Origin of the sequence: Saccharopolyspora sp. NPDC049426 (assembly GCF_040676935.1) — a bacterium.
Classification (GTDB): domain Bacteria; phylum Actinomycetota; class Actinomycetes; order Mycobacteriales; family Pseudonocardiaceae; genus Saccharopolyspora.
Genome location: NZ_JBFAPZ010000005.1, coordinates 1 through 229,829 on the forward strand (window position 1 = coordinate 1; position 229,829 = coordinate 229,829).

Annotated in this window: 216 protein-coding genes, 3 tRNA genes and 3 riboswitches (1 of these 222 running past the window's edge); of the genes, 160 read left to right on the plus strand and 59 right to left on the minus strand. The window is 70.1% G+C overall.

Annotated elements, in window-relative coordinates:
* The coding region (locus AB0J78_RS11765) for an electron transfer flavoprotein subunit alpha/FixB family protein (protein ID WP_363788908.1) at positions 1-780 on the plus strand (780 nt) is incomplete at its 5' end.
* 57 nt (positions 781-837) lie between these two features.
* Here AB0J78_RS11765 and rnhA read toward each other — a convergent pair.
* Positions 838-1,284 (minus strand): ribonuclease HI, encoded by a 447-nt coding sequence (gene rnhA, locus AB0J78_RS11770; RefSeq protein WP_363788909.1) that lies wholly within the window; start codon positions 1,282-1,284, stop codon positions 838-840.
* Positions 1,285-1,636: 352 nt separating this feature from the next.
* Between rnhA and AB0J78_RS11775 the strand changes: the two genes are divergently transcribed.
* From AB0J78_RS11775 to mnmA, 6 genes are all read left to right on the plus strand, one after another.
* A complete protein-coding gene (locus AB0J78_RS11775) occupies positions 1,637-1,774 on the plus strand; it encodes a hypothetical protein (protein WP_363788910.1) in 138 nt (45 codons plus the stop codon).
* 86 nt (positions 1,775-1,860) lie between these two features.
* A complete protein-coding gene (locus AB0J78_RS11780; RefSeq protein WP_363788911.1) occupies positions 1,861-2,625 on the plus strand; it encodes a GNAT family N-acyltransferase in 765 nt (254 codons plus the stop codon).
* On the plus strand, positions 2,622-3,446 hold the full coding sequence (locus AB0J78_RS11785) for a lysophospholipid acyltransferase family protein (protein WP_363788912.1): 825 nt from the start codon (positions 2,622-2,624) through the stop codon (positions 3,444-3,446). The genes AB0J78_RS11780 and AB0J78_RS11785 overlap by 4 nt, the downstream gene beginning before the upstream one ends.
* Positions 3,447-3,552: 106 nt before the next feature.
* Positions 3,553-4,929: an MFS transporter gene (locus AB0J78_RS11790; RefSeq protein ID WP_363788913.1), complete on the plus strand. Its 1,377-nt coding sequence runs from the start codon at positions 3,553-3,555 to the stop codon at positions 4,927-4,929.
* Between the two features lie 62 nt (positions 4,930-4,991).
* Positions 4,992-6,218, plus strand: coding sequence for a cysteine desulfurase family protein (locus AB0J78_RS11795; protein ID WP_363788914.1), 1,227 nt, complete (start codon positions 4,992-4,994; stop codon positions 6,216-6,218).
* A 3-nt stretch (positions 6,219-6,221) separates the two neighbouring features.
* Positions 6,222-7,310, plus strand: coding sequence for a tRNA 2-thiouridine(34) synthase MnmA (gene mnmA, locus AB0J78_RS11800; protein WP_363788915.1), 1,089 nt, complete (start codon positions 6,222-6,224; stop codon positions 7,308-7,310).
* Position 7,311: 1 nt separating this feature from the next.
* Here mnmA and AB0J78_RS11805 read toward each other — a convergent pair whose 3' ends face one another.
* The 3 genes from AB0J78_RS11805 to AB0J78_RS11815 form a co-directional block, all read right to left on the minus strand.
* Positions 7,312-8,142, minus strand: a complete 831-nt coding sequence (locus AB0J78_RS11805) for an alpha/beta hydrolase (protein ID WP_363788916.1) — start codon at positions 8,140-8,142, stop codon at positions 7,312-7,314.
* 122 nt (positions 8,143-8,264) lie between these two features.
* Positions 8,265-8,480: a hypothetical protein gene (locus AB0J78_RS11810; protein ID WP_363788917.1), complete on the minus strand. Its 216-nt coding sequence runs from the start codon at positions 8,478-8,480 to the stop codon at positions 8,265-8,267.
* Positions 8,477-8,689 (minus strand): zinc finger protein, encoded by a 213-nt coding sequence (locus tag AB0J78_RS11815; RefSeq protein ID WP_363788918.1) that lies wholly within the window; start codon positions 8,687-8,689, stop codon positions 8,477-8,479. Before AB0J78_RS11815 ends, AB0J78_RS11810 begins: the two co-directional genes overlap by 4 nt.
* Positions 8,690-8,809: 120 nt before the next feature.
* Here AB0J78_RS11815 and AB0J78_RS11820 point away from each other — a divergent pair, with 120 nt between their 5' ends.
* The 8 genes from AB0J78_RS11820 to AB0J78_RS11855 all read left to right on the plus strand — a co-directional run bounded on the left by AB0J78_RS11820 (position 8,810) and on the right by AB0J78_RS11855 (position 17,203).
* A complete protein-coding gene (locus tag AB0J78_RS11820; protein ID WP_363788919.1) occupies positions 8,810-9,664 on the plus strand; it encodes a helix-turn-helix transcriptional regulator in 855 nt (284 codons plus the stop codon).
* Positions 9,664-9,861: a DUF397 domain-containing protein gene (locus AB0J78_RS11825; protein WP_363788920.1), complete on the plus strand. Its 198-nt coding sequence runs from the start codon at positions 9,664-9,666 to the stop codon at positions 9,859-9,861. Before AB0J78_RS11820 ends, AB0J78_RS11825 begins: the two co-directional genes overlap by 1 nt.
* Positions 9,862-9,956: 95 nt before the next feature.
* Complete coding sequence (locus AB0J78_RS11830; RefSeq protein WP_363788921.1) at positions 9,957-11,486, plus strand: fatty acyl-CoA synthetase; 1,530 nt, start codon at positions 9,957-9,959, stop codon at positions 11,484-11,486.
* Between the two features lie 60 nt (positions 11,487-11,546).
* Positions 11,547-12,578: a methionine synthase gene (locus tag AB0J78_RS11835; protein ID WP_363788922.1), complete on the plus strand. Its 1,032-nt coding sequence runs from the start codon at positions 11,547-11,549 to the stop codon at positions 12,576-12,578.
* A 177-nt stretch (positions 12,579-12,755) separates the two neighbouring features.
* The gene (locus AB0J78_RS11840) at positions 12,756-13,745 is read left to right on the plus strand and encodes a DUF6461 domain-containing protein (RefSeq protein ID WP_363788923.1); all 990 of its coding nucleotides are present in this window, start codon (positions 12,756-12,758) and stop codon (positions 13,743-13,745) included.
* Positions 13,746-13,795: 50 nt separating this feature from the next.
* Positions 13,796-14,461 carry a hypothetical protein gene (locus tag AB0J78_RS11845; RefSeq protein ID WP_363788924.1) on the plus strand — a complete coding sequence of 222 codons (666 nt, stop codon included), beginning with the start codon at positions 13,796-13,798 and terminating at the stop codon, positions 14,459-14,461.
* 43 nt (positions 14,462-14,504) lie between these two features.
* Positions 14,505-16,676 carry an NAD-dependent DNA ligase LigA gene (ligA, locus tag AB0J78_RS11850; protein ID WP_363788925.1) on the plus strand — a complete coding sequence of 724 codons (2,172 nt, stop codon included), beginning with the start codon at positions 14,505-14,507 and terminating at the stop codon, positions 16,674-16,676.
* Positions 16,677-16,711: 35 nt separating this feature from the next.
* A complete protein-coding gene (locus AB0J78_RS11855; protein WP_363788926.1) occupies positions 16,712-17,203 on the plus strand; it encodes a GNAT family N-acetyltransferase in 492 nt (163 codons plus the stop codon).
* 114 nt (positions 17,204-17,317) lie between these two features.
* Here the strand turns inward: AB0J78_RS11855 and AB0J78_RS11860 are convergent, their stop codons facing one another.
* Positions 17,318-17,971 (minus strand): amino acid-binding protein, encoded by a 654-nt coding sequence (locus AB0J78_RS11860; protein ID WP_363789310.1) that lies wholly within the window; start codon positions 17,969-17,971, stop codon positions 17,318-17,320.
* A gap of 287 nt (positions 17,972-18,258) precedes the next feature.
* Between AB0J78_RS11860 and gatC the strand changes: the two genes are divergently transcribed.
* The 4 genes from gatC (at position 18,259) to gatB (ending at position 21,878) form a co-directional block, all read left to right on the plus strand.
* Positions 18,259-18,558, plus strand: coding sequence for an Asp-tRNA(Asn)/Glu-tRNA(Gln) amidotransferase subunit GatC (gene gatC / locus AB0J78_RS11865; protein WP_093413507.1), 300 nt, complete (start codon positions 18,259-18,261; stop codon positions 18,556-18,558).
* A 73-nt stretch (positions 18,559-18,631) separates the two neighbouring features.
* Positions 18,632-20,143: an Asp-tRNA(Asn)/Glu-tRNA(Gln) amidotransferase subunit GatA gene (gene gatA / locus AB0J78_RS11870; RefSeq protein ID WP_363788927.1), complete on the plus strand. Its 1,512-nt coding sequence runs from the start codon at positions 18,632-18,634 to the stop codon at positions 20,141-20,143.
* 35 nt (positions 20,144-20,178) lie between these two features.
* The gene (locus AB0J78_RS11875; RefSeq protein ID WP_363788928.1) at positions 20,179-20,376 is read left to right on the plus strand and encodes a hypothetical protein; all 198 of its coding nucleotides are present in this window, start codon (positions 20,179-20,181) and stop codon (positions 20,374-20,376) included.
* Entirely contained in the window at positions 20,373-21,878 is a 1,506-nt protein-coding gene (gene gatB, locus AB0J78_RS11880) for an Asp-tRNA(Asn)/Glu-tRNA(Gln) amidotransferase subunit GatB (protein ID WP_363788929.1), read from the plus strand. Before AB0J78_RS11875 ends, gatB begins: the two co-directional genes overlap by 4 nt.
* A gap of 135 nt (positions 21,879-22,013) precedes the next feature.
* Here gatB and AB0J78_RS11885 read toward each other — a convergent pair whose 3' ends face one another.
* On the minus strand, positions 22,014-23,165 hold the full coding sequence (locus tag AB0J78_RS11885; RefSeq protein WP_363788930.1) for a PQQ-dependent sugar dehydrogenase: 1,152 nt from the start codon (positions 23,163-23,165) through the stop codon (positions 22,014-22,016).
* Positions 23,166-23,253: 88 nt separating this feature from the next.
* Positions 23,254-24,234: an alpha/beta hydrolase gene (locus AB0J78_RS11890; protein WP_363788931.1), complete on the minus strand. Its 981-nt coding sequence runs from the start codon at positions 24,232-24,234 to the stop codon at positions 23,254-23,256.
* Positions 24,235-24,347: 113 nt separating this feature from the next.
* Between AB0J78_RS11890 and AB0J78_RS11895 the strand changes: the two genes are divergently transcribed.
* Entirely contained in the window at positions 24,348-25,094 is a 747-nt protein-coding gene (locus AB0J78_RS11895) for a DoxX family protein (RefSeq protein ID WP_363788932.1), read from the plus strand.
* A gap of 274 nt (positions 25,095-25,368) precedes the next feature.
* On the opposite strand, the gene ilvD is transcribed toward AB0J78_RS11895, so the two are convergent.
* Together ilvD and AB0J78_RS11905 are read right to left on the minus strand one after the other, a co-directional pair.
* Positions 25,369-27,213 (minus strand): dihydroxy-acid dehydratase, encoded by a 1,845-nt coding sequence (ilvD, locus tag AB0J78_RS11900; protein ID WP_363788933.1) that lies wholly within the window; start codon positions 27,211-27,213, stop codon positions 25,369-25,371.
* Between the two features lie 195 nt (positions 27,214-27,408).
* Positions 27,409-27,882, minus strand: a complete 474-nt coding sequence (locus AB0J78_RS11905) for a PH domain-containing protein (protein WP_363788934.1) — start codon at positions 27,880-27,882, stop codon at positions 27,409-27,411.
* Positions 27,883-28,269: 387 nt separating this feature from the next.
* Between AB0J78_RS11905 and AB0J78_RS11910 the strand changes: the two genes are divergently transcribed.
* The 8 genes from AB0J78_RS11910 to AB0J78_RS11945 all read left to right on the plus strand — a co-directional run bounded on the left by AB0J78_RS11910 (position 28,270) and on the right by AB0J78_RS11945 (position 38,164).
* Positions 28,270-30,102, plus strand: a complete 1,833-nt coding sequence (locus AB0J78_RS11910; protein WP_363788935.1) for an acetolactate synthase large subunit — start codon at positions 28,270-28,272, stop codon at positions 30,100-30,102.
* Positions 30,099-30,605, plus strand: a complete 507-nt coding sequence (ilvN, locus tag AB0J78_RS11915) for an acetolactate synthase small subunit (RefSeq protein ID WP_145737715.1) — start codon at positions 30,099-30,101, stop codon at positions 30,603-30,605. The genes AB0J78_RS11910 and ilvN overlap by 4 nt, the downstream gene beginning before the upstream one ends.
* Before the next feature lie 262 nt (positions 30,606-30,867).
* Entirely contained in the window at positions 30,868-31,863 is a 996-nt protein-coding gene (gene ilvC, locus AB0J78_RS11920; protein WP_363788936.1) for a ketol-acid reductoisomerase, read from the plus strand.
* A 173-nt stretch (positions 31,864-32,036) separates the two neighbouring features.
* The gene (locus AB0J78_RS11925; protein ID WP_132627456.1) at positions 32,037-32,282 is read left to right on the plus strand and encodes a DUF397 domain-containing protein; all 246 of its coding nucleotides are present in this window, start codon (positions 32,037-32,039) and stop codon (positions 32,280-32,282) included.
* 257 nt (positions 32,283-32,539) lie between these two features.
* The gene (gene serA / locus AB0J78_RS11930) at positions 32,540-34,135 is read left to right on the plus strand and encodes a phosphoglycerate dehydrogenase (protein ID WP_363788937.1); all 1,596 of its coding nucleotides are present in this window, start codon (positions 32,540-32,542) and stop codon (positions 34,133-34,135) included.
* Between the two features lie 271 nt (positions 34,136-34,406).
* Complete coding sequence (locus AB0J78_RS11935; RefSeq protein WP_363788938.1) at positions 34,407-35,405, plus strand: 3-isopropylmalate dehydrogenase; 999 nt, start codon at positions 34,407-34,409, stop codon at positions 35,403-35,405.
* 270 nt (positions 35,406-35,675) lie between these two features.
* Positions 35,676-37,277, plus strand: coding sequence for a citramalate synthase (cimA, locus tag AB0J78_RS11940; protein ID WP_363788939.1), 1,602 nt, complete (start codon positions 35,676-35,678; stop codon positions 37,275-37,277).
* Between the two features lie 104 nt (positions 37,278-37,381).
* Complete coding sequence (locus AB0J78_RS11945; protein WP_363788940.1) at positions 37,382-38,164, plus strand: fumarylacetoacetate hydrolase family protein; 783 nt, start codon at positions 37,382-37,384, stop codon at positions 38,162-38,164.
* A 78-nt stretch (positions 38,165-38,242) separates the two neighbouring features.
* On the opposite strand, the gene AB0J78_RS11950 is transcribed toward AB0J78_RS11945, so the two are convergent.
* Positions 38,243-39,472, minus strand: coding sequence for an FAD-dependent oxidoreductase (locus tag AB0J78_RS11950; RefSeq protein ID WP_363788941.1), 1,230 nt, complete (start codon positions 39,470-39,472; stop codon positions 38,243-38,245).
* Positions 39,473-39,577: 105 nt separating this feature from the next.
* Between AB0J78_RS11950 and gltX the strand changes: the two genes are divergently transcribed.
* The 5 genes from gltX to AB0J78_RS11975 all read left to right on the plus strand — a co-directional run bounded on the left by gltX (position 39,578) and on the right by AB0J78_RS11975 (position 42,925).
* Positions 39,578-41,086 (plus strand): glutamate--tRNA ligase, encoded by a 1,509-nt coding sequence (gltX, locus tag AB0J78_RS11955; protein ID WP_363788942.1) that lies wholly within the window; start codon positions 39,578-39,580, stop codon positions 41,084-41,086.
* A gap of 209 nt (positions 41,087-41,295) precedes the next feature.
* Positions 41,296-42,063 (plus strand): HAD family hydrolase, encoded by a 768-nt coding sequence (locus tag AB0J78_RS11960; RefSeq protein WP_363788943.1) that lies wholly within the window; start codon positions 41,296-41,298, stop codon positions 42,061-42,063.
* A gap of 156 nt (positions 42,064-42,219) precedes the next feature.
* Positions 42,220-42,291 (plus strand) — tRNA-Gln (locus tag AB0J78_RS11965).
* A gap of 32 nt (positions 42,292-42,323) precedes the next feature.
* Positions 42,324-42,396: transfer RNA gene (locus AB0J78_RS11970), tRNA-Glu, on the plus strand.
* A gap of 456 nt (positions 42,397-42,852) precedes the next feature.
* Positions 42,853-42,925 (plus strand) — tRNA-Glu (locus AB0J78_RS11975).
* Between the two features lie 49 nt (positions 42,926-42,974).
* Here the strand turns inward: AB0J78_RS11975 and AB0J78_RS11980 are convergent.
* Positions 42,975-43,676: an IclR family transcriptional regulator gene (locus AB0J78_RS11980; protein ID WP_363788944.1), complete on the minus strand. Its 702-nt coding sequence runs from the start codon at positions 43,674-43,676 to the stop codon at positions 42,975-42,977.
* 91 nt (positions 43,677-43,767) lie between these two features.
* On the opposite strand from AB0J78_RS11980, the gene leuC reads away from it, so the two are divergent.
* From leuC to AB0J78_RS11995, 3 genes are all read left to right on the plus strand, one after another.
* Entirely contained in the window at positions 43,768-45,171 is a 1,404-nt protein-coding gene (gene leuC / locus AB0J78_RS11985) for a 3-isopropylmalate dehydratase large subunit (RefSeq protein ID WP_363788945.1), read from the plus strand.
* A 38-nt stretch (positions 45,172-45,209) separates the two neighbouring features.
* On the plus strand, positions 45,210-45,812 hold the full coding sequence (gene leuD / locus AB0J78_RS11990) for a 3-isopropylmalate dehydratase small subunit (RefSeq protein ID WP_363788946.1): 603 nt from the start codon (positions 45,210-45,212) through the stop codon (positions 45,810-45,812).
* A gap of 231 nt (positions 45,813-46,043) precedes the next feature.
* Positions 46,044-46,724, plus strand: a complete 681-nt coding sequence (locus AB0J78_RS11995) for an HU family DNA-binding protein (RefSeq protein ID WP_363788947.1) — start codon at positions 46,044-46,046, stop codon at positions 46,722-46,724.
* Between the two features lie 248 nt (positions 46,725-46,972).
* Here AB0J78_RS11995 and AB0J78_RS12000 read toward each other — a convergent pair whose 3' ends face one another.
* The 3 genes from AB0J78_RS12000 to cofC form a co-directional block, all read right to left on the minus strand.
* Complete coding sequence (locus AB0J78_RS12000; RefSeq protein ID WP_363789311.1) at positions 46,973-47,929, minus strand: NUDIX hydrolase; 957 nt, start codon at positions 47,927-47,929, stop codon at positions 46,973-46,975.
* Between the two features lie 71 nt (positions 47,930-48,000).
* The gene (locus AB0J78_RS12005) at positions 48,001-50,259 is read right to left on the minus strand and encodes an RNA degradosome polyphosphate kinase (RefSeq protein ID WP_363788948.1); all 2,259 of its coding nucleotides are present in this window, start codon (positions 50,257-50,259) and stop codon (positions 48,001-48,003) included.
* 221 nt (positions 50,260-50,480) lie between these two features.
* Positions 50,481-51,125, minus strand: coding sequence for a 2-phospho-L-lactate guanylyltransferase (gene cofC, locus AB0J78_RS12010; RefSeq protein WP_363788949.1), 645 nt, complete (start codon positions 51,123-51,125; stop codon positions 50,481-50,483).
* A 124-nt stretch (positions 51,126-51,249) separates the two neighbouring features.
* Between cofC and AB0J78_RS12015 the strand changes: the two genes are divergently transcribed.
* The 4 genes from AB0J78_RS12015 (at position 51,250) to AB0J78_RS12030 (ending at position 55,068) form a co-directional block, all read left to right on the plus strand.
* Positions 51,250-52,026 carry a lysophospholipid acyltransferase family protein gene (locus AB0J78_RS12015; RefSeq protein ID WP_363788950.1) on the plus strand — a complete coding sequence of 259 codons (777 nt, stop codon included), beginning with the start codon at positions 51,250-51,252 and terminating at the stop codon, positions 52,024-52,026.
* A complete protein-coding gene (locus AB0J78_RS12020) occupies positions 52,013-53,020 on the plus strand; it encodes an NAD(P)H-dependent glycerol-3-phosphate dehydrogenase (RefSeq protein ID WP_363788951.1) in 1,008 nt (335 codons plus the stop codon). The genes AB0J78_RS12015 and AB0J78_RS12020 overlap by 14 nt, the downstream gene beginning before the upstream one ends.
* Before the next feature lie 37 nt (positions 53,021-53,057).
* Entirely contained in the window at positions 53,058-54,173 is a 1,116-nt protein-coding gene (locus tag AB0J78_RS12025) for a cystathionine gamma-lyase (RefSeq protein WP_363788952.1), read from the plus strand.
* A gap of 457 nt (positions 54,174-54,630) precedes the next feature.
* Positions 54,631-55,068 (plus strand): cysteine dioxygenase family protein, encoded by a 438-nt coding sequence (locus AB0J78_RS12030; protein WP_363788953.1) that lies wholly within the window; start codon positions 54,631-54,633, stop codon positions 55,066-55,068.
* Positions 55,069-55,073: 5 nt separating this feature from the next.
* Here AB0J78_RS12030 and AB0J78_RS12035 read toward each other — a convergent pair whose 3' ends face one another.
* The gene (locus AB0J78_RS12035) at positions 55,074-55,718 is read right to left on the minus strand and encodes a pyridoxamine 5'-phosphate oxidase family protein (protein WP_363788954.1); all 645 of its coding nucleotides are present in this window, start codon (positions 55,716-55,718) and stop codon (positions 55,074-55,076) included.
* 59 nt (positions 55,719-55,777) lie between these two features.
* On the opposite strand from AB0J78_RS12035, the gene AB0J78_RS12040 reads away from it, so the two are divergent.
* Positions 55,778-57,196: a PLP-dependent aminotransferase family protein gene (locus tag AB0J78_RS12040; protein ID WP_363788955.1), complete on the plus strand. Its 1,419-nt coding sequence runs from the start codon at positions 55,778-55,780 to the stop codon at positions 57,194-57,196.
* 68 nt (positions 57,197-57,264) lie between these two features.
* Entirely contained in the window at positions 57,265-58,356 is a 1,092-nt protein-coding gene (locus tag AB0J78_RS12045) for a D-alanine--D-alanine ligase family protein (RefSeq protein ID WP_363788956.1), read from the plus strand.
* 58 nt (positions 58,357-58,414) lie between these two features.
* Here the strand turns inward: AB0J78_RS12045 and AB0J78_RS12050 are convergent, their stop codons facing one another.
* Together AB0J78_RS12050 and AB0J78_RS12055 are read right to left on the minus strand one after the other, a co-directional pair.
* The gene (locus AB0J78_RS12050; RefSeq protein WP_363788957.1) at positions 58,415-59,002 is read right to left on the minus strand and encodes a DUF3515 domain-containing protein; all 588 of its coding nucleotides are present in this window, start codon (positions 59,000-59,002) and stop codon (positions 58,415-58,417) included.
* A 39-nt stretch (positions 59,003-59,041) separates the two neighbouring features.
* Positions 59,042-59,275: an Lrp/AsnC ligand binding domain-containing protein gene (locus AB0J78_RS12055; RefSeq protein ID WP_363788958.1), complete on the minus strand. Its 234-nt coding sequence runs from the start codon at positions 59,273-59,275 to the stop codon at positions 59,042-59,044.
* Positions 59,276-59,348: 73 nt separating this feature from the next.
* On the opposite strand from AB0J78_RS12055, the gene AB0J78_RS12060 reads away from it, so the two are divergent.
* On the plus strand, positions 59,349-60,338 hold the full coding sequence (locus AB0J78_RS12060; RefSeq protein ID WP_363788959.1) for a thiamine-phosphate kinase: 990 nt from the start codon (positions 59,349-59,351) through the stop codon (positions 60,336-60,338).
* Positions 60,339-60,404: 66 nt separating this feature from the next.
* On the opposite strand, the gene AB0J78_RS12065 is transcribed toward AB0J78_RS12060, so the two are convergent.
* Positions 60,405-61,736: an MFS transporter gene (locus AB0J78_RS12065; protein ID WP_363788960.1), complete on the minus strand. Its 1,332-nt coding sequence runs from the start codon at positions 61,734-61,736 to the stop codon at positions 60,405-60,407.
* 358 nt (positions 61,737-62,094) lie between these two features.
* Here AB0J78_RS12065 and AB0J78_RS12070 point away from each other — a divergent pair, with 358 nt between their 5' ends.
* On the plus strand, positions 62,095-62,769 hold the full coding sequence (locus AB0J78_RS12070) for a uracil-DNA glycosylase (RefSeq protein WP_363788961.1): 675 nt from the start codon (positions 62,095-62,097) through the stop codon (positions 62,767-62,769).
* Between the two features lie 272 nt (positions 62,770-63,041).
* On the opposite strand, the gene rpmB is transcribed toward AB0J78_RS12070, so the two are convergent.
* Positions 63,042-63,233 carry a 50S ribosomal protein L28 gene (gene rpmB, locus AB0J78_RS12075; RefSeq protein WP_132625373.1) on the minus strand — a complete coding sequence of 64 codons (192 nt, stop codon included), beginning with the start codon at positions 63,231-63,233 and terminating at the stop codon, positions 63,042-63,044.
* A 291-nt stretch (positions 63,234-63,524) separates the two neighbouring features.
* Here rpmB and AB0J78_RS12080 point away from each other — a divergent pair, with 291 nt between their 5' ends.
* The 7 genes from AB0J78_RS12080 (at position 63,525) to AB0J78_RS12110 (ending at position 73,715) form a co-directional block, all read left to right on the plus strand.
* A complete protein-coding gene (locus AB0J78_RS12080) occupies positions 63,525-65,084 on the plus strand; it encodes a DAK2 domain-containing protein (RefSeq protein WP_363788962.1) in 1,560 nt (519 codons plus the stop codon).
* A gap of 91 nt (positions 65,085-65,175) precedes the next feature.
* Positions 65,176-65,523: a GntR family transcriptional regulator gene (locus AB0J78_RS12085; protein WP_363788963.1), complete on the plus strand. Its 348-nt coding sequence runs from the start codon at positions 65,176-65,178 to the stop codon at positions 65,521-65,523.
* Positions 65,520-66,473 carry a DUF1648 domain-containing protein gene (locus tag AB0J78_RS12090; protein WP_363788964.1) on the plus strand — a complete coding sequence of 318 codons (954 nt, stop codon included), beginning with the start codon at positions 65,520-65,522 and terminating at the stop codon, positions 66,471-66,473. Before AB0J78_RS12085 ends, AB0J78_RS12090 begins: the two co-directional genes overlap by 4 nt.
* A 110-nt stretch (positions 66,474-66,583) precedes the next feature.
* Positions 66,584-67,042, plus strand: a complete 459-nt coding sequence (locus AB0J78_RS12095; RefSeq protein WP_210972400.1) for a hypothetical protein — start codon at positions 66,584-66,586, stop codon at positions 67,040-67,042.
* A 39-nt stretch (positions 67,043-67,081) separates the two neighbouring features.
* Positions 67,082-69,313 carry an ATP-dependent DNA helicase RecG gene (gene recG / locus AB0J78_RS12100; protein ID WP_363788965.1) on the plus strand — a complete coding sequence of 744 codons (2,232 nt, stop codon included), beginning with the start codon at positions 67,082-67,084 and terminating at the stop codon, positions 69,311-69,313.
* 342 nt (positions 69,314-69,655) lie between these two features.
* Positions 69,656-73,033, plus strand: a complete 3,378-nt coding sequence (locus AB0J78_RS12105) for a pyruvate carboxylase (RefSeq protein WP_363788966.1) — start codon at positions 69,656-69,658, stop codon at positions 73,031-73,033.
* 160 nt (positions 73,034-73,193) lie between these two features.
* On the plus strand, positions 73,194-73,715 hold the full coding sequence (locus AB0J78_RS12110) for a hypothetical protein (RefSeq protein WP_363788967.1): 522 nt from the start codon (positions 73,194-73,196) through the stop codon (positions 73,713-73,715).
* Here AB0J78_RS12110 and AB0J78_RS12115 read toward each other — a convergent pair.
* Both AB0J78_RS12115 and araD read right to left on the minus strand, forming a co-directional pair.
* On the minus strand, positions 73,709-74,611 hold the full coding sequence (locus tag AB0J78_RS12115; protein ID WP_363788968.1) for a dihydrodipicolinate synthase family protein: 903 nt from the start codon (positions 74,609-74,611) through the stop codon (positions 73,709-73,711). The two genes, AB0J78_RS12110 and AB0J78_RS12115, sit on opposite strands and share 7 nt — an antisense overlap.
* Before the next feature lie 17 nt (positions 74,612-74,628).
* On the minus strand, positions 74,629-76,359 hold the full coding sequence (gene araD, locus AB0J78_RS12120) for an L-arabinonate dehydratase (protein WP_363788969.1): 1,731 nt from the start codon (positions 76,357-76,359) through the stop codon (positions 74,629-74,631).
* Between the two features lie 133 nt (positions 76,360-76,492).
* Between araD and AB0J78_RS12125 the strand changes: the two genes are divergently transcribed.
* Together AB0J78_RS12125 and AB0J78_RS12130 are read left to right on the plus strand one after the other, a co-directional pair.
* Positions 76,493-77,236 carry a ribonuclease activity regulator RraA gene (locus AB0J78_RS12125; RefSeq protein ID WP_363788970.1) on the plus strand — a complete coding sequence of 248 codons (744 nt, stop codon included), beginning with the start codon at positions 76,493-76,495 and terminating at the stop codon, positions 77,234-77,236.
* Positions 77,233-78,342, plus strand: a complete 1,110-nt coding sequence (locus tag AB0J78_RS12130; protein ID WP_363788971.1) for an Ldh family oxidoreductase — start codon at positions 77,233-77,235, stop codon at positions 78,340-78,342. Before AB0J78_RS12125 ends, AB0J78_RS12130 begins: the two co-directional genes overlap by 4 nt.
* Here AB0J78_RS12130 and AB0J78_RS12135 read toward each other — a convergent pair.
* Positions 78,331-79,884: a thiamine pyrophosphate-dependent enzyme gene (locus AB0J78_RS12135; protein ID WP_363788972.1), complete on the minus strand. Its 1,554-nt coding sequence runs from the start codon at positions 79,882-79,884 to the stop codon at positions 78,331-78,333. The genes AB0J78_RS12130 and AB0J78_RS12135 overlap by 12 nt on opposite strands.
* Positions 79,885-80,008: 124 nt before the next feature.
* Between AB0J78_RS12135 and AB0J78_RS12140 the strand changes: the two genes are divergently transcribed.
* Positions 80,009-80,701 (plus strand): GntR family transcriptional regulator, encoded by a 693-nt coding sequence (locus AB0J78_RS12140; RefSeq protein ID WP_363788973.1) that lies wholly within the window; start codon positions 80,009-80,011, stop codon positions 80,699-80,701.
* A 76-nt stretch (positions 80,702-80,777) separates the two neighbouring features.
* Here the strand turns inward: AB0J78_RS12140 and AB0J78_RS12145 are convergent, their stop codons facing one another.
* Positions 80,778-82,112, minus strand: a complete 1,335-nt coding sequence (locus AB0J78_RS12145; RefSeq protein WP_363788974.1) for an MFS transporter — start codon at positions 82,110-82,112, stop codon at positions 80,778-80,780.
* A 144-nt stretch (positions 82,113-82,256) separates the two neighbouring features.
* A complete protein-coding gene (locus AB0J78_RS12150; protein ID WP_363788975.1) occupies positions 82,257-84,320 on the minus strand; it encodes a UvrD-helicase domain-containing protein in 2,064 nt (687 codons plus the stop codon).
* A gap of 170 nt (positions 84,321-84,490) precedes the next feature.
* Here AB0J78_RS12150 and rsmD point away from each other — a divergent pair, with 170 nt between their 5' ends.
* From rsmD to AB0J78_RS12210, 12 genes are all read left to right on the plus strand, one after another.
* On the plus strand, positions 84,491-85,051 hold the full coding sequence (gene rsmD, locus AB0J78_RS12155) for a 16S rRNA (guanine(966)-N(2))-methyltransferase RsmD (RefSeq protein ID WP_132685782.1): 561 nt from the start codon (positions 84,491-84,493) through the stop codon (positions 85,049-85,051).
* 54 nt (positions 85,052-85,105) lie between these two features.
* A complete protein-coding gene (coaD, locus tag AB0J78_RS12160; RefSeq protein WP_324264375.1) occupies positions 85,106-85,588 on the plus strand; it encodes a pantetheine-phosphate adenylyltransferase in 483 nt (160 codons plus the stop codon).
* Between the two features lie 109 nt (positions 85,589-85,697).
* On the plus strand, positions 85,698-86,114 hold the full coding sequence (locus tag AB0J78_RS12165) for a ribonuclease domain-containing protein (protein ID WP_363788976.1): 417 nt from the start codon (positions 85,698-85,700) through the stop codon (positions 86,112-86,114).
* Positions 86,115-86,521: 407 nt separating this feature from the next.
* Positions 86,522-87,250, plus strand: coding sequence for a DivIVA domain-containing protein (locus AB0J78_RS12170; RefSeq protein ID WP_363788977.1), 729 nt, complete (start codon positions 86,522-86,524; stop codon positions 87,248-87,250).
* Between the two features lie 166 nt (positions 87,251-87,416).
* The gene (locus AB0J78_RS12175; RefSeq protein WP_363788978.1) at positions 87,417-87,989 is read left to right on the plus strand and encodes a DUF177 domain-containing protein; all 573 of its coding nucleotides are present in this window, start codon (positions 87,417-87,419) and stop codon (positions 87,987-87,989) included.
* Positions 87,990-87,991: 2 nt separating this feature from the next.
* Entirely contained in the window at positions 87,992-88,174 is a 183-nt protein-coding gene (gene rpmF / locus AB0J78_RS12180; RefSeq protein WP_125091036.1) for a 50S ribosomal protein L32, read from the plus strand.
* A gap of 14 nt (positions 88,175-88,188) precedes the next feature.
* Positions 88,189-88,947 carry a ribonuclease III gene (gene rnc / locus AB0J78_RS12185; protein WP_363788979.1) on the plus strand — a complete coding sequence of 253 codons (759 nt, stop codon included), beginning with the start codon at positions 88,189-88,191 and terminating at the stop codon, positions 88,945-88,947.
* A 123-nt stretch (positions 88,948-89,070) separates the two neighbouring features.
* Positions 89,071-89,955: a bifunctional DNA-formamidopyrimidine glycosylase/DNA-(apurinic or apyrimidinic site) lyase gene (gene mutM / locus AB0J78_RS12190; protein WP_363788980.1), complete on the plus strand. Its 885-nt coding sequence runs from the start codon at positions 89,071-89,073 to the stop codon at positions 89,953-89,955.
* Positions 89,956-90,212: 257 nt separating this feature from the next.
* Entirely contained in the window at positions 90,213-91,463 is a 1,251-nt protein-coding gene (locus AB0J78_RS12195) for a bifunctional glycosyltransferase family 2/GtrA family protein (RefSeq protein WP_363788981.1), read from the plus strand.
* Positions 91,460-93,550, plus strand: a complete 2,091-nt coding sequence (locus tag AB0J78_RS12200; protein ID WP_363788982.1) for a glycosyltransferase family 39 protein — start codon at positions 91,460-91,462, stop codon at positions 93,548-93,550. Before AB0J78_RS12195 ends, AB0J78_RS12200 begins: the two co-directional genes overlap by 4 nt.
* 182 nt (positions 93,551-93,732) lie before the next feature.
* Positions 93,733-94,449, plus strand: a complete 717-nt coding sequence (locus tag AB0J78_RS12205) for a response regulator transcription factor (RefSeq protein WP_363788983.1) — start codon at positions 93,733-93,735, stop codon at positions 94,447-94,449.
* Positions 94,446-95,888, plus strand: a complete 1,443-nt coding sequence (locus AB0J78_RS12210; protein ID WP_363788984.1) for an ATP-binding protein — start codon at positions 94,446-94,448, stop codon at positions 95,886-95,888. The genes AB0J78_RS12205 and AB0J78_RS12210 overlap by 4 nt, the downstream gene beginning before the upstream one ends.
* 62 nt (positions 95,889-95,950) lie before the next feature.
* Here the strand turns inward: AB0J78_RS12210 and asnB are convergent, their stop codons facing one another.
* Complete coding sequence (gene asnB, locus AB0J78_RS12215; protein ID WP_363788985.1) at positions 95,951-97,777, minus strand: asparagine synthase (glutamine-hydrolyzing); 1,827 nt, start codon at positions 97,775-97,777, stop codon at positions 95,951-95,953.
* A 388-nt stretch (positions 97,778-98,165) separates the two neighbouring features.
* On the opposite strand from asnB, the gene kdpF reads away from it, so the two are divergent.
* The 11 genes from kdpF (at position 98,166) to AB0J78_RS12270 (ending at position 109,915) form a co-directional block, all read left to right on the plus strand.
* Positions 98,166-98,261: a K(+)-transporting ATPase subunit F gene (kdpF, locus tag AB0J78_RS12220; protein ID WP_132686176.1), complete on the plus strand. Its 96-nt coding sequence runs from the start codon at positions 98,166-98,168 to the stop codon at positions 98,259-98,261.
* A complete protein-coding gene (gene kdpA / locus AB0J78_RS12225) occupies positions 98,261-99,907 on the plus strand; it encodes a potassium-transporting ATPase subunit KdpA (protein WP_363788986.1) in 1,647 nt (548 codons plus the stop codon). Before kdpF ends, kdpA begins: the two co-directional genes overlap by 1 nt.
* Complete coding sequence (kdpB, locus tag AB0J78_RS12230) at positions 99,904-101,955, plus strand: potassium-transporting ATPase subunit KdpB (protein ID WP_363788987.1); 2,052 nt, start codon at positions 99,904-99,906, stop codon at positions 101,953-101,955. The genes kdpA and kdpB overlap by 4 nt, the downstream gene beginning before the upstream one ends.
* A 5-nt stretch (positions 101,956-101,960) precedes the next feature.
* Positions 101,961-102,563 (plus strand): potassium-transporting ATPase subunit C, encoded by a 603-nt coding sequence (locus tag AB0J78_RS12235; RefSeq protein WP_363788988.1) that lies wholly within the window; start codon positions 101,961-101,963, stop codon positions 102,561-102,563.
* Positions 102,564-102,701: 138 nt separating this feature from the next.
* The gene (locus AB0J78_RS12240) at positions 102,702-105,239 is read left to right on the plus strand and encodes a sensor histidine kinase KdpD (protein ID WP_363788989.1); all 2,538 of its coding nucleotides are present in this window, start codon (positions 102,702-102,704) and stop codon (positions 105,237-105,239) included.
* Positions 105,240-105,920, plus strand: a complete 681-nt coding sequence (locus AB0J78_RS12245) for a response regulator (RefSeq protein WP_363788990.1) — start codon at positions 105,240-105,242, stop codon at positions 105,918-105,920. It abuts the gene before it with no gap.
* A gap of 127 nt (positions 105,921-106,047) precedes the next feature.
* Complete coding sequence (locus tag AB0J78_RS12250) at positions 106,048-106,419, plus strand: hypothetical protein (protein WP_363788991.1); 372 nt, start codon at positions 106,048-106,050, stop codon at positions 106,417-106,419.
* A gap of 11 nt (positions 106,420-106,430) precedes the next feature.
* Positions 106,431-107,018: a DUF3558 family protein gene (locus AB0J78_RS12255; protein ID WP_363788992.1), complete on the plus strand. Its 588-nt coding sequence runs from the start codon at positions 106,431-106,433 to the stop codon at positions 107,016-107,018.
* A 9-nt stretch (positions 107,019-107,027) separates the two neighbouring features.
* On the plus strand, positions 107,028-108,377 hold the full coding sequence (locus AB0J78_RS12260) for a hypothetical protein (RefSeq protein ID WP_363788993.1): 1,350 nt from the start codon (positions 107,028-107,030) through the stop codon (positions 108,375-108,377).
* 2 nt (positions 108,378-108,379) lie between these two features.
* Positions 108,380-109,225, plus strand: coding sequence for an ESX secretion-associated protein EspG (locus AB0J78_RS12265; RefSeq protein ID WP_363788994.1), 846 nt, complete (start codon positions 108,380-108,382; stop codon positions 109,223-109,225).
* A 75-nt stretch (positions 109,226-109,300) separates the two neighbouring features.
* Complete coding sequence (locus tag AB0J78_RS12270; protein ID WP_363788995.1) at positions 109,301-109,915, plus strand: nucleoside/nucleotide kinase family protein; 615 nt, start codon at positions 109,301-109,303, stop codon at positions 109,913-109,915.
* A 1-nt stretch (position 109,916) separates the two neighbouring features.
* Here AB0J78_RS12270 and AB0J78_RS12275 read toward each other — a convergent pair whose 3' ends face one another.
* Positions 109,917-110,105 (minus strand): hypothetical protein, encoded by a 189-nt coding sequence (locus AB0J78_RS12275; protein ID WP_132625439.1) that lies wholly within the window; start codon positions 110,103-110,105, stop codon positions 109,917-109,919.
* Here AB0J78_RS12275 and AB0J78_RS12280 point away from each other — a divergent pair.
* The 3 genes from AB0J78_RS12280 (at position 110,088) to smc (ending at position 114,748) form a co-directional block, all read left to right on the plus strand.
* Complete coding sequence (locus tag AB0J78_RS12280; RefSeq protein WP_363788996.1) at positions 110,088-110,693, plus strand: hypothetical protein; 606 nt, start codon at positions 110,088-110,090, stop codon at positions 110,691-110,693. The two genes, AB0J78_RS12275 and AB0J78_RS12280, sit on opposite strands and share 18 nt — an antisense overlap.
* Positions 110,694-110,724: 31 nt before the next feature.
* Complete coding sequence (locus tag AB0J78_RS12285) at positions 110,725-111,009, plus strand: acylphosphatase (protein ID WP_363788997.1); 285 nt, start codon at positions 110,725-110,727, stop codon at positions 111,007-111,009.
* A gap of 88 nt (positions 111,010-111,097) precedes the next feature.
* Entirely contained in the window at positions 111,098-114,748 is a 3,651-nt protein-coding gene (gene smc, locus AB0J78_RS12290) for a chromosome segregation protein SMC (RefSeq protein WP_363788998.1), read from the plus strand.
* Here the strand turns inward: smc and AB0J78_RS12295 are convergent.
* On the minus strand, positions 114,745-115,080 hold the full coding sequence (locus tag AB0J78_RS12295; protein WP_363788999.1) for a zf-HC2 domain-containing protein: 336 nt from the start codon (positions 115,078-115,080) through the stop codon (positions 114,745-114,747). The two genes, smc and AB0J78_RS12295, sit on opposite strands and share 4 nt — an antisense overlap.
* A 199-nt stretch (positions 115,081-115,279) precedes the next feature.
* Between AB0J78_RS12295 and AB0J78_RS12300 the strand changes: the two genes are divergently transcribed.
* Entirely contained in the window at positions 115,280-115,954 is a 675-nt protein-coding gene (locus AB0J78_RS12300) for a hypothetical protein (protein WP_363789000.1), read from the plus strand.
* Positions 115,955-116,062: 108 nt separating this feature from the next.
* Here AB0J78_RS12300 and AB0J78_RS12305 read toward each other — a convergent pair whose 3' ends face one another.
* Complete coding sequence (locus AB0J78_RS12305) at positions 116,063-117,562, minus strand: sodium:solute symporter (RefSeq protein WP_363789001.1); 1,500 nt, start codon at positions 117,560-117,562, stop codon at positions 116,063-116,065.
* A gap of 8 nt (positions 117,563-117,570) precedes the next feature.
* Positions 117,571-118,839 carry an anhydro-N-acetylmuramic acid kinase gene (locus tag AB0J78_RS12310; protein ID WP_363789002.1) on the minus strand — a complete coding sequence of 423 codons (1,269 nt, stop codon included), beginning with the start codon at positions 118,837-118,839 and terminating at the stop codon, positions 117,571-117,573.
* Between the two features lie 109 nt (positions 118,840-118,948).
* On the opposite strand from AB0J78_RS12310, the gene ftsY reads away from it, so the two are divergent.
* The 23 genes from ftsY to whiG all read left to right on the plus strand — a co-directional run bounded on the left by ftsY (position 118,949) and on the right by whiG (position 142,158).
* The gene (gene ftsY, locus AB0J78_RS12315) at positions 118,949-120,325 is read left to right on the plus strand and encodes a signal recognition particle-docking protein FtsY (protein ID WP_363789003.1); all 1,377 of its coding nucleotides are present in this window, start codon (positions 118,949-118,951) and stop codon (positions 120,323-120,325) included.
* A gap of 345 nt (positions 120,326-120,670) precedes the next feature.
* On the plus strand, positions 120,671-121,891 hold the full coding sequence (locus AB0J78_RS12320) for an MFS transporter (RefSeq protein WP_363789004.1): 1,221 nt from the start codon (positions 120,671-120,673) through the stop codon (positions 121,889-121,891).
* 122 nt (positions 121,892-122,013) lie between these two features.
* Positions 122,014-123,354, plus strand: coding sequence for an ammonium transporter (locus tag AB0J78_RS12325; protein WP_363789005.1), 1,341 nt, complete (start codon positions 122,014-122,016; stop codon positions 123,352-123,354).
* The gene (locus tag AB0J78_RS12330) at positions 123,351-123,689 is read left to right on the plus strand and encodes a P-II family nitrogen regulator (protein WP_132679695.1); all 339 of its coding nucleotides are present in this window, start codon (positions 123,351-123,353) and stop codon (positions 123,687-123,689) included. The genes AB0J78_RS12325 and AB0J78_RS12330 overlap by 4 nt, the downstream gene beginning before the upstream one ends.
* 420 nt (positions 123,690-124,109) lie before the next feature.
* Complete coding sequence (locus AB0J78_RS12335; protein WP_363789006.1) at positions 124,110-124,691, plus strand: AAA family ATPase; 582 nt, start codon at positions 124,110-124,112, stop codon at positions 124,689-124,691.
* Between the two features lie 298 nt (positions 124,692-124,989).
* Positions 124,990-126,732, plus strand: coding sequence for a DEAD/DEAH box helicase (locus AB0J78_RS12340; protein WP_363789007.1), 1,743 nt, complete (start codon positions 124,990-124,992; stop codon positions 126,730-126,732).
* Between the two features lie 277 nt (positions 126,733-127,009).
* On the plus strand, positions 127,010-128,572 hold the full coding sequence (gene ffh, locus AB0J78_RS12345) for a signal recognition particle protein (RefSeq protein ID WP_363789008.1): 1,563 nt from the start codon (positions 127,010-127,012) through the stop codon (positions 128,570-128,572).
* Positions 128,569-129,639, plus strand: coding sequence for an amidohydrolase family protein (locus tag AB0J78_RS12350; RefSeq protein ID WP_363789009.1), 1,071 nt, complete (start codon positions 128,569-128,571; stop codon positions 129,637-129,639). Before ffh ends, AB0J78_RS12350 begins: the two co-directional genes overlap by 4 nt.
* Positions 129,640-129,781: 142 nt before the next feature.
* On the plus strand, positions 129,782-130,537 hold the full coding sequence (locus tag AB0J78_RS12355) for a type II CAAX endopeptidase family protein (RefSeq protein ID WP_363789010.1): 756 nt from the start codon (positions 129,782-129,784) through the stop codon (positions 130,535-130,537).
* Positions 130,538-130,604: 67 nt separating this feature from the next.
* Positions 130,605-131,417 (plus strand): type II CAAX endopeptidase family protein, encoded by an 813-nt coding sequence (locus AB0J78_RS12360; protein ID WP_363789011.1) that lies wholly within the window; start codon positions 130,605-130,607, stop codon positions 131,415-131,417.
* A gap of 266 nt (positions 131,418-131,683) precedes the next feature.
* Complete coding sequence (rpsP, locus tag AB0J78_RS12365) at positions 131,684-132,160, plus strand: 30S ribosomal protein S16 (protein WP_363789012.1); 477 nt, start codon at positions 131,684-131,686, stop codon at positions 132,158-132,160.
* Positions 132,157-132,396 (plus strand): RNA-binding protein, encoded by a 240-nt coding sequence (locus AB0J78_RS12370; RefSeq protein ID WP_093413382.1) that lies wholly within the window; start codon positions 132,157-132,159, stop codon positions 132,394-132,396. Before rpsP ends, AB0J78_RS12370 begins: the two co-directional genes overlap by 4 nt.
* Before the next feature lie 5 nt (positions 132,397-132,401).
* Positions 132,402-132,968: a ribosome maturation factor RimM gene (gene rimM, locus AB0J78_RS12375; RefSeq protein WP_363789013.1), complete on the plus strand. Its 567-nt coding sequence runs from the start codon at positions 132,402-132,404 to the stop codon at positions 132,966-132,968.
* Positions 132,969-133,073: 105 nt separating this feature from the next.
* Positions 133,074-133,865, plus strand: coding sequence for a tRNA (guanosine(37)-N1)-methyltransferase TrmD (trmD, locus tag AB0J78_RS12380; protein WP_363789014.1), 792 nt, complete (start codon positions 133,074-133,076; stop codon positions 133,863-133,865).
* Between the two features lie 196 nt (positions 133,866-134,061).
* Positions 134,062-134,421, plus strand: a complete 360-nt coding sequence (rplS, locus tag AB0J78_RS12385; RefSeq protein ID WP_132627488.1) for a 50S ribosomal protein L19 — start codon at positions 134,062-134,064, stop codon at positions 134,419-134,421.
* A 227-nt stretch (positions 134,422-134,648) separates the two neighbouring features.
* Positions 134,649-135,554, plus strand: a complete 906-nt coding sequence (lepB, locus tag AB0J78_RS12390; RefSeq protein WP_363789015.1) for a signal peptidase I — start codon at positions 134,649-134,651, stop codon at positions 135,552-135,554.
* A gap of 7 nt (positions 135,555-135,561) precedes the next feature.
* Entirely contained in the window at positions 135,562-136,314 is a 753-nt protein-coding gene (locus tag AB0J78_RS12395) for a ribonuclease HII (RefSeq protein WP_363789016.1), read from the plus strand.
* A gap of 33 nt (positions 136,315-136,347) precedes the next feature.
* Positions 136,348-136,671, plus strand: a complete 324-nt coding sequence (locus AB0J78_RS12400; protein ID WP_132627485.1) for a DUF2469 domain-containing protein — start codon at positions 136,348-136,350, stop codon at positions 136,669-136,671.
* 300 nt (positions 136,672-136,971) lie between these two features.
* Complete coding sequence (locus AB0J78_RS12405) at positions 136,972-137,373, plus strand: YraN family protein (protein ID WP_363789017.1); 402 nt, start codon at positions 136,972-136,974, stop codon at positions 137,371-137,373.
* A gap of 1 nt (position 137,374) precedes the next feature.
* Complete coding sequence (locus tag AB0J78_RS12410; protein WP_363789018.1) at positions 137,375-138,886, plus strand: YifB family Mg chelatase-like AAA ATPase; 1,512 nt, start codon at positions 137,375-137,377, stop codon at positions 138,884-138,886.
* A complete protein-coding gene (gene dprA, locus AB0J78_RS12415) occupies positions 138,886-140,046 on the plus strand; it encodes a DNA-processing protein DprA (RefSeq protein WP_363789019.1) in 1,161 nt (386 codons plus the stop codon). Before AB0J78_RS12410 ends, dprA begins: the two co-directional genes overlap by 1 nt.
* 212 nt (positions 140,047-140,258) lie before the next feature.
* Complete coding sequence (locus AB0J78_RS12420) at positions 140,259-141,233, plus strand: tyrosine recombinase XerC (protein WP_363789020.1); 975 nt, start codon at positions 140,259-140,261, stop codon at positions 141,231-141,233.
* Positions 141,208-142,158 (plus strand): RNA polymerase sigma factor WhiG, encoded by a 951-nt coding sequence (gene whiG, locus AB0J78_RS12425; RefSeq protein ID WP_363789021.1) that lies wholly within the window; start codon positions 141,208-141,210, stop codon positions 142,156-142,158. The genes AB0J78_RS12420 and whiG overlap by 26 nt, the downstream gene beginning before the upstream one ends.
* A gap of 8 nt (positions 142,159-142,166) precedes the next feature.
* Here whiG and AB0J78_RS12430 read toward each other — a convergent pair whose 3' ends face one another.
* Positions 142,167-142,688, minus strand: a complete 522-nt coding sequence (locus AB0J78_RS12430; protein ID WP_363789022.1) for a M23 family metallopeptidase — start codon at positions 142,686-142,688, stop codon at positions 142,167-142,169.
* A 375-nt stretch (positions 142,689-143,063) separates the two neighbouring features.
* Between AB0J78_RS12430 and rpsB the strand changes: the two genes are divergently transcribed.
* The 6 genes from rpsB to AB0J78_RS12460 all read left to right on the plus strand — a co-directional run bounded on the left by rpsB (position 143,064) and on the right by AB0J78_RS12460 (position 148,167).
* Entirely contained in the window at positions 143,064-143,888 is an 825-nt protein-coding gene (gene rpsB / locus AB0J78_RS12435; protein WP_132620855.1) for a 30S ribosomal protein S2, read from the plus strand.
* Between the two features lie 190 nt (positions 143,889-144,078).
* A complete protein-coding gene (gene tsf, locus AB0J78_RS12440) occupies positions 144,079-144,894 on the plus strand; it encodes a translation elongation factor Ts (RefSeq protein ID WP_363789023.1) in 816 nt (271 codons plus the stop codon).
* A 248-nt stretch (positions 144,895-145,142) separates the two neighbouring features.
* Positions 145,143-145,892 carry a UMP kinase gene (gene pyrH / locus AB0J78_RS12445; RefSeq protein WP_132677784.1) on the plus strand — a complete coding sequence of 250 codons (750 nt, stop codon included), beginning with the start codon at positions 145,143-145,145 and terminating at the stop codon, positions 145,890-145,892.
* 101 nt (positions 145,893-145,993) lie between these two features.
* Positions 145,994-146,551, plus strand: coding sequence for a ribosome recycling factor (gene frr / locus AB0J78_RS12450; RefSeq protein ID WP_132620852.1), 558 nt, complete (start codon positions 145,994-145,996; stop codon positions 146,549-146,551).
* A gap of 36 nt (positions 146,552-146,587) precedes the next feature.
* Entirely contained in the window at positions 146,588-147,436 is an 849-nt protein-coding gene (locus AB0J78_RS12455) for a phosphatidate cytidylyltransferase (protein ID WP_363789024.1), read from the plus strand.
* The gene (locus tag AB0J78_RS12460) at positions 147,436-148,167 is read left to right on the plus strand and encodes a class I SAM-dependent methyltransferase (RefSeq protein WP_363789025.1); all 732 of its coding nucleotides are present in this window, start codon (positions 147,436-147,438) and stop codon (positions 148,165-148,167) included. Before AB0J78_RS12455 ends, AB0J78_RS12460 begins: the two co-directional genes overlap by 1 nt.
* A 173-nt stretch (positions 148,168-148,340) precedes the next feature.
* Here AB0J78_RS12460 and AB0J78_RS12465 read toward each other — a convergent pair whose 3' ends face one another.
* Entirely contained in the window at positions 148,341-148,796 is a 456-nt protein-coding gene (locus tag AB0J78_RS12465; RefSeq protein WP_363789026.1) for a carboxymuconolactone decarboxylase family protein, read from the minus strand.
* 75 nt (positions 148,797-148,871) lie between these two features.
* Between AB0J78_RS12465 and AB0J78_RS12470 the strand changes: the two genes are divergently transcribed.
* On the plus strand, positions 148,872-149,756 hold the full coding sequence (locus AB0J78_RS12470; protein ID WP_363789027.1) for a sigma-70 family RNA polymerase sigma factor: 885 nt from the start codon (positions 148,872-148,874) through the stop codon (positions 149,754-149,756).
* Here AB0J78_RS12470 and AB0J78_RS12475 read toward each other — a convergent pair whose 3' ends face one another.
* The gene (locus tag AB0J78_RS12475) at positions 149,757-150,524 is read right to left on the minus strand and encodes a VOC family protein (RefSeq protein ID WP_363789028.1); all 768 of its coding nucleotides are present in this window, start codon (positions 150,522-150,524) and stop codon (positions 149,757-149,759) included. It abuts the gene before it with no gap.
* A 189-nt stretch (positions 150,525-150,713) separates the two neighbouring features.
* Here AB0J78_RS12475 and AB0J78_RS12480 point away from each other — a divergent pair, with 189 nt between their 5' ends.
* Positions 150,714-151,193 (plus strand): hypothetical protein, encoded by a 480-nt coding sequence (locus AB0J78_RS12480; protein WP_363789029.1) that lies wholly within the window; start codon positions 150,714-150,716, stop codon positions 151,191-151,193.
* Here the strand turns inward: AB0J78_RS12480 and AB0J78_RS12485 are convergent.
* From AB0J78_RS12485 to AB0J78_RS12500, 4 genes are read right to left on the minus strand one after another with little or no spacing between them, the layout of a single operon-like run.
* Entirely contained in the window at positions 151,177-151,863 is a 687-nt protein-coding gene (locus AB0J78_RS12485; RefSeq protein WP_363789030.1) for a metal-dependent transcriptional regulator, read from the minus strand. The two genes, AB0J78_RS12480 and AB0J78_RS12485, sit on opposite strands and share 17 nt — an antisense overlap.
* A gap of 5 nt (positions 151,864-151,868) precedes the next feature.
* Positions 151,869-152,756 carry a metal ABC transporter permease gene (locus tag AB0J78_RS12490; RefSeq protein ID WP_363789031.1) on the minus strand — a complete coding sequence of 296 codons (888 nt, stop codon included), beginning with the start codon at positions 152,754-152,756 and terminating at the stop codon, positions 151,869-151,871.
* Positions 152,753-153,472 (minus strand): metal ABC transporter ATP-binding protein, encoded by a 720-nt coding sequence (locus tag AB0J78_RS12495; RefSeq protein ID WP_363789032.1) that lies wholly within the window; start codon positions 153,470-153,472, stop codon positions 152,753-152,755. The genes AB0J78_RS12490 and AB0J78_RS12495 overlap by 4 nt, the downstream gene beginning before the upstream one ends.
* The gene (locus AB0J78_RS12500) at positions 153,469-154,395 is read right to left on the minus strand and encodes a metal ABC transporter substrate-binding protein (protein ID WP_363789033.1); all 927 of its coding nucleotides are present in this window, start codon (positions 154,393-154,395) and stop codon (positions 153,469-153,471) included. Before AB0J78_RS12500 ends, AB0J78_RS12495 begins: the two co-directional genes overlap by 4 nt.
* Positions 154,396-154,493: 98 nt before the next feature.
* Here AB0J78_RS12500 and rlmN point away from each other — a divergent pair, with 98 nt between their 5' ends.
* Both rlmN and AB0J78_RS12510 read left to right on the plus strand, forming a co-directional pair.
* Positions 154,494-155,606: a 23S rRNA (adenine(2503)-C(2))-methyltransferase RlmN gene (rlmN, locus tag AB0J78_RS12505; RefSeq protein WP_363789034.1), complete on the plus strand. Its 1,113-nt coding sequence runs from the start codon at positions 154,494-154,496 to the stop codon at positions 155,604-155,606.
* 192 nt (positions 155,607-155,798) lie between these two features.
* Positions 155,799-156,731, plus strand: coding sequence for a ferulic acid esterase (locus AB0J78_RS12510; protein ID WP_363789035.1), 933 nt, complete (start codon positions 155,799-155,801; stop codon positions 156,729-156,731).
* Between the two features lie 113 nt (positions 156,732-156,844).
* Here AB0J78_RS12510 and AB0J78_RS12515 read toward each other — a convergent pair whose 3' ends face one another.
* Together AB0J78_RS12515 and AB0J78_RS12520 are read right to left on the minus strand one after the other, a co-directional pair.
* A complete protein-coding gene (locus tag AB0J78_RS12515; protein ID WP_363789036.1) occupies positions 156,845-157,123 on the minus strand; it encodes a DUF2631 domain-containing protein in 279 nt (92 codons plus the stop codon).
* A 204-nt stretch (positions 157,124-157,327) separates the two neighbouring features.
* The gene (locus AB0J78_RS12520) at positions 157,328-157,597 is read right to left on the minus strand and encodes a GlsB/YeaQ/YmgE family stress response membrane protein (protein ID WP_363789037.1); all 270 of its coding nucleotides are present in this window, start codon (positions 157,595-157,597) and stop codon (positions 157,328-157,330) included.
* 113 nt (positions 157,598-157,710) lie between these two features.
* Between AB0J78_RS12520 and dxr the strand changes: the two genes are divergently transcribed.
* From dxr to map, 7 genes are all read left to right on the plus strand, one after another.
* Positions 157,711-158,946 (plus strand): 1-deoxy-D-xylulose-5-phosphate reductoisomerase, encoded by a 1,236-nt coding sequence (dxr, locus tag AB0J78_RS12525; RefSeq protein ID WP_363789038.1) that lies wholly within the window; start codon positions 157,711-157,713, stop codon positions 158,944-158,946.
* On the plus strand, positions 158,946-160,229 hold the full coding sequence (locus tag AB0J78_RS12530) for a site-2 protease family protein (RefSeq protein WP_363789039.1): 1,284 nt from the start codon (positions 158,946-158,948) through the stop codon (positions 160,227-160,229). The genes dxr and AB0J78_RS12530 overlap by 1 nt, the downstream gene beginning before the upstream one ends.
* Before the next feature lie 385 nt (positions 160,230-160,614).
* Positions 160,615-161,769 (plus strand): flavodoxin-dependent (E)-4-hydroxy-3-methylbut-2-enyl-diphosphate synthase, encoded by a 1,155-nt coding sequence (gene ispG / locus AB0J78_RS12535; RefSeq protein ID WP_363789040.1) that lies wholly within the window; start codon positions 160,615-160,617, stop codon positions 161,767-161,769.
* 157 nt (positions 161,770-161,926) lie between these two features.
* Positions 161,927-162,763 carry a GNAT family N-acetyltransferase gene (locus AB0J78_RS12540; RefSeq protein WP_363789041.1) on the plus strand — a complete coding sequence of 279 codons (837 nt, stop codon included), beginning with the start codon at positions 161,927-161,929 and terminating at the stop codon, positions 162,761-162,763.
* A gap of 76 nt (positions 162,764-162,839) precedes the next feature.
* Entirely contained in the window at positions 162,840-164,624 is a 1,785-nt protein-coding gene (locus tag AB0J78_RS12545; RefSeq protein WP_363789042.1) for a penicillin-binding transpeptidase domain-containing protein, read from the plus strand.
* Positions 164,625-164,934: 310 nt separating this feature from the next.
* A complete protein-coding gene (locus tag AB0J78_RS12550) occupies positions 164,935-165,324 on the plus strand; it encodes a type II toxin-antitoxin system VapC family toxin (RefSeq protein WP_363789043.1) in 390 nt (129 codons plus the stop codon).
* Between the two features lie 102 nt (positions 165,325-165,426).
* A complete protein-coding gene (gene map, locus AB0J78_RS12555; RefSeq protein ID WP_363789044.1) occupies positions 165,427-166,284 on the plus strand; it encodes a type I methionyl aminopeptidase in 858 nt (285 codons plus the stop codon).
* Between the two features lie 54 nt (positions 166,285-166,338).
* On the opposite strand, the gene AB0J78_RS12560 is transcribed toward map, so the two are convergent.
* From AB0J78_RS12560 to AB0J78_RS12580, 5 genes are read right to left on the minus strand one after another with little or no spacing between them, the layout of a single operon-like run.
* A complete protein-coding gene (locus tag AB0J78_RS12560; protein ID WP_363789045.1) occupies positions 166,339-167,544 on the minus strand; it encodes a DUF6346 domain-containing protein in 1,206 nt (401 codons plus the stop codon).
* Between the two features lie 2 nt (positions 167,545-167,546).
* Positions 167,547-168,173: a DUF6346 domain-containing protein gene (locus tag AB0J78_RS12565; protein WP_363789046.1), complete on the minus strand. Its 627-nt coding sequence runs from the start codon at positions 168,171-168,173 to the stop codon at positions 167,547-167,549.
* Positions 168,174-168,180: 7 nt separating this feature from the next.
* The gene (locus AB0J78_RS12570; RefSeq protein ID WP_363789047.1) at positions 168,181-169,281 is read right to left on the minus strand and encodes a hypothetical protein; all 1,101 of its coding nucleotides are present in this window, start codon (positions 169,279-169,281) and stop codon (positions 168,181-168,183) included.
* Positions 169,271-169,582 carry a type VII secretion target gene (locus tag AB0J78_RS12575; RefSeq protein WP_363789048.1) on the minus strand — a complete coding sequence of 104 codons (312 nt, stop codon included), beginning with the start codon at positions 169,580-169,582 and terminating at the stop codon, positions 169,271-169,273. The genes AB0J78_RS12570 and AB0J78_RS12575 overlap by 11 nt, the downstream gene beginning before the upstream one ends.
* Positions 169,579-170,022: a YbaB/EbfC family nucleoid-associated protein gene (locus AB0J78_RS12580; RefSeq protein WP_363789049.1), complete on the minus strand. Its 444-nt coding sequence runs from the start codon at positions 170,020-170,022 to the stop codon at positions 169,579-169,581. The genes AB0J78_RS12575 and AB0J78_RS12580 overlap by 4 nt, the downstream gene beginning before the upstream one ends.
* A gap of 116 nt (positions 170,023-170,138) precedes the next feature.
* On the opposite strand from AB0J78_RS12580, the gene AB0J78_RS12585 reads away from it, so the two are divergent.
* The 3 genes from AB0J78_RS12585 to AB0J78_RS12595 all read left to right on the plus strand — a co-directional run bounded on the left by AB0J78_RS12585 (position 170,139) and on the right by AB0J78_RS12595 (position 172,819).
* Positions 170,139-171,659 carry a cobyric acid synthase gene (locus AB0J78_RS12585; RefSeq protein ID WP_363789050.1) on the plus strand — a complete coding sequence of 507 codons (1,521 nt, stop codon included), beginning with the start codon at positions 170,139-170,141 and terminating at the stop codon, positions 171,657-171,659.
* Positions 171,660-171,781: 122 nt separating this feature from the next.
* Positions 171,782-172,042 carry a type II toxin-antitoxin system prevent-host-death family antitoxin gene (locus AB0J78_RS12590; protein ID WP_363789051.1) on the plus strand — a complete coding sequence of 87 codons (261 nt, stop codon included), beginning with the start codon at positions 171,782-171,784 and terminating at the stop codon, positions 172,040-172,042.
* 45 nt (positions 172,043-172,087) lie between these two features.
* Positions 172,088-172,819 carry a peptidase E gene (locus tag AB0J78_RS12595; RefSeq protein WP_363789052.1) on the plus strand — a complete coding sequence of 244 codons (732 nt, stop codon included), beginning with the start codon at positions 172,088-172,090 and terminating at the stop codon, positions 172,817-172,819.
* Here AB0J78_RS12595 and AB0J78_RS12600 read toward each other — a convergent pair.
* From AB0J78_RS12600 to AB0J78_RS12610, 3 genes are all read right to left on the minus strand, one after another.
* Positions 172,812-174,209 carry a mycothione reductase gene (locus AB0J78_RS12600; protein ID WP_363789053.1) on the minus strand — a complete coding sequence of 466 codons (1,398 nt, stop codon included), beginning with the start codon at positions 174,207-174,209 and terminating at the stop codon, positions 172,812-172,814. The two genes, AB0J78_RS12595 and AB0J78_RS12600, sit on opposite strands and share 8 nt — an antisense overlap.
* Positions 174,210-174,223: 14 nt before the next feature.
* The gene (locus AB0J78_RS12605; protein ID WP_363789054.1) at positions 174,224-175,213 is read right to left on the minus strand and encodes a VanZ family protein; all 990 of its coding nucleotides are present in this window, start codon (positions 175,211-175,213) and stop codon (positions 174,224-174,226) included.
* A gap of 120 nt (positions 175,214-175,333) precedes the next feature.
* Positions 175,334-175,879 carry a YbhB/YbcL family Raf kinase inhibitor-like protein gene (locus AB0J78_RS12610; RefSeq protein ID WP_363789055.1) on the minus strand — a complete coding sequence of 182 codons (546 nt, stop codon included), beginning with the start codon at positions 175,877-175,879 and terminating at the stop codon, positions 175,334-175,336.
* A 191-nt stretch (positions 175,880-176,070) separates the two neighbouring features.
* On the opposite strand from AB0J78_RS12610, the gene AB0J78_RS12615 reads away from it, so the two are divergent.
* The 5 genes from AB0J78_RS12615 to AB0J78_RS12635 all read left to right on the plus strand — a co-directional run bounded on the left by AB0J78_RS12615 (position 176,071) and on the right by AB0J78_RS12635 (position 183,762).
* Positions 176,071-177,042 (plus strand): sugar kinase, encoded by a 972-nt coding sequence (locus AB0J78_RS12615; protein WP_363789056.1) that lies wholly within the window; start codon positions 176,071-176,073, stop codon positions 177,040-177,042.
* Positions 177,043-177,045: 3 nt separating this feature from the next.
* Positions 177,046-177,639, plus strand: coding sequence for a bifunctional 4-hydroxy-2-oxoglutarate aldolase/2-dehydro-3-deoxy-phosphogluconate aldolase (locus tag AB0J78_RS12620; RefSeq protein ID WP_363789057.1), 594 nt, complete (start codon positions 177,046-177,048; stop codon positions 177,637-177,639).
* A gap of 44 nt (positions 177,640-177,683) precedes the next feature.
* Positions 177,684-178,595: a D-isomer specific 2-hydroxyacid dehydrogenase family protein gene (locus AB0J78_RS12625; RefSeq protein WP_363789058.1), complete on the plus strand. Its 912-nt coding sequence runs from the start codon at positions 177,684-177,686 to the stop codon at positions 178,593-178,595.
* Between the two features lie 285 nt (positions 178,596-178,880).
* Positions 178,881-179,000, plus strand: a riboswitch (cobalamin riboswitch).
* A gap of 48 nt (positions 179,001-179,048) precedes the next feature.
* Entirely contained in the window at positions 179,049-182,726 is a 3,678-nt protein-coding gene (gene cobN, locus AB0J78_RS12630; RefSeq protein ID WP_363789059.1) for a cobaltochelatase subunit CobN, read from the plus strand.
* 232 nt (positions 182,727-182,958) lie between these two features.
* Positions 182,959-183,762, plus strand: a complete 804-nt coding sequence (locus tag AB0J78_RS12635; protein WP_363789060.1) for a serine protease — start codon at positions 182,959-182,961, stop codon at positions 183,760-183,762.
* Positions 183,763-183,779: 17 nt separating this feature from the next.
* Here AB0J78_RS12635 and AB0J78_RS12640 read toward each other — a convergent pair whose 3' ends face one another.
* A complete protein-coding gene (locus tag AB0J78_RS12640; protein ID WP_363789061.1) occupies positions 183,780-184,691 on the minus strand; it encodes a LysR family transcriptional regulator in 912 nt (303 codons plus the stop codon).
* A gap of 219 nt (positions 184,692-184,910) precedes the next feature.
* Positions 184,911-185,504 carry a hypothetical protein gene (locus AB0J78_RS12645; RefSeq protein WP_363789062.1) on the minus strand — a complete coding sequence of 198 codons (594 nt, stop codon included), beginning with the start codon at positions 185,502-185,504 and terminating at the stop codon, positions 184,911-184,913.
* A gap of 291 nt (positions 185,505-185,795) precedes the next feature.
* On the opposite strand from AB0J78_RS12645, the gene AB0J78_RS12650 reads away from it, so the two are divergent.
* Positions 185,796-187,007: an MFS transporter gene (locus AB0J78_RS12650; RefSeq protein WP_363789063.1), complete on the plus strand. Its 1,212-nt coding sequence runs from the start codon at positions 185,796-185,798 to the stop codon at positions 187,005-187,007.
* Here AB0J78_RS12650 and AB0J78_RS12655 read toward each other — a convergent pair.
* Positions 186,921-187,547 (minus strand): LysE family translocator, encoded by a 627-nt coding sequence (locus tag AB0J78_RS12655; RefSeq protein WP_363789064.1) that lies wholly within the window; start codon positions 187,545-187,547, stop codon positions 186,921-186,923. The two genes, AB0J78_RS12650 and AB0J78_RS12655, sit on opposite strands and share 87 nt — an antisense overlap.
* Before the next feature lie 299 nt (positions 187,548-187,846).
* On the opposite strand from AB0J78_RS12655, the gene AB0J78_RS12660 reads away from it, so the two are divergent.
* The 3 genes from AB0J78_RS12660 to AB0J78_RS12670 all read left to right on the plus strand — a co-directional run bounded on the left by AB0J78_RS12660 (position 187,847) and on the right by AB0J78_RS12670 (position 191,598).
* Entirely contained in the window at positions 187,847-188,665 is an 819-nt protein-coding gene (locus tag AB0J78_RS12660) for a serine protease (RefSeq protein ID WP_363789065.1), read from the plus strand.
* A gap of 79 nt (positions 188,666-188,744) precedes the next feature.
* On the plus strand, positions 188,745-189,227 hold the full coding sequence (locus AB0J78_RS12665) for a GNAT family N-acetyltransferase (RefSeq protein ID WP_363789066.1): 483 nt from the start codon (positions 188,745-188,747) through the stop codon (positions 189,225-189,227).
* 116 nt (positions 189,228-189,343) lie between these two features.
* Positions 189,344-189,532: riboswitch (cobalamin riboswitch) on the plus strand.
* A 38-nt stretch (positions 189,533-189,570) separates the two neighbouring features.
* On the plus strand, positions 189,571-191,598 hold the full coding sequence (locus AB0J78_RS12670; RefSeq protein ID WP_363789067.1) for a putative cobaltochelatase: 2,028 nt from the start codon (positions 189,571-189,573) through the stop codon (positions 191,596-191,598).
* Positions 191,599-191,964: 366 nt separating this feature from the next.
* Here the strand turns inward: AB0J78_RS12670 and AB0J78_RS12675 are convergent, their stop codons facing one another.
* Entirely contained in the window at positions 191,965-193,125 is a 1,161-nt protein-coding gene (locus AB0J78_RS12675; RefSeq protein ID WP_363789068.1) for an MFS transporter, read from the minus strand.
* 285 nt (positions 193,126-193,410) lie between these two features.
* On the opposite strand from AB0J78_RS12675, the gene cobO reads away from it, so the two are divergent.
* From cobO to AB0J78_RS12720, 9 genes are all read left to right on the plus strand, one after another.
* On the plus strand, positions 193,411-194,025 hold the full coding sequence (gene cobO, locus AB0J78_RS12680) for a cob(I)yrinic acid a,c-diamide adenosyltransferase (RefSeq protein WP_132678014.1): 615 nt from the start codon (positions 193,411-193,413) through the stop codon (positions 194,023-194,025).
* Complete coding sequence (locus AB0J78_RS12685; protein WP_363789069.1) at positions 194,019-195,377, plus strand: cobyrinate a,c-diamide synthase; 1,359 nt, start codon at positions 194,019-194,021, stop codon at positions 195,375-195,377. The genes cobO and AB0J78_RS12685 overlap by 7 nt, the downstream gene beginning before the upstream one ends.
* Complete coding sequence (gene cobI / locus AB0J78_RS12690; RefSeq protein ID WP_363789070.1) at positions 195,374-196,111, plus strand: precorrin-2 C(20)-methyltransferase; 738 nt, start codon at positions 195,374-195,376, stop codon at positions 196,109-196,111. Before AB0J78_RS12685 ends, cobI begins: the two co-directional genes overlap by 4 nt.
* Positions 196,105-197,364: a precorrin-4 C(11)-methyltransferase gene (cobM, locus tag AB0J78_RS12695; protein ID WP_363789071.1), complete on the plus strand. Its 1,260-nt coding sequence runs from the start codon at positions 196,105-196,107 to the stop codon at positions 197,362-197,364. Before cobI ends, cobM begins: the two co-directional genes overlap by 7 nt.
* Entirely contained in the window at positions 197,348-198,511 is a 1,164-nt protein-coding gene (locus AB0J78_RS12700) for a cobalt-precorrin-5B (C(1))-methyltransferase (protein WP_363789072.1), read from the plus strand. The genes cobM and AB0J78_RS12700 overlap by 17 nt, the downstream gene beginning before the upstream one ends.
* Positions 198,496-199,695 carry a precorrin-6y C5,15-methyltransferase (decarboxylating) subunit CbiE gene (gene cbiE / locus AB0J78_RS12705; protein WP_363789073.1) on the plus strand — a complete coding sequence of 400 codons (1,200 nt, stop codon included), beginning with the start codon at positions 198,496-198,498 and terminating at the stop codon, positions 199,693-199,695. The genes AB0J78_RS12700 and cbiE overlap by 16 nt, the downstream gene beginning before the upstream one ends.
* Positions 199,696-199,789: 94 nt before the next feature.
* A complete protein-coding gene (gene cobJ, locus AB0J78_RS12710) occupies positions 199,790-201,547 on the plus strand; it encodes a precorrin-3B C(17)-methyltransferase (RefSeq protein ID WP_363789074.1) in 1,758 nt (585 codons plus the stop codon).
* Positions 201,537-201,719, plus strand: a complete 183-nt coding sequence (locus AB0J78_RS12715; RefSeq protein WP_132620780.1) for a 4Fe-4S binding protein — start codon at positions 201,537-201,539, stop codon at positions 201,717-201,719. The genes cobJ and AB0J78_RS12715 overlap by 11 nt, the downstream gene beginning before the upstream one ends.
* A 39-nt stretch (positions 201,720-201,758) precedes the next feature.
* Positions 201,759-203,183: an aminotransferase class I/II-fold pyridoxal phosphate-dependent enzyme gene (locus tag AB0J78_RS12720; RefSeq protein WP_363789312.1), complete on the plus strand. Its 1,425-nt coding sequence runs from the start codon at positions 201,759-201,761 to the stop codon at positions 203,181-203,183.
* Here the strand turns inward: AB0J78_RS12720 and AB0J78_RS12725 are convergent.
* A complete protein-coding gene (locus AB0J78_RS12725; RefSeq protein WP_363789075.1) occupies positions 203,180-204,067 on the minus strand; it encodes a DMT family transporter in 888 nt (295 codons plus the stop codon). The genes AB0J78_RS12720 and AB0J78_RS12725 overlap by 4 nt on opposite strands.
* A 92-nt stretch (positions 204,068-204,159) precedes the next feature.
* Here AB0J78_RS12725 and AB0J78_RS12730 point away from each other — a divergent pair, with 92 nt between their 5' ends.
* Complete coding sequence (locus AB0J78_RS12730; RefSeq protein ID WP_363789076.1) at positions 204,160-205,014, plus strand: LysR substrate-binding domain-containing protein; 855 nt, start codon at positions 204,160-204,162, stop codon at positions 205,012-205,014.
* Positions 205,015-205,077: 63 nt separating this feature from the next.
* Here AB0J78_RS12730 and AB0J78_RS12735 read toward each other — a convergent pair whose 3' ends face one another.
* Entirely contained in the window at positions 205,078-205,347 is a 270-nt protein-coding gene (locus AB0J78_RS12735; RefSeq protein ID WP_363789077.1) for a DUF1876 domain-containing protein, read from the minus strand.
* 183 nt (positions 205,348-205,530) lie between these two features.
* A riboswitch (cobalamin riboswitch) is annotated at positions 205,531-205,655 on the plus strand.
* A gap of 79 nt (positions 205,656-205,734) precedes the next feature.
* Here AB0J78_RS12735 and AB0J78_RS12740 point away from each other — a divergent pair.
* Genes AB0J78_RS12740 through cobA form a run of 4 tightly spaced genes read left to right on the plus strand, consistent with a single transcriptional unit; the run spans position 205,735 to position 209,508 of the window.
* Positions 205,735-206,787, plus strand: coding sequence for a nickel transporter (locus AB0J78_RS12740; RefSeq protein ID WP_363789078.1), 1,053 nt, complete (start codon positions 205,735-205,737; stop codon positions 206,785-206,787).
* Between the two features lie 15 nt (positions 206,788-206,802).
* Positions 206,803-207,414 (plus strand): precorrin-8X methylmutase, encoded by a 612-nt coding sequence (locus AB0J78_RS12745; protein ID WP_363789079.1) that lies wholly within the window; start codon positions 206,803-206,805, stop codon positions 207,412-207,414.
* Positions 207,411-208,316: a sirohydrochlorin chelatase gene (locus AB0J78_RS12750; RefSeq protein WP_363789080.1), complete on the plus strand. Its 906-nt coding sequence runs from the start codon at positions 207,411-207,413 to the stop codon at positions 208,314-208,316. Before AB0J78_RS12745 ends, AB0J78_RS12750 begins: the two co-directional genes overlap by 4 nt.
* Positions 208,297-209,508, plus strand: coding sequence for a uroporphyrinogen-III C-methyltransferase (cobA, locus tag AB0J78_RS12755; protein ID WP_363789081.1), 1,212 nt, complete (start codon positions 208,297-208,299; stop codon positions 209,506-209,508). Before AB0J78_RS12750 ends, cobA begins: the two co-directional genes overlap by 20 nt.
* A 205-nt stretch (positions 209,509-209,713) precedes the next feature.
* On the opposite strand, the gene AB0J78_RS12760 is transcribed toward cobA, so the two are convergent.
* From AB0J78_RS12760 to AB0J78_RS12770, 3 genes are all read right to left on the minus strand, one after another.
* The gene (locus tag AB0J78_RS12760) at positions 209,714-211,102 is read right to left on the minus strand and encodes a DEAD/DEAH box helicase (RefSeq protein ID WP_363789313.1); all 1,389 of its coding nucleotides are present in this window, start codon (positions 211,100-211,102) and stop codon (positions 209,714-209,716) included.
* A 335-nt stretch (positions 211,103-211,437) separates the two neighbouring features.
* The gene (yaaA, locus tag AB0J78_RS12765; RefSeq protein ID WP_363789082.1) at positions 211,438-212,181 is read right to left on the minus strand and encodes a peroxide stress protein YaaA; all 744 of its coding nucleotides are present in this window, start codon (positions 212,179-212,181) and stop codon (positions 211,438-211,440) included.
* 18 nt (positions 212,182-212,199) lie between these two features.
* The gene (locus AB0J78_RS12770; RefSeq protein WP_363789083.1) at positions 212,200-213,069 is read right to left on the minus strand and encodes a hypothetical protein; all 870 of its coding nucleotides are present in this window, start codon (positions 213,067-213,069) and stop codon (positions 212,200-212,202) included.
* A gap of 509 nt (positions 213,070-213,578) precedes the next feature.
* Here AB0J78_RS12770 and AB0J78_RS12775 point away from each other — a divergent pair.
* Together AB0J78_RS12775 and AB0J78_RS12780 are read left to right on the plus strand one after the other, a co-directional pair.
* Positions 213,579-215,324 (plus strand): proline--tRNA ligase, encoded by a 1,746-nt coding sequence (locus tag AB0J78_RS12775; RefSeq protein ID WP_363789084.1) that lies wholly within the window; start codon positions 213,579-213,581, stop codon positions 215,322-215,324.
* Positions 215,325-215,405: 81 nt separating this feature from the next.
* On the plus strand, positions 215,406-216,239 hold the full coding sequence (locus AB0J78_RS12780; protein ID WP_363789085.1) for a phosphatidylinositol-specific phospholipase C/glycerophosphodiester phosphodiesterase family protein: 834 nt from the start codon (positions 215,406-215,408) through the stop codon (positions 216,237-216,239).
* A 16-nt stretch (positions 216,240-216,255) separates the two neighbouring features.
* Here AB0J78_RS12780 and AB0J78_RS12785 read toward each other — a convergent pair whose 3' ends face one another.
* Entirely contained in the window at positions 216,256-216,666 is a 411-nt protein-coding gene (locus AB0J78_RS12785) for a secondary thiamine-phosphate synthase enzyme YjbQ (protein WP_363789086.1), read from the minus strand.
* A 57-nt stretch (positions 216,667-216,723) separates the two neighbouring features.
* Here AB0J78_RS12785 and AB0J78_RS12790 point away from each other — a divergent pair, with 57 nt between their 5' ends.
* Both AB0J78_RS12790 and AB0J78_RS12795 read left to right on the plus strand, forming a co-directional pair.
* Positions 216,724-217,749: an aminotransferase class V-fold PLP-dependent enzyme gene (locus tag AB0J78_RS12790; RefSeq protein ID WP_363789087.1), complete on the plus strand. Its 1,026-nt coding sequence runs from the start codon at positions 216,724-216,726 to the stop codon at positions 217,747-217,749.
* 61 nt (positions 217,750-217,810) lie between these two features.
* Positions 217,811-218,653, plus strand: coding sequence for a hypothetical protein (locus AB0J78_RS12795; protein WP_363789088.1), 843 nt, complete (start codon positions 217,811-217,813; stop codon positions 218,651-218,653).
* Positions 218,654-218,896: 243 nt separating this feature from the next.
* Here AB0J78_RS12795 and AB0J78_RS12800 read toward each other — a convergent pair whose 3' ends face one another.
* Both AB0J78_RS12800 and AB0J78_RS12805 read right to left on the minus strand, forming a co-directional pair.
* Positions 218,897-219,346 (minus strand): ferritin-like domain-containing protein, encoded by a 450-nt coding sequence (locus AB0J78_RS12800; RefSeq protein ID WP_363789089.1) that lies wholly within the window; start codon positions 219,344-219,346, stop codon positions 218,897-218,899.
* The gene (locus AB0J78_RS12805) at positions 219,343-219,831 is read right to left on the minus strand and encodes a hypothetical protein (RefSeq protein ID WP_363789090.1); all 489 of its coding nucleotides are present in this window, start codon (positions 219,829-219,831) and stop codon (positions 219,343-219,345) included. Before AB0J78_RS12805 ends, AB0J78_RS12800 begins: the two co-directional genes overlap by 4 nt.
* A 266-nt stretch (positions 219,832-220,097) precedes the next feature.
* Between AB0J78_RS12805 and rimP the strand changes: the two genes are divergently transcribed.
* From rimP to AB0J78_RS12840, 7 genes are all read left to right on the plus strand, one after another.
* Positions 220,098-220,655, plus strand: coding sequence for a ribosome maturation factor RimP (gene rimP / locus AB0J78_RS12810; RefSeq protein ID WP_363789091.1), 558 nt, complete (start codon positions 220,098-220,100; stop codon positions 220,653-220,655).
* Positions 220,652-221,722, plus strand: coding sequence for a transcription termination factor NusA (gene nusA / locus AB0J78_RS12815; RefSeq protein ID WP_132674741.1), 1,071 nt, complete (start codon positions 220,652-220,654; stop codon positions 221,720-221,722). Before rimP ends, nusA begins: the two co-directional genes overlap by 4 nt.
* A 104-nt stretch (positions 221,723-221,826) precedes the next feature.
* On the plus strand, positions 221,827-222,150 hold the full coding sequence (locus AB0J78_RS12820; protein WP_363789092.1) for a YlxR family protein: 324 nt from the start codon (positions 221,827-221,829) through the stop codon (positions 222,148-222,150).
* Positions 222,151-222,242: 92 nt separating this feature from the next.
* Positions 222,243-225,248 (plus strand): translation initiation factor IF-2, encoded by a 3,006-nt coding sequence (infB, locus tag AB0J78_RS12825; protein ID WP_363789093.1) that lies wholly within the window; start codon positions 222,243-222,245, stop codon positions 225,246-225,248.
* Between the two features lie 64 nt (positions 225,249-225,312).
* The gene (locus AB0J78_RS12830) at positions 225,313-225,606 is read left to right on the plus strand and encodes a DUF503 domain-containing protein (RefSeq protein WP_363789094.1); all 294 of its coding nucleotides are present in this window, start codon (positions 225,313-225,315) and stop codon (positions 225,604-225,606) included.
* A gap of 253 nt (positions 225,607-225,859) precedes the next feature.
* Entirely contained in the window at positions 225,860-226,366 is a 507-nt protein-coding gene (rbfA, locus tag AB0J78_RS12835) for a 30S ribosome-binding factor RbfA (RefSeq protein WP_363789095.1), read from the plus strand.
* 129 nt (positions 226,367-226,495) lie between these two features.
* Positions 226,496-227,488 carry a DHH family phosphoesterase gene (locus AB0J78_RS12840; protein ID WP_363789314.1) on the plus strand — a complete coding sequence of 331 codons (993 nt, stop codon included), beginning with the start codon at positions 226,496-226,498 and terminating at the stop codon, positions 227,486-227,488.
* 200 nt (positions 227,489-227,688) lie between these two features.
* Here AB0J78_RS12840 and AB0J78_RS12845 read toward each other — a convergent pair whose 3' ends face one another.
* The gene (locus AB0J78_RS12845; protein ID WP_363789096.1) at positions 227,689-228,228 is read right to left on the minus strand and encodes a CGNR zinc finger domain-containing protein; all 540 of its coding nucleotides are present in this window, start codon (positions 228,226-228,228) and stop codon (positions 227,689-227,691) included.
* Positions 228,229-228,295: 67 nt separating this feature from the next.
* Here AB0J78_RS12845 and AB0J78_RS12850 point away from each other — a divergent pair, with 67 nt between their 5' ends.
* Positions 228,296-229,621, plus strand: a complete 1,326-nt coding sequence (locus tag AB0J78_RS12850) for an MATE family efflux transporter (RefSeq protein ID WP_363789097.1) — start codon at positions 228,296-228,298, stop codon at positions 229,619-229,621.
* 45 nt (positions 229,622-229,666) lie between these two features.
* On the plus strand, positions 229,667-229,829 hold the start of the coding sequence (truB, locus tag AB0J78_RS12855) for a tRNA pseudouridine(55) synthase TruB (RefSeq protein ID WP_363789098.1). The gene runs 746 nt beyond the window's last position; only the first 163 of its 909 coding nucleotides appear in the window; it begins with the start codon at positions 229,667-229,669; the stop codon falls past the right edge of the window.

A 229,829-nucleotide genomic window follows, 5' to 3' on the forward strand; every position in this document is an offset into this window, starting at 1 on the left:
GTCTACGCGGCCGAGTCCGCCGAGGCCGCCGACGTCCTGGTGACGCCGCAGGTCGACGTGCTGGCCGCGCTGGCGGGTTCGGCGAACCCGGCGGCGGTGCTGGTCCCCGCGTCGGTCGACGGCAAGGAGATCGCCGGTCGTCTGGCGATCCGCCTGGACACGGGTCTGCTGTCGGAGGTCGTGGACATCGACGGTGAGGGCGTGGCTTCGCACTCGCTGTTCGGTGGTACCTACGACGCCAAGGCGAAGGTCACCAAGGGCACCCCGGTGGTCACCGTGCTGCCCGGTTCCATCGAGGCCGAGCAGGCTGCCGGTGCCGCCGCGGTCGAGCAGGTCGAGGTGCCGGCCGCGTCCGGCGCCAAGATCACCGGCCGGCAGCCGGCCGAGGCCGGCGACCGCCCGGAGCTCACCGAGGCCAGCATCGTGGTCTCCGGTGGTCGTGGTGTCGGTTCGGCCGAGTCGTTCGAGGTCGTGGAGAAGCTGGCCGACACCCTCGGTGCCGCTGTCGGTGCTTCGCGTGCCGCGGTGGACTCGGGCTACTACCCGCACCAGTTCCAGGTCGGTCAGACCGGTAAGACGGTCTCGCCGCAGCTCTACGTCGCGCTGGGCATTTCCGGCGCGATCCAGCACCGGGCAGGCATGCAGACGTCCAAGACGATCGTCGCGGTGAACAAGGACCCGGAGGCGCCGATCTTCGAGATCGCCGACTACGGCGTCGTGGGTGACCTGTTCAAGGTCGCCCCGCAGCTCACCGAAGAGGTCACCAAGCGCAAGGGCTGACCCTGACGCGAAGAAGGCGGGCCGTGCTCACACCGAGCACGGCCCGCCTTTTCGTCTTCAACGCGCCTCGTCGCGCCCCTTGCAAGCGAGCTTGTCCGCGCGTTCGTTCTCCGGGTGACCGGCGTGGCCCTTGACCCACTCCCACTGCACCTCGCCGTGACGGGCACATTCGGCGTCCAGCCGCTGCCACAGATCGGCGTTCTTGACCGGTTTCTTCGCCGAGGTCATCCAGCCGTTGCGCTTCCAACCGCGCATCCACTCGGTGATGCCCTTGAGCACGTAGGTGCTGTCGGTGTAGACGCGCACCACCGGGATCGGCCGGGTGAGAGCGGCCAGCCCCTCGATCACGGCCATCAACTCCATCTTGTTGTTGGTCGTGGTCGGATCCTTGCCGTAGAGCTCCCGCTCATGGTCGCCATAGCGCAGCACCACGCCCCAGCCGCCCGGGCCGGGATTTCCGCTGCATGCGCCATCGGTGTAGAGGTCGACGCGCTCGATCTGCATGCGCTGAATCTAGCCGCCACCGGCCGGGTGACCGGGCAGCGGCGTGCGCGGAAGGTTCCCACGCTCACACTCAGAGGATCCGGGCGGATGAGAGGAAGGTTCCCTTGCCCGCTTCGGGAGGTGGCCTCGGGGTGGTGGCAGGAAGGTTCCCTTGCTCACCCCGGCCGGCGGCTTCGCCGGGGGTGGCAGGAAAGTTCCCATGCTCGTTTCGGCAGCGGTGTGCGTCGCGCCGCACTACGGGGGTGCCGCAGTTGGTGCTGCCGTCGTTCGCCGACAACCTGTTGTCCGCGCAGCGGGTGGTGGAGCGAGGGGTCGGGCTCTCCCAGGATCCGGCGACGATCACCGTCGACGGGTGCGCGATGTGGTGCGCAGGTTGCTGGACGAGCCGGAGTTCGCCGTCAACGCGCGGGCCGTCGCGGACGAGATGGCGGGTCGGGCAAGCCCCTCTGACGTGCTGCAACGGGCGGTATCGAAGGCCCGGACGGAGTAGTACGCACCTGGCATTCACCGAAAGTTCCGGCTCCGTGTCATCCGCTGGTGTGTTGGGCGTTCGCTGCGCGGCGATACACCTGGGACATGTCCGAGATGCAGCTGCTGGCCAGCGCCGCACCGAACGCGGCGGCCGACGCCCACTACTCGCTGCTCGTCGCCCGTGATTCCGACGAGGTCCACGCCGCACAACGCCTGCGCTACAAGGTGTTCGCGGAGGAGATGGGAGCCACGGTCAAGGGCGGGGAGCACGGCGTCGACCAGGACTCCTTCGACGACCACTGCGACCACCTGATCGTGCGGGAAGACCGCAGCGGCGAGGTGGTCGGCACCTACCGGATGCTGCCGCCCGACCGCGCCTCGTCCGCCGGAATGCTCTACTCGGAAACCGAATTCGACCTCTCCGCTCTGGATCCGCTGCGCCCGTCGCTGGTGGAGACCGGCCGCTCGTGCGTGCACCCCGACCACCGCAACGGTGCCGTGGTGAGCCTGGTGTGGGCGGGAATCGCCCGGTACATGCTGCTGCACGGGCACACCATGCTCGCCGGCTGCGCTTCGGTGCCGCTGGACGACGGTGGGGTGCAGGCCGCGCACGTGTGGCGAACCGTGTCGCAGAAGCACTACGCGCCGGAGGAGCGCCGGGTCCACCCGCACCAGCCGTGGGAGGCCGGTGAGCTCAACGAGCGCTCGACGATTCCGCCTCTGCTGCGCGGGTACCTGCGGCTGGGTGCGGAGGTCTGCGGCAAGCCCGCGCACGACCCGGAATTCGGGGTGGCGGACTTCTTCGTGCTGGTCGACCTGGAACGCGCCGATCAGAGATACATGCGGTACTTCCTCGGAGAATCGGCATGAACCACTCGTGGATGCCGGAGTCGCCGTGCGGGCCGGACTGCCTGCCGCCGCGCGACCCCGGCACCGAGGTCGGCCGGCTGCGGCTGGCCATGCGCATCGGGATCACCGTCGCGCTGCTGCTGATCGGCAGCGCGATGGTGCTCGCGCTCCCTTCGCCGCTGCGGCGGAGGGCGGTGCCGAAGTGGTTCCGGATGTTGTTGCGGGCGTTGGGCATCCGGTTGGAGGTCGACGGGACGCTGACGCCCGGTGGCGGGCTGATCGTGTGCAACCACGTCTCGTGGTTGGACGTCGTGGCCCTTCAGGTGCTCACGCCGATGAAGATGCTGGCCAAGGTCGAGGTCCGATCGTGGCCGTTGCTGGGTTCGCTGGCGGGGCGGGTCGGAACCGTCTACATCGACCGCGACCGGCTGTCGGCGTTGCCCGGGGCGGTGGCCACGATCGCTGACGAGCTCCGGGCGGGTTCGGTGATCGGAACGTTCCCCGAAGGCACCACGTGGTGCGGCTCTGCGAGTGGTCCGTTCCGTCCCGCCGTGTTCCAGGCGGCGTTGGACGCGGGCGCCCGGATGCAGCCGGTGGCGGTGCGCTTCCGCGACGGACGCGGGCGGCTGACCACCGGGGCGGCGTTCCTGGGCGATGCGAGCTTGGCGGATTCGGTGTTGTCGGTGGCCCGCATGCGCGGTCTCGTGGTGGAGGTCGTGGTGCTGCCGGAGCTGACCGGCACCGACCGCAAGACGCTGGCCCGGGAGGCGCAAACCGCGATTACGGGAGCCACCGGCGCATGCGTGGGCCACGACGAGCCGGCCGAGGCCATCGCCGCCTGATCCTCCTCAGGCACCACAACCCGCGGGACGCCGAGGAACCGGTCGACTGCGCCGGGCGGGTGGAAGGACTGGACCTCCACCGGGGTGGAGGTTGCAGGCTGGCGTGGTGGGCATCGTCGACGAAGGCAGCGACCGTTCCGACAGCGCGCTGTGGCATCCGCAGCGCCGCGCCTTCACAGCGGGGCTGATCCTGGTCATCACGCTCGTGGCGTTCGAGGCGATGGGATTGGGCACCGCACTGCCCACGATCGTGGCCGATTTCCACGCATCGCAGTGGTATTCGTGGCCCTTCACCGTGTTCCTGACCGCCAGCACCGTGGGAACCGTGATCGGCGGGCGGCTGTCCGACCTCCGCGGTCCGGCGTTGCCGCTGCTGGTGGCGCTGCCGTTGTTCGCGCTGGGACTGATGATCGCCGCTCTCGCGCCGGGCATGGCGGTTCTGCTGCTGGCGCGGGTCGTGCAGGGCCTCAGCGGCGGTGTGCTCATCGTCTCCCTCTACGTGATGATCGCCCGCGTCTATCCGGAGCGGCATCGGCCGGCCGCGTTCGGTGCGCTGTCTGCGGCGTGGGTGGTGCCTGCGCTGATCGGTCCCCTGATCGCCGGGTTGCTCACCGAGCACGCGAGCTGGCGGTGGGTGTTCGGCGGCCTTGCCCCGCTGGTCTGCCTCGGTGCTGCGCTGTTGGTTCCCACGCTGCGCCGCTTCGGTGCGCCCGGTGCCGATCGCGCTGGGGCCCGGCCGGGGCTGCCGGTGGCCGCGGCGGGTGCGGCGGCCGGTGTCGTGGCGCTGAACTGGGCCGCGCAGCAGGTCTCCTTCCTGTCACTCGTGGTCGCGGTGGCGGGGCTGGTCGTGCTGGTCCCTTCATTGCTCCACCTGCTGCCGCGAGGGACGCTTCGCGCTCGTCCCGGGCTGCCGGTGATGGTGCTCTCGCGCGGTCTGCTGGCGGGGCTGTTCTTCACGGCGCAGGCCTTCGTTCCGCTGAGCCTGGCGGTGGTGCACGGTTTCTCCCCGTCGGCGGCCGGGGTCCCGCTGACGGTGGGGTCGGTGGGCTGGCCGGTGGGCGCCTTCTGGCAGAGCAGGCAGCGCCGGCTGGGCAGGGAGCAGATCGTCGCGGCCGGGTTCGTGCTGGTGGGGGTCGGCGTGTTCGCGCTGGTGTGGGCTCTTCCGGTGTGGGGTGTGCCGTGGTTGGTGTTCGGGGGCTGGTTCGTCGCGGGGATGGGCATGGGAATTTCCGTCGCGACGACGGCGGTCGCCGTTCTGTCGCTGTCACCGGAGGCCGACCGCGGGTTCAACTCCTCGGCGCTGCAGATCTCCGACATGCTCGGGCAGGCGCTGCTGGTCGGGGCCGGTGGTGTGGTGGTCAGCGCGTTGGCCGGGGACGGGGCGCCGACCCGGGGTGTGCTGCCGCTGGATCTGCTGGTGCTGGTGGCGGTGGTGTCCGCTGCTGTGATGCTGCTCCGGGCAGGGCGGGCCAAACCGGTCTGACCTGCGCGTTCCGTCGGACCGCAGGGGAGGCGGCGGTCGGCTTGCATTACCCTGGATGAGCGATGACTTACCTCGACCACGCCGCTACGACTCCGATGCGGCCCGCAGCGGTGTCCGCGATGAGCGAGGCGTTGACCCGGATCGGCAACGCCTCGTCCCTGCACACCTCGGGTCGGAGGGCGCGGCGGCAGGTCGAGGAGTCCCGCGAGGACATCGCCGACGCCCTGGGCGCCCGGCCTTCGGAGGTGCTGTTCACCGCAGGCGGGACGGAGAGCGACAACCTCGCGGTCAAGGGAATCTTCTGGGCACGCCGCGCCGCCGATCCGGCTCGTCGCCGCATCCTGGCCTCGACCGTGGAGCACCACGCGGTGCTCGACGCGGTGGACTGGCTGGCCGAGCACGAGGGCGCCGAGGTCACGTGGCTGGAGGCCGACGCTGCGGGCCGGATCACGCCGGAGGTCTTCGAAGAGGCTCTGACCAGCGCGGATGACGTGGCGCTGGCGACGGTGATGTGGGCGAACAACGAGATCGGCACCGTCAACCGGATCACCGAGCTCTCCGCGATCGCCGATCGGCATGGGATTCCCCTGCACACCGACGCGGTGCAGGCGGTCGAGACGCTGCCGGTGGATTTCGCGGCGTCCGGTGCGGCGGCGCTGACCATGACCGGCCACAAGGTCGGTGGTCCTTACGGCGCAGGTGTCCTGCTGCTGTCGCGCGATGTCAAGTGCACGCCGGTGCTGCACGGTGGTGGCCAGGAGCGCGAGGTGCGTTCCGGGACCCTCGACACCCCTGGTGTGCTGGGGCTGGCCGCGGCGGTGCGCGAGGCCGTTGAGTCGCGCGAGTCCCACGCGGCGCAGTTGGAGAAGTTGCGCGACGAGATGATCGACGGGGTGCGCGCGGCGGTGCCGGACGTGGTGCTCAACGGCGATCTCGGCGACGAGGTCATCGCCGGTGGGCCGTCCCGGCTGCCGGGCAACGCGCACTTCACCTTCCCCGGCTGCGAGGGCGACAGCCTGCTGATGCTGCTGGACGCCAAGGGGATCGAATGTTCCACCGGGTCGGCCTGCACCGCGGGGGTTTCCGAGCCGAGCCACGTGCTGCTGGCGATGGGCGCCGATCCGAAGGCCGCGCGCGGGTCGCTGCGCTTCTCCCTGGGGCACAGCTCGACCGCGGCCGATGTCAAGGCACTCACCGATGTCATCGGACCGGTGGTGCAACGAGCGCGTAGCGCCGGGTTGGCCGGGTTGCGCCGATCTTCGGCGGCTTCGGCCGCCACGGAGGTGTGAGTCGTGCGAGTGCTGGCAGCCATGAGCGGTGGAGTGGACTCCGCGGTCGCGGCGGCGCGGGCGGTCGCCGCAGGTCACGACGTGGTCGGAGTGCACCTGGCGCTGTCGGCGAAGCCGGGGACGCTGCGCACCGGCGCGCGGGGCTGCTGCACCGTCGAGGATTCCCGCGATGCGCGCCGCGCCGCGGACCTGCTGGGCATCCCGTTCTACGTGTGGGACTTCGCCGAGCGCTTCACCGAGGAGGTCATCGAGACCTTCGTCGGTGAGTACGCCGCCGGCCGCACCCCGAACCCGTGCCTGACCTGCAACGAGAAGATCAAGTTCGAGGCGTTGCTGGAGAAGGCGATGGCGTTGGGCTTCGACGCGGTGTGCACCGGCCACTACGCCCGTCTGTCCATGGTGGACGGTGTACCGGAGCTGCGGCGCAGCCGCGACGAGGGCAAGGACCAGTCCTACGTGCTCGCGTCGCTGACCTCCGAGCAGCTGCGGCACTCGATGTTCCCGCTCGGCGGTTCGCTGAAGTCCGAGGTCCGCGAGGAGGCCGCTGAGCAGGACCTGGCGGTCGCCAAGAAGCCCGACAGCCACGACATCTGCTTCATCCCGGACGGCGACACCAAGAGCTTCCTAGAGAACAAGCTCGGCCAGGCCCCGGGGCAGCTCGTCGACGAGGAGACCGGTGCGGTCCTCGGCGAGCACACCGGCGTGCACGGTTTCACGATCGGCCAGCGCAAGGGGCTGGGCATCGACGCTCCCGCCGCGGACGGCAAGCCGCGCTACGTGCTTTCCCTCGAACCGGTTTCGGGCACGGTGAAGGTCGGTTCCCGTGAGCGTCTCGCGGTCACCGAGATCGACGCGAAGCGCCCGATCTGGCCGTCCGAGCAGCCCCTCGACGGCCCGACCGAGTGCGTCATCCAGGTCCGCGCCCACGGCGGCACGGCCGACGCGGTCGCCGAGTTCGACGGCGAGAACTTCAAGATCCAGTTGCGGCAGGCCCTCCAGGGCGTCGCTCCAGGACAGGCGGTCGTCCTCTACCGCCCGGACGAAGCCGGAGACCTCGTGCTGGGCAGCGGAATCATCTCCGCCACCCGCTGAATCATCCGGCGAGCAGGTCGGCGATGGCCTCCGGGCGCTCGTCGATGAGCAGGTGGCCGCTGCGGGAGAACACGGTCAGTTCCTGACCGAGAACGTCCCGGACCCGGTCGGCCAGGGCTCGCGGCGGGTAGTACCTGTCGTGCTCGCCCGCCACGATGACGCGATCGACGGTTCTGGTCGGTGGTGGCGCCGCGTCCGGGTCGAGGCTGGTCCGCACGTGCCGGGCGACCAGAGTCATCCAGTCGACGAGTTCGGCTCGCGGCGCGTTGCCCGGTGCGTGCATGGTGGCGAGCAACCGCTCACTGGTTCCCGGACTGCGGCGCAGCATCCACGAGATCGCGGGGAAGAGGATGCCTGGTCCGAGCCGCGCCCGGACCAGGCCACCCGGTGAGAGCAGAACCTGCTGCGAAACCCGCGGCGAGTCACAGGTCAGAACCACCGCGGCTCCCAACGAGTGCCCGATCAGCACGACCTGCTCACCGTCGATGTGATCGAGCACGTCGCCCAGCCACCGCCGGTACCAGGACGCGCGCTGCGCGGCAGGTGGCCGGTTCTCCCCGCTGAGGCCGGGCTGGCCGGGGACGTCGGCCATCACCAGGCGGAATCGTTCGGAGAGAGCGGTCGCGAACGGCAAGCAGCTCGCCGCGTTGAAGTTGGTTCCCGGAACGAACACCGCGGTCCGGTCACCGGTTCCCGCCAGAACGAGGTGCGTGCTGTGGCCTCCTGCGGTGACTTTCCTGCGCTCGTGCTCGACCGGCCACGCGTCGAGCCGGTCGAGGCACCAGCCTTCGATGGCTTCCCGGTCCCGGACACTCCGGTAGATGCTCCGCATTCGCCGCGCTCCGTCGTCGATCGCTGGGCCAGCACCTGGCTCATGGGAAGCATGGCACCTCTCACCGACGTGACGGGCGGAGGGCCGCCTCCGTCACTGACGAGCTGCGCTGCTTCCGGCGGTTAGGGATCGGTTTCCGCTGAGATGCCCGGGTGTTCATCGCCCGCGATCGTCGTCTGGATGCTGGTGAGCAGGAGGGTGAGCCGCGACAGAGTGGTTGCGGCTTCGGCGATTCGCGCCGCGTCGAGGCGGTCGGCGCCGGCGTCGAAGGCGAGGTCGTCGAGGAGCCACTGCGCTTGGCGGAGGCGCACGGCGAGGACCGTGGACTGCGCGGTCACCGCGCGGGAATCCCGGCCAGGCGAAGGGCTTCCCGGTAGCAGGTCGGGCAGGTGTCCCAGAACCAGCCGAACTCGCTGTTCTCGGCGACGAGCTCCTGCTCGCACAAGGTCGTGACCTCGGTGCCGGTCGGGTAGGAGCGCCCGTGCGGGTGCTCGTCCAGACTCGCGTGCCGCCGCCCCTCGCACGGCACCCAGTGGAACGGATACATCGGACTCCTCGGTTCTCCAACATAACTGGTTCAAAGAACCATGCTTCCGCTGTCGAGACAGTCGCACAATCACCTGGAAGGGCATTCTCACCTGCGATTTTATCGGGATAAGATCGGTTCATGACCCGAACCACCAAGGCGAATCCGCGAGCTCGCGCACTGGGAGCCGAGCTGCGACAACTACGAGAAGAAGCAGGCTTCGGTGTTCGGGAACTGGGACGACTCCTGGGCGTCGGCCACACCACGATCTGGCGATACGAGTCAGGACTGAAGCCCCCGACGCCCGAAGAAGCCGCCAGTGTCCTTACTGCACTTGGAGTGAAGGGTGAGGTGAAGGAGAAGATCATCGGAGGTGCCCGCACCGTCCGCGATCCTGACTGGTTGACGTCTGGATTCCCCGGTGTGAAGGGGAAAGCTGCGGTGATGGCGGACTTCGAGAGAACGGCAACCGCGATCACCGAAGTCCAGATGCACGTCGTTCCAGGGATCCTCCAGACGCGCGACTACATGAGCGCGATCATGCGTGGGTTGCCCAGGGAAACACGTGAAGCGCGAATCGCGTTTCGACTCAGCCGCAGAGAGGTTTTGGACTCCACGCGGTCACCGGAGTACGTCGCGGTCCTCGGCGAGGCGATGTTCCACGACATGATCGGCGGGCCTGCGGTGTTCGCTGAGCAGCTGCGGCACTTGATGGCTGCCGAGGAGAGTTCCAGGGTGACGGTCCAGGTCTTGCCGTTCGGCGCAAATGACTGGCACGCAGCTCATGCGGGATCGTTCATGTTGTTCGAGTTCGCCGATCAGGATCCGATCGTGCATCTGGAGCACTATCGTGCGCTCGCATTCCTGCGTAATGTGAGGGATGTTCGTGACTACCGGGAGGCGGTGGCCGACCTTCGGAACCGGGCGTTGTCCCAGGCGGAGTCGCGTGACTTCATTCGCAGTTGCGTGGAAGCGATCGAAAGTGAGCTGCGCTGATGCCGTTACCTCAACCGACCGGCTGGCGGAAGTCTTCCCGTTCTCACCAGGAGTCTGCGTGCGTCGAGGTCGGCGTGGTTGATTCCGGTGCGGCGGTGCGGGATTCGAAGGACCGGGACGCCGGGTACTTCACCACGACCTCGCGGCAGTGGAACCTGTTCGTCGATGCCCTGAAGGCCGGCCGCTTCGAGCGCTGACCGCCCTGAACGCCGACGGGGTCGGGTTCGTCGATCTAGTGCTCCCCGGTTTGTCGGGTTAGTGTCTGGCTCCACACGACGGAGTGGGAGGTCCGATGGTGGAGCTTCGGGGGAGCGCGGTCGCCGACGTGGTGCGTCGCAGTGCGGCGCGCGTGGGCGATCGGGAGGCGCTGCGGTTCGTCGACTCCGCAGGTCATGAGCGGGTCTGGAGCTACGCCGAGCTCGACGCCGCAGTCACCCGGGCGGCCGGGTTCCTGCTGGCTTCCGGGGCGGTCAAGGGTGATCGGATCGCCGCCTACGGCAAGAACTCCGACGCTTACCTGATCGGGTTCCTGGCCTGCGCGAGGGCGGGTTTGGTGCACGTGCCGATCAACTACAACCTGACCGGAGGGGAGCTCTCCTACCTCCTCTCGCAGTCGGGCAGCGGTATCGCGCTGGTCGATCCCGCGTTGGCGGACAACGTCTATGCGGTGCGGTCGGAAACTTCCCTGCAGCAGGTCATCGCGTTGCGCGACGAGAAGGACTCCTTGCTGTCGCGCAGCGTCGAAGGCGAGGTTCCGGTCCTCGACGTGTCCGTCGCCGACGACGATCTCGTGCAGCTGCTCTACACCTCCGGCACCACGTCGTTGCCCAAGGGCGCGATGATGACGCACCGCGCGCTGCTGCACGAGTACGTCTCCTGCTTGCAGGCGCTGGACTTCGGCGAGAACGACCTGCCGCTGCACGTGATGCCGCTGTACCACTCGGCGCAGATGCACGTGTTCCTGCTGCCGCACCTGATGATCGGCGCGAGCAACCTCCTCGTCGAAGTGCCCGATCCGGCCGACATCCTGCGCCGCATCGAGAGCGAGCGGATCACGTCCTTCTTCGCCGCCCCCACGGTGTGGGTCGCGCTGGCCAACCACGCCGACTTCGCCACGCGCGACCTCAAGGCGCTGCGCAAGGCCTACTACGGCGCCTCGATCATGCCCGGCCCGGTGCTGCAGCGACTCCGCGATCAGTTGCCCGAACTGGGTTTCTACAACTGCTTCGGCCAGTCCGAGATCGCCCCGCTGGCCACCGTGCTGCGGCCGGAGGAGCACGAGGAGCGGCCGGATTCCGCCGGTCGGCCGGTGCTGTTCGTCGAAGCCAAGGTCGTCGACGACCAGGGGGAAGAGGTCCCGCCGGGAGAGCTCGGCGAGATCGTCTACCGCTCTCCGCAGTTGTGCACCGGGTACTGGGACAAGCCGGAGGAAACCGACGAGGCCTTCCGCGGCGGCTGGTTCCACTCCGGTGACCTGGTGCGCCGCGATGAGGCCGGCTACTGCTTCGTCGTCGACCGGATCAAGGACGTGATCAACACAGGTGGTGTGCTGGTCGCCTCCCGCGAGGTGGAGGACGCCCTCTACGCGCACCCGGCCGTGGCGGAGGTCGCCGTCATCGCGGTCCCGGACCCGAAGTGGATCGAGCGGATCGCGGCCGTCGTCGTCACCAAGGACGAGGTCACCGAGCAGGAACTCATCGACCACGCCCGCAACACCCTCGCCGGCTTCAAGGTGCCCAAGCAGATCCGCTTCGTCGACGACCTCCCCCGCAACAGCTCGGGAAAGCTCCTCAAGAGGGTCCTCCGCGACGAACTCGCCTGAACCCGAAACGCCGACCCCGCCCGCCCGGGATGCGGCGGTGGTCCGGTCGATAATGGGTGGGTGACTGAATCTGCTTGGGGTCCGGGTGTGGCTACTGCCGTCGGGTCTTTGCCGGGGACCGACCCGGCGGAGGCCGCGCGGACGGTGGTCGGGGAGTTGCCGGAGTTGATGCCGGTGCCCGAGTTGCCCGCTCGCGGGGTCGGGGCCGACATCCTCGGGCGTACGGCCGGGCTGCTGGTCGACCTGGCGGTCGAGGTCGTGCCGTCCGGTTATCGCGTGGCCGGAACGCCCGGGATGGATCATCGGCGGGCCGTGGACCTGCTGCGCTGGGACCTCGACGCTCTGGAGCAGGCCGTCGCCGAAGCCGGAGCGCCTCGGGTCGTGAAGGTGCAGGCGGCCGGACCGTGGACGCTCACCGCCGGGATCGAGCTGATGCGCGGGCACCGGGTGCTCACCGACCGCGGCGCGCTGCGGGACTTCGCCGAATCGCTCACCGAAGGGCTGATCGCGCACGCCGAGCAGGTCACCGCGCGCACCGGCTCGCGGGTCGTGGTGCAGCTGGACGAGCCGTCGCTGCCCGCCGTGCTGAGGGGCTCGCTGCCCACCCCGTCGGGCTACGGCAACGTGGCGGCCGTGCCCGAGCCCGACGTCCAACGGCTGCTCGGCGAGGTGATCGAAAAGCTCGGCGAGGCAACGGGATCACCCGTCGTCGTGCACTGCTGCGCGAAGCGCCCGCCCGTGGAGCTGCTGCGCCGCGCCGGGGCCGGTGCGATTTCGCTGGACGCCTCCGGGCTCGGAGACGTCAGCGGCCAGTTCGCCGACGAGCTCGGGGAGGCGTGGGAAGAGGGGACCACCCTGTTCCTCGGCCTGACCCCCAGCGTCGAACCCGCGGGTCAGGTCGAGCTGCGCGGCATCGCCCAGCCCGCGTTCGACCTGGCGGCCAGGCTCGGGTTCGGCAAGAAGACCCTCGCCGAACGAGCAGTGCCGACCCCCACCTGCGGTCTCGCCGGAGCAACCCCGGCCTGGTCGCGCCGAGCCCTGTCGCTGACCAAGGACCTCGCCACATTCTTCGCCGACGAAGCCGAATCCTGATTCGACCTCGTCTCCCGGCGTCGGATCGGCGTGCCGTTCACGGATTTCCACCCCATTGGCGTCCATTGTGGAATGCGGCTGGTTCGCGTCCGTTTGGACCGGTTGGTGTGGTCTCGTTGTCCGAATGTTTTGCGAAAATGGCCGTGGTCCGACCTTTGCGCTGGTAGGAAGAGCCCTGTGGGCAGTCATTGCGTCAGCGAGCTTGACCGCGTCGCCTGGATCGAGCGCAGCACGATCCGGGACGCGGCGTGCCTGACCATGGTCCGCGACAGCGACCTCGGTCGGGTGGCCGAGTCGTTCGGGGCCGTCACGTCGCACGGGCGGTCGTTGGACATAGACGAGTTCTGCGAGGAGGCGTACGCCTACCAGGAGAAGCACCCGATGATCGGGCTGCGCTCCGTCGGGGACTGGACCCTCGTCGTCGAGGACGGCGGTGGCCAGGGCGTGCGCCCCGAGGTACTGCGCCGGGCCGCGCGTCCTGAAGCCGTCTCCTGCTACTGGGACGAGGACGTGCGCACGCGGTTCGTGCACGCCGTCGACGGCGTGATCCAGACGTCCTTCGAAGCCGTGCTCCCCGAATACCGCGAAGGGGCCTTCCCGGACGCCCTGGAGGAGCATCGCGAACAACTCCCCTGGTCGCAGGCGGCCCCGGTGCCGCTGATGCTGGCGTTGGCCGGCCGGGTCACGGGCGAGGTTCCCGCCGAGGGATGGCTCGGCGGGGAGTTCCACACCTATCCGGTCGCACCGTGGCCGGACGACCTCGTCTCGATGCCGCTGGGCGATCTCGACGGCTACCCGGCGGAGATGCTGACCGCGCTGCGGGCCGCGGGTGAGCACGATCAGCGGCGGGTGCTGCGATCTCTCGCCCGCTACGTCGCCACCACCGCCGACTGCATGGACCTGCCCGTCGTGCAGCGCATCCTCGCCGGGGTCCGCCCGGCGTGCGCCGAAGTCGACCAGACCCTGCGCGAACTTGTGTGGAGCGGGATCTGGGAGCGGCCCGCGCTGGTCAGCCGCAACCGGTTGCACGCGATGCAGGTGCTGCGGCAGGTCATGCACGAGGACTCCCGCAGCGCCCTGTCCGGCGTGCTCACCGGCGTCACCGATGTGCGCGGTGCCGAACCGGCGGCGATCACCGCCATCGTCCGTGACGAGCTGCCGGGCTGAAATTCCTCGTCCGGCCACGGCGGGCTCCGGCGGACGGCACAATAGCTCCCATGTTCAGGTTCCTGCGCCGCCGTGACGCCGAAGTGCCCGCCGAACCGGTCGACGTCCCCGCCGAGGCCGCGGAGCGCGCGACGACGTTCTGGCAGTGGTGGGACGACAACCTCCCCGAGATCGCCTCGGCGCTCGGCGACAGCGAGCCGCACCGCATCGAGAACCTGGTAGCCGAGGCCGTCGCCAGCGTCCACCCGGACCTGACCTTCAGCATCGAGCACGGCGAGGACGCCGCGTACGCGCTGGTCATCAGCAGCCAGGCCGACCCGGAGCTGCGGCCCTACACCGATGCGTGGATGGCCGCCGCGCCTGCTGCGGACACGCTGTGGGAGTACCACGACTCGGTCCCCGCCGTGCCCGACCCCACGGAGGTCACGGTGAACCTGCGCGGCGAGAAGTACCCGCTCGACCAGGTCCGGATCGCGGCGCAGGTCGACGAGGACGAAGGACTGGTCGACGTCGCCGTGTACCACCCGGGCTTCCACGCGCTCGACGACAACGCGCGCCGAGCCCTGACCTTCCTGCCGCTGGACGCCACCCTCGGTGAGCGGCTCGCCGCCGACCGGCTGGGACGCGTCGAAACCGCCGAAGCCGAACCCGAAGGCACCATCGGACTGCTCGAACTGCGCGAGCTCGTGCGCGAGTTGGACCGCAACGCGCAGTGAGCCGCTGCGTGCCCGTGTCGGGGTGGCTCGTTAGTCTCGGGGCGTGACCAGCAAGGACGTTCACGAGCTCAATCCCAGCGAGGACGCCGAGGGCGTGCCCGCCGACCCCGCCGCCGCGAGCGCGGCCGAAGGCGTCGAGGACGTGCCGCCCGACGTGCGCGAACAGTACGCGGAGCTCGCCGAGGAGGTGCGCGGCCACCAGTTCCGCTACTACGTGCTGGATTCGCCCACGATCTCCGACGGCGAGTTCGACGAGCTGTTCACCCGGCTCCAGCGGATGGAGTCCGAGCATCCCGCGCTGCAGGCTCCCGACTCGCCCACGCAGGTGGTCGGTGGCACCTTCTCCACCGCGTTCACACCGGTCGCGCACCTGGAGCGCATGCTCAGCCTCGACAACGCCTTCGACTCCGAGGAGCTGGCGGCGTGGGTCGAGCGCGTGGAGCGCGAGGTCGGCGGCAGCGCCCACTACCTCTGCGAGCTCAAGATCGACGGCCTCGCGGTCAACCTGCTCTACCGCGACGGCCACCTGGAGCGGGCGTTGACCCGCGGTGACGGCCGCACCGGCGAGGACGTCACGCTCAACGTGCGCACCATGGGTGACGTGCCCGAGCAGCTCACCGGCACCGACGAGTACCCGGTTCCGGCCCTGGTGGAGGTGCGCGGCGAGATCTTCTTCCGCGTCGACGAGTTCGCCGAGCTCAACGCCAAGCTGGTCGATGCGGGCAAGGAACCGTTCGCCAACCCGCGCAACGCCGCCGCCGGATCGCTGCGCCAGAAGGACCCCCGGGTGAGCCGTTCCCGCCCGCTGCGGCTGATCTGCCACGGTCTGGGCAGGCGGGAGGGTTTCGAGCCAAAACGCCAGTCTGAGTCCTACGCGGCGCTCAAGGCGTGGGGCCTGCCGGTGTCCCGGCACACCGTCGTGCTGTCCACCGTGGATGAAGTCCTCGGCCACATCCAGCACTGGGGCAAGAACCGCGACTCCGCCGAGCACGAGATCGACGGCGTGGTCATCAAGGTCGACGAGGTCCCGCTGCAGCGCAGGCTCGGCGCCACCTCGCGCGCGCCGCGCTGGGCGATCGCCTACAAGTACCCGCCGGAGCAGGCCACGACCAAGCTGCTGAACATCGAGGTCAACGTGGGCCGCACCGGCAGGGTCACGCCGTTCGCGGTGATGGAGCCGGTCAAGGTCGCCGGTTCGACGGTGTCGATGGCGACCTTGCACAACGCCGACGAGGTGCGCCGCAAGGGCGTGTTCATCGGTGACCGCGTGGTCATCCGCAAGGCCGGTGACGTCATCCCCGAGGTCCTCGGCCCGGTCGCCGACGTGCGCACCGGTGACGAGCGCGAGTTCGTCATGCCGGAGGCGTGCCCGGAGTGCGGGGCGCGGCTGGCGCAGCAGAAGGAGGGCGACGTCGACCTGCGCTGCCCGAACGCCCAGGGCTGCCCGGGTCAGCAGCGGGAGCGGTTGTTCTACCTCGCCAGCCGCAAGGTCCTCGACATCGACGCGCTGGGTTACGAGGGCGCCTCCGCGCTGCTCAACGCGGGTGTGCTCGGTGACGAGGGCGACCTGTTCGACCTCGACGAGGCGAAGCTGCTCAAAACGCCGCTGTACACGACGAAGGAGGGCAACCTCTCGGCCAACGGCGCCAAGCTGCTGGCGAACCTGGAGGAGGCCAAGCAGAAGCCGCTGTGGCGGGTGCTGGTGGGGCTGTCGATCAGGCACGTCGGGCCGACCGCGGGCCAGGCGTTGGCGCGGGAGTTCGTGACGCTGGAGCGGATCGAGCAGGCTTCCGAGGAGGAGCTGGCCAACACCGACGGCGTCGGGCCGACGATCGCCACGGCCGTGCGCGAGTGGTTCGCCGTGGAGTGGCACCGCGAGATCGTGCGCAAGTGGCGCGAAGCCGGTGTGCGGATGGCCGACGAGCGCGACGAGTCGATCCCCCGGACGCTGGAAGGCATGTCGATCGTGGTCACCGGGACGTTGCAGCAGTACTCCCGGGACGAGGCCAAGGAGTCGATCATGGCCCGCGGTGGCCGGGCGGCCGGTTCGGTGTCGAAGAAGACGGCGTTCGTGGTCGTCGGTGATTCCCCGGGCTCGAAGTACGACAAGGCCATGCAGCTGAAGGTCCCGGTGCTCGACGAGGACGGTTTCACGGTGCTGCTCCAGGAGGGCCCGGAAGCGGCCACCGAGCGGGCGCTGCCCCCGGAGGAGTGAGGGAACCGCTGGTGCGGGGTGGCAGGATCGCGGCCATGGCAACGATTCGGGCCGCCCTTCCGGCGGAGTACGAGGTCGTGGGGGAGATCGCGGCGAAGGCGTACGCCGATGCGGGAAACCTCCCGGCCGATGGTTCGTACGTGTCCGTGCTGCGCGACGCCGCCGACCGCGCGGCCGAAGCCGAGCTGCTCATCGCCCTCGACGGTGACCGGCCGGTCGGCACGGTGACCGTGATCCGCCCCGGCGACAGCTACGCGGAGATCGCGCGTGCGGGCGAGATCGAGTTCAGGATGCTCGCGGTCGCCCCGGACGCCGGTGGTCAGGGCGTGGGCCGCCAGCTCGTCGAGGCTGTCGTGGAGCGCGCCTTGGCCGAAGGTTTCGGGCGTGTGGTGCTGTGCGTCTCGGAGACGGCGGAGACCCCGCGACGCCTCTACGAGCGGATGGGGTTCCAGCGCCTGCCGGACCGCGACTGGAGCCCCAACGGTGACTTCCGCCTGCTCGGTTTCTGCCTCGACCTCGGGGCCTGAGCCGCGCGGGTCACCGGTGAGCGGACCCGCGCTCGATGATCGGCGCGCCCGCGATCATCATGCCCTTTGCCGGGTCGGTTCGGACCACAACCGCCGGCTGGTGGGCGCAGCGCCTCAGCCGTCGAGTACGACCGAGACGATGCCCGCGAGGTGGGCGAGGCGTGCGAGTTCCGCCGCGCGGAACATCGGGCCGCCGGGGCGCCCGGCCAGCAGGACGCGGTCGGGCTTGCCGATGGGGGTGGCGGCCAGCTCGGTGCCCAGCTCCTGCCAGGTCTCCGGCACCCACGTCTCGTCGCCGTCGAGGATCGTGGCGCGCGGCAGCGGCAGCCACGGGAGCTCCAGGTAGCCCTCCTGGGGGGCGGAGGTGCTGGCGGCCAGTTGCTCGGCGCCGCCGGAGCGGTGCCCGAACACGATCGCCCAACCCGATCGGATGATCTTCGGGACGCCTTCGGCGAAGATCTGCAGGCCGCGTCCCGGCTCGGCCGCGATCTCCTCGACCAGCTCCAGCTCGCGGTGGGTGTCCAGCACGCCCGCGTAGGGGCGGACCGCGTCGACCTCGACGCCGTCGATGGACTCCGCTGCGGTGATCAGCACGTCCGGTGGGCGCCCGGAGGGCAGCTCCACCACGAGGTCGTCGATGGCCACGCCGCCGATGCGTTCGACGACGTCGACGCTGAGGATGTCGGCACCGATCTCGCCGAGCGCGCTCGCCACCGACCCGAGGTTGCCGGGTCGATCCGGTATCTGCACCCGGATGAGGAAGGACACCGGACTCAACGCCTCCAGTTTCATGCACGACACCTCGCCGGCCGCGCGTTTTTCCTTCGCCTGCTCGTCCGCTTGCGCGGCCACTCGTGCGAGGAACAACCGCGAGGAAATTGTGTCAGACGCGGCGTAGTCATCTTGCTACAGCACTCCACGGAGTAGAACGACCAGGCCATCAGCGAAAGTTCCCGGGCGCGCCTCGCCAGGCACGACCCCTGCCAGGTCTGGCAGCGTGGTCGCCATAGACTGGGATGTACTCGTAAACCGGACATGACCAGGGAGCCTTCGCAGTGTCCAAGATCTCCCGCGACGAGGTCGCACACCTCGCCGGCCTGGCGCGGCTGGCCGTCACCGAGGCCGAGCTCGACACCTTCGCAGGCCAGCTCGACCAGATCCTCGATGCGGTGGCGAAGGTGGGGCAGGTCGCTGCGGACGACATCCCACCCACGTCGCACGCCGTGCCGGTGACCAACGTCTTCCGCGAGGACGAGGTCCGCCCGGGCCTGACGCGCGAGCAGGCGCTCGCAGCGGCGCCCGCGGCCGAAGAGGACCGCTTCCGCGTTCCGCGCATTCTGACTGAGGAGGCCTGATGAGCCACGATTCCCCTTCCGCTTGTCGAGGCCGACCGGGTGCGGGTGTCCCGCAGAACACTGAGGAGGCCTGATGAGCCTGACCGGGCTGACCGCGTCCGAGCTCGCCGCCAAGCTGGCGGCGGGGGAGGTCACGTCGGTCGAGGTGACCCAGGCGCACCTGGACCGCATCGCCGCCGTGGACCCGCTGGTGCACGCGTTCCTGCACGTCGACGCCGAGGGCGCGCTCGCCGCGGCCCGCAAGGCCGACGAGGACCGGGCCGCCGGCAAGGCGGCCTCGCCGCTGGCCGGTGTTCCGCTGGCGCTCAAGGACGTGCTGACCACCACCGACATGCCCACCACCGTCGGGTCGAAGATGCTCGAGGGCTGGATGGCGCCCTACGACGCCACGGTGACGCGCAGGCTGCGCGAGGCCGGTGTGGTCGTGCTGGGCAAGACCAACATGGACGAGTTCGCGATGGGCTCCTCCACCGAGAACTCCGCCTACGGCCCGACCCGCAACCCGTGGGACACCGACCGCATCCCGGGCGGCTCCGGCGGCGGCTCCTCGGCGGCGCTGGCCGCGTTCGAGGCGCCGCTGGCCATCGGCACCGACACCGGCGGTTCCATCCGCCAGCCGGGAGCGGTGACCGGCACCGTCGGCGTGAAGCCCACCTACGGCGGCGTGTCCCGCTACGGCCTGGTGGCGTTCTCCTCGTCGCTGGACCAGCCGGGCCCGTGCGCGCGGACCGTGCTGGACGCGGCCCTGCTGCACGAGGTCATCGCCGGGCACGACCCGATGGACTCCACCTCGATCGACCAGCCGGTTCCGCAGGTGGTCGAGGCCGCCAAGCAGGGCTCGGGCGGCGACCTGACCGGGGTGAAGGTCGGCGTGGTCCGCGAGTTCTCCGGTGAGGGATACCAGCCGGGCGTGCAGCGCGCCTTCGACGCCGCGGTCGCGCAGCTGTCGAAGCTGGGCGCCGAGGTCGTCGAGGTCTCGTGCCCGCACTTCGACTACGCGCTGGGCGCCTACTACCTGATCGCGCCGAGCGAGTGCTCGTCGAACCTGGCCCGCTTCGACTCGATGCGCTATGGCCTGCGCGTCGGCGACAACGGTGAGAACAGCGCCGAGCAGGTCATGTCGATGACCCGCGAGGCCGGTTTCGGTCCGGAGGTCAAGCGGCGCATCATGCTCGGCACCTACGCGCTGTCCTCGGGCTACTACGACGCCTACTACGGCCAGGCGCAGAAGGTGCGGACGCTGATCACCCGCGACTTCGACGCCGCGTTCGAGCAGGTCGACGTGCTGGTCTCGCCGACCACCCCGACCACGGCGTTCAAGATCGGGGAGCGGGTCGACGACCCGATGGCGATGTACCTCGCCGATCTGTGCACGATCCCGTCCAACCTGGCGGGCAACGCCGCCATGAGCATCCCGTGCGGACTGTCCGATGAGGACGGTCTTCCGGTGGGTCTGCAGATCATGGCTCCGGCCATGGCCGACGACCGGCTCTACCGGGTCGGCGCGGCCTACGAGGTCGCCAGGGACGCCGTGCAGGGCGGTCCGCTGATCAACCGTGCCCCGAAGCTGGAGGCGGCGGTATGAGCCGCTCCCACGCCACCGATGCAGGAGGTCGCAAAGTGAACCCGAAGTTGAAGGCAGCGTTCCAGCTCGCTTCCGTGCTCTCGGCGGCGTTCGGGCTGAAGGCGAGCTACAAGGCCGCCCGCGAGAAGAACGACAAGCTCGAACTGGCCGACGTCGTCATCACCACGCTCGGCCTGATCACCGGTACCGCGCTGGCGGTGCGCGCACTGCGCAAGGGGAGTGACGAGGAGTGACCGCCGTCGCCGAGATCATGGACTACGACGAGGTGCTGGCCCGGTTCGACCCGGTGCTGGGCCTCGAGGTCCACGTCGAGCTCTCCACCAAGACCAAGATGTTCTGCGGCTGCGCCAACGCGTTCGGCGCCGAGCCCAACACCCAGGTCTGCCCGGTGTGCCTGGGCCTGCCGGGCGCGCTGCCCGCGGTCAACGGCAAGGCCGTCGAGGCAGCGATCCGGATCGGTCTGGCGCTGAACTGCCAGGTAGCGGAGTGGTGCCGGTTCGCCCGGAAGAACTACTTCTACCCGGACATGCCGAAGAACTTCCAGACCTCGCAGTACGACGAGCCGATCGTCTTCGACGGTCACCTCGACGTGGTACTCGACGACGGTGAGACGTTCCGCGTCGACATCGAGCGGGCACACATGGAGGAGGACACCGGCAAGTCGCTGCACATGGGTGGTGCCACCGGTCGCATCCACGGCGCCGACTACTCGCTGCTGGACTACAACCGGGCAGGCGTGCCGCTGATCGAGATCGTCACCAAGCCGATCACCGGTGCGGGTGAGCGCGCCCCGGAGGTCGCCCGCGCCTACGTGACCGCGCTGCGCGACCTGCTGCGCGCGCTGAACGTCTCCGACGTGCGGATGGACCAGGGTTCGCTGCGCTGCGACGCGAACGTGTCGCTGATGCCCAAGGGCGCCGAGGAGTTCGGCACGCGCACCGAGACCAAGAACGTCAACTCGCTGCGCAGCGTCGAGCGCGCCGTGCGCTTCGAGATGCAGCGGCACGCGGCGGTGCTGACCTCCGGCGGGTCGATCCTGCAGGAGACCAGGCACTTCGACGAGTCCACCGGTTCGACCTCGGCGGGTCGCCCGAAGGAGACCTCGGAGGACTACCGGTACTTCCCGGAACCCGACCTGGTGCCGATCGCGCCTTCGCGCGAGTGGGTCGAGGAGCTGTCCAAGACCCTGCCGGAGCTCCCGTGGGAGCGCCGTCGCCGCGCCAAGGAGGAGTGGGGCCTGTCCGACGAGGAGCTCCGCGACCTCGTCAACGCCGGTGCCCTGGAGCTCATCGCCGAGACGGTCGAGGCCGGTGCGGCGCCGGGCGACGCCCGTTCCTGGTGGGTCGCCTACCTGTCGCAGCAGGCCAACACCCACGGCGTCGAGCTGGCTGACCTGGAGATCACGCCGAAGCAGGTCGCGCGGGTCGCGGCGCTGGTCGGCGAGGGCAAGCTGACGAACAAGCTGGCCCGCCAGGTCGTCGACGGAGTGCTCGACGGCGAGGGCGAGCCGGACGAGGTCGTCGCGGCTCGCGGCCTGGAGGTCGTCTCCGACGACTCCGAGCTGCAGAAGGCGGTCGACGAGGCCCTGGCGGCGCAGCCGGACATCGCGGAGAAGATCCGCGGCGGCAAGGTCCAGGCGGCCGGAGCGGTGGTCGGTTCGGTCATGAAGGCCACCAAGGGCCAGGCCGATGCCAAGCGGGTCCGCGAACTCGTCCTTAAGGCCTGCGGCCAGTAACCACGCATCACGAGGAACGCCCCCGACCGGCACCGGTCGGGGGCGTTCCTCGTTTGCGCGCGGATGGAGGCGGTGTAGCGGTCCGGGCGGATCAGGACCGTGGTTCCCGCGTCGCAGGCGTCAGGTTCACGGCTCCTAGTCCTTGCCGGCCGTGCCGCCGGTCGGGGGCTCCAGGCGCAGGACCCGGTCGTCGCTGGGAACGGGACGGCCGCCGTCGCGGTTGGTGGTGCCCAGCCACACCATGCCGTCCGGGGCCAGCGCAGCCGTGGCGAAGCGGCCGTAGCGGTTCTCCAGGACCTTGGTGGGCTGGCCGGTGAAGCTGCCGTCCGGCGCCGGTTGCAGCGTGTAGAGCGCGGAGGCGTCGCGCAGCGCCACGATCACGGTGGACGGGTCCGCCGCGCACCCCGACACCCCGGGCCGATCCGGCCAGGTCCAGGCCGGATTGCGCAGCGGCTCACCGAACTTCACCTGGTAGAGGGAGTCCCTGCCGCTGTTGCGGTCGGTCACCCAGAACACGCTCAGCGCGGCCGTGCCGCAGATGCCGGTGGGCTCGTTCAGCCCGGAGGTCACCACCGGCGAATCGCGCTGCGGGTTCCCCTCGGCGGGCTTGCCGAAACCGTCGATGCGCAGCAGCTTCCCGGACAGCGTCGAGGGATTGGCGGAGTCGGCCGGGTCGCCGGCGTTGCCGGTGGCCACCAGCAACGCGCCCTTGCCGTCGTCGAGGAGCGCGCCCGAGTTGCCGGTGGGGCCCTTGGGGATCCCGGTCAGCACCGGTTTCGGGCTGTCGCCGCTGGCGATCCGCACGACCCGGTTGTCGGTGCCGGTGGTGACGTAGGCGTAGAAGAGCTCGTCCTCGTGGTACGTGGGCGACAGGGCCAGGCCCGTGAGCCCCCCGCCGCTGCTCGCGTCGACGGGGATCTGCGCCAGCTCAACGGGTTTCGCGCCCTTCTTCACGCGCAGCACGCGACCCGTGGAGCGCTCGCCGACCAGCGCGCTCTGCCCGTCCGGCAGCACCGCGATCGCACCGACCGGGTCCAGGCACGTCGTGATCACCGCCGGGTCGGGGTCCTCGCAGCCGACCGGTTGCGCGGGCGGCTGCGGTTTCGCCTCGCCCGGCGCCTCCGACGGTGGGGCTTCGCTCTCGAACGAGGGTTGCGGCCCGGCCTGCGGCGCCAGCGAGGGCTGCTCGGCGAACGGCCGGTTGTGCTCGTCGGGGAACTCGGCGCATCCGCTCAGCACGATTCCGAGCACCGCGAAGGCGCCCACCAGCGCACGAGTCCGACCCATCACGCCTCCGACCCTATCCGCAGCCGGGTGAACGCGTGGTGAGCCACCGCGATCAGCCGTTCCCGCTGGGTCGGGCGGGTCGGCGGGGTCAGAACGGGGGGTGCTGGGCGCGGCGGCGCGGTCGTCGGCTTTCCGGGAGCGGGAGGCGGATCCGGCGGACCAGCGGGGGTGGCGGGTCGATGCCGCGGCGGGCGCATTCGACGGCCTCGACCCGGCGCAGCAGCAGCGCCAACTCCTCCCGGACGGTGTCCGGGGCTTCCAGCGGGATGAAGTGGGACGCGTCGAGCATCCGCACCCTGGCCTGCGGGAGGGAACCGACCTGCCGCGCCGTGGTCAGCGGTTCGCCGAGGGGATCGTTGCGCCCGGCCAGCAGCGTGACCGGGCAGCTGATGCGCGGCAGTCCGTCGCGCACCGACGCGCTCCAGGCCAGCGCGAGCTCGACGTGCCTGCGCCAGTCGTGCTGCACCAGGTTGCGCAGGGCGGCCGTGATGCCGGGGAGGTCGCCGTCGTCGGGCAGCAGGCCGACCTGGCGCAGCAGGCGGGCGGGCCAGTCCCCGACCGGCAGCTGGGCGGTGATGGACTCCAGCAGGTCGCCGGTCAGGCGCAGCGAGGCAGAGCCGCCCGCGGCCAGCAGCCTGCGCATCGCGTCGGGCACGCCGACGCTGGACAGCAGCATCTCCGCGCCCGCCGTGGGCGGTCCTGCCAGCAGCAGGAGCCCGCGCACCCGGTCGGGGTGGCGGGCGGCGAGCTCCACGGCCAGGGAAGTGCCACCCGACCAGGCGAGGACGACGCAGTCGGGCGTGTCGGCGTCGTCGAGGACCGCGAGGGCGTCGGCCACGTGCTCACGGGTAGTGCCGGAGGAAATGCGCTCCGGTGACCAATTCAGCACCTGGGCCGCGCAATCGAGAGGAAGCAATTCCTGCGCCGAAACGAGTTCGGGAAGCATAAGCACCGCTCTCGGTGCGAACGAAGACGGCGGCCAGTCCTCACCGAGGTCCAGGAAATGCGCACCACCTGCGAAGACATCGGATTTGGCCGACCTCGGCCCGCGGAATTCTGGGTCCTCCATCGGGACATTTTCCACCCCGGACGAGTCCGGTGGTATCGAACCTGTCACGTGTGGGGAAGGTTTTATCGCAAAGGGTCGCACTTTCAGGTGAAGATGCCCTAGCCTCCTGCGGCGTGAGCATCCAAGACGATCGCCCCGGCGGTGCGGGCGGCTCCCCCGACGATCGCAGCTACGGCGCGCACGCTCAGCGGCCCCGCGGCGCGAGGGTTTCGGCCAAGAGCACGCAGAGCCTCGGCGCACGCCAGCACAACTACTACGACGAAGACGACGGCTACAGCGACGGTGAAGCGACCTCGCTGGTGAGCGGCGTCGGCGAAGACTCCGGCTACGCCGAGGAACTCGGCAAGAAGCGCAAGCCCTTCGCCTGGAACGCGGGAACCGACCTCGGCCTGCTGATCCTGCGCCTGGCGCTGGGAGGGGTCTTCCTCCTGCACGGTTCGCAGAAGCTGTTCGGCACGTTCGGCGGCCCTGGCCCGGAGGGCTTCGCGGAGGTGCTGTCCGGCATGGGCTTCCAGCAGAGCGCTGCGCTCTCGCTGGTCACCGGGGGTACCGAGCTCGGTGCGGGTGCGCTGCTGGTCCTGGGCCTGTTCACGCCGGCCGCCGCGGCCGGCGTGGTGGGTCTGATGGCCAGCGCGGTGTTCGTCAAGCTGGGCGCCGGTTTCTTCAACGCCGATGGCGGGTTCGAGATGGATGCCATCCTCGGTGCCCTCGGTCTCGGCGTGATGTTCACCGGTCCCGGCCGGGTGGCCTTGGACTACGGGCGAGTGTGGTTCCGCCGTCCGTTGGGATTCGGCTTCTTCGGCCTGATCATCGCGGCTGGCGCGGCCGCGGCGATTCTGATCCTCTTCCACCGCCCCTGAGACGAGCACCGACGAAATCGGGCCCCGGATCCAACCAAGGATCCGGGGCCCGAATTCACGTCCTCACAGTGCGACGTGCTCGTTTTGCTCGCCGGTGCGGGTGGCGGAACCTGAGCGGCTCCGTGGACTGCGGGTGCCACTCCTGATGTATGTCCAATACACGGCGGAGTGGCCGTCCTCGCCACGAAGCCGCTCAGAACCCGCGGCGGTGCCGGCTGCTCGGGTGGGGCAAGGAGGAAGTGGCTTCGCCACTTGGCTCACGCAACGACCCGGCTCACTTGTTCACATCTCGGACTGCTCCGTAGGAGGCTGAGGTGGCTAGTTTGGCGTAGGCGCGGAGGGCTGTGGTGACCTTGCGCTCGCGGTCGACCGGGTGCCAGGGGTTCTCGCTGGCCTCCATCTTGGCGCGGCGCTCGGCCAGGACCTGCTCGTCGACCAGCAGTTCCAGCTTGCGCTCGTGGACGTCGATGAGGATCTGGTCGCCGTTCTCCACCAGGCCGATGAGCCCGCCGCCCGCGGCCTCCGGCGAGATGTGCCCGACCGACAGGCCCGACGAACCACCGGAGAACCGGCCGTCGGTGATCAGCGCGCACTTCTTGCCCAGGCCGGAGCCCTTCAGGAACGCGGTCGGGTGCAGCATCTCCTGCATGCCGGGGCCGCCTGCGGGGCCCTCGTAGCGGATCACCAGCACCTCACCGGGCTGGATCTCCTTGTTCAGGATCGCCGACACCGCCTGCTCCTGGCTCTCCAGCACCCGCGCCGGACCCTGGAAGTGCCAGAGCTCCTCCTCGACGCCGGCCGCCTTGATGACCGCGCCGTCTTCGGCGAGGTTGCCCTTGAGCACGGCCAGACCGCCGTCGACGGTGTAGGCGTGCTCGACGTCGCGGATGCAGCCGTTGGCGGCGTCGGTGTCCAGCGACGACCAGCGGTTGTCGGTGGAGAACGCCTTCGTGGTGCGCACCCCGCCGGGCGCGGCGTGGAAGATCTCCAGGGCCTTCTCCGACGGCGATTCGCCGCGGACGTCCCACTGGGACAGCCACGCGGTCAGGCTCTCGCTGTGCACGGAGGCGACGTCGCGGTGCAGCAGACCGGCGCGGTCGAGCTCACCCATGATCGCGCTGATGCCGCCGGCCCGGTGCACGTCCTCCATGTGGTAATCGGAGTTCGGCGCGACCTTCGACAGGCACGGCACCTTGCGGCTGATCTCGGCGATGTCGTCGAGCGTGAAGTCGATCTCGCCCTCCTGCGCGGCGGCGAGGGTGTGCAGCACCGTGTTGGTGGAACCGCCCATCGCCATGTCCAGCGCCATCGCGTTCTCGAAGGCCTGCTTGTTGGCGATCGAGCGCGGCAGGACGGTCTCGTCGTCGGACTGGTAGTAGCGCTTGGCGATGTTGACGACCGTGCGGCCGGCCTCCTGGAAGAGCTCGCGGCGCGCGGCGTGGGTGGCCAGCGTCGAGCCGTTGCCCGGCAGCGCCAGTCCCAGCGCCTCGGTCAGGCAGTTCATCGAGTTCGCGGTGAACATGCCCGAGCACGAACCGCAGGTCGGGCACGCGGAGCGCTCGACCTCGGAGAGGCCTTCGTCGTCGACCGCCGAGTTCGCCGAGGCCGAGATGGTGGTGATCAGGTCGGTCGGCGCGTGCGCGACGCCCTCGACCACGACGGCCTTGCCGGCCTCCATCGGGCCACCGGAGACGAACACCGCGGGGATGTTCAGCCGCATCGCGGCGTTGAGCATGCCCGGGGTGATCTTGTCGCAGTTGGAGATGCACACCAGCGCGTCGGCCTGGTGCGCGTTGACCATGTACTCCACCGAGTCGGCGATGATCTCCCGCGAGGGCAGCGAGTAGAGCATGCCGCTGTGGCCCATGGCGATTCCGTCGTCGACGGCGATGGTGTGGAACTCGCGCGGCACGCCGCCCGCCTCGCGGACCGTCTCGGCCACGACGTCACCGAGGTCGCGCAGGTGCACGTGCCCGGGCACGAACTGGGTGTAGGAGTTGGCGATCGCGACGATCGGCTTGCCGAAGTCGTCGTCGGTCATGCCGGTGGCGCGCCACAGCGAACGGGCGCCGGCGGCATTCCGGCCGTGAGTCGTGGTTCGGGAACGCAGCTGAGGCATTGGGGAGACCTTCTTCGATTCCAGGCTCTGTGCGGTGGGGCCGGGTGCGGAGCCAGCGAGCTTCAACGCGAACGGCCCATCCCGCTGGCGTCGCCTTGTGGGCGCTAAGCGTGGCGGTGACCTTGACCCTACTCCTGCGAACACCGTGGTCGAGCACGGATGTCGGTCAGATTACGGGTCGGGACCCGCGCGGTGTCAGTCCTCGTCGGTGGACCGCGCGGTGGGGTCCGGGAGGTGTCCGCGGCTGACCAGGGAGATGGCCGGGAGGTCGCGCGGGCGCACGGTGGGCAGCGTGACCTCGGCGCCGTCGGTGGTGCTGGCGCGGACCTTGGACTGCTTGGTGATGGCCAGGCCCTTCAGCGATTCCCAGCGCAGGGTGCGGCCGCCGACGAGGGAGCGGGTCTTGATCCGCTCGGCGTCGACGCTGGTGCCCGGCCGCAGCACGGCCCACAGGAGTGCGAGCGGGATCAGGAAGACCAGCGGACCCACCGGGCCGGAGGTGGTGGCCAGCGGTACCGCGCAGGCGGCGACCGCGAGCACGGCCAGCAGCGACACGCGGGGGACCCGGAAGTTCAGCGACTCCGGGATCTCGGTGCCCTGCGGCTCCGCGGCGGGCGCGGATTCGGTGCTCTGCGGTTCGGCGGCGTCGTCCTGGGGTGTCTCGCTCACCCCTCGATGCTCTCACCTGGCGGGCCTCGCCCGATCGGGACCCGATCCTCCCATCGGCTGGGAGTTCCGGAGCGGCGTGTATCACACCTGGTGCGAATCTCGTCGTGACGGCATCGCTGAACTGGGAAAAGCGCGAAGCCTCGGATCGTGGCAACCTGGACGGGCGCCCAGCATGCGAGACGATCATCCCGGATCGTTTGACGTGGCGCGACCGGTCCCATTAACGTCCTGGCCATGCTGCGACTGCACGACATTCTCGTACTTCCCTGGCGCGTCGACGCCTAAGGAAGTTCGCAGCGTCGACGCGCCAACCCTCGTGGGGCCTATTTGTGGCCTGCGGGGGTTTTTTCGTGTCCGGTCCCACTCCCAACCACCGAGGTTGACCCGATGACCAGCGCCAATACCAGGCAGAATCCGGTCCCGGCGCCCCCGCCAGGACGCCGACCCAAGCCCGCGCCGCCCAGCGGTGCTCCGGTGAAGATGACGGGTGCGCAGGCACTCGTCCGCTCGCTGGAGTCCGTGGGTTGCGAGGTCGTCTTCGGGATTCCGGGTGGCACCATCCTCCCGTCCTACGACCCCTTGCTCGACTCCGAGAAGGTCCGGCACGTGCTGGTCCGCCACGAGCAGGGCGGCGGGCACGCGGCGACCGGATACGCGCAGGCCACCGGCAAGGTCGGTGTGTGCATGGCCACTTCCGGCCCGGGTGCGACGAACCTGGTCACCCCGCTCGCCGACGCGCACATGGACTCCGTCCCGGTCGTGGCGATCACCGGTCAGCAGTCCACCGGCCTGATCGGCACCGACGCCTTCCAGGAAGCCGACATCTGCGGCATCACGCTGCCGATCACCAAGCACAACTTCCTGGTCACCGACGCCGAGGACATCCCGCGGATCATCGCCGAGGCGTTCTACATCGCCGCCAGCGGCCGTCCGGGCCCGGTGCTGGTCGACATCCCCAAGGACGTCCAGCAGGCCACCATGTCCTTCTCCTGGCCGCCGGAGATGAAGCTCCCGGGTTACCGGCCGACCAGCAAGCCGCACGGCAAGCAGGTCCGCGAGGCCGCGAAGCTCATGGTCGAGGCCAAGCAGCCGGTCCTCTACGTCGGTGGCGGTGTCATCAAGGCGGAGGCGCACGCCGAGCTGCGGCAGCTGGCCGAGCGCACGGGCATCCCGGTGGTCACCACGCTGATGGCGCGCGGCGCGTTCCCGGACTCGCACCCGCAGCACCTCGGCATGCCCGGCATGCACGGCACGGTCGCCGCGGTCGCCGCGATGCAGCGCTCCGACCTGCTGATCGCCCTGGGCACCCGGTTCGACGACCGGGTCACCGGCCAGCTCTCGTCGTTCGCGCCCGAGGCCAAGGTCGTGCACGCCGACATCGACCCGGCCGAGATCTCCAAGAACCGCCACGCCGACGTCCCGATCGTCGGTGACTGCAAGGACGTCATCGCCGAGCTCACCGAGGCGTTCGGGACCGCCGAGGCCGAGGACGGCACAGCCGACCTGACGGCGTGGTGGGCGATGCTGGACGACATCCGCGGCCGGTTCCCGCTCGGGTACGCCGAGCCCAGCGACGGCAGCCTGTCGCCGGAGTACGTCATCGAGCGGCTGGGCGAGATCGCCGGCACCGACGCGGTCTACGCGGCGGGCGTGGGTCAGCACCAGATGTGGGCCGCGCAGTTCATCGGCTACGACAACCCGCGTTCCTGGCTGAACTCCGGTGGCCTGGGGACCATGGGCTACGCGGTTCCCGCGGCCATGGGCGCCAAGGCCGGCGTGCCGGACAAGGTCGTGTGGGCCATCGACGGCGACGGCTGCTTCCAGATGACCAACCAGGAGCTCGCGACCTGCGCGATCGAGGACATCCCCATCAAGGTGGCCATCATCAACAACGGCAACCTGGGTATGGTCCGGCAGTGGCAGAACCTGTTTTACGCCGAGCGTTACTCACACAGCGACCTCGGCACCCACAAGCACCGCATCCCGGACTTCAAGCTGCTCGCCGACGCCTACGGGTGCGCCGGCCTGCGGTGTGAGTCCAAAGAGGACGTCGACAGCGTCATCCAGCGGGCTATGGAGATCAACGACCGACCGGTCGTGATCGACTTCGTGGTGGGCAAGGACGCCCAGGTGTGGCCGATGGTGGCGGCGGGCACCGGCAACGACGAGATCATGGCGGCACGCGGCATCCGCCCCCTGTTCGAGGAGGACGAGGCGTGACTAGGCATACCTTGAGCGTTCTGGTGGAGAACGTTCCCGGTGTTCTCGCTCGGGTTTCCGGGCTGTTCTCCCGCCGCAGCTTCAACATCGAGTCGCTCGCGGTCGGCCCGACCGAGCACCCGGAGATCTCCCGGATGACGATCGTGGTCGCTGTCAGCGACCAGCCCCTGGAGCAGGTCACCAAGCAGCTCAACAAGCTGGTGAACGTGATCAAGATCGTGGAGCTGGAGGACGACGCCGCTGTGCAGCGCGAGCTGCTGTTGGTCAAGGTCCGCGCCGACTCCTCGGTGCGCAGCCAGGTCCTGGAGACCGTGCAGCTGTTCCGCGCCAAGGTGGTGGACGTCTCGCCGGAGGCGCTGACCATCGAGGCCACCGGCCCCGCCGATAAGCTCGACGCGTTGCTGCGAATGCTGGAACCCTACGGCGTCCGCGAGATGGTGCAGTCGGGAACGATCGCGATCGGGCGTGGCCCCCGCTCCATCACGGCCACCGCAGTGCGCTGACAACGAGGAATGGTTTCGGGGTGTCTTTGCTTAGCGGTGCAAGTAGCGGAACCTCAGCGGCCCTCCGGGTCCGGGCGCCACTCCTGATGCATGCCAATGCACGGCGTCGCGGCGTCCTCCCCGGAGAACCGCTGAGAACCCGCGGCGGTGCGAGTTGAGTCCCACACCTGAAACAGCGGCTACCGCCGCACCCAACATCTCCTAGTGGTTGCCAGCCACGGCCGACAACCGATGAAGTCCCGAAAGGAAACGCTGAATCACCATGGCAGTTGAAATCTTCTACGACGCGGACGCGGACCTCGGCATCGTGCAGGGCCGCAAGGTCGCCGTCATCGGCTACGGCAGCCAGGGCCACGCGCACGCGCTGAGCCTGCGGGACTCGGGCGTCGACGTGCGCATCGGCCTGCCGGAGGGTTCCAAGTCCCGCGCCAAGGCCGAGGAGGAGGGCCTGAAGGTCCTCACCCCGTCCGAGGCGTCGGCCGAGGCCGACCTGATCATGATCCTGGCGCCCGACACCAAGCAGCGCGAGATCTACGCCAACGACGTCGCCCCGAACCTCAAGCAGGGTGACGCGCTGTTCTTCGGCCACGGCTTCAACATCCGCTACGGCCTGATCCAGCCGCCGGCCGACGTCGACGTCGCGATGGTCGCCCCGAAGGGCCCGGGTCACCTTGTCCGCCGCCAGTTCGTCGACGGCAAGGGCGTGCCGTGCCTGATCGCCGTCGAGCAGGACGCCTCGGGCAACGCCCAGGCCCTGGCGCTGTCCTACGCCGCCGCCATCGGCGGTGCCCGCGCCGGCGTCATCAAGACCACCTTCAAGGAGGAGACCGAGACCGACCTGTTCGGTGAGCAGGCCGTCCTCTGCGGTGGTGCCTCCGCGCTGGTGCAGAACGGTTTCGAGGTGCTGGTCGAGGCCGGTTACCAGCCGGAGATCGCCTACTTCGAGGTCCTGCACGAGCTCAAGCTGATCGTGGACCTGATGTGGGAGGGCGGCATCGCCGGTCAGCGCTACTCCTGCTCGGACACCGCCGAGTACGGCGACCTCACCCGCGGCCCGCGCGTCATCGACTCGCACGTCAAGGACTCGATGCGCAAGGTGCTCGGTGAGATCCAGGACGGCACCTTCGCCAAGGAGTGGGTGGCCGAGGACGAGTCGGGCCGCCCGAACTTCACCAAGCTCCAGGCCCAGGGCAACGCCCACCAGATCGAAGAGGTCGGCAAGAAGCTGCGCTCGCTGATGTCCTGGACCAACAAGTGAGCTGATCCGCGAGCTCTCCGGAGCCCTCTTCAGCGTTGACCCGCCTGGCCCGGTGAAACCTCTCGAACGAGGTTTCACCGGGCCTCGCGTGTTCCGGCGGTGGTGGGTAGGTTTCCGCCGGGCGGGTCTCCCACAACGGGATATCGCTATGAGTGAGGGATACGGTACGCATCGTGAGTGCAGAGAACGAGATCGTCGACGACAAAGCGCATGTCCGCGACAAATTGGACTTCTCAGTCGCGGAGTGGATCACGAGCACGGATGATCCGGACGAACCGGGCGTCGAGATCGCGTTCGTCGACGGTTATGTGGGGATGCGGAACGGGGCGGATCCGGAGGGTCCCGTTCTCGTTTTCACCCCCGAGGAATGGGACGCGTTCGTCGCGGGCGCCAAGGACGGCGAATTCGACGAACCGTGAAGCGCGGCCGCCGGTTCGGGCCTGATGTCGTCGGCGTGGGCCCGTTCGGGTGCCGATCTCTCCCGCACTCTGGAACGAATACCTCTTGCACGGGGCGTGATCTGCGATAATGCTGAAAGAGCGGGTCTTGTGGACGTGTTCGATCCAGCGGTGATCCGAGCTACACCCTTGTGAATGCTTTCTCAATCTCCCGTTAAACTTCCCCCGTCCGGGCACATCGTCGTGCCGATCGTGATCTTCCAGCTTGGAGTTCGCCCGTGACCAACGCAAGCCGTCCTGTCGTTCTTCTCGCCGAGAAGTTGGCCCCGTCCGTGATCGACGCCCTCGGCGAAGAGGTCGAGATCCGCAACGTGGACGGCACCGACCGTCCGGCGCTGCTCGACGCTGTCGCCGACGCCGATGCGCTGCTGGTCCGTTCCGCAACCAAGGTCGATGCCGAAGTCCTGTCGGCGGCCAAGAGCCTCAAGGTCGTCGCCCGCGCCGGCGTCGGCCTCGACAACGTCGAGGTGCCCGCCGCCACCGAGCGCGGCGTGATGGTGGTCAACGCCCCCACCTCCAACATCGTCTCCGCCGCCGAGCACGCCATGGCGCTGCTGCTGTCGGTGGTCCGCAACGTGCCGCAGGCCGACGCGAGCCTGAAGGGCGGCGCCTGGAAGCGCAGCTCCTACGGCGGCGTCGAGCTCAACGGCAAGACCGTCGGTGTCGTCGGCCTGGGCAAGATCGGGCAGCTGTTCGCCGCCCGCGTCGCCGCCTTCGGCACCAAGCTCATCGCCTACGACCCCTACGTGTCGCCGGCCCGCGCCGCGCAGCTGGGCATCGAGCTGGTCTCGCTGGAGGAGCTGCTCAGCCGCGCCGACGCGCTGTCGATCCACCTCCCGAAGACCGCTGAGACCCTGGGCCTGATCGGTGCCGAGGAGCTCAAGAAGGCCAAGCCGAACCTGATCATCATCAACGCCGCTCGCGGCGGCCTGGTCGACGAGGACGCGCTGGCCGACGCGCTGCGCAACGGCACCATCGCCGGCGCGGGCATCGACGTGTTCAAGTCCGAGCCGATCACCGACAGCCCGCTGTTCGCCCTGGACAACGTCGTGGTGACCCCGCACCTGGGTGCCTCCACCACTGAGGCGCAGGACCGCGCGGGCACCGACGTGGCCAAGTCGGTCCGGCTGGCGCTGCGCGGCGACTTCGTCCCGGACGCGGTCAACGTCCAGGGCGGTGCGGTCGGCGAGGAAGTCCGCCCGTACCTGTCGCTGACCCAGAAGCTGGGCCAGCTGCTGGCCGCGCTGCAGGGCGGCACCCCGAGCTCGGTGACCATCGAGGCCCGCGGTGAGCTGGCCGACGAGGACGTCTCGGTGCTGCAGCTGGCGGCGCTGCGCGGCGTGTTCGCCGGTGCGGTCGAGAGTCAGGTGACCTTCGTCAACGCCCCGCAGCTGGCCGAGGAGCTGGGTGTCCAGGTCGAGGTCAAGACGACCTCGGAGAGCCCGAACCACCGCAGCGTCGTGTCGCTGCGCGCGCACATGGCCGACGGCAGCACCTCGGTGGTCTCCGGTGCGCTGTCGGGCCCGAACCAGGTGGAGAAGCTGGTCGAGGTCAACGGTCGGCACTTCGACCTGCGGGCCGAGGGCAACGTGCTGCTGCTGGAGTACCCGGACCGCCCGGGTGTGATGGGCAAGGTCGGCACGCTGCTGGGCGAGGTCGGCGTGAACATCGAGGCCGCGACGGTCAGCCAGACCACCGAGCGCTCCGAGGCGATCATGCTGCTGCGCGTGGACCGTCCGGTCGAGCAGGGCGTGCTGGAGCCGATCGGCGCTGCCGTGGGTGCGCGCATCGTGCGCACCGTCAGCTTTGAGTGAGCCCGCAACGAGGTGTCGCTGAGTAGGTGCTCAACGACGGGTTCGCACGCTGAATAGCTCGAAAGCGTGAGAAGGGGTCGTTCCATTCCGTGGGACGGCCCCTCGCGCGTACCTGGACCGAAACAGTGCGTCACCCGAATGGGTGTCCCACAGTTCGGGACTTATCATCCACTTGGTGGGCCCGGCGTGCCGCTCTGCGCGGCCATGCCGGTAGCCTTCGGCTCAACAGTTCGAGCCCCGCAGTTCGGGGTGGTTCTCGGGAGGTGTGTAGATGCGGCTCGCTGTGATCCCCGGCGACGGGATCGGGCCGGAGGTCGTTGCCGAGGCACTCAAGGTGCTCGGCGAGGTCGTGCCGGATACCGAGATCACCCGTTACGACCTCGGAGCCGCTCGCTGGCACGCGACGGGGGAGCTGCTCCCCGAGTCCGTGCTCGGTGAGCTCCGCCAGCACGACGCGATCCTGCTCGGCGCGGTCGGCGACCCATCGGTGCCCAGCGGCATCCTGGAGCGCGGTCTGCTGCTGCGGCTGCGCTTCGAACTCGACCACCACGTGAACCTGCGCCCCGCGCGGCTGTACCCGGGCGTGAAGAGCCCGGTGGTCGACCCGGGTGAGATCGACATGGTCGTCGTGCGCGAGGGCACCACGCACGAGATCGCCACCGAGGTCAGCATCAACACCGCGTTCGGCGTCGAGCGGGTCGTGCGCGACGCGTTCGCCCGCGCCGCCTCGCGGCCGCGCAAGCACCTGACCCTGGTGCACAAGACCAACGTGCTCACCCACGCCGGTTCGCTGTGGTCGCGCGTGGTCGAAGAGGTCTCCCTGCAGTACCCGGACGTCACCGTGGCCTACCAGCACGTCGACGCCACCACGATCCACATGGTCACCGATCCGAGCCGGTTCGACGTGATCGTCACCGACAACCTCTTCGGCGACATCATCACCGACCTGGCGGGTGCGATCACCGGCGGCATCGGCCTCGCGGCCAGCGGCAACATCGACGCCACCCGCCGCAACCCGAGCATGTTCGAGCCGGTTCACGGCAGCGCCCCGGACATCGCCGGGCAGGGCGTGGCCGACCCGACCGCCGCCGTGCTGTCGATCGCGATGCTGCTCGACCACGTCGGGCTGACCGAGGCCGCCAAGCGCGTCGAGGCCTCCGTGGCCTTCGACCTGGCGACTCGCGACCACTCGTCGCCGGGCGCCACGTTCGCCATCGGCGACCGGCTGGCCGCGCTGGTCTCGTCGCACGAGGTCGTGGCCCAGCCCTGACCGGGTCTTCGCCGAAGGGCGCCTCCCCGCAGCGGGGAGGCGCCCTTCGGCTTTTCCGGATCGTGAGAAGTCCGTCGCGTTCGATGGACATCGGCGTGCGAGGTGTGCAGCATGGGGTCGTGGCTTTCCGCAGTGTGATCATTATTGGCGAGCGCGTCGGGTAAACATCTCCGCTTCCCGACGCGCTGACCTCTCGCATTCGCGGGGGGTCTTTTTTGTTGCCTGCGTCAGGTCCACGCCGAACCGATCGATCCGACGGGAGACAATCCAGTGACCCGCACCAAGCCGGCCGGCACGCCCCTGGGCGACGACTTCCACGTCTACGACACGACGCTGCGGGACGGCGCGCAGCGAGAGGGAATTTCGTACTCGGTCACCGACAAGCTGGCCGTCGCACGCCTGCTGGACGGGCTCGGGGTCGGGTTCATCGAAGGTGGTTGGCCCGGAGCGCTTCCCAAGGACACCGAGTTCTTTCACCGCGCGGCGCAAGGGGAACTCGCGCTCGACCACGCCGCGCTCGTGGCGTTCGGCTCCACCCGCCGGGCGGGCTCCAAAGTGGACGAAGATCGTCAAGTTGCCGCACTGCTGGAATCGCGCGCTCCGGTCGTGACGCTGGTGGCCAAATCGGACCGCAGGCACATCGAACGGGCGCTGCGCACCGATGTGGCGGAGAACTGCGCGATGATCGCCGACACCGTCCGCCACCTCGTCGACCACGGCAGGCGAGTTTTCCTCGACGCCGAGCACTTCTTCGACGGGTACGCCTTCGACCCCGACACCTCGCTCCGCGTGCTCGACGCCGCAGCGGGCGCCGGCGCCGACGTGGTCGTGCTGTGCGACACCAACGGCGGTCAGCTCCCGTTGCAGCTGGCCGACACCGTGCGGGAGGTCATCGCGCGCACCGGGCTCCGCGTCGGCATCCACTGCCAGGACGACACCGGCTGCGCCGTGGCCAACAGCGTCGCGGCGGTGCAGGCCGGTGCCACGCACGTGCAGTGCACCGCCAACGGCTACGGCGAACGCGCGGGCAACGCGGATCTGTTCGCAGTTCTGGGAAATCTGGGCCTGAAGCTCGACATGCCGGTGCTGCCGGAGGGCAAAATGCCCGAGCTGACGCGGGTTTCGCACGCGCTGGCGGAAATCGCCAACCTGGCGCCCGACACCCACCAGGCGTACGTGGGGCAGTCGGCGTTCGCGCACAAGGCCGGGCTGCACGCCAGCGCGATCAAAGTGGATCCCGAGCTCTACAACCACCTCGACCCGGCCGAGGTCGGCAACGGGATGCGGGTGCTGGTGACCGAGATGGCCGGTCGCGCCAGCCTGGAGCTCAAGGGCGCCGAACTGGGCCTGGAGCTCTCGCCGGAGGCGGTCGGGGGAGCGGTGCGGCAGGTCAAGGCGCTCGAAGCGCGCGGCTGGTCGTTCGAGGCCGCCGACGCCTCGCTGGAGTTGTTGCTGCGCCGGGAGATGACGGGTTCCGAACTCGAAACACCGTTCGAGCTCGAGTCGTACCGGGTGCTGCTCGACCACCGCGAGGACGGCGAGGTCGTGTCCGAGGCGACCGTGCGGGTCAGCGTGTCAGGGCAGCGGGTGATCGCCACGGCGGAGGGCAACGGTCCCGTCAACGCCCTCGACGCCGCGCTGCGCAAGGCCCTCGTGCCGCACCTGCCGTGGCTGGAATCGGTGGAGCTGGCCGACTACAAGGTCCGCATCCTCGTCGACGAGCCGGGCACCGACGCCGTCACCCGGGTGCTGGTCGAGTCCCGCGACGGCGAGCACGAGTGGACCACCGTGGGCGTGCACGCCAACATCGTCGAGGCCAGCTGGCTCGCGCTCTGCGACGCGCTCATCTACAAGGCCTGCGCCGCGATGTGACGGCGACCTCCCGCTGAAGCGGCGCAGCCGCCACCCGCACCGATGAGCCGAGCGACCACCTCTTATGTTTGGATGAGTCCACAGCAGATTTTGCGGAGGTTGTCTTGCGGTTGGCTCGTGTCGCCCACTCTGACGGGGTTTCCTTTGTCGCGTTGGAGCCGGATCCGGCGGCGCCGCGGGAGAAGATCGTGGCGGTCGAGATCGACCAGCACCCGTTCGGCTCGCCCACCTACACCGGCCGGAAGTGGCCGATGGCCGACGTGCGCCTGCTGGCGCCGATCCTGCCGAGCAAGGTGATCTGCGTGGGCAAGAACTACGCCGAGCACGCGCGCGAGATGGGTGGCGAGGCGCCCGAGAACCCGCTGATCTTCATGAAGCCGTCGACGTCGGTGATCGGCCCCAACTCGCCGATCAAGCTGCCGTCGAACTCCGAGCGGGTGGACTTCGAGGGCGAGCTGGCCGCGATCATCGGCCAGCCCTGCAAGGACGTCCCGGAGGCGCGCGGCACCGAGGTGCTGCTCGGCTACACGATCGCCAACGACGTGACCGCCCGCGACCAGCAGAAGGCCGACGGGCAGTGGACGCGCGCCAAGGGCTACGACACGTTCTGCCCGCTGGGCCCGTGGATCGACACCGAGATCGACCCGTCGGACCTGTCGATCCGCACCGATCTGGACGGTGAGGTCAAGCAGGACGGCCGCACCTCGCAGCTGGTGCACGGCATCGGCGGCCTGGTCTCGTGGGTCTCGCGGATCATGACGCTGCTGCCCGGCGACGTCATCCTCACCGGCACTCCGGCGGGCGTCGGCCCGATGACCGACGGTCAGAAGGTCACGGTTTCCATCGACGGCCTCGGGGCCCTGACGAACCCCGTCCAGAACGCCTGAGGCCGGCAGGCGGGCGGTTGTGGTCCGAACCGCCCGCCTCTCCTGTCCGGTCAGTTCGGACCACAAGTCTCGCGGCGACTACCGCAGGGCCTCGCGCGGCGGGCGTTCCCGCACAGCGCCGTAGGCCAGCAGGTACGGCGGGATGCGGCGCAGGAACGGCAGGCGGCTGACCGCGCGGATCGGCAGCGGCAGCCTCGCCGAGCCGCCGAGGTCGATCTCGCCGCGCAGGGCGGGCCCCACCACGTTCTCGTGGATCATGCGCTGGAAGCCCTGGATCAGCACCGTGGTGAGCCAGCGGCGCCGCTGGACGGCCGCCACGTGCTTGCGCTGCAGCCGGCCTTCGCGCAGCGGTCCCGCGAGGTGGCGGGCCGCCGCGACCGCGTCCTGCACCGCGAGGTTGATGCCGATGCCGCCGACCGGCGACATGGCGTGCGCGGAGTCGCCGATGCACAGCAGGCCCGGCACGTGCCACTTGCGCAGCCGGTCCAGCGTCACGTGCAGCAGCTTCACGTCGTCCCACGAGCGCACCAGCTCCCGGTCTCCCAGCCACGGGATCTCCCGCCTGAGCTGCGCGTTGAACTCCTCGATCGGCCGGGAGCGGCCCTCGGGGTCGGAGCCCTTGTGGATGATCGAGGCGACCTGGAAGTAGTCCCGCCGGTCGATGAGCACCTGGAACGCGCGCTTGCGCAGCAGTCCGAGGAGGCCCTCCGGGTCTCCCTCGTGGCGCGGCACCCGGAACCAGCGGACGTCCATCGGGGTGGGGAAGTCCCGCAGTCCGAGCTCCGGCATGTCCCGCACGAACGACTTGCGGCCGTCGCAGGCCACGGTGATGGTGGCGCGCAGTTCACCGGTCTGCCCCGAGTCGGTGCGGTAGCGCACACCGCGAACCCGGCCGCCCTCCCGGATCAGCTCGGTGGCCTCGGTGTTCATCCGCAGCGTGAACCCCGGTTCGGACTTGCCCTCGTCGGCGAGCATGTCCAGCAGGTCCCACTGCGGCACCATCGCGATGTAGTTGTGCTTGATCGGCAGCAGTGAGAAGTCGCCCATCGTGAACAGCTCGCCGTTCGGGCCGAGCGGTAGCTGGACCTTGCTGATCCGGCTCTGCGGGATCTTGGCGAAGCGGTCGGACAGGCCGAGGTCGTCGAGCAGCTGCAGAGTCGTGGGGTGCACCGTGTCGCCGCGGAAGTCGCGCAGGAAGTCGCCGTGCTTCTCCAGGACGGTGACCTCGACACCGGCCCGGGCGAGCAGCAGTCCGAGAACCATGCCGGCGGGCCCGCCGCCGACGACGACGCAGGTGGTGCGCTCCATTGCGATCCCCCTCCAGAGTTTTCAACGTCCGTTGAATAAATTCAGGATGCACCTACCGGATGCGGCCGTCAAGCGCGCACGAGCACTGGCTACGCTGAAACCGTTATGAGCACGCCAGAAGCCAGCAAAGACGCAGCCCAGGACGAGGTAACCCGGCCGGTTCGTGCCCGGTTCTGCCCGTCGCCGACCGGAACCCCGCACGTCGGCCTGATCCGCACCGCGCTCTACAACTGGGCGTTCGCCCGGCACAACAAGGGCAAGCTGGTGTTCCGGATCGAGGACACCGACTCCGCCCGCGACAGCGAGGAGTCCTACCAGGCGCTGCTCGACGCGCTGCGCTGGCTGGGCCTCGACTGGGACGAAGGCCCCGGAGTCGGCGGCGACCACGGCCCCTACCGGCAGAGCGAGCGGCGCGACATCTACGCCGACATCGCCCAGCGCCTGCTGGCCGCCGGTGAGCTCTACGAGGCGTACTCCAGCCCCGAAGAGGTCGAAGCCCGCCACAAGGCCGCCGGACGCGACCCGAAGCTCGGCTACGACAACTTCGACCGCGACCTCACCGACGAGCAGCGCGAGGTCTACGAGGCCGAAGGCCGCAAGCCGGTGCTGCGGCTGAAGATGCCCGCGCGCGACATCACCTTCACCGACCTGGTGCGCGGCGACATCACCTTCCCCGCGGGCAGCATCCCCGACCCGGTGCTCGTGCGCGGCAACGGCGACCCGCTCTACACGCTCACCAACCCCGTCGACGACGCGCTCATGCAGATCAGCCACGTCCTGCGCGGCGAAGACCTGCTGTCGTCCACGCCGCGCCAGATCGCGCTCTACGAGGCGCTGCAGCGCATCGGCGTCACCGACTTCACGCCCGAGTTCGGCCACCTGCCGTTCGTCGTGGGCGAGGGCAACAAGAAGCTGTCCAAGCGGGACCCGCAGTCCAACCTGTTCCACCACCGCGACCGGGGCTTCCTGCCCGAAGGCCTGCTCAACTACCTCGCGCTGCTGGGCTGGTCGATCTCCGAGGACCGCGACGTGTTCACCCTCGACGAGATGGTCGAGGCGTTCGAGATCGGACGCGTCAGCTCCAATCCGGCCCGCTTCGACCAGAAGAAGGCCGACGCCATCAACTCCGCGCACCTGCGCGCCCTGGCCCCCGACGACTTCGTCGCGCGCATCGTGCCCTACCTCATCAACGGCGGAGTGCTGCCCGCGGAACCCACCGAGTCGCAGCTTGCGACCGTGCGCGCCGCGGCACCGCTGGTGCAGGAACGGCTCATCGTGCTCTCCGACGCCGTCGGAATGATGGCCTTCCTGTTCGCCGGCGACGACTTCCAGCCCGAAGAGGCCTCCGCTCAGAAGGCCCTCGGCGAAGACGCGCAGCCCGTGCTGCAGGCCGCGATCGGCTCGCTCGACGAGCTGCCGGAGTGGACCACCGCCGCCATCGAGGAGGCCCTCAAGGTCTCCGTCGTCGACGGCCTGGGCATCAAGCCGCGCAAGGCGTTCGCCCCGGTCCGCGTCGCCATCACCGGCCGCACCGTGTCGCCGCCGCTGTACGAGTCGATGGAACTCCTCGGCCGCGACGTCTCCCTCGCGAGGCTCCGCAAGGCCCTCGCCTGAGAACACCGCCGAACACGCCGCCGCGACGCACGCTCCCGCGTCGCGGCGGCGTCGTCTTCCTCACCTGCGCGATCGCTCAGAACTCCGCGGAGCCCAACTGCTAAGACGGGGCGGAAGCGGCCGTTGGTTGCACAGTGTTTCCAGACCCACAGCAGACTTCACTAGGTTGGCAGAGTCGGGCGCGGTGGGTGAGCGCCTAGCCTCTCGGGGTGACATCCGCGGCTGACGCATCGAATCCCCGCAATCCCGCTCAGATCAAGGCCGTCTGCCTCGACCTCGACGACACCTTGCTCGACAGCCAGAGCGCGGCGCGCAGCTCCCTCAGAGAGCTCCTCGGCACTGACCGGGCATGGCCCGTGTGGGAGCGCACCACCGACCGGTACTACGCGCGATTCGTCAACGCCCAGCTGTCCTTCGACGTCATGTGCGTCGAACGCACCCGCGCCTTCTTCGCCGCCTTCGGCGAGCACATCGACTACGCCGAAGCGGAACGCCGCGAGAACCAGCGCATGGAAGCCATGCAACGCGCCTGGGGACTCTTCGACGACGCCCTCGACTGCCTCGACTGGATGCGCGCCAGCGGACTCCGCCTCGCCGCCGTCACCAACGCCCCCAGCGCCTACCAGCGCAAGAAGCTCGCCGCCGTCGGGCTCGCCGACGCCTTCGACGTCGTCGTCATCTCCGGCGAGATCGGCGTCGCCAAACCGGACCCGCGGATCTTCCACACCGCGTGCGACCGACTCGGCCTCCAAACCCACGAAGTCGCCCACGTCGGCGACAGGCTCACCACCGACGCCCAAGGAGCCTCCCGCGCCGGACTCAGCGGCATCTGGCTCAACCGCGACCAGATCCCCGCACCCCGCGGCTCCGCCGAACACCCCGTCGCCACCATCACGAGCCTCCGCGAACTCCCCGAACTGCTCGTCACCGAGATCGCCGCACCCGACTTCGCCGACCTCGTCGGCCAGACCCCCTGAACCAGGCCGCCACCTGCGAGAACCCCCGAAGAGGGGGGTGCTGGAAAGGGCCCTCAACGGGTGGTCTAATATATTCACCAACGCGGCGGACAGAAGTCCGGAAGCCGAACTCCCCAGCGGAGATCGGAATTCGGGACAACTGGCCGTTCAGCACCATGGGGTATGGTGTAATCGGCAGCACGACTGATTCTGGTTCAGTTAGTCTAGGTTCGAGTCCTGGTACCCCAGCGAGCAGATCACTCCGGTGATCTCTCAAACGCGGTCCCGTCGTCTAGCGGCCTAGGACGCCGCCCTCTCAAGGCGGTAGCGCGGGTTCAAATCCCGTCGGGACTACAGAGGTGGGAGGCCCCTGTCTGCGGAAAGCGCAGACTGGGGCCTCCTTCGTCATTGTGTTGGGGGGTCGAACCCCCCATGCCCCCCACGGTGCGGTGGTTGCTCTGGGGAGTGCTCCTCGCGTTGGGATTGGTTCCCGGCCTGGGTTTCTGACCAGCTTCTTGGTGGTCGCGGCTGCCTGCGCTTCGCTTGGCTTCTGGTGCCGCCTGCGCTTCGCTTGGCTTCTTCGGTTGTTCTTTGGTGGGGGCTTCGCTTCTTCGTTGGGGTGGTTGTCTCTTTTTGGGTCTGCTTTGTTCCTCTTCCTCTGCGTCTTCCTCTTCTTGTTTCTCGTTGTGGGTCGGGCTTTGTTTGGGTGTTGTTGGGGTCACTCCTTTCTTTGTTTTTGCTGGTTGTGGGGGTTGGGGTGGGGGGTGTTCTTGTGGGTTGTGGGGTGTTGTATCGTTGTCACCGTTGCGCGGTCCCGTCGTCTAGCGGCCTAGGACGCCGCCCTCTCAAGGCGGTAGCGCGGGTTCAAATCCCGTCGGGACTACAACGCGAGAAGGGCCCCGGATCATCTCCGGGGTCCTTCTCCTTTGCCGTCAGAGCCTGTTCTGCAGGCCTTCCGCTGCTGCCAGCAGGTCCGCCGCCCAGCGGGCGCCCGGTCTGCGGCCCATGCGGTCGATCGGGCCCGAGACCGAGATCGCCGCGACCACCGCGCCCTGGTTGTCCCGCACCGGCGCCGAGACGCTCGCCACGCCCGCCTCGCGCTCCGCCACGCTCTGCGCCCAACCCCTGCGGCGCACCTCCAGCAACGTGCGCTCCCCGAAAACCGCCTCCGACAGCACCGCGCGCTGCGTCGCCGGATCCGCCCATGAAGCCAGGACCTTCGCACCCGACCCCGCCGTCATCGACAGAGCCGTGCCCACCGGGACCGTGTCGCGCAGACCGCTCGGCGGCTCCGCCGTCGCTATGCACAAGCGCTGCATGCCGTCCCGGCGGTACAGTTGAACGCTCTCACCCGTGACATCCCGGAGTTTGGGCAGCACCGTGGACGCCGCTTCCAACAGCGGGTCCACCGCACCGCCGGCCAGCTCCGCCAACGCCGCGCCAGGCCGCCACCGGCCGTCCGAACCGCGGCGCAACAGGCGATGCGTCTCCAGACCCACCGCCAAACGGTGCGCCGTCGCCCGGGGCAGCCCCGTGCGGCCGCACAGTTCCGCCAGGCCGCACGGCTCCTGAGCCACCGCCTGCAGAACGGCCACTGCCTTGTCCAACACTCCGATGCCGCTATGCTGTCCCACGTACCGATACTAACTTCCCGGCATCTGGGAAGTCCACTCTGTGGGAGAGACCCATTTACTCGGGTCTCGGCGCGCTCGACTGGGAGCAGTGATGGGAAAAACGCTCGCGGAGAAGGTGTGGGACGCGCACATCGTGCGCCAAGGTGAAGGGCACGAGCCCGACCTGCTCTACATCGATCTCCACCTGGTGCACGAAGTCACCAGCCCGCAGGCCTTCGAAGGGCTCCGGCTGGCCGGCCGCGAAGTGCGGCGCCCCGACCTGACGATCGCCACCGAAGACCACAACGTCCCCACCGTCGGCCTCGATCTGCCGATCGCCGACCCGGTGTCGCGGACCCAGGTCGAAACGCTGCGCAAGAACTGCGCGGAGTTCGGCATCCGGCTGCACCCGATGGGCGATGCCGAGCAGGGCATCGTGCACGTCGTGGGACCGCAGCTCGGCCTCACCCAGCCCGGCACCACCGTCGTCTGCGGGGACAGCCACACCTCCACGCACGGCGCGTTCGGCGCGCTGGCCTTCGGGATCGGCACCTCCGAGGTGGAGCACGTGCTGGCCACCCAGACGCTGCCGCTGAGGCCGTTCAAGACCATGGCCATCAACATCGAGGGCTCGCTGCGTCCCGGCGTGACGAGCAAGGACGTCATCCTCGCCGTCATCGCCAAGATCGGCACCGGCGGTGGTCAGGGCTACGTGCTGGAGTACCGCGGCGAGGCCGTGCGCCAGCTGTCGATGGAAGCCCGCATGACCATCTGCAACATGTCGATCGAGGCGGGTGCGCGGGCGGGCATGATCGCGCCCGACGACACGACTTTCGAGTACCTCAAGGGCCGCCCGCACGCCCCCGAGGGCGCCGACTGGGACGCCGCCGTCGAGTACTGGAAGACGCTGCGCACCGACGACGACGCCGGCTTCGACGCGGAAGTCACGCTCAACGCCGACGAACTCACCCCGTTCGTCACCTGGGGCACCAACCCCGGCCAGGGCCTCCCGCTGGGCGAGAACGTGCCCGACCCGGAGACCATCGTCGACGAGGGCGAGCGCTTCGCCGCTGAAAAGGCGTTGGCCTACATGGGCTTGACCGCGGGCATGCCGCTGCGCGAGGTGAGCGTGGACACCGTCTTCCTGGGCTCCTGCACCAACGGCCGCCTGGAGGACCTGCGGGCCGCCGCCGAGGTCATCAAGGGCCGCAAGGTCGCGGGCAACACCCGGATGCTCGTGGTGCCCGGCTCGATGAAGGTGCGCCTGCAGGCCGAGAGCGAAGGGCTGCACGAGGTTTTCACCGCCGCCGGAGCGGAATGGCGTTCGGCCGGTTGTTCGATGTGCCTGGGCATGAACCCGGACCAGCTGGACCCGGGCGAGCGCAGCGCCTCGACCTCCAACCGCAACTTCGAGGGCAGGCAGGGCAAGGGCGGCCGTACCCACCTGGTTTCGCCGCTGGTGGCCGCGGCCACGGCGGTGCGCGGGACGCTCTCCTCGCCCGAGGACCTCGACTGACCACCTTCTTGAGCTCTCTACCACCAGGAGCAGTGACGATGGAACCGTTCAAGACGCACACCGGGGTCGGCGTCCCGCTGCGCCGGTCCAACGTGGACACCGACCAGATCATCCCCGCCGTGTACCTCAAGCGGGTCTCCCGCACGGGCTTCGAGGACGCGCTGTTCGCCGCCTGGCGCGGTGACGAGGAGTTCATCCTCAATCAGGAACCCTTCTCCTCCGGCAGCGTGCTGGTCGCCGGACCCGACTTCGGCACCGGGTCATCGCGCGAGCACGCGGTGTGGGCGCTGAAGGACTACGGCTTCCGAGTGGTCATCTCGAGCCGTTTCGCGGACATCTTCCGCGGCAATTCCGGCAAGCAGGGCCTGCTGGCCGCCCAGTGCGAGCAGTCCGATGTGGAGCTGCTCTGGAAGCTCCTGGAGGCCGAGCCGGGCACCGCTGTCACGGTGGATCTTCAGGAACTCACCGTCCAGGCCAAGGACCTCACGGTGCCCTTCAGCATCGATGACTACACCCGCTGGCGGCTGCTGGAAGGGCTTGACGACATCGGTTTGACCCTGCGCCACGCCGAGACGATCGACACTTTTGAGGCTGGGCGCCAGAGTTTCAAGCCCGCCACACTGCCTGCTCGCAAGGGCTGAGGCTTCCCCGCGTCGGGACGGGTTTTTCCTTTCACAGCAGGAAAAATCCGTCCCGATCGGGACAACTGAACAGTTGCTCCAAGCACTGCGCGGACCCCGTTGCCCGGACTCGAATGCCCGCGCCCCAACGAAAAAATGGGGCGTGGCGAATGGCATTTGTTGTTCCGGGGCTTTACCGTTGACATTGAGTCGGCCCAACGGGGCCGTTGTTGTGTCCTGGGAGGGACTGAAGTGAACAAGGCCCAACTGATCGAGGCTCTGGCAGAACGCCTCGGAGACAAGAAGACCGCCAGCCAGGCCGTTGAAGACGTCGTCGACATCATCGTTCGCAACGTCAACAAAGGCGAGAAGGTCAACATCACCGGTTTTGGCGTTTTCGAGAAGCGCGCTCGCGCGGCTCGTGTCGCCCGAAACCCGCGCACCGGTGAGAGCGTGAAGGTCAAGAAGACCAACGTTCCCGCGTTCCGCGCCGGCACCCAGTTCAAGGAAGTCGTCGGCGGCCAGCGGAAGCTCCCGCGTTCGACGACCTCCGGCAAGGCTGCCACCACGCGCGGCGTGACCACACGTACCGCCTCGGCGAGCAAGACCACGACCGCTCGCAAGGCCACCTCCACGCGTGCCGCGGCCACCAAGACCGCCACCCGCACCACGGCGAAGGCCGCCCCCGCCAAGGCTTCGACCGCCAAGGCCACCAAGGCGAGCACCGCCAAGGCCGCCAGCACCACGAAGGCTGCGCCGAAGCGGGCTACCACCAAGGCCAGCACGGCCAAGGCGACCCCGGCGAAGTCGGCCACCACCAAGCGGGCCAGCACCGCCAAGGCCACCACCAAGGCGGCGCCGAAGTCCACCGCGAAGACGACTCGCCCGGCCACCAAGAAGGCCACGACGACGCGCAAGTCCACCAAGAAGTGATCGCTCGCTTCGACTGCGAGCTTCAGTGGGCCGAGCGGGCGGCGGCATAGCCCCCTCCCCGGGGGCGATGCCGCCGCCCGCTCAATGCTTTGGGAAAAGGCGAAAACCCGCCGCCTCAGGCGCGGCGGGTCGCTTTCCCCTTCCGGCCGCTCCCGCGTGCGGGCGCGTCAGACGCCCGCAGAGCGCCGGAACGCCGTCGGCCGAGTACCCTGCGGCCGAGGTGCCTGCGACGGCGCTGAGCGGCGCGATCAGCGCCCTGTAGGGGTTCTTCGCGCCCGGGCCAGCGGATCCGGCAGGTAGTCCGCCGCCGCGAGGCGCAGTCCGGGCGCCTTGCCGTCGTCGGCGCGCTCGTCCGGCCGGAAGGACAACGTCCACACGCTGCCCTTGCGCGACGTCACCTCGCCCAGCCGCAGCCCGGCCGAATCGGCCAGCCGCGTCACCAGATCCGGGATGACGCCTCCCTGGCTGGACACCACGCTGGTGCCGCCCTCGGCCGCCACCTCCAGCAGCGCTCGCGCGCCTGCCTGCGGATCGGCCGAATAGACCTCTTCGGAGAACAGCGGCTCGCTCACGATGTGGATTCCGCGGTCACCGGCGAGCGGGGCGACGGTTTGTTCGCAGCGCACGCGCGGGGCCGAATAGATCCGGGAAGGTGCGAACAACGGCAACAGGGAATGCAATGCGTCCCGTTGTTTGCGGCCCGCTTCGCTGAGCGGACGAAGAGCGTCATCTCCGGACCATTCGGATCGTTTGCCCGCTTTAGCGTGGCGAACCAGCAATACCGTGGCCGTTTCCTCGCGGGCATCGTCGAATGCGTCGAGGACTCGCGCATCGTGCGGATAGCTCAACTCCGCGCGCGCCCGCTCCGGCGACAGCCAGCGGAGTTCGTCCACTTCGTCGTTGGGCGTGAACTCGCCGGCTCGCAGTCGTGCGGAGTAGTAGTCGACGATCTTCGGCGCGGATTCGCCCGAGCGAGTCGGGACCGCGTAGCGCACCTGCGCGAGCGGGCGCACGAGCACGGACGAAAACCCGGTCTCCTCGGCGACCTCGCGGACCGCCGCCTGTGCGGGGAGTTCGCCCGGGTCGAGCTTCCCCTTGGGCAGCGACCAGTCGTCGTACCGGGGGCGGTGCACCAGCGCCACCTCAGGGCCCTGAGCGCCGGGCCGCCACAGCACAGCTCCCGCCGCGCGCACGAGCGCGGGCACCTCGACCGCTTCGGCAACCGGGATGTTGTCGGTCACGCTCTACTTCCTCAACAAGCCTGGGAACGGTTTTCCTAAGACACCTTGGCGCCGTGGCCGGACAGCATCTCGGTCTGGTGGTCGCGGACCTGCTCGCCGCTGCGCGGGGAGGCTTCCCAGTCTCCCTTCGCGTTGAGCACCCAGCAGCGCGTCGACGGGTGCATCGCGGAATCCAGCATCGCGTCCATCTGCGCGGTCAGCTTCGCGTCCGTGACGCGGACCTGGACCTCGATGCGGCGGTCCAGGTTGCGGTGCATCATGTCGGCGCTGCCCAGCCAGTGCTCGTCGATGCCGACGAAGTGGAACACCCGCGAGTGCTCCAGGAACCGTCCCAGGATCGACCGCACCTCGATGTTCTCGCTGAGCCCGTCCACGCCTGCCTTGAGGGCGCAGATGCCGCGCACCACGACCTGCACCGGCACGCCGGCCAGCGAGGCGCGGTAGAGGGCGTCGATGATCTGCTCGTCGACCAGCGAGTTCACCTTCATCCGGACACCGCAGCTCAAACCCTGCCTGGCGCGCTCGATCTCGGCCTCGACCCGCTCCACGATCCCGTTCCGGATGCCCTGCGGGGACACCAGGATGCGGCGGTAGTTGCCGTGCCGGGCGTAGCCGGTGAGCACGTTGAACAGGTCGGTGAGGTCGGCGCCGATCTCCGGGGACGCCGTCAGCAGGCCCAGGTCCTCGTAGATGCGCGCGGTCTTGGGGTTGTAGTTGCCGGTGCCCAGGTGGCAGTAGCGGCGGATCGTCGAACCCTCCTGGCGCACCACGAGCGAGGTCTTGCAGTGCGTCTTCAGCCCGACCAGGCCGTAGACGACGTGCACGCCCGAGCGCTCCAGGGTGCGCGCCCACTGGATGTTGGCCTGCTCGTCGAAGCGCGCCTTGAGCTCCACCAGGGCCACGACCTGCTTGCCCGCCTCGGCGGCGTCGATGAGCGCGTTGACGATCGGCGAGTCACCCGAGGTGCGGTACAGGGTCTGCTTGATCGCCAGCACGTGCGGGTCGGCAGCCGCCTGCTCGATGAAGCGCTGCACCGAGGTGGAGAACGAGTCGTAGGGGTGGTGCACCAGCACGTCGCCCTCGCGCAGCGTGGAGAAGATGCTCTTGGGCGTCTGCCCCTCGGCGAAAGCCGGGTGCGTGGCGGGGACGAACGGGGAGTTCTTGAGGTCCGGCCGTTGCAGCTTGTCCAGCTGGAACAGGCAGGACAGGTCGAGCAGGCCCTTGACCTCCACCACGTCGTGCTGGTCGACCTCCAGCTCGCGCAGCAGGAGTTCGAGCATGTTCTCGCTCATGGTGTCGGTGACTTCCAGCCGCACCGGCGGACCGAAGCGGCGGCGCGCGAGTTCGCGCTCCATCGCCTGCAGCAGGTCCTCGTCGCGGTCCTCCTCGACCTCTAGGTCGGCGTTGCGGGTGACGCGGAAGATGTGGTGCTCGGAGACGCGCATGCCCGGGAACAGCTTGCTCAGGTGCGCGGCGATGAGCTCTTCCAGCGGCAGGAAGGTGGCCAGCTCGTTCTCCCGGTCGGCCTCCACCCGGATCAGCCGCGGCACGTTGTCGGGGACCTTCACGCGCGCGAAGCGGCGCAGCCCGGCGTCCGGATCGGTCACCGTCACCGCGAGGTTCAGCGAAAGCCCGGAGATGTAGGGGAACGGGTGCGCCGGGTCGACCGCCAGCGGTGTGAGGACCGGGAAGATGTGGTCCTCGAAGTAGCGGGTGAGCTTGGCCTGGTCGTCCGAGGCGAGCTCGTCCCAGTCCAGGATGCGGATGCCGTGGGCGTCGAGCTCCGGCAGCAGCTCGTCGACGAAGACGCGGCCGAGCTTCTCCATCAGGTCCTGGTTGCGCGCGGCTATGCGGACCAGCTGCTCGTGCGGGGTGAGCCCGTCGGCGCTGCGCACCGACAGCCCGGTCTCCTCGCGGCGCTTCAGCCCGGCGACGCGCACCATGTAGAACTCGTCCAGGTTGGACGCGAAGATCGCCATGAACTTCGCCCGCTCCAGCACCGGCTGCGACTGGTCCTCGGCGAAGGCCAGCACGCGCGCGTTGAAGTCCAGCCAGGACAGCTCCCGGTTGAGGTACCGGTCCTCGGGCAGGTCCGTCGTGGCCGCGGCCCTGGTCACAGCGGGCGGCGCCGAGGGAACCCGCGCACCGCCGGTGACCGCGGGCAGGGGCCCGGCCGTCTCGTTGCCAGCGGTGGCGCGGCGAGCAGGACGCGGTTCGCGGCTCGCCGCCGCCTTGCCTGCGGACGAGGTGCGTTTGGCGGGCCGCTTCGGTGACCGGTCGCTGTTCGTGCTCACCGAGCCATTGTCACTCAAAAAACCGTTTCAGATCGAGCAACCATGCCGTTCATCTGATGTTCGTCCGAACACAGCGGAACCTCGCGTGACGTGCGGAAGGGAACCTCCCTGCCACCCCGGTGAGCGGAAGGGACCCTTCCTGCGGGCCGAGGGGGAGGAGGGGAACCTTCCTGCCATCGGTGCCGGCGTCGTCGCCGGACGTGCGCACGGGAACCTTCCGCTCATTCGCCCAGGCCGAGCCGAGCGGTCGTGCGGGGTCCGAGTCCGACGGCTCTCGCCGAGGCCAGGTCGGCTTCGGTGTCGACGTCGCGGCGCAGCGACTCCCACGGTCCGGCGAGGGTTTTGGCGCCGGACTCGCCGTGGGCTTCGGCGGAGCCCGGACCGAAGCGCGGGTCCAGCGGCTGGTCGGGTTCGGCCAGCAGGAGGGTCGTGCCGTCGCCCGAGAGGTCCGGGCAGTACGAGCGGTCGGTTCCCGCCGCGCGCAGCGCCCAGCCGAGTTCACCTGAGCGCAGCGCGGGCAGGTCCGCCTGCAGCGCGCCGACGCGGAACGTGCCTCGGGCGCGCAGCACCTCGTCGCCGTGTCGCAGCGCGGCGTTGAGCCCGTCGGCCGGGCGGTCGGGCAGCACCTCGACGCCGAGAGCGGTGAACGCCGCGGTCAGCGCGGGATCGGAGGAGACCACCACCACGCCCGCGACCCCTCGTGCGCGACGTGCGGCGACGACGGTGTCCATCGCCATCGCGGTGACCAGCTCGAAGTGCCCGGCCGATCCGCGGCCGGCCAGCAGCCGGGACTTCGCCCGCGTCAGCGGCTTGAGCGGTACCAGCAGGTGCACCCCGGCGGTGTCGGGCGTGTTCTCGGTGGTCACGGGAACCATCTTGCGTCAACGTCCGCCGATGTGGTGGAGGGCTTCCCAAGTGCCGCCTGGTTGACGAGGCTGTGGCCGGGGCCGGGTAATTTGACTGGCGCTCGAGATCTGGAGGAGAAAAGCCGTGGCGGAATCGAGAAACCTCCGACGCCAGCGGAGGACGACCAGCGAGAAGGCACGCGGGATGGGCATCTTCTGGCTGGGCCTGGCCCGCTGGGTGTTCTACCCGCTGACGCACTTGCTGGCGCGCGTCCGCGTGCGCGGGGCGCACAACATCCCGGCTGAGGGCGGTGCGCTGCTCGTGCTCAACCACGTGTCCCACCTCGACCCGATCTTCGACGCGGTCACCGTCCACCGCGCGGCCAGGGTGCCGCGCTTCATGGCCAAGAACAGCCTGTGGAACGTGCCGGTGCTCAGGAACGTGCTGGTCGGCGTGGAGCAGATCCCGGTCTACCGGGGCACGGCGGACGCGCACAAGAGCCTGCGCGACGCGCACTCGGGCCTGGAGAACGGCAAGGTCCTGGTGATCTACCCGGACGGCACGATCACCAAGGACCCCGACGGCTGGCCGATGACGCCGAAGGTGGGTGTGGCCCGGCTGGCTCTGGCCAACGACATTCCCGTCATCCCGGTCGCCCGCTTCGGCACCCGCGAGATCTACGACCACTACAACAAGAAGTTCCGGCCCTTCCCGCGCAAGACCGTGAACTACGTGATCGGTGAGCCGCTGGACCTGTCGGCCTACCGCACCGAGAACCCCGACGTGGAGACGATCCGCGAGGTCACGAACCTCGCGATGAGCCGGGTCCGGGAGCTGCTCGGTGAGATCCGCGAGGAGCAGCCGCCCACCGAGTTCTACGCATCGGCGCGCAAGAAGAAGGGCACCGATGGCGCAGCCTGAGCGGATCGCGGTGCTGGGCGCCGGATCCTGGGGGACCACGTTCGCGAAGGTCCTCGCCGACGCGGGCAACGACGTCTGCCTGTGGGCCCGGCGTCCGCAGGTGGCGGCGGAGATCAACGAAACCCGCTGCAACGACTCCTACCTGCCCGGCATCACCCTGCCGGAGCGGCTGCGCGCCACCGACGACGCCGCCGAGGCGGTGCACGCCGCGGAATTCGTGGTGCTGGCGGTGCCCAGCCAGACGTTGCGCGAGAACCTCGCCGGGTGGCAGCCGCTGCTGCCGCAGGACGTGACGCTGGTGAGCCTGGCCAAAGGCGTCGAGCTGAGCACGCTCAAGCGGATGAGCCAGGTCATCGGCGAGGTCGCCGACGTGCCGATGGAACGGGTGGCGGTGGTGTCCGGGCCGAACCTGGCCAAGGAGATCGCCGCCGGTCAGCCCACCGCGACCGTGGTGGCCTGCTCCGAGGAGGAGCGGGCGGTGGCGCTGCAGAAGGCGTGCTTCACGCGGTACTTCCGCCCCTACACGAACACCGACCTGGTGGGCATCGAGATCTCCGGGGCCTGCAAGAACGTCATCGCACTGGCCTGCGGCATCGCGGCGGGGCTCGGTTTCGGGCACAACACGATGTCGTCGCTGATCACGCGCGGTCTGGCGGAGACGACGCGCCTCGGCGTCGCGCTGGGCGCGGACACGATGACCTTCGCCGGGCTGGCCGGTCTGGGCGACCTGGTGGCGACCTGCGCGTCGCCGCTGTCGCGCAACCGGACCTTCGGTGAGCGGCTGGGCAGGGGAGAGACCGTGGCCCAGGCGCAGGAGGCTGCCCACGGGCAGGTGTCGGAGGGCGTGAAATCCTGCTCGTCGATCCGTCAGCTGGCAGCCCGGCACGGCGTGGAGATGCCCATCACCGACGTGGTGCACCGGGTGTGCCACGAAGGTCTGGAGCCGGGGCCTGCCGCTGCGGAGTTGTTGGGACGCGAGCGCAAGGCGGAGTGATCCGGTCCGCGCGCTCGCGTCGATCGCGAGTGCGGGAGTGACCACAGTGGATCTTGGGGATTTCGGCGACGGAACGCGCGTGGTGCACGGCGGGCACCCGGAACCGGAGGCGGGCGCGCCGCTGCTGCCGGGGCCGGTGTTCGCCGCGCCGTACCACCTCGGGGAGTCCGGGCCCGGCGGTGATTTCTACGGGCGCGCGGGCAATCCCACCTGGCGCGGGCTGGAATCGGCGATCGGCGAGCTCGACGGCGGGCACTGCGTGCTGCTGCCCTCGGGCATGGCGGCGATCAGCACCGTGCTGCGTTCGGTGCTGCGGGCCGGAGACAAGCTGGTGCTGCCCTCGGACGGCTACTACGCATCGCGGCAGTTCGTCAGCGACGAGCTGACCGAGCTCGGTCTGGACGTGCGCGAGATCCCCACGCCCGGCCCGTGGACCGACGAGGTCTTCGAGGGCGCCCGGCTGGTGCTGTTGGAAACGCCCTCGAACCCGGGCGGGGACGTCTGCGACATCACCGCACTGGCCGAGCGCGCCCACGCGGCGGGTGCGCTGCTGGCGGTCGACAACACGACCGCGACCCCGCTGGGACAGCGTCCGCTGGAGCTGGGCGCGGACATCGTCATCGCCAGCGACACCAAGGCCCTGTCGGGGCACAGCGACATCCTGCTGGGGCACGTGTCGGTCCGCGACGAGCAGCTCGCGAACCGCCTGGTGCGCGCGCGTTCGCTGTCCGGTGCGATCCCCGGGCCGTTCGAGACGTGGTTGGCGCACCGCAGCATGGGGACTCTCGACCTGCGGCTGTCCCGGCAGGCCGAGAACGCCGCGGCGCTCGTCGACGCCCTCGCCGACCACCCGGCGGTGAGCGGTCTGCGCTGGCCGGGCTGGTCGCAGGACCCGGCGCACGAGCTGGCGAGCCGGCAGATGCGCCGCTTCGGCGGGGTGTTCCGCTTCGAACTCGCCGACGCCGACGCGGTGCAGGCCTTCATCGCGAAGAGCCGCTTGGTGGTCGCGGCCACCAGCTTCGGCGGCCTGCACAGCACGGCCGACCGCCGAGCCCAGTGGGGCGACCCGGTCCCCGAGGGCTTCGTCCGCTTCTCAGCGGGCTGCGAGAACCCCCAGGACCTGGTCCAAGACGTCCTCCAAGCCCTCTCCTGATCCAAACCACCCCATCTGACCCGAGTCTCCCCGGTTCCGGCCTCGAGGTCGAGCCCGGTCAGGACTCGCGTCGACCCCCGTCCTGGCCGAAGTCGACCCCGGTCCGCACCGGATCCGACGCACCACCCGTCCCACTCGCACCTCCCCTCGTGGTGCGGGTGGGACGGATTTCAGTGGAAACCGGGTCTCCTCACTCCAACGGGTGTGAAGTGGGTCGCGGGTTGTGGGTGGTGGGAGTGGGCGGTGGTTGACGGCGGGGTGGGGGGCTGGTTGAGTTCGTGGTGTGTTGAAGCGCGCGTTCATCGGCCGACGGGGTCACATCGACCTGCACCGCGTCGCCAGCGCGCTCTGTTCGTGTTCTTCGTGTTGATCGATCTCATCCGCTTCCCGGGTTGATCGCGGCGTCCTCGCGCGCCTGCGCCCCGGGGTTCGTTCACGATCTCCGAAGGACTTCCACGTGTTCGCCGTTCCGCCCAACACCGTTGCCGCGCCCGCTGACCTCAGCATCGCGCACCCCGCCCGCATCGCCCGCGAGTTCGCCGCCGACCGCGAATCCTGGGCGCACCTGCTGCGCTACGACGCCGAGGAGCGCTGGGCCGGGCTGCTCGCCCGCACCGACGCCCACGAGGCGTGGCTGCTGAGCTGGTTGCCCGGCCAGCACACCGATCTGCACGACCACGGCGGCGCCACCGGTGCTTTCACCGTCGTGCAGGGGAATCTGACCGAGCGGGTCGCCCGTCCCGGCAGCTCCGAGGTCCTGCACTCGCTGACCACCGGCCAGTCCCGGGTCTTCGGCCCGAACTACGCCCACCAGGTCAGCAACCTCGGCGTCGACCCGGCGGTGACCATCCACGTCTACCGCCCGCAGCGGTCGAACCGCACGATCCGCGGCTGATCCGCTCAGGACCGCCGCAGAACGTGTTCGGGCACGGGCAGTTCCGCGATCAGGTCGGCTGAAGGCACCGGCGTGCCCCAGCTCCGATGCAGCGGGAGCACGCCGGCCCAGGCCTCGTTCGCCTCGACGTCCTCGGCGTCGTCGCCCGGGTCGCCGGTGCGGATCTTCACCGCGGCCTCGGTGAGGTCCAGCGCCAGGACGGCGGTGGCGGCGAGCTCCTTCTTGTCGGGTCGGCGCGCGTAGTCCCACGATCCCGGCGCGAGCTGCTCGGTGATCACCCGCAGACCTTCCCAGCGCTCGGCGGGGTCCTCGACGAGCCGGATGCGTCCGTGGATCATCGCCGACCGGTAGTTGATCGAGTGGTGCATCATCGACCGCGAGTAGACGACGCCGTCCACGTGGGTCACCGACACGCACACCTCACCGGCTTCCCGGAGGCTGCGCGCCCCGGTCGATCCGTGCAGGTAGAGCGTGTCGCCGCGACGCCCGTAGCCGGTGGGCAGCACGCGCGGCGAACCGTCGACGATCACCGCCAGGTGGCAGACCAGCCCGGCGTCGAGGATCGCGTGGAGGTCGCCGCGGTCGGTGCGCGCCCGCTTGGCGCCTCGGCGGACGGTGGACCGTTCGGTGGGGGAGAGCTGCGAAGTCACGTCACCAGCCTCACCTGAGAAGTGGCATCATCGAAGTGCCAATCAGGGAGAATTCCGAAATGCCACATGACGTGCCCGCGGCCAGCTCACCGCTGCTGGAACTGGCCATCGACCTGCACCGGGACGGCGATCTGCCGCTAGCGGTGCAGCTGGCCGACGCGTTGCGGCACGCGGCCACCATCGGCCAGCTGCGCGGCGGCGACCGGTTGCCCTCGACGCGGGCGCTGGCCCGCCACCTGGCGGTCAGCCGCACCGTGACCGCCGCCGCCTACGAGCAGCTGCACGCCGAAGGCTGGATCGTCGGGCGGCGCGGCTCGGGCACCTACGTCACCACCAGCCCGCCGGGCGCGCGCAGCGACGCCGTGCCGCCACCGGTCCTGCAGCACCGGCACGCCGAGCATCCGATGATCGTCCTGGTTCCCGGGGTCCCGTGGGCCGACGGCATCGACCGCGCCATCTGGCGCCGGGCGTGGCGCGCCGCCGCCGACACCGCGCCCGACCTGCGCCCGCAACGGGCCGGACTGCTCAGCTACCGCGAGGCGGTCGTGGAACACCTGCTGCGACACCGGGGTCTGGTCGTCGGCGGCTGGACGCCGGAGAACGTGCTGGCCACCGGCGGCACCAGCACCGCGCTCGGTGAACTCGCCGCCGCCGTGCTGCCGCGCGGGGCGAAGGTCGCCGTCGAGGAACCCGGCTACCAGCGCGCGGTCGGTGCGCTGAAGACCGCCGGCATCGAGGTCGTGCCCGCGCCGGTCGACCACTCCGGTCTCGTCGTCGACGACGTCCCGGGCGACGTGGCGGCCGTCTACTGCTCACCGGCGCACCAGTTCCCGATCGGCGGACGGCTCCCGGCCGAACGGCGCATCGCGCTCATCGAACGCGCCCGCTCCGAGAGCTGGCTGATCGTCGAGGACGACTACGACGGCGAACTCCGCTACGACGTCGCGCCGCTGCCGGTGCTGGCGTCGATGGCCCCGGACGTCGTCGTGCACCTGGGCACCACCAGCAAGATCCTCACCCCGACGCTCGGGGTCGGCTGGATGCTGGCCGCCGAGAAGATCACCACCGCCGTGCAGCGGCACCGCGAACGCATCGGCGTCGGCCCGGCCGCCGCGGGGCAGCGCGTGCTGGTGGAACTCGCCCGACACGGAGACCTCGGCAGGCACCTGCGTCGGCTGCGGCGGGAGCTGTCGCAGCGCCGCGCGATCGTCGTCGAACGACTCGCCGCCGAGGGGGTGAGCGTCTTCGGCGACCGCGCGGGCGCCCACGTCGTGCTGCCGCTGCCGGACGCCGAGACCGAGCAGCGCGTCGTCGACGAAGCGGCGGAGCGGGGAATCGTCCTCGACGGGCTGCGACGGCACCACGACGGTCCGCAGCGGTGGCACGGACTCGCCCTCGGTTACGCCGCCTGCACCCGCGATGAGCTCGAAGCCGCGCTGCCGGTCGTGGCGAGGCTGTGCCGGCGAACCTGCACGTGACCGCATCGTGTCGCAGGCGCAAGGGCTTCGTAGAACGACGCGTGCTAGCGCGAGGTATGGTCCGGCGCATGACTTCGCGCAAGACCCGGGTGGCCGTCGTCTTCGGCGGGCGCAGCACCGAGCACGGCATCTCCTGCGTGTCCGGCGGTAGCGTGCTCGCCCACCTGGACCAGGACCGTTTCGAGATCGTGCCGGTCGGCATCACCCAGGAAGGCGCCTGGGTGCTCGGCACCGACGACCCGAAGCAGCTGGAGATCCGGGACCGCAAGGAACCCCGGGTCGTCTCCGGCACCGCGCTGGCCCTGCCGGGTGACCCGACCCGCCAGGAACTGGTGCTGCTCGAACCGGGGAAGGGTGGCGAAGTCCTCTCCGGCGTCGACGTCGTGTTCCCGGTGCTGCACGGAGCCTTCGGCGAGGACGGCACCATCCAGGGCCTGCTGGAGATGGCCGACGTGCCCTACGTGGGTCCGGGCGTGCTCTCCAGCGCGGTGTCGATGGACAAGGAGTACACCAAGAAGCTGCTCGCGGCCGAAGGCATCGAGGTCGGCACCTACGAGGTGCTGCGCCGGGGCCAGGAGACGCTGACCGAGGCGCAGCGCGACCGGCTCACCCTGCCGGTGTTCGTCAAGCCCGCGCGGGCCGGTTCGTCGCTGGGCATCACCAAGGTCACCGACTGGGCCGACCTGGACGACGCGATCGCCGAAGCCCGCCGCACCGACCCGAAGGTCATCATCGAGACCGGTGTGGTCGGGCGCGAGATCGAGTGCGGCGTCCTGGAGTTCCCCGACGGCCGCGTCGAGGCGTCGCAGCCCGCCGAGCTGCGGGTGACCGGTGAGACCGACTGGTACGACTACGAGTCGAAGTACCTCGACGACGTCACCGAGTTCGACCTGCCCGCCAAGATCAGCGACGAGCACACCGCCGAGCTGCGCGACATGGCGGTGCGCGCCTTCGCCGCGCTGGAGTGCCAGGGGCTCGCCCGTGTCGACTTCTTCCTGTCCGACGAGGGCAAGCTGATCATCAACGAGGTCAACACGATGCCGGGATTCACCCCGATCTCGCTGTACCCGCGGATGTGGGCGCACAGCGGCATCGACTACCCGGCGCTGCTGACCACGCTGGTCGACACGGCGCTGGCGCGCGGTACCGGCCTGCGCTGAACCGACGCGAGAAGGCCGTCCCCCACTCCGGTGAGGGACGGCCTTCTCGCGTCTGGGGCTACGGGAAGACGGGTTGCTCGGGGAGTTTCCCGCCGATCAGCTTCGACAGGTCCTGCAGCGGGCCCGTTCCGATGTCGGCCGGGGCGCTCAGCGCCACGTAGACCGGCCGGTCCACGGCCAGCCACGAGGAATCGCCGCCCTGGTTGATCTCCAGCCAGCTGACCCCGGAGACGTCCATCAGCTGCGATGTCGGGGTCAGCTCGGCGGGTGCGTCGATGCCGCAGCGCACGGTCACCGGGTCGTGCTGGGCGTCGCCCCAGGCGACGGTCGCGGCCGGTGCGGGCTGGGCCAGCGGCCTGCGCGGCACCTGGGCGCCACCGATCGACAGCTGCGCGGGCAGCGCGGACATCACCGCCGCGCACTCCGGGGACTGCGCCTCGGGTGCCGGGATCGGTGCCGCTGCCAGCGGACCGGTGCGGCGGGCGGCCTCGGCGGCGGCGGTCTCCTGCCGGATCCGGTGCTCGCCGTACCAGCCGTAGACGCCGACACCGGCCACGCCCACGGCCAGCAGCACGCCGAGCGCGATCGCGATGATCAGAACCGGCTTGGGAACGCCGGAATCCTCGTGCTCAACCACGCCGTCCATCACAGCACCACGCCGGGGCCCGGCCGGAACAGGGGTTCCTCAGAGGTGAACCACCGGACAGGTCAGCGTGCGCGTGATGCCCTCGACGTTCTGGATCTTCGCGACGACCATCTTGCCGAGCAGGTCGACGTTCTCGGCCTCAGCGCGCACGATGACGTCGTAGGGACCGGTGACGTCCTCGGCGCTGATGACACCGGCGGACCCGGCGATCTCGCCGGCGACGGCGGCTGCTTTGCCGACCTCTGTCTGGATGAGGATGTATGCCTGTACCACGGCGTGCCCCTTCGTCTAGCCCATGTGCTCGGGGTAGGAAACTGGCAGAAAGCTACCCCATCTGACCGAGCTGATGCTCAAGGAAGGAAGGTCCCAGTTGGGTCCTGACTCGTCCCAGGAACCACAGACCATTTCCCAGGTGGGTGAGTTCAATCTCATCGATCGAGTGACAGCTGGTCGTCATCAGTCGCCGGGCACGCTTCTCGGCCCGGGTGACGACGCCGCCGTGCTGGCCGCTCCCGACGGTCGCGTGGTGGCCAGCACCGATGTGCTGGTGGAACATGTCCACTTCCGTTTCGACTGGTCCACACCGAATCAGGTGGGTCGCAAAGCGGTCGCGGTGAACCTCTCCGACATCAACGCGATGGGCGCGGTGCCCACGGGTCTGCTGGTCGGTCTCGGCTGCCCGCCCGACACGCCCGCGTCCGTGGTCGACGAGCTCGCCGACGGCCTGTGGGAAGAGGCACAGCAGGCCGATATCGGGATCGTCGGCGGCGACATGGTGTCGTCGCCGTCACTGACGATCTCGATCACAGCCCTCGGTGACTTGCAGGGCCGGGAGCCCGTCACCCGCTCCGGCGCGCGTCCCGGTGACGTCGTCGCGGTGGCAGGCAGGCTCGGCTGGTCGGCGGCGGGGTTAGCCGTCCTGGGGCGCGGATTCCGCTCCCCGGTCGCCGTCGTGGGCGCGCACCGCGTGCCCGAACCGCCCTACGGAGCCGGACCGCAGGCCGCCGTCGCCGGTGCCACGTCCATGGTGGACACCTCCGACGGCCTGCTGGCCGACCTGGGCCACATCGCCACCGCCTCGAAGGTCGCGATCGACCTCCGCCTGGAGCAGGTCGAGATCCCGCAGCGGCTCACCGAGGTCGCCTCGGCTCTGGGAGCCGACGCCCGCCACTGGGTGCTCACCGGAGGCGAGGACCAGGCGCTGATCGCGACCTTCCCCGCCAACCGCCCGCTGCCGCCGGACTTCCGCGAGATCGGCGTGGTCGCGGAAGGCTCGGGCGTGACCATCGACGGCAAGGACTACGAAGGCCCCACCGGCTGGGAGCACTGGCGGTAGGAGCGAAAAGGAGGACGCCCCCCGGATGAACCGGGGGGCGTCCTCGCATGTGGTGGGTTCCGGCAGTCAGCTCGCCGGGGCCGCCGCGGGGGCGTCCTGCATCAGCGGCTTCCTCGCGGTCTCCTTCATGAGCAGGATCGGCACCAGGGCGACCAGTGCCGCGCCCATCAGGTAGAAGGCGGGGAAGTAGCTGTTGCCGGTGTTGGTCACGACGGCGTCGTTGACCAGTGGCGCAGTGCCACCGAAGACGGCAGTGGAGATGTTATAGCCGACCGAGAAGGCCGCGTAGCGGACCTTGGTCGGGAACATCGCCGGCAGCGTCGCGGCCAGCGGCCCGATCAGCTGCACGTGACCGATGGCCAGCAGCGCCAGACCGAGGATGGTGGTCAGCACCGTTCCCTGGCCGATCAGCCAGAACGCGGGCACCGGCAGCACCAGGAAGCAGATGGCCGCCGAGATGAACAGCGGTTTCCGGCCGATGCGGTCCGACAGCGCGCCGACGGGCGTGATGATGGCCATCATGAACGCGACCGTCAGCAGCAGCGGGACCAGCACCTGGTGCTCCTGCCCGTCGGGCACGTCGAGCGTGTCCGAGAGGTAGGTCTCCATGTAGGTCAGGATCGTGTAGTTGGCGACGTTGATCAGGACCACGATGCCCATGAGGATCAGCAGCTGGCGCCACCACTCGCGGACCAGGTCCCGCAGCGGGGACTTGGCGACCTGGTGGGTGTTCTCCAGCTGCTTGAACGCCGGGGTGTCCTCCAGCCTGGACCGCAGGTACAGACCGACACCGCCGAGCGGACCGGCGATCAGGAACGGGATGCGCCAGCCCCACGTCTCCATGGACGTGCTGTCCAGCGTGAGGATCAGGATGGTCGGGACCAGCGCGCCGAGTCCGAATCCGACCAGAGTGCCGAATTCGAGCCAACTGCCCCAGAAGCCGCGCTTGCGGTCGGGGGCGTACTCGGCGATGTAGGTCGCCGCGCCTCCGTACTCGCCACCGGTGGAGAAGCCCTGCAGCAACCGGCAGAGCAGCAACAGCATCGGCGCGAAGATGCCGATGGCGCCGTAGGTCGGCAGCAGACCGATGACGAACGTCGAGCCCGACATCAGCAGAATCGTCACGGCGAGGACCTTCTGCCTGCCGATCCGGTCGCCGAGCGGGCCGAAGAACAGGCTGCCCAGCGGGCGGAACAGGAAGGAGATGGCGAAGACGCCGAACGCGGAGACGGTCTCCCACGGACCGGGGAAGAACTGGTGGCCGACATATGCGGCTACATACGCGTAGACGCCGAAGTCGTACCACTCCGTGCAGTTACCGATTGCGGCTGCGCCGACCGCTCGACGCAGCAACGACTTCTGCTCGGCCTCTGATTCGGCTGTTTCCTGAGAAGTCATGAGATGCGGCCCACCTCCGGGTGTTGTCTCCACGGCCGTGGTCGATTTGGAACTTCGCCAGAACCTAGCCGAGTGGCCAAGGGGAGGCCACCAAAAGCGCGACATCGAGCATTCCCACGTTATTTGCTTTATCCGCCACCGCACGTTCGAAGTGCCGAAACCTGCTCCCGGAGCGTCACTGATTTGCCGAGTGCATTTCCGCGATGACGGGCGAAAATGGCACTTTCGGAGTAGTTCCGATTACGCTTGTGGTGAGCTCCCGATCGCCGTTACGTCATCGGTATGTGACGTGTGACACTGATGAGTGGTTGTGGGGTTGTGCGTGAGGCCGCAGATGTCGATCGCTAACCTGCTCGGCATGGCAGCACGACCCCTGCACGAAACCGTCGAAGCCGGCTGGGCGGAGGCGCTCGCGCCGGTCGCGGATCAGATCGCGACGATGGGCGCCTTCCTGCGTTCCGAGGTCGCCGAAGGCCGCACCTACCTGCCCGCTCCGGAGAACGTGCTGCGCGCCTTCCAGCAACCGTTCCACGACGTGCGCGTGCTCATCGTCGGCCAGGACCCGTACCCGACGCCCGGTCATCCGGTGGGGCTGAGCTTCTCGGTCGCCCAGGGCGTCGCGCCGCCGCGCAGCCTGGTCAACATCTTCCGCGAGTACAGCGAGGACCTCGGTCACCCGAAGCCCTCCAGCGGAGACCTCACGCCGTGGACCGAACGCGGCGTGCTGCTGCTCAACCGCGCTCTCACGGTCAGCCCCGGCAAGCCCGGCTCGCACCGGGGCAAGGGCTGGGAGCAGGTCACCGCGCAGGCGATCAAGGCCCTGGCCGCTCGTGACGAGCCGCTGGTGGCGATCCTGTGGGGACGCGACGCTCGCGACCTCCGGCCGCTCATGCCCGGCGTGGAGTGCGTCGAGTCGCCCCACCCGAGCCCGATGTCGGCCGATCGCGGCTTCTTCGGCTCCAAGCCTTTCAGCCGAGCCAACGAGATCCTGCAGCAAAAGGGCTGGGAGCCCATCGACTGGAAGCTGCCCTAGGCCTCGGAACTTGTCCAGTGGTCTCTTTGCGTGGCGGTGCGGGTGGCGGAACCTCAGACGTCTTCTGGCTCCGGGATCCGAGACTGATGTATGCCAATACACGGCGCTACGGCTGTCCTCCCCAGAAGACGTCTGAGAACCCGCGGCGGTGCAGGTTGCCCAGGTGGGGTACTGAGAAAGCGGCTTCGCCGCTTGCCTGACGTTTCCCGGCCCTGAACAGCAGAAAGCCCCGGGGTGCTACCACCTCGGGGCTCCTAGCTAAGAACACATCCTCAGCCGCGGGCGACCTTGCCTGCCTTCATGCAGGAGGTGCACACGTTCATGCGCTTGCGCTGGGACAGACCGATCTTGGCGTGCACGGTCTGAATGTTCGGGTTCCACCGGCGCTTGGTCTTCCGGTGGGAGTGCGAGACCGAGTTGCCGAAGCCTGGTCCCTTGCCACAGACGTCGCAGACGGCAGCCACGTCAGACACCCCTTACTTTGCTTGACGGTTACAGCGATGAGAGCTCCGCTGTCGTGCCACGCCGGATCGGAGAGGCATTTCGGGAGCGCTTCCTGCTCACCGCCGTGCGGCGGACTGAGCCCGGAGAACCCGGTTGCCCGGGGTCATCGCCACCCTGGGACCCGATGAGTCTAGCCCACGGCCACCGGCTGCTCCCGAGCCGGGGGCCGATGTGCGGCGGAGCACTGTGAGGGCGCCGCCTGCGGATAGTCTCGGCTGCGACCGATCCTAACGTGCGTGGGAGGTTCCCGGGTGTTGCGGACGCTGAACGCGGCGACTGCCCGCCGCTGGGCGGACCTGGCCATGTCGGCGCTGTCGGCCGAGCGCGAGGCGATCGACCGGATCAACGTCTACCCGGTCGCCGACGGCGACACCGGGACGAACCTGCTGCAGACAATGCGCGCGGCGGTGCGCACCCTCGACGAGGCGGCTCCGGACACCCTCGGCGGCGTGTTCGCCGCGCTGGCCAAAGGTGCCCTCGGCGGCGCCTGCGGGAACTCCGGGATGCTGTTGTCGCAGGCCATCAGGGGTGTTGCCGAGCAGCTGCGGGACTGCGAGACCGCCGACGGCGTGGCGTGGCGGGAGGCCCTGCGGCGAGCCGAGGAGCTGGCCTGGCAGGCCGTCGCCGAGCCGCAGGAGGGAACGGTGCTGTCGGTGCTGCGCGCCGCCGCCCGCGGCGCGCAGCACGCCGAAGACCTGGCCGAGGTGGTGCGCGCCTCGACGCGCGCGGCGATCGACGCGCTGGCCGCGACACCTGCGCAGCTGCCGGTGCTGTCGGAAGCGGGCGTCGTCGACGCGGGTGGGCGAGGTCTGGTGATCCTGCTCGACGCGTTGCACGCGGTCGTCGTCGACGGCGAGTGGCTGGCCCCGAACTCACCGCTGCCTGCCGAGTCGGACCGGCTGGAGCACGAGTCGAGCTTCGACTACGAGGTCATGTACCTGCTGGCCGACACGGACGCGGAGCGGGCCGAAGCGCTGCGCGGGCGGCTGGGAGAGTTGGGCGACTGCGTGTCGGTCGTCGGTGACGGGGCCGATTCCTGGGCGGTCCACGTGCACTGCGACGACATCGGGGGAGCGATCGAGGCGGGCGTGGAATCCGGCCGGGCGCACCGGATCAAGGTGACCCGCTTCGCCGATCAGCAGGCCGCCTACGCCCGCGACGTCGCGGTGCTGGCGTGCGTGCCGGGGGACGTGCTGGGCGAGGTCTTCGCCGGCGAGGGAGCCGATGTGCTGGTCACCGGCTCGATCCCGGTCCCGGCGGAGCTGCGGGAGGCGATCGTCGGCACCGGTGCGGGGCACGTGGTCGTGCTGCCCAACGACCTGGACACGGCCCTGGTCGTGGAGCGGGCCGTGGCCGGTCAGTCCGGCGAGGGGCCCGAGGTCGTGGTGGTGCCGACCGCGTCGCCGGTGCAGGGGCTGGCCGCGCTCGCGGTGCACGATCCGCACCGGCGCCGCGCCGACGACCAGGTCGCGATGGCCGAGGCCGCTGCGGCGACCCGCCGGGGTGAGCTCTACGTCGCCGACGCCGAAGCGCTGACCTGGGTCGGTCGGTGCCGTCCCGGGGACATCCTCGGTCTGATCGACGGGGAGGTCGTGCTCATCGGTGAGGACCTGACCACCACCGCGCGGGAGCTGCTGTCCCGGATGCTCACCGCCGGTGGCGAGCTGTTCACCGCGCTCATCGGCGACAACACCCCGCCCGAACTGCCCGGGGAGCTGTCGGCCCACCTGCGCCGCGCCCACCCCGAGGTGGAGATGGCCAGCTACCCGGCGGGCGCCTTGGACTCGTTGCTGCTGATCGGCATCGAGTAGTTCCGCTCTGATCGCGGGGGACCTGCGGGGTCCCCGCGTTCGTCGCGCCCGGTTCCGAAATGAATCGGATGGTGCTAGTTTCATTGTCACCATGTTGCTCACGTTAGACATCGAGGACGGGCGGCCGCTGCACGAGCAGGCCGCCGATGCGATCCGGCGCGCCATCGCCGACGGGGAGGCCGAGCCGGGTGACCGGCTGCCGCCGGCCCGCGACCTGGCCGACGCGATGAGCATCAACGCCAACACCGTGCTGCGAGCCCTGCGCGAGCTGCGCGCCGAGGGACTGCTGGAGTTCCGCCGCGGGCGAGGGGTGACCGTGCTGCGACGTCCCGACCCGGAGTCGGGGCTGCGCGCTCAGCTGCGCGACCTGGTGGCCGAGGCGCGGCGCCGCGGCTTCACCACCGCCGACCTGACGCGGTGGATCGAGGAGGAATCGTGAACCACCGCAAGGCATTCCTGGTCCTGTCGATCGCCTGGACGGTGGTCGTGACCATCGCGCTGGTCGTGCCGATGATCCTGTTGGGCGAGCGGCTCCCGGACCCGATCGCCACCCACTTCAGCGGCGCCGGCGTTCCCGACGGATCCACTTCCCTGGCGATGTTCCCGCTGGTCGTGCTGCCGGGGTGGTTGCTGCTCGCGGTCTTCGCGGTGATCGCGGGCACGGTGGGCCGACGCCGGGCGCACCGCGCCGGTTCCGCGGCGATGCTGGGCGCGGTGGCCGTCTTCTTCGCGGGCATCACGGCCTCGACGCTGTGCACGAACCTCGACCACACCGCCTGGCAGGACGCCCGGTTGCCGGTGTGGCACGTGCTCCCCGTGCTGGCGGGGGCGGCATTGGCGGGCTTCGCCGGCTGGCTGATCGGCAACCGTGGCCCCGACGAGCCCGCAGCCGAATCCGAGGCCGATGACGTCGCCGGGCTCGACCTCGAACCCGGGCGCCGAGCGGTGTGGGTCTCCTCGGTGTCCAGCCGAGTCCTCGTCATCGTCGGAGCCGCCGGAGTGCTGGTGGGCGTGGGAACGCTCGTCCTGACCGGCTGGCAGGTCGCGCTGCCCGCACTGCTCGTGGGAATCGTCGTGTCAGCGCTGTCGACGGCGCGGATCCGCGTTGACGAGCAGGGCGTGCGCGCCGCGTTCGGCCCGCAGCGCTTCCCGGTGCGCCGGATCCGGCTGGAGCAGATCAGCGGCGCCCGAGTCGCCCGCCACCGCGCCCTGGAGGTCGGCGGCTGGGGTTACCGGGTCCTTCCCGCCACCACCGCGATCATGCTGCGCGGTGGCGAATGCCTGGTGCTGCGCCTGAACTCCGGGCGCGACTTCGTCATCAGCGTGGACAAGCCCGATCGCGGGGCGGATCTGGTCAACGCGCTGCTCGCGGAGCGCTCGGCGATGTGAGCACGCCGGACTTCCCGGTCACGCCCGCGCGTCGTCCCGGGTGGTCGGCGGTGATCACCGGCGGTGCGGCTAACCTCGAACCGAGTCATCAAGTGACGCGGGAGACAGCAGTGCGCATCCGGAGCCGGTACGTGTGGTTGATCGCCGGCTGGACGCTGTCCGTGGCCGTGCTGATGGTCGCCGTGCCGCTGCTGGTGGGCGCGAGGCTGCCGGAACCCATCGCCGTGGAGTGGACCTCCACCGGATCACCCGAGAGTTCCAGCTCGCTGCGCGATTTCCTGGTCGGCAAGCTGGTGTGGTGGCTGGTGGTCGCCGCGGTGTGGAGCGCGCTGGTGCTGCGCGGGGTGCTGCGCGAGCGCGCCACCGCGCTGGCCGCGGCCGTGATGGCGGTGTTCGGCTGGGTGATGCTGGGGACCGTCGTGCTGACCACGATCGCCAACCTGGACGCGCCGGACTTCCGCGACGCCACCGAACTGTCCGGCGAGGGCTGGCTGCTGCTCGGCGCGCTGCCGGTGGCGTGGGCTGGCTGGCGGGTCGGCGGCAGGGAAACCGTCGGTGCCGCCGAGTAGCTTGCGGTGCCATCCGAGTACGCAGGCGGAGGACTTGCAGTGACCACATTGGACGCGAAGCTCGACCGGTTGTTGGGTGCCAAGACCGGCAAGGCGCTCGAGTCTGCCCTGGGCCTGGTCACCGTCGGCGATCTGCTGCGGCACTACCCGCGCCGTTACGCCGAGCGCGGTGAGCTGACCGCGATCGCCGGGCTGGAGCTCGGCGAGCACGCGACCGTGCTGGCCAAGGTCGAGAGGGTCACCAAGCGCACCATGAAGTCGCGCCGAGGCACGATCGTCGAGGCCCGCATCACCGACGGTCACCGGTCGCTGTCGTGCACGTTCTTCAACCAGGCGTGGCGCGAGCGGGAGCTGATCCCCGGCAAGCGCGGCATGTTCGCGGGCAAGGTCACCGCTTTCCGCGAGCAGCTCCAGCTCGCGCATCCCGAGTACCAGCTGTTCGACTCGGAGGCCACCGACGTCGGGGCCGTCGCCGAGGAGTTCGCGAGCGCGCTGCTGCCCGTCTACCCGTCGGCGCAGGGGTTGCCGTCGTGGTCGATCGCGCGCTGCGTGAAGCAGGTGCTGGACGTGTGGGACGGGACCGACGACCCGCTGCCGACCGAGCTGCGCGAGCGCCTGGGCATGTCGGTGCTGGAGGACGCGCTGCGCAAGATCCACCTGCCGCAGAACTTCGGCGAGGTCGCGGCAGCGCAGGACCGGCTCAAGTGGGACGAAGCGCTGGCCGTGCAGCTCACGCTGGCGCAGCGGCGCAGCAACACGAAGTCGCATCCGGCGCCGGTGTGCGAGCGCCGCGAGGACGGCGTGCGGGTGGCCTTCGACGAGCGGATGCCGTTCGAGCTGACCAAGGGCCAGCAGGAGATCGGCGAGCAGATCGCCACCGACCTCGGCACCGAGCACCCGATGAACCGCCTCGTCCAGGGCGAGGTGGGCAGCGGTAAGACGGTGGTCGCGCTGCGCGCGATGCTGCAGGTGGTCGACGCCGGGCGGCAGGCGGCGATGCTCGCGCCCACCGAAGTGCTGGCCGCGCAGCACGCGCGTTCGCTGCGCGAACTGCTCGGTGACCTGGCCATGGCCGGGGAGCTCGGCGGGGCGGAGAACGCGACGCGGGTGACGCTGCTGACCGGTTCGCTCAACACCGCGCAGCGGCGCCAGGCGATGCTGGAGGCGGCCTCCGGTGAGGCGGGGATCGTCGTCGGCACGCACGCGTTGATCCAGGACAAGGTGTCCTTCGCCGATCTGGGGCTGGTCGTGGTCGACGAGCAGCACCGCTTCGGCGTCGAGCAGCGCGACGCCCTGCGCGCCCGTGCGGGCGAGGAGACCGCGCCGCACGTGCTGGTGATGACGGCGACGCCGATCCCGCGCACGGTGGCGATGACGGTCTACGGCGATCTGGAGACCTCGGCGCTGCGCGAACTCCCGCAGGGCCGTTCACCGATCAGCACCAGCGTGGTGCCGGTGGCGGAGAAGCCCGCGTGGCTGGACCGGGCGTGGGCGCGGATCCACGAGGAGGTCGCCGCCGGGCACCAGGTGTACGTGGTGTGCCCGCGCATCGGTGACGACGAGGAGACCTCGGGCAAGGGCAAGAAGTCGAAGAAGTCCACTGTGGATGACGGGGACGGCGAGGAGCCGCCGCCGGACGACGGTGGTGAGCAGCGGCGTCCGCCGGTCGCGGTGATCGACGTCGCCGAGCAGCTGGCGGCCGGACCGCTGTCGGGGCTGCGGCTGGGGATCTTGCACGGCAGGCTGGCCGCCGACGACAAGGACGCGGTGATGCGCGCCTTCGCCGCGGGCGAGCTGGACGTGCTGGTGGCGACCACGGTGATCGAGGTCGGCGTCAACGTTCCGAACGCGACCGTCATGGTGATCATGGATGCGGACCGGTTCGGCGTGTCGCAGCTGCACCAGCTGCGCGGCCGGGTCGGCCGGGGCAGCGCTCCGGGGCTGTGCCTGCTGGTCACCGAGGCGATGGGCGGCACCACGACGCGCGAGCGGCTGGACGCGGTCGCCTCCACCACCGACGGTTTCGAGCTGGCGCGGCTGGACCTGGAGCTGCGCCGTGAGGGCGACGTGCTGGGCGCCGCTCAGTCGGGTCGCAAGTCCGGGTTGAAGATGTTGTCGTTGTTGCGCGATGAGGACGTGATCGCTCAGGCGCGCGAGGAGGCGGACCGCTTCGTCGCCGCGGATCCCGCTCTGCGGGAGCACCCGGGGTTGGCGCGGATGGTGGCCGAGGTCGTCGACGAGGAGCGCGCGGAGTACCTCGAAAAGTCGTGATCGCCTTCCGGTAGGGCGTGAAATTCCCGGATGCTGGGCAGTTCTGGTCTGAACCGACGGGGCGAATGCGACATCGTCCCCGGGCGGTTCGGACCAAAATCGCCCGCTGTCGTCGCCCGGATGACCACGAGGTGACCTCCAGGCTTCGAATAGACGATCGAAAGTTCTGCGGGCGGAAAGAAGTCATGATTTTCTTTCCGCTACAGCTTGTGCGTGTCACGCGTTTGGGCTGGTCATGAGGGGTGTCGAGGTCTTCGTCACCTAACAGGTTCTCCCGTTAGGGGGAATTTTCGCGGTAGTGTCACTCACACCGACCGACGCCTGTTATCCGAGGGAGCCGGCATGTTCCGCAAGGTGCTCGTCGCCAACCGCGGCGAGATCGCGATTCGCGCTTTTCGCGCGGCCTACGAGTTGGGAGCGGGGACCGTTGCGGTCTTCCCGCACGAAGATCGCAACTCGCTGCACCGCCTGAAAGCCGACGAGTCGTACGAGATCGGCGAACCCGGCCACCCGGTCCGGGCCTACCTGTCCGTCGACGAGATCATCAAGGCCGCGCGCCAGGCGGGAGCCGACGCGGTCTACCCGGGCTACGGCTTCCTCTCGGAGAATCCCGAGCTGGCCAAGGCATGTCACGAAGCAGGCATCACGTTCGTGGGTCCGCGCCAGCAGATCCTGGAGATGACCGGCAACAAGGCCACCGCCGTGGCAGCCGCGCGCGAGGCCGGCGTACCGGTGCTGGACTCCTCGGCCCCCTCCCGGGACATCGACGAACTGCTGTCGGCCTCCGAGCAGATGACCTTCCCGGTCTTCGTCAAGGCCGTCGCCGGTGGTGGCGGTCGCGGCATGCGCCGCGTCGACGACCCCGCCGGGCTGCGCGAAGCGCTCGAAGCCGCCATGCGCGAAGCCGAGTCCGCCTTCGGCGACCCGACGGTGTTCCTGGAGCAGGCCGTGGTCAACCCGCGGCACATCGAGGTCCAGATCCTCGCTGACAGCCACGGCAACGTCGTGCACCTCTTCGAGCGCGACTGCTCGGTGCAGCGGCGCCACCAGAAGGTCATCGAGATCGCCCCGGCTCCGAACCTCGACCCGCAGCTGCGGGAGCGGATCTGCGCCGACGCGGTCGCGTTCGCCCGCAAGATCGGCTACGTCAACGCCGGAACCGTCGAGTTCCTCGTCGACGAGCGCGGCAACCACGTCTTCATCGAGATGAACCCGCGCATCCAGGTCGAGCACACGGTCACCGAAGAGGTCACCGACGCCGACCTGGTCCAGTCGCAGCTGCGCATCGCCGGTGGCGAGTCGCTGGAGGACCTGGGCATGACCCAGGACAAGATCCAGCTGCGCGGTGCCGCCCTGCAGTGCCGCATCACCACCGAGGACCCGGCCAACGGGTTCCGCCCCGACACCGGGATGATCAGCGCCTACCGCTCGCCGGGCGGCGCGGGCATCCGCCTCGACGGCGGCACCGCCTTCGCCGGCACCAGCATCAGCGCGCACTTCGACTCGATGCTGGTCAAGCTGTCCTGCCGGGGCCGCGACTTCCAGATCGCGGTGGGCCGCGCCCGCCGCGCCCTCGCCGAGTTCCGGATCCGCGGTGTCTCCACGAACATCCCGTTCCTGCAGGCGGTGCTCGACGACGCCGACTTCGCCGAAGGTCGCGTCACCACCTCGTTCATCGACGAGCGCCCGCAGCTGCTCACCGCCCGGCACTCCGCCGACCGCGGCACCCGGCTGCTCAACTACCTCGCCGACGTCACCGTCAACCGGCCCAACGGGCCGCGTCCGAGCGCGGCCGACCCGAGCTTCAAGCTCCCCGAGGTCGACCTGACGACCACCCCGCTGCCCGGCTCGAAGCAGAAGCTCACCGAGCTCGGCCCGGAGGGCTTCGCGCGCTGGATGCGCGAGGCCAACAACGTCGGCGTCACCGACACCACGTTCCGCGACGCCCACCAGTCGCTGCTGGCCACCCGAGTGCGCAGCAAGGACCTGCTGGCCGTCGCGCCGCACGTGGCGCGGATGACGCCGGACCTGCTGTCGGTCGAGTGCTGGGGCGGCGCCACCTACGACGTCGCGCTGCGGTTCCTCGCCGAGGACCCGTGGGAGCGGCTGGCCAAGCTCCGCGAGGCCATCCCCAACATCTGCCTGCAGATGCTGCTGCGCGGCCGCAACACCGTCGGCTACACGCCGTACCCGACGGAGGTGACCGAGCACTTCGTGCAGGAGGCCACCGACACCGGCATCGACATCTTCCGGATCTTCGACGCGCTCAACGACGTCGAGCAGATGCGCCCGGCCATCGAAGCCGTGCGCAACACCGGGAAGTCCGTCGCCGAGGTCGCGCTGTGCTACACCGCTGATCTGTCCAATCCGGACGAGAAGCTGTACACACTGGACTACTACCTGCGGCTCGCCGAGCAGATCGTCGATGCGGGCGCGCACGTGCTGGCCATCAAGGACATGGCGGGGCTGCTGCGCGCGCCGGCGGCGGCGAAGCTGGTCTCCGCGCTGCGGGACGAGTTCGGCCTCCCGGTTCACCTGCACACCCACGACACCGCGGGCGGGCAGCTGGCCACCTACATGGCCGCCATCCAGTCCGGTGTGGACGCCGTGGACGCGGCGACCGCGTCGATGGCCGGAACCACCTCGCAGCCCGCGCTGTCCTCGCTGGTCGCCGCGACCGACTACACCGAGCGCACCACCGGTCTGGACCTGCAGTCCGTGTGCGACCTGGAGCCCTACTGGGAGTCGGTCCGCAAGATCTACCAGCCCTTCGAGGCGGGCCTGGCCTCGCCGACCGGCCGGGTGTACTCCCACGAGATCCCCGGCGGTCAGCTGTCCAACCTGCGCACCCAGGCGGTCGCGCTCGGTCTCGGCGACAAGTTCGAGGAGATCGAGGCCATGTACGCGGCGGCCGACCGGATCCTCGGCCGGCTGGTCAAGGTCACCCCGTCCTCCAAGGTCGTCGGTGACCTCGCCCTGCACCTGGTGGGTGCGGGCGTCGACCCGGCCGACTTCGAGGCCGAGCCGCGCAAGTTCGACATCCCCGACTCGGTGATCGGCTTCCTGCAGGGCGAGCTGGGCGACCCGCCGGCCGGCTGGCCGGAGCCGTTCCGCACCCGCGCGCTGGAAGGCCGCACCACCACCCGCAAGATCGCCGACCTGTCCACCGAAGATCGCGACGGGCTGGTCAACGACCGGCGCAACACGCTCAACCGGTTGATGTTCGCCAAGCCCACCAAGGAGTTCCAGGACCACCGCGACGCCTACGGCGACACCTCGCTGCTGCGCAGCAAGGACTTCTTCTACGGCCTCAAGCCGGGGGAGGAGTACTCGGTCGACCTGGAGCCCGGCGTGCGGCTGCTCATCGGGCTGGAAGCGATCAGCGAACCCGACGAGCGCGGCATGCGCACCGTGATGGCGGTGCTCAACGGGCAGCTGCGACCCATCCAGGTGCGCGACCGCTCGGTGGCCAGCGATCTGCCGGTCGCGGAGAAGGCCGACCGCTCGCACCCGGGCCACGTCCCCGCCCCGTTCGCCGGTGTGGTCACCCTCGCGGTCGCCGAAGGTGACGCCGTCGAGTCGGGCCAGACGGTCGCGACGATCGAGGCGATGAAGATGGAGGCCGCCATCACCGCTCCGCAGAGCGGGCAGGTCAAGCGCCTCGCCATCGGTGCGGTGCAGCAGGTCGAGGGTGGAGACCTCATCATCGAACTCGGCTGACCCACCCACGCCGGACCCCTGGAACGGGCCGCCCTTCTCCGGAAGGGCGGCCCGTTCTTCATCCGATGCGGTGAAAGCGTGGCCGACTGGCAACAGGATCGCGACGGGCGCCCGTGTTTCCGGTAGCCAGTGAGCCGCAGCTGAACACTTGGGGGTCGTCATGCGGAAGTGGTTCTCGTCGAGCGCGTGGGTGCTCGTGGCCGCGGGATTGGTCGCAGCGAGCGGTGCGGCCACCGCCGACGTGCAGCGGATCGACTGGCACAACGCCGAATTCGAGGTGCCGCAGGTGGGATCCTGCCCCAAGCAGGTGGTTTCGTTCACCGGCGGCGCCGGTGAGGCCGGAGACCGGGTCTACCGCTTCACCCCGGACAAGCCGATCGGCCACGTCGACGTCACCGGCGAAGGGGTCGAGGACGCCCTGATCCTGATCGAGTGCGGGCCGCGGGACGCCGAGTACTCCCGTGCGCTGATCGGCGTGACCACGGACCCGGGCGGCACCGCGCCGCGCACGCTGGGAACCGTGGTCAGCCCACCGGTGTGGACCCAGGTACCGGAGGAGTTCCAGATGTTCCACCACGACATCGCCGTGCGGATCAACGACTTCGACACCGGGCAGGGGCACACCGAGCACTACCGCTGGGCCTCGTCGGCCCAGGCGTTCGTCCGGATCGACGGTCAGTAACCGGCCTCCGACCAGGACGCCAGGACACCGGTGACCTGTTCGCGCTGCTGCGAGGACAGGCCACCGGCCGGTGGCCGGACCCCTGCGTCGCACAGCCCCTGCTGGGCCAGGGCCTCCTTGACCACCGCGACGTTGCAGGCGGTCGCGTCCTCGGCCCGCATCTTCTCGAACGGGGAGATCAGCGACCACAACCGCCGGATCTCCGCCTGGTCGCCGCTGCGCAGGGCCGACAGGTAGTCCAGGGAGAGCCTCGGCGCGACGTTCACGCCGCCCGAGGTGAAACCGGCCGCGCCCAGCGGCCAGAACGACGGCGCCCACCGCTCGGCGAGCCCGCAGGACCAGGCCACCCGGTCGGCGCCGAGCGCGGCGCAGATCTCGCCGAAGCGCAGCGGATCGGCGACCGCGTACTTGATGCCGACCACGTTGGGGCACGCGTCGAACAGCGAGCCCAGCGCGTCGGCGCCGATGCGGGAATCCTTGACGTAGAGCACGAAACCGAGCCCCGGCGCGGACTGCGCGATCAGCCGGTTGTAGGCCGCCCACCCGGCCACCGACTGGTGTGGGTGCACCGGCTGGTGCAGCATCGCCAGCGGTGCGCCGAGCTGCTGCACCGCCACGGCCATGTCCTGGGCGGTGGCGATGTCGTAGCCGATGCCGGGCATCACCACCGAGCCTCCGGCGGCGGCCATCGTGACCTCGTTGGCCCGCTGCCACTCCTGGCGGGACAGCGCGTAGAACTCGCTGGTGTTGCCGTTGGGCGTGATCACGTGGACTCCGGCCGCACCCATCCGCGCCACGATCGCCTCGTAACCGGACCAGTCGGGTCCGCCCGTGCCGTCGAACGGGGTCACGGTGATCGCGGTGACCCCGCGCAGCGCATCGACGCTGGTGGACATCCTCGCCTCCGCTCGCGTCAGTGGATCGCCGGTTCGGGCGCGCCGCCGGTGCCTTCGAGGAAGTCGAAGTCGCAGCCCTTGTCGGCCTGGGTGATGTGCTGGGCGAACAACTTGCCGTAGCCGCGCGAGAAGACCGGCTCCGGCCGCGTCCACCCGCCACGCCGGCGTGCCAGCTCCTCGGCGTCGACGTGCAGGTCGAGCCGGCGTCCGGGCACGTCGAGCTCGACGACGTCGCCGTCGCGCACCAGCGCCAGCGGCCCGCCCGCGACCGACTCCGGCGCCACGTGCAGCACACAGGTGCCGTAGCTGGTGCCGCTCATCCGCGCGTCGGAGACCCGGACCATGTCCGAAACACCTCGTCGCAGAAGCTTCTTCGGGATCGGCAGCATGCCCCACTCCGGCATGCCCGGCCCGCCCAGCGGGCCCGCGCCGCGCAGGATCAGCACCGAGGTCTCGTCGACGTCGAGGTCGTCGGCGTCGATGCGGGCCTCCATGTCGTCGTAGGAGTCGAACACGATCGCCCTGCCCCGGTGCCGCAGCAGTTCCGGGCTGGCCGCGCTGGTCTTGATCACGCAGCCGTCCGGCGCCAGCGAGCCGCGCAGCACCGCCAGCCCGCCCTGCTCGGTCAGCGGGGCGTCGCGGCGGCGGATCACGTCGGTGTCGTGGATCTCGGCGCCGACGAGGTTCTCGCCGAGCGTGCGGCCGTTGACGGTGATCGTGTCGCGGTGCAGCAGCTCGCCGAGCTCGGCCATCAGCCCGCGCAGCCCGCCCGCGTCGTAGAAGTCCTCCATCAGGTACTCGCCGGACGGCCGGATGTTGGCCAGCGCCGGGACCGCGCGGGACCAGTCGTCGAAGACCTCCAGCGGCAGGTCGACCTCGGCGCGACCGGCCATCGCCACCAGGTGGATGACCGCGTTCGTGGAGCCGCCCATCGCCATCACCACCGCGATGGCGTTCTCGAACGCCTCCCGGGTCAGGATCTCCCGCGGCGTGACGTCCTCCCAGACGAGGTCGACGATCCGGCGTCCGGTGGCCACCGCGAGCTGCGGGTGGTGGGAGAACGCGGCGGGGACCGAGGATCCGCCGGTCAGCGTCAGCCCCAGGGCCTCGGCGGCTGCGGTCATCGTCGAGGCGGTGCCCATCGTCATGCAGTGGCCCGGTGAGCGGGCGATGCCGTCCTCGATCTCGCCCCACTCCTGCTCGCCGAGGGTTCCCGCGCGGCGCTGCGCCCAGTACTTCCAGGTGTCCGAGCCGCTGCCGAGGGTCACGCCCTTCCAGCGGCCCTTGAGCATCGGTCCGGCGGGAAGGAAGATCGAGGGCACGTCGACGCTGGTCGCGCCCATGATCAGACCCGGGGTGGTCTTGTCGCAGCCGCCCATCAGCACGCAGCCGTCGATGGGGTACGAGCGCAGCAGCTCCTCGGTCTCCATCGCGAGCATGTTCCGGTAGAGCATCGTGGTCGGCTTCTGGAACGGCTCCGACAGCGACATCGCCGGCAGCTCCAGCGGGAACCCGCCCGCCTGGTGGACGCCGCGCTTGACGTCCTCGGCGCGCTCCCGGAAGTGCGTGTGGCACGGGTTGATGTCGCTCCAGGTGTTGACGATGCCGATCACCGGCTTGCCCGAGTAGTCCTCGGCGTCGAAGCCCATCTGCTTGGCGCGGGACTTGTGCCCGAACGAGCGCATGGTGTCCACGCCGAACCAGCGGTGACTGCGCAGCTGCTCGGCGGTGAGCCTGGGACGGGACATGCCGGCGAGCCCCCTTTCCGATGTCTGGAACTTCGTCGTTCGCGTGACTTGACTGGTCGGTGTCGTGAGCGGACCGGGTGTTGCGGCTGCGGTATATGATATCTCAGAGATCCGACGATGCGAAGGGTCGAAGATGGTGGACACCTCGGTCAAGGCTCACGATCCGCTGCCGGAGCGCACCCTGCTGGCGTTGCGCCACGCCAGCACGGCGACCATCACCACGCAGCTGCTCTCGCGCGGTCTGCGCAACCAGTTCATGCAGGGCCTGCGGGCGCTGAACCCGGCGCAGGTGAACATGGTCGGCGTCGCGTTCACCCTGCGCTACATCCCGGCGCGGGAGGACGTCGACGTGCTGTCGGTGTTCCAGGACTACGACCACCCGCAGCGCAAGGCCGTGGAATCGGTGGGCAGTGGCGAGGTCCTGGTCATCGACTCGCGCGGGCAGCAGCGCGCCGCCTCGCTCGGCCACATCCTGGCGACCCGGCTGCTGCACCGCGGCTGCGCGGGAGTGGTGACCGACGGCTCGGTGCGCGACTCGGACGGCTTCGCGACGCTGGAGATGCCGACGTTCGCGATGAGCCCGTCCGCCAACACCAACCTGATCCAGCACCACGCGGTGGACATGCAGGTGCCCATCGGCTGCGGCGAGGTCGCGGTCTACCCGGGCGACGTGCTCGTCGGCGACTCCGACGGCGTCGTGTGCCTCCCCCGTCACCTGGCCGAGGAGGTCGCCGAAGCCGCTGCCGCGCAAGAACATCTGGAAGCCTTCGTCCTCTCCAAGGTGGAATCCGGTAGTCCGCTGCGCGGGACGTACCCGCCTGACGAGGCCACCCGTGCCGAGTACGAGTCGTGGGCCGCCGAAAACCATTGGAGGTGACCGATTTGTGGTCCGACGCAGGTGCGAGCAGGAGCGAGGTGCGGGTTTCCGCCGAGGCGGTGCGCACGCTGATCATCGACGTCCTCGCCGCGTGGGGCATGGACCACGACCTGGCCGAGACCACCGCCGAGGTGATGGCCGAGACGGACCTGGCGGGCATCGACTCGCACGGCGTGTCGATGCTCATGACCTACGAGCAGTTCCGCGCCGAGGGCAGGATCGACCTGCGCGCCAGGCCCACCGTCGTGCGCGAGAACGCCGCATCGGCGCTGGTCGACGCCCACGGCGGCATCGGGCATCCGGCCGGTGAGTTCGCCATGCGGATGGCCATCGACAAGGCGAAGGCCGGCACCGTCGGCGTGGTCTCGGTGGTCAACTCGCACCACTTCGGCGCGGCGGGTCACTACGCCGAGATGGCCGCGAGGCAGGGGCTGGTCGGACTGGTCACCAGCTCGGCGAACCTGCCCGCTTCGCCGCCGACGGGATCGGTGGTGCCGATGCTGGCCACCAACCCGATCGCCTTCGCCGCGCCGGCCCGGCGCAATCCCCACTTCCTGCTCGACATCGCCACCACCACGGCCGCCGTCAACAAGGTCAAGGTCTACGACTTCCACGACGAGCCCCTCCCCGAAGGCTGGGTGGTCGACGACGCCGCCCAGCCGGTGACCGACGCGCGCCGGGCGCTCGGCATTCTCCGCAACGACGACGTCGGCGGCCTCACACCGCTCGGCGGAACAGCGGAAATGGGTTCGCACAAGGGCTACGGGCTGAGCATGATGGCCCACGTCCTGGCGGCCACGCTGTGCGGCGGCGCGTTCCCGGCGAGCCGGAAACCCGAGGACCCGCACAACATCGGGCACTTCTTCCTCGCCGTGGACCCGGGCGGGTTCCGCCCACCCGGTGAGTTCGAAGACGACCTCGACGACGCCATCGACCGGCTGCACGCAACACCACCGCTGAACCCGGACGAACCCGTTCTGGTGGCGGGAGATCCGCAGTTCGCCTCACGAGAAGTGCGCTGCCGAGAAGGGATTCCGATGCCTGACACCCTCGTCGAGCAGCTGCGCGGCGTCGCCCGACGCGCGGGAGTGGAGTCAGCTCTCTAAGAAGTCCGCCAGCCGTGCGTCGGCGGTGAGCACGTCGGGATCGATGCGCACGTCCAGCACGCACGGCCGGTCCTCGCCCAGCGCGCTCCTGATCGCTGGTTCCAGCTGGTCGCGCGTGTCGACGGTGTGCCCGGCGGCGCCGAGGCTCCGCGCCCAGCCCGCGAAGTCCACCGCACCGATGCCCACCGCGGACATCGGGCGGTTGCTCTTGACCTGGTGCAGCGCGATCGTGCCGTACAGGCCGTTCTGGAACACCACCACGACCACGGGCGCCTCGTGCCGCACGGCCGTTTCGATCTCCTGGCCGGTCATCAGCGCGCCGCCGTCGCCGACCATCGCGAGCACGGTGCGCTCCGGTGCGACGAGCTTCGCCGCCACCGCCGAGGGGACGGCGTAGCCCATCGCCCCGTTGCACGGGCCGAGCTGCGTGCGCGGCTCGGTGAAACACCAGTAGCGGTGCGCGAAACCGGAGAAGTTGCCGGCGTCGTTGGTGACCACCGCGTCGCGCGGCGCGAGCCGCCGCAGCTCGCGCACCACCTCGGTCGGGTGCGGCGCGGAGGTGGAGTCGAATTCCGGTGGGGCCATGAACTCGCGCACCGCCGCGTGGGCGGTCGACCAGTCACGCCGCCGACCCGGGGTCCTCGCGCGCAACTCGGCGAGCGCCGATGGCGGCAGCCGCAGGTGGTCCTGCTCGGGCAGCGGGAACCGGAAGCCCTGGCTGGTCACCTCGTCGAGCCGCATGCCCACCGACAGCACCACGTCGGCGTTCTCCAGCGCCTTGATCTGCGCGTCCGGCACCGACAGGCCGAGGTGCCCGGCGAAGTTCGGGTGGTCCTCGGGGAAGGAGTCCTGCCGCCGGAAACCGGTGTACACCGCGAGCCCGAGCTCCTCGGCGGTCGCGACGAGCTCGCGATGGCTCGCGGGATCACGTGCTCCGGTGATCACCACGGGGCTGCGCGCGGCACCGAGCCGTTCGGCCGCAGCGGCGACGTCGGGTGCCTCGGCGGGCGACGGCTCGGGGACCGGCAGCGGGCCGGGGAAGGGCTCGTCCCAGAAGTCGCTGGGCACCGCCACCACCGCCGGCCCCGGGCGCGGGCCGGTCGCCCGCGCGAGCGCCTCGGCGACCGCGCCCGGGACCTCGGCGGCGGAAGCGGGTTGCGCTGACCAGTTGGCCAACGGGGCGAACATCGCCGCGAGGTCGACCTCCTGGAAGCTCTCCATGCCCAGCTTGGTGGAGGGGACCTGGCCGAGCAGCACCACCATCGGGGTGTGGTCCTGCCGGGCGGTGTGCACGCCGATGGACAGGTTGGTCGCGCCGGGGCCTCGACTGGCCATCGCCACGGCGGGGACGCCGCGCAGCTTGCCGCACGCCTCGGCCATGAACGCCGCGCCGCTCTCGTGCCGCGTCGAAACCAGCGTCAGCTCCGGGGTTTCGGCGAACGCGTCGAGCAATCCCAGGAACGATTCTCCGGGCACGGTGAAGCCGTGTTCGACTCCCGCGTCGGCGAGCACGCGGGCCACGGCCTGGGCGACTGTACGCATGGGGTTCCTCGCAGCTGTCCGATCCGTTGGCGATGTTGGTATATCATACGTCAAGCCGACAGCCACGTGCGGAATCCGCTGGTCGCCCGGGTGTGTCGGAACGGCTTGATATATCATCGGAGGTGTGACACAGCTGGCCAGTGATTCCTCCGGACTGCGTCCCCTCAGCGGGCCCGCCAGCCGCACCGACCTGGTCGCGGACTCCATCCGCAACGCGATCCTGGCCGGCGAGCTGCGCCCAGGCGAGACGCTGGTCGAGCGGCGCCTGTCGGAACTGCTCGGAGTGTCGAAGACACCCGTGCGCGAGGCCCTGATCGGCATGGCCCATACCGGTTTGGTCACGGTGGTGCCGAACAAGGGCATCACCGTCCGCAAGCTCTCGCTCGAAGACGTCCGCAAGGTCTACGAAGTCCGCAGGTTGCTCGAACCGTGGGCGGCGAAGATGACCACCCTCAGCGGTGCGCCCGACGTGGTCCGTCGCGCGCAGGACGCGCTCAACGAGGCCGCCGGGCTGCTCAGCGCGGGCGACAACCACGCGCTGAGCATGGCCAACCGCCGCTTCCACCGGTCGCTGTACTCCGGCTGCGGCAACGTCCTGGTCATCGACCAGCTCGACGACCTCCAGGACCTCACCGCGCTGGGCGTGGTGAACTTGCTGTGGGACCGCTGGCCGACCTGGCGCGAGGAGTTCGTCGAGCACGCCGAGATCCTGGCCGCCGTCCACGACGGCAACGCCGACGAAGCCGAACGCCTCGTGGGCGAGCACGTCCAGCAGTCCCTGACCAACCTCGAATCGGCCGAGAAGTCCGAGTCCTGAGGGGTTTTCCGAGCCGCGCGCTGCGCGGTGGCGCCGTGCGGACCGCTCAGGCACCACCGCGCAGCACGAGCCGCGCTCAGAACATCGGCTTCTGCTCGTCCAAGGGCTTGACCTGCACCACGAAGGCGTAGAAGAACGCGCCCAGCACGCACATCGCCCCGGCGAACACCAGCGGCCACACGTAGGCGAACTGCCCGGTGCCCAGCAGGAACCCGATCACGATCGGCCCGATGATCCCGCCCAGCTGCGAACCGAAGTTCTGCACGCCGGTCAGCGACGCCACGTTGCGCGGTGTCGGGGCCACGTCCGCCGGGAGCGACAGCAAGGCGCCCGTGGACACCGCCGCGCTGCAGTAGGAAACGGTGAGGAACACCAGCGCCCACGCCGGATTCGGCGCGATCGAGGCCAGTGCGATCGTCGACGCACCGACCATGCCGATCACCAGCGGGATCTTGCGGGCCATCGGAAGCGGAGTCCCGCGCCGCACCAGCCAGTCGGAGAACAACCCGCCCAGCCAGTTCGCCACCATCGCCGCCAGACCCGGGATCGCCCCGAACAGGCCCAGTTCCAGCAGCGAGAATCCCTGCTGGTTGACCAGGAAGTCCGGGTACCAGGTGATGAAGAAGTAGATGATCACACCCCGGCAGGTGTAGCCGGCCACCAGCGCCCAGGTCGTCGAGTAGCGGAACAGGTCGCGCCACTTCATCGGCTGCTTGCCCGCGTCGCCGAGCTCCTTCTCCTCGGTGCGGCCGCCGCCCTTCTCGATGTAGTCCACCTCGGCCTGGTTGGCCCACTTCTGCTTGCGCGGCGAGCGGTAGATCAGCAGCCACGCGACGACCCACACCAGGCCCAGCGCTCCGGTGACCACGAACGAACCGCGCCATCCGACCAGCGCGATCAGCAACGTCACCAGCGGGACCGACAGCGCGCTGCCGAACTCCGAGCCGGTGTCGAAGATGGATGACGCGAACGCCCGCTCCTTGCGCGGGAACCACTCCGACACCACCCGGGCGTTGGCCGACTGCACCGGGGCCTCGCCGATGCCCAGCGCCAGCCGGCAGCCGATCACCCCGGCGAATCCCCTGGTGAGCGCGGTGGCCGCGGTGCCGATCGACCACCACACGACCGCGATCGCGTAGAGCGCTCGTGGTCCGTAGCGGTCGACGAGCCAGCCTCCCGGGAGCTGGAATATCGCGTAGGTCCAGAAGAACGACGACAGCATGACGCCCTTGAGCTCGTCGGAGAACTGGAGCTCCTGCTGCATGGAATCGCTTGCGACGCTGAGGTTCGCGCGGTCGATGTAGGCGATGGCGGTGGCCAGGGCGACCAGGATGACCATCAACCACCGGATCTGGGACCGCTTGCCGGCGGACTGCTTCGGGGTCGCAGTGGACATGGCGGGTTCGTGCATGCAACCACCCCGTCGTGACGCATGATATCTCATATCCCACGCTAGGTGACCTGCGTTACAGGGTCAACAGCTCTTCTCGCTCAGCGGAGAGCCCGCGCGCAGGAGGGAGCGACCCGCCGTCGGCCCGACGGGTCGCCTCCGGTGTCAGCTGGGCCGGATCGCCGTGAGCAGCTGGGTGGCTCGGCTGAGGGCGACGTACAGCGCCCGCCGGCCGGTGGTCGATTCCGCGGCGAGGCCGTCGGGGTCGACGACCGCCACCGCGTCGTACTCCATGCCCTTGGAATCGAGGCTGCCGACCACCCTGAGCCTGGGGTCGTCCACATCGGACAGCCAGGCCCGCACCTCGTCCCTGCGGTCCATCGTGGTGATGACGCCGATCGTGCCCTCCGCCCGCTCCAGCAGGTCGCAGGCGGCGTCCCGGGTCGCCGCCGCCAGCTGGTCCACCGGGACCTCGCGCACGTCCGGCTCGACGCCCGTGGTGCGCACCGCCGTCGGCAGGTCGTCCGGGTTGACCAGATCGCGAACCGCGTCCGAGGCGTAGTCGAAGATCTCCGCCGAGTTCCGGTAGTTGGTGCGCAGCGTGAACTTTCGGTGCGTGCGCTGCTCGCTGAGCGCCTCCTCGCGCGCGGTCGCGGCCTCGGCCGGATCCGGCCAGGAGGACTGCACCGGGTCGCCCACGATCGTCCAGCTCGCGTGCCTGCCGCGACGGCCGACCATCCGCCACTGCATCGGGGAGAGGTCCTGCGCCTCATCGATCACCACGTGCGCGTACTCGTCGTAGTTGACGGCGCGGCGCGGCTGCTCCGCCTCGGGCTCGGCCCGGCGGGGGCGCTTCGGCGGCGGGCCGATCAGCATCCGCAGCTCGTCGATCAGCGCGATGTCGGCCACCGTCCACTCGGAGACCGCCGACTCGGTGAGGGCCGCCCACGACTTGGCCAGCAGGTCGACCTCCTCGGCCGCCAGCAGCCGTCGGGCCGCGCGGGCCAGCCGTTCCGGATCGGACAGCCAGCGCAGCACCTGCATCGGGTACAGCGCGGGCCACCAGGCGACCAGGAACCGGTGGAACTCGATGCGCTCGCCGATCTCGCTGATCAGCTGGTCGCGGTCCGGCTGGAAATCGCCGCCGGCCAGGCCCCGGGCCTGCTGCCAGAGGGCTTCCAGCAGCGCGTCGGCGGCCTTCATCCGGGTCTTGTTCGGCTGACCGCCCTTGTTGTGCAAAGTGCGGCGGATCCGCTTGAGGTCGTCGGCCTCCAGCTTGAGCACCGTGCCCCGGTAGAACAGCTGCAACGAGTCCGGGGCGTCCGGCGGAGGCAGGCGCAGCGCGCGACGCAGCACCTTGACCATCCGCGACGAGCCCTTGACCTCGGCGGTGCGCGGATCGTCGACCCTCGCGGCGCTGATGCCGTCGAGCACCTCGCCCAGGGCGCGCAGCTCCACGTTGTGCTCGCCCATCGACGGCAGCACCCGCGAGATGTAGCTCATGAACACCGGCGACGGGCCGATGACCAGCACGCCAGGCCCGCCGAGCCTGCGCTGCTCCCGGTACAGCAGGTAGGCGGCGCGGTGCAGCGCGACGGCCGTCTTGCCGGTGCCGGGACCGCCGGTGATCTCGGTGACGCCGCTCTCCGGAGCCCGGATCGCCTCGTCCTGCTCCTTCTGGATGGTGGCCACGATGTTGCGCATCGTCTCGCCGCGCGAGCGGGTCAGCGCCGCCATGAGCGCGCCGTCGCCGATCACCCGCATGTCGGACGGTGCCCGGTCCGGGTCGAGCAGGTCGTCGGAGACGTCCACCACCTGCTCGCGCGAGCAGCGGATCACCCGGCGTCGGATCACGTCCTGCGGGTGCTCGGGAGTGGCCTGGTAGAAGGCGGCGGCCAGCGGGGCGCGCCAGTCCACCAGCAGGTTGTCGAAGCGCTGGTCGCGGATGCCCAGCCGGCCGATGTGCACGGCGTCACCGGTGCCGAGGTCCAGGCGCCCGAACACCAAGCCCTCGGACTCGGCGTTGAGCGCCTGCAACGTCCGGTTGGCGTGGTGCAGCATCACGTCCCGCTCGTTGAGCGCTTCGGGCGTGGCCTCCCGGCCGTACTCGTAGCTCTTGTCGCGCATCGCCTCGGCTTCGGAGCGCAGCTCGTCGAGCCGGGCGTACACGCGGTCCACGTGCTCCTGCTCGACCGCGATCTCGGCCTGCTTTTCGGATGCTTCGGACACCTGTGACTTTCTCCCGGTCTGGCGCGGTGGGCAGACCCAACAGAGTACGCGCGATGCCGCACCGCCCGACGTGTCCCGCCTGCCGTCGAGGCCGGTTCGCGGGCGTAAGATGCGCGGTGGCGGCGGACCCGCGAAACACCTGCCCACCAGCGGTGCGCGACCATGTCCCGGTGACGCGGATCGTGGCGGGGAGTGCGGGCGGGCGACGCCTGGAAGTGCCCCCGAAGGGAACCAGGCCGACCTCCGAGCGGGTGCGCGAGGCGCTGTTCAACTCGCTGGAGACGATGCTCGACATCGACGGCCTCCGCGTGCTCGACCTCTACGGCGGTTCCGGAGCGCTGGGGCTGGAAGCCCTCTCCCGTGGCGCGGGGCACGCCACGTTCGTCGAATCCGACCGCCGCGCCGCGCAGATCCTCAAGCGCAACGCCACCACCCTGGGATTCCGCGACGTGCGGGTCGAGCAGGCCAAGGCCGAGACGCTGACCGCTGCGGCGACCGCCGAACCGTTCGACGTGGTCCTGGCCGACCCGCCCTACGACCTGCCCGGTGACCTGCTGCAACGCGTGCTGGACGGGCTCGTCGCCAACGGCTGGGTCGGTCCGGGCAGCGTGGTGATCGTCGAACGCGCGGTCCGCAGCGGCGACCCGGACTGGCCCGCCCCGCTGGAGGCGCTGCGATCCAAGCGCTACGGGGACACGTCGGTGCACTGGGCCGTGATCGAACAGCGGTGAGCCAGGACACGTCGACCTGGGGGGTTCCCGTTCCGGCTGCTAACGTCCCAGCACATGAGGCGTGCGGTATGTCCAGGTTCTTACGACCCCGTCACCAACGGTCATCTGGACATCATCGAGCGAGCGTCCGGCCTGTTCGATGAGGTCGTCGTCGCGGTGCTGATCAACAAGAGCAAGAAGGGCTTGTTCTCCGTTGACGAGCGCCTCGAAATGCTGCGCGAGGTCACGGCCCAGTGGCCCAACGTGCGCATCGACTCCTGGCACGGCCTGCTGGTCGACTACTGCAAGGCCAACGAGATCGGCGCGATCGTCAAGGGCCTGCGCGCCGTCAGCGACTTCGACTACGAGCTGCAGATGGCGCAGATGAACCAGCAGCTGTCCGGGGTCGAGACCATGTTCATGTCGACCAACCCGCTCTACAGCTTCCTGGCGTCCTCCCTGGTCAAGGAGGTCGCCACCTACGGCGGCGACGTCTCCAACCTGCTCCCGCCGAAGATCGAGCAGCGGCTGCGCGAGCGCATCGCCGAGAACGGTTAACCTCCGCAACATCACCAGGTCACGCGAATTTCTGTGAATCTTGCGCGGTTTCCTTCGGGTTCCCGCCATTTCCGCAGGGTGACGGCCTACCGCGGTTAGCGTGATCGACATGATGAAGTCAGTGCAGATCCTGCTGGCCGCCCTGCTCGCCGTGGCGGGGCTCGTCGGCTTCCAGTCCAGCGCCTTCTCCGCAACCCCCGCCCCGGCCGCCGTCGCGCAGGCCGAGTGCGGTGACACCGCCGGGTTCGACCAGGTCACCCTGTCGTCCCTGCCGCCCGAAGCCGCCGAGACGGTCGAGCTCATCAAGGCCGGCGGCCCCTTCCCGTACCCGGAGGACGGCCAGACCTTCGGCAACCGCGAAGGGCTGCTGCCCGACTGCGCGGACGGGTACTACAAGGAGTACACCGTGGAGACCCCGGGCAGCGACGACCGCGGCGCCCGCCGCTTCGTGGTCGGCGAAGCCGGTGAGTTCTTCTGGACAGAGGACCACTACGAAAGCTTCGCCATCACCGACATCAATGCTTGATTCTCGTTCTCCGCAGTCGATTTGCTGATCGGTGCGGGTAGCGGAACCTGAGACGCCGTCTGGACTGCGGGTGCCACTCCTGATGTATGTCCAATACACGGCGGAGTGGCCGTCCTCGCCAGACGACGTCTCAGAACCCGCGGCGGTGCGAGTTGCTCAGGTGGTGAATGAGAAAGCACCTCCGGTGCTTGCCTGACGTGAACGAGGGAACCTCCCTTCCACTCCTGTGGTCGGGAGGTTCCCTTTTCGTTCGTGCGCGAACGGTGGCTTGACACGCGGATGGCGGATTTCCCCCGCGTACGGGGGTCGCGCAGGCAGACTGTGAGGGGAACGGCCCGTGATCGGCATCGCGCGGCGTTCTGACATGCTTGAGCGGCGCGGCGCTGAACGACTGCAGGGAGATCATGGTGTACCGGGTGTTCGAGGCCCTCGACGAGCTGGTCACGATCGTCGAAGAGGCGCGTGGCGTCCCCATGACCTCGGGTTGTGTGGTGCCCCGCGGTGACGTGCTGGAGCTGCTCGACGACGTGCGGGACGCGATCCCGCAGGAGCTCGACGACGCCCAGGACGTGCTGGACCACCGCGACGAGGTGGTCACCAAGGCGCAGACCGAGGCCGACAAGTCGGTCGCCGAGGCCAGGAGCGAGGCCGAGCGCACCATCGCCGAGTCCCGGGCCGAAGCGGAGCAGCTGCTCACCGAGGCCCGCGAGCAGGCCGATCACCTGCTCTCCGACGCGCGGGGCCAGGCCGAGCAGGCCGTCACCGCGGGCCGCCGCGAGTACGAGGACTACATCAGCCGCGCCCAGTCGGAGTCCGACCGGATGGTGCAGGCCGGGCGCGCCGCCTACGAGCAGTCGGTGCACGAGGGCAAGACCGAGCAGGCCCGCCTGGTCACCGACACCGAGGTCGCGCAGGCCGCCAGCGCCGAGGCCAAGCGCATCGCGGAGGAGGCCCACGAGGAGGCCGAGCGGCTGCGCAGCGAGTGCGACGCCTACGTCGACTCCCGCCTGGCCGACTTCGAGGACCTGCTCAGCCGCACGCTGCGCACGGTCGGCAAGGGCCGTCAGCAGCTGCGCAGCCCGATGGGCGCGCCCTTCGACTACGAGGAGTGGCAGCCCTCGGCGGGCGCTAACTGAGCTGTCCCTCGCGCCGGCCTCGGAACCGCCTTGAACAGGGGCTGGTGTCGTTCGCGGCCGGACGTCACGTAGGCTGGGAGGGCTGACTTGCGGTGCAGTGCCCGATGCGTCGTGGTCCGTTCCCGAGATCAGCGAAACGCCCATTCACCAAGCACTGAAATTCGTGATGTCTCAGAGCCATGAAACGCGCAATGCGCAAGCCGGCCCGTGGGTGATCGACACCCGGGAGATCGGCCACCGGGCCGGTAGCAGCCGTGCCTACACGCGCAAGGCCCCGGCGCCCGCCGGCTTCGGGCTCGACATGATCAAGGTGCCCGAGGGCGAGCCGGTGGAGCTTGATCTGCTGGCCGAGTCCGTGGTGGAGGGCGTGTTGGTGTCGGGCACGGCGGTGGCCCAGCTGACCGGCGAGTGCGTCCGATGCCTCGACCCGGTCTCCGAGGAGATCGAGATCGAGGTGCGGGAGCTCTTCGCGTACCCGGACAGCGCGACCGACACCAGCACCGATGACGACGAGGTCGAGCGGGTCGTGGACGACCTGATCGATCTCGAACCGGTGGTGCGGGACGCGATGTTGCTGTCGCTTCCCTCGGCACCGGTGTGCTCGCCGGACTGCCAGGGGCTGTGCTCCGGGTGCGGCGTGAAGTGGGCCGAACTCGCCCCCGAGCACACGCATGAGACCATTGATCCTCGCTGGGCCGCACTTCAAGAGCGGCTCGGCGGTACCGAAGAGGAGAAGTAGTCGTGGCCGTCCCGAAGCGCAAGATGTCCCGGGCCAACACCCGTCACCGCCGTTCGTCGTGGAAGACCTCGGCGCCGACGCTGGTCGAGTGCTCGAACCGCTCCTGCCGTGAGCAGAAGCTGCCGCACGTCGTCTGCCCGGCCTGCGGTCAGTACGACGGCCGTCAGGTCGTTCAGCCGGCCTGAGCGGCGGTCACGTAGTGGGGGGAAAGCAGTCGAGGGCCCGTCAAGTGGATCGGGCTCCGTTGTTGGCAGCGCTCGGCGTCGAACTGGACGCCGAGCTGCTCACCCTTGCCCTCACCCACCGTTCGTACGCGTACGAGAACGGCGGTCTTCCGCCGAACGAGCGGCTGGAGTTCCTCGGCGACGCGGTGCTCGGACTGGTGATCACCGATCACCTCTACAACGAGCACCCGGACCTGCCGGAGGGACAGCTCGCGAAGCTGCGCGCCAGCGTGGTCAACATGCACGCGTTGGCCGGGGTGGCCCGCGGGCTCGGTGAGGGCGGACTCGGCGAGTACCTGCTGCTGGGTCGTGGCGAGGAGCTCACGGGGGGCCGTGACAAGGCGAGCATCCTCGCGGACGGCTTGGAGGCGGTGCTCGGCGCCGTCTACCTGGCCGAAGGCATCGACGTCGCGCGCGGCGTGGTGCACAAGCTCTTCCAGCCGTTGCTGGCCGAGGCTCCGCAGCGCGGAGCCGGTCTGGACTGGAAGACCAGCCTCCAGGAACTGACCGCCTCCGCGGCACTCGGCGTGCCCGAGTACCGCGTCGAGGAAGAGGGCCCTGATCACCGCAAGGAGTTCAGCGCTTTCGTGGCGGTCGGTGGCCAGACCTACGGGCGCGGCGACGGCAGCACCAAGAAGGAAGCCGAGCAGAAGGCGGCCGAAGCGGCTTGGCGCCAGCTCAACGAGCAGGTCAACTCCGTTCAGGCCGAGGACTCGGCGGACTCCGCATCGTGAGTCGGTCGGTTCGATCGCGAACCGACCGTGACGAAGGGACATGATCAAGGGCTCGGCCCTGGATCATGTCCCTTTTTCACGCCCGCCTCCAGGCGCGTTCCGGGCGTGGGTGAGGATGTGTTCGTGCCTGAGTTGCCCGAGGTCGAGGTGGTCCGCCGCGGTGTTTCCGATCATGCGGTGGGACGGAAGCTCTCCAGCGTCGAAGTGCTGCACCCGCGTGCCGTCCGCCGTCACGTGCCCGGCGCGCAGGACCTCGCGGCCAGACTCGCCGGGAGGGTGCTGACCGCGGCCCGGCGGCGTGGCAAGTACCTGTGGGTCGAACTCGGCGACGGCCCCGATGAGACCGACGGCGAAGCGGTGGTCGTGCACCTGGGCATGAGCGGGCAGCTGCTCGTGCAACCCACCGACGCGCCCGACGAGAAGCACCTGCGGGTGCGGATGCGCTTCGCCGACGGTGAGTCCGAGCTGCGGTTCGTCGACCAGCGCACCTTCGGCGGCCTGCAGTTGGCCGAACTCGTCGAGGTGGACGGCGTGGCACTGCCCCGACCGGTCGCGCACATCGCACCCGACCCGCTGGAGCCGGTGTTCGACCTGGCCAGGCTGACCGACCGGCTGCGCGGTCGCCGCACCGGCATCAAGCGCGCACTGCTCGACCAGAGCCTGGTCTCCGGCATCGGCAACATCTACGCCGACGAAGCCCTGTGGCGGGCGAAGCTGCACTGGGCCCGCCCGACCGCGACCATGACCCGCCCCAAGGTCCGCGAACTGTTCGAGGCCGTCACCGACGTCATCGGTGAAGCGCTGCACGCGGGTGGCACTTCGTTCGACGCGCTCTACGTCAACGTCAACGGCGAATCGGGCTACTTCGACCGCTCGCTGGCGGTCTACGGCCAGGTGGGGAATCCCTGCCCGCGTTGCGGAGCCTCCATCCGCCGCGACCCGTGGATGAACCGCTCCTCCTACACCTGCCCGGTCTGCCAGCCGAAACCGCGCAACGCGCACGTGTGAGCCGCGCCGCGTCCACTTCGGACGGGCTGTCGCGAGGTGGACCACCGCGATCACGAGAACACCCGCAGCATCGTGGTGTTGAACGCCAGGCCCACCGCGCACATCGGCGGGCGGGCTTTCCCGCCACGAGAACCGCGTGACTCGCCCCCACATCCGCCGGGCGAAGCCGCTCCCAGCTGATTCCCAGCTTCCGCCAACGGCGCTCGCACCTGCGTCCGGCTTGATGGATGCCGAACCGGATGAGAGGTGGGTGGGAGATGAGTGCCGTGCCGCAGCTCGGCGCCGAGACAGCGCAGCGCGCGTCGAACCGGACCGCGACCGTCGACGTGGTGATCCCGGTCCACAACGAGGAACGTTCCCTTCCCGGATGCCTGGAAGTGCTGAGCGGGTACCTGGGCGAAGGGTTCCCCTTCTCGTGGTCGATCACCGTCGTCGACAACGCCAGCACGGATTCGACCCTGGAGGTGGCGCACCGGCTGGCCCGGAAGATGCCCCGCGTGCGGGTGTTGCACCTGGACCGCAAGGGTCGCGGCTTGGCGTTGCGCGCCGCGTGGGGGTACAGCGACGCCGACGTCGTGGTCTACATGGACGTGGATCTGTCGACGGGGCTGGACGCCCTGCTGCCGCTGGTCGCGCCGCTGGTCAACGGGCACTCCGACCTGGCCATCGGATCCCGGCTGGCACCGGGTGCGCGGACCGTGCGCGGCGGGAAGCGGGAGATGATCTCGCGCGGGTACAACAAGATGATCAGGTGGACGCACGGCGCGCGATTCACCGACGCCCAGTGCGGTTTCAAGGCGGCCCGCACCGAGATCATCCGTCCGCTGCTGCGGCAGGTGGCCGATGATTCCTGGTTCTTCGACACCGAACTGCTGCTGCTGGCCGAGCACAACGGCCTGCGAGTGCACGAGGTGCCGGTGGACTGGGTCGAAGACGTCGACACCCGGGTGAACGTGCTGCGCACGGCGACCGACGACGTCGCGGGGCTGGTCCGGGTCGCGCGCGCCAAGATCACCGGCACCGCGCGGGTCCCCGGCCTGCCGCGACGTCCCGAGCCACGGGCCGCGCACCCGCAAGCGGTGCTGGCCAGGCGGGAGAACGGCCTGCTGTGGCAGCTGGTCTCCTTCGGCGTGATCGGGTTGGTGTCCACGGTGCTCACGTCGGTGCTGTACGCGCTCTTGCGCGGTTGGTGGCCGCCACTGCTGGCGAACCTGGTCGCGCTGACCGTCACGACGGTGTGGAACACCGAGGCCAACCGGCGCTACACGTTCCTGCAGCAGCGCGGCTCGTCCGGTCGGGTGCACGTCCAAGGGCTGGTCGTGTTCGCGCTGTACTACGTGGTGACCTCCGGCGCGCTGCTCGGGTTGCACGCCTGCGCCGCGGATCCGTCGCGCTGGCTGGAGGTCCTGGTCCTCGTTCTGTCCTCAGTGGTCGGAACCGCTCTGCGGTTCGTGCTGCTCCGCTCGTGGGTCTTCGCGGGCCCGGCCGAGGAAGAGGAAGTGTCATGATCGCAGTCGTAGAGGCCGTGCCGGATCGAACGCGCGACGATGAGCCGTCGCTGCGGTCTCGGCTCGCGCTCGCGGGGACCTGCGCGCTCGCGGCCGTGCTCCACCTCTGGGGCATCGGGAGCTCGTGGGGCAACGGCTACTACTCGGCGGCCGTGAAGTCGATGTCGGCGAGCTTCGAGGCCTTCTTCTTCGGGTCGTTCGACGCTGCCGGGGTTGTCACCGTCGACAAGCCGCCGATGGCCCTGTGGTTGCAGGTGCTCTCGGTGAAGATCTTCGGGTTCACCCAGTTCGCCGTGCTGTTCCCGCAGGTCGTGTGCGGTGTCGCGGCCGTGTTCCTGCTGCACCGGACGGTGCGGAGGTGGGCGGGGGACAGCGCCGCGCTGATCGCGTCGCTGGTGCTGGCGCTGAGCCCCATCACGGTGCTGATCAACCGGGACAACAACCCGGACACGCTGCTGGTGCTGCTGGTGGTGGTCGCCGCGTACGCGCTGACGCGGGCGCTGTCAGACCGCCGCTCGACCGGCTGGATCGCGCTGGCCGCGTTCCTGGTCGGTTGTGGATTCATGACCAAGATGTTGCAGGCGTGGATGGTGCTGCCCGCGTTCGTCGCGGCCTACCTGGTGGGCAGCCGCAACGGCTGGGGGCGCAAGGCCCTCGACCTCGGCGTGGCGGCCGTGGTGCTGATGGTGAGCTCGTTCTGGTGGGTCGTGGCGACCGAGTTGTGGCCTTCGCCCAAGCCCTACATCGGTGGCAGCACCGACGGTTCGGCGTGGGACCTGATCTTCGGCTACAACGGCTTCGGCCGGATCCTCGGTGAAGGTTCGGGCCGGGCCGGCGGGCCCGGCGGGGGTGGACCCGGAGGTGGCGGCGGGTTCTCCGGAAACGCCGGCGTGCTGCGGATGTTCAACGAGCAGCTGGCCGGTCAGATCAGCTGGCTGCTGCCGCTGTGCGCGTTGGTGCTGGTCACGATGCTGGCGCTGGGGGTTCGGCACTGGCGAGCGGGAGGTTCCCCTCATCGCGAGCTCACCGCGGGCTGGGTGCTGTGGGGCGGCTGGCTGGTCGTCATCGGCGTGATGTTCAGCTTCGCCCAGGGCATCATGCACCCCTACTACACGACGATGCTGGCGCCCGCGGTCGGCGCGGTGGTCGGGGCCGGGCTGGTCCGGTTCTGGCGGTGGTACCGGCAGCCGGGCGGGAAGGCCTGGCTGCTGCTGCCCACCGGTGTCGCGATCACCGTCGCCTGGGCGATGGCCGTCGTCGCGCGGGACCTGAGCTGGCACCCGTGGACCGGCTACCTGGCGGTGGGTCTGGGAGCGCTGGCGCTGGTGGTGCTGGTGATCGGTCGTCGTGGTCGCGCGGGTCTGGCCGAGGCCGGGTTCGTGCTGGCGCTGACGGCGATGCTCACCGTGCCCGCGACCTGGTCGGCGATCGGAGCCGTCGGCGGCAGCAGCGGGATGATGGGCGGCGCCAACCCGATGGCCGGACCGCAGACGTCGATGGGCGGTCCCGGCGGCCGTATGCCGGGCATGAGCGGGCAGGCGCCTCCGGGCATGAGCGGCCAGGTGCCTCCCGGGATGCCCGGTGATCAAGGTCGGGGAGGCATGGGCGGTGGCCCGGGTGGTGCCTCGCTGAGCGCCGACCAGCAGAAGATCGTCGACCACGTGAAGGTCAACGCGGGTGACGCGCAGATCCCCTTGGCGGTGGAGGGCGGCGCGAACGGCGCGTCGAGCTTCATCATCAACACCGATCTGACCGTGGTCGGCATGGGCGGTTTCATGGGATCCGATGACGCACCGTCGGTCGCCCGGCTCACCGAGTGGAAGCAGAGCGGCCAACTCGGCTTCGTCCTGCTGGGCGGCGGACCGGGCGACACGATGCGCGCCCACGACGCCCAAGCCCAGCAGGGGCGGGGACAGCGGCAGGGCGGCGATCGGGCCGGTTCCGGGATGCAGATGCCCGGGGGCGGTCGAGGTGGCCAGGCGGCAACGGATCGGGAGAACTGGGTGAAGCAGAACTGCACCCTCGTCGACCCCGTCACCTACGGCGGCTCGGCCGACTCCTCCCAGCAGCTCTACCGCTGCGGATGACCCGGGTCACCGCCGTAATCCGGTCATGGTTACGGCGGATCACGGCGGTGTTCGGGGGACGGATTACTCCCGTGATCGGGGGACGGAATACGGGAGTAATCCGGTCACCGATCACGGGGGTGGGGTGGGACACGGGGGTGGGCTTTCAGCGGGTTTCCAGGGTTTTCCCAGGGAGGTGGGTGATGCTGGAGGACGTGGTGGACAGCAGTGGTGCGCGAGTGCTCGTCGTGGACGACGAGCCCAACATCCTGGAACTGCTGGCCGCGGCCTTGCGCCTCAGCGGGTTCGAGGTGCGCGGGGCCGCGACCGGTGCGGAGGCGCTGCGCGCGGCGGCCGAGTTCCACCCGGACATCGTCGTGCTGGACGTGATGCTTCCCGACCGCGACGGGTTCTCCGTCGCCACCGAGCTGCGCGGCGGCGGCAGCACCGTCCCGGTGCTGTTCCTCACCGCGCGCGACGCGGTGGAGGACCGCATCGCCGGCCTGACGGCGGGCGGTGACGACTACGTCACCAAGCCGTTCAGCCTGGACGAGGTCGTCCTGCGGCTGCGCGCGATCCTGCGGCGCGTCCGTCCCGAGCAGGACGACAGCGCCAAGCTGCGCTACCAGGACCTGGAACTCGACGAGGACACCTACGAGGTCCGCCGGGCCGGGCAGCTGGTGAGCCTGTCGCCGACCGAGTTCAAGCTGCTGCGATACCTGCTGATCAACGCCGAGAAGGTGGTCAGCAAGGTGCAGATCCTGGACCGGGTGTGGAACTACGAGTTCGGCGGCGATTCGCGGATCGTGGAGTCCTACATCAGCTACCTGCGGCGCAAGGTCGACTCGGTGTCGCCGTCGCTGATCCACACCATCCGCGGCGTCGGCTACGTGCTGCGACTCCCTCCGGAGAACCGATGAGGTTCGTGCGCACGCTGCGCGGACGTCTGGTGCTCGTGCTGGTCGGGGCGCTGGTCGTGGGTCTGCTGCTGATGGGGTTCACCAGCGTCGCGCTGCTGAACCGCTCCCTGGTGGAGCGCACCGACGACCGGCTCGCCGAGATGTCGATGCCCTGGGAGGAAGGGCGCATGCCGCCCCCGGACCCGACGCACCGGCATCCCGAGGGCCCCGGCAGGGGAGACCTGCCGACCGACTTCCGCGTGCTGATCTTCGACTCCAACGGCAGCCAGGTGGGGGGAACCCTCGGCGCGGCCGAGAATGAGCCGGGAGGTCCCCTTCTGCGCAACCCGGAGCGCGGACCGGCGGTCGGCACGGTCCCGGATCGGGCGGGCGGTTCGGACTGGCGGGTGCGGCGCGTTCAACTGCCGGACGGCCGCAACGTGGTTCTGTCGTTGTCGCTGGGCACCGCGCAGGCGACGGTGCAGCAGCTGGTGGTCATCGAGCTGGTGGTCGGTGGGCTGGTGCTGCTGGTGCTGGCGCTGGCCGCTGCGGGAACGGTCCGGCTCAGCCTGCGCCCGCTGGCGCGCATCGAGGACACCGCCGACGCCATCGCCGCGGGTCAGCTCGATCGCCGGGTTCCGGATCAGGATCCGCGCACCGAGACCGGCCGCCTCGGCGAGGCGCTGAACACGATGCTGGGCAGGCTGACCGACGCGCTGCAGCAGCGGGAGCGCTCCGAGGACCGGCTGCGCAGGTTCGTCGCCGACGCCTCGCACGAGCTGCGGACGCCGCTGACCTCGATCCGCGGGTTCGCCGAGCTCTACCGCCGCAGCGAGGAGCACCGGCCGGAGGACGTGCGGATGATGATGCGGCGCATCGAGTCCGAGTCGGTGCGGATGGGCGGGCTGGTGGAGGACATGCTGCTACTGGCGCGCCTCGACCGGGAACGCACCATCGACCTGGTGGACCTCGACATGGTCCCGCTCGTCCGCGACGTCGTGCACGACGCCGGGGCGCGCGACCCGGACCGGGCGATCACCCTGGAGAGCCCGGACGCACTGCGGGTTCTCGGTGATGGTGCCCGGCTGCGCCAGGTGCTGACCAACCTGGTCAACAACGCCCTGGTGCACACCCCGGCCGGTTCGCCGATCGCGGTCGAGATCGGCAACGCCGAGGTGAGCGACCGGGCCGTCGCCGCGGCGGGGGCGGACCTCCGCGACGGGACGAGGATGGTCGCGGTCTCGGTCACCGACATCGGTCCGGGGATTCTGCCGGAGCACGCGACGAGGATCTTCGACCGCTTCTACCGCGTCGACGAGGGTCGAACCCGTGCTGCCGGCGGGACCGGGTTGGGGCTGGCGATCACCGCGGCCCTGGCGCAGGCGCACAACGGTCGCCTCGAACTCCACGGCGCTCCCGGCGGCGGCAGCACTTTCCGCCTCCTGCTGCCGATCACCTGAAAGCGAGGAGGGGAGCCGCGACTCGGGTGGGGAGTGCGGCTCCCCTCCTCACGCTCACGCGGTCAGAGCTTGACCGTGGGGTTGTGGATGTCGAACCAGACCGACAGGTCGAGGGCGCGCTCGAAGGTGTAGCGAGCGGCCATGTCGATGTTGGCCGGGTCCTGCTGGAGGGATTCGGCGATCCACTTCTCGTTCAGCAGCGACAGCGCCGGGCTGTCGGCCTTGACCAGGTCGCGGACCTGGCGCTGCAGGACAGCCGCGTACTTCGGGTCCTGAGTGGACGGGTACGGGCTCTTGACCCGCTCGACCACCGACTGCGGGAGGGTGTCGGCGGTGGCGTGGCGGAGCAGGCTCTTCTCGCGGCCGTCGAAGGTCTTCAGCGACCACGGGGTGTTGAAGACGTACTCGACCAGGCGGTGGTCGCAGAAGGGCACGCGCACCTCCAGGCCGACCGCCATGCTCATCCGGTCCTTGCGGTCGAGCAGGATGCGCACGAAGCGGGTCAGGTGCAGGTAGCAGATCTCCCGCATCCGCCGCTCCAGGTCGCTCTCCCCGTCGAGGGTAGGAACCTCGCCGAGCGCGGTGCGGTAGCCGTCGGCGATGAACGACGGGATGTCGAGCGCTGCGGTGACCTCGGGGTCGAGCATGTCGTAGCCGGCGCCCTGGCTCTGCACGGCGGCCAGCCACGGGAAGGTGTCGGCCGCGCGCACGTCCGGGTCGTGGAACCACTTGTAGCCGCCGAAGACCTCGTCGGCGGACTCACCGGACAGCGCCACCGTGGAGTGCTGCCGGATCGCCTTGAACAGCAGGTACAGCGACTGGTCCATGTCGCCCAGCCCCATCGGGAAGTCGCGCGCCTGCACGGTCGCGCGGCGCACCTCCGGGTCGGCGAGGGTGTCGGGGTCGAGGACGATGTCCTGGTGCTGCGAGCCGACGTGCTCGGCGACGTCGCGCACGTAGGGGCCGTCCGGGGTGGCGCGCATGGGGTCGGGGACGAAGTTCTCGGTCTGGCCGAGGAAGTCGACCGCGAAGCTGCGCACCTGCTCACCGCTGGAGGCCAGGTGCAGCCCGGACAGCGCGGTGATGGCGCTGGAGTCGAGGCCGCCGGAGAGCAGCACGCAGCGCGGCACGTCCGAGACCAGCTGGCGCTGCACGATGTCGTCCATCAGCTCGCGCACGTGCGCGACGGACGCCTGCTGGTCGTCGGTGTGCTCGATGGCCTGCAGCTTCCAGTAGGTCTGCTCGCGCAGGCCCTTGCGGTCGAGGGTGACCACGGTGCCCGGCTCGACCTCGCGCATGCCCGCCCACACGGCCTGGCCGGGGGTCTTGACCATGCCGAACAGCTCGCGCATGCCGTCGGCGTCGACGACCTTCTCGGCCAGCGGGTTGGCCAGGATCGCCTTGGGTTCGGAGCCGAAGAGCACGCCGTGCTCGGTGGGGTAGTAGTACAGCGGCTTGATGCCCATCCGGTCGCGGACGAGCAGCAGCTTGTCCTCGCGGGAGTCCCAGACAGCGAAGGCGAACATGCCGTTGAGGTGCTCGGCGACCTGGGTGCCCCATTCGAGGTAGCCGTGCAGCACGACCTCGGTGTCGCTGTCGGTGTCGAACCGGTGGCCGCGGCGGCGGAGCTCGTCGCGCAGCTCGGTGAAGTTGTACGCCTCACCGCTGTAGACGATGGAGACCTGGCCGTTCTCGGCCTCCATCGGCTGCGCGCCTCCGGGCAGGTCGATGATGGCCAGCCGCCGGTGCCCGAGCGCGGCGTGCCTGCTGACCCAGGTGTCACCGGCGTCCGGGCCCCGGCAGGTCATGGTGTCGCACATGGCGTCGACTGTGGAGCGGTGCTCGGTCAGGTCGCGCTGGAAGTCGATCCAGCCGGAGATTCCGCACATTTCCGGATTTATCCCCAATCTCGTTTGTTTCGTACCGTTTTCGGGCGTTTTTCAGTGAGATTTCAACGCACCGACTTGTTAGCGACAGTAACGAGATCGTTGCATCGATGAAACCAACTAACGGGGTGAAGTCACCCACCCGCAAAACGCGCAGACCTGCTGAAACCGGGAGGAAAGCGGCCCCGTCAAGAACGCATCAAGGCCGCACTCCGCCGCGTCAAGGAGTCGTCATGGGACTCGACCGCGCATCCGGTGCGGGGCTTGGCTGAACCACGTCATCGAAGAGAACTCGGAAGGAGTGACCGGTCGTGGTCGATCTCGCCTTCGCGGCGCTGCTGATCGGCGGATTCCTGGTGCTGGCGCTGCTGCTGCGCGGTTTGGAGCGGTTATGAGCGCGCTGGTCGCCAACGCCGCCGGTGGTGTGCTGGCGCTGCTGCTGATCGGGTACCTGTTCGTCGCGCTGGTCCGCCCGGAGAGGTTCTGATGGGACTGCTCCAAGCAGGTCTGCTGGTGGCCGCGCTCGCGGTCGTGCACAAGCCCTTCGGCGACTACATGGCGCGCGTCTACACCGCCGAAGCGGACTGGCGCGTCGAGAAGGTCGTCTACCGACTGGTCGGCGTGAACTCCTCGACCCGGCAGCGCTGGACCAGCTACGCGACCGGTGTGCTCGCGTTCTCGCTGGTCTCGATCGCGCTGCTCTACGCGGTGCAGCGGTTGCAGCCGCTGCTGCCGCTGAGCTTCGGGCGCGGCTCCGTGCCGCCGTCGATGGCGTTCAACACCGCCGTCAGCTTCGTCACCAACACCAACTGGCAGTCCTACGTGCCCGAAGAAGTCCTCGGGCACGGCGTCCAGATGGCCGGGCTGACCGTGCAGAACTTCGCTTCCGCCGCCGTGGGAATGGCCGTCGCGGTCGCCCTCGTGCGCGGCTTCGCGGGCCACGGGACCGGACGGATCGGCAACGTGTGGGTCGACATCACCCGCGGCTGCACCCGGATCCTGCTGCCGATCTCCGTCGTGGGCGCGATCGTGCTTGTCGGGCTGGGTGCGGCGATGAGCCTCGCACCCGGCATCGAGGTGACCGGCCTCGACGGGCAGGCGCACACCATCGCCACCGCCCCGATCGCGAGCCAGGAGGTCATCAAGGAGCTCGGCACCAACGGAGGTGGCGTGCTCAACGCCAACTCCGCGCACCCGCTGTCCAACCCGGGCGGCGCGTCGAACCTGCTGGAGATCTTCCTGCTGCTGGTCATCCCGGTCTCGCTGACCCGCACCTTCGGCACCATGGTCGGCGACCGCAGGCAGGGCCACGTCCTGCTGTCGGTGATGGCAACCCTGTGGGCGGCGATGCTGGCCGTGACGTGGTGGGCCGAAACGCACCCCAACGGCCCCGCGGCCCTGGCGGCGGGAGCCGCCCTGGAGGGCAAGGAGACCCGGTTCAGCATCGACGCGTCGGTGCTGTGGGCGGTGAGCACCACCGGCACCTCCACGGGCGCGGTCAACGCGATGCACGACAGCTTCACCGGACTCGGTGGCGGGACCGTTCTGCTCAACATGCTCATCGGGGAGGTCGCGCCCGGCGGAGTCGGAGCCGGGCTCTACGGAATCCTCGTGCTGGCCGTGATCGCCGTGTTCCTCGCAGGGCTCATGGTCGGGCGCACCCCGGAGTACCTCGGCAAGAAGCTGGGCCGTCGCGAGGTGACGGCCGCCGCCCTGTCAGTGCTGGCGATGCCGACCGCGGTGCTGCTGGGCACCGGGCTCGCGATGGCGCTTCCCGCCACCCGGGACGCCCTGAACAACACCGGCGCGCACGGGCTCTCCGAAGTGCTCTACGCCTTCGCCTCCGCAGGCAACAACAACGGCAGCGCCTTCGCCGGGCTCACCGCGACCAGCCCCTTCTTCCAGACCGCGCTGGGCCTGGTGATGCTGATGGGACGGTTCGTGCCGATCCTGGCCGTGCTCATGCTCGCCGGCTCGGTCGCCCAGCAGCAACGCGTCCCCGCCACCGCCGGGACGTTGCCGACCACCGGACCGCTGTTCGCCGGCCTGCTCGGCGGCACGGTCGTGCTCGTCGCAGCGCTGACGTTCCTCCCCGCACTCGCACTAGGCCCGATCGCGGAGGCCCTCGCATGACCACCACCCTCGAACCCGCGCTCGAAACGTCCGCCGCCCACCGGCGAACTCCCGCGGGAACCTTCCGCCCGCACCAGCTGCTGAGCTCGGTTCCCGAAGCGCTGCGCAAACTCCACCCGCGACACCAGCTGCGCAACCCGGTGATGTTCGTGGTGTGGGTCGGTTCCGCGCTGACCACCGTCCTCGCCGCGTTCTCCCCGAGCGCCTTCACGGTCGCCGTCGCCGCGTGGCTGTGGTTCACCGTGCTGTTCGCGAACCTCGCCGAAGCGGTCGCCGAAGGACGAGGGCGCGCGCAGGCGGAATCGTTGCGGCGCACCAGGACCGAGGCCGTCGCCCGCAAGCTCGTCGACGGCGGTGAGCGGAAGGTTCCCGGCACCGCGCTGGCGATCGGCGACGAGGTCGTGGTCGAGGCGGGCGAGACCATCCCCGGCGACGGCGACGTGGTCGACGGCATCGCGACCGTCGACGAATCGGCCATCACCGGTGAATCCGCGCCCGTCATCCGGGAATCCGGCGGCGACCGCTCGGCCGTGACGGCGGGAACCACCGTGCTCTCCGACCGCATCGTCGTGCGGATCACCGCAGCACCGGGCGAGACCTTCGTGGACCGCATGATCGCGCTCGTCGAAGGCGCGCAACGGCAGAAGACGCCCAACGAGATCGCGCTGACCATCCTGCTGTCCACGCTGACGATCATCTTCCTGCTCGCCGTGGTCGCCCTGCAGCCGATGGCGGCCTACTCCGGTTCGCTGATCGAGGTCACGACCTTGACCGCGCTGCTGGTGTGCCTGATCCCGACCACGATCGGAGCGCTGCTCTCTGCGATCGGCATCGCGGGGATGGACCGGCTCGTGCAGCGCAACGTGCTGGCCAAGTCCGGCCGAGCGGTGGAGGCCGCAGGTGACGTGGACACGCTGCTGCTGGACAAGACGGGAACCATCACCTTCGGCAACCGCAGGTGCACCGAACTCGTCCCCGTCGACGGCGTCGGCCCGGACGAGCTCGCGAAGGTCGCCCGCCTGTCGAGCCTCGCCGACCCCACCCCCGAAGGCAGCAGCGTCGTGGCCTTCTGCGCGCGGGAGTTCGGACTGCCCGCGGAACCCGTCGGTGCGGAGGTGGGTGCGAGGAAGGTTCCCTTCACCGCGCAGACCCGGATGAGCGGCATCGACCTCGACGGCCGCAGCATCCGCAAGGGAGCCATCAGCGCAGTCCGCGACCAGGTGGGGGAACTTCCCGATCAGGTCGTGCGATGCGCCGACGAGATCGCCGCGTCCGGTGCGACGCCGCTGGTCATCGCCGACAACGACCGCGTGGTGGGAGTCATCCGACTGTCCGATGTGGTCAAACCGGGGATGCGGGAGCGCTTCGCCGAACTGCGCGCGATGGGCATCCGGACGGTGATGATCACCGGCGACAACGAGCTCACCGCCCGCGCCATCGCCGCCGAAGCCGGCGTCGACGACTACCTCGCCGAGGCCAAGCCCGAGGACAAGATGGCCTTGATCAAGCGGGAGCAGGCCGGTGGGCGCATGGTGGCCATGACCGGTGACGGCACCAACGACGCCCCCGCGCTCGCCCAGGCCGACGTCGGGGTCGCGATGAACACCGGCACCAGCGCGGCCAAGGAAGCCGGCAACATGGTCGATCTCGACTCGGATCCGACCAAGCTGATCGAGATCGTGGAGATCGGCAAGCAGTTGCTGATCACCCGCGGCGCGTTGACGACCTTCAGCATCGCCAACGACCTGGCCAAGTACTTCGCGATCCTGCCCGCGCTGTTCGTGGGCATCCACCCGCAGCTGGACGCGCTGAACGTGATGGGCCTGTCGACCCCGAACTCGGCGGTGCTGTCGGCGGTGGTGTTCAACGCGCTGATCATCGTCGCGCTGATCCCGCTGGCGCTGCGCGGTGTCCCCTACCGGCCGTCCACGGCGGCCGTCCTGCTGCGGCGGAACCTGCTGGTCTACGGCCTGGGCGGCGTGGTGACGCCGTTCGCCGGGATCTGGCTGATCGACCTGGTGATCCGATTCGTGCCCGGGATCGGGTGAGGGGAGTGAGTGCGTTGCTGCGTCAGTGCGCGGCCGGACTTCGGCTGCTGCTGGTGGCCACGGTCCTGCTCGGCATCGGCTATCCGATGGCGATCTGGGGAGTCAGCCGGCTCCCGGGGCTGGTGGCTTACGCCGAGGGTTCGCAGATCGTGGTCGACGGCCGCGTGGTCGGTTCCTCGCTGATCGGAATCGACCCCGTGCCCGCAGACCCGGCAAGGGATCCCTACTTCCACACCCGGCCCTCGGCGTCGGCGGAAGGTTCCCTCGGTCCCGGTGACCCGGCCACCTCGGGCGGATCGAACCTCGGTGGCTTCAACGGCGATCTCCTCGCCGCGGTCCAGGAGCGCCGCACCGCCATCGCCGCCCGGGAGGGAGTCGGCCCCGAGGCCGTTCCTGCCGACGCGGTCACCGCCTCCGCGAGCGGAGTCGACCCGCACATCAGCCCGGCCTACGCGGAGCTGCAGGCATCCCGGGTGGCGAGGGTGACGGGACTTCCCCTCGCAGAGGTCCACCGGCTCATCGCCGACTGCGAGGAAGGCGGCCTCGTGTCGCCGAGCGCGGTCAACGTCACCACCCTCAACGTGGCCGTGCACCGAGCCGCGCGGTGACGAGGGGAACGAACGTGTCGCGCGGCCGCGTCGCTCAGCCGAGACTGAGGGCGCCTCGGCCGCGGAGGCTGGGGCGCGAGCGATGACACCGGATGATGTTCGGCGCTAATAACAGCGGGCAGTAGGAGACTGGACGTCGTGGAACAGGGGCGAAAGCGCGGTGAGCTGCGGATATACCTTGGGGCGGCGCCGGGGGTCGGCAAGACCTACGCGATGCTCAACGAAGCGCACCGCAGAGCCGGGCGCGGCACCGACGTGGTCGTGGGGTTCATCGAGGACCACGGTCGCGCCAAGACCGCGGCGCTGCTCGACGGCCTGGAGGTGCTGCCGAGGGCGGAGAAGTCCCATCGCGGTGTGGCGCTGACCGAGTTCGACGTGGACGGGATGCTCGCGCGCCGGCCGGAGGTCGCCGTCGTCGACGAGCTCGCGCACACCAACGTCCCCGGCAGCCGCAACGAGAAGCGCTGGCAGGACGTCGAGGAACTCCTGGACGCCGGCATCACCGTGCTCTCCACCGTCAACGTCCAGCACCTGGACAGCCTCAACGACGTCGTGGAGACCATCACCGGAGTCCGACAGCAGGAAACCGTCCCCGACGAGGTGGTCCGCAGGGCGGGGCAGATCGAGCTGGTCGACATCACCCCGCAGGCGCTGCGCCGCCGCATGGCCCACGGCAACGTCTACCCGGCCGAGCGGGTCGACGCGGCCCTGGGCAACTACTTCCGCACCGGGAACCTCACCGCTTTGCGCGAACTGGCCCTGCTGTGGCTGGCCGACCAGGTGGACGTGGCGCTGCGCCGCTACCGGGCGGAGGAGCAGATCACCGCGACCTGGGAGACGCGGGAACGGGTCGTGGTCGCGGTGACCGGCGGAGCGGAGAGCGAGACGCTGATCCGCCGGGCCCGCCGGATCGCCGCTCGCGCCGGGGCCGAACTGCAGGTCGTGCACGTCCTCCGCGGGGACGGGCTGTCCGGGACGTCCCCTCGCGCGCTGGGCAAGGCGCGCAAGGTCGCCGACGCCGTGGGAGCCAGCTTCCACACCGTCGTCGGCGACGACGTCCCGGATGCCCTGCTGGAGTTCGCCCGCGCCGCCGACGCCACCCAGCTCGTGCTGGGAACTTCTCGCCGATCGCGCTGGGCGCGGGTGTTCGACGAGGGGATCGGCTCGACCACGGTGCAGAAGTCCGGCCCGATCGACGTGCACATGGTCACCCACGACGAGGCGGGCACCAGGCGGCTGCTGAAGAACCTGGCCCGGAACCCGCTGTCGGCGACCCGGCAGGCGTGGGGCTGGGTGCTCGCGGTCCTGCTGCCCGCCCTGGTCACGGTGCTCGCCACCACGTGGGTGGAGGTCGCGTTGTCCACCGACGTCGTCGGCTACTTCCTGGCCACGATCATCGTCGCGCTGGTGGGAGGGATGGCCCCTTCGATCGCGGCCGCGCTGCTGGCGGGCGGGCTGCTGAACTTCTTCCTCACCGAACCGCGCTACTCGCTGATGGTCACCGATCCGGAGAACGTGGTCACGCTGGTCGGGATGATGCTGGTCGGGGTGCTGGTGGCCTTCACCGTCGACCGGGGGGCCCGGCTCGCCGAGCAGGCGGCCCGCGCCGGCACGGAGGCGGCCTTGCTCACCTCCTACGCCCGCACGGTGCTGACCCATCCGGCGCCCTTGGTCCGGTTGCTTGAGAAGGTCGCCGAGAACTTCGGACTCACGTCGGTGGCCCTGCTGGAACGGGTCGACGACTCCTGGAGGGTCGCCGCGAGCACTGGGGGCGATCCGTGCCGGCGGCCCGATGAGTCCGATGTGGACATCGAGGTGACCAAGGACGCGCACCTGTCACTGCGCCGCGCGGGCAGAAGACCCCTTCCCGCGGCCGATCGCGTGGTCCTGGAAGGCGCGGCCGGGCAGGCGTTGCTGGCGCTGCGGCAGCAGCGGATGGCAGACGGCGCCAGGGAGGCGCAGCGCCGCGCCGACGCCACGCAGCTGCGCACCGCGCTGCTGTCGGCCGTGGGCCACGACCTGCGCACCCCGCTGGCGTCCATCAAGGCGTCGGTGAGCAGCTTGCGCGCCCCCGACCTGCAGCTGTCCCCGGGCGACACCGCGGAACTCCTGGCGGGAGTGGAGGAATCCGCCGACCGGCTCACCCAGCTCGTCGACAACCTGCTGGACTCCTCCCGCCTGGCCACCGGTGCCGTGACACCGCGGCTGCACCCCGTCGGCTACGACGAGGTCGTCGCCCGCGCGCTGGCCGGCCTGGACGGGCGGCACCACATCGACCTCGACATCTCCGAGCGGCTGCCGCGCGTGATGGCCGATCCCGGGCTGCTGGAGCGGGTCGTGGCCAACGTCGTGCAGAACGCGCTCAAGTACGGCCTGTCGGATGGAGGGCGCATCCGGGTCGGCGCGAGCGCTCACGCCTCCCGGGTCGAGCTGCGCGTCGTCGACCACGGGCCAGGGCTTCCCGCCGGTGCCGACGACGACGCGTTCGCTCCCTTCGAGCGCCTCGGCGAGCACGGTGAGCGGGGTGACGCGGGACCGGGTGGTGTCGGCCTCGGGCTGAGCGTGGCGCAGGGGTTCGTGGACGCGATGAGGGGAACCATCCGCGCGGAGGACACTCCTGGTGGCGGGCTGACGATCGTGGTCTCGCTGCCCGCGGCGGACCGACAGGGGGATTAGATGACCAAGGTCCTGGTGGTCGACGACGAACCGCAGCTGCTGCGCGCCCTGCGCATCAACCTGGCAGCTCGCGGGTACCAGGTGCTCACCGCCGTCGACGGGAGGTCGGCGCTGCGCGCGGCCGGTGACGGCAAACCCGACGTCGTCGTGCTGGACCTCGGGTTGCCGGACCTGGACGGGAGCGAGGTGATCGCCGGGCTGCGCGGCTGGACGACGGTTCCCATCATCGTGCTGTCGGCCCGCACCGACTCCGCCGACAAGGTCCACGCGCTCGATGCCGGGGCCGACGACTACGTCACCAAACCCTTCGGCATGGACGAACTCCTGGCGCGGCTGCGCGCCGCCGTCCGCCGGGCCAGCACCAGCGGCTCGGCCGACCAGCCGGTGGTCGAGACGGCGACCTTCACCATCGACCTCTCGGCGAAGAAGGTCCTCCGCGACGGCGTCGAGATCCACCTCACGCCCACCGAGTGGGGAATGCTGGAACTGCTGGCGCGCAACCAGGGGCGCCTCGTGGCGCAGAAGCAGCTGCTGCACGAGGTCTGGGGACCGCAGTACGCCAACGAGACCCACTACCTGCGCGTTTACCTCGCCCAGCTCCGCCGCAAGCTGGAACTCGACCCCAGCCGCCCCCGCCACCTGCTGACCGAACCGGGAATGGGGTACCGGCTGGAGCTCTGAGCCTTCCCATGCGCGCTCGCGAATAGGGGTGGGAAGTTCCGGGAAGTGGGTGCTGGGCGGGTTGGAGCGCTGCTACTGTCGATCCCGACCTGGTGATCAATGCCGCCGCGACCTGGGGGTTTCCGCGATGACGACACCACCGCCGCCTCCCGCGCCGGATGCGGGTGCGGCCGGGCAGACCATCACGGTCAACAAGGACAACGTCCTCCAGATCCGCAGGACGGTCCTGGCTGCGGCCGAGGACGCGAGCGAGCGGCTCAACGACCTCGCTCCGAGCCTGGCCGTCAGCCCGCCGGCCGGCGACGAGATCTCCCAGCGCGCCGCAGCGGTCTGGACCGCGAACCTGCTGGGGAATCCCGACTCGCACTTTCGCCGCTTGCAGCAGTACGTGGACAACGTGGTCGCGCTCGGGGAGCAACTGGGCGAAGCCGCCAGGCAGTACGGGTACACCGATGAAGAGATCAGCGCTTCGTTCCAGTCGAAGCGGGGACCGCAGTGAGGGGAATCCCGGTGCGCTTCGGTAGCCGGTTAGCAGCGGTGATCCCCGCTGCGGCTGTGATCGCGTTGGCCGGGTGCACGGTCAACGGTCCCGACCCGGCGCCGCCCGCCCCGAAGCCCGAATCGATGGACCTTCCGCAGCGTCCGCAGGACCTGCCCGTCGCGGGCAAGCAGGATGCCGACGTGTGCACTTGGATGAGCGCCGAGCAGGCGAGATCAATGCAGGTGGGGCCCGGAGAGCCGTTGCCCAAGGACGGCAGCAACTACAACGGGTGCGGCTACCTCGGCGATACCGGTGCCGCGCGGTTCGCCATCGGTGTGCGGATCATCCCCGAGGCCATCGACATGTTCCTGCAGAAGATCAACTCCAGTCCGGGAACGCGGCAGACGTACCAGCTCAACGGATTCGGCGCCGTGCAGAGCCAGATCAACGGCGGTGAGAGCCTCGGCTGCGATGCGTTCATCGACGCGGCGGAAGGCCAGACGGTCTGGGTCAACATGCAGCTGCAGACGCCCGGTGCCATGAACGCAGACCAGATGTGCGAGAAGGCCCAGACGGCGGCGCATTCCGCCGTCAGCACGTTGCAGGCTCAGAGCTAGGGGGCTGGCGTGACCTACATCGACCCGATCCGCGACATCCGCTTCAAGGGGATGGACATCCCCGAGCTGCAGGAGTGGATCGCTCAGATCAAGCAGGGCCAGGGCACCCAGGCGATGCAGGGCGCCGTTCGCGCGCTCGACAAGTGCGTGCAGGTCGTGGTCGACCTCGACGACACGTTGCGCCGCGAGCTCGGCAAGCTGCACGTCGAGTGGGAGGGCAGCGCGGGCAGTCTCGCCGCCGAGGCGACTCGGCAGCAGAGCGTGGCCTTCGGCGACGCCCCCGATCCGCTCGCGGTGTCCGCGAGCAGCGTCGACGCGCAGGCCGGTGGGTACGAGTCGGCGCGGCACCGGCTGCCCAACGCCGAGGAGCTGCGGCACAAGCAGTCGGAGAACGTCTTCGAGTGGGCCGGCGGCGGGTTCGGCTACGAGAGCGACTACGACGAGGAAGCCAAGAAGATCGAGGCGGAGAAGCAGGCCGCGCAGGCGGCGCTGTCGAACTACCGCGACACCTCGGTCGAGCAGGCCCAGGCCTACCAGCCGCTGCCGACGATGCCCGCCGCCGCGGTGGTTCCGGCGGCGTCGTCCGGGACCACGCCCTCGGCCGGGAGCGGATCGTTCGGGACCACCACGGGTGGCTTCCAGGGAGACCTCGCCGCGGGCGCGGTCGTCGGTGGTGCGGTCGCCGGTGGCACCGTCGCCGGTGGTCAGGTCGGCGGGGACAGGCCGGGTGCGCCCAGGACGCCCGCCGAGCAGCCGGCGGCCGGGCAGCGCCCCGGTGAGCGGCCACCCGCCGGGAAGCGTCCCGGCGACCAGGAACGCCCTGGTGACCAGGAGCGTCCTGACCAGGGCGAGGACGAGCACGCCGCCGAGTTCGACGCCGATCCGGACCCGCAGGCCGGGGCCGACGACGGCGGAGTCAGCACGGGAACGGTCCTCGGCATCGCCGCCGGTGGCGCGGCGGTGGCCGGGATCGGCGCGTACGCGGCGAGCAAGGCCATCGGCGGCCGGCTCCCGGCGACCGCGTCCGGTCCCAAGGTCGTGCCCGGTGCGGGCGAGTCGAAGGCGCCCGCCGCGCGCGGCGGGGCCACCATCGGCGGAGGTCCGGGCGACACGGTGGCGGGCAAGGCCGCGGGAGGCACTCCGGGCAGCCGGCCCGCGCCCGGATCGATGATGTCGCCGGCGGCCACGCGCGGTGAGAAGCCGGGCGAGGACTCCGAGCACGAGAACAAGTACACCGCCGAGGAAACCCCGTTCGACGACGACCGGCTGGTCGCTCCCGCAGTGCTGGGTCATGTCGAGCCGGAGGCCACCGAGAGCGAAGACGAAGACGACGACGCCGAGCCGGAGAAGCAGGACTGACGTTGCGCCCCGGAGCCGAAGCCGAGCCGATCCACCTGTCCGCGCTGGAGTTCGACGTCGTCTGCGAGGCGGCCGGGTTCGACGAGCGGCGCCACATCATCCTCGACGTGCCCAGCCCGGGTTCCACCTACACCGAGCGCGCGGAACTCGTGGCGCAGGCGTGGGAGTCGTTGCGGCACAAGCGACTCGCCGAGACCAAGCGCGACCGGGTCGAGGTGGAGTTCGCCGACCTGCTCGGACTGCTGGACCGGCCGCAGCGCAGCATCGACGTCCGCATCTGGGCCGACCGGCCGATCCGCGCCCTGGCCTGCGCGAACGGTGGTGAAGGGCTGCTGACGGTGGTGGACGGCGACGTGGTCGAGATGACTCCGATCCGTGGTGGTTCGCTGGCCGAGGCCGCCGTGTCGGTCGCCGGAGACGTGCCGCCCGGTCCCGGGCGCGCGGTCAGCCTGCCCAACGGCGCCCTGCGCAAGGCCTCGGACGTCGCGGGAGCGGGGAACCCGTTGGGCTTCACCGATGAGCTGCGCATCCTCGGCGTCGGTCACGACGACGCGGCGGACGTCGCGAACATGGCCAACAACATGGGGATTCGCGGTCAGTTCGGGGCCGAGGGCAGTGCGGGTCGTGGCAAGCCCTCCCGCGCCGGTCGCGTGGTGGCCTTCCACGACACCGATCGCGGCCGCTACCTGCACGTGGTGCGCAGCAGCGGCGACGGCCGGGCCTGGAGCACCATCGCACCGGCCGACAACGGCCGTCTCGCCGAGTACGTCCGGGAACTCCTCGCCGAGGTCTGGGACGATTCCGCCGCTCACGACTTCAGTGGAAATCCGTACCCCGATTTCCACTGAAATCCGGTCACCTCGGGGTGGTGTCGAGAGGGTCGCGACGACCGTGGTGCGGGACGGCGGAACTAGGGTGGGGTCGTGTATGCGGAGTTGATCTCGCGGGCGAAGCGCCTCGCGGAGAGCGGGACTCGAGCGATCCTGGGGATCGCCGGAGCGCCCGGAGCGGGCAAGGGCACCGTGGCCGAACGGATGCTGAGCGAGGTCGCCGACTCCGCCGTGCTGGTGCCGATGGACGGGTTCCACCTGGCCAACGAGCAGCTGCGGCGGTTGGGCCGGGCCGACCGCAAGGGAGCGCCCGACACCTTCGACGCGGCCGGGTACGTCGCGCTGCTGCGGCGGATCCGGGAGGACTCGGAGGCCGTGTTCGCGCCCCGGTTCCACCGCGAGATCGAGGAGTCCTTCGCCGCCGAGATCGTCGTGGAACCCGACGTCCCGCTGGTGATCACCGAGGGCAACTACCTGCTGCTGGACACCCCGCCCTGGTCGCAGGTGCGCGAGCTGCTCGACGAGTGCTGGTTCCTCGCCCCCGACGACGAGTTGCGCGTGCAGCGGCTGATCGACCGCCACGTCCGCTACGGCCGGACGCCGGAGGCCGCGGCCGAGTGGGTCCGCCGCAGCGATGAGCGCAACGCCGCCCTCGTCGCGGGCACTCGCCACCGCGCGGACCTCGTCGTGGAGGGCGACCCCAGCTGACTCAGCGCTGCCGGAGTTCCGCGCGCACGTCGTCGGGGATGCGGCCGGTGTGGTCGATCGGCGTCCACGCCTCGCTGCGGATCCACTGCGAACCGCAGCCCCGGCAGGCCAGCAGCGGAAGCCCGTCGAGCTGCGCGGGAGTCCGGTGCCACGAGCACAGCGACCGGCACGCGTGCACTGCCAGCGACATCAGTTCGTCGTCTGGGTCGAGCTGGGGCTGTGCGTGGCGGTGGGCTCCGGCGGTTCGGGCTCGGTCGACGTGGTCGGCGTCGGCGACGGGCGGGTGGGCGACGGCCTGGTCGGCGTCGGGCGCGGCGTCGTCGTGGTCGGCGCCGGAGGCGGCGGTGCCTGCGTCGCCGATGGCGTCGTCGACGAGCTGCGCGTGGTCGACGTTTCCTCGCTGGTGGTGGAGGTCTCCGAGCTCGTGGTGCCGGTGATCGGCGGGCCCGGGGGCATCGGCGGTGCCGTCGTGTACGAGGTGGCGCTGGTGCGCGTGGTGGTGGGGTGCAGGGTGATGTCCGGGCCCGCGGACTCGCGCCTGTCGGCTCCGGCCACGACCACTGCGGTCGTCGCGAAGATCGTGGCCACCGCGATGCCGGACGCGGCGAGCATCACCAGCCGCTTCGGCCGGGCGTCCGGGTCTTCCACGTCTAACGGGTCCATCGGTGCCCCAACTCGTGTCGGTTTGTCCTCGTCCCCCGCGGTCACCGGCTCGCGCCGGGATCGGGCGGATCATACCGGCAGCCGGATTCGTCTCGATCGGCTGCCGGTGATGTGACCTCGGAGTCGGCGCGGCATCATCGGAGACCGTGACGGAATCGGAACGGGCACGACTGATCGCGCGGGTGCACGGACAGGTCCAGGGCGTGGGTTTTCGCTGGTGGACGCGATCTCGCGCGTTGGAGTTGGGGCTCGTCGGCAGCGCCACCAACCTCCCCGCCAGCAGGGTCGAGGTCGTCGCCGAGGGACCGCGGGAAGACTGCGAAAAACTCCTGGAGGCGCTGCGTTCCGGTCGCACACCCGGCCGGGTGGATCACGTCGCCGAGCTGTGGATGGAGCCCAAGGGCGGCCTGAACGGCTTCGTCGAGCGCTGAGCCAGCGGTTCTGCGTCGAGCGGAGCCCGATCGACGGTAGAGTCTCGCGGACGTGATCGCGTAACCGACGGGAAGGTCGACGGCAGCCGTGCATCTCAAGAGCCTGACGCTGAAGGGGTTCAAGTCCTTCGCCTCGGCCACCACGCTGCGCTTCGAACCCGGCATCACCTGCGTCGTCGGACCCAACGGATCCGGCAAGTCCAACGTCCTCGACGCGCTGCGCTGGGTGATGGGCGAACAGGGCGCCAAGGACCTGCGCGGCGGCAAGATGGAGGACGTGATCTTCGCGGGCACGGCGGGCCGCGCCCCGCTGGGCCGCGCCGAGGTCACGCTGACCATCGACAACTCCGACGGCGCGCTGCCGATCGAGTACACCGAGGTCTCCATCACCCGCCGGATGTTCCGCGACGGCGCCAGCGAGTACGAGATCAACGGCAACACCTGCCGGTTGATGGACGTGCAGGAACTGCTGTCGGACTCCGGCATCGGCCGCGAGATGCACGTCATCGTTGGTCAGGGCCAGCTGGCGTCGATCCTGCAGGCCAAGCCCGACGAGAACCGCCGCCTCATCGAAGAGGCCGCCGGTGTGCTCAAACACCGCAAGCGCAAGGAAAAGGCGCTGCGCAAGCTCGACGCGATGCAGGCCAACCTGACGCGTCTGACCGACCTCACCAGCGAGCTGCGGCGGCAGCTCAAGCCGCTGGGCAAGCAGGCCGAGATCGCCCGCAAGGCGCAGACCGTGCAGGCCGACCTGCGCGACGCCCGGCTCCGACTGATCGCCGACGACCTGGTCACGGCCCGCGCGGACCTGGCCCGCGACGAGGCCGATCAGGAGACCGCGCGCGCCAAGCGCACCGAGGTCGAGCGGGCCCTGCAGTTCGCCCAGTCCGAGGAGAAGACCCTCGAAGAGGCGGTGGCCGCCGACGCGCCGCGCCTGAACAAGGCCCAGGAGACCTGGTACCGGCTGTCGGCGCTGGAAGAGCGCTTGCGCGGCACGCTGCGGCTGGCCGCCGAACGGCATCGGCACCTCACCGAGCAGACCGAGGAGCAGCGCTCCGGTCGCGACCCCGACCAGCTCGACGCCGAGGCGGAGGAGGCCGCCGAGCAGGAGGTCGAGCTCCGCGAGCAGGTCGAGGAGGCGCGCGAAGCCCTGCAGGACGTGGTGCAGCGCCGCTCCGAACTGGAATCGCAGCTCAAGCAGGCCGAGCAGGCCCACATGGCGGCGGTGCGGGCCATCGCCGACCGCCGCGAAGGCGCCGCCCGCCTGTCCGGTCAGGTCGAGTCGCTGCGCGGGAAGGTCAGCGACAGCGCCGACGAGATCGAGCGCCTCAGCGAATCCCTGGAGGAGGCCACCGCTCGCGCCGAGGAGGCGCAAGGCGCGCTGGCCGACGCCGAGGAGGAGAGCGGCGGCTACGACTCCGACGACGCCGGCCTGCAGGAACGCCGCGAGAACGCGGCGCAGGCGCGCGACGCCGCCCGCGCGCGGGTGGAGGAGCTGGTCAAGCAGGAGCGCGCCGCCGAACGCGAGATCGCGTCCTGGAAGGCGCGGGTCGAAGCCCTGTCGATGGGCCTGCAGCGCAAGGACGGCGCAGGTGCCCTGCTGGCCGCCGGTGACCGGGTGCCGGGCCTGCTGGGATCGGTCGCCGCGCTGCTCACCGTCGAAACCGGTGCCGAGGCCGCGCTCGCCGCCGCGCTGGGCGCGGTCGCCGACGCGGTCGTGGTGCGCGGGGTCACCGACGCGGTGACCGCGCTGAACCTGCTCAAGTCCGACGACGCGGGTCGTTCCGGCGTAGTGATCGGCTCCGACGCCGACGTCGACCGCTCGCACTGGCCGCAGCTGCCCGGTTCCGCCCGGTGGGCCGTGGACCTGATCACCGCCCCGGACGAGCTCCGGGGTGCTGTGCTCAGCGCGCTGGACCAGGTCGTGGTGGTCGACACCCTCGACGCCGCGCGGGAAGTCGTGCAGGCCCACCCGAGCGTGCGGGCGGTGACCTCGAACGGTGACGTGCTCGGCGCGCACTGGGCCACCGGCGGTTCGGACGACAAGCAGAGCGTCATCGAGGTCCGCGCCGCCGTCGACGAGGCCGAGAGCGAGCTGGCTGCGGCCGAGCGCAGGCTGGAGCAGCACTCGGCCGCGCTGGAAGGCGCCCGCGCCGAAGAGGAGTCGCGGCGCGCCGAGGCCCGTGCCGCGCAGGAGCAGATCAACGAGGCCAAGGTCGCCCGCGCCCGCAGCACGGAGCGGCTGTCGAGCCTGCAACGCGCCGCCCGCAACGCGACCTCCGAGGTCGAGCGGATCTCCGAGCAGCGCGTCAAGGTCGAGCAGACCCGCGACCAGTCGCTGACCAAGCTCGCCGAGCTCGAAGAGCGCCTCGACGCGGTGAAGAACGAGCAGGAAGAGGCCGCCGAGCCCGACACCGACGAGCGCGACCGCCTCTCCACCGAGCTCACGGCCGTGCGCCAGCAGGAGATGGACGCGCGGCTGACCCAGCGCACCGCCGAGGAGCGCGCCCGCGCCGTGCAGGGCCGGGCCGATCAGCTGCGCCGCGCCGCACGTCACGAGCGCGAGACCCGCGCCCGCGCCGCGGCCGCCCGCGAGGCCCGGGAACGCGCCGCCCGCGTCACCCGAGCCGTCGTCGACGGCGCCGAGACCGCGCTGGAGCGGATCACGGTGTCGCTGCAGGCGGCGACCGAGGAGCGAGACGTCGCGCAGGCCAAGCAGAGCGAGCACGAGCAGGCCCTCGGCGTGGTCCGCGCCCGCGTCCGCGAGCTGTCCGGTGAGCTGGAGAAGCTGACCGATGCGGTGCACCGCGACGAGGTGGTGCGCGCCGAGCAGCGGCTGCGGATCGAACAGCTCGAAACCAAGATCATCGAGGACTTCGGGATCGGCCTGGACGACCTGGTCGACGAGTACGGCCCGACCGTCCCGGTGCCGCCGAGCCCCGCCGAGGTCGCCGAGTACGAGGCCGCGAAGGAACGCGGCGACGAGGTCAGCGCCCCGCCGCCGGTGCCCTTCGACCGCGCGACCCAGGAGCGGCGCGCCAAGCGCGCGGAGAAGGACCTGTCGCTGCTGGGCAAGGTCAACCCGCTGGCGCTGGAGGAGTTTGCGGCGCTGGAGGAGCGCTACAAGTTCCTGTCCACCCAGCTGGAAGACCTCAAGGACAGCCGCCGCGACCTGCTCAGCGTGGTCAAGGAGGTCGACGAGAAGATCCTGGAGGTCTTCAGCTCGGCTTTCGAGGACGTGGCCAAGGAGTTCGAGGTCGTCTTCAAGGTCCTGTTCCCGGGTGGCGACGGCCGCCTGACCCTGACCGACTCCGGCGACATGCTCAGCACCGGCGTCGAGGTCGAAGCGCGTCCGCCGGGCAAGAAGGTCAAGCGGCTGTCGCTGCTGTCCGGTGGCGAGAAGTCGCTGACCGCGGTGGCGATGCTGGTGGCGATCTTCCGCGCCCGCCCCTCGCCGTTCTACGTGATGGACGAGGTCGAGGCGGCGCTGGACGACACCAACCTGAGGCGCCTGATCACGCTGCTCGACCAGCTGCGCGCCACCTCGCAGCTGATCATCATCACGCACCAGAAGCCGACCATGGAGATCGCCGATGCGCTCTACGGCGTGACGATGCGCGGCGACGGCATCACCCAGGTCATCTCGCAGCGCCTGAAGGGCAAGTCGGAGCAGAAGTCCGACGAACCCGAGCCCGAGGGCGCCCCGGAAGAAGGCGACGTCGCCTCGGTCCTGGACTAGATGGCGCCCCAGGAGTAGCCGACGCCGAAGGCGACCAGCGCGGCAACCAGGACGACGCCGAGCAGCAGCGTCCAGCCCGGCGCGGTCTCCCGGTGTCGTTGCCGCGGCACGTCGTGATCAGCGGTGATGCGTTGCGGTGCGGCGCGGTTCCACAGCTCGGGGCGGCGCATGTCGGCTTGGCAGTCGGCGCATTCGGCCAGGTGCGTGCGCATCATCAGCCAGTCGACGTCGTCGAGGTCGCCGACCGCGTAGGCGTCCAGCCTGCTCTGGAACTCCCTGTGCTCGGAGTCGTGCGCGGTTCCCGATCCGGCCCGGCTCCTGTGGACGAACATCCCCATTGCCCCTTGATCGGCGCGTTGCCACCGGTACTGAAGGGCTGTGCGCAGGCCTTGCGGATGGGGGGTTGGGGGCAGGGGAACGCATGCGCGAAGATGGGCGTGATCCGGCGTCTCATCGGGCGAGGAGTCGGCGTCGTGCTCCCGCGAGCACCACCCCGAGTGCGGGGACCGAGGCAGGCACTAGGAGATCTTGATGACGAACCCGTACGGCCCCCCGCCAGGGCAGTCGCCGTATCCGCAGCAGGGCGCCCAGGTGCCCCCCGGCTACGGTCCGCCATCCGGCCCGATGCCGCAGCAGCCGATGCCCCAGGGCTATCCGCAGCAGCAGGGCTACCCGCCGCAGGGCTACCCCCAGCAGGGACCCGGGTACCCGCAGTCCGGGCCGATGCCGCAGATGCCCCCGCAGCAGATGCAGCAGCAGGTGCCGCAGCACCAGCAGATGCCGCAGCAGCAGATGCCGCCGCAGTTCCCGCCGCCTCCGCCGGGTATGGGACGGCTGCTGATCGACTGCTCGTACCACTGGCTGATGCTGGCATTCCTGCTGTTCAAGCCGCAGGTGACGATCAACGGTCAGCCCGGTCCGGTGCTGACCTGGGGCAAGAACCCGATCGACCTGCCACCCGGGCAGCACCAGATCCGGGTGCACGTGAACTACCTGTGGAAGGTCGGTTACGCGACCGCGGTGATCCCGGTCGGAGCCGGCCAGCAGCTCGACGTCTACTACAAGCCCCCGGCGGTGGTCTTCATGGACGGCGCGATCGGCCCGACCCCGCAGGACACCCCGGGCCTGGGTCTGACCATCGGCATCAGCATCGCCGCGTTCGTCCTGGTCCTCCTCGTCGGCCTCCTCCCCCTGGCCTTCGCCTGACCCGCAGGCACGACGCGGCCCCCGGTGAACTGACCACCGGGGGCCGCGTCTGTGCCACGCCCGGAACGCTCCGGTAATCGGGGATCTGATTACCGGAGTGTTCCGGGGTCAGACGGTTTCGGGGACGGATTCTTCGGCGTCGCGGCTGTGGCGGAGGGACAGGAGGCCGCCGACCACGAGGGTCACGATCACGCCCAGCGGGGTGTACCAGGGGAAGGCCAGCGACGTCTCGCCGCCTTCACCGTCCGGGAAGCTCACCCCGATGACGAAGTACAGCACCACCGCGATGGTCGCGACGAAGGCGATGATCGCGTCGGTCTGCCGCGCGCGCTTGACCAGCAGTCCCAGCAGGAACGCTCCCAGCAGCGCGCCGTAGGTGTAGCTGGCGATGCTCAGACCGACCTCGACCACCGGGTTCTCGGTGCTGGTGAACATCGAGGCGAACACGACGAACACCACCGCCCACACCAGCGTCCACAGCTTGCCCATCTTCAGCACGGCTGCGTCGTCGAGCGGCTTCTTCGACAGCCGCTGGTAGAGGTCGCTGACCGTCGAGGTCGACAGCGAGTTCAGCGAGGACGCCAGGGTGCTCATCGCGGCGGCGAGGATGCCGGCGATGAACAGCCCGGAGACGCCCGGCGGCAGGTCGTTGACGATGAACCGCGGGAACAGCTCGTCGGAGCTGGCCAGCCCCATCGAGTCCGGGGTGGCGCCCTTGAAGAACGCCCACAGCATGGTTCCGATGAACAGGAACAGCCCGAACTGCAGGGCCACCACGACACCGCTGGCGATCAGCGCCCGCCGACCGTCCTTGAGGTCCTTGCAGGCCAGCAGGCGCTGCACCATCAGCTGATCGGCGCCGTGCGAGGCCATCGCGAACACCGCGCCACCGATCACCGCGGTGAAGAACGCGTACTGGTCGGTGATGATCGACGAGGTGAAGTCCAGCAGCTGGAACTTGCCCTCGGCCATCGCCGTGGAGAACCAGTCGCCGGGGAGCTTGCCGAACAGGATGATCCCCGCCAGGACCGCGCCGCCGATGTAGACGAACATCTGGATCGCGTCGACCCACACCACGGCCTTGATGCCGCCGAAGTAGGTGTAGATCACGGTCAGGACCGCCAGCAGCGCGATGATCTGCCAGTACGACAGGTGCACGTCGAACGCCGCGAGCATCACCTTCACCGGGATCGCCGTGGCGAACAGCCGCAGGCCGTCCGCGAGCAGCCGGGTGATCAGGAACGTCACCGACGCGGTGCCCTGCAGCCCGGTCCCGAAGCGCTGGCCGAGGAAGGCGTAGGCGCTCACCAGGTTTCCGGCGAAGTAGCGGGGCAGCAGCACGAAGGAGACCACGATGCGGCCGATCAGGTAGCCGATCGCCAGCTGCAGGTAGGTGAAGCTGCCGAGGTAGGCCACCGTCGGCACGCTGATCACCGTCAGCGTCGAGGTCTCGGTGGCCACCACCGAGAAGCACACGGCCCACCACGGGAGCTGCCGTCCGCCGACGAAGTAGTCCTGCGAGCTCTTCTGCTTGCCGCTGAGCAGCAATCCCAGGGCCGGCATCGCGATCAGGTACAACCCGATCACGACGAGGTCGAGCGATCGCATCTGGCCTCCTAGTTCGTTGCGGCGGACCGCATGATCAACCGTCGCGGCTGGGTGGTGGCGGGTTCGGGCAGTCGCAGGCCGGTCGCGCCCGGTGTGATGCTGCCCAGGATCCGGGGACCGGTGGCGCCCGTGGTCCCGGGTGTGTTGCCGGGGAGCCCGTGCCAGGTCAGGAAGCCGAGCAGCGCGGTGAGCAGGGCTTCCTTGCTGTCGGAAGGCATCCCGAGATCGTCGCTGACCAGCACCGGGACGTCCAGCTGTCGGCGAAGAGCTGCCAGCAGCACGGGGTTGCGCACACCGCCGCCGGCGACGACCACGCGTGCGGCTCCTTCGGCCCGGCAGGCGTCGGCGATGGTGCGCGCGGTCAGCTCGGTCAGGGTCGCCAGCAGGTCGCCGTCCGAGACGGGCTCGCCGAGCTCGTCGAGCGCGCGGGCGAGGTAGGCGGAGTTGAAGTGCTCCTTGCCGGTCGACTTCGGCGCGGGCAGCCGGTAGTGCTCGTCGTCGAGCAGGATCGTGAGCAGGTCCTCGCGCACGGTGCCGGAGGCGGCCAGCGCGCCGTCGGTGTCCTGCGGCTTCCCGGTCCGCTGCTGCGCGGCGAGGTCGATCAGGGCGTTGCCGGGACCGGTGTCGTAGGCCAGCGGCTCCGGCCCGCCGACCACGGCGATGTTGGCGATCCCACCGATGTTCAGCGCCACCGGGACACCCGGCGTCCCCGATTTCAATGGAATTCCGGCATCCGATTTCAATGGAACTTCGGTCTCCGATCTCCATTGAAATCCGGAATCTCCGAGCCAGAGGGAGTCGAGGACACCGGCGAGGGGAGCACCGTGGCCGGAGGCGGCGACGTCGCGGGTGCGCAGGTCGGAGATGACCGGCAGGCCGGTGGCCTCGGCGATCCAGGCCGGTTGGCCGATCTGGAGGGTGCCGTGGGCACGGCCGCCCTCGACCCAGTGGTAGATCGTCTGGCCGAGCGAGGAGACGAAGTCGGCTTCGCCGCCCGCCAGGTCCACGCCCAGGAGCGCGGCGTCGGCGAAGGACTTGCCCACGAGGGTGTCGAGACGGCAGAAGGTCTCGGCGTCGAGAGCGCCGGGAGGCAGCGCCGCGAGGAGGTCTTCGCGCAGGTCGGCGGGGTAGTCGAGGGTGCGGCCGCCGAGCGGGCGGAGCTCGATCGTCTCGCCGTCGAGGCGCAGCTCCGCGGTGACCACGTCGATGCCGTCCATCGACGTTCCCGAGAGCAGCCCCACCACTCGCCACCAGCGCACACCTGTGGTGTATTGCACACGGGCATGAAAAAGCAAGCACTTCGTGGTCATTGTTGGTGAATTGCTCACGTGACCGCCCCGGCAGGTGCCTGGCGGAGGCGGTTAGAGCAGGTGGGAGGATGGGCGGGTGACCACCGAAACCCTGATTCTGATCGTCGTCGTTGTCGCGGTGGTGCTGGTTCTCGCCGTGGTCGCCGGTGTGGTGCTCAACCGTCGTCGGCGAATCAGCCTGCGCGAGAAGGACGAAGCCGACGCGTCCACCGCCGTCAAGGGCGGCGGCTACCAGACCGGTAGCGGCATCAGCTTCGCCAGCGGCGCCGCGACCGCCGAGCCCGAGGCCGAACACGCCCCGCCGGAGCACCCGGTCGAAGAGCGCACCGAGGTGGAGGGTCAGCCCGGCGTCGGTGACGACGCCGCGGTCCCGCGCGACACCGAGCGGCGCGGCATCGTCGACGTCGAACTTCCCGAGGACACCACGACGGCCGAACCCGTCGCGGAACCGGAGGTTCCCGCGCAGCCCACGGCTCCGCCGGAGCCCGAGGCGCCCGCGGTCGAGGTGGAGGAGATCGAGCCCACCGCCGGTCGCCTCGAACGGCTCCGCGGGCGGCTGTCCCGCTCGCGCACGACCTTCGGGCAGAGCCTGCTCGGCCTGCTCGGCGCGGGTGACCTCGACGAGGACTCCTGGGAGGAGATCGAGGACACCCTGCTGATGGCCGACCTGGGCGCGGCCACCACCACCGAGATCACCGAACGGCTGCGCGCCGAGATCGCCTCCCGCGCCGTGCGCAGCCCGGAGGAGGCCCGCACCGTCCTGCGCGAGGTGCTCGTCGACGCGCTCGGCAAGGACATGGAGCGCTCGGTGCGCGCGTTGCCGCACGGCGACCCGGCCGACGGCGGCAAGCCGGCGGTGCTGCTGGTCGTGGGCGTCAACGGCACCGGCAAGACCACGACCACCGGCAAGCTGGCGCGCGTGCTCGTCGCCGACGGCCGGACCGTGCTGCTCGGTGCCGCCGACACCTTCCGCGCCGCCGCCGTCGAGCAGCTGGCGACCTGGGGTGAGCGCGTCGGCGCCGAGGTGGTGCGCGGCAACGAGGGAGCCGACCCGGCCAGCGTGGCGTTCGAGGCGGTCAGCCGGGGCAGCGACAGCGCGGTGGACGCGGTGCTGGTCGACACCGCCGGACGGCTGCACACCAAGACCGGTCTGATGGACGAGCTCGGCAAGGTCAAGCGCGTCGTGGAGAAGAAGGCCCAGGTCGACGAGGTGCTGCTGGTCCTCGACGCCACCACGGGGCAGAACGGGCTCATGCAGGCCCGGGTGTTCTCCGAGGTCGTCGACGTCACCGGCATCGTGCTGACCAAGCTCGACGGCACCGCCAAGGGCGGCATCGTCTTCCAGGTCCAGCGCGAGCTCGGCGTCCCGGTCAAGCTCGTCGGTCTCGGCGAGGGGGCGGACGACCTCGCCCCGTTCGAGCCGGGAGCGTTCGTCGACGCACTGCTCAACTGACCCGAGCCCGACCCGCACGTGGAAGCCCCCGGCACAGCTCGCCGGGGGCTTCCTCGTGCCCGGAGACCGCACCCGGGTCACCTTCGGCGGGGGCTTCGAATTTCGCGCGAAATTCGACCGGGATCTTTCGGACTCGAATTTCGCGCGAAATTCGAATGGTGTCTCCAGGGGAGGAGGCGTGGGGTGGCGGGTTTTGGGGTGTTCGGGAGCATTTCCGCGCTGGGTGTGCAGGTTCACTGCGCGAGAGTTTGTGGTACGGGCGTTCCATGTAGTTGAGTTGAGCCTGCGACGCCGCTGAGCGGGTCTCGTCGCAGTCTGACCAGCTCTTTCGGGAAGGAACGTCGCGTGGGCACCGGAGTCCAGGGGGGAACGCCGCGGACCCAGCGGGTCACCGCCATCGTGACCGTGGTCGTGGTCGTGCTGGTGGCCCTGGCGTTGCGGCCACCGTTCACGGCGGTGGCGCCGCTGCTGGACCGCATCCAGCGAGACCTCGGGGTTTCGGGCACGTTCAGCGGCGTGCTGACCACCCTGCCGGTGGTGTGCCTGGGCGCGTTCGCGTTCGTCGCGCCGCGGCTGCGCCAGCGCTTCGGCGATGAACGCGTGCTGCTGGGCTGCCTGGTGGTGCTGCTGATCGGCAACTCGCTGCGCGCCTTCGGCGACATCCCGACGCTGCTGGCGGGAACGATCGTGGTCGGCGCGGGCATCGCGGTCGCCAACGTCGCCGTGCCCGGCCTGATCAAGCGCGACTTCCCGCACACGGTTCCGGTGGTCACCGCCGTCTACACGATGTGCCTGACGCTGGGTGGCGCGTTCGCGGCCGCCGCCGTGGTGCCGATCGGGCACGCGCTGGGCTCCGAGTGGCGGGCGCCGCTGGGGTTGCTGGCGGTTCCGGTGCTGGTGGCCCTGGTGATCAGCCTGGTCGCGGTGCGCGGCAGCGCGGTCGCCGCGCCGAAGCCGGTCAGCCCGGGAATCCTGTGGCGCAGCCCGCTGGCGTGGCACCTCACCCTATTCATGGGCCTGCAGTCCTCGCTGGCCTACGTCGTGTTCGGCTGGCTGCCCACGATGTTGCAGAGCCGGGGGATGAGCCCGGAGCTGGCCGGTCTCGCGCTGGGCGTGCAGGCAGCGATCCAGGCCGCCGGTTCGATGTCGATCCCGGTGCTGTGCCGGCGCCTGCGCGACCAGCGCCCGATCATCGTGGTGCTGTCGCTGATGCTCATGTCCGGCTTCGGCGGCATCCTGCTCGGCCCCACCGGACTGCTGTGGCCTGCGGTGGCGGTGCTGGGCTTGGCCCAAGGTGCGGCGTTCGGCCTGGCGCTGACGCTGCTGGGGCTGCGCTCGCCGGACAGCGACACCACGACCGCCTTGTCCGGTATGGCCCAGGGTGGGGGATATCTCATCGCCTCGGTGGGCCCGTTGCTCATCGGTCTGCTGCACGACGTCTCCGGCGCGTGGACGCTGCCGCTGGTGCTCATCCTGGCCTGCTCAGCGGGCTGGCTGGGGTTCGGGCTCTCCGTCGGCAGGCCCGTCCAGGTCCCGACGGTGATCGGCCGCGTAACACGGAATTGACGTGTGCACGTCCCCGTAACAGGGGGTGGGTCACATTTCACGTCGGCGTTACAGCACGACGCTTCGCCGGAAACAGACATTCCCCAGGATGCGGCCCAACTCGGTTCGCACGGGGAGGCAATGTGAATTCAGGCGATACCGCATGGGTGCTCGTGAGCGCCGCTCTTGTCCTGCTGATGACTCCAGGGCTGGCGTTCTTCTACGGCGGCATGGTCCGGTCCCGGGGCGTGCTGAACATGCTGATGATGAGCCTCGGCTCGATCGGCGTGGTCGGCGTGCTGTGGGTGCTGTTCGGCTACTCGATGGCCTTCGCCACCGACATCGGTGGGCTGGGTCTGCTGGCCAACCCCTTCGAGAACTTCGGTCTGGCGGGTCTGCTCGGTGAGGACTCGCTGTCGGGCACGATCCCGTCGCTGGCCTTCGTCGGTTTCCAGGCGATGTTCGCGATCTTGACGGTCGCGCTGATCTCCGGCGCCATCGCCGACCGCGCCCGCTTCGGCCCGTGGTTGCTGTTCGCCGCGCTGTGGGCGGTCGTGGTGTACTTCCCGGTCGCGCACTGGGTCTTCGACTTCGACGACACCGACGACGCGGGCAACGTGACCGGCGTCGGCGGCTGGATCGCCAACCGCCTGGCCGCGATCGACTTCGCGGGTGGCACCGCGGTCCACATCAACGCCGGTGCGGCCGCGCTGGCCCTGGTGCTGGTGCTGGGCAAGCGCAAGAACTGGCCCAAGGGCGTCGGCAAGCCGCACAACCTGCCTTTCGTGGTGCTCGGTGCCGGTCTGCTGTGGTTCGGCTGGTTCGGCTTCAACGCCGGTTCCGCGCTGGCCGCCGACAACACCGCGGCGTTCGTCCTGGTCAACACGCTGGTCGCGACCAGCGCGGCGATGCTGGGCTGGCTGCTGGTGGAGCGGCTGCGCGACGGTCACGCCACCACGCTGGGCGCCGCGTCGGGCATCGTGGCCGGTCTGGTGGCGATCACCCCGGCCTGCTCGTCGGTGACGCCGCTGGGCGCCATCGCGATCGGTGCGATCACGGGCGCGGCCTGCGCGCTGGCCGTGAGCCTGAAGTTCAAGTTCGGTTACGACGACTCCCTCGACGTCGTGGGCGTCCACCTCGTCGGTGGTCTGCTGGGCACGCTGCTGGTGGGCCTGTTCGCCTCGGCGGAGGCCCCGGCGGGCGTGGCGGGTCTGTTCTACGGCGGTGGCGTGGATCAGTTGTGGCGTCAGGCTGTCGGAGCCTTCGCGGTGCTGATTTACTCCTTCGTGCTCAGCCTGGTCCTGGCCCTGATCGTGAAGGCGACGATCGGCTTCCGGCTGAGCGAGGAGGACGAGGCCGCGGGCATCGACGAGACTGAGCACGCGGAGACCGCGTATCACTACGGTGATGACCGATCCGCTCGCCGTGCCTCGGCTTCGCCCGGCGACGTCGAAGACCGCAAGCTGGAGGGCAGCCGCGCATGAAGCTGGTGACCGCGATCGTTCAGCCTCAGAAGGTGGACGATCTCAAGGATGAGCTCGGCAAGCTCGGCGTGCTGGGCATGACCGTGAGCGACGCCCAGGGCTACGGCAGGCAGAAGGGCCACACCGAGGTCTACCGGGGCGCCGAGTACTCGGTGGACTTCATCGAGAAGTCCCGCGTGGAGGTCCTGGTCGACGAGACCGACGTGGACAAGGTCGTGGAAGGGATCGTCAGCGCCGCCCGCACCGGCAAGGTGGGCGACGGCAAGGTGTGGGTGACCGCGGTCGAGAGCGTCGTGCGGGTTCGCACCGGCGAGACCGGCGTCGCCGCCATCTGACCTGATCAGACCCGATTGAGCGCCTCCCGGCCGAGAGCCGGGAGGCGCTCTTGTCGTGTGCGTCGGCAGCTTCCCCCGGTGGCGGTTGCGTACAACTACGCAGGCGCATTCGGGCAGCTTTACGGTCTCGCGGCGGCGCTGGTGCGGGCAGACTTCGTGGTGCGACGCGGTGATCAGGGAGGACCGGGGATCGCGCCCGTACTGGGGGTCGGGCGGGCTCCGCGGGGCTCCGCGATCGCAGGGGGACGTGGGAGGCGGGGGACTGGGGCCTCCCACGTGTGAACCGGGTGCGGGACCCCGTAACGCACCGGGGAGTTCGACGAGGCGGCCTGCTCAGGGGGAGCAGGCCGCCTCCTCGTCGGTGCGGCGGTCATCACTTCCCCGACTTCCATGATCGGGAGCGCGTAATCTGGAGTCCTGGTGGACATTTCGGACGCATCTCCCGTCGCTGCCGACCCGACGCCTTCGGTGCGGGTGGGCCGCCGTTCGCTGGTCGTGCTCGCCGGTGTCCCCGGCGCGGGCAAGAGCACCGTGCTGGCCAAGATGCGCTCGGGCGAGGACGTCGTCCGGCTGGATTCCGAGCAGGTGCGCGCCAGGCTGCGCGCCCTGTCGCCGGGCGTCCCGTACCGCTACTACCGGCCGCTGGTGCACCTGCTGCACCGCTCCCGGATCCTGTGGGCGTGCTTGGTCAGCCGCGGTCCGGTGGTCGCGCACGAGCCCGCGACCAGGGCGAGCACGCGGCTGATGCTGCTGGTCTTCGCATGCCTGAGCGGGCGGCGGACGGTGCTGCTGTGGCTGCACGCCGACGCCGACACGGCCCTGGACGGGCAGCGGGCGCGCGGCAGGCTGATCCGGTCGAGCTCCTTCCAGCGGCACGTGCTGCGGGCCGAGCGGATGCACCGGCGCCTGCTGGCCGGTGAGCGGCTGCTCGGTTGGCGCCGGGTGCACCTGTTCACCCGTTCCCAGGTGGCCGGTGGCCTGCGGTTGGACGTCGAGACGTGACCTGCGTCCCCTTGGGCAGGGGCGGGACGACATCAACTGATCGCGATGACTACCCTGGACCACCGGTGCTGCGGCCAGATGTCGCTGCGCCAGGCTGAGATTTTTCGAGCTGCGGGTCACTGGCAACAGGGTGTGCGTCGGGTGGAGCGCGCGGTTCGACAAGCGCAAGCGGAGTCCAAGCAGGTTCGCCGCACGCCACCGAGTGGACGCACAACCCCGTCAGCACGCGCGGGGTGGCGCCGGACCTTTTTCCGCGATCAGCCCACCGCCGACCCACCTAGGGAGACCCGCGTTCCGCATGCCTACTTTCGCTGAACTCGAACTCGACGAGCGCGTCCAGAAGACGCTGGCCGAGATCGGGTACGAGGCCCCGTCGCCGATCCAGGAGCAGACGATCCCGCTGCTGCTGGAAGGCCGCGACGTGCTGGGCCTGGCGCAGACCGGTACCGGCAAGACCGCCGCGTTCGCGCTACCGATTCTGTCCAACATGGACTTGACCACCACCAAGCCGCAGGCTCTGGTGCTGGCACCCACCCGTGAACTGGCCATCCAGGTCTCCGAGGCCTTCCAGCGCTACGCCTCGCACCTGCCCGGCTTCCACGTGCTGCCGATCTACGGCGGCACCGGCTACGGCCCGCAGCTGGCGGGTCTGCGCCGCGGCGCGCACGTCGTCGTCGGCACCCCGGGCCGGCTCATCGACCACCTGGAGAAGGGCTCGCTGGACCTCAGCGCGCTGAAGAACCTGGTGCTCGACGAGGCCGACGAGATGCTGCGCATGGGCTTCATCGAGGACGTCGAGAAGATCCTGCAGTCGGTCCCCAGCCAGCGCCAGGTCGCGCTGTTCTCGGCGACGATGCCGCAGGGCATCCGCAAGATCACGCAGAACTACCTGAACAACCCGGCGGAGATCTCGGTCAAGACCAAGACCTCCACCGCCACCAACATCAACCAGCGGCACGTGCCGGTGCGCGCCTCCAACAAGCTGGACGCGCTGACCCGCATCCTCGAGGTCGAGACCTTCGACGCGATGATCGTGTTCGTGCGCACCAAGCAGCTCACCGAGGAACTCGCGGAGAAGCTGCAGGCGCGCGGTTTCAGCGCCTCGGCCATCAACGGCGACATCGCCCAGGCCCAGCGCGAGCGCACCATCGGTCACCTGCGCGACGGCAAGATCGACATCCTGGTGGCCACCGACGTGGCCGCGCGCGGTCTCGACGTCGAGCGCATCTCGCACGTGCTCAACTACGACATCCCGCACGACACCGAGTCCTACGTGCACCGCGTGGGTCGCACCGGTCGTGCCGGGCGCAGCGGCGAGGCGATCCTGTTCGTCTCCCCGCGCGAGCGCCACCTGCTGCGCGCGATCGAGCGGGCCACCCGTCAGCAGATCACCCAGATGGAGCTGCCGAGCATCGACGCGGTCAACGACCGCCGACTGGCGAAGTTCGCGCAGAGCATCACCGACACGCTGGCCAAGGGCGGCCTGGAGGTCTTCCAGGAGCTGGTCAACGAGTACGAGCGCACCCACGACGTGCCCGCCTCGGAGATCGCCGCGGCCCTCGCCGCGATGGCCCAGGGCGAGCGCCCGCTGCTGCTGGAGGCCGAGCCGGAGCCGGCGCGCCGCGACGGTCCGGCGTTCCACAGCAACAACGCCGATACCGAGACCTACCGGGTCGAGGTCGGCCGACGGAACCGGGTCACCCCGCGCGCGCTGGTCGGTGCGCTGGCCAACGAGGGCGGTGTGCCCAGCAAGTACATCGGGCACATCGACATCCGCAACGAGCACACGCTGATCGAGCTGCCCGCGGACCTGTCCGAGGAGCTGCTGAGCAAGCTGCGCACCACCCAGGTCGCCGGTCGCGGTCTGAAGATCACCCGTGCGGACGGTGAGATCATCAGCCGCCGCCCGCGCCGCCCCGCCGGGAACCGGGACCGCGACACCAAGCCGCGCCCGCACCGCAAGGGCCAGGGCAGCGCTCAGCGCTCGCCCCAGCAGCACCGCACCGGACCCAAGCGCGACCTGCGGCACACCGGAGCGTAGGTCCGAGTTTTCTCGGTTCGCCTGCAAGCGGCGCAGCCGCGAGCTGCGAGGCCACCCTCGCAGCTCGCACCGCCGCGGGTTCTGACACGTCTTCTGGTGCGGACAGCCGCAGCGTCGTGTATTGGCATACATGAGTCGCGGATCCCGGAGCCAGGAGGCGTGTCAGGTTCCGCCACCCGCACCGCTGAGCAAACCGAGGAAATGGGTCTTCACAACCGGTCGGTTACCCTCGCATAGGTACCCAGGTACATCCATCGACTCTGGAGCCCGTGAACCCGTGTTCGACACTCTCTCCGACCGGCTCACCTCGGTCCTGACGAACCTGCGCGGCAAGGGGCGGCTGTCGGAAGCCGACATCGACGCCACCGCGCGGGAGATCCGCATCGCCCTGCTCGAAGCGGACGTGGCGCTTCCCGTCGTGCGCGGGTTCATCAAGGGTGTCAAGGAGCGGGCCAAGGGCTCCGAGGTCTCGCAGGCGCTGAACCCGGCCCAGCAGGTCGTCAAGATCGTCAACGAGGAACTGGTCACGATCCTCGGCGGTGAGACCCGTCGCCTGGAGCTGGCCAAGACCCCGCCGACGGTGATCATGCTCGCCGGTCTGCAGGGTGCGGGCAAGACGACGCTGGCGGGCAAGCTCGCCAAGTGGCTGTCCGGCCAGGGCCACACGCCGATGCTGGTGGCCTGCGACCTGCAGCGCCCGAACGCCGTCAACCAGTTGCAGGTGGTCGGTGAGCGCGCCGGTGTTCCGGTGTTCGCTCCCGAGCCGGGCAACGGCGTCGGCGACCCGGTGCAGGTCTCCCGCGACAGCATCGAGGAAGCCAAGCGCGCGCAGCACGACATCGTCATCGTCGACACCGCCGGCCGGCTGGGCGTCGACGAGGAGATGATGAAGCAGGCCTCGGACATCCGGGACGCGGTCAAGCCGGACGAGATCCTGTTCGTCCTGGACGCGATGATCGGTCAGGACGCGGTGACCACCGCCGAGGCGTTCCGCGACGGCGTGGGCTTCTCTGGCGTGGTGCTGACCAAGCTCGACGGCGACGCGCGCGGTGGTGCCGCGCTGTCGGTCCGCGAGGTCACCGGCCAGCCGATCATGTTCGCCTCCAGCGGCGAGAAGCTGGAGGACTTCGACGTCTTCCACCCGGACCGGATGGGCAACCGGATCCTGGGCATGGGCGACATGCTCACCCTGATCGAGCAGGCCGAGCAGGCCTTCGACCAGGAGCAGGCCGAGAAGGCCGCGGAGAAGCTGGGCACCGGCCAGCTGACACTGGAGGACTTCCTGGAGCAGATGCAGGCGGTGCGGCGGATGGGTCCGCTGCAGAACCTGCTGGGCATGCTGCCGGGCGCGGGCCAGATGAAGGACCAGCTGGCCAACTTCGACGAGAAGCAGCTCGACCGCATCCAGGCGATCATCCGGGGCATGACGCCGGCCGAGCGGGCCGACCCGAAGATCATCAACGCGTCCCGCCGCCAGCGCATCGCGCGCGGTTCGGGCGTGACCGTCGGCGATATCAACGACCTGGTCAGCCGGTTCTTCGAAGCCCGCAAGATGATGCAGCGGATGGCCGGTCAGTTCGGCGGCTTCGGCGGCGGAGGCGGCGGTAGCAAGAACCGCAAGGGCAAGAAGGGGAAGAAGGGGAAGAAGGGCAAGGGCGGCCCGACCCCGCCGAAGGGCATGAAGGGCATGCCCGGCGGCCTCCCCGGCCTTCCTCCGGGCGGGATGCCCGGCATGGGCGGCGGAGCCGGTCCGGATCTGTCCAAACTGGACCCCACGGCCAACCAGCTCCCGCCCGGCTTCGACCCGTCGAAGCTGAACTTCGGCAAGAAGGACCAGTGACGGCGCTGCACCTGCGCGCCACGGTGCTGCCCGATGGCGCGCAGCGGGACCTGTGGATCGCCGACGGCCGGATCTCTCTGGAACCGGTCGCTGGCGCCGACACCGTCTTCGACGGCGGATACGTGCTGCCCGGTCTGGTCGACGCGCACTGCCACGTCGGCATCGGCACCCAGGGGCCGGTCGAGCTCGACGAGGCCGTCACCCAGGCCGAGACCGACCGCGACGCGGGCACCCTGCTGATCCGCGACTGCGGTTCCCCGATCGACACCCGGCCGCTGCAGCAGCGCGACGACCTGCCGCGCATCATCCGCGCGGGCAAGCACCTGGCCCGCCCCAAGCGCTACATCCCGAAGCTGTCCGACGACCTCGACGACGAGCAGGACCTGCCCGCCGCGGTCGCCGAGCAGGCCGCCTACGGCGACGGCTGGATCAAGCTCGTCGGCGACTGGATCGACCGCTCGGTGGGCGACCTGGCCCCGCTGTGGAGCGATGAGGTGCTGGCCGAGGCCATCGACACCGCCCACCGGCTCGGCGCCCGCGTCACCGCCCACGTGTTCGGCGAGGACGCGCTGCCCGGCCTGATCAACGCCGGCATCGACTGCATCGAGCACGGCACCGGCCTGACCGACGAGACAGTCGAACTGATGGCCGCACGCGGGACCGCGCTGGTGCCGACCCTGGTCAACGTGGAGAACTTCCCGGGCTTCGCCGCCGCCGCGACGAAGTACCCGGACTACGCCACGCACATGAACGCCCTCTACGAGCGCGCCGACAGCACGGTCGCCAAGGCCATCGAGGCGGGCATCCCGGTCTACGCGGGCACCGACGCCGGAGGCGGCATCCCGCACGGCGTGCTGGCCGACGAGGTCGCCGCGCTGCACCGGGTCGGCATGTCCACCGAGCAGGCCCTCAGCGCCGCCTCCTGGGGCGCGCGCGAGTGGCTGGGCTGGTCGAGCCTGGAGCACGGCGCCCTCGCCGACCTGGTGTGCTACGACGCGGACCCCCGCAAGGACCTGGACGTCCTCCGCTCGCCGAGTCGAATCCTGCTAGGCGGCAAGGTCTTCTAGCCCTTCGAACAGTCTGAAAACGGTCCCCGCAATCGTTTCCGCCTCCGCTCGGCGAAACAGCGTTCCCGTGTGCGAACCCTTAGGGTTGGTAGGTCGAGGGGAGCGTCTTGTGGGGGAGAAGCGAGATCCTTACCTTCAACCGATGCGTCGGGTGGACGGCACCGCCGACATGCGCCCCAAGTTCTGGGAGGCGCAGCTGGAAGCGGCCAGACGGGGTTCGCTGGCCTGGGGGTTCGCGGCGTTCTTCCTCGGATACGGCGGCTATTACCTGGCCGTGGTCATCCTCGGCGCCGTGCGCGAGCCCGACGGCGGGTTCAACCCCACGCAACCGCCGAACACCGGCCCGCTGCTGCTGCTCGCGTTCGCGCCGAACATCCTGCTCGGTCTGATTCCCGCGATCTTCTCCTGGTGGCGGGGTCACGGGCTGCGCGCCGACTTCGGCATCCTGCCCCGGCGCCGCGACGTGAAGGTCGGCCTGATCTGCGGGCTCTGCGCCCTGTTCGGGTCGTGGATGGTGACGCTGGTGGTCATCGCGCTCACCGGACCGCCACCGGAATCCGACCTGACCAGGCTGATGCAAGGGGACCGGACGATCTGGTTGTTCCTGTTCGCGCTGTTCGCGTTCCTGGGGGCGCCGCTGACCGAAGAGCTGCTGATGCGCGGTGCCCTGTGGGGCGCGATGGAGCACTACCGGATCCCGCGCGTCGTGATCCTCATCCTGACCTCGGTGATCTTCGCCTTGATACACCAGGAGGTGTGGCGCACGCCGGTGCTGTTCATCGGCGGGCTGGCCATCGGCATGGCGCGGATGATCACCGGCCGGGTGTCGGCGAGCATGGTCGCGCACGCCACCAACAACTTCCTGCCGGCACTCCTGCTGTTCGCCGTGGCCGGATGAACACTCCGCCCGGGACGTGGTGATCGTGATCCGGCCCGGCACCGCAGTAGTCTGACGGCTTCCGCCGGTGTCAGCCGACATCGTCACGCGGGTCGTCGATCCGCTGTTCGGCATCACGGAGGCGCTCGTGCACTCAACACAAGAATCCGGAGTCGGCGATCCGGCACCCGGTGGTCGCACCTGGGTGGCCGATCCGCCGGTGCGCACGCACCGCTGGGGCTTGGGGGCGTTCTTCTTCGCCGAAGCGGTGTTCGTGCTGACCTCGGTGGTGCTGGCCGCCGCGTTCGGCGCACCGGGCGTGTGGTCCATCGTGCTGATGCTGGTGCTGCCGACCCTGCTGGCAGGTGGGGTGGCGGTGCTCATCACCGTGCTGCGCGGCAACGGCCCGGTGCAGGACTTCGGGCTGGAGTGGCGCTGGTCGGACGTCAGGACCGGGCTGGCCATCGGTGGCGTCGGTCTGGTCACCACGACGATCGCCACCATGCTGTGGACGCACTGGGCCGATCCGGGCCAGACGTCCACGGTGAGCAGCGTCCTGGACGGGGTCCGGTTGCCGCCGGTGGTGGCGGTGCTGGTGTTCCTGCACGTCTGGCTGGTCGCACCGCTGTGCGAGGAGCTGCTCTACCGCGGCCTGCTGTGGGGCGCGATGGAGCGGCTGCGCTGGAGCCAGCTCAACGTGTTCGTGCTGAGCACCGCTGTGTTCGCGATCGGGCACCTGGAGCCGGCCCGCACCTGGCTGCTGCTGGTGATCACCATCCCGATCGGTCTGGCCAGGATGGTGACCGGCCGCCTGACGGCCAGCGTGATCGCCCACCAGGTCAACAACTTCCTCCCGGCGCTGGGGCTGCTCCTCGTCTCGCTGGGGCTGCTGCCCGACTGACGGGTGTCAGACGTCCCCCGGTGGTGCCGAACGCAAGAGCGAGCGAGGAGAATCGGGCTTCGCCGGTTGCCGGACGCGGTTCTGCTGCGGGTGCCCCCGTCGTCGCTTGTGCAGGGTGTCTGGCAGAATGGGTTGCTGTTCGCTGCTAGGGGTCCCTCTCACCTCTTGCCGGCGATTTGACCTACGAGCTGTGCGAATCGCTGCCCCACGCGGTTGGCGCATCGCTCACCGGAGCATCAATGAGAGTCTGAGGAGCACCAGCACCCGTGGCTGTGAAGATCAAGCTCGCGCGGATCGGCAAGATCCGGGAGCCGCACTACCGCATCGTCATCGCAGACGCCCGCACCCGTCGCAACGGCCGGGTCATCGAGACGATCGGTCAGTACCACCCGAAGGAGAACCCGAGCGGCATCATCGTCGACTCGGAGCGGGCGCAGTACTGGCTGGGTGTCGGCGCGCAGCCGACCGAACCGGTGCGCAACATCCTGGAGATCACCGGCGACTGGCAGAAGCACAAGGGCCTGCCGGGCGCCGAGGGCACCCTCAAGGTCGCCGAGCCGAAGACGAGCAAGCAGGAGCTGTTCGAGGCCGCTCTCGCCGCCGCCGGCGACGAGCCGACCGTCGAGGCCACCACCCCGAAGAAGAAGGGTGGCAAGAAGTCCGAGGCCAAGGCTGAGGACAAGGCCGACGAGAAGGCCGAGGACAAGGCTGCCGAGCAGAAGTCCGAGGACGGTCAGGCGTGACGGTCCTCTCGGACGCGCTTGAACACCTGGTGCGCGGCATCGTCGACAACCCCGACGATGTCCGCGTCCAGCTGTTGACGACCCGACGTGGTCGCACCCTCGAGGTGCACGTCAACCCGGACGACCTGGGCAAGGTCATCGGACGCGGCGGGCGCACCGCCACCGCGCTGCGGACCGTGATGACCGGCATCGGTGGTCGCGGCATCCGGGTCGACGTGGTCGACACCGACCGCTGATCGGGATGAACGAACTTCAGCCGGAGGCCCTCGCAGTGGGGCGCGTGGTGCGGCCGCATGGCGTGCGGGGCGAGCTCGTCGTCGAGGTGCTCACCGACAGCCCGGAGCTGCGGTTCGTTCCCGGTTCGGTGCTCGGATTGAAGCGCCGAGGAGCCGGTCAGAGCAGGAACAAGAGCGCGCAGAGCCTCACCGTGACAGCCGCCCGGCAGCACGCCGGGCGGCTGTTGGTGCGCGCTGAGGGCGTTGACGGCCGGGACGCTGCGGAGGAGCTGCGCGGTGCGCTGCTGACGGTCTCCGCCGACGCGGCCGAGTCGCCGGAGGACCCCGACGAGTTCCACGACACCGAGCTTATCGGGCTGCGCGCGGCCCTGGTCTCCGGTGAGGACGTGGGCGTGGTGCGCGACGTGCTGCACTCGCCCGCGGGCGAACTCCTCGCGATCACCATCGTGGACCCGGAAGCCGAGAAGGGCGAACGCGAAGCCCTGGTCCCGTTCGTCTCCGCCATCGTCCCCGAGGTCGACCTCGAGGGCGGCAGGGTCGTGCTCGACCCGCCCGAAGGGCTGCTGGACTAGCCGGCAGCCGAGGCAGTTGTGCGTGCGGTGCGGGGGCGGCTTCGCCGCTCGCGAGGATCCACCGCAGCGCACCCGTTCACGGGGCGTTTCCCAGACGAGGCCACCATGCGCATCGACGTCATCACGATCTTCCCCGACTACCTGAACCCGCTGCGAGAAGCGCTGCTGGGCAAGGCCATCGAGCGCGAGCGGATCTCCGTCGGCGTGCACGACCTGCGCGACTGGACCCACGACGTGCACCGCGCGGTCGACGACAGCCCCTACGGCGGCGGTCCGGGCATGGTGATGAAGCCGGAGGTCTGGGGCGAGGCCCTCGACGAGGTCTGCGCCGCGCAGGAGGCCACGCCCCGGCTGGTCGTGCCCACGCCTGCCGGTCGACCGTTCGACCAGAAGACCGCCGTGCGCTGGTCGGAGGACCCGTGGCTGGTCTTCGCCTGCGGCCGGTACGAGGGCATCGACCAGCGGGTCATCGACGACGCGGCCACCCGGATGCCGGTCGAAGAGGTCTCCATCGGCGACTACGTGCTGGTCGGCGGCGAGGTCGCCGCGCTGACGATGATCGAGGCCGTGGTGCGGCTGCTGCCCGGGGTGCTGGGAAACCCGCTGTCGGCGGAGCAGGACTCGTTCTCCGACGGTCTGCTGGAAGGTCCCTGCTACACCCGTCCCGAGGTGTGGCGCGAGCGTCCGGTTCCCGACGTCCTGCGCTCCGGCAACCACGCGGCGATCGCCCGCTGGCGGCGGGATCAGGCGCTGGAGCGGACCTACCACCGGCGGCCGGAGCTGCTCTCGGCGTTGCCCGAGGGGGACCTGGATAAGGCCGACCGGAAACAGCTCGATAAACTGCGCGCGTCGGATGCTTCCGGCGATGCCGGTGAGACCGGAGACGCGTCGCGCTGAGCCCCTCGTTGAAGGGGTCGGATCGGGCGACGAAATGCGGATCTGGCACACTGGACAGGTTGATGCAGTCGAGCCACCTGGTTCGACATGCGCAAAGAGCAAGTTCACCCCGTGTCGGGCGGTGCCCACCTTCCAGGTCGGGTCATCGACATGTGAGAACACGGGTGCCTTCGACACGGATGAGGACGGACCACCGATGAACACCCTGGACGCGTTGGACGCCCAGTCGCTGCGTTCCGACATCCCGGCCTTCCGGCCCGGTGACACGCTGAAGGTTCACGTCCGCGTCATCGAGGGTTCGCGCGAGCGGACTCAGGTCTTCCAGGGCGCAGTCATCCGCCGCCAGGGCGATGGCATCCGGGAGACCTTCACCGTGCGCAAGGTTTCCTTCGGTGTCGGTGTGGAGCGGACTTTCCCGGTGCACACCCCGAACATCGCGCAGATCGAGGTCGTCTCGCGCGGCGATGTCCGGCGGGCGAAGCTGTACTACCTGCGCGACCGGCGCGGCAAGGCGGCGAAGATCAAGGAGAAGCGGGAGACCGCTTCGGCGTCCTGATCGACGCGAGACGTTGCAGTTCTGAAGGGCCCGGCCGCGGAAGCGTCCGGGCCCTTCTGCTGTCCACCTTCGGGTGATCAATGCAGGCCCAGCGAGTGCCGACGCTGACCGCGGAACGGGATGTTCCGGGAAATCGCACGTCATCGAGGCGGAAACGGGCGGGCTTCCCGGTCCGCCGCGCTGGGGGAGCGCGATGGACCCTGAGCCGGTTCAAGTAGCCTGGCCGAGTGGCCGACGTCATGCGCAGCGGATCAGCGGAAGACCCCCAGGACTCGGAGCACCGCGAGGGTGCTCCAGGCGGGGGGACTCAACACCCGAAGACGAAGGGCAAGAAGAAGTCTTCCTTCTGGGTGGAGTTGCCCATCCTGATCGTGACCGCCCTGGTGCTCACGGTGCTCATCCAGGCGTTCCTGGCCCGGGTGTACGTGATCCCGTCCCAGTCGATGGAGCAGACGCTGCACGGCTGCACCGGTTGCAACAACGACCGGGTGCTGGTCGACAAGGTCTCCTACCAGTTCTCCGAACCCGAGCCCGGTGACGTCGTGGTCTTCCGCGGTCCGCAGCCGTGGGTGCAGAACGAGTTCACCGCCGAGGAGTCCACCAACCCGGTCGCGGGCTTCTTCCAAGGCGCGGTCGCGCTGCTGGGCTTCGGCGCACCGGACGAGAAGGACTTCGTCAAGCGCGTCATCGCCGTCGGCGGCCAGACCGTCGAGTGCTGCGACCCGCAGAACCGGGTCCTGGTGGACGGCAAGCCGCTCAACGAGCCCTACGTGTACTGGGAGCCGGGCCGCGGCATCGGCCAGGACGAGTTCGCGCCGGTCACCGTTCCCGCTGGGCACCTGTGGGTGATGGGTGACAACCGCAACGACTCCTCCGACTCCCGCGTTCAGGGCGGTGGCGGGACCAACGGCGCCGTCCCGGTGGACAACGTTATCGGCAAGGCGCAGGTCATCGTGCTGCCGCCGACCCGCTGGCAGAGCATCCCGGAGCCCAACCCGCAGTCGACGGCGCTGGGTGCGCCGGCCTGGCAGGGCGGGCTGCCGCTGGGCGTGGGTTTCGCCGCGGCGTTCCCCACGGTCTGGATGGGTCGTAGGCTCGTCGGTGCAGTGAGCAATCGACGGCAGTCGGAGTGACATCGAAGTGACGGTGACGGACTTCCGGCCACCCCGGTCGGTGATCCGGCGCAGCAGCGGCAACTGGGCCCTGCAGAGCGCCCTGGATCGCCGAGGGCTGGGCCCGGTCGCCGGTGTGGACGAGGCCGGGCGCGGCGCGTGCGCCGGGCCGCTGGTGGTCGCCGCGTGCGTGCTCAAGCCGGGTGATGCGAAGCGCTTCGACGGCCTGACCGACTCGAAGGTGCTGACCGAGGCGGACCGCGAGCGGCTCTACGACCGCATCACGTCCCGCGCGCTGAGCTGCTCGACCGTGGTGATCCCGGCCGAGGACGTGGATGCGCTGGGCATTCACGTCGCCAACCTGGAGGGCATGCGCCGTTCGGTGGCGCAGCTGACCGAGCATCCCGGCTACGTGCTCACCGACGGCTTCAAGGTGCAGGGCCTGGCGACCCCGAGCGTCGCGGTCGTCAAGGGCGACCTGGTCGCGGCGTGCGTGGCGGCGGCATCGGTGCTGGCGAAGGTCACCCGGGACAGGTTGATGGCCGGTGAGCTGCACGAGCTTTTCCCGGCGTACGCCTTCGACGAGCACAAGGGCTACAGCACACCGCTGCACTCGGCGCGCATGACCGAGCACGGGCCGTGCGACCAGCACCGCTGGTCCTACGCCAACGTGGTGGCCGCTGCGGCGAAGCACGGGATGCGCTCGCCGCGCGCTGTGACCAGCAAGCCCGGTTTGTTCGATGCTTCGAAGGGGGAAGTGGTGGACAATGAGGCCTTGTAGTCCGAACGGAAACGCAGAAGGGCTCGCACACCGATGAGCGCCGAGGATCTCGAAAAGTACGAGACCGAGATGGAGCTGCAGCTCTACAAGGAGTATCGCGACATCGTCGGTCAGTTCACCTACGTCGTGGAGACCGAACGGCGCTTCTACCTGGCCAACGCGGTGGACGTGCAGGTGCGCAACTCCGACTCGGAGGTCTACTTCGAGGTGTCGATGTCCGACGCCTGGGTCTGGGACATGTATCGCCCGGCGAGGTTCGTCAAGAACGTTCGGGTGATCACGTTCAAGGACGTCAACGTCGAGGAGCTGGACAAGCCCGATCTCCGGTTGCCGGAGAACGGGCCTTTCGGGTCGTAGGGGGAACCCGGAACACGTCGCAGACGCCCGGACGGTCGAAATCGACCGTCCGGGCTCTTTCGTGCGCGCAGTGCGATCGAGCGTGATTCACGAATACCCGGATGCACGAAATCCACCACACGTAGGTGTAGCACTGATTGTCCACAGGGGATCAATTCATCCACAGATTCGGAAATCTGTTTGGCATTTCAGCTCGGGATGGGCAACGTGGAGTTCATCCCGTTCCCGGAATGGTTGGTGCTGAGCAGTTTTCACCCCTCCGGAACGGGAATCGTCGATTCGATTCCCGAGGAGGTTCCCGTGGGCACCGAGAAGATCACCGCGCCGCTGTCCGATCACCTGGCGGGCGGGCGCAGGCACGAGCTGGGCAGGGTGGGCGAGCGGATGGCCGCCGAGCTCCTGGAGCGGAGCGGGCTGATCGTGCTGGACCGCAACTGGCGATGCTCGCGCGGTGAGCTCGACATCGTCGCCACCGATGGGGACGTCGTGGTGTTCTGCGAGGTCAAAGCGCGATCGGGGGTGGACTACGGCGGCCCGTTGCACGCCATCGGCCCGGACAAGATCGCCCGGGTGCGGGGTGTGGCCAGGGCGTGGCTCTCCGAGCGCGACCTGGTCGGTTGCCGGGTCCGCTTCGACGTCGTCTCGGTGCTGTGGCCACCGGGCGAGACCGCGCGCGTCGAGCACCTCGCGGGGGTGTTCTGAGATGGCGCTGCGCAAGACGTGGGCCGTCGCCCTGTTCGGGGTCGACGGCGTGCTGGTGGAGATCGAGGCCGACGTGCGTTCCGGGCTTCCTTCCGTGCAGCTGATCGGCCTGCCCGACAGCGCGCTGAAGGAGGCCAAGAACAGGGTGTGCGCGGCCATCCAGAACTGCCGGGAGGAGTGGCCGACGGACCGGGTCATCACGCTCGCGCTGTCGCCGGCCGCCCTGCCCAAGGGCGGAACGTCCTACGACCTGGCGCTGGCCTGCGCGGTGCTGGCCGCCAGCGAGCAGGTGCCGCCGCACCGGCTGCGGGGCACGGTGCTGTTCGGCGAGCTCGCCCTGGACGGTCGGCTGCGCGGGGTGCGAGGGCTGCTGCCCGCGTTGCTGGCCGCTCGCCGGTCGGGTGTGCGGCGCGCTGTGGTGCCGGTGGAGGGCTTGGGCGAGGCGCACCTGGTGGACGGCATCGAGATCCTCGGCGCCGAGCACCTGCGGGAGGTGATCGCTTGGCTGCGCGAGTTGGCGGAGCTGCGCGAGGACCCGCCGCCGGTGATCGAGCCGGGGAGCGAGGACGTGCCGGACCTGTCCGATGTGCTCGGTCAGCCGGAAGCGCGCTGGGCGCTGGAGGTCGCCGCCGCCGGTGGCCACCACCTGCTCATGGTGGGGCCGCCGGGAACCGGCAAGACGATGCTGGCCAAGCGGCTGTGCGGGCTGCTCCCCGAACTGACCGTTCCCGAATCCCTGGAGGTCACGGCCCTGCGGTCGCTGAGCGAGGAGTCCACCGAGTTCCTGGTGCGCAGACCGCCCTTCGTGGCCCCGCACCCGTCGCTGTCGATCCCGGCGCTCATCGGCGGCGGCACGGGGCTGGCCAGGCCGGGAGCCGTCAGCCGGGCGCACCGGGGGATCTTGCTGCTGGACGAGGCGTGCGAGCTCGGACCGAAGCGGCTGGAGGCGTTGCGCACGGCTCTGGAGGAAGGAGAGATCAGGCTGGCCCGTCGTGACGGGACGCTGCGCTACCCGGCGCGGTTCCAGCTGGTGCTGGCCACGAACCCGTGCCCCTGCGCGCCGCCTCGCGAGCTGGACTGCCAGTGCGCTCCGCAGGCGCGGCGGCGTTACCTGGGCAAGCTGTCCGGTCCGTTGCTGGACCGGGTGGACCTGCGAGTGCGCACTCGGCCGATCTCGGCGATGAGCACGGGCGCGGGCACCGAGCCGGAGAGCACGGCGGTGGTGCGCGAGCGGGTCGAGCGGGCGCGGACGATGGCGCGGGAGCGGTGGGCCGATCACGGCTGGCACACCAACACGGAGGTCCCAGGGCCGGTCTTGCGCAAGGAGTTCGCGCTTCCCGAGCAGACGACGGCGCTGCTGGAACGTGGGTTGGAGGCGGGAGCGATCACCGCGCGCGGAGCCGACCGGTGCTTGCGGGTGGCGTGGACGCTGGCGGATCTCGACGCGAGTCCTTGGCCGACGGCGGATCACGTCGCCGCCGCACTGGAGTTCCGGGACAGGAGGGCGGTGTGATGGGTGCGTGGGCTTCGCTGAGCGAGAAGACCAGGCAGGAACTGCTGCAGGCCAGGGCTTTCCTGTCGGCGGTGGCCGAGCCACCGGCACGGGCCCTGGTGCGCTTCGTCGCCGAACGCGGTGCGCGGGGTGCCGTGGACGCGATCGTGCGGCGGCGGGCGCCGGAAGCGGTGCTGGCGGAGGTGGAGGCGAGGCGCGATGCCGTGTCGGGCGAGCGGCTGCTGCGGGCGGGCGAGGCGGCGGGGCTCCGGCTGTTCATCCCGGAGCGGCCGGATTGGCCGTGCGAGGCGTTCTCCGAGCTCACCGGCGCACGCGAGATGGAGCTGCCGGACATGGCCGAGCCGCTCGCGCTGTGGGTGCGCGGGCGGGCTGAGCCGGCGGAGTGCACCGAGCGCGCGGTGGCCGTGGTGGGCGCTCGCGCGGCGTCCGGGTACGGCGAGCACGTGGCGGCGGAGTTCGGCCACGACCTGTCCGCGGCGGGGTTCACGGTGGTCTCAGGTGCGGCCTACGGCATCGACGGTGCGGCACACCGGGGCGCGCTGTCGGCCGGTGGGCGCACGGTGGCGTTCCTGGCCTGCGGTGCGGACGTGGACTACCCGGCCGGGCACGGCAGGTTGCTGCGCGCCATCGCCGACCAGGGCGCGGTGATCAGCGAGTACCCGCCGGGGACGCCACCGCGCAAGCACCGGTTCCTGGTGCGCAACCGGCTGATCGCGGCGATGGGCCGGGCGACCGTCGTGGTGGAGGCGGGTGCGCGCAGCGGTGCGGCCAACACCGCCAACACCGCGGATCTGCTGGGGCGTCCGGTGCTGGCGGTGCCGGGACCGGTCACCTCGCAGAACTCGGTCGGTTGCCACGCGATGGTGCGCTCGGGACAGGCGGTGCTGGTCACCCGCACCGAGGAGGTCGTCGAGCTGCTCAGCCCGCTGGGGGTGAGCCCGGCGGAGGAGGTCGCGGCCCGGTCGCGCGCCACGGACCGGCTGCACCCCGACGCGAGGCGGGTTCACGACGCGCTGAGGGGCGTGGAGTCGGCCGGGAACGAGGAGCTCGCCCGTGACTGCGGGCTGCCGCTGGGGCGCGTGCGGGCCGTGCTCGTCGAGCTGGAACTCGATGGTTTCGCGAAACGGACGGAAAGCGGGTGGATTGCGATCACGAGCTGAGGAGAAAGATGGAGGAAAGGTAAGTGAAAGAAATTCCGAAGAATGGAAGGGGAAACCGACTCCGATCTGCGTGTTCGGTAGCGGACAGCCGTCCTGCACAGCGATTTTCGTGACAACACGTAATGGCATGATTTCGCAACGTGAGTTCTGAAACAGGGCAATTCGCGTGGCGATGCTTGACCGACGAATCGATTGCGACGAGCGTCGAGGGCATGACCGGTGGACGTCCCGCGCGAGCGAGCCGACCCGACCTCCGCGAGGTTCGGGCCGGGCTGCCTGAAGAGCTGCGCTCCGCTGTGGACTCCTTCGAACGGCACCTCGAACTCGAACGCGGGCTCTCCGCGCACACCGTGCGCGGATACGTGACCGACGTCGTCTCGCTGCTGTCCCATCTGGCCGGGGTCGCGGGCGACGCCGGGGTGCGGGGACTCGACCTGTCGGTGTTGCGGGAATGGCTGTCCACCCAGCACAGCGCGGGTGTCAGCAGATCGACGCTGGCCCGCAGGACGGCGTCCGCGCGCGCGTTCACGGCGTGGGCGTTCAAAACCGGTCTGCTTCCCACCGATCCCGGCCCGAGGCTGGCCGTTCCCTCGCGTCCGCGCAGGCTGCCGCCGGTCCTGCGCGCTGACCAGGCCGGCGAGGCGATGAGCGCTTCGGCATCCGGCGCCGAGCAGGGCGATCCGGTTGCTCTCCGTGATCACGCGGTCGTGGAAGTGCTGTACGCCACCGGTGTTCGGGTGGCCGAACTGTGCGGACTGGACGTCGGCGATGTGGACCGTGAAAGACGTGTGCTTCGCGTCATCGGCAAGGGCGACAAGGAGCGCGCTGTGCCGTTCGGCCTGCCCGCCGATGCGGCACTCGGTCGTTGGCTCCACAGCGGGCGGCCTAAACTGCTGCATGACCCGTCAAACTCAGCGTTGTTCCTGGGAGTCCGGGGTGGACGCCTCGATCCCAGGACAGCGCGGCGGACGGTGCACGACGCCGTCGGCGCGGTCGGCGGAGCGCCCGATCTCGGGCCGCACGGACTTCGGCACTCGGCTGCGACCCATTTGTTGGAAGGTGGCGCAGACCTCCGTAGCGTTCAGGAGTTGCTTGGTCACGCTACGCTCGCAACGACCCAGCTTTACACCCACGTGACCGTTGAACGGCTGAAGGCGATCCATGACCGAACCCACCCCCGTTCCTGACCATGCCGGGGGCGGCGCCAACACGGTGGCCGCGAGATCGAACTCGGCACCGGTGAGCGCCCGCGACCAGAACGGTGCGGCCAACGGACACCGGCCGAAGCTGCCCGGTGCGCTCGCGCTGGCCACCGTCGAGTCGGCGTGGGGAACCAACGGCCAGCGCAGCGGCGACGAGGTCGAAGCAGGCATCGTCGCGCTGTGGCAGGCGTTCGGGGAACGGCCGACCCAGGAGCTGCGCGACCGGCTGGTGCTGCACTACGCGCCGCTGGTCAAGTACGTCGCCGGACGTGTGGGCACCGGCCTGCCCTCGCACGTGGAGATCTCCGACCTGATCCAGTCCGGGATATTCGGCCTGGTCGACGCGATCGAGAAGTTCGAGCCCGAGCGCGGGCTGAAGTTCGAGACCTACGCGATGCAGCGCATCCGGGGTGCGATCCTCGACGACCTGCGCGCCCAGGACTGGGTGCCGCGCTCGGTGCGCAGCCGCGCGCGCGACGTGGAACGGGCGCTGGAACGCCTGGAGGCCAAGCTCCAGCGCACGGCCACGGACGCGGAACTCGCCCAAGAGCTCGAACTGTCCCTCGAAGAGCTGCGCGAGCTGTTCGCGCAGCTGCAGATGACCAGCGTCGTCGCGCTGGACGACCTGATCGGCGCCGGCCACGCGCAGGCGTCGCTGGCCGAGACGCTGCCGGACGACCGCGCCGAGGACCCGGTGGCGGCCCTGGTCGATCGCGACAGCCGCCGCCAGCTCGCCGAGGCCGTCGAGCGGCTCAGCGAGCGGGACCGGGTCGTGGTGACCCTCTACTACTTCGAGAACCTCACCCTCGCCGAGATCGGCCGGGTCCTGGGCGTCACCGAATCCCGCGTCTGCCAGCTGCACACCCGAGCGGTCCTGCGCCTGCGCACGAAGCTGACCGAACCCGGCTGATCGCCGCGTCACCAGGGCAGCAGCCGCACGCGGCCGGGTGCGATCAGGTCCAGTGGATCCCGGTATCGCTCGCCGTCCCGCAGGCCCCAGTGCAGGCAGGCGCGGGCCGCGCAGCCGGGATGGCCGGGTTCCAGGTGGCCGATCACCTGACCCCGCGCGACCCGGTCGCCCGCGGTGACGTCCGGGGCGACCGGTTCGTAACTGGTGCGCAGTCCTCCTGCGTGCTCGACCGACACCACCTCGCGGTCGACCAGCCAGCCTGCGTGCACCACGACTCCGTCGGCGGCGGCCAGCACCGGCTGTCCGGCCTCGCCGACCAGGTCGACTCCGCGATGTCCCGGGCCGAACGCCGAATCGGGCGCCTCGAACGGCCGTGCTACCGCGGGTGGCGGGGCCAGCGGCCAGCCGAAACCCGCGGCTGAGCTCGGCTCGGCGGACCGTGCCGGCGATGCCGGTGGGGCGGCCGCCGCGGTGAGGGCGGCGGAGCAGGCCAGGGCGGCCCCGGAGAGGATCGCGATCAGGATTCGCATGGATCCAACGTGGCCCGCCCGAGTCGGCGATGACCAGGAGCTACGGCGAATCTGTGGACAAACCGGACCGCTGTGGACAACTGCTGGTGCGCGGTCGGGTGGTGGGTTGCGCGTCCAGTACACTGTTCACGCGGTTTCGTGTCCGCGCGAACCGACTACGCGTGCCCGCGCGTAGGCCGCCGCTCAGGTGGTTCCGGAATCTTCCGGGTCCCTGTCGGCAGGCCACCGGGTCCTTCGCGGTCCCGCCCCTGTTCCAGGGGGGGTGGGTGGGGGATCTGGGCCGGGCACCAGGGCGGCGAGTCACCCGGCTCGTCGCGGCAACTCAAACGCGCGCCCGGTGATGGGCGCGCCCGACTCAAGAGGTGAACACAGGCCATGGCCGTCGTCACCATGAAGCAGCTGCTCGACAGCGGCGTGCACTTCGGGCACCAGACCCGTCGGTGGAACCCGAAGATGAAGCGCTACATCTTCACCGAGCGCAACGGCATCTACATCATCGACCTGCAGCAGACGCTGACCTACATCGATGGTGCGTTCGACTTCATCAAGCAGACCGTCGCCCACGGGGGCACGATCCTGTTCGTCGGCACCAAGAAGCAGGCGCAGGAAGCGATCTCCGAGCAGGCTCTGCGGGTCGGCATGCCGTACGTCAACCAGCGCTGGCTGGGCGGCATGCTCACCAACTTCCAGACCGTTCACCGCCGTCTGCAGCGTCTCAAGGAACTCGAGACCATGGAGCAGACCGGTGGCTTCGAGGGTCGCACCAAGAAGGAGATCTTGATGCTGACCCGCGAGAAGGACAAGCTGGAGAAGACGCTCGGCGGTATCCGCGACATGTCCAAGGTGCCCAGCGCCGTGTGGATCGTGGACACCAAGAAGGAGCACATCGCCGTTGGTGAGGCTCGCAAGCTGGGCATCCCGGTTGTCGCGATCCTGGACACCAACTGCGACCCGGACGAGGTGGACTACCCGATCCCGGGCAACGACGACGCGATCCGCTCCGCCGCGCTGCTGACCCGCGTTGTCGCCGATGGTGTTGCCGAGGGCCTGATGGCCCGCAGCGGCCGCAACAACGGCGCCTCCGAGGGTGGCGAGGAGAAGCCGGCCGGCGGCGAGCCGCTGGCCGAGTGGGAGAAGGAACTGCTGGCCGGTTCCGGCCAGGCCACCGAGGGTGGCGAGCAGCAGCCCGCGCAGTCCTGATCACTCGCGCTGCGCACCCGCCGAAGTTCAGCGGGTGCGCAGCGCGATCAGGCTTCCCGCCAGTCACACTGGCAACCGACCCACGCCGGGCCGAGAGCACGGCCGTTGATCGCGGCGCATCGCGCGGTGCCGGGTCGAGCATTCGCAAAAGATCTTCCACCTCCGTATCAACAGGGACGGACTACGCACGATGGCGAACTTCAGTGCGGCCGACGTCAAGCGTCTTCGCGAGCTGACCGGCGCCGGCATGATGGACTGCAAGAAGGCTCTTGAGGAGAACGAGGGCGACTTCGACAAGGCTGTCGAGAGCCTGCGCATCAAGGGTGCCAAGGACGTGGGCAAGCGCGCCGAGCGCGCCACTGCCGAGGGCCTGGTCGCCGCCGAGGGCGGCGTGCTGATCGAGATCAACAGCGAGACGGACTTCGTCGCCAAGAACGACGAGTTCATCGAGCTGGCCAACAAGGTCGTTGCAGCGGCCGCCGCCGCGGGTGCGACCGACGTCGACTCCGCGCTGGCCGCGAAGCTGGACGACAAGACCGTGGCCGACGCCGTGCAGGAGCTCTCCGCCAAGATCGGCGAGAAGCTGGAGCTGCGCCGGGTCCAGAAGTTCGACGGTCAGGTGGCCACCTACCTGCACCGCCGCTCCGCGGACCTGCCCCCGGCGGTCGGCGTGCTGGTCGAGTACACCGGTGACGACGCGGACGCCGCTCGCGGTGCCGCGATGCAGGTCGCCGCGCTCAAGCCGACCTACCTCTCCCGCGACGAGGTCCCCGAGGACATCCAGGCCAACGAGCGCCGGATCGCCGAGGAGACCGCCAAGGAGGAGGGCAAGCCGGAGAAGGCCATCCCGAAGATCATCGAGGGTCGCCTCAACGGCTTCTTCAAGGAGAACTGCCTGCTGGACCAGCCGTCCGTGCAGGACAACAAGAAGACCGTCAAGGCCCTGCTGGACGAGGCCGGTGTGACCGTGACCGGGTTCGTCCGGTTCGAGGTCGGACAGGCCTGATCCCGCGCCGCGGCGGCTGCCGGCCGCACCCCCTCGGGGTTCGGCCGGCGCACCGGCCCCGGCGGCCGTGGAAGACGGCACGGCGCCCCGCCTTCGTTGTTCGAGGCGGGGCGCTTTTGCAAGGTAAGGGCGGTTCCGCGGTCGCGGTGCCGCGCCGGGTATCGGTCGCTCACGAGGCGGGTAACCGGTTCACAACCCGCACATCAGTTGACGAAGTGCACACTCAAGACCTCGCGGGAGGATTTCAAGTGACCGACGACGGCCCGGCGAAGCGTGGTTACGGTCGCGTGCTGCTCAAGCTCGGCGGCGAGATGTTCGGCGGCGGCAGCGTCGGAATCGATCCCGAAGTGGTCGCCACCGTGGCCCGCCAGATCGGCGAGATCGTCGCCGACGGGGTCGAGGTGGCCATCGTGATCGGCGGTGGGAACTTCTTCCGCGGTGCGGAGCTGCAGCAGCGCGGCATGGACCGCGCGCGCGGCGACTACATGGCGATGCTGGGCACGGTGATGAACTGCCTGGCCCTGCAGGACTTCCTGGAACGCGAGCACGGGATCGACACCAGGGTGATGACCGCGATCACCATGGGTCAGGTCGCCGAGCCCTACATCCCGCGGCGCGCGATGCGGCACATGGAGAAGGGCCGCGTGGTCATCTTCGGCGCCGGCACCGGCATGCCGTACTTCTCCACCGACACCACCGCCGCGCAGCGGGCGCTGGAGATCGGCTGCGAGGTCGTGCTGATGGCCAAGGCCGTCGACGGCGTTTACACGGCCGATCCCAAGACCACGCCGGACGCGAAGCTGTTCGAGCACATCACTCACCGCGAAGTGCTGGAACGCGGACTGAAGGTCGCCGACGCCACGGCGTTCAGCCTGTGCATGGACAACGACATGCCGATCCTGGTGTTCAACCTCCTGGAGGAAGGAAACATCGCCCGGGCGGTCGGCGGTGAGAAGATCGGAACGCTGGTCAGCACCCCGGGCACCGAGCAGCTTTGATGGTGCTGGATCCTGATCTGGTCGCGGGGCCGCCTGGGAGGCGAGCCGAGCGACGCGCAACACTTGCAAAGTCCACTGGTCGGCAGACTTAAGGAGCAGCCGTGATCGACGAAGCTCTTCTCGAAGGCGAGGAGAAGATGCAAAAGGCTGTGGAGGTGGCCAAGGATGAGCTGGCCTCCGTCCGCACCGGTCGCGCGAACCCCGCGATGTTCTCCGGCATCGTCGTCGACTACTACGGATCGCCGACGCCGCTGAACCAGCTCGCCAGCGTCTCCGTCCCGGAGGCTCGGCTGGTCGTCATCAAGCCTTACGACGGCAGCCAGATCCAGGCGATGGAGAAGGCGATCCGCGACTCCGACCTCGGGGTCAACCCGTCCAACGACGGCCAGCTGATCCGCGTCGCGATCCCGCAGATGACCGAGGAACGCCGCAAGGAGATGGTCAAGCTCGCCAAGACCAAGGGCGAGGAAGGCCGGGTCACCATCCGCGGCATCCGCCGGAAGGTGAAGGAAGAGATCGAGCGCATCGTCAAGGACGGCGAAGCCGGCGAGGACGAGGGTTCGCGTGCGGAGAAGGAACTCGACAACCTGACCCACCGCTACACCGGTCAGGTCGACGACTTGCTCAAGCACAAGGAAGCGGAACTCCTCGAGGTCTGAGTGGTGACGCCCGGCCAGTGTGCAGACGAGTCCGGAATGTCGGCCGACGACGTTCCGGACCCGCCTTCGCGTCCATCCCGGGCCGGTCGTGACCTCCGCGCCGCCATCGGCGTCGGGGTCGTGCTCGGGGCGGCCGTCATTCTCTCGTTGCTGATGGTGCGATTCGTGTTCATCGGCATCGCCGCCGCGGCTGCCCTGGTGTCGACCATCGAACTGGCACAGGCCGTGCGACGCGCGGCGGGCATCCGGGTCTCGTTAGTCCCGGTGCTGGTCGGCGGGCAGGCCATGATGTGGCTGTCCTGGCCGTTCGGGCTGCGCGGCATCCTGATCTCGTTCGCGATCACCGTGCTGGGCTGCCTGGTCTGGCGGTTCCGCAACGGCATCGACGGATACTTGCGCGACGTGACCGCCTCGGTGTTCACCGCCGCCTACGTGCCGCTGTTCACGGCGTTCGCCGCGATGCTGGTGCGCCCGGAGGACGGTGCGTTCCGGGCGCTGGTGTTCCTGATCTGCGTGGTCGCCTCGGACACCGGTGGGTACGCGTTCGGCGTGCTGTTCGGCAAGCACCCGATGGCGCCTGTGATCAGCCCGAAGAAATCCTGGGAGGGCTTCGGCGGGTCGCTGGTCGGTGGCGTCCTGGCCGGAGCGCTGTCGGTGTGGTTGCTGCTCGACGGCCAGTGGTGGATGGGCGTGCTGGTCGGCGCCGCGCTGGTGTGCAGCGCGACGGTCGGCGACCTGATGGAGTCGGTGATCAAGCGCGACCTGGGCATCAAGGACATGGGCAACCTGCTGCCCGGCCACGGTGGCCTGATGGACCGGATGGATTCGCTGCTCCCGTCGGCACCGCTGGCGTGGATGATGCTGTTCTGGCTCATCCCCAGCTGATGCGGACCTGGCGGGAGAAGCAGGCTCCGGAGGTCACGCCGAGCCCGAACATCTGGAACTGGCCCGAGGTCTACGAGGCGGAGAACCACGCCCAGGACTCGGTGGGGGCGTTGTGGAAGGCGTTGCGCGCCGAGCGCGACTGGGCCGGTCTGGACGTGGTCGACGTGGGCTGCGGCGACGGCTTCCACCTGCCCGTTTTCGCCGCCACGGCCCGTTCGGTGATCGGAGTCGAACCGCACGAGCCGCTGGCCGAACGCGCTCGCGCCCGCATGTCGGGCACGCCGGGCGTGGACGTCCGGGTCGCTCCCGCCCAGCGCCTCCCGCTGGCCGACGGCAGCGTTGATCTGCTGCACGCGCGCACGGCGTACTTCTTCGGGCCGGGCTGCGAGGCGGGCCTGGCCGAGGCGGAGCGGGTGCTACGTCCGGGCGGCACGATCGCGATCGTCGACCTGGACACGGCGAGCCCGCCCTACGGCGACTGGATGCGCGCCGACGCCCCGCAGATCGATCCGGGGAAGATCGAGTCGTTCTTCACCCGCCACCACTTCACCAGCACGACGGTGCCCACGCTCTGGCGCTTCCACGATCGTCGGACGTTGGAGGCGGTCCTGCGCATCGAGTTCTCCGCCAAGACGGCGGCCCGGGCTGCGGCTGAGTCGCCGGGCAGGACCATCCCGGTCACCTACCGCCTCCGAACCCGCACCAAACCCGCGGGCTTGCTCGCGCCTTGAGTGCCCTGGGCGGTTTTGGTCTGAACCGTCCGGACGAATCGGACATCGATCATGGACGGTTCGGACCAAACCCGCCCGCCACGGCACCTCTCGCGCGCGGGGTTCCGGATTTCAATGGAAATCCGTGCCCGGATCTCAGTGGAAATCGGGACACGGATTTCAGCGGAAATCGGTCAGAAGGTCTCGCCGGCGGGTTGCCGGGTGACGGCGTTGACGCGGTTGAAGAGGTTGGACAGACCGATCATGAGCGTCAGGGCCGCGATCTGCTCCTCGTCGTAGTGCTCGGTGATCCGCTTCCAGAGCTCGTCGTCGACGGCGTCGCCCCTGTCGGCGAGACGGGTCGTGGCCTCGGCCAGCTCCAGCGCGGCGCGCTCGCCGTCGTCGAAGAAGGGGGCCTCCCGCCAAGCGGCCACCGCCCAGAGCTTGTCGTCGCTGGTCCCGAGCTCCTTGAGCTGCTTGGAGCTGTAGTGCGCGCAGAAGCTGCACCCGTTGATCTGGCTGGAGCGCAGGTGCACCAGTTCCAGGGTCTCCGCCGGGATGTCGACCGAGTGAACGGTCTTCAGCAGCGCCTGGATCGACTTGAACGCGTCCGGCAGGAGCATCGCGGGGTTGTTCATCCGTGCTTGCATGAGTGCCTCCCTGTCACATGAGCCGGTCCCGGCTCGTCTACCCCCATGACGGGCGGCGACGGAGGAACGTGACCGATGGACGACAGCGATTTCCTGGCGAAGCGGTTCGAGCAGCACCGCAGGCGGTTGAAGGCAGTCGCGCTGCGGATGCTCGGTTCGCACGCCGAGGCCGAGGACGCTGTGCAGGAGGCGTGGTTGCGCGTGGACCGCGCGGGCGCCGACGACGTCGCCAACCTGGGCGGCTGGCTGACCACGATCGTCGGCCGGGTCTGCCTGGACATGCTCCGCGCCCGCCGCTCCAGGCCCGAGCAGCCTGCCGACGACCTGCCCGAGCCGTCGGACGGGCCGACGCCGGAAGCGGAAGCGGTGATGGCCGACTCCGTCGGGTTGGCCCTGTTCGTCGTGCTCGACGCGCTCGAACCTGCCGAGCGCCTCGCGTTCGTCCTGCACGACATGTTCGCGGTGCCCTTCGACGACATCGCCCCGATCGTGGGACGCAGCTCGACGGCCACCCGCCAGCTCGCCAGCCGCGCCCGCCGCCGCGTTCGGCAGAGCGGACAGCCGGAACCCGATCTGGTCGCGCAGCGCGAGGTCGTCGACGCGTTCCTGCGCGCCGCCCGCGAAGGTGACTTCGAGGGTCTGCTGAACGTGCTCGACCCGGACGTGGTGCTGCGCGCCGATCAGCGCGCGGTGGACCTCGCCGCCCGCGCCCGCAAGGCCGGTGCCCCCGCGCTCACGGCGGAGTCGCGCGGTGCCGACGTCGTGGCCGAGGCGTTCCAGAACGGCGCCAAGCTGGCGCGTCCGGCGCTGGTCGGCGACTCCATCGGCGCGGCCTACGCGCCTCGCGGCAAGGCGCACTCGGTCTTCGTCGTGACCGTCCACGACGGCCGGATCACCGAGATCGAGGTCATCGGCGACCGCGACCACATCGCGGAACTCGACCCGCTGGTGCTGGACTGATCACTCGGGGGTGAGCCGGTCGGTGTCGATGACGGTGAAGGTGGCGCCGACCACGTCCCGCACCACGGCCATTCGCCCGTACGGGGAGTCGGTCGGTTCGCGCAGCACCTCGCCGCCCAGCGACTGGGCCTTGGCGACCGCGGCGTCGGCGTCGTGGTCGGGGTTGACCTGGAAGTACAGCTGCCAGTGCGACGGGACGTCGGCGGGCAGCGACCGGCTCGACTCGAAGCGGCCCAGCATCGGCTGGTCGCCGACGTGCCAGACGGTGAAGTCGAAATCGCTGCCCGGCTCGCCGATCTGCTCCTGCCGGTAGCCCAGCAGCTCCGCGTAGAAGGAGTCGACCGCCGAGGCGTCGCGGGTGTGCACCTCGGCCCAGCACAGCGCACCCGCTCGGGCCCAGCCGAACACCGCGTTCTCCGGTGCTTCCCACAGGCCCACGACCGCCCCACCCGGGTCCTCGGCGATCAGGAACATCTCGTGACCGGGGGTTTCGGTCGGCGGGACGAGGACCTTCCCTCCCAACGCCCGGATCCGCTCGGTCGCGCGTCGGGTCGACTCGCACTCCAGGTACAGCGTCCACGCCGTCGGGATGTGGTCGGAATCCGGCTTCAGCAGCCCGGCCACCGGTGTGTCGTCCCGGAACGCGATGCTGTACTCGCAGCGCTGCACCCAGCGCCAGCCGAACAGCCCGGTGTAGAACTCGCGCGCGGCTTCGACGTCGTGCGACGTCAGGTCGGTCCACCCGGGTGCACCCAGTGCGATGCTCACAGCGATCACTCCCGAAAACGGCGCCAGAGGCCCCTCGACGCGTTCGAGCGGGCCCTTTCTGTAGGCAGCGTCACGTCTTCGCGGCCCTCCCGCAATGCGAAGCCCCCGAATGACGGCTTGATCGCCGTCCGACCGCGTGATCGACTGGGCGATGTCGTATGCACGTAGTCGGGTTTTTCGGGAGCAGCCATGGCATTCCGCGCGGCGCAGCCGGTGACCGCGGGCCTCAGCCGGCTTGCTCAGTTGGACCGTCACGAGCGCGCCCGCATCATCCGGCAGCTGTGCCGGCAGCACCCCGTGTTCCGCTCGATGCTCCGGCAGGCGACCATCGCGCGAGCGGTCGCGTTCGGGTCCGCCCTGGCCCTGGGTGCTTCGGTGATCACGCTGGCTCAGGCGTTGAACATGTGGATCACCGCGAGCCTGATCTTCGCCGGAATGGGCGGATTCTGCTACGTGGCCGTGTCGTTGACCAGCAGCCGATTCGACCTGCTCATGGCGGTGCTCGGCGCGCACCGGACCGATGAGCTGCACAGCAGGCTGGTCACCGAGCAGATCTACGGCGAAGAGGTCGCACAGGCGGAGCCGCTACCGGACTGCCCGCCGCAGCAGGTGGTGTGCTCCCACGCGATCGGTTCCCGGCTGACCGGCGAACCTAGTTCTGCACACTGATCGACAGCGCCGCGACGATCTCGTCGCCGACGAAGTGGGTTTCGGCGTGCGGGGGCTCCCCGACGCGCACCACCAGCGGTCCGCCGAAGGGCTTGCGCTCCACGATCTCGATCCGCGAACCCAGCGTCATGCCGTGCTCGGTGAGGTAGCGCAGCAGCTCGGAGTCGGTGTCCCAGACGCGCGCGATGGTGCCCACGGTGCCGGGCTCGATCTGGTCGAGCTGCAGGGTCTTGGGCGCGGGGATCAGGCCGTCGGCGGTGGGGATCGGGTCGCCGTGCGGGTCGATGGTGGGGTTGCCCAGCTTGGCGGAGATGTGCTCGACGAGCTCGTCGGAGACGGCGTGCTCCAGCGCGTCGGCTTCGGTGTGCACCGCGTCCCAGCTGTAGTCGAGCTCCTCGACCAGGAACAGCTCGATCAGCCGATGCCTGCGCAACACGGAGTGCGCGAGCCTGCGGCCTTCGGTGGTGAGCTCGACGCTGCGGTAGCGGACGTGGGTGACCAGGCCCAGCTGGTCCAGCTTGTTGATCATGCCCGAGACCGAGGATGGGCTGAGTCCGAGTCGCGCGGTCAGCGTCGCGTTGGTGACGGGTTCGCCCCGTTCGCTGAGCCCGTAGATCGCCCGGAGGTAGTCCTCCACCGAAGGCGACGGGCGCTCGGTTTCGCTCGGCATGACTTTCACGATACGGGCGGCGCCGTTCCCGCGGTCGTTCGGTCACCGACGACCGACCGTCGCCGCAGCGCTCGGGGCACGAGCCCCTGCCCGGGGGCCAGCAGGTAGGCCAGGGCGAACACCACCGACTGGCAGACCACGATCATCCCGCCGGTCGAGGTGTCGACGTGGAAGCTCAGGTAGGTGCCCGTCACCGCGCACAGCACCGACAGGCCGGCGGCCGTCGCCAACATCTGCGGGAACCTCTTGGTCAGCAGGAACGCGGTCGCCCCTGGAGTGATCAGCATGGCGGTGACGAGCACGACCCCGACCGCCTGCAGGGCGACCACCACGGTCAGCGCCAGCATCGCTAGCAGCAGGGTGCTGATCCGCCTCGGCGAGATGCCGATCGCGTGCGCGTGCGTGGGGTCGAAGGCGTAGAGCGTGAGGTCGCGGCGCTTGAGCAGCGCCACCGCCAGCACCGCGGCGGCGATGATCAGGACCTGGGTGATGTCGAAGTCGGTGACGCCCAGGACGTTGCCGAACAGGATGTGGTTGAGGTCGACCTGGCTGGGGATTCGCGACACCAGGACCAGGCCCAGCGCGAACAAGCCGGTGAAGACCACGCCGATCGCCGCGTCGCCCTTGAGCTTGGTGGTGTTGCGGACGCCCGCGATCAGCCCGACCGCGAGGCTGCCGAACAGGAACGCCCCCACCGAGAACGGCATCCCCAGCACGTAGGCGAGCACCACCCCCGGCAGCACGGCATGCGAGACCGCGTCGCCCAGCAGCGACCAGCCGATCAACGTCACCCAGCACGACAGCACCGCGCACACCAGCCCTGCGACGAGGCTGACCAGCAGTGCCCGCTGCATGAACCCGAACTGCAGGGGTTCGATCAGCCACTCGATCATCGCGCCTCCACCCCGAACGTGCGGGCCAGCACCTCGGGTGCGAGCACTTCGTCGATCGCGCCGTGGGCGATCACGCGCTGTTGCAGCAGGACCGCTTCGTCGCACAGCTCAGGCACGCTGGCCAGGTCGTGGGTGGAGATGACCACGGTGCGCCCTTCGTCGCGCAGCTCCCGCAGCAGGTCGCTGATCGTCGCCTCGGACTTCTTGTCGACCCCGGCGAAGGGCTCGTCGAGGAACAGCAGCCGCGCGTCCTGCGCGATGCCGCGCGCGACGAAGGTCCGCTTGCGCTGGCCGCCGGAGAGCTCGCCGATGGGCCGGGCGGCGAGGTCGGTGAGTCCCACGCGGGTCAGCGCCGCGCGCATCGCGGCCTTGTCGGCGCGGCGCGCGCGCCGGGTGAGCCCGAGGTGCCCGTAGCGGCCCATCAGCACCACGTCGGCGACCGTCACCGGGAACGTCCAGTCCACCGCCTCGGACTGCGGGACGTAGGCGAGCAGTCCTTCGCGCCGCGCCTGCTTGCGGTCGCGGTCCATGATCCGGATGTTGCCCGCATCCGGTTTGACCAGGCCCATCAGGGATTTGAAGAACGTGGACTTGCCCGATCCGTTCATCCCCAGCAGGCCGCAGATGCGACCTTCGCGGATGTCCACCGAGACGTCGTCGAGGGCGAGCACGTCGCCGTAGCGGACGGTCACGTGGTGGGCGCTGATGGCGGTCAAGGTGTCCCTCCGCGCAGTCCGGCGACGATGACGTGCGCGTCGTGGCGCAACAGGTCGAGGTAGGTCGGGACCGGCCCCTCGGGGCCGGACAGCGAGTCGACGTAGAGCTTCCCGCCCAGCTTGGCGCCGGTTTCGCGGGCCACCTGGCGTTGCGGGCCGTCGTTGACGGTGGATTCGCAGAACACCGTCGGGACCCCGTTGGCGCGGACGAACCGGGTGGTGTCCTTGATCTGCTGCGGCGTCCCCTCGGATTCGCTGTTGACCGGCCACAGGTACGCCTCGCTCATGCCGGTGTCGCGCGTCAGGTAGGAGAAGGCTCCTTCGCAGCTGACCAGCGCCCGCCGCGACTCGGGCAGCGCGGCGAGCTCGTCGCGCAGGTAGCGGTCGATCTCGGCGAGCCGGGCCAGGTAGGCGTCGGCGTTCGCGCGGAAGGTCGCCTCGTGCGCGGGGTCGATCCGGATGAAGGTGTTGGTGATGTTGGCGACGTAGATCGCGGCGGTGCGCGGGGACATCCACGCGTGCGGGTTGGCCTTGCCCTGGTACTCGCCGCTGCGGATCGGAACGGGCTCGACGCCTTGGCTGAGCGTCACGTGCTCGGCCTCGCTGCGCTGCACGAACCGGTCGAACCAGCGCTCCAGGCCGAGCCCGTTGTTCAGCACCACGTCGGCCTTGGCGGCTTTGAGCATGTCGCTGGGCGTGGGTTCGTACTCGTGGATCTCCGCGCCGGGTTTGGTGATCGACTCGACGACGAGGGCGTCGCCGGCGATGTTGCGCGCCATGTCCGCGAGCACGGTGAAGGTGGTGACGACGTGCTTGCGGCCGTCATCGGGCTTGCTCAGGCCGGTGCTGCACGCCGACACCAGCATCGCGACCACGACCAGGACGGCCGTGTTTCGGCGACTCGCAAGTCCAGGTTTCGCCACGCCGAAAACCATACATCGGGAGGCCGCGAAGACCAACGGGTCCGCTCAACCGGCTGCCCATCAAGGTCGTCCGCGGACGTGGGAGACTGTAGGGCGCTATGTCTACGAAATCCCTGCCGCTCGTCTTCGACGCCCCGCGCCGCGGCAAGCCGCCGCGCCACCTCGCCGACCTCTCCGCCGAGGAGCGGAAGGCCGTCGTCGCCGAGCTGGGGGAGAAGCCGTTCCGCGCCAAGCAGCTGGCCAACCACTACTTCGGCAGGCTCAACGCCGACGTCGAGTCGATGACCGACATCCCGGCGGGCAGCCGCGAGGCGCTGGGCTCGGCCCTGCTGCCGCAGCTGCTCAACCCGGTGCGCAACCTCGACACCGATGAGGGCACCACCCGCAAGACGCTGTGGAAGGCGCACGACGGGACGCTGCTGGAGAGCGTCCTGATGCGCTACCCGGACCGCGCGACGGTGTGCATCTCCAGCCAGGCCGGGTGCGGCATGGCCTGCCCGTTCTGCGCCACCGGCCAGGGCGGCCTGCAGCGCAACCTCTCGACCGCCGAGATCGTCGACCAGGTCCGCTCGGCGGCGGCCATGATGCGCGACGGCGAGGTCCCGGGAGGCCCCGGGCGGCTGTCGAACGTGGTGTTCATGGGCATGGGCGAGCCGCTGGCCAACTACCGCCGGGTGATCGACGCGGTGCACCGCATCTGCGATCCCGCGCCCGACGGCTTGGGCCTGTCGCAGCGCTCGGTCACCGTCTCCACCGTGGGCCTGGTGCCGGCGATCCGGAAGATGACCGCCGAGAACCTGCACGTCACTCTCGCGGTGTCGCTGCACACCCCGGACGACGAGCTGCGGGACACGCTGGTGCCGGTCAACAACCGCTGGAACGTCGCCGAGGTCCTGGAGGCCGCTCGCGGCTACGCCGACCACACCGGCCGCAGGGTGTCGATCGAGTACGCGCTGATCCGCGACATCAACGACCAGCCCTGGCGCGCCGACCTGCTCGGCAAGCTGCTCAAGAAGCACCTCGGCCAGTTCGCGCACGTCAACCTGATCCCGCTGAACCCCACCCCGGGCAGCAAGTGGGACGCCAGCCCCAAGCCGGTCGAGCGCGAGTTCGTCCGCCGGGTCCGCGAAACCGGGGTCTCCTGCACGGTCCGGGACACCCGCGGCCAGGAGATCGCCGCGGCCTGCGGCCAGCTCGCAGCCGAGGAGTAGCCCACCGGGTAGCGGCCAGCTGCCCACGGGCCTAGCGGTCAGGTGTCCACTGATCATCTACCAAAGCGGTTCCGATGGACGCGGTGTGGCGGCTCCGGCCGTGAATTCGTGACCGCAATGAACAGAAGTGGTCGGTTTCGCCTCCGGTGGCCCATGATCCTCAGGTCTGAGTGATCGAGCTGGGAGGCAATGGTGCCTGACCTGAGAATTCGTGGCGCAGCGGTTCATTCGATCGTCGCGGCGGCGCTGGTGCTGCTCGCCGCTCCCGCCCACGCCGAGGCGCCCGATCACCGGGCGGTGTCGACGGGCTGCGGGAACACCGCCGTCGCGCCCGGGGAATCGGTGACCGAGGAGATCGTGTCGGGTGGGATCACCCGCACCTACCTGCTGCACGTGCCGGAGAACTACGTGCCGCTGCGGCCGACTCCGCTGGTGCTGTCCTTCCACGGGCACTCGCGGGACTCCGCGTACCAGGAGGAGCTCTCGGAGTTCTCCGGCACGGACGCCATCGCGGTCTACCCGCAGGGGCTCGTCGGAACCGACGGCGAGACCGCCTGGCAGGGGGCGCCGTACTCGGCCGACGTCGACGACGTCCGGTTCACCGGTGACCTGCTCGACGAGCTGGAGCGCGATCTCTGCGTCGACCCGGCTCGGATCTACGCCGCGGGCAAGTCCAACGGCGGCGGCTTCACCGGGGTCCTCGCCTGCCGGATGAGCGACCGGATCGCGGCCTTCGCCCCGGTCTCCGGTGCCTTCTACCCGCAGGGCGGTGCTTGCGAGCCCACTCGTCCGGCGCCGATCCTCGACTTCCACGGGTCGCTGGACGCCACGATCCCCTACGACGGCGACGCGGAACGCGGGCTCCCGCCGATCCCGGACTGGCTGGCGGGTTGGGCCGAGCGCAACGGCTGCGACCTGGACCCGGTCACCCGCGACGTCGGCGACGGGGTGCACGCGGTGGAGCACCGGGCGTGCGATGAGGGGGCCGAGGTCGCGCACTACCGGATGGACTCGGTCGCGCACGACTGGCCGGCGACGCATCCGAACCCGGACTCCGATCAGCCCGCGCCGATCGACGCCACTCCGCTGATCATGGACTTCTTCTCCCGGCACGCGTTGCGCTGAGCGCACCTGCGGGCGGTTCTGTCCGAACCGCCCCGTGGTGACCGGGACAGCAGGCATGAGCAGCGAAAAGCCGCCCTCGGAGTTCCGGGGGCGGCTTCTCGGGGGGTTCTGGGTCAGCGACGGCGCTTGTTCTTGGCCAAGTCGTAGAGCAGGCCGACGGCCAGGACCGCGGCCGTGCCGATGAGCCAGACATCTTCCATCTTGAAGTGCCCGCCGCCACTGAGGATGCCCTGGTGGTTGCCGATGAGCATGCACAGGACCGCGACGACCGAGAACCAGCCGGCGATCTGGGTGCCCTTCGGGAAACCGCCGTGCCAGCCCCACTCGACCGACGGTTCCTCGGCCGGGTCGATGGCCTGGCTGGGCTTCTTCTCCAGCTCGGTGCTCGCCACGTTCCCCTCCTGCGCCACACCGGCCACGCGCGGCCGGAAAGCCTGTTGCTTGGGTTTCGCGCACCGCCGGGACGGCGATCCACGATCGCCTTCATCCTCGCACACCCGATCGGCGTCTCAGCGCCCACCTGCCCGGCATCAGCAGCGAAAAAGGTGCCGCGCGAACTCGGCTCGCGCGGCACCCCGGTGAACGGTCAGCGGTGACTACCCCTTGACCGCCTTGCGGCCGACGATGACGCGGTAGATCCCGAGCACGACGACCGATCCGATGATCGCCACGATCCAGGTCTGCAACGACCAGAACGTCTCGAGGCCGATGCCGAAGATCCACTGGCCGAGCAACCCGCCGAGGAAGGCCCCGACGACCCCGAGCAGCATGGTGACGATGATGCCGCCCGGGTCTTTGCCCGGCATGATCAGCTTCGCGATGGCTCCCACGATCAAGCCGAGAACGATCCATCCGATGATGCCCATGACGGCCTCCTTAGTTCATCGGGCAGCGGCCGATACGCCGATCGTGACTCCGGATGGTGATTTGTGCACCGCGAGAGGCACCTGCTCACCTCCTTCAGGGACAATGGGCCGCGATGCACGCGGACACGAGCACACAGAGCGACACCACTCCGCGCACCGTTCTGGTGCTCGGCTCCACCGGTTCGATCGGTACCCAGGCACTCGACGTGATGCGCGACAACCCCGACCGCTTCCAGGTCGTGGGGCTCGCCGCGGGCGGCAGCGACCCGCAGGCGCTGGCCGCGCAGGCGCTGGAGTTCCAGGTGCCGGTCATCGCCGTGGCGAAGGGCACAGCCGCCGAGGACGTCCAGCTGGCCCTCTACTCCGAGGCGCAGAAGCGCGGCTACGCTGAAGGCGGGTTCAAGCTGCCGCGCCTGCTGGCCGGGCCGGAATCGGCCCTGGAGCTCATCGACGCCGCGCCGGCCGACGTGATCCTCAACAGCGTCGACGGCTCCCGCGGTCTGCGCCTGACGCTGGCCGCCCTGGAGACGGGCGCTCAGCTCGCCCTGGCCAACAAGGAATCGCTGGTCGCCGGTGGTGCGCTGGTGCTGGACAAGGCCGCGCCCGGACAGCTGGTCCCGGTCGACTCCGAGCACTCCGCGCTGGCCCAGTGCCTGCTCGGCAACGACAGCAGCGACGTGGACCGGCTGGTCCTGACCGCCTCCGGCGGCCCGTTCCGCGGCCGCGCGCGCGAGGAGCTGGCCGAGGTCACCGTGCAGCAGGCGCTGGCGCACCCGACCTGGGCGATGGGCAACGTCGTCACGATCAACTCGGCGACCCTGGTCAACAAGGGTCTGGAGCTCATCGAGGCGCACCTGCTGTTCGGCATCGACTACCCGCGCATCGACGTCGTGGTGCACCCGCAGTCGATCGTGCACTCGATGGTCACCTACACCGACGGCGCGACGATCGCGCAGGCCAGCCCGCCGAACATGAAGATCCCGATCGCGATGGGCCTGGAGTGGCCGCGCCGCGTTCCCGGGGTCGCGCCGCGGCTGACGTTCGACGAGGCTCAGGCGTGGACCTTCGAGCCGCTGGACCACGAGACGTTCCCGGCCGTCGAGCTCGCCCGGGCGGCCGGTTCCGGCGGGGGATGCCTGCCCGCGATCTACAACGCCGCCAACGAGGAAGCGCTGGCCGCGTTCGTCGACGGCCGACTCCGGTTCACCGAGATCGTGCAGACTGTTGGTGACACGCTCTCCGCTGCCGACCAGTGGCGCGGCGAGCCGTCAGGACTTGATGAGATCTTCGCAGCCGAGGACTGGGCGCGGACCCGGGCACGCGAGCTGGCCGGAGGGAAGGCGGAGTAGTGCTGGTCGTCGTTGGCATTCTGATCTTCTTCTTCGGGCTGCTGTTCTCCATTGCGTGGCACGAGCTGGGTCACCTCGCGACCGCCAAGATGTTCGGCGTCAAGGTCACCGAGTACATGGTCGGCTTCGGCCGCACCATCTGGTCGCGCAAGAAGGGCGACACCGAGTACGGGCTCAAGCTCATCCCGTTCGGCGGCTACATCCGGATGATCGGCATGTTCCCGCCGAAGAAGGACGAGGAGTACGGCCGCGCCGCCTCGTCCTCGCCGTTCCGCGCGATGATCGACGACGCGCGGCAGATGTCGGCCGAGGACGTCACGCCCGAGGACGCGCACCGGCAGTTCTACCAGCGGTCCCCGTGGAAGCGGATCATCGTGATGATGGCCGGGCCGGTGATGAACCTGATCCTGGCGGTCGGCATCTTCGCCGCGATCCTGATGGGCCACGGCATCAACACCCCGACGCTGACGGTCTCCACGGTCAGCGAGTGCGTGCTGCCGGCCAACGCGCCGGACACCCAGAAGTGCCCGCCCGGTGCGAAGCCGTCGCCCGCGGCGGCGGCCGGGTTCAAGCCGGGCGACCGGATCGTGGAGTTCAACGGCAAGCCGTTCCAGTCCTGGGACGACCTGCAGCAGGAGATCCGCCAGTCGAAGGGCTCGGTCCCGGTCGTGGTCGAGCGCGACGGGCACCGGGAGACGCTCAACGCGGCCCTGATGCAGACCGAGCGGCCCAAGCTGAACTCGACCAGCGAGTACGAAACGGTCGGATTCCTCGGGCTCTCGCCCACCTCGGTGCTGGTCAAGCAGGACATCGGCGGTGTGGCGAGCACCATCGGCGAGTTCGTCGGCCTGACCGCGCAGAAGATCGTCGAGCTGCCGCAGCGCGTCCCGGACCTGGTCAGCGCCATCTTCGGCGGTGAGCGGCACAAGGATTCGCCGGTGGGGATCGTCGGCGCCAGCCGCCTCGGCGGTGAGGTGCTGGCCACCGAGCAGTTCGGCGTCGACGAGCGCGTCATCCTGATGTTCAACCTGCTCGCGGGCGTGAACCTGTCGCTGTTCGTGTTCAACATGCTGCCGCTGCTGCCGCTCGACGGCGGGCACATCGCCGGTGCGGCCTGGGAGTGGGTCAGGCGCGGTTTCGCCAAGCTGGTCCGGCGCCCGGACCCGGGACCGTTCGACACGGCGCGCCTGATGCCGTTGGCCTACGCGGTCAGCCTCATCTTCATCGCGTACTCGCTGCTAGTCCTGGTAGCCGACATCGTGAACCCGGTGACTTTGTACTGAGGGTTGTCGATGAGTTGCGGCGGAGCCGCTGTTTCAGGTGTGGGACTCAGCTCGCACCGCCGCGGGTTCTGAGCGGCTTGGTGGCGAGTTTCTCAACGGCCCGCAGGCGTTCGGCGATTTCACCGCTGTGGTGGACCGGGTTCACAGCCGGGGACGTCGTGTCGTCCTCGGTGACGGAGATGGCGCGTGCTTGTGAGCGCAATATCGCCGATAGGGTGATGCGCGGCTCTGAGTAGTGGGCCGAACGGGATATGAACGGCCGATGTCGATCACCCAACGTGATCCGTCAGACGCCCGGACGTCCAGCCGGATGAAGGTGCGCCGGTATCGTGGAATGCGGGCGGGACACCGTCCGAAGCACACCAGAAGAGGTGGAGAGGTATCGATGACCGTCGATCTGGGCATGCCCGGAGGCCCGGCCCCGGTGCTCGCGGAGCGGCGTAAGACTCGCCAGTTGCAGGTCGGACCGGTCGGAGTGGGCAGCGAAAGCCCGATCTCCGTGCAGACCATGACCACGACCGTCACCGCAGACATCAACAGCACTCTGCAGCAGATCGCCGAACTCACCGCCGCAGGCTGCGACATCGTCCGGGTCGCGTGCCCGAGCGCCGATGACGCCGAAGCCCTGCCGGCCATCGCGAAGAAGTCGCAGATCCCGGTCATCGCCGACATTCACTTCCAGCCGAAGTACGTCTTCGCGGCGATCGAAGCGGGTTGTGCCGCGGTGCGCGTGAACCCCGGCAACATCAAGAAGTTCGACGACAAGGTCAAGGAGATCGCGCAGGCCGCGAAGGACCACGGCACGCCGATCCGCATCGGCGTCAACGCCGGTTCCCTCGACCCGCGGCTGATGGAGAAGTACGGCAAGGCCACGCCCGAGGCGCTGGCCGAGTCGGCGCTGTGGGAAGCGGGCCTGTTCGCCGAGCACGACTTCCACGACATCAAGATCTCGGTCAAGCACAACGACCCGGTGGTCATGGTGCGCGCCTACGAGATCCTCGCCGAGCAGTGCGACTACCCGCTGCACCTCGGTGTCACCGAGGCCGGCCCGGCCTTCCAGGGCACCATCAAGTCGGCCACCGCCTTCGGCGCCCTGCTGCGCCAGGGCATCGGCGACACGATCCGGGTCTCGCTGTCGGCTCCGCCGGTGGAGGAGATCAAGGTCGGCGCCCAGATCCTGCAGTCGCTGAACCTGCGGCCGCGCAAGTTGGAGATCGTCTCCTGCCCGTCCTGCGGACGCGCCCAGGTCGACGTCTACAAGCTCGCGGACGAGGTCACCGCCGGTCTGGAGGGCATGGAGGTCCCGCTGCGCGTCGCGGTCATGGGCTGCGTCGTCAACGGCCCCGGTGAAGCCCGCGAAGCGGACCTGGGCGTTGCCTCCGGCAACGGCAAGGGGCAGATCTTCGTCAAGGGCGAGGTCATCAAGACCGTGCCCGAGCACCAGATCGTCGAGACGCTGATCGAAGAGGCCATGCGCATCGCCGAGGACATGGGCGAGACCGTGGAGGAGGGCGCGAGCCCGACCGTCACCGTCAGCTGACGCGACATCGCGCACATCGGCCGTCCGAATCCGTCCGGGCGGCCGTTGTGCTCTCCTGGGCGCTGTCGCTGCTCCGAACGGGTGACCGCGGCTGCGTTCGGCTCGGTCGATCTCCGCCGATCAGCCGTTCGCGTGGCATTTCTGGCAGTCTTGGCTGGTGCTCAAGGTTGCCGGTGCCCGCTTGATGGAGGAACGGGACGCGAATCTGGTCCGCTCCGCGCTGGACTCCGCGCCCGTGGCCGCCTGCATGGTCGCCGCGCGCGTCGAGGAGGCCGGTGTCCACCCGCTGCGCCTGGGCGGTGAGCTCTGGGGCTACGGCGGCCGGCTGAGCGGGATGTGCTTCTCCGGCGCGAACCTGGTCCCGCTGCGCGGTGGCCCGGACGCGATGCGCGCCTTCGCCGATCGTGCGCTGCGCCGCCGCCGGGTGTGCTCCTCGCTGGTCGGCCCGTCCGAGCAGGTGCTGGCGCTGTGGGAGGAGGTCGAGGCGCAGTGGGGGCCCGCGCGCGAGATCCGCGCCGAGCAGCCGCTGATGGCGCTCTCCGAGCGCCCGCACGTCGAACCCGACCCGCTGGTGCGCTCGGTGCGGCCGGACGAGCTGGAGCGCTACCTGCCCGCCGCGGTGGCCATGTTCACCGAGGAGGTGGGTGTGGACCCCTCGACCGACGGCGGTGCCGCCGGTTACCGGGCGAGAGTGGCCGATCTCATCGCGGGCGGCCGGGCGTTCGCGCGCTTCGAGGACGGCGAAGTGGTGTTCAAGGCCGAGATCGGCGCGCTGTCGTCGACGGTCGGCCAGATCCAGGGCGTCTGGGTGCACCCGGATCGCCGCAGCACGGGCTTGGGAACCGCCGGGACGGCGGCGGTGGCCGACCGCCTCGTGCGCGGACTGGGTCGCACCGCCAGCCTGTACGTCAACGACTACAACGTCGCAGCCCGCGCGGCCTACCAGAAGGTCGGCTTCCGGCGGGTGGGCGAGTTCGCGACTGTTCTTCTGTAGAGCGGTTTCGTCCGCTCTGCGCCCTATGCCGGAGCCCAGATTCGGTGTCCTGCAAGACTTCGGCATACTCGCGGGCATGCATTCCTCGCGGATCATGGCCGGGCTCGCCGCAACGCTGCTGATTCCAGTGGCCGGGTGCAGCACCGGACCATCCGAGAAGGACGTGGCCACCGCATTCGTCAACGCCGTCGCCGCAGGTGATGTGGCGGGTGCGGCGGCTCAGACCAACAACCCAGACGCCGCGCGCCGCACGCTGGAGCAGGTGCGCAAGACGCTCGCCCCGACCGCGTCGCACGCGAGCTTGGGCCAGGTGACCGAGAACGAGCAGGGCGCGGCGGCCAAGTACGACCTCTCCTGGGACTTCGGCGACGGCAAGGTGTGGCGGTACACCAACACCGTGCAGCTCGCCGAGGAATCCGAGGGTTGGAAGGTCCTGTGGGCGCCTTCGGCGGTCCACCCGAAGCTCGAGGCCGGTCAGACGCTCGCCTACAGCGAGGTGCTGCCCGCGCCCGGACCCGTGACGGGCTCCGAGGGCAAGCAGCTGATGGGGCCGGAGCCGGTGGTCACGGTCAGCCTCAACGGCCAGGAGGCCGGAGACGTGCCGGGCGTGGCGGGCAAGCTCGCCGCCGCGCTGCGCCAGGTCGACCCGGAGATCACCCAGCAGTCCATCGTCGAGGGCGTCGGCAAGACACCGCCCGGCCAGCCGTACCAGGTCGTCACCTTGCGGCAGGCCGACTACGACAAGGTCCGCTCCGGCATCTACGACCTGCCCGGGGTGCGGTTCCCGGCGCAGGTGCGGTTGCTGGCTTCGGAGCGCGGCTACGCCGGGCAGGTGCTGGCCGGTGTGTCGAAGGAGGTCGACGAGCAGGTCAAGGCCAACGCGGGTTGGCAGGTGGCCGTCGCCGACACCAAGGGCAAGGAGATCAGCAAGCTGCACACCGTCGCCGAGAGGCCGGTCCCGCCGACCTCGGTGACGCTGTCGGACCGCACGCAGCGCGCCGCCGAGCAGGCGCTGGACCCGGTTCCGCAGCCCGCGATGATCGTGGCGATGAAGCCCTCCAACGGTGAGGTGCTGGCGGTCGCGCAGAACGATCCGGCCGACGCGCAGGGGCCGATGGCGCTGTCCGGGCAGTACCCGCCCGGCTCGACGTTCAAGATCATCACGGGTGCCGCGGCGCTGGAGTCGGGCAAGGTCCGCGCCGACTCGCCGGTCGAGTGCCCGCCGAAGAAGGTCTTCGACGGCATGACCTTGCCCAACGACAAGGAGTTCGACCTGGGCCGGGTGCCGCTGCACACCGCGTTCGCCCAGTCCTGCAACACGACGTTCGCGCAGCTGTCGGTGGACCTGCCCGACGACGCGCTGCCGAAGGAGGCCAAGAAGTTCGGCATCGGCGTCGACTTCGACATGCCCGGCTCGACGACGATCACCGGCAAGGTCTCCAACGCCGAGACGGTCACGCAGCACGCGGCCAACGGCATCGGCCAGGGCAAGGTGCTCGCCAGCCCCTTCGGGATGGCGCTGGCGGCGGCGACGGCCGCCAACGGCGGCATGCCGACGCCGACGCTGATGCGCGGTCAGCAGACGACCGCCGACTCCCAGCCGGAGAAGATCGACCCGGCGTCGTTGGAGCAGCTGCGCTCGATGATGCGCGAGGTCGTCACCGGCGGCACCGCCCGCGGCCTGGCGGGTTCGGGCGAGGTCCGGGGGAAGACCGGCACCGCGCAGTTCGGCGACGGCACCCACTCGCACGGCTGGTTCGTCGGCTACCGCGACGACGTCGCCTTCGCGGTGCTCATCACCGATGCGGGAGCGTCCGGCCCGTCCGTGGACGCTGCCAAGCGCTTCCTCGGCGGACTGTGACAGAACCGGAGATGTCGCTTCACGTGTTTGGGTGATCACTCAGGGTCAGTTGGGTGCTAGGTTGTAGCCCATCGAGCGCAGTGGTGACGGTTCGTTGCTGCGCTCGATGGGTCGTCACCGGTGTGGCCACCTCCGATGTGCGATCCCGGTCGCCACGTTGTGTTGCCGCAGCGAGGGGCGAACCAGGTGTCCGGCTTCGTCCGGACACGCATCGGCCCGCCGTGATCCCGGCGGGCACCCCGACGAACCGCGCCGGCACCGCCTCCCCCGAAGGCCGCCGGCGTCGCCCCAGGTGTGAACAGGAGTGGTTTTGATCTACTTCGACTCTTCCGCGCTGATCAAGATGATCGCCCCCGAACCGGAGAGCCAGGCGCTGAGCCAGTGGATCCGCGATCGCTGGGAGCAGCCGCGGGTGACCAGCGCGCTGTCCAAGGTCGACGTGCTGCGCAACTTCCGCGAGCAGGGCCCGGCCGCCGAGGACCTGGCGTCCATCGTGGTGTCCAAGCTGGAGACGCTTCCGGTGCAGCAGGAGGTGCTCGACACGGCCAGCGAGCTGCGCGCCGACCTCGGACCGGTGGAGGCGATCCACCTCGCCTCGGCCTGCGGGATCCGCAACGAGCCGGTGACCTACGTCTCCTACGACCCGGCGCTGATCGAAGCCGCGAAGGAGGCGGGCCTGGCGACCGCGTCCCCGGCCTGAGCACTTCCGGAGTCCGGGCGGTGGCGTTCCACATCGCGGATGGTTCCGCGTGGTGCCGTCACCGCCCGGAGTCGTGGCGGCCAACGTGGTTAAAGTGGGGGCATGCCGGTTCGAGCCCCGTTGAAGCCAGGCGTTGCGACGCCGCGCCGCCAAGTCCCAGCGCACATCGAGCGTCCCGAGTACGTGGACAAACCGGCTCCCCAGCGCAACACCGACCCTGACGTGCAGCCTCCCGAGGTCATCGAGGCGATGCGCTTCGCGGGCAAGCTCGCCGCTCAGGCGCTGGCCGAGGCGGGCAAGGCGATCCAGCCGGGCGTCACCACCGACTCCGTCGACGCCGTGGTGCACGAGTTCCTGCTCGACCACGGTGCGTATCCGTCGACGCTGGGTTACCGGGGCTTCCAGAAGTCCTGCTGCACCTCGCTCAACGAGGTGATCTGCCACGGCATCCCGGACTCGACGATCATCGAGGACGGCGACATCGTCAACGTCGACGTCACCGGCTACATCGGCGGCGTGCACGGCGACACGAACGCGACCTTCCTGGCCGGTGACGTCTCCGAGGAGGCCCGCCTGCTGGTCGAGCGCACCCACGAGGCGACCATGCGCGGCATCAAGGCCGCCAAGCCGGGCCGCCAGCTCAACGTGATCGGCCGCGTCATCGAGTCCTACGCCAAGCGCTTCGGCTACGGCGTCGTCCGCGACTTCACCGGCCACGGCATCGGCCGCTCCTTCCACAGCGGCTTGGTGATCCTGCACTACGACGAGCCGTCGGTGGACACCGTCCTGGAACCGGGCATGACCTTCACGATCGAGCCGATGATCACCCTCGGCACCCACGAGTACGACATGTGGGAAGACGGCTGGACGGTCACCACCAAGGACAAGAGCTGGACCGCCCAGTTCGAGCACACGATCCTCATCACCGAAGACGGCAACGAGATCCTCACCCAGCAGTGAGTCCGGGCCGGGGCGACTCCCCGGAGTCGCCCCGCCGCCTTCAGCGGTGGACTGTCAGCGCAGCAGGTCCGGGCGGAACGACGCGATGGCTCGGGTCAACCGGTTCACCGTTGACTTCCCCGGCAGGTGCAGCCGGGGAACCTGCGGGTTGTCGGCGTCCACGAGCTGCGGGTGCGCGGCCAAGAACCCGTCATCGGCAGGTTGGAACAGCAGTGCCGCCGGAATCGGCTTTGAGTTCGGGTCGTCCTTGACCTTCGGCCTCGGCATTCGCCCGTGCAGGGCCCGGACCTCGTTCCAGGTCACCAGATCGAGAGCTCCCTTCGACGGGAGGTAGATCCCTCGCTCGTCGACGTGCACCCGCACCGGCTTCGCGGTCATGACGACGGCGAGGACCGTCACCAGCACCGACGGGACGAAGATGATCACGGCGAAGAACCAGCCCACGACGCTCGCGACGCTCGACGAGCTGCGGACCGCTTCCTCCGGGTAGAGCGCGATGTAGAGGAACAGGCTGCCGACCGCGCTCGAGATGAGGCCGGCGATCACCATTCCCCAGCCTTCGCGATATCGGACGACGGCGGCGTTCGCTCCAGGCACCGCTGCCGGGGACGGGGCGTCGATCCCGGCTGCCCGAGCTTCCCGGTGAGCACGGCGTTCTGCGGCGACGGCGCGCTGGCGTTCGCGGAACCGCGCCTCCTCCTGCTGCTTCCGCCGTCGTTCCTCGGCCCTTTCCGCGGGGGTTCCGCTGATCCTTTCCCAGAACTCGCGTTGCCCCGCCTGCGAGTACCCCCACACCAGCGACTTGGCGAACATCCACAGCGCGGGCGGGGCGATGGCGATGGTGGCCAGGGTGATGACCACGAGCCGGAATCCCGCCGAATAGCCCTCCGCAGCGGTGTAGGTGCGCACCGCTGTGTTCGTGCTGAACCGGCTACCGCCGTAGCCCCACGTGAGCCTCTTCTCCTCGCCGACGTCCTCGGGGGAGAAGAGGTTCATGTCGGTGGTCGTCGTCCAGGACTTCCCGGTCTCGTCGTCCCGGACTTGGAACGTGCAATCCCAGTTGTGCCCGAAGCCGCGTCGCGTGACGGGCCCGGTGTCTTCGCAGGACTGGACCAGCGCGGTGGCGTTCGGCCGCTCGTGCTTCTCCGGGAACGAGAAGATGATCGTGGGCCACAGCATCGCGATGCACGCCGTGACGACGAGGCCACCGACGAGCTTCGCCATGCGGACCGGCAGCTCGTCCGAACGCCACACCGCCACGCTCACTTCTTGGCCGCACGCCGCCGTCGCCGCTGCTCTTTGCGGAGTTCACGGTTTCGGCGCATCTCGGCCCAGAACTCGTCGTCCTGCTGCTTTTTCACCTTCTTCTCCGCTGAAGTACCGAGGCTCTTCTCCCAGAAACGACGCTGGCCCTGTTGGGAGAACGACCAGATGATCGCCTTCGCCAGGAACCAGAGAGCGGCCACGATCGCCACTGCCCCGGTCGCGAACATGACGATGATGTTGGTCGCGCCGGAATAGCCCTCGGGAGAGGAATAGACCCGGTTATCGGATTTGACGATGCGGCCGCCCGCATAGCCCCACGCGACGCGATTCTCCTTGCCGACGTCCGCAGGGGTGAACAGGTTCATGTCGACTTGGTCGCTCCAAGTCTCGCCCGTCTTGTCATCGCGCAAGTTGACGGTGCAGTTCCAGTTGTGGCCGAATCCGCGACGGGTGATCGGGCCGGTGTCCTCGCACGATTGCACCTTGGCAGTTGCATTGGTGGTCGTGCTCTTCTCCGGGAAGGAGAAGATGATCGTCAGTGCCGTGAGCACGATCACCACCACGATGCCCAGGCCGAGCACGAGGCGGATGATGCGCGCAATGGGATTGTCCGACTTCCACATGCGTCGACTAACCTCCGTCGCGGTTGTTCTCTAGCTCGTCAGCTCCGTCATCGAGCTTCGCGGTCTCCTTGACGACCTCGTAGCCGAACTTGCTGGCTCCGCCGTCATCCCAGCCTGCTGACACCGGGCCTGAGGCGGGATCGGCGAGGTCTCCGCGGAACGCGGGTTTGAACTCGGCGCCGCCGGCCAGGAAACCGCGTTGGGCCGCGCTGCCCGTTGTCGTGCTGGGAGCGATCTTCCGCGCAGCATCGGTGACGGACTGTTCGTTGATCGCCTTCTGGCCCGGAGTGAGACCGGGCATTTCGCCGAGATTGCGGAAGAAGCCGTCGACACCCTTGCGCAGCGAGGTCGCGGCTGAGCCGAGTTCGTCGAGTTTGCTCCACAGGTTGTGCAGGACTGTGCCCAGCTTCTTCATCCACTCGGAGATCTTGTCCGCCCACTTCAGCGCGATCCGCACGGCGTCGGCGATCGCGCCGCCAGCAGCGATGCCAGCGGTGCACGCTGCAGCGATGCCCCACTTGAGCAGGCAGCTCACGATCTCCCCGATGGCGCCCGCGATGATGTCGCGGACGATTCCTCGCACCGCGCCGACGACGGCCCCGGCTCCGTCAACGGCCGATTTCATGCTCGTGCTGGCAGCGGCGAGCTGGTCGACCTTCTGCGAGATGTCGTTGCCGAGCTTGCGGTAGGCGTCTCCGGCCTGTCCTTCCCAGCCGGTCGTACCGCCGACGGCTTGGCCGTACTCCTGGCCTACGCTCTTCAGCTCCTTGCCGACGTTCTCCCAAGTGCTGGCCATACCGCCGATGGCGTCGGGGTTGCCCATGAGGGCGTCGAACGGCTCCCGGAGAAACGAGATGTTTTCGATCGCCCAGCCGAATCCCCAGCTGATCAGCGTCCCCAGTGGGTCCGCGACCAAACCGACGGCGTCCACGCCGAGACCGAGAGCATTGAGCCCCGCCGAGTCCCAATCCTGGTTGTCGATGGCCTGGCACACCCCGTAGAAGTTCTCGGCACCACCTCCGCCGCTCAACGGGTTGGAGGTGCCCTTCTGGTCGGCCTCCTTCGTCGATTCGTCCGCCGTGACGACCATGTCCGCCTCAGAAGTCAACCTTGACCCCCTGGATGATGGCGACGTTCTCCTGGTCGGTGCGCTCGTATTCGTCAGCGGTTTCGTCGAGGGCCTTCTTGACCGAGTCGAGCCCTTGCTTGCCGCTCTCCACGGCCGCCTTCACCTGTTCGGCCTGCGCGATGCACTGCGCCGCCAGGAATTGGCCGAAGATGCCGAAGGCGTTGGTGTCCATGGTGGTTTCGGCCGCGCCGTGGGCGGTGTTGACGCGGTCCGCGAAGCCTTGGACCTGGTTGCTGTGCTGCTTGATGACCGGGACGTCCGCCCGGAAACCGTCGCTCATCGCAGGAAGCTCCCGTCGGAGTAGTCGTCATCGTCATCGGGAGGGGTGGCGGGTCGGCCGGGGGCTTGCTGCTGGTCCTCGTCCGTGCCGTCGCCGCTGTAGCCGTGGGGGAGGTTGCTCTTGACGAAGTCGAGAGCCGCGCCGTCGCCGACGAACTGCTGCATGACCTCGACCATCTGACCGGCGGCCTTGCGCTGGGCATCGCGAACGCAGGTCATGATCGCGTCCGCGACCTGATCTGGTTTCGGATGCTGGAAGCCATTGCCGAAGCGGATGTCCTCCAGGACGCCGCTGCTGTTGACCCGCACCGTGATCTGCCCGTCGGGCGAGCTCGCGGATGCGCCGACCTGCGTGAGTTCTTCCTGCGCGCGGTCGGTGTCGGCTTTGATCTTCTGCAGCTTCGCGTTGTAGTCGCTCAGCCAGTCGTCAGGTGTCGTCATCGGATTCCGTTGGTCGCGGTGGGCGGGCCAGTCGGGAGCGTAGTTGAGGTGGTTCGTCCCATGTCCCGGTTTCGGGTGTTGGTTCCCGCAGCAGGGGCATGGGGTAGGAACGGGGTGTGAATGCGCTGCTGGTCGCTGGGACGACGTCGGATGCCGGGAAGAGCGTGGTGACCGCTGGGATCTGCCGGTGGTTGGCGCGGTCGGGGGCGAGGGTGGCGCCGTTCAAGGCGCAGAACATGTCGAACAACTCGGTGGTCACGCCGGACGGCGGTGAGATCGGGCGGGCGCAGGCGGTGCAGGCGGCGGCGTGCGGCGTCGAGCCGTCCGTGCGGTTCAACCCCGTGCTGCTCAAGCCCGGTAGCGACCGGCAGTCGCAGGTCGTGGTGCTCGGCCGCGTCGCCGGTGAGGTGACCGCGTTGTCCTACCGCGAGCGCAAGGCGGCCCTGCTGGACACCGTCGCGTCCACTTTGGACGAGCTGCGGCGCGACCACGACTACGTCGTCTGCGAGGGCGCGGGATCGCCTGCGGAGATCAACCTGCGGGCCAGCGACATCGCCAACATGGGGCTCGCGCAGGCCGCGAAGCTGCCGGTCGTCGTGGTCGGCGACATCGACAGGGGAGGGGTGTTCGCGCAGCTCTTCGGCACCCTGTCGCTGCTGGACGCCGCCGATCAGGCGCTGGTCGCCGGGTTCGTGATCAACAAGTTCCGGGGTGATCCCGAGCTACTGCGGCCCGGTCTCGACCAGCTGCGGGAGCTGACCGGCAGGCCCGTGCACGGGGTGCTCCCGTGGGCCGAGGACCTGTGGCTCGACGCCGAGGACTCGCTGTCCTACGTCGCCGACGGCGTCGTCGGCAGGCCCGCGCCGCCGCGAGGCGGGCAGTGGTTGCGGGTGGCCGTGCCCCGGCTGCCTCGGATCTCCAACGCCACCGACGTCGAGGCGCTGGCCGCCGAACCCGGCGTGGCCGTGCGCTTCGTGACCGAGCCCTCTCGGCTCTCCGACGCCGACCTGGTGGTGCTGCCCGGCTCGAAGTCCACGGTGGCCGACCTGGCGTGGCTGCGCGAGAGCGGCCTGGCCGAGGCGATTGGCGATCACGCCCGAGCGGGGCTTCCGGTGGCCGGGATCTGCGGCGGGTTCCAGATGCTGACCAGGCGCATCCACGACGAGGTCGAGTCCCGATCCGGTGTGGTCGACGGGCTCGGGCTGCTCGAAGTGGAGATCGACTTCGCTCGGGAGAAAACCCTGGCCAGACCGCGCGGTGAGGCGTTCGGCGAAGACGTCGCGGGCTATGAGATCCACCACGGCGCCGAGGTCCGCCGAGGTGACCTGCCGCCGCTGATCACGCTGCCCGACGGCGAAGGGGAAGGCGGGGTTTCTGGGTCCGTGCTGGGCACGCACTGGCACGGGCTGTTCGAGAACGACGACTTCCGCCGCGAATTCCTCGGCTGGGCCGCCGGCCTGGCAGGCCGGGACGGTTTCCGCGCCGCCGAGAACACCGTGTTCGCCGACATCCGCGACGCGCAGCTGGACCTGCTCGGCGACCTCGTGACCGAGCACCTCGACACCGACGCGCTGCGCCGCCTCCTCGACGGCGGCGCGCCGACGGGTCTGCCGCGCTTGACCGCCGGGCTGGGATGACCACGCGCTTCCCGACGAAGAGGGACAAAAAGGACTTCCATCGGGGTGGGTGTTAGGGAGAACCGACCAACCGACTAGTCGATTCGGTCTCACGATCGGCGTGATGCAGGTAACTTGTCGTCATGGCTGTTGAGTTTTCCGTCGACGAGGCCCGCGAGCGGCTGACCGAGCTGCTCGACCGCGCCGAAGCCGGCGAGCACATCGTGATCACCCGCTTCGGTGTCCCGGCCGTGTCGCTCGAACCGACCCCGGTTCCCGCGCAGCGTCGCGGAGGCTTCGCCGCCGGAGTGGTCGCGGCGTCCTGGGCCGCGCCCGCGGCCGACGGCACCTTCGACATGGGCACCGACTACTGGGCCGATCCGGGGACGTCCACCGGCGCATGAGCAGAACGGCGGGTCGCTCGGGCCTGACCTGGATAGCCTCCGGTCATGCCCGCTGACGCTCCGACGATCCTCGCCACCAGTGGCGGGATCAGCGCATCCGATCGCCTGCCGTGGGGGATCGGAGCGCTGACCCGGCACGCCGTCGACCTCGCCGGGACCACCGGCCGCGCGCCGCGCGTGTGCCTCCTGGCCACCGCGGTCGGCGACGACGCCGGGCTGATCGGCACCTTCTACGCCAACGCCGTGGCCGAGGGCTGGCAGCCCAGCCACCTGGCGCTGTTCCCCATGCCGAACATCGACGACGTGCGCGAACACCTGCTCACCAGGGACGTCGTGTGGGTGTGGGGCGGCAGCGTCGCCGGATTGCTGGCGATGTGGCGGCTGCACGGGCTCGACGAGATCCTCCGCGAGGCGTGGCAGGCGGGCGTCGTGCTCACCGGCGTGTCGGCCGGGTCGATCTGCTGGCACGCGGGCGGCACCACCGACTCGTTCGGTCCCGAGCTGCGGCCCGTCACCAACGGCCTCGGCCTGCTGCCGCACTCCAACGGAGTGCACTACAACAGCGAGAAGAGGCGGCGACCGCTGTTCGAACGCCTGATCGCCGACCAGACGCTGCCTCCGGGGTACGCCACCGACGACGGCGCCGGGCTGCTCTACCGGGGCACCGAACTCGTCGAGGCGCTCTCCGAGAAGCACCGCGCAGGGGCCTACCGCGTCGACCGCGGCCCGGACGGGACCGCGGTCGAAACGCCGTTGGACGTGCGCCGGATCAGTTGAGCGGCAGGTCGAGCAGCGCGTTCTCCAGCAGTTCCGGCATCGCCGGGTGGATCCAGTACTGGCCGCGAGCCATGCTGCGCGCGTCCAGACCGAAGTGCATGGCCTGGATGATCGGTTGCAGCAGCGTCGGCGCCTGCGGGCCGATGATGTGCGCGCCGATGAGCAGCCCGGTGTTCGGGTCGGCGAGGAGCTTGGCGAAACCGGTGGTGTCCTCCATCGCCCAGCCGTAGGCGATGCCCGCGTAGTCCTGGGTGGAGGTGACGAACTCGATGCCCCGCTGCCGGGCCTGCTGCTCGGTGAGGCCGACCGCGGCGATCTGCGGACCGGAGAACACCGCGTGCGGCACGAAGCGGTGGTCGGAGGAGATCGGGGTCTCGGGGTGCAGGAGGTTGTGCTGCACGACGCGGGTCTCGTGGTTGGCGACGTGCTTGAGCTCGTGATCGGAGCTGATGTCGCCGAGCGCCCACACGCCCTCCACCGAGGCGCGCTGGGTGTCGTCGACCGCGATCTTGCCCTCGTCGGTGAGCTCCAGCCCTCCGGTCGCCGCGTCGATCAGGTCGGCGTTGGGGGTGCGCCCGACCGCGACCAGCAGCTTCTCGGCCTCCACGGACTCCGCGCCGTCCGGGCCCTCCAGGTTCAGCCGGATCGCATCACCGGTCTTCTCGGCGGAGACGACCTTGCGGTTGAGCCGCAGGTCCCAGCGCCGGGCGGCGATCTCGGTGAACCGGGCGGCCACGTCGGTGTCCTCGGCGCGCAGCACCCGGCCCGAGCGGCCGATCATGGTGACCTCAACGCCCAGCGAGCTGAAGACGTGCGCGAACTCGGCGCCGATGAAGCCGGTGCCCATGATGATCATCCGGTGGGGGAGCTCGTCCAGGCGCATCACGGTGTCGCTGGTGTGCACCTCGACCTGGTCGAGGCCGGGGATCTCGGGGATGATCGGGCGGCCACCGGCGGCGACCACGAAGCGGTCGGCGGTGATCGTCTGGGCGCCGTCCGCGGTCTGGACTGTCAGCTGCTTGACGCCGGTGAACGTCGCCTCGCCGGTCAGCAGGGAGACGTTGGGCGAGCCCTCGGCCCGGTAGCGGCGGCCACCTTCGGAGATCGGGTCGATGCGGCCGAAGATGCGGTCCCGGATCTCCCGCCAGCGCACGCCGCGGCGTTCGAGGTCGACACCGAGCCCGGCACCGGCCTCGGGCGCGCCCGCGACGTCGGCGGTGTGCACGAACATCTTCGTGGGGATGCAGCCGACGTTGAGGCAGGTGCCGCCGTAGGCCTCGTTGGGGCCGATGCCCTTCTCGACGATGGCCACGTTCCAGTCGGCGAACCGGTCGTCGAGGATCGAGTTGCCGGAGCCGGAGCCGATGATGACTAGATCGAAATGCCGCACGGTTCCATCCTGCCTCACTTGGTGCGGGCCGTGGCCGGTCCGCGGACGTCGGTCAGTTCCAACCCGGCGAGCCGCCCGGTGATTCCACGCCGATCTCGGTCCCAGATCACACCGATCGCGTGCGCGGCGCACCACAGCAGGCCGAGCGCCGCGCTCGGCGCGCCCCTCGCCAGCTCGCAGGCCCCCTGCAGCAGCGCGAGGCCCCCTGCGCCCAGCACCCAGCGCAGCACGGCGGGTCGCCCGCCGGGTGAGCGCGCTCGCAGCAGCACCAGCCGCTGACCGGGCGTGCCGTCCCAGGTCAGAGCGGCCAGCAGCAACAGCAGCGCCGGGACGAGCCACGCCGCGCTCACCTGCAACGCCGCCGAGGGCGGGACGGCCGCCCAGCGCAGGGCGAAGCCCGTCAGGTGCACGCAGGTGACGCCCAGCCACCACAGCAGCAGGCCGTCGCAGCACATCCCCAGCAGGCGGCGCCCGGCGGTCACCGGGCGTGGCTCGGCGGCCCGACGGCCACTGCTCGCCGGGATCCGGTTCAGCATCGGGGCCAGCAGGCTTCCGAGCGCGGCCCCGGTGGTGTTGGCGATGACGTCGTCGACGTCGAACACGCGGTAGGGGCACGGGAACCGGAACCACAGCCCGGTCAGCTGAGTGACCTCGATGAACGCCGACAGGACCGCGCCGGCCAGCGCCGCCACCGGTGGGGCGCGGCGCAGCAGGGCGCCCAGCGGGACGAACAGCGCGACGTTGCAGGCGAACTGCTCGACCCCGACGGCGCTGGTCAGCGCCGACAGCGGGCGCAGCTGAGCGGGGAAGCAGGAGGTGCCGGTGGGTGGCAGGACGTAGCAGCCCACCGCGATCGCGTAGAGCAGCGTCGCGAAGCGCAGCACGGCCGTGCCCGCGCGCAGCTCGCCGTGCCGGCGGTAGCGACCGGCGACGAACGACGGCAGCAGCAGTGCGGCGATCCCGGTCGCGATCACCGCGGCGGTGGAACCCGGCAGCAGACTCATCCCTCGCACCTCCCTCATGAACAAAGAGGCGCGAACACCCTCAACAGATACATCTCTTTCGGGTGATGACGACGTCGCGCCCGCCCGGAGCGATCCGGACGGGCGCGACGAAGAGCGGAATCAGTGCTGGTAGGTGGGGGTGATGACGGCCCGGCCGACGGTGTGGAAGGCCAGGTTGAAGCTGACCACCGCCGGCGAGACGTTCTCGTCCACGCCGAGCTTCTCGGTGTCCACCGCGTGCACCACGAAGTAGTAGCGGTGCGGCCGGTCGCCGGGCGGCGGGGCGGAACCGCCGAAGGCGCGCTCGCCCATGTCGTTGGCGACGTGGAACGAACCCGCCGGGATGTTCTGGCCGCTGCGGTTGCCCGCGTCGGCGGCCAGCTCGGTGACGTCGGCGGGCACGTCGACGAGGATCCAGTGCCAGAACCCGCCGGGGATCGGTGCGTCCGGGTCGAAGCAGGTGACCACGAAGCTCTTGGTGGACTCCGGGAAACCCGACCAGCTCAGCTGCGGCGACACGTTCTGCCCGTCCGCGCCCATGCCGTCGTAGGCGTGGTCCTTCGACATCGCCCGGCCGTCGGCCACATCGGTGGAGGTGACGGTGAACGCGGGGACCGAAGGCAGGAACGAGTACGGATCAGGATCGATCGGGCGCTCCAGACTCATGCGAGCATCCTCCTTTTCCTGGTGGCTGTGGGGTGATCGTCATCGATCACCGATCACAGCCTAGGAGAACCCACGCCGGTGCGGCTCGCCGGTCCTATCGGCTTTGTTGCGCCTAGTGCAATAGAGAGTGTGCATTCTGCAGCGATGTCTGTCTAAGCTGTCGCCCGTCCCGGTGATGGCAGGAGGAAAACGTGGCGCGAGCGGGCAACGAGGCCGAGGTGTTGTGCCTGGGCGAGACCATGTCGCTGGTCGCGCCGGCCACCCCGGTTCCACTCGAAGAGGCTCCCGCGTTCACGCTCTCCGCCGGTGGCGCCGAGTCCAACGTGGCCGTTCACCTGGCCTCCCTCGGGCACCACGTGCGGTGGGCCAGCCGCCTCGGTGACGATCCGCTCGGACGGCGCGTGGTCGCCTCCCTCGCTGGAGCGGGCGTCGACACCGGCCTGGTCGAGATGCGTTCCGAAGCACCGACCGGCGTCTACTTCAAGGACCCCGGGCCGGACGGAACCCGAGTGCACTACTACCGCGCGGGCTCGGCGGCCTCGACGATGGACCTGGACTTCCTCGCCGACGACGTCATCGACGCCGCCGGCGTGCTGCACATCAGCGGCATCACCCCGGCGCTGTCGGAAGGCTGCGACCGGCTGATCCGGCGGCTGCTGACCCGCCCCCGCCGCGCCCCGATCTCCTTCGACGTCAACCACCGGCCGGCGCTGTGGTCGGCCCGGCAGGCCGCCCCGGTGCTCGCCGAGCTCGCCCAGCTCGCCGACGTGGTGTTCGTCGGCCTCGACGAGGCCGCCACCCTGTGGGGCGTGAAAACCGCCGACGACGTGAGGGAACTCCTCGACTCTCCGGTCACCGTCGTGGTCAAGGACGGCGCCGAGGCCGCCTACGCGCTCGGCGAGCGCCGCACCGTCGTGCCCGCTCCGGCGGTCGAGGTCGTCGAACCGGTCGGCGCCGGTGACGCCTTCGCGGCCGGGTTCCTCTCCGGCGTGCTGCGCGGCGAGGACGACGAGCGCTGCCTGCGCCGCGGGCACCTGCTGGCCGCGCACAGCCTGCGCAGCACCGAGGACCACACCGCACCGCCCGACGCCCAGTCGCTCGCGCGCTGGCTGGCGCTCGACGAGGAGCAGTGGGGCGCACTGCGATTCGACGGGAGTGAGTGAGAAGTGCCCTTGTTGGAGGAGTTGTTCGCCAAGCCGGTGATGGCGATCCTGCGCGGCATGGATCCGCAGCGGACCGCAGAACTGGCCGAACGAGCTTGGGACCTGGGCATCGACGCCGTCGAGGTCCCGATCGAGACGCCGAAGGCCGAGCCCTCGCTGGCAGCGGCCGTGCGCGCCGGAGCCGAACGCGGCCGCCCGGTCGGCGCGGGCACGATCATCACCCCCGACCAGCTGCGCACGGCCCGCGACCTGGGCGCGGCCTTCACCATCGCACCCGGCCTCGACGCCGAGATCGTGCGGCTGAGCGCCGAACTCGACCTGCCGCACGTGCCCGGGGTGGCCACGCCCAGCGAGGTCCAGCAGGCGCTGCGCCTCGGGTTGTCGTGGGTGAAGGCCTTTCCCGCCGCTGAGCTGGGCAGCAGCTGGTTCCGCGCGATGAAGGGCCCGTTCCCCTCGCTGCGCGTGGTGGCCACCGGAGGGATGAACGCCCGCAACGCTCCGGAGTTCTTGCGGGCAGGAGCCGACGTGGTCGCGGTCGGTTCGGCGCTGGAGGACGAGACCCAGCTGCCCGCGCTGGCGCAGCTCATCGAGGGCTGACGTTCCCCCAGGACGAGTTCGCAGTACGTGAGAGAGGAAGAGTCGTGAAGGTCCACGTTGGTCCGGTCGCCCAGCCCGAGCTGGAAGCCGCCGTGGTGGCGGCCGGTGCTGAGCTGAGCTCGGCGGAGGAGGCGAACGCGCTGGTCTGGTTCGGCGGGGAACCGAGCCGGTTCGGCGAGTACGACCGCCCGGACCTGCAATGGGTGCAGCTGCCATCGGCAGGCATCGAATCCTGGGTGGCCTCCGGCGCGCTGCGCGAGGACCTGACCTTCACCTCGGCCGCGGGAACCTTCGCCCAGACCGTCGCCGAACACACCCTCGGCCTGATGCTCGCCGGTGCGCGGCAGCTGGCCGCGATGGCGCGGGCCACCACGTGGCAGCGTCCCGAGGGCATGCGCAGCCTCGCCGGCTCGACCGTCGGCATCATCGGCGCCGGTGGGATCGGCAAGGCGCTGATCGAGATGCTGCGTCCCTTCGCCGTCCGGGTGCTGGCGGTGAACCGCTCCGGCAAGCCGGTGCTGGGCGCCGAGCGGACCTGGCCGTCCGAGGACGCCGACGGGGTGCGCGAGGTGCTCGCGGAGTCGGACTTCGTGGTGGTGGCGGCTCCGGCGACCTCGGCGACCTCGAAGCTCATCGACGCCGCCGCGTTGCGCGCGATGAAGTCCGACGCGTGGCTGATCAACATCGCGCGGGGATCCCTGGTCGACACCGAGGCGCTGGTCGAGGCCTTGGACGCGGGCCGGATCGGTGGTGCCGCGCTCGACGTCACCGACCCGGAACCGCTGCCCGAAGGGCACCCGCTGTTCACCCACCCGCGCGCGCTGATCTCCCCGCACACCGCCAACCCGCCGTCACTGCAGATGCCGGCCCTGGCACGCAGGGTCGAGGAGAACGTCCGCCGCCACATGGCAGGACAACCACTCCTCGGCCTGGTGGACGTGACCGCGGGTTACTGATCGACACGTCAGGCAAGCACCTAAGGTGCTTTCTCTTTCACCACCCGAGCAACTTGCACCGCCGGGGGTTCTGAGCGGCTCCGTGGGGAGGACGCCGCGACGCCGTGTATTGGCATACATCAGGAGTGGCGCCCGGAGCCACGGAGCCGCTCAGGTTCCCCCACCCGCACCGCTGAGCAAGACGAGTCGTACTCACTGAAGGAGATCTTTCTCGCGAAATCGTTGGTGGGGTGGTGGGTGATCGCGGGCTCGATAGGATGGCTGCGCCAGTACGGCGGTGACGTGGAGGAACCCGGTGTGAGGCCGGGGCGGTCGCGCCACTGTGACCGGGGAGCGGACCCGACAGCCACGCCCTGCGCAGGGCGGGAAGGCGGGGCGCCGCGAGGATCCGGGAGCCAGGAACTCCTGCCGCCGTGACCCCCGCCGGGGCGCGCACCCCGAGAGAGGATCACCGTGAGCGAGCCTGCCCGCGACGCCCGAGTTCTGCTGCTGTCCACTGCGGACACCGACCTGCTGGCCGCCCGTGCCGCCGAGGCCGACTACCGCGTCGCCAACCCCTCCCGCGTGGCCGCCGAGGACGTTCCGGCGCTGCTGGACGGCGTTGACGTCGTCGTGGTCCGGCTGCTGGGCGGCCGCCGCGCCTGGGAGGAGGGCCTGGACGCGGTGCTGGCGTCGGGGCTGCCGACCGTGGCGCTGGGTGGTGAGGCCACCCCGGACGCCGAGCTGATGACGCTGTCCACGGTGCCCGCCGGTGTGTCCACCCAGGCCCTGGCCTACCTGGTGGAAGGCGGCCCGGAGAACCTCGCCCAGTTGGCGCACTTCCTGTCGGACACGGTGCTGCTGACCGGCACCGGGTTCACCGAACCGCAGTCGATGCCGGAGTTCGGCCTGCACGGCGAGCGCGAGCACGACCCGTCGCGCCCGACGATCGGCGTCGTCTTCTACCGGGCGCACGCGCTGGCGGCCAACACCGCGTTCGTCGACACCCTCGCCGACCAGGTCGAATCCGCCGGCGCCAACGTGGTGCCGGTGTTCTGCGGCTCGCTGCGCGGGCTGTCCGACGCCGCCGGTCTGCGCGAACTGCTGGGCGGGTGCGACGCGCTGATCGCCACCGTGCTCGCCGCGGGAGGTGCGGTCGCCGCCGACGCCAGCGCGGGCGGTGACGAGGACTCCTGGGACGCCGGTGCGCTGGCCGAGCTCGACATCCCGGTGCTGCAGGGCCTGTGCCTGACCACCAGCCGCGCGGTGTGGTCCGACAGCGACGCTGCGCTGTCGCCGATGGACGCCGCGATGCAGGTCGCCGTGCCGGAGTTCGACGGCCGGTTGATCAGCGTGCCGTTCTCCTTCAAGGAGGAGGGCCCGGAGGGCATCCCGGTCTACGTCGCCGACCCCGAGCGCGCGGCCCGCGTGGCCTCCACCGCCGTGTCGCTGGCGCGGCTGCGGCACGTGGACAACTCCGCCAAGCGCCTCGGCGTGGTGCTCTCCTCCTACCCGACCAAGCACTCCCGCGTCGGCAACGCCGTCGGCCTGGACACCCCCGCTTCAGCGGTCGTGCTGCTGAGCGCGCTGGAGGACGCCGGGTACGACCTCGGCGGTCTGGACGTGACCGGCCTGGACGGCGACACCCTGATCCACCGGCTGATCTCCGCGGGTGGCCACGACGTGGAGTGGCTGACCGAGGAGCAGATGTCCGAGGCCGCGATCCGCGTCCCGACGACCCGCTACCGCGAGTGGTTCGACGCCCTTCCCGAAGAGCTGCGGGCGTCGATGACCGAGCACTGGGGCGCCCCTCCCGGCAGCCTCTACGTCGACGACGAGGGCCACATCTACGTCGCCGCGCTGCGCTTCGGCAACGTGGTGATCCTGATCCAGCCGCCGCGCGGTTTCGGCGAGAACCCGATCGCGATCTACCACGACCCGGACCTGCCGCCCTCGCACCAGTACCTGGCGGCCTACCGCTGGCTGGCCGAGGAGTTCGGCGCGCACGCGGTGATCCACCTGGGCAAGCACGGCACCCTGGAGTGGCTGCCGGGCAAGGGCCTGGGGCTGGCAGCGGACTGCGCGCCGGACGCGGTGCTGGGCGACATGCCGTTCGTGTACCCGTTCATCGTCAACGACCCGGGCGAGGGCACCCAGGCCAAGCGGCGCGGCCACGCGACCGTGGTGGACCACATGATCCCGCCGATGGCCCGCGCCGACGCCTACGGCGACATCGCCAAGCTGGAGCAGCTGCTCGACGAGTACGCGCTGGTCACGGACCTGGACCCGGAGAAGAAACCGGCGCTGCGCAACCAGATCTGGGAGCTGGTCACCCACGCCGAGCTGCACCACGACCTGCACCAGGAGGGCCAGCCGGACGCGGAGTCCTTCGACGACTTCGTGATGCACATCGACGGCTACCTGTGCGAGATCAAGGACGTGCAGATCCGCGACGGCCTGCACATCCTCGGTCGCGCGCCGCGCGACGAGGAGCTGGTCAACGACGTGCTGGCGATCTTGCGCGCCAAGCAGGTCTTCGGCGGCAAGGTCGGCGCGCTGCCCGGCCTGCGCTCCGCGCTGTCGGACCACTTCGGACTCGACGAGCAGGCGCTGCTGGCCGAACCCGGTGCCCGCGCGGACGTTCCGGCCGCGCTGACCGAGCTCGTCGAGGGGCCGTCGGCTTCGGCGTCGGACGCGGTGGACCTGGTGGAGTCGTTGGCGCGCAAGCTGATCCAGGCGCTGGCCGACACCGGCTGGGACTCCGAGCGCGCCGAGCAGGTCGTCACCGACGTGATCGGCACCGGCGTCGCCGACGTCGTGCGGGTGCTGCGGTTCGCCTGCGTCGAGCTGGTGCCGCGACTGGCCCGCACCACCGAAGAGGTCGAGCACGTGCTGCACGCGCTCAACGGTGGTTTCGTGCCGGCCGGCCCGTCCGGGTCGCCGACCCGCGGGTTGATCTCGGTGCTGCCCACCGGCCGCAACTTCTACTCGGTGGACCCCAAGGCCATCCCGTCGCGCAACGCCTTCGACGTCGGTTCCGCGCTCGCCGATTCGCTGATCACCCGGCACGTCGCCGACACCGGTGAGAACCCGCGCTCGGTCGGCCTGACGGTGTGGGGCACCTCGGCGATGCGGACCCAGGGCGATGACATCGCCGAGATCCTCTGGCTGCTGGGCTGCCGCCCGAAGTGGGACGACGCCTCGCGGCGGGTCACCGGCTTCGAGGTGGTGCCGGTCGCCGAGCTGGGACGGCCGCGCATCGACGTCGTGGTGCGCATCTCCGGTTTCTTCCGCGACGCGTTCCCGCACGTCGTCTCGCTGATCGACGACGCGGTGCAGACCGTGGCCAAGCTCGACGAGCCCGACGAGGACAACTACGTCGCCGCCCACTACCGCGCCGACGTCGACGAGCACGGCGACGACCGCCGGGCCTCGACCCGCATCTTCGGTTCGAAGCCGGGCGCCTACGGTGCCGGGCTGCTGCCGCTGATCGACGCCCGCAACTGGCGCAGCGACGCCGACCTCGCCGAGGTCTACGCGACCTGGGGCGGTTACGCCTACGGCCGGGGGCTCGACGGCCGCGAGGCGCGCGGCGACATGGAGACGGCGTTCAAGCGCATCCAGGTGGCGGCCAAGAACGTCGACACCCGCGAGCACGACATCGCCGACTCCGACGACTACTTCCAGTACCACGGCGGCATGGTCGCGATGGTGCGCTCGCTGTCAGGGCAGAGCCCTGCCGCCTACGTGGGTGACTCGGCGGTGCCGCACGCGGTCAAGACCCGCACGCTGGGGGAGGAGACCAAGCGGGTCTTCCGGGCTCGGGTGATCAACCCGAAGTGGATCTCGGCGATGCAGCGGCACGGGTACAAGGGCGCCTTCGAGCTCGCGGCCACGGTGGACTACCTGTTCGGGTTCGACGCCACCGCCGGTGTCGTCGACGACTGGATGTACGCGAAGCTGGCGGAGTCCTACGTCTTCGACGAGCAGGTGCAGCAGTTCCTGCGCAACTCCAACCCGTGGGCGCTGCGGGGTATGACCGAGCGGCTGCTGGAAGCCGCTGATCGCGGCCTGTGGGCCGAACCGGACGAGCAGGTCCTCGACGATCTGCGGTCGGTGTACCTGGAGCTGGAAGGCCAGCTGGAGGACTGAGCCGCCACTCGGGGCCGGGTCGCCGGTCCCGAGTGGAACGTGGCTATCCACAGTGGACCGAATCGTTGCGTCGTCCGAGTGGAAAAGGGCTCGAAATTCCACTCGTTCGTGTTGAGCTCCTGGCCGAGGTGTATCTGACAGAGGGTTCGTTTCCTCTTACTCGTGGACACTTTGGACGAGCCGGAGCGGCGGTCGGACGGCCGCCGGGAGGCTCCGGGGGAGGAGACGAACCATGGCGGAGAACAAGCTCGGGATGCGGGCGGCGGCCGGGGCCCTGGCGGCGATGAGCCTGATCGGTGGCCTGTTGGCCACCTCGGCCAACGCCAATGAGCAGGGGACCGGTGCGCCACCGATCGTCGGGGGACAAGCGGCTCCGATCGCCGACCACCCCTGGGTGGTCTACCTGGCCGATGACCAGGGGAACCAGTTCTGCGGCGGCACGATCGGCGCGGCGAACAAGGTCATCACGGCAGCGCACTGCGTCAAGGGCGAGCGGCCCTCGTCGGTGCGGGTGATCGCGGGCCGGGAGAGCAAGTCGTCCACCGACGGCGTCGAGGCCCGGGTCGCCGACATCTGGGTTCACCCGAAATACCAGGACGCCAACACCGGGTCCGACGTGGCGGTGGTGACCCTCGAACAGCAGCTCCCGCAGGCCCCGCTGCCGGTGGCCACACCGGCCGACACCGCCTCCTACGAGGCGGGCAAGAAGGCGACCGTGCTCGGCTGGGGCGCCACCTCAGAAGGCGGCGAGGCCTCGGACACCCTGCAGAGGGCCGAGGTCCCGCTGACCTCCGACGCGGACTGCAAGCGGGCGTACAGCCAGTACGACCCGCAGAAGATGGTCTGCGCCGGGTACCCCGAGGGCGGCATCGACAGCTGCCAGGGCGACTCCGGCGGGCCGCTGGTGGTCGACGGCAAGCTCGTCGGCATCGTCTCCACCGGCAACGGCTGCGCGAGGCCGGGCAACCCGGGCATCTACACCCGCACCGCCACCTACGAGGCCGACATCCAGGCCCAGCTGGCGGCGCAGGACTGATCACGGGCAAGCACTGATCACGCCGGGGTCAGCCGCAGCCCGGGACCGAGTTCGCGGGCGAGTCCGGTGGCCAGGGTCCGGAAGGCGCGCACTTGCGGGTCCTCGTCACCGGCGCGGCTGACCAGCACGCTGTGCTCCCACGGCGCGTCCGCCACCGGAACGCACCGGGTGCCGGGCCACGGGTAGTAGCGCTCGAAGGATTCCAGCGCCGAACCCGCGCCGCGTCCGGCGGCCGCGGTGGCGAGCACCTCGTGCGGGTTGACCGCGTCGTCCTGGCCGCAGCGCGGGGCCTCACCGCCCCGCGCAGCGGTGAAGTACAGGTAGTCGGTGAATGGGCGCGGAGTGCGCTCGGGCAGCCGGATGAACGGCAGGTCGAGCACGTCGGCCAGCCGCACCTCGGGCGCGTCGGCCAGCTCCCAGCGGGCCGGGACCACCACGATGCGCCGCTCGGTGGTCAGCACGTCGACCTCGACGCGCTCGTCCACCGGAGCCGGGCGCACGAAGGCCACGTCCACGCGGTGCTCCAGCAGCGCGGACACGTGCTCGGTGAAGTCCAGCGGCACCAGCCGCAGATCGATCTCCGGGTGGGCCATCCGGAACGCCTGCGCGGTCGCGGGCGTCAGCTCCGCCGAACCGTGCCCCATGACCCCGACTCGCAGCGTCCCGGGTTCGGCCGACGCCGCCTCGGCGACGTCCGCGCGAGCGAGGTCGGCGGCGGCGAGCAGCGCGCGGGCGTGCCGGGCGAGCCGGTGACCCGCGGGGGTCAGCCGCACCGGGTTGCGGTCCAGCAGCGGCGTCCCGAAGTCGTGCTCCAGCTGCTTGACGTGCTCGGTCACGGTCGCCTTGGCCAGGAACAACCGCTCGGCGGCCCGGCCGAAGTGCTCCTCCTCGGCCACCACCAGCAACGTCTCCAAGCGCCGCAACTCCATGCTGGCAACGTAGAACCCGAGCACCTCCGAAACCAGCGAAAGAGGCGCGCATAACGACGAACTCTCGCCCAGGTGAGTAAGTCGATCGTGTCATGGAAAAGGGCTGGGAGAGTGCTAGCCTTTCCGCAGGAGTTCGGCACCGCGGGTGTCGGGCGAGTCGCAGGGGCAGGTGCACCCGGGGTAGACCGGGACCCTGCCTCTACGCATATCAGGGCCAGGTCAGCAGTCGGTCGCGACGACAATTTCGTGAAGGCTGCCGTCCAGCAGCGGCTGGTAATTCGCCCGCCCCTCATGTTGAGCCCGAACGGCTCCGGCGGCGATGTCAGCGGCCCACAGCAGCGCTTCTCGTTTTCCTGGAATGTGTCCGATGCGGAACACCTCTCCGCTGGGCAGGCAGAATCGGGCGCCGCGGACGGTGTTGATATCGCGTTGGTTCAGTTCCGGGGTCCGCGATTCCATGTGCAGGACGGTCACGCCCAGGCCGTGGAGTTCGAGGGTGAGCTGAACCAAACATGCGGCCCGTGCACGTTCCTGTCGTCTCGCCGGGACGGGTGAGCCGACGGCCACGACGTAAAGCCCATCGAGATCAGCGATGGTTTTGACGGCGTTGTGGCGCAGTTGTTGGTTCATCTCGTTCCAGTGCAACTTCAGCGGCGCGCGCTTGCCTTGCAGATCGCGCATGGCGTCGCGGGCGGCATCTTCGGAAGCGGGTTCGAAGATGGCCGCGGCCAAGACGTAGAAACCGCCGAGTTCTGCCTCGCGGAAGGATTCGTCGGCGAACGCCTGAAGGCCGCCAGGTGACGTGGTGATCACTTGTGGAGCGTAGAACCGCGCTGGTCAGCTACTCATTTCAGCGATAGTGCGAGTGGGAGGCGTGGACGTTCGGTGAGTTTCACGGCCCGCCAGATCCAAAAGCACCGCGTGGTTGAGCCGATCGTGGAGCGCTGACGCAAGGACGGTTCCCGGATCGCCTGAACTCGGAGCGGCGTTCGAGGTAGTTCTCGACGAGGAGCTCCGCTGATTCGCGGGTTGGTCGTTCGGGAAATCCGAACGGTCGGTGCCTGCGGTGGGGTGCGGGCGCGTAGAACGTTAGGTGTGCGAAACGTGTGGTTGCCCGCTGCTCTGCTGTTGATGGTGGCCGGGTGGGGTGCGAACCAGTTCTCCCCGCTGCTGGGGGCGTACCGGGGCGAGCTGGGGCTGAGCCCGTCTGCGGCGACCGGGCTGCTGGCGCTCTACGTGGTCGGGCTGGTGCCCGGCTTGTTGTTCGGGGGTCCGCTGGCCGACCGGCGCGGGCGCAAACCGGTGGTGATCTGGGCGATCGTGCTCAGCGCCCTGGCCACCGTGGCGCTGATGCTCGGGGCGCACGTGGTGCCGTGGCTGATCGTCGGCCGGCTGATCGTCGGGGTGAGCACCGGTGCCGTGCTCGCCGCCGGGAGCGCCTGGGTGCGCGACCTGTCGCACCCGCCGTTCGGGACCGTGACCGAGGACGGCGCCGGTGCGCGCCGGGCCGGTGTGCTGCTGGCGGCCGGTTTCAGCATCAGCGGCGTGGTGTCCGCGCTGGTCGCGACCTGGGGGCCGTTCCCGCTGGTCAGCGCCTACGTTCCGCACCTGATCCTGTGCGCGGTGACGTTGCCGCTGGCGCTGCGCTGCCCGGAGACGCGCATCGAGCCGGCGGCCGGAGCACCGCGCGGCAGGGGAGCCCGTGATCCGCGGTTCCTGCGCCGGGTGGCGCCGGTGGCGCCGTGGATCTTCCTGTGCCCCACCGTCGGCTTCGCCGTGCTCCCGGCGGAGGTCACCGTCCACGCGCCCGGCTACGAGGTGCTCTACGCGGGGGTGTCGACGCTGTGCGCGCCCGGGTTCGGCGCGATCGTGCAGCCCTGGGCTCGTCGGGTCGCCCGGCGCGGGGTGCGGGCGACCGCCGTGTTCGGGCTGCTGACCATCGCCGCCGGGCTCGTGCTGGCCGCCGTCGCCGCGTGGCAGGCGCAGCCGTGGCTGGGCCTGCTCGCCGCGCTGACGCTGGGCGCCGGCTACGGCTTCGTCTCGACCTACTGCCTGACCGTGGTCGGCCGCATCGCCGGACCGTCCGAGCTGGCCGGGCTGACCGCGACCATGTGGGTGCTGGCCTACCTGGGCTTCTGCACGCCGTTCGTGATCAGCCTGCTCTCGGGCGTGGTCGCGGTGCCGGTGGTGCTGCTCGTGCTGGCCGGGCTGGCGCTGCTGACCCTGCTGTCAACTCGCGACGAGACCGATCGAGATCGTCACGAAAGCCGTCGCGCTCAACGCGTCCAGCGACTTCGAGACGCGGGGGTTCTTTAGCCGGTCGGCGATCCCGGCGGCGGCCAGCACGATGGTGACCTCCCAGATCGCGGCCAGCACCAGGAACACCACGCCCAGCGCGACCAGCTGGAGCGCCGGTTGCGCGGACGTACCGACGAACTGCGGCAGGAACGCGAGGCTGAACAGCAGCATCTTCGGGTTGGTCAGGTTGCTGAGCAGGCCGCGCAGGTAGGGGTTGGCGTCCTCCGGCGGCGGAACGTCCAGCGAGCCGGACTCGCGCCTGGTCAACCAGTAACCGCGCACGATGGATCCCGCGAGGTAGAGCAGGTAGGCCGCGCCCACCCACTTCAGGGTCACGAGCACGCCCGGTGCGTTGGTGATGAGCGCACCCAGCCCGGAGATGACCAGCGCGACCTGCAGAGCGCTGGCGCTGTGGATCCCGGCCAGCGCCAGCAGTCCCGCCTTGCGGCCGTGGTTCAGCGATGTGCGCAGCAGCAGGAAGACGTCCACTCCCGGTGTGATGATCACGACCGCGCTCGCCAGCAGGAAGGCGGGCAACGGCGTCGGGTCCAGGAGCACGGCGAATTCCTCTCCATTTCGGGCGGCACGGGCTGCCGCATCGCTTGATCAGGTTCTTCTCGTCATCCGGTCAGGTGAGATCGGCGGATGCCGGTGGTGGAGGTACCCCGGTTCCGCGATGCCCTGGGATGGAGGCGCGACTGTCAACGGCGACATTCGCGAAAGGATTTGTTTCCAGGATCAAGTTTAACGAAATATTTTCCTGCCAATCTGTGAGTTGCGACTCGTGATGTTTCGGTGCGCGGGTGAATACGGTGTGTCCGCTCCGCCGATGACCGCGACAGCTGGAGGCACCGACTTTGGGCCGCGACGAACAGGGACCCGCTGACAAGACCCGTGCGCTGCGCGCGCTCGCCATCGCCGGAGCGGTCACCGCTCTGGCGGGCGGGAGCCCCGCCGCCCACGCGGACCCGGCGATCACCGGGGACGACCAGCCGCAATCCCGGATCCTCGGCGGCTCGGGCGCCACCACGAACGACGCGCCCTGGGTGGTCGCGCTGACCGACCGGTACGGCAACCAGTTCTGCGGCGGCACCCTGATCCGCGCGGGCGAGGTCGTCACCGCGGCGCACTGCGCGCACGATCCGCTCACCGGGGCCGAACGCTCGCCCGAGGACGTCCGCGTGGTCGCCGGGCGCACCGACCTGCGCAGCTCGCAGGGCAGCGAAGCCGAGGTGGACGACGTGTGGGTGCACCCGGGCTACGAGGACTTCACCACCGGCGACGACCTCGCCGTGCTCAAGCTCAATGCTCCGCTGCCGCAGCGCCCGCTGCCCGTGGTCGCGCCCGGCGAGACCGCGCCGTACGAGCCGGGCGCCATGGCCCGCGTCTACGGATGGGGTCGGACCAGCGAGAACGGTCCCAACTCGGACAGCCTGCGCTCCGTCGAGGTGCCCGTCGCCGCCGACGACGCCTGCCGCTCGGCCTACCCGAACTACGACCCGCGCAGCATGTTCTGCGCCGGGTACCCCGAAGGCGGGCGCGACGCCTGCGCGGGCGACTCCGGCGGGCCGATCGTCGCCGGCGGGCGGCTCATCGGCGTGGTGTCCTACGGCACCGGCTGCGGTCGTCCCGGCACGCCCGGTGTCTACACCAGGCTGTCGAACTACCCGTTGTGAGCGGTCGGCGAGTGGCCTGCACAACTCCCGCCGCTGGCGAGTGCGGGAAACCGGGAAGTCCTGTGATATCCAGGTAAGGGTGACCCTTCAGCCGCTCGCGACCGCCGTGCAACGCGCCTACACCGCAGACCTCGACGCCTCCGACTTCTACCGGATGCTGCGGCTGCGGGTCGACGTCTTCGTCGTCGAGCAGGAATGCCCCTACCCCGAACTCGACGGGCGCGACCTGGAGGACTCCACCCGCCACTTCTGGGTCGACTCCGCCGACGACTACGTGCTCGGCTACCTGCGGCTGCTGGAAGACCCCGACGGCACCTACCGCATCGGCCGCGTCTGCACCGCCAAGAGCGCCCGCGGCCTGGGCATCGGTCGGAAGCTGATGCGCGCCGCCGTCGCCGAGGTGCAGAACTCGCCCTCCGTGCTGTCCGCCCAGACCTACGCCAAGGACTTCTACGCCTCCTTCGGCTTCGTGGCGACCGGGGACGAGTACCTCGAAGACGGCATCCCGCACGTCGACATGCGACGCGAACCCCGCCGCGCGGGCATCACCGCCGCTCGCTGAGGCGCCTTCGGGGATGCGGCGGAGCCGGTCGGGTTCCGCCACCCGCACCGCTGAGCAGAGCAACCATCACCACTCCGAACTGTGAGTTGCGGCGCCGGAAGGTTGGGCGCTTGATCGACGTCTGGGACGATGTCGGTGAATCCGTTTGCAAGGGGTGTTGGCAGGAAGCCGGTTCGAGTCCGGCACGGTCGGCGCCACTGTGACCGGGGAGCGGACCTCCCGCGCGAGCCACCGGGGTGACCTGGGAAGGCCGGAGGGACGTGACGATCCGGGAGTCAGGACACTGCGGCCCCTTGTTCCCGACAGCGGGGCGTCCGCACCCCGAGGAAGGAACCACACCGGCATGTCCGCTGCCCCTCGCTTCCCCTTCTCCGCCGTGGTCGGCCACGACGATCTGCGGCTCGCGCTGCTGCTCAACGCGGTGCACCCGCGCATCGGCGGTGTTCTGGTGCGCGGTGAGAAGGGCACGGCCAAGTCGACCGTGGTGCGCGCCCTCGCCTCGCTGCTGCCGTCGCTGGACGTCGTCGACGGCTGCCGCTTCGGCTGCGACCCCGCCGCGCCCGACCCGCAGTGCCCCGACGCACCGCACGGCGCCACCGCCACCCGGCGGCCCGCGCAGCTCGTCGAACTGCCCGTCGGCGCCACCGAAGACCGGCTCATCGGCTCGCTCGACCTCGAACGCGCGCTGACCGAAGGCGTCCGCGCCTTCCAACCCGGCCTGCTCGCCGGAGCGCACCGCGGCGTGCTCTACGTCGACGAGGTCAACCTGCTGCACGACCACCTCGTGGACCTGCTGCTCGACGCCGCCGCCATGGGCCGCGCCCACGTCGAGCGCGACGGCGTGTCCGTCTCGCACGCCTCGTCGTTCCTGCTGGTCGGCACCATGAACCCGGAGGAAGGTGAACTCCGGCCGCAGCTGCTCGACCGCTTCGGGCTCACCGTGCAGGTCGCCGCCTCCCGCGAGGTCGGCACCCGCACGGAGGTCGTCCGCCGCCGGCTCGCCTTCGAAGCAGACCCCGCCGGGTTCGCCGCCCAGTGGGCCGAGGCGGACGCCGAACTCGCCGAGCACATCCGCGCCGCCCGCGCCCGCGTCGAGAACGTCGTGCTGCCCGACTCCGAACTGCGCCGGATCTCCGCGCTGTGCGCGGCCTTCGACGTCGACGGCATGCGGGCCGACCTGGTGCTGGCGCGCACCTCCATCGCCCACGCCGCCTGGCGCGGCGCCGACGCCGTCAGCGAGGAGGACGTCGAAGCCGCAGCCCGCCTGGCCCTGCCGCACCGGCGCCGCCGCGACCCGTTCGACGAACCCGGCATGGCCGAGGACCAGCTGCAGCAAGCCCTCTCCGACGCCGCCGAGCAGGCCGAGGACCAGCCGCCGGAAGATCCCGACGACGACCCCGACGGAGGCCCCGACGGCGGTCCCGGTGGAGGCGGCGAACCCCAGGACGAGCCCACCGGACCCACCGGCGGCGGAGGCGGCGAGGAGCAGGACCAGCAGCCCGGTGGCGGTGACTCCGAACGCGCCCCCGTCGGCGCCGGGCAGTCGTTCCGCGCCCGGTTGCTGGAAGTGCCCGGACTCGGCGAAGGCGCACCCGGCCGCCGGTCCCGCGCCCGCTCCCGCAGCGGGCGCACCACCCGCGCCACCACCGCCGACGGACACGGACTGCACGTGACCGCCACCCTCGCCGCGGCCGCGCCCCACCAAGCCGCGCGCGGACGCAGCGGGCCCGGCCTCGTCCTGCGCTCCGACGACGTCCGCCGATCCCTGCGCGAAGGCCGTGAGGGCAACCTCGTGCTCTTCGCCGTCGACGCCTCCGGCTCGATGGCAGCCCGCGATCGGATGACCGCCGTCAGCGGCGCCGTCCTGTCCCTGCTGCGCGACGCCTACCAGCGGCGCGACAAGGTCGGCGTGATCACCTTCCGCGGCGACAAGGCCGAAGTCGCCCTGCCGCCCACCTCCTCGGTCGACGTCGCCGCCGCCCGCCTCCGCCGGATGCGCACCGGCGGGCGCACCCCGCTCGCCGACGGACTGCTGCGCACCAAGCACCTCATCCAGACCGAGAGCACCCGCGACCCGCAGCGCCGACCGCTCGTCGTGCTGCTCACCGACGGCAAGGCCACCGTCGGCGTCCAAGGTGCCACCGGAAGCAAGCAGGCCGTCGACGACGCCCTGCGCGCGGCACGCGTGCTCGCCGATACCGGAACCGCCTCCGTGGTCGTCGACTGCGAGAACGGTCCCGTCAAGCTCGGACTGGCGAACCAGCTGGCCACGGCCCTCGGCGGACCCAGCCTGCGGCTCGAGGAGCTCTCCGCCGAACACGTCGCCGGAGTCGTGCGCGCCGTCAGCGGTGACAGCGGGTTGGCGGCTTAGTCTCGTTTTGGTTACGAGATTCAACCCTGTGAGTACCGACCCATCGGTCGGATTGGTACGGTGACCACCAGTCCACCTGACCCCCAGGGGTGGACCTCCAAAGTGCCCCGCGCTCCCAGCGACCCCCAGGCCGGTTGAGCGCGGGGCTCTTTCTTTTGTTGGTTTGTTGGTCGTTTTGCGGGGCGGTGCGGGTAGGGGAACCTGAGCGGCGCTGTGGACTCCGCGCGCCACGACTTATGTATGCCAATACACGGCGTCGAGGCGTGCTCGCCACAGCACCGCTCAGAACCCCCGGCGGTGCGAGTTGCTCAGGTGGTGAAGGAGAAAGCGACTTCGTCGCTTGCCTGACGTTCGTGTTTTTGCGGTTCAGGCTGGGGTTGGTTGTTTTTGGTGGTAGCGGTGTCTTGCGTAGGTGGCTGTGGTTACCAGGGGGATGGCCACTGCTCCTGCTGTGATGAAGAGGATCGTGTAGTTGCCGTGGTCTGCTAGGGGGCCTGCTGCTGCGGAGGCTGCTGCGCTGCCCAGGAACAGGGCGCAGGCGAAGAGGGCCACCGCGGTTCCCCTTGCTTCCGGGGCCACCGACGTGGCCCAGGCCTGCAGGGAGGAGTGCATGAAGGACCAGCCTCCGCCCAGCAGGAGGGCGGTGACGATCACCGTGGCCAGGTTCGTGTCCAGGGAGACCAGGGCGTAGCCGACGATCATCTGCGTGCCGCCGATGGCGATCAAGCGGGGGACCGGGACCTTCGAGTTGATGGCCTTGACGACCCTGGAGAACACCAGCACGCCCACGCCGTAGGCGCCCGTGGCCAAGCCCGCCACCGCGACGTCCAGGCCCTCGTTGACCAGCGCCGACGCCAGGAAGGTCATGGTGCCCAGCAGCACCGCGCCCTCCACGAAGACCAGGCCGAACACCAGCAGCGCCCAGCGGTTGCGCAGGACTCCGCCGATGTGGGAACCCACGCCGCCCGACACCGCCGCGCGGTCGGGTTCCGCGAGACCGCGCAGCAGCAGCGCGCAGATCGCCGCGCACAGGGCCGGGACCGCGAAGACCACGCGCCAGTCCAGCCAGTGGGCCAGCACGCCGCCGACCGCCGTCGCCATGGCCGTGCCCACCGCCTGGGCGGCCATCAGGTCCGACAGCGCGCTCTGGCGCTTCTGCTGGGAGACCGTGTCGCCGACGTACGTGAGCGTCGTCGGGACCACCGCTCCCATGAACGCACCCGCCAGGACCCGCGCCGCGATCAGCACCGGCAGCGTCGGCGCGAACGTCGAGATCAGGCCCGTGGCGGCCGCCGCCAGCAGCGTGGCGCGCATGATCGGGATCCGGCCGAAGCGGTCCGAGAGGATCCCCCACAGCGGTTGCGAGAGCCCGTAGGCCAGGAAGTAGCCGCTGGCGACCGTGACCGCCGAGGCGATCGGGACGTGCATGCTCAGCGCGATCAGCACCAGCATCGGGGTCACGGCGAACCGGTCGAAGCTGCTGATGAATGAGGCTGCGGAGAGCACCAGAGGCGGCCTGGTGGGCATGCGGCGGCTCCTAGTTCTGGGACGCTCGTCCATCTTCACGCGCCGAACGCCGGTTGAAGCGGTGAAGTTGCCCACCTCATGCGGGGCCGTGCGCTGGGACCTTCGCATTTCGGCCACCTGAGCAACTCGCACCGCCGCGGGTTCTCACACGTCGTCTGGGGAGGACAGCCGCAGCGCCGTGCATTGGCATGCATAAGTCGCGGATCCCGGAGCCAGAGGGCGTGTGAGGTTCCGCTACCTGCACCGCCACGCAGGTCACTGTTAGCAACCTCTTAGGGTCAGTGCATGCCTCAGGGACAGCCTTCTTCCGTGCCAGCTGATGGACTGACCACTCGCCAGCGCCGCAACCGGCCGTTGGTCGTCGTGCACACCGGTGAGATGAAGGGGAAGTCCACGGCTGCCTTCGGGCTCGCGCTGCGCGGCTGGAACCAGGGCTGGTCCATCGGGGTCTTCCAGTTCGTCAAGTCCGCCAAGTGGAAGGTCGGCGAGGAGTCGGCGTTCCGCGCGCTCGGCAAGGTCCACGAGGACACCGGCGAAGGTGGCCCCGTCGAGTGGCACAAGATGGGCGAGGGCTGGTCCTGGACCCGCAAGAAGGGCACCGAGGAAGACCACGCCGCCGCCGCGCTCGAAGGCTGGCAGGAGATCTCCCGCCGCCTCGACGAGCAGCGCCACGGCCTCTACGTGCTCGACGAGTTCACCTACCCGCTGCACTGGGGCTGGGTGGACGTCGACGAGGTCGTCGCCAAGCTGCGCGAGCGCGAAGGTCACCAGCACGTCATCATCACCGGTCGCTACGCGCCGCAGGCGCTGATCGACGCCGCCGACCTCGTGATGGAGACCGGCAAGGTCAAGCACCCCATGGACGCCGGGCAGAAGGGCCAGAAGGGCATCGAGTGGTGAACCTCGATCGGGTGGTCTTCGCCGCTCCGGGTTCGGGGCAGGGCAAGACCACCGTGGTCACCGGCCTGCTCGGTGCGCTGCGCCGACGCGGCGATCGCGTCGCGCCCTTCAAGGTGGGGCCCGACTACATCGATCCGGGCTACCACCGGCTCGCCGCCGAGCGGACCGCGCGCAACCTCGATCCGGTGCTCGTCGGAGCCGACCGCATCGCGCCGCTGCTGCACCACGGATCCGCCGGTGCCGACATCGCCGTGGTGGAAGGCGTGATGGGCTTGTTCGACGGCCGCATCGGCGGCGACGAGGAGCTGGCCTTCGGCTCCACCGCGCACGTCGCGCAGCTGATCGACGCTCCGGTCGTGCTCGTCGTCGACGCCAAGGGACAGAGCCACAGCCTCGCCGCGCTGCTGCACGGCTTCCGCGGCTACCGGCCGCAGGTGAAGGTCGCCGGCGTGGTGCTCAACCGCGTCGGCTCACCGCGCCACGAGCAGGTGCTGCGCTCGGCGGCCGACAACGCGGGCTTACCGGTGCTGGGTGCGATCCCGCGCACCGACGACCTCGAAGTCCCCTCGCGGCACCTGGGACTGGTCACCGCCGTCGAGCACGGCGCCGAGGCGCTGCGCGCCGTGGAGGCGATGACCGATGTGATCGAGCGGTCCGTGGACCTCGACGCCGTCACCGCGCTCGCCGGCACCGCCGGTGACCTGCCCGGATCCGCCTGGGGTCCAGGTGCCGAAGCGCAGCCGCAGGGCCGGCCGGTGGTCGCCGTGGCGGGCGGGCACGCGTTCAGCTTCGGCTACGCCGAGCACGTCGAACTCCTCGAAGCCGCCGGTGCCGAGGTCGCCCTCGTCGACCCGCTGCGCGATGAACGACTTCCCGACCGGACCGCCGGACTGGTGCTGCCGGGCGGGTTCCCGGAGCAGCACGCCTCCGCGCTGTCGGCGAACACCGCGCTGCGCAACGAGATCCGCGCTCTCGCCGCGGGTGGAGCCCCGGTGCACGCCGAGTGCGGTGGGCTGCTCTACCTCGGCGAGGAGCTCGACGGCGAACCCATGTGCGGGGTGCTGCCGGTGCGCGCGGCGATGTCGCCACGACTGACCCTGGGATACCGAGACGCCGTCGCCGCCACCGAATCCCCGCTGTTCGCCGAGGGAGCCCGCATCAGCGGGCATGAATTCCACCGCACCGCAACCGAACCCGGCCACGGCGAGAGTCCCGCGTGGTTCTGGCGCGGCCCCGCCGGGGCGCACCGCGAGGGGTTCGTCCACGGCGGGGTGCACGCCTCCTACCTGCACACCCATCCGGCCGGAAACCCCGGCTCGGTAGCCCGATTCGTCATGAGGTGCCTGCGATGAGACTCGTCGGTGTCGGGGTCGGCCCCGGCGATCCGGAAATGCTGACCCTGGCCGCGCTGCGCGAGATCCGCGAAGCCGACACCGTGTACGTGCCCGTCCTCGCGCCCGACGAGCAGGGCCGCGCGGAGGCCATCGTGCGCGCTCACCTGGGCGAGGACGAGCGGGTGCGGCGGCTGGTGTTCGCGCTCGCCGACCCGGTCGACGGGCCGCAGGACCGGCGCCGCAGGCACTGGGACGACGCGGCCGAGACCGTCGCGAAGCGACTGCGTGATCAGGGCGGCACGGTGGTCTTCGCCACCTTGGGCGACCCCGCCGTGTACTCGACGTTCAGCTATCTGGCAGCGGCCGTCGCGGAGCTGTTGTCCGAGGTCGAGATCGTGACGGTGCCCGGCATCACCGCGATGCAGGCGACCGCGTCGCATGCGGGCATCGCGCTCACCGAGGGCTCGGAGCAACTCACCGTGATTCCCATGCTGCGGGATGTCACCGCGCTGCGGGAGGCGTTGCGAGCGCGCGGTACGGTCGTTGCCTACAAAGGCGGGCGACGCCTGGGTGAGCTGCGCGACGCGATCGACGACTGCGGAGCTCTGGACCGCTCGGTCTACGCCGAGCACCTGGGCACGCCGGATGCGCGGGTACTACCGCTTGCCGAAGTGTCCGATGTGGACGATGCGCCTTACTTGTCGACAGTGGTAGTGCTGCCACCCCGAGGCGGAAGAGGAGAGCAATGGTGACTGGCCGGATCTCGTTCATCGGCGCCGGACCCGGCGCGGCCGACCTGATCACGGTCCGCGGCGCCAAGCGAATCGCCGAAGCCGACATCGTGGTCTGGGCCGCGAGCCTGGTCACGCCGGAGTGCGTGCAGGAGCACGCCCGTCCCGATGCCGAGCTCGTCGACTCCTCCCGGCTCACCCACGAGCACGCGGTGGAGATCTACCGGCGCGCCGAGCGCGACAAGCTCAACGTCGCGCGCGTGCACTCCGGTGACCCGTCGCTGTGGGGTGCGGTCCAGGAGCAGTACGACGCCGCGGTCCGGATGAACGTCGAGGTGGAGATCGTGCCCGGCGTTCCCGCCTTCTCCGCAGCGGCGGCGGCGATCGGCCGCGAGCTGACCGTCCCCGAGGTCGCGCAGTCGCTGGTGCTGACCCGCCTGGAGGGCGGCAAGACGCCGATGCCCGACGGCGAGAAGGTGCGCGAGTTCGCCAAGCACGGCACCACGATGGCGCTGTTCCTGTCCGCCGCGCGCACCGGCCAGCTGGTCGAGGAGCTGCGCGCGGGCGGCTACCCGGACGACACGCCGGTGCTGGTGGCCTACAAGGTGACCTGGCCGGACGAACTGCTGGTGCGCAGCACGCTCGGCGAGCTCGAAGCCGACTGCAAGAAGCACAAGCTGTGGCGGCACACGCTGTTCATCATCGGCAAGGGCCTCACCGCGGGCGGCACCCGCTCGCACCTGTACCACGCGGGCCACTTCCACACCTACCGCAAGGCCGACAAGGAAGCCCGTCGCGCGCTGCGCGCCGAGCGCTCCGTCCGCCGCGTCGAGAAGCCGCGCGAGCAGCCCGAGGAGAGCGACCCGGCCAAGCTCAAGGAGTCCGAGGAGGCCAAGCTCCGGGAGTCCGACGCGGCGTGGTGGGCCGTGCGGGACTGGCAGGAGAGCGCGCGCGGCGCAGCGCGTTTCGGCGCGAACCGCTCGATCCCGATCCCGCAGGTCGACGAATCGCAGTCGCAGCTGTTCGCCGAGGAGCCCGCCGAGCCCGAACCGGTCGCGCCGAAGCAGGAGCCGGCCGCGTCGAGCACCACGACCGCTCAGGCCACCACCACGACCGGCACCACTGGCAAGACGACGACCGGCACCACGCGCAAGTCGACCGGGGCGAAGTCCAGCTCGACCAAGCGCAAGGCTCCGGCCAAGCCGAGCACGGCGAAGAGCAAGCAGCCTGCCAAGCGCAAGCCCGCGGCGAAGCCGGATGAGCAGTCAGAGTGATCCGCAGCCGCCGCTGCGCGAGCCGGACCTCCCGCGCACGGCGAAGGTCCGGCCCAAGGCGCTGCGCACCGGTTTCACCACCGGAGCCTGCTCAGCGGCGGCGGCCCGAGCGGCAGCCGAGCTGCTGGTCACCGGGGAGCTCCCGGGCACCGTGGACATCGGCTTCCCGGACGGCAAGCGCCGCCGGTTCCAGGTCGACTCCGGCAGCGCCGAACCGGCGACCGCCGTGGTCGTCAAGGACGCGGGCGACGACCCCGACGTCACGCACGGCGCCCGGCTGACTGTCAGCGTCGTGCCTCGCGAGGACGGCGAGGTCGTGCTGCACGGCGGCGAGGGCGTCGGAACCGTCACCAAGCCCGGGTTGGGCCTGGAGGTCGGTGGTCCGGCGATCAACCCGGTGCCCCGGCAGATGATCGGCGACGCCGTGCGCGAGGTGCTCGGCGAGCGCGGCGCCGACGTCACGATCACCGTGCCCGGCGGCGAGAAGATGGCCTACAAGACCACCAACCGGCGGCTGGGCATCTTCGGCGGCATCTCGATCCTCGGCACCACCGGCATCGTCCGGCCGTTCTCCACCGCATCGTGGCGGTCCAGCGTCGAGCAGGCCGTGTCGGTGCTCTCCGCGCAGCAGGGCCGGGTGGCCGTGCTGTCCACCGGCGGGCGCACCGAGCGGGTCGCGATGCGGCTGCTGCCCGACGAGCCCGAGGTGGCCTTCATCGAGGTCGGCGACTTCACCGGCGCCGCCGTGCGCAGGGCCGTGGAGCACGGGCTGGACGAGGTCGTGTTCGTCGGCATGATCGGCAAGCTCACCAAGCTCGCCTCCGGTGTCGTCATGACCCACTACACGCGGTCCAAGGTGGACACCGGACTGCTGGGGCGGCTGACCGCGGAGTTCGGCGGCAGCGAGCAGGACGTGGCCGAGGTCAGCGAGGCGGCCACCGCCCGCCGCGCGTACGAGGTGTGGCAGCGCGGTGACTGCTTCTCGGCGTGTGCGCACCGGTTGTGCGACCTGGTGGCAGCAGTATTGGAGCGGTTCAGCGAGGAGTGCGGTCGCAAGCTGCGTGTTCGGGTCGCCATGGTCGACTTCGAGGGTGAGCACGTGGTCGCGGCCACCGAGGCGAGGTGGGTGACGTGGCAGTCACGGTGATCGGGGTCGACGGAGCAACGCTGCCGCCGGGCGGTGCCGAGGCTTTGGAGCAGGCGCGACTGGTCGTGGGAGGCAAGCGGCACCTCGACGCGCATGCCCCCGACCAGGCGAAGCGGCTCGAACTGGGGCCTCTGGAACCGGCTCTGAACGCGTTGTCCGCGCTGTCCGGCAACGAGCAGGGCGTGGTGCTGGCCTCCGGTGACCCGGGGTTCTTCGGTGCCGTGCGCGCGCTGCGGGAGCGCGGTGTCCGGTGCGCGGTGCTGCCCGCGACCTCCAGCGTGCAGCGGCTGATGGCGCGCGCGGGACGGTCCTGGGACGACGTCGTGGTGGTCAGCGCCCACGGGCGCGACCTGGGTGCGGCGATCAACGTGTGCCGGGCGCGCCCGGCGGTGGCGGTGCTGACCGCGCCGAAGTCGGGTCCGGCGCAGATCGCGTCGGGGCTGGCCGGGTGGCGGCGCACCATGATCGTCGGCGAGGACCTGGGCGGGCCGAACGAGTCGGTGGTGACCATCGATCCGGCGGACGCGGCCAAGCGCAGCTGGTTCGAGCCGAACGTGGTGCTGTGCCTGGCGGATGCCGACGAGGTTCCCTCGCGCGGCTGGATCGCCGGCGGTGAGCCGGTTCCACCGGCCACCGGCTGGGCGCTGTCGGAGGACGAGTTCTCGCACCGCGACGGCATGATCACCAAGGCCGAGGTGCGCGCCGTGGCGCTGGCCAAGCTCGCGCCGTCTCCCGGCACGCTGGTCTGGGACGTCGGCGCCGGGTCGGGTTCGGTGGCGGTGGAGTGCGCCCGGATGGGCGCGGCGACCATCGCGATCGAGTCCGACGAGGCCCAGGTGGTCCGGATGGTCACCAACGCGGCAGGTCACGGCGTTGACGTGCGCATCGAGGAGGGCAAGGCCCCGCAGGCGCTGCGCGAGCTGCCCAAGCCGGACTCGATCTTCGTGGGAGGTGGCGGCAACGAGGTCGTCACCGCCTGCGCTCACGCCGGAGCCTCCCGCGTCGTGGTCGCCCTGGCGGCCCTGGACCGGGTCGCGCCGACCCGCGAGACGCTGCGCTCGGCGGGCTACGAGGTCGAGGGCGTCCAGCTCGCGGCCTCCCGCCTGGCGGAACTCCCGGACGGCTCCTCCCGGTTGGAGGCGGCCAATCCCGTGGTCCTCATCTCCGGCCGCAAGAAGGCGTGATCCTGGGCAGTTCGGACCAGAACGGCCCGGTCCGGGAGTGTCGTAGGGTGTTTTCACCCGATCCGGGCATATGACGACGAAAAGGGGAGTAGCAGTGATCGGTCTGTTCGCGGTGACCGCGGCGGGACGGCGGGCGGCCGCCGAACTCGCCGGACGGCTGGGGCCGGAGGCCCTGGTCGCCGACGGTCCGATCGGACCGGCCGTCCGACGCCTCTGGGACCACCTCGACGCCGCCGTGTTCTTCCTGGCCAGCGGCGCCACGATCCGGCTGGTGGCGCCCCTGCTGCAGGACAAGCACACCGACCCCGGCATCGTCAGCGTCGACGAGGCGCAGCGCTTCGCCATCGCCCTGACCGGAGGTCACGGCGGCGGTGCGAACGCGCTGGCCGAGCAGGTCGCCGACATCTTCGGGTGCACCCCGGTGATCACCACCGCCACCGACTCCACCGGCACGACCGCGCTCGACGAGCTCGTCGAGCAGCTCGACGCCACCGTCGACGGTGACCTGCCGTCCTGCGGCGTGGCGATCCTCGACGGCGAACCGGTCCAGCTGGTCAACCCGCACGGCTTCCCGCTCCCGGCGCTGCCGCCCAACGTCGGCGCCGACGTCGCGAACCCGCAGTGGACGGTGGTGATCGACGACCGCCGCCCGACCGAGGACGATGAGCGCACGCTGCGCCTCGTCCCGCGCACGCTGGTCGTCGGAGTCGGCTCCGCGCGCGGTGTGTCGCGCACGGCGGTCGCCGAGACCATCGCCCGGCTCGACAGCGAGCACGGCCTGGACCCGCGCGCCATCCGCGCCTTCGCCAGCGTCGACCTCAAGGCCGACGAGGCCGGCATCCTCGACGCGGTGCAGGACCTGGGCTTCTGGCACTCCAAGGACGGCGGCGACGAGCTGTCCCTGCTGACCTACCCGGCCGAGGTGCTGGCCGGGGTCGAGGTGCCCAACCCGAGCGAGGTGGTGCGCAGCGAGGTCGGCACGCCCAGCGTCGCCGAGGCCTCCGCGCTGCACGCCGCCGACGAGCTCGCCTACGGCGCCCCGGTCGAGCTGGTCGCGGACAAGATCAAGGGTGACAACGTCACCGTCGCCGCCGCCCGGATCAGCCCGCGCGGCAGGCTCGCCATCGTCGGCATCGGGCCCGGTGCCCCCGACCTGCGCACGCCGCGCGCGGACGCCGAGCTGCGCCGCGCGTCGGTGGTCGTCGGCCTCGACCAGTACCTCGACCAGGTCCGGCACCTGCTGCGGCCCGGCACCGAGGAGCGCGCCACCGGCCTGGGCGCCGAGGAGGCTCGCGCGGCCGAGGCGGTCGAGCTGGCCAAGCAGGGCCGCGCGGTCGCGCTGATCGGTTCCGGCGACGCAGGCGTGTACGCGATGGCCAGTCCGGCGCTGGAGAAGGCCGACGTGGACATCGAGGTCGTCGGCGTGCCGGGCGTGACCGCCGCGCTGTCGGCATCGGCGCTGCTGGGTGCCCCGCTCGGCCACGACCACGCGCTGATCAGCCTGTCCGACCTGCACACGCCGTGGGAGATGATCGAGCGCCGGGTCCGCGCCGCCGCCGAGGGCGACCTGGTGGTCTGCTTCTACAACCCGCGTTCGGTGCAGCGCCACTGGCAGCTCGGCCGCGCTCTGGAGATCCTCGCCGAGCACCGCCCGGCGACGACCCCGGTCGGCGCGGTCCGCCAGGCCAGCCGCGCGGACCAGAAGGTCTGGTGCGCCTCGATCGACGAGTTCGACCCGGCGGACGTGGACATGTTCACCACGGTCGTCGTCGGCTCCTCGCAGTCCACTGTGGTCGGTCGCCGGATGGTCACCCCGCGCGGCTACCGCTGGATGGCGGGCGATGTCCGTTGACCCGCTGACCATCACCGACGCGTGCACCGCCTGCGGCGCGTGCCTGCTCACCTGCCCGGAACACGCCCTCCGCCCGGCCCCGGGCCGCCCCTACGTGCTCGCCGAGGCCTGCACGTCCTGCGGCGAATGCGTCGAGATCTGCCCCAGAGACGCCATCGACCTCCTGCGCTGATCGCGTTGGGAGTGGGAAGGTGGTCGGGTGGGTGGTGACATGTCGCCGGAGGAGTTCCGGCGGGTCGGCAAGCAGGTCGTGGACTGGATCGCGGATTACCGGGCGGGGATCGAGTCGCTCCCGGTGCGCTCGCAGGTGGGTCCGGGGGCGGTGCGGGACGCGCTCCCCGCGCATCCGCCGGAACGGGGCGAGGGGTTCGACCAGGTTCTGCGGGACCTCGACGAGATCCTGCTGCCGGGTGTGACGCACTGGCAGCACCCGGGGTTCTTCGCCTACTTCCCGGCCAATTCGAGCGGGCCGTCGATCCTCGGTGACCTGCTCTCCAGCGGGCTCGGTGTGCAGGGCATGGTGTGGGCGACGAGCCCGGCCTGCACCGAGCTGGAAACCGTCGTCGTGGACTGGCTGACCGAATTGCTGGGCCTGCCTGCGCATTTCCGCACCGACGCGGCCGGTGGCGGGGTCATCCAGGACTCCGCGTCCAGCGCCGTGCTCGTCGCGTGCCTGGCCGCGCTCCAGCGGACGGGCGAAGACGTCGCGCGGAGGGGCATCACCCGCCGCCACGCGCTCTACGTCTCGGCGCACACCCACTCCTCGCTGGAGCGGGCGGCGCGGCTGGCCGGTATCGGCGCGGACAACGTGCGGGTGGTCGACACCGACCCGGAAACGCTCGGCATGGACCCGCGCCACCTCGACGAACTCATCGCCGCGGACGTGGAAGCAGGTGCGGTGCCGACGATGGTGTGCGCGACGATCGGCACCACCTCGACCACCGCGATCGACCCCGTGCGCGAGATCGGCGAGGTCTGCCGGAGCCGCGGCGTCTGGCTGCACGTCGACGCCGCCTACGCCGGTGTCGCGGCGGTGTGCCCGGAGCTGCGCTGGATCAACGACGGAGTCGCCGACTTCGCCGACTCCTACTGCACCAACCCGCACAAGTGGCTGCTGACCAACTTCGACTGCAGCGCCCTGTGGCTGGCCGATCGGGCCCCGATGATCGAGGCCTTGTCGATCCTGCCGGAGTACCTGCGCAACGAGGCCAGCGAGTCCGGTGAGGTGATCGACTACCGGGACTGGCAGGTCCCGCTCGGCCGCCGGTTCCGCTCGCTGAAGCTGTGGTCGGTGCTGCGCTGGTACGGGGCCGAAGGGCTGCGCGCGCACATCCGCGACACCGTCGCGCTGGCCCAGGAGTTCGCCGCGCGGGTGCGCGACGACCCCGATTTCGAGCTGCTGGAACCGCACCCGTTCGCGCTGGTCTGCTTCCGGCCGCGCTACCCGGACCTGCCGGTCGACGAGGCCAACGAGCGCACGCACCGGGTGATGAACGCGCTCAACGACTCCGGCGACCTCTACCTCACCCACACCAAGATCGGTGGACGAACCCTGCTGCGGCTGGCCATCGGCTCACCGGCGACCGAGCGCAGGCACGTCGAAGCGGCGTGGGAGCGGATCCGCCGAGCCGCCTAGACGCGGGCGGGCGCGCGGGTTTCGGTGCGAGTGCCCAGGACGCACGCGGTCGTCGCCAGGGCGATGCCGAGAACCACTGCGAACGAAGGTGTTTCGCCGAGCAACGGCCAGGCGAGCACCGCGGTCAACGGTGGCACGGCGCTGAACAGGGCGCTCGCCCGCGCCGCGCCGCCGACCGCCACCGCCCGCAGGTAGCAGCTCACGCCCAGCACCGATCCGGTGATCACCAGCCACACCACGGAGATCCCGGCCTGCGCCCAGTGCGTGACGTGGCCGTCCTCGAACAGCGCGATCACCCCGATCACCAGCGCCGCGGCCGCGGTCTGCACGGCCGCGCCGGAGCGCAGGTCGATGCTGCCGCAGTAGCGCTGCTGGTAGAGACCGCCCGCCGAGAAGCCCAGCAGCCCGATCAGCGTGAGGAGGATCGCGGGGTTCCACTCGCCCTCGGCCGCGACCTGCCCGCCCAGGGTGACCAGAACCGCCAGCACGCCGAGCGCGAGGCCGAGGAGTCGCCACCGGCTCAGCCGCTCCCGCAGCAGCACTGCCGCCAGCGCGGCCGTGAGCACCGGGTTCATCGAGATCACCAGGGCGGTCACCGAGGCGTGCACTCCGGCGGCCATGCCGCCGTAGCACCCGCCGAACTGCATCGCGTGCGTCAGCAGGCCGGCCGCTGCGCTGTGCCCGAGGCCGCCGCCGGTCGGCCAGGCGGCCCGGCGCACCAGCGCGATCGCGGTGAGCACCGCCGCCGCCAGCGTCAGGCGCACGGCGGTCAGCAGGAACGGCGGTGCGGCGGCGACGCCCAGAGCTCCGGTCGGGTATCCGCTGGCCCAGAAGAAGACGATCGGTGCGGCGAGCGAGAGCGGGATCGACCGCGACGTGTGCATGTCCACGAGCGTTCCGGTGCGGCTCCGCCGTGTCCAACAACGATAAGCAATCGCGATCGATCGCAGTTCCTGATCGGTCTAGGCTGGACGGCATGAGTGCAGTGCTCGACGTCGTCGCGCTGCGCAGCCTGGTGGCCGTCGCCGAGTGCGGCGGGTTCCACCGGGCCGCGGCGGCGCTGTACCTGACGCAGTCCGCGATCAGCCAGCACCTGCGCAAGCTCGAACGCGCGCTGGACCGCAAGCTGGTGGTCCGGGAAGGCAGGCACGCCCGGTTCACCGCCGACGGCGAGCTGCTGCTGGCCGAGGCCCGCCGCATCCTCGACGTTCACGACGAGGCGGTGCGCAGGCTCGGCGCCGAAGGTCGAGGCACGCTGGTGTTCGGCTCCACCGAGCACGCCGCCGACCGCTTCCTGCCCGAGCTGGCTTCCGGGATGCGCGCGGCGTTCCCGGACCGCGAGATCCGCTTCCGGCTGGACCGCACGGCCCGGCTCGCCGACTCGGTCGATCGCGGCAGCATCGACCTCGCTCTGCTCATCGACGAGACCGTCTGCTCCCGCAGCATCGACGCAGGTCGTTTCCGGCTGGAGTGGTTCTCCGCTCCGGACTGGCAGCCGCCGCCCGAGGACCGGCCGCTGCCAATGGTCGTGTTCGACCAGCCCTGCACCCTGCGCAGACACGCGATCGAGGCGATGGACGCGCTCGGCAGGGGGCCGGACCTGGTCTGCGAAGCGGCCGACCTCTCCGGTGTGCTCGCCGCGGCACGCGCGGGTCTGGGCGTGACGCTGCTGCCCTCGACCAAGACCCGGCCGGTCGGGCTGGTCGAGCGCCGCGACCTGCCGTGCCTGGACCCCGTCCAACTCCGGGTGCGCGCCAGACCGGGCCTGCCCGTGGACGTCGGCGAAGTCGCCGCGAACGTCGTCCGCGACGTCCTCGCCGAGGTCGCGTGAGCAGACCGCGGTGAAGGCCCTCCGATCAGCGCGATCTCCCCGTCGACGGTTCTGGGGCGCTGGTCAGGCGGGCAGGTGGACGCGCCTGCGGAGTCGGTCCCCGATGTCGTTGGAGGCGTTGTCCAGGAGCTTGTGGGCGAGTTCGAAGAGGGCTCGCGCGATGGCGATCTCGTCGCCGATCTGCGGTACCTCGGGATCGTCGGGGTGCCTGCGGGCCGTGCCGTGACCGTGCAGCGCCTGCCCGGCGGGAGTGGTGAATCCGACATCCGCGGTCGTCTTCGCCCCTGCCTCCACGACCTGCAGGTTCAGCGTGATCGAGTGCGTCTCGTTCATGGTGGCCTCCTTGACGCAGCATCGAGCCGGAGCAATGGGCTCACCCGACCGTGTACCCCTGTTTGAGCCAGTTGAAAGCGGTATCGACCGACGGGAGCAGCGCGCAGATCACGCAACGTGATCGATTTCACCAGGTTTGACCTCGGACCGTAGATCAGGCAAGGATGACCGTCGCCGACAGTGCAGGAACCCGGTGCGAGTCCGGGACGGTCCCGCCACTGTGACCGGGGAGTGGTCCCCACCCATCGCCACGGCTGTCACCAGCTGGAAGGCGGGGGAACCACGCCGATCCGGGAGTCAGGACACTGCGCGCCGGCCCCGTGCCGCGAACCCGCGGCGCGCGGCCACCGAACCCCGGGCGGGAGAACCCAGGAGGTCGGATATCCCATGAGTCGGGATGCCGAAGTGAGCCGGGACACCACCGGTTGGGGCGCGCGCGAGCGCCGGAAGTCAGCGGTCCTGCTGGCCGCCATCGGAGCACTGCACCTCGCGGGCTGGGGTGCCTACCTGCTGCACGAGCAGGCGTTCAGCACCGCCGGGGGCCTCGCCGCCGCCGGCACCACCGCCTACCTGCTCGGCCTGCGGCACGGCTTCGACGCCGACCACGTCGCCGTCATCGACGACGCGACCCGGCTGCTGATGCAGCGCGGCAGGCGTCCGGTGTCCACCGGCATGTGGTTCGCCCTCGGCCACGCCAGCGTCGTGATGCTGCTGGCCTGCGCGGTCGCCTTCATCGCCGGACCCGCCGCCCAGCAGTGGGCCGAGCAGACCGGCGTGCGCATGGCCACCGCCGTCGACCTGATCGTGGTCGCCGTGCTGACCGCCCTCGCCGTGCTCAACGCGCTCGTGCTGCGCGACGCGTGGCGGCTGCTGCGCCGCGCCCGGAGCGGCGCCATCGACGAAGCCGAGGTCGAGATCGTCCTCGGACGCCGCGGTCTGCTCGCACGACTGCTGCGCGGCCGGATGCAGGGCGTGGCCCGGTCCTGGCACCTGTTCGGCATCGGCCTGCTGTTCGGCCTCGGCATGCAGACCGCCACCGAGATCACCGTCCTGGCGATGGTCACCCCGGGCGCGAACCTGTCGGCCATCGCCGTGCTGAGCCTGCCGCTGCTGTTCGCCGCCGGAATGTGCACTGTGGACAGCGTGGACGGAATGCTGATGTCCCGCGCCTACACCTGGTCCCTGGCCCGCCCGCTGCGGCGGCTGTGGGTCAACGTCACCACCACCGCGCTGACCGTGGGGCTCGCCGCGCTGGTCGCCTTCGTCGTGCTCTCCGGGGTCCTGGCCGAATCCGGCCTGGAATTCCTCGACGGGGTCGCCGCGATCGGGGACCAGTTCGAGCTGCTCGGATACGTGACCCTGGGCCTGTTCCTGCTGGTCTGGGGCGGTGCGGCGGCGTGGTGGCGGTTCGCCGCCCGGAAAAGCGCGGAAATCGCATAGGAAACAGGAACGACCATGAGGCGCACAGTCCATCCGATCGAGACCGAGTCCTACCGGATCATGCGGTCACGAGCCGACTTCGACCGGTTCGAACCGCTGACCCGGGCGGTCGTCGAACGCGTCGTGCACACCACCGCCGACCCCAGCTGGACCGGCGAGGTCGTCGCGGACGAACCCGCGCTGCGGCAAGGCCGCGACGCCCTGCTCGCCGGGGCACCGCTGATCACCGACGTGCGCATGGTCGCCTCCGGCATCACCGCCCGGGAGGTCCGCATCGGCCTGGACTTCCCCGGGGTCACCGACCTCGCCGCCTCCGAAGAGCTCACCCGCTCCGCGGCGGGGATGCGGCTCGCGGCGGCCGAACACCCGCGCGGTGCGGTGTGGGCCGTCGGCAACGCCCCCACCGCGCTCCTCGAACTGCTCCAGCTCGCCGAGAACGGCGAACTGGAACCGGCGCTGATCGTCGGAGTCCCGGTCGGCTTCGTCGGCGCCGTGGACAGCAAGGCCGCACTGCGGCGCAGCGGCCTACCGGCCGTGAGCACCCTGACCGAACGTGGTGGTGCGGCGATCGCCGCCGCCGCCATCAACGCCCTGCTCTACTGGGCAGAACCTGGAGGTAACCGGTGACCGAACCGCTGCTGGTCGTGGGCCACGGCACGGTGGACGAACAAGGCGTCGCGCAGTTCCACGCCTTCCTCGAACGGCTCAAGGCCCGGATGTCGGCAGCCGGTGTCGACAGCTCGGGCGGGTTCATCGAGCTGTCCGCCCCCGCGGTCACCGAAGCCTGGACCGAACTCACCGACAAGGGCCACCGCCGGATGGCCGCGGTGCCGCTGGTGCTGGTCGCCGCCGGGCACGGCAAGGGCGACATCCCCGCCGCTCTCGAACGCGAGGTCCGCCGCCACCCGGGCACGTCCTTCGTCTTCGGGCGCCCGCTCGGGCCGCACCCGATCCTGCTGGACCTGCTCGCCGAGCGGATCGCGGAGCAGGTTCCGCGCGACGAATGGGCCGACACGGCAGTGGTTCTCGTGGGCCGCGGCTCGACCGACCCCGACGCCAACGCCGAGGTGTGCAAGGTCTCACGCCTCTTGCAGGAGACCTGCGGTTTCGAGACGGTTGAGACCGCGTACATCTCCCTGGCATCGCCGGACGTCCCTGGCGGGCTGGACCGGGCTCGCAAGCTCGGGGCCAAGCGCGTCGTGGTGGCCCCGTACTTCCTGTTCGACGGCGTGCTGCCGCAGCGCGTCGTGACGCAGGCGCGCGAGTGGGCCCAGACCGCACCGGAGCTCCAGCTCCACGTCGCCGGATATCTGGGAGACTGCGACGCCCTGGTCGACCTCGTCGTGGAGCGATACCACGAGGCCCTGCACGGTGACATCCGGATGAACTGCGACACCTGCGCGTACCGGGTGCTGCTTCCGGGTTTCGAGGACAAACTGGGTGCACCGCAGACGCCGCACCACCACCCTGACGACCCGACCGGGCACGGTCACGCACACGGACACGCACATGGCCACTCAAACGGATAACCACTACCTCGCCGGACTCGACCTCGCCGGTCGCCGCGTGGTCGTGGTCGGTGCCGGACCCGTCGCGCAGCGACGGCTTCCCCGGCTGATCAACGCCGGCGCCGCCGTCGAGGTGATCGCCCCGCAGGCGACGCCCGCGGTGGAAGCGCTGGCCGACTCGGGCGAGATCACCTGGAGCCGTCGCGAATACCGCGACGGCGACCTCGACGGCGCCTGGTACGCCGTCGCCGCGACCTCGTCCGACGAGGTCAACGCCGCCGTCGGCGCGGAGGCCGAACGCAACCGGGTGTTCTGCGTCCGCTCCGACAACGCCACCGACGGGAGCGCGGTCACCCCCGCCGTCGCCGAGCACGACGGGCTGCTGCTCGGCGTGCTGGCCGGCGGAAAACCGCGCCGCAGCGCCGGAGTTCGCGACGCGCTGCTGGAAGCGATGCAGGCCGGCGTGGTCGACGAGCACCCCGAGCCGCACGCCCCCGGCGTCGCGCTGATCGGCGGCGGCCCCGGCGCCCCGGACCTGATCACGGTCCGCGGACGGCGGCTGCTGGCCAAGGCCGACGTGGTCATCACCGACCACCTGGCGCCGCGGGAGCTGCTGGAGGAGCTGGGCTCGCACGTCGAGGTCATCGACGCCTCGAAGATCCCCTACGGGCGGTCGGCGAGCCAGTCGGTGATCAACGAGACTCTGATCGAGAAGGTTCGCGCGGGCAAGTTCGTGGCCCGGCTCAAGGGCGGCGACCCGTACGTGTTCGGGCGCGGCTTCGAAGAGCTGCTGGCCTGCGCGGAAGCCGGTGTTCCCGTGACCGTGGTGCCGGGCATCACCAGCGCCTTCTCGGCGCCCGCGATGGCCGACGTGCCGGTCACCCACCGGGGCGTGGCGCACGAGGCGGTCGTGGTCTCCGGCCACGTCGCCCCGGACGACGAGCGGTCGCTGGTGGACTGGGAGGCCCTGGCCCGGCTGCGCGGCACGCTCGTGCTGCTCATGGCGGTCCAGCGCATCGAGGCGTTCGCCGAGGTCCTGATCAAGAACGGCCGACCGGCCGACACCCCGGTCGCGGTCGTCCAGGAAGCCACCACCGGGACCCAGCGCTCCCTGAAGACCACCCTGGCCCAGGTCGCCGCAGACGTTCGAACCCACGACATCAAACCCCCCGCGGTAGTGGTCATAGGCCCGGTAGCAGGCCTCAAACCTTGACCCACGACCCCGAAGTGCCCCTGGCGAGCAACCAGCTCCCAGGGGCACCTCACGTCGTCCCGCCTCACCAGGGGCACCGGACTTCAGTGGAAATCAGACCTCCGATTTCCACTGAAATCGGGGAGCTGGCGACGGGACGGGTAGACACGCAGACGCGGACGACCCCGATGGTTCTCGGGGGCGTCCGCGTTCGCGCTATGCGGGGTCAGCGAGGGGAGTTGGAGCGGCGAGCGCGCTGCGGGGCGCCCGTGCGGCCGCCCGACGCTCCGCGGCGGTTGCGGTTCGCGTTGCCGCTCGAGCCGCTCCCACCGTGGTTGGCTCGGCGGGACGGTTCGGTCCCGCGCGGAGCGCGCTGCGGACGGTGCTCACCGCGCGACTTCGCGGGCTTCTGCTGCTGGCGCTGCGGCGCGGCCAGCGGCGTGCCGGACGGCTCGCGGGCGCCGGTGACGCGCGCGAGTTCGGAGTCCTGCGGCCGGACCTCGGTGGTGATGGCCTTCACCCCGGCCTGGTTCGCCATGGCGCGGAACGCCTGCTTCTGGTCGTCGGTCACCAGCGTCACCACCGTGCCGCTGGAACCCGCGCGCGCGGTGCGTCCGGCGCGGTGCAGGTAGTCCTTGGGGTCGGCCGGCGGCTCGACGTGCACCACCAGGCTCACGTCGTCGATGTGGATCCCGCGCGCCGCGACGTTGGTGGCCACCAACGTGCTGGTCGAGGCGTTCTTGAACTCGTCGAGGATGCGGGTGCGGGCGTTCTGCGCCTTCCCGCCGTGCAGCGCACCGGCTTCCACGCCGACGGCGCGCAGCTTCTTGGCGAGCCGGTCCGCGTGGTGCTTGGTGCGCACGAACATGATGGTGCGGCCCTCGCGCGCGGCGATGCGCGACAGCACGTCCTGCTTGTCGGTCGCCGACACCAACAACTGGTGGTGCTCCATGCTGTCCACGCTGGCCGACGGCGGCGCCAGCGAGTGCACCACCGGGTCGGTCATGTACCGCTCGACGAGCTTGTCCACGTCACCGTCGAGAGTCGCGGAGAACAGCAGCCGCTGACCGTCGGAGGGAACCATGTCGAGCAGTTCCCGGACCTGCGGCAGGAATCCCATGTCGGCCATCTGGTCGGCCTCGTCCAGCGCCGTGCGCTCCACCTCGGACAGATCGCAGGTGCCCTGCCGCACGTGGTCGGCCAGCCGACCCGGTGTCGCGACCAGGACGTCCACGCCGCGTCGCAGCGTGTCGACCTGCCGGTTGAACGAGGTTCCGCCGACGACCTCGCGGACGTACAAGCCCAGGGCCTTGGCCAGCGGCTTGAGCGAATCGGTGACCTGGGTGGCCAGTTCGCGGGTGGGCACCAGCACCAGGCCGCGCGGGCGCATCGGCCGCGCGTTCTCGGTCTGCAGCGCCAGCAGCGGAAGCCCGAACGCCAGCGTCTTGCCGGAACCCGTCTGGCCGCGGCCGAGCACGTCACGTCCCGTCAGCGCGTCAGGGATGGTGGCGGCCTGGATCGGGAACGCTTCCCGCATGCCGCTGTCGTGCAGGGCGCGCACCAGGCGGTTGGGCAGTCCGAGATCGGCGAACGGCGCCGGGTCGACGGCCGTCACCCCGACCTCGTCGAACAGGCTGCGCTTGACCGGCTGCGCCTTGGCCTGCGGACGGCGACGTCGCGGACGTCCCGGCTGGCTGCGGCGTGCGGGCGTGGCAGAAGAAGAAGGCACGAAGAGTACTCCCCGGAGGTAGGCACGTCACGGGGAGAGCTTCGCGGGTCTTTCCGCGGGCGATCACGAGGACGAGCCCGGCGCGGTACTGCGCCGATGGGTGGGCGAAAGCGGCGGACGCCGCTCGCATTGCGGCCGAGTGCCAGCCGCAGACAGCCCGCAGTCTATCGGACCGAACGCGGCGTTCGGGGGACAGGCGCCGGGCTGTGCTGTTCGTCTCCTCAAGCCGTGACGACGACGCAGAGCTTGCGGTCGGCTTCGCGCTCCACCCGCAGCCCCGCCTCGGCGGCGACTTCCAGGACGTCCTCGACCGACCGCGGCTCCGCAGGCGCGCAGGCCAGCGCCCGCGCCAACCTGCCCTTGTGGGACTTGTTGTGGTGGCTGACGACCTTGCGCTTCCCCGAAGGGTCCTCGGACAGCACCCGCGCCTCGACGGCACCGCTGACCTTCGCCAACGCCGCGTAGGCGCCCGAGCGCAGGTCCACCACGAGATCGTCGGCTGCGGCCAGCACGGGTTCCAGCACCGGGCGCCACACGCTGCGCAGCGTCCCCAGCCCGGGCAGCGAGCCTCCGCCGGAGAGCCGGTAGGCGGGGATCGAGTCGGTTCCGCGCACCAGTCCGAACAGCGCCGAGGCCACCGCCAGCCGCTCGTCGGCCTGCTTGCGCTGCGCGGGTTCCAGGGAGCCGATGTCCAGGGCGTCGTAGAGCACGCCGGTGTAGCGCTCCAGCGCGGGAGCGGTGGGGGAGGACCACAGCGCGGCGTTGCGCTCCACCTCGTCGACCTGCCGCTCGGAAATCCCCAGAACCTCGAGGCTTCGTGGCACGTCACCAGCCAAAGTGGACAGTGCATCGACGAGCTCGCGGCGCGTCCCGTTCAGCTCAGGGTGCGACATTCCGGCCAGCTCCAGCGGAGCGCCGTCCCCACCAGCAGCCTTGGTCTCCGAAGGAGGAAGCAGAACCAACACGACCACCAGGGTAAGCGGTCACGCGGCCTTCCCCGACCGGCCTCCCAGCGCTGCCGCGACCTCGGCGATGACCTCGTCCACGTGATCGCGGAGCCGGTCGTTGGTCACGACGATCACCGTCCACCCCAACGCTCTGAGCCGATCGCGACGAACGCGGTCGTGCTCCGCCTGAGCCGGATCCGCCGCGACCTCCGCCTCCTCGAAGGCGAGGTCGAGCCGAGCGACGAAGCGATCTCCGTCGAAGACCTCCAGCTGCGGCACGGGATGCATCCCGCGCAGCACGAACTCGACCCGGAGAACCGACTCGGGAACCGATTCGGCCCGCCCGTCCAAGTACGGAACCCGCAGCCGTGCGCGCCTGATCCCGTGGTCGTGCCTGCCGACGAGGAATCCCGCGATCTCGTCCGCCGTGATCACCCCGGCGTGCAGCAGGGCGTCGCAGTGGGCGACCGCCTGCGTGATCGACCGCTGCTTGAGCAGGTCGAACGCGATGCGCGGAAACCCGGCCACGCCGACCCCACGCCACGACGAGTGCTCGAACTCGGCCACCCGGACCGCGGAGCAGCGCAGGCCCTTCCTGCGCATCATCAGGTCGGGATTCGGCACGATCACCTCCACCGGGTCGCCGAACCCGGCGAGGTCCACACCGCGCAACGTCGGGGCCGATCTGCCGGTGATGACCGAGTCTTCGGGGACTGTCAACGCGGCCGCGGCGCATTTCAGGACGTGGGTCAGGGGTGTGGTGGGCGTGGTGTAGACGCCGTGGAACACGCGGAGGAAGCAGGCGTAGATCTGTTCATCCGTCCAACCTGCCGCTCGGGCATCGCAGCGGCGGAAAACGGTGATCGGGACATCGTCGATGACGGGCGGACGTCGTTGGGGGCGCATACCAGGAAGAGGAACGAACCCCCTCCACAGATACACCCGACGACCCTTTCCGGCCTGAAACTCCCTGAAGGTGTGAACCGAACGCTCGGCTTCCGACAGAGGTGACCGGATTACTCCGGTAATCAGGTCCCTGATTACGGGAGTAATTCGGGTCCTCCCGTTCCCGCCCCGGAATACCGCCGTAACCGGAACCCGGAATACCGCCGTAATCGGGGACCTGAATACGGCCGTAATCGGGTCACCCCCCGGTCAGGTGCGTGGTGAGGGGGAGGGGAGTGGGTTTGAGGTGTGAGAGGACGGGTGGTGAGGGGGTTCTGGTCGGGTGGGTTGTGGGGGTCTAGATGGGGCTCGGGTGGGCGCCTGGTGGAGGGTGCTTATTCGTTTGACCTGGTTGTTTGGGGTGCGGGAGCATGGGTGCTCCGCTTCATCCGCAACCGCGCACCACTGCGAGTCGGTGTGGTCGCTACCCTGCCTGTATTCCCATCGGGCCGAACTAGGAGCCAGTAGCCGTGATCACGAGGATGTCGACGTTGTTCCTGCGTACGCTGCGCGAGGATCCGGCCGACGCCGAGGTGCCGAGCCACAAGCTGCTCGTGCGGGCCGGCTACGTGCGGCGCATCGCGCCGGGCATCTACTCGTGGCTGCCGCTGGGTCTGCGCGTGCTGCGCCGGGTCGAGGAGGTCGTGCGCCAGGAGATGGACGCCATCGGCGCGCAGGAGATCCACTTCCCCGCGCTGCTGCCCAAGGAGCCCTACGAGGCGTCCAACCGCTGGACCGAGTACGGGCCGAACCTGTTCCGGCTCAAGGACCGCAAGAACGCCGACTACCTGCTCGGGCCCACGCACGAGGAGCTGTTCACCCTCACCGTCAAGGGCGAGTACAGCTCCTACAAGGACTACCCGGTCGTGCTGTACCAGATCCAGACCAAGTACCGGGACGAGGAGCGCCCCCGCGCGGGCATCCTGCGCGGCCGCGAGTTCGTGATGAAGGACTCCTACTCCTTCGACATCGACGACGAGGGCCTGTCGGCGTCCTACCAGCGGCACCGCGACGCCTACATCAAGCTCTTCGACCGGGTCGGCCTGCGCTACGTGATCGTGGCGGCCACCTCCGGCGCGATGGGCGGTTCGGCCTCGGAGGAGTTCCTGGCCGAGAGCCCCACCGGTGAGGACACCTTCGTCCGCAGCACCGAGTCCGGTTTCGCCGCCAACGTCGAGGCCGTGGTCACCCCCGCGCCGCCCGCGGAGTCCATTGAGGACAAGCCGGCCGCCGAGGTGCACCACACCCCGAGCACGCCGACCATCGAGTCGCTGGTCGACTTCCTCAACTCCAACACCGACCGCAAGTTCACCGCCGCGGACACCCTGAAGAACGTGCTGGTCAAGACCCGCCAGCCGGGTTCGGACGAGTGGCAGCTGCTGGCGATCGGCGTGCCCGGCGACCGCGAGGTCGACATGAAGCGCCTCGAAGCCTCGCTGGAGCCGGCCGAGGTCGCGCTGCTGGACGAGTCCGACTTCGCCGCCAACCCGTTCCTGGTCAAGGGCTACATCGGCCCGAAGGCGTTGCAGGAGAACGGTGTTCGCTACGTCGTCGACCCGCGCGTGGTCACCGGCACCGCCTGGGTCACCGGCGCGGACAAGACCGACCACCACGTGCTGGACCTCGTGTGCGGCCGCGACTTCACGCCGGACGGCACCATCGAGGCAGCCGAGGTCCGCGAGGGCGACCCGTCGCCCGACGGCAGGGGAGCCCTGGTGGCCGCGCGCGGCATCGAGATCGGGCACATCTTCCAACTCGGCCGCAAGTACGCCGACGCGTTCTCGCTGGACGCGCTCGGGCAGGACGGCAAGCCCAAGCGGATCACCATGGGCTCCTACGGCGTCGGCGTGTCCCGCCTGGTCGCGGCCATCGCCGAGCAGAGCCACGACGACATGGGCCTGGCGTGGCCGCGCGAGGTTGCCCCGGCTGACGTGCACGTGGTCATCGCGGGCAAGGACGAGACCGTCCGGGCCCGCGCCGAGGAGATGGCAGCCGAGCTCGACGCGGCCGGCGTGCAGGTGATCCTCGACGACCGCACGGTCTCGCCGGGCGTGAAGTTCGCCGACGCCGAGCTGGTCGGAATCCCGTCGATCCTGGTGGTCGGCAAGGGCCTGGCCAACGGTGTCGTCGAGGTCCGCGACCGGCTCACCGGCGAGCGCACCGAGGTCGCCGCCGACGACGCGGTGGCGCACCTGATCGACGTCGTGCGTGGCTGAATCTCGTCAGCGCACGCCCTGACCCGGGCGATCGCACTAGCCTCCGGTGGTGATCAACTGATCATCACCGGAGGCTTCGTCATGCGGTCCCTCGCACGTTTCCTGCTGCCCGCGCTGGCGGCGCTGACCCTGGTCGCGCCCATCGCGGCCCACGCCGCACCGGCCGCCGACGTCGAACCGTTGGCCCAGGCCCACGGGCACAACGACTACCTGCACGAACGTCCGCTGCTGGATGCGCTGGACCACGGCTTCACCAGCGTCGAGGCCGACATCTACCCGCTGGGCGACTCGCTGCTGATCGGCCACGACCCCTTCCAGCTCAACCCCGACCGGACCATCGAATCGCTGTACTTGGATCCGCTGGTGGAGCGGCTCAACGCCGGGGGCGGCAGCATCTACCCGGGCCACGACGCCGACCTCCAGCTGCTGGTCGACTTCAAGACCTTCGGCGAGGACGGCTACGAGCGGCTCGACGAGATCATGCGCGACCCCAAGTACGCGGGCCTGTTCACCCACTACGAGAACGGCACCGTCACCGAAGGACCGGTGACGGTGGTGATCTCCGGTGAGAAGCCGACCGAGTTCATCGAGGGCCAGTCCGACCGCTACGCGTTCCTCGACGGCGGCACCGGCGGCTCGATCGGCGCCGATCCGGCGCTCGTTCCGCTGGTCTCCGACGACTGGACGCAGGTGTTCAGCTGGGACGGGTCCGGCGACATGCCCGCCGAGGAGCGCGACGAGCTGGAGCAGATCGTGAACGACGCGCACGCCGCCGGTCAGCGCGTCCGCTTCTGGGCCACCCCGGACAGCGCGGGCGCCGAGCGCGACGCCGTGTGGCGCGTGCTCGAGGAGGTCGGCGTCGACCACATCAACACCGACGACCTCGCCGGGCTCCAGGAGTTCCTGAGCGCGTGACGGTTGCGGCTGGGCCTCACCCGTGAAGGAAGCTCAGCCGCACCTTCCGGACCGGGTTGTCGACGTTGGTGTCGACCAGGCACACCGACTGCCAGGTGCCCAGCGCCATCCGGCCGCCCAGCACGGGGATCGTCGCGTAGGGCGGCACGAACGCGGGCATTACGTGGTCGCGGCCGTGACCGGGCGAGCCGTGGCGGTGCCGCCAGCGGTCGTCGTCGGGCAGCAGGTCGCGCAGCGCGGTGAGCAGGTCGTCGTCGCTGCCCGCGCCGGTCTCGATGATCGCCAGTCCCGCGGTCGCGTGCGGCACCCACACGTTGAGCAATCCGTCGCCCGCCCCTGCCGAGCTGAGGAACCGCTGGCACTCGTCGCGCAGATCGCGGACCGCTTCGCGGCCACCGGTGCGGATCTCGATCTCTTCGCTGTGCATGCCCCAACGGTAGGCAAAGATCACCGACGAGGCTTGATCGGTGCGAGGATGGTGGTCATGCGGAAGGCTTTCGACGCGAGCTTCGACGTCCCCGACGGTTACCTCAACACCGCCAGCATCGGCATCCCGCCGACCGAGGCCGTCCGGAAGGTCTCCGAGGCGGTGGAGCGCTGGGGCCGTGGCTCGGACCGGCCCGGTGACTTCGACGGGCCCGTGGCCACCGCCCGCGACGCCTTCGCCCGCCTCATCGGCGTTCCCACCGACCGGGTCGCCATCGGAGCCAGCGCTTCTCAGGTGATCGGCCTGGTCGCGGCCAGCCTGCCCGACCACGCGCGGGTGCTGGTGGCCACCGACGACTTCACCAGCGTGCTGTTCCCGTTCGCCGCGCAGGCCGGCCGCGGCGTCACCGTCACCGAGGTCGACCTGGACGAAATCGGCGAGCGCGCACCGGAGTTCGACCTCGTCGCGGTCAGCGCCGTGCAGTCCAAGGACGGCCGCATCGTCGACTTCGAAGGGCTCGAACTGGCCAAGCAGGAGCGCGGCACGCGCGTGCTGCTCGACGTCACGCAGGCCGCGGGCTGGATGCCGCTGCGGCTGGACTGGGCGGACTGGGTGGCCGGTGCCGGGTACAAGTGGCTGATGGCCCCGCGCGGCTCGGCCTGGCTGGCGGTCCACCCCGACGCGCCGCGACCGGTTCCGCACAGCGCCAACTGGTACGCCGCCGAGGACCCGTGGGAGGCCACCTACGGCCTGCCGCTGCGGCTGTCCGGTGACGCGCGCGGGCTGGACATCTCGCCGGTGTGGCTCGCGCAGGTCGGCGCGGCGGTGTCGATGGAGTGGCTGGCCGGTCTGGATCTCGCCGAGGTCGCCGCGCACTGCAGCGGCCTGGCCGACGGGTTCCGGGCGGAGCTCGGGATGCCGGCCGCCGGTTCGGCGATCGTGTCGGTGGCCGACCCGGATGCCGTGGCCAAGCTCACCTCGGCCGGTGTGGTCTGCGCCAGCCGCGGCGGCCAGGCCAGGGTGTCGTTCCACCTCTACAACACCGCCGAGGACGTCGAAAGGGCGGTCCGCGCACTGCTCTGATCAGCGCAACCGGGCATCGGGTTGTCCGTCCCGTAATCCACAACCGCTACCGTAGGCACTCGTGTCAGACCGACAGGGTGTGCCTGAAGACGTGACGGGAGCGGACGGCAACACGCAGCGTGATACCGCGCCGTTGAGGCGGGACAACGCCTACATCAGGCAGGACCGCCAGGTGGCCGCACCGACCCCGGAGCACGCCACCAGGCCGGTGATCACGCACTCGCCGACGCCGCAGCAAGCGCCCCACCAGGCGCCGCAGCAGCCGTACCCGGGCACCAGCAGACAGCCCGCGCCGCCGCCTCCGCCGCCGAGGCAGCAGCAGACGCGGCGCGTCACGCCCATGGGCTGGGCGCTGCGAGGGCTCGTGCTGCTGCTGATCGCGGTCGTGTCCGGCCTGATCTGGAGCGCCATCAAACCCGATGACGAGGTCGCCGCGCCGCCACCGCTGAAGCTGCGCTACGACTTCACCCTGGTCCGCAAGGAAGAGGCGTTCCAGGGCTGCAAGGGTGTCTCGACCGACTCCATCCAGAACTTCTTCAGCAAGCAGGAGTGCGACCACCTCACCCGCGCGCTCTACACGACGACCCTGCCCGACGGCCGCCGCGTCCTCACCTCGGTGATCACCGTGCTGATGCCGACGCCGCAGTTCGCCACCCAGCTCAACGAGCTGACCACCAAGGACGGCACCGGCAACATCCGGGACCTGGTGGACGACGAGCGCGACGGCACCAGCGACATGCCCGACCTCGACGACGCGGCCTACGCCTCGGGGCGGCAGGACCGGCTGGTCGTGATCGGCGACTCGGCGTTCTACAGCAAGTCCTCGAAGAAGGACCCGGCGCTCAGCGACGTCACCAACGAGGCCCTCAAGCTCGGCTGGCCCCAGGACCAGGCCCCGAAATGACCAGGTCCCAGCACCGCGGCTGAGGACAGGCGCTCCTAGGAGCAGTTGCGTTGCTCAGCGGTGCCAGTGGCAGGACCTGAGCGGTTCCGTGGACTCCGTGCGCCACTCCTGATGTATGCCGCTTACCCAGGGGGTGGACATCGGCGTCGCGGCGTACTCGCCACGAAACCGCTCAGAACCTGCGGCGGTGCAGGTTGAGTCCCGCACCTGAAACAGTGGCTCCGCCGCGTTCTTGAACAGCCCCTAGGCGCGCTGGCCGGGGAAGTTCTCCGCGGCGGGCTGGCGTCCCAGCGTCAGCCGCCAGCGGGTCGCCCTGGTGGCCGAGGTGGTCAGGCCGTCCAGCGCGGTCCGGCGCATCCCGGGGTCCTCGGTGCTGTCCAGCACGGAGCGCCAGCCGACCTGGCAGTCGCTCTCGGTGGTGATCAGCAGTTCGATCGCCTTCGACTGGCCGGCCACGTCGCCGCCGACGTCGTAGGCGGGCTGAGCCGGGGTCGGCGTCAAACCCGCCTGGCGCATCGCCTGCTCGGCGGTGTCGCGCAGCCGGGTGTGCGCATCGACGGCCTCCTCGATCGCGCTGCGCACCCGCGCCTCGCCGACGAAGGCGTTGGCCAGCCCGTAGACCCACAGCGCCGCGTGCTCGGCGCCCAGCGCGTCGCCGAGAGCCTTGGCGGTCTGCTCCGAGATCTCGCTCAACCCAGCACCTCCTGCAGGCACGCACAACTCGCGGACACCGAAGCCACCACGCCCGCGCGGTAGCCGGACAGCCCGGGAACGAGCTTCGCCGCCTGCTCCTGGCCCTCGCGCACCGCGGCGCGCAGCGCGTCGGCGGCGGCGTCGGCGGAGGACGGCGCCTTCTTCGGCGCCGGATCGGGCACCGACGGCGGGTCCTCGGGGTCGCGCGGCGCGACCCGGTCGATCTCCCGCTGCAACGCGCCGGCGTGCGCCGTTCGCGCCGCGGCGAGCTCGCGCGCCGTCTCGGCCATCCCGGAGTGCCTGCGCGCGATCGCGTTGGCCAGCGCGGCATCGGCCTTCGCGGCGGTCGCCAGCGGCAGCAGCTGATCGGGCTCGTCGGATCCGGTACCGCACGCGGCCAGCACGGCCGCGGCGGGCGCGGCGGCGAACAACCGCAGAACACGTCGGCGCTCGATCACCGGCAGGGATGCGCGGGGGAGGTCCACGACGACCTATCCTGCCAGGCACCGCGATCAACGCGCGCACCCTGGGGGCCACCGCTGGAGCGGTGCGGCCGGTGATCCATTCAGGGCTGTGCGCAATCCGCCGATCGTAGGGGTCCCGCGTCGCGCTCGGGTGCGGGCGGACGCGATACCCTGGGCGACCGCGGCCGGAGCAGACCGGACGCGGGCGGTTCGTGCCCGCGTTTCGGGTCCGGATCGCGATGCATGAGGTCTTCCAAGACCACGAACCGAAACCTAGGAGTGCCAACGTGTCCAGCCCGCCGCGTGGTGAGATCACCGCGCAGCTGGAGCCCGTCGTCGCCGAGGCCGTCGCCGAAAAGGGCTTCGACCTCGAAGAGCTCGACGTGCAGCAGGCCGGTCGTCGCCGGCTGGTCAAGGTCGTCATCGACTCCGATGACGGTGTCGGCCTCGACGACATCACCGAGGTGAGCCGCTCGGTCGCCAAGGTCCTGGACGCGCACGAGCACGTGCTGGCCGGCTCCTACACGCTGGAGGTCACCTCGCCCGGCGTGGACCGGCCGCTGACCAAGCAGCGACACTGGAAGCGCGCCCGCAATCGGCTGGTCAAGATCCGGCTGACCAGCGGCGAGCAGCTGGTGGCGCGGGTCGGCAGCGCGGATGATGAGGGCGTGCAGGTGCTGGTAGGCGCTGAGATCCGCCAGGTGGCCTACCGTGATGTGGAGCGCGCGGTGGTCGAGGTGGAGTTCCAGCAGCCACCGGCGGAAGACCTGGTCAAGCTGGAGCGGGCTGCGAGCGGCGTTTCCCAGCAGGGGGACGACCGGGAAGACACGGAGGAGTCGAGGTGAACGTCGACATCGCGGCGCTGCGGGCGATCGAACGCGACAAGGACATCCCGTTCGAGACGGTCCTTGAAGCGATCGAATCGGCGCTGCTCACCGCATACCGTCATACCGAGGGGCACCAGCCGCACGCGCGGGTGGAGGTCGACCGCAAGACCGGCATCGTGCGGGTCATCGCGCACTCCCTCAACGCCGACGGCAGCGTTTCGGAGGAGTGGGACGACACCCCGGAGGGGTTCGGGCGGATCGCGGCGACGACCGCGCGGCAGGTCATCCTGCAGCGGCTGCGCGACGCGGAGCACGAGCGGACCTTCGGCGAGTTCGCCGCCAAGGAAGGCGAGATCATCGGTGGCGTGATCCAGCGGGACGCGCGGGCCAACTCGCGCGGCATGGTGATCGTGCAGATCGGTGACAGCGAAGGCGTCATCCCCGGTGCCGAGCAGGTCCCGGGGGAGAACTACGAGCACGGCACCCGGATCAAGTGCTACGTCTACGGCGTGGCGCGCAGCGCCCGGGGGCCGCAGATCTCGCTGTCGCGCACCCACCCGAACCTGGTCCGCCGGTTGTTCGCGCTGGAGGTCCCGGAGATCGCCGACGGCACCGTGGAGATCCCGGCGGTGGCCCGCGAGGCCGGGCACCGGTCGAAGATCGCGGTGCGGTCCACGGTCAGCGGCGTCAACGCCAAGGGCGCCTGCATCGGCCCGATGGGCGCGCGGGTCCGCAACGTGATGAGCGAGCTGGGCGGCGAGAAGATCGACATCATCGATCACTCGGACGACCCGGCGACCTTCGTCGGCAATGCGCTGTCGCCGGCCAAGGTGGTCTCGGTCGAGGTCGTCGACGAGCGCACCAAGACCGCGCGGGTGATCGTGCCGGACTTCCAGCTGTCGCTGGCGATCGGCAAGGAAGGCCAGAACGCGCGGCTGGCGGCCCGGCTGACCGGCTGGCGGATCGACATCCGCAGCGACGCCGATCCGTCGTCGCCGACCACCACGAGCGGCCAGGCACCCGTCCAGCCGACCGGCCCGGACCCGGCGGTTGAGGGACTGCCCACCGTGGGTTCGGCTGAGTGACGCCCTCGGGTTAGAATCGTTAACGAGGCTCGACGCGAGGGGAGCGATCAATCCACACGAGTGCACCCGGGAATGGCCAGTGCCATGTGCCGGTTCGTACGTGCGTGGGTTGTCGTACTCGGACGTCGGCCGTTGAGCTGCTACGTGTGGTGGCTGAGGTCGGTGGTTCGAGGCCCGTCGCGGTTCCCGATCCACGGCATCGGCGACCGGGTCGGGGAGCCTGGCTGCATCCTGATCCGGCTTGCCTTCGTCTAGCCGAACGGCGCCGGGCTTTTCCGCGGGCACTTCGAGTGCCGGGATCTCTCGACACCTCAGCCGTGCAACACCACTTGAGTACCGGGCAACCGCCCGCGGTGGCTCAAGATCAGACCGACGCGGGACCCGTCCCGCGCCAGGCAACCGAAGGAAAGCAGGTCGACCCGTCATGAATCAGCCGTGAAGCTGAAGCCATGAACGCGCATCGGCGATAGGACGAGGTCGAGCGGGACTGCCGCCCGGCCTCACCCAGATGAGGAGAGCAGTGGCAGGCAAGGCCCGCGTACATGAGCTCGCTAAAGAGCTCGGTGTCACCAGCAAGGAAGTACTGAACAAGCTCGCCGAGCAGGGCGAGTACGTCAAGTCTGCGTCCTCCACCGTGGAAGCCCCGGTGGCCCGCAGGCTCCGTGACGCATATGTCAAGTCGTCGAAGAAGAGCGGCGACAACGGCAAGCCCTCTCAGAACGAGCCCAAGGCTGTCAGTACCGGAGGGGCGGCCGGATCGTCGGCGCCCAAGCCTGGACCCAAGCCCGGCCCGCGTGCCGAGGCGCCCAAGCCCGGTCCCAAGCCGGGTCCGAAACCGACCCCCAAGCCCGAACCGAAGGCCGAAGAGCCGGCCCCGGCCGCCCAGGCGGAGCCGAAGGCCGAGGCCCCCAAGGTCGAAGAGCCCAAGTTCGAGCAGCCCAAGGCCGAGCCCCAGGGCGACAAGCCCAAGGGCGACGCCAAGCCCGGCCCGAAGCCGGGTCCCAAGCCCGCGCCCAAGGCTCCGAGCGCCGACGGCGATGCCGCGCGCCCGAAGGCTCCCAAGCCGGGCCCGAAGCCCCCGCGCGTCGGCAACAACCCGTTCGGCGTCGGTCAGGGTGCTCCTCAGCAGCGCCCGGGTCGTCCCGGCCCGGGTCCGCGTCAGGACCGCGGTGGCCAGCAGGGCCCCGGTCGCGGTCGTGACGACCAGCGCCGTGGCGGTGGCCAGGGTGCCGGAACCGCTCCTGCCGGTGGCGGCAACAACGCCCCGCGCGGCGAAGGCGGCGGTGGCGGCGGTTCGCGTCCGAACCCGGGCATGATGCCTCCGCGTCCGAACCCCGGCATGATGCCTCCGCGTCCGGCCCGCGGTGGGCCCGGCGGTGGCCCCGGCGGCGGTCGTGGTCGTGGCGGCCCCGGCGGCGGTGGCGGCGGCGGTGGCCGCGGTCCCGGCGGTGGTGGCGGCGGCGGTCGTCCCGGTGGCGGTGGCGGTGGCTTCCGTCCCGGTGGCGGTGGCGGCGGCGCTCCGGGTGGAGCTCCGGCCGGCGGTGGCTTCCGCGGTCGTCCCGGCGGCGGTGGCCGTCCGGGCGGTCCCGGTGGTCGCGGCGGCACGGCTGGTGCCTTCGGTCGCCCCGGCGGTCCCGCGAAGCGCGGTCGCAAGTCGAAGCGGCAGAAGCGCCAGGAGTACATGGAGAACATGCAGGCGCCGTCAGTCGGCGGCGTCCGCCTCCCGCGCGGTAACGGCGAGACCCTTCGCCTGCGCCGCGGTGCTTCGCTGACCGACTTCGCCGAGAAGATCAACGCCAACCCGGCTTCGCTGGTGCAGGCTATGTTCCACCTCGGTGAGATGGTCACCGCGACCCAGTCCGTCTCCGACGAGATCCTCGAGCTTCTCGGCCAGGAGATGAACTACAAGGTCGAGATGGTCTCTCCGGAGGACGAGGACCGGGAGCTGCTGCAGTCGTTCGACATCAGCTACGGCGACCCGGGCTCCTCCGAGGAGGAACTGGCCGCCCGTCCGCCGGTCGTGACCGTCATGGGTCACGTCGACCACGGTAAGACGCGGCTGCTGGACACCATCCGGAAGGCGAACGTGCAGGCCGGCGAGGCCGGCGGCATCACGCAGCACATCGGTGCCTACCAGGTCGTCACCGAGCTGGAGGGCAACGAGCGGCCCGTCACCTTCATCGACACCCCTGGTCACGAGGCGTTCACTGCCATGCGTGCCCGCGGTGCGAAGTCGACGGACATCGCCGTGCTGGTGATCGCCGCAGACGACGGCGTCATGCCGCAGACGGTCGAGGCGATCAACCACGCCCAGGCCGCCGGTGTGCCGATCGTGGTCGCGGTCAACAAGATCGACGTCGAGGGTGCGAACCCGGACAAGATCCGCCAGCAGCTCACCGAGTACAACCTGGTGGCCGAGGAGTACGGCGGCGAGACGATGTTCGTCGAGATCTCCGCCAAGCAGGGCACCAACATCGACGGTCTGCTGGAAGCGATCCTGCTGACCGCCGACGCCTCGCTCGACCTCCGGGCCAACCCGAACATGTCGGCGCAGGGCGTCGCGATCGAGGCGCACCTGGACCGCGGTCGCGGTCCGGTGGCCACCGTGCTGGTGCAGCGAGGCACGCTGCGCGTCGGTGACTCGGTCGTCGCCGGTGACGCGTACGGCCGCGTTCGCCGCATGATCAACGAGAACGACGAGGACGTCACCGCGGCGCGGCCTTCGCGGCCGGTCCAGGTCATCGGCTTCACGTCGGTGCCCGGTGCCGGTGACTCTTTCCTGGTGGTCGACGAGGACCGGGTCGCCCGGCAGATCGCCGACCGCCGCGGAGCCCGCATCCGCGAGGCGCAGAACGCCGCCAAGCGCAAGCGGGTCAGCCTCGAGGACCTGGACAAGGTGCTCAAGGAGACCAACCAGCTGAACCTGATCATCAAGGGTGACAACTCGGGTACCGTCGAGGCGCTCGAAGAGTCCCTGATGAAGATCGAGGTCGGCGAAGAGGTCGAGCTGCGGGTCATCCACCGCGGCGTCGGTGGCATCAACGAGTCCGACATCAACCTCGCCACCGCGGAGAACACCATCGTCCTGGGCTTCAACGTCCGGGCCGAGGGCAAGGCGGCCGAGGTCGCCAACCGCGAGGGCGTCGAGATCCGGTACTACTCGGTGATCTACCGCGCCATCGAGGACATCGAGCAGGCCCTCAAGGGCATGCTCAAGCCCGAGTACGAGGAAGTCGAGCTCGGTCGCGCCGAGATCCGCGAGGTCTTCAAGTCCTCGAAGGTCGGCACGATCGCCGGTTGCATGGTCACCGACGGCATCGTCAAGCGGAACGCGAAGGCGCGTCTGCTGCGGGACAACGTGGTGGTCGCCGAGAACCTCAGCATCAACTCGCTGAAGCGGTTCAAGGAAGACGCCACCGAGGTCCGCGACGGTTTCGAGTGCGGTCTGACCCTGGGGTCGTACAACGACCTCAAGGTGGGCGACATCATCGAGCCGTACGAGATGCGCGAGAAGCCTCGCGACTGACACCGCACCTGCGCAGGGGGTCCACGACGGACCCCCTGCGCGGGCTCGGGGGAAGATCCCACCCATGTACGTCGGTGCGCTCGAACTGGACGTGCTCTTCGGTGACGTCCACTCGTTGAAGCAGAAGCGGGCCGTGGTCCGGCCGGTCCTGGCCGAACTGCGCCGCCGCTTCGAGGTCGCCGTCTCCGAAGCCGGCGACCAAGACCTCCACCGCCGCGCTCTGCTCGGAGTCGCGGCGGTCTCCGGCGACGCTTCGCACGTGCGCGAAGTCCTGGAGGCGTGCGAGCGGCTCGTCGCCGCCCGCCCCGAGCTGGAGCTCCTCGCCGCCCGGCATCGCATGCTCGGGCCGGAGGATTAGGTTTGTCGGTGGTGCCGTTGCTCAGCGGTGCGTGCCGGGGGACCTGAGCGGCTCCTCGGACTCCGCGCCACTCCTCGCGCATGCCGAACACGGCGTCGCGGCGTGCTCGTCACGAAGCCGCTGGAGAACTCCCGGCGGTGCGAGCTGCTCAGGCGCTCACCAGAAGGAGGAAGTGGCTTCGCCACTTCGACGTCGGACCCACCCGCCGGAGCACCGCGGGTGTCGAAGCTTTCTTGCAAGAAGGAGGTGCGTCGTGGCTGATACGGCGCGCGCCCGCAGGCTGGCCAAGCGCATCGCGCAGATCGTCGCGTCCGGGCTGGAGCACGAGGTCAAGGACCCGCGACTGGCGATGGTGACGATCACCGATGCGCGAGTCACCCCGGACCTGCGGGACGCCACGGTCTACTACACCGTCTTCGGCGACGACGCCGACTACGCCTCGACGGCGGCCGCGCTCAGCAGCGCCACCGGCGTGCTGCGCTCCCGCGTCGGCGACCAGACCGGGGTGCGGTTCACGCCGACCCTGACGTTCGTCGCGGACACCGTCCCGGACCAGGCCCGCCGGATGGAGGAGCTGCTCGCCAAGGCCAAGGAGGCCGACGACGAGGTCGCCCGACTGGCCTCCGGTGCGGTCCCGGCCGGCGACGCGGACCCCTACCGCGTGAGCGCTGACACCGAGGATGATGACGACGACACCGACGGTGTCGATGACGAGGACTTTTCCGACGCCGATGTGCGTCGTGGCCCACAAGGTGGTTGAGTCGCGGCGCCGAATCGGGTGCGTTGGTCATCGGTGGACCTGACAGTGCCACCGATGACGTGGAGGTGACGTGTGCGCGGGCAACCCGAGACCGCCGGCCAGCAGAGCGGCCCGGAGACGGGCGAGTCTCTGCGAGAGGCCGTCGCGGCGGCTGCGGGCAAGCTCGCGGCAGCACCTGACGTGACCCTGTTCGGGCACGTCAACCCCGATGCAGATGCCCTGGGCAGCGCGCTCGCGCTGGGCAGGGCGCTGAAGAAGCGCGGCAGCGCGGTCCGGGTGTCCTTCGGGCATCCGGACAAGCCCGCCCACTCGTTGCGCGACCTCGACGTCGACGGGCTCATCGTGCCCCCGTCGGAGGTTCCCGCTGCCCCGCCGCTGCTGGTCGTGTGCGACTCCGGCAGCCTCGGGCGGCTCGGCAAGCTCGCCGACCGCGTCAAGGGCACCATCGCTGCAGGTGGTGAGGTGATCGTCCTCGACCACCACATCTCCAACACCCGCTACGGCACGGTGCACGTCCTCGACGAGTCCGCCGAGGCGACGGTGCTGCTGGTGCTGCGGGTGCTCGACGAGCTCGGCGCGGAACTGGACCTGCCGACCGCCCGCTGCCTGTACGCCGGGTTGGTCACCGACACGCGCTCGTTCCGGCACGCCAGCGCCGAGGTGCACCGGGTCGCGGCCCGGCTGCTCGACGCAGGCGTCGACCCGGAGGCGACCACCAAGCCGCTGCTCGACACCCACCCGTACGGGTTCCTGGGCATGCTCGCCGGTGTGCTGTCGAAGACCGAGCTGGAGCCGTCCGCGGCCCAGGGCCTGGGCTTCGTGCACGCCACCGTCCGCAAGGACCAGTCGGACGGGCTGGGCAGCGAGGACGTCGACAGCGTCATCGACCTCATCCGCACCACCGGGGAGGCCGAGGTCGCCGCGGTCCTCAAGGAGATCGGCCCCGATCACTGGTCGGTGTCGCTGCGCGCCGACAGCCGCGTCGACGTCAGCCACGCGGCCAACGCCTGCGGGGGCGGTGGCCACCGCCTGGCCTCAGGTTTCACCGCTCGCGGCGAGGAGCACGAGATCCTCGCCGACATCCGCAAGGCCCTCGACAACGCCCCGCTGCTCGGACCCTGACCCCGGCAGCGGCCCCCAGCCCCCGTCCAGCGGCCCGTTCGAATATCGCGCGAAATTGGAATCCGCCACCCGGAAGTGTGGCGACACACCCAGTGCTACGCCGGTTCGCAGGCTCTTGACCTGGACTTTTCGAATTTCGCGCGAAATTCGAGTGGGGACTTCGGCGTTCGAATTTCGCGCGAAATTGGAATGGGGAGGGGTCAGGCGCGTTTGCGGGCTCGGAACGCGGCCACGTGCATGCGGTTGGCGCAGCGGGGCGAGCAGAAGCGCTTCGCCTGGTTGGTCGAGGTGTCCAGGTAGTACGTCGAGCACCCCTCCGCCTCGCAGAGCCCCCAGCGCGCGGTGCCGTGCGCGACGACGCCCTGGGCCAGGCCCCACGCCGCCGCCGCGGCGACCTCGTCGACCGCGGGGGCATCGGGGCCCGCGACGTGGACGTGCCAGTTGGGCGCTCCGTCGTGACCGCCGTGGCCGGAGAGCCGGGGACGCGGGGGATGGGCGGCCAGCAGCGCGTTGATCTCGGTCAGGACCGTCTCGTCCTGAGCAGGTCCGGACGACGCCATCATGGCGGCCAGCGCCCGGCGCAGGCCCTCGGCGACCTCCCGCAGCAGGGGCAGGTCGGAGTCCCGGAGCCGGTCGGCCCACCAAGGCTCGTCGTGCAGTGCGGCGCGGACCGTCTCGACGTCGGTCAGGTCGGCGTTGGCGAGCCGGAGGGCGACCTCGATGTAATCGGCGCTGTCCACTGACGCTCCTTACCGCTACCCTGTGTCAGGGTCGAACCCATCAATCGCAGCTTACAAGGGAGATGACGTGTCCGAGGTCGGGGAACGCGTGTCACCGCGCAAGGTGCTGGGGCTCGCGGTCCCCGCACTGGGCGTGCTGGCGGCCGAGCCGCTGTACGTGCTGGTCGACACCGCCGTGGTCGGTCACCTCGGGGCCGTCCCGCTCGCCGGGCTCGCGCTCGGCGGCACCCTGTTCACGCTGATCTCCAGCCAGCTGACCTTCCTCACCTACGGCACCACCGCGCGCACGGCCCGGCTGCACGGAGCCGGCCGGCGCACCGAAGCCGTCGCCGAGGGCGTGCAGGCGACCTGGCTCGGGATCGCCGTCGGCGTGGTGCTGTCGCTGGTCGCCCAGCTGGTCGCCACGCCCGTCGCGGAGCTGCTCGCCGGGCCCGGACCGGTCGCCGACGCCGCCGGGACCTGGCTGCGCATCGCGCTCTGCGGCGCCCCGCTGGTGCTGATCACCATGGCGGGCAACGGCTGGATGCGCGGTGTCCAGGACACCGTCCGCCCGCTGCGCTACACGCTCATCGGCAACGGCGTGTCCGCCGTGCTGTGCCCGATCCTGGTCTACCCGATGGGCCTCGGGCTGGAGGGTTCGGCGATCGCGAACCTGATCGGCCAGAGCATCGCCGCGGCCCTGTTCATCCGCGCCCTGCTCGTGGAGAAGGCCCCGCTGCGCCCCGACTGGGCCAGGATGCGCGCTCAGCTCGGCCTCGGCCGCGACCTGGTGCTGCGCACCATGGCCTTCCAGATCTGCTTCCTGTCGGCGACCTCGGTGGCCGCCCGCACCGGAGCCGAGACCGCGGCCGCGCACCAGGTCGTCTGGCAGTTGTGGATGTTCCAGTCGCTGGTGCTGGACTCGCTGGCCATCGCCGCCCAGTCGCTGGTCGGTGCCGCCCTCGGCAGCGGTTCGGTGCCGCGCGCCAAGGCCGTCGCCAAGCAGGTGACCTGGTACAGCTTGGTGTTCGGGTGCGGACTGGCCGTGTTCTTCACCGCCGTGTCCGGCGTGCTGCCGTCGGTGTTCACCACCGATGCGGCCGTGCTCGCCGAGATGCCGAACGCCTGGTGGTTCTTCGTGGCGGTGCAGCCGGTGGCGGGCGTGGTCTTCGCGCTGGACGGGGTCTTCCTCGGTGCGGGCGACGCCGCCTACCTGCGCACCGCGACGATCCTCAGCGCCGTCATCGGCTACCTGCCGCTGATCTGGCTGGCGCTGGCCTTCGGCTGGGGCCTGGCGGGGATCTGGACCGGGCTGAGCCTGTTCATGGTGCTGCGGATGATCACGCTGCTGCTGCGGGCCCGCTCCGGCAAGTGGGCCGTGGTCGGCGTGACCCCCGCGGCAGCGGCGGCCTGACCCTGGCGGATTCGCGCGGCGCCGGGTCGGGAATGATGGCTGGCCGTGTCCGCGCAATCCCGCAAGCAGAGTCCCGCCGTCCCTCCCGGCCTCCTGGTGGTCGACAAACCGGCGGGGATGACCTCGCACGACGTCGTCTCCAGAGTTCGCCGCATCATGGGCACCCGCAAGGTCGGGCACGCGGGGACGCTGGACCCGATGGCCACCG

Excerpts from the sequence above, each read along its gene's own strand:
- AB0J78_RS12420 (WP_363789020.1), top strand. The coding sequence starts at position 140,259 with ATGACCGGTGGACGTCCCGCGCGAGCGAGCCGACCCGACCTCCGCGAG.
- AB0J78_RS11825 (WP_363788920.1), top strand. The coding sequence starts at position 9,664 with ATGCCGTTACCTCAACCGACCGGCTGGCGGAAGTCTTCCCGTTCTCAC.
- AB0J78_RS11885 (WP_363788930.1), bottom strand. The coding sequence starts at position 23,165 with ATGGGTCGGACTCGTGCGCTGGTGGGCGCCTTCGCGGTGCTCGGAATC.
- AB0J78_RS11830 (WP_363788921.1), top strand. The coding sequence starts at position 9,957 with ATGGTGGAGCTTCGGGGGAGCGCGGTCGCCGACGTGGTGCGTCGCAGT.
- AB0J78_RS12575 (WP_363789048.1), bottom strand. The coding sequence starts at position 169,582 with ATGAGCGACGGTTTCCGGGCGGACGTCCCGGTCATCAAGCAGCACAGC.
- AB0J78_RS11935 (WP_363788938.1), top strand. The coding sequence starts at position 34,407 with ATGCGGCTCGCTGTGATCCCCGGCGACGGGATCGGGCCGGAGGTCGTT.
- AB0J78_RS12545 (WP_363789042.1), top strand. The coding sequence starts at position 162,840 with ATGCATTCCTCGCGGATCATGGCCGGGCTCGCCGCAACGCTGCTGATT.
- rplS (WP_132627488.1), top strand. The coding sequence starts at position 134,062 with ATGAACACCCTGGACGCGTTGGACGCCCAGTCGCTGCGTTCCGACATC.
- AB0J78_RS12770 (WP_363789083.1), bottom strand. The coding sequence starts at position 213,069 with ATGCGCCCCCAACGACGTCCGCCCGTCATCGACGATGTCCCGATCACC.
- cobA (WP_363789081.1), top strand. The coding sequence starts at position 208,297 with ATGGCCACTCAAACGGATAACCACTACCTCGCCGGACTCGACCTCGCC.
- AB0J78_RS12145 (WP_363788974.1), bottom strand. The coding sequence starts at position 82,112 with ATGCACGAACCCGCCATGTCCACTGCGACCCCGAAGCAGTCCGCCGGC.
- AB0J78_RS12745 (WP_363789079.1), top strand. The coding sequence starts at position 206,803 with ATGAGGCGCACAGTCCATCCGATCGAGACCGAGTCCTACCGGATCATG.
- rlmN (WP_363789034.1), top strand. The coding sequence starts at position 154,494 with ATGTCTACGAAATCCCTGCCGCTCGTCTTCGACGCCCCGCGCCGCGGC.
- coaD (WP_324264375.1), top strand. The coding sequence starts at position 85,106 with ATGAGGCGTGCGGTATGTCCAGGTTCTTACGACCCCGTCACCAACGGT.
- trmD (WP_363789014.1), top strand. The coding sequence starts at position 133,074 with ATGCGCATCGACGTCATCACGATCTTCCCCGACTACCTGAACCCGCTG.
- AB0J78_RS12115 (WP_363788968.1), bottom strand. The coding sequence starts at position 74,611 with ATGTCCACCAGCGTCGATGCGCTGCGCGGGGTCACCGCGATCACCGTG.
- leuC (WP_363788945.1), top strand. The coding sequence starts at position 43,768 with ATGGGAAAAACGCTCGCGGAGAAGGTGTGGGACGCGCACATCGTGCGC.
- AB0J78_RS12200 (WP_363788982.1), top strand. The coding sequence starts at position 91,460 with ATGATCGCAGTCGTAGAGGCCGTGCCGGATCGAACGCGCGACGATGAG.
- AB0J78_RS12675 (WP_363789068.1), bottom strand. The coding sequence starts at position 193,125 with ATGCCCACCAGGCCGCCTCTGGTGCTCTCCGCAGCCTCATTCATCAGC.
- gltX (WP_363788942.1), top strand. The coding sequence starts at position 39,578 with ATGAGCACGCCAGAAGCCAGCAAAGACGCAGCCCAGGACGAGGTAACC.
- dxr (WP_363789038.1), top strand. The coding sequence starts at position 157,711 with ATGCACGCGGACACGAGCACACAGAGCGACACCACTCCGCGCACCGTT.
- AB0J78_RS12590 (WP_363789051.1), top strand. The coding sequence starts at position 171,782 with ATGGCTGTTGAGTTTTCCGTCGACGAGGCCCGCGAGCGGCTGACCGAG.
- AB0J78_RS11845 (WP_363788924.1), top strand. The coding sequence starts at position 13,796 with ATGTTCAGGTTCCTGCGCCGCCGTGACGCCGAAGTGCCCGCCGAACCG.
- AB0J78_RS12050 (WP_363788957.1), bottom strand. The coding sequence starts at position 59,002 with ATGGACGGCGTGGTTGAGCACGAGGATTCCGGCGTTCCCAAGCCGGTT.
- dprA (WP_363789019.1), top strand. The coding sequence starts at position 138,886 with ATGGGTGCGTGGGCTTCGCTGAGCGAGAAGACCAGGCAGGAACTGCTG.
- AB0J78_RS12065 (WP_363788960.1), bottom strand. The coding sequence starts at position 61,736 with ATGACTTCTCAGGAAACAGCCGAATCAGAGGCCGAGCAGAAGTCGTTG.
- AB0J78_RS12135 (WP_363788972.1), bottom strand. The coding sequence starts at position 79,884 with ATGCGTACAGTCGCCCAGGCCGTGGCCCGCGTGCTCGCCGACGCGGGA.
- AB0J78_RS12070 (WP_363788961.1), top strand. The coding sequence starts at position 62,095 with ATGGCAGCACGACCCCTGCACGAAACCGTCGAAGCCGGCTGGGCGGAG.
- AB0J78_RS11805 (WP_363788916.1), bottom strand. The coding sequence starts at position 8,142 with ATGCGGAGCATCTACCGGAGTGTCCGGGACCGGGAAGCCATCGAAGGC.
- whiG (WP_363789021.1), top strand. The coding sequence starts at position 141,208 with ATGACCGAACCCACCCCCGTTCCTGACCATGCCGGGGGCGGCGCCAAC.
- AB0J78_RS12110 (WP_363788967.1), top strand. The coding sequence starts at position 73,194 with ATGCGGAAGTGGTTCTCGTCGAGCGCGTGGGTGCTCGTGGCCGCGGGA.
- gatA (WP_363788927.1), top strand. The coding sequence starts at position 18,632 with ATGAGCCTGACCGGGCTGACCGCGTCCGAGCTCGCCGCCAAGCTGGCG.
- AB0J78_RS12470 (WP_363789027.1), top strand. The coding sequence starts at position 148,872 with ATGGACGACAGCGATTTCCTGGCGAAGCGGTTCGAGCAGCACCGCAGG.
- rimM (WP_363789013.1), top strand. The coding sequence starts at position 132,402 with ATGAACGAACTTCAGCCGGAGGCCCTCGCAGTGGGGCGCGTGGTGCGG.
- AB0J78_RS11855 (WP_363788926.1), top strand. The coding sequence starts at position 16,712 with ATGGCAACGATTCGGGCCGCCCTTCCGGCGGAGTACGAGGTCGTGGGG.
- AB0J78_RS11780 (WP_363788911.1), top strand. The coding sequence starts at position 1,861 with ATGTCCGAGATGCAGCTGCTGGCCAGCGCCGCACCGAACGCGGCGGCC.
- AB0J78_RS12455 (WP_363789024.1), top strand. The coding sequence starts at position 146,588 with ATGTCGGCCGACGACGTTCCGGACCCGCCTTCGCGTCCATCCCGGGCC.
- AB0J78_RS12715 (WP_132620780.1), top strand. The coding sequence starts at position 201,537 with ATGTCCGTTGACCCGCTGACCATCACCGACGCGTGCACCGCCTGCGGC.
- ilvC (WP_363788936.1), top strand. The coding sequence starts at position 30,868 with ATGGCAGTTGAAATCTTCTACGACGCGGACGCGGACCTCGGCATCGTG.
- rpsB (WP_132620855.1), top strand. The coding sequence starts at position 143,064 with ATGGCCGTCGTCACCATGAAGCAGCTGCTCGACAGCGGCGTGCACTTC.
- AB0J78_RS12205 (WP_363788983.1), top strand. The coding sequence starts at position 93,733 with ATGCTGGAGGACGTGGTGGACAGCAGTGGTGCGCGAGTGCTCGTCGTG.
- leuD (WP_363788946.1), top strand. The coding sequence starts at position 45,210 with ATGGAACCGTTCAAGACGCACACCGGGGTCGGCGTCCCGCTGCGCCGG.
- rnhA (WP_363788909.1), bottom strand. The coding sequence starts at position 1,284 with ATGCAGATCGAGCGCGTCGACCTCTACACCGATGGCGCATGCAGCGGA.
- AB0J78_RS11815 (WP_363788918.1), bottom strand. The coding sequence starts at position 8,689 with ATGTATCCGTTCCACTGGGTGCCGTGCGAGGGGCGGCGGCACGCGAGT.
- AB0J78_RS12720 (WP_363789312.1), top strand. The coding sequence starts at position 201,759 with ATGTCGCCGGAGGAGTTCCGGCGGGTCGGCAAGCAGGTCGTGGACTGG.
- AB0J78_RS12020 (WP_363788951.1), top strand. The coding sequence starts at position 52,013 with ATGGCGCAGCCTGAGCGGATCGCGGTGCTGGGCGCCGGATCCTGGGGG.
- kdpA (WP_363788986.1), top strand. The coding sequence starts at position 98,261 with ATGGGACTGCTCCAAGCAGGTCTGCTGGTGGCCGCGCTCGCGGTCGTG.
- cobO (WP_132678014.1), top strand. The coding sequence starts at position 193,411 with ATGCCTCAGGGACAGCCTTCTTCCGTGCCAGCTGATGGACTGACCACT.
- AB0J78_RS12430 (WP_363789022.1), bottom strand. The coding sequence starts at position 142,688 with ATGCGAATCCTGATCGCGATCCTCTCCGGGGCCGCCCTGGCCTGCTCC.
- AB0J78_RS12790 (WP_363789087.1), top strand. The coding sequence starts at position 216,724 with ATGCGGAAGGCTTTCGACGCGAGCTTCGACGTCCCCGACGGTTACCTC.
- ilvD (WP_363788933.1), bottom strand. The coding sequence starts at position 27,213 with ATGCCTCAGCTGCGTTCCCGAACCACGACTCACGGCCGGAATGCCGCC.
- cobI (WP_363789070.1), top strand. The coding sequence starts at position 195,374 with ATGAGACTCGTCGGTGTCGGGGTCGGCCCCGGCGATCCGGAAATGCTG.
- AB0J78_RS12250 (WP_363788991.1), top strand. The coding sequence starts at position 106,048 with ATGACGACACCACCGCCGCCTCCCGCGCCGGATGCGGGTGCGGCCGGG.
- kdpB (WP_363788987.1), top strand. The coding sequence starts at position 99,904 with ATGACCACCACCCTCGAACCCGCGCTCGAAACGTCCGCCGCCCACCGG.
- AB0J78_RS12565 (WP_363789046.1), bottom strand. The coding sequence starts at position 168,173 with ATGTGGAAGTCGGACAATCCCATTGCGCGCATCATCCGCCTCGTGCTC.
- AB0J78_RS12105 (WP_363788966.1), top strand. The coding sequence starts at position 69,656 with ATGTTCCGCAAGGTGCTCGTCGCCAACCGCGGCGAGATCGCGATTCGC.
- AB0J78_RS12780 (WP_363789085.1), top strand. The coding sequence starts at position 215,406 with ATGCGGTCCCTCGCACGTTTCCTGCTGCCCGCGCTGGCGGCGCTGACC.
- AB0J78_RS12165 (WP_363788976.1), top strand. The coding sequence starts at position 85,698 with ATGATGAAGTCAGTGCAGATCCTGCTGGCCGCCCTGCTCGCCGTGGCG.
- AB0J78_RS11910 (WP_363788935.1), top strand. The coding sequence starts at position 28,270 with ATGACCAGCGCCAATACCAGGCAGAATCCGGTCCCGGCGCCCCCGCCA.
- AB0J78_RS12730 (WP_363789076.1), top strand. The coding sequence starts at position 204,160 with ATGAGTGCAGTGCTCGACGTCGTCGCGCTGCGCAGCCTGGTGGCCGTC.
- AB0J78_RS11890 (WP_363788931.1), bottom strand. The coding sequence starts at position 24,234 with ATGGAGGACCCAGAATTCCGCGGGCCGAGGTCGGCCAAATCCGATGTC.
- AB0J78_RS12400 (WP_132627485.1), top strand. The coding sequence starts at position 136,348 with ATGAGCGCCGAGGATCTCGAAAAGTACGAGACCGAGATGGAGCTGCAG.
- AB0J78_RS12305 (WP_363789001.1), bottom strand. The coding sequence starts at position 117,562 with ATGCGATCGCTCGACCTCGTCGTGATCGGGTTGTACCTGATCGCGATG.
- AB0J78_RS12595 (WP_363789052.1), top strand. The coding sequence starts at position 172,088 with ATGCCCGCTGACGCTCCGACGATCCTCGCCACCAGTGGCGGGATCAGC.
- AB0J78_RS12040 (WP_363788955.1), top strand. The coding sequence starts at position 55,778 with ATGCCACATGACGTGCCCGCGGCCAGCTCACCGCTGCTGGAACTGGCC.
- AB0J78_RS12175 (WP_363788978.1), top strand. The coding sequence starts at position 87,417 with ATGTCTCAGAGCCATGAAACGCGCAATGCGCAAGCCGGCCCGTGGGTG.
- AB0J78_RS12610 (WP_363789055.1), bottom strand. The coding sequence starts at position 175,879 with ATGAGTCTGGAGCGCCCGATCGATCCTGATCCGTACTCGTTCCTGCCT.
- AB0J78_RS12490 (WP_363789031.1), bottom strand. The coding sequence starts at position 152,756 with ATGATCGAGTGGCTGATCGAACCCCTGCAGTTCGGGTTCATGCAGCGG.
- AB0J78_RS12465 (WP_363789026.1), bottom strand. The coding sequence starts at position 148,796 with ATGCAAGCACGGATGAACAACCCCGCGATGCTCCTGCCGGACGCGTTC.
- cobM (WP_363789071.1), top strand. The coding sequence starts at position 196,105 with ATGGTGACTGGCCGGATCTCGTTCATCGGCGCCGGACCCGGCGCGGCC.
- ispG (WP_363789040.1), top strand. The coding sequence starts at position 160,615 with ATGACCGTCGATCTGGGCATGCCCGGAGGCCCGGCCCCGGTGCTCGCG.
- AB0J78_RS12355 (WP_363789010.1), top strand. The coding sequence starts at position 129,782 with ATGCGTCGGGTGGACGGCACCGCCGACATGCGCCCCAAGTTCTGGGAG.
- AB0J78_RS12460 (WP_363789025.1), top strand. The coding sequence starts at position 147,436 with ATGCGGACCTGGCGGGAGAAGCAGGCTCCGGAGGTCACGCCGAGCCCG.
- AB0J78_RS12485 (WP_363789030.1), bottom strand. The coding sequence starts at position 151,863 with ATGCCGAGCGAAACCGAGCGCCCGTCGCCTTCGGTGGAGGACTACCTC.
- AB0J78_RS12340 (WP_363789007.1), top strand. The coding sequence starts at position 124,990 with ATGCCTACTTTCGCTGAACTCGAACTCGACGAGCGCGTCCAGAAGACG.
- AB0J78_RS12125 (WP_363788970.1), top strand. The coding sequence starts at position 76,493 with ATGGTGGACACCTCGGTCAAGGCTCACGATCCGCTGCCGGAGCGCACC.
- kdpF (WP_132686176.1), top strand. The coding sequence starts at position 98,166 with ATGAGCGCGCTGGTCGCCAACGCCGCCGGTGGTGTGCTGGCGCTGCTG.
- AB0J78_RS12245 (WP_363788990.1), top strand. The coding sequence starts at position 105,240 with ATGACCAAGGTCCTGGTGGTCGACGACGAACCGCAGCTGCTGCGCGCC.
- tsf (WP_363789023.1), top strand. The coding sequence starts at position 144,079 with ATGGCGAACTTCAGTGCGGCCGACGTCAAGCGTCTTCGCGAGCTGACC.
- asnB (WP_363788985.1), bottom strand. The coding sequence starts at position 97,777 with ATGTGCGGAATCTCCGGCTGGATCGACTTCCAGCGCGACCTGACCGAG.
- AB0J78_RS12670 (WP_363789067.1), top strand. The coding sequence starts at position 189,571 with ATGTCCGCTGCCCCTCGCTTCCCCTTCTCCGCCGTGGTCGGCCACGAC.
- AB0J78_RS12740 (WP_363789078.1), top strand. The coding sequence starts at position 205,735 with ATGAGTCGGGATGCCGAAGTGAGCCGGGACACCACCGGTTGGGGCGCG.
- AB0J78_RS11950 (WP_363788941.1), bottom strand. The coding sequence starts at position 39,472 with ATGGAGCGCACCACCTGCGTCGTCGTCGGCGGCGGGCCCGCCGGCATG.
- AB0J78_RS12605 (WP_363789054.1), bottom strand. The coding sequence starts at position 175,213 with ATGAGTCTGCTGCCGGGTTCCACCGCCGCGGTGATCGCGACCGGGATC.
- AB0J78_RS11785 (WP_363788912.1), top strand. The coding sequence starts at position 2,622 with ATGAACCACTCGTGGATGCCGGAGTCGCCGTGCGGGCCGGACTGCCTG.
- AB0J78_RS12410 (WP_363789018.1), top strand. The coding sequence starts at position 137,375 with ATGGCGCTGCGCAAGACGTGGGCCGTCGCCCTGTTCGGGGTCGACGGC.
- AB0J78_RS11820 (WP_363788919.1), top strand. The coding sequence starts at position 8,810 with ATGACCCGAACCACCAAGGCGAATCCGCGAGCTCGCGCACTGGGAGCC.
- AB0J78_RS12785 (WP_363789086.1), bottom strand. The coding sequence starts at position 216,666 with ATGCACAGCGAAGAGATCGAGATCCGCACCGGTGGCCGCGAAGCGGTC.
- AB0J78_RS12520 (WP_363789037.1), bottom strand. The coding sequence starts at position 157,597 with ATGGGCATCATCGGATGGATCGTTCTCGGCTTGATCGTGGGAGCCATC.
- AB0J78_RS12700 (WP_363789072.1), top strand. The coding sequence starts at position 197,348 with ATGAGCAGTCAGAGTGATCCGCAGCCGCCGCTGCGCGAGCCGGACCTC.
- AB0J78_RS12830 (WP_363789094.1), top strand. The coding sequence starts at position 225,313 with ATGTACGTCGGTGCGCTCGAACTGGACGTGCTCTTCGGTGACGTCCAC.
- AB0J78_RS11795 (WP_363788914.1), top strand. The coding sequence starts at position 4,992 with ATGACTTACCTCGACCACGCCGCTACGACTCCGATGCGGCCCGCAGCG.
- AB0J78_RS12060 (WP_363788959.1), top strand. The coding sequence starts at position 59,349 with ATGCTCAAGGAAGGAAGGTCCCAGTTGGGTCCTGACTCGTCCCAGGAA.
- AB0J78_RS12635 (WP_363789060.1), top strand. The coding sequence starts at position 182,959 with ATGGCGGAGAACAAGCTCGGGATGCGGGCGGCGGCCGGGGCCCTGGCG.
- AB0J78_RS12640 (WP_363789061.1), bottom strand. The coding sequence starts at position 184,691 with ATGGAGTTGCGGCGCTTGGAGACGTTGCTGGTGGTGGCCGAGGAGGAG.
- AB0J78_RS12085 (WP_363788963.1), top strand. The coding sequence starts at position 65,176 with ATGTTGCTCACGTTAGACATCGAGGACGGGCGGCCGCTGCACGAGCAG.
- araD (WP_363788969.1), bottom strand. The coding sequence starts at position 76,359 with ATGTCCCGTCCCAGGCTCACCGCCGAGCAGCTGCGCAGTCACCGCTGG.
- AB0J78_RS12580 (WP_363789049.1), bottom strand. The coding sequence starts at position 170,022 with ATGACGACACCTGACGACTGGCTGAGCGACTACAACGCGAAGCTGCAG.
- AB0J78_RS12295 (WP_363788999.1), bottom strand. The coding sequence starts at position 115,080 with ATGTTCGTCCACAGGAGCCGGGCCGGATCGGGAACCGCGCACGACTCC.
- AB0J78_RS12725 (WP_363789075.1), bottom strand. The coding sequence starts at position 204,067 with ATGCACACGTCGCGGTCGATCCCGCTCTCGCTCGCCGCACCGATCGTC.
- AB0J78_RS12735 (WP_363789077.1), bottom strand. The coding sequence starts at position 205,347 with ATGAACGAGACGCACTCGATCACGCTGAACCTGCAGGTCGTGGAGGCA.
- AB0J78_RS12210 (WP_363788984.1), top strand. The coding sequence starts at position 94,446 with ATGAGGTTCGTGCGCACGCTGCGCGGACGTCTGGTGCTCGTGCTGGTC.
- AB0J78_RS12195 (WP_363788981.1), top strand. The coding sequence starts at position 90,213 with ATGAGTGCCGTGCCGCAGCTCGGCGCCGAGACAGCGCAGCGCGCGTCG.
- AB0J78_RS12480 (WP_363789029.1), top strand. The coding sequence starts at position 150,714 with ATGGCATTCCGCGCGGCGCAGCCGGTGACCGCGGGCCTCAGCCGGCTT.
- AB0J78_RS12275 (WP_132625439.1), bottom strand. The coding sequence starts at position 110,105 with ATGTCGCTGGCAGTGCACGCGTGCCGGTCGCTGTGCTCGTGGCACCGG.
- map (WP_363789044.1), top strand. The coding sequence starts at position 165,427 with ATGCCGGTTCGAGCCCCGTTGAAGCCAGGCGTTGCGACGCCGCGCCGC.
- AB0J78_RS12045 (WP_363788956.1), top strand. The coding sequence starts at position 57,265 with ATGACTTCGCGCAAGACCCGGGTGGCCGTCGTCTTCGGCGGGCGCAGC.
- AB0J78_RS12330 (WP_132679695.1), top strand. The coding sequence starts at position 123,351 with ATGAAGCTGGTGACCGCGATCGTTCAGCCTCAGAAGGTGGACGATCTC.
- AB0J78_RS12300 (WP_363789000.1), top strand. The coding sequence starts at position 115,280 with ATGACGAACCCGTACGGCCCCCCGCCAGGGCAGTCGCCGTATCCGCAG.